This window comes from Halopseudomonas pelagia CL-AP6, from assembly GCF_000410875.1.
Lineage (GTDB): Bacteria > Pseudomonadota > Gammaproteobacteria > Pseudomonadales > Pseudomonadaceae > Halopseudomonas > Halopseudomonas pelagia.
In genome coordinates, this window is record NZ_AROI01000016.1 from 57672 (window position 1) to 288357 (window position 230686).

At 57.3% G+C, this 230686-nt stretch carries 214 protein-coding genes and 7 tRNA genes (2 of these 221 only partly in view); 81 read left to right on the forward strand and 140 right to left on the reverse strand.

Translation table 11 applies throughout. The features are described from left to right. Positions 1 to 55, reverse strand: the 5' end (the start) of a protein-coding gene (gene fdhD / locus K787_RS0113115; RefSeq protein ID WP_022963261.1) for a formate dehydrogenase accessory sulfurtransferase FdhD. The gene continues 803 nt to the left of window position 1, outside the view; the window shows 55 of its 858 coding nt (coding positions 1-55); it begins with the start codon at positions 53 to 55; the stop codon falls past the left edge of the window. A gap of 151 nt (positions 56 to 206) precedes the next feature. Continuing rightward, positions 207 to 283: transfer RNA gene (locus K787_RS0113120), tRNA-Arg, on the reverse strand. 361 nt (positions 284 to 644) lie between these two features. Here K787_RS0113120 and K787_RS0113125 point away from each other — a divergent pair. Next, positions 645 to 971, forward strand: coding sequence for an Arc family DNA-binding protein (locus tag K787_RS0113125; RefSeq protein ID WP_022963262.1), 327 nt, complete (start codon positions 645 to 647; stop codon positions 969 to 971). 83 nt (positions 972 to 1054) lie between these two features. On the opposite strand, the gene K787_RS0113130 is transcribed toward K787_RS0113125, so the two are convergent. From K787_RS0113130 to K787_RS0113220, 19 genes are all read right to left on the reverse strand, one after another. After that, positions 1055 to 2191 (reverse strand): sodium ion-translocating decarboxylase subunit beta, encoded by a 1137-nt coding sequence (locus tag K787_RS0113130; protein ID WP_022963263.1) that lies wholly within the window; start codon positions 2189 to 2191, stop codon positions 1055 to 1057. A gap of 12 nt (positions 2192 to 2203) precedes the next feature. Beyond that, a complete protein-coding gene (gene oadA / locus K787_RS0113135; RefSeq protein WP_022963264.1) occupies positions 2204 to 3994 on the reverse strand; it encodes a sodium-extruding oxaloacetate decarboxylase subunit alpha in 1791 nt (596 codons plus the stop codon). Between the two features lie 45 nt (positions 3995 to 4039). After that, the gene (locus K787_RS0113140; RefSeq protein WP_022963265.1) at positions 4040 to 4291 is read right to left on the reverse strand and encodes an OadG family protein; all 252 of its coding nucleotides are present in this window, start codon (positions 4289 to 4291) and stop codon (positions 4040 to 4042) included. 179 nt (positions 4292 to 4470) lie between these two features. Then, entirely contained in the window at positions 4471 to 5907 is a 1437-nt protein-coding gene (gene mgtE / locus K787_RS0113145; RefSeq protein WP_022963266.1) for a magnesium transporter, read from the reverse strand. 190 nt (positions 5908 to 6097) lie between these two features. Further along, positions 6098 to 6174, reverse strand: a tRNA-Arg gene (locus K787_RS0113150). Positions 6175 to 6283: 109 nt separating this feature from the next. Then, a tRNA-Ser gene (locus K787_RS0113155) sits at positions 6284 to 6374 on the reverse strand. Positions 6375 to 6434: 60 nt separating this feature from the next. Then, complete coding sequence (gene csrA, locus K787_RS0113160; protein WP_022963267.1) at positions 6435 to 6620, reverse strand: carbon storage regulator CsrA; 186 nt, start codon at positions 6618 to 6620, stop codon at positions 6435 to 6437. A 228-nt stretch (positions 6621 to 6848) separates the two neighbouring features. Further along, complete coding sequence (locus tag K787_RS0113165; RefSeq protein ID WP_022963268.1) at positions 6849 to 8090, reverse strand: aspartate kinase; 1242 nt, start codon at positions 8088 to 8090, stop codon at positions 6849 to 6851. Positions 8091 to 8167: 77 nt separating this feature from the next. Further along, positions 8168 to 10789 (reverse strand): alanine--tRNA ligase, encoded by a 2622-nt coding sequence (alaS, locus tag K787_RS0113170; protein ID WP_022963269.1) that lies wholly within the window; start codon positions 10787 to 10789, stop codon positions 8168 to 8170. Positions 10790 to 10928: 139 nt separating this feature from the next. Further along, the gene (gene astA, locus K787_RS0113175) at positions 10929 to 11975 is read right to left on the reverse strand and encodes an arginine N-succinyltransferase (RefSeq protein ID WP_022963270.1); all 1047 of its coding nucleotides are present in this window, start codon (positions 11973 to 11975) and stop codon (positions 10929 to 10931) included. A gap of 1 nt (position 11976) precedes the next feature. Then, positions 11977 to 12996: an arginine N-succinyltransferase gene (locus K787_RS0113180; RefSeq protein WP_022963271.1), complete on the reverse strand. Its 1020-nt coding sequence runs from the start codon at positions 12994 to 12996 to the stop codon at positions 11977 to 11979. Between the two features lie 19 nt (positions 12997 to 13015). Then, positions 13016 to 14230 carry an aspartate aminotransferase family protein gene (locus K787_RS0113185; protein WP_022963272.1) on the reverse strand — a complete coding sequence of 405 codons (1215 nt, stop codon included), beginning with the start codon at positions 14228 to 14230 and terminating at the stop codon, positions 13016 to 13018. An 82-nt stretch (positions 14231 to 14312) separates the two neighbouring features. After that, entirely contained in the window at positions 14313 to 15308 is a 996-nt protein-coding gene (locus tag K787_RS0113190; protein WP_028614914.1) for a GlxA family transcriptional regulator, read from the reverse strand. A gap of 211 nt (positions 15309 to 15519) precedes the next feature. Then, entirely contained in the window at positions 15520 to 16704 is a 1185-nt protein-coding gene (locus K787_RS0113195) for a thiolase family protein (protein WP_022963274.1), read from the reverse strand. Positions 16705 to 16843: 139 nt separating this feature from the next. Then, complete coding sequence (locus K787_RS0113200; RefSeq protein ID WP_022963275.1) at positions 16844 to 17674, reverse strand: SDR family oxidoreductase; 831 nt, start codon at positions 17672 to 17674, stop codon at positions 16844 to 16846. A 159-nt stretch (positions 17675 to 17833) separates the two neighbouring features. Continuing rightward, a complete protein-coding gene (locus tag K787_RS0113205; protein ID WP_028614916.1) occupies positions 17834 to 18427 on the reverse strand; it encodes a tRNA-uridine aminocarboxypropyltransferase in 594 nt (197 codons plus the stop codon). A gap of 203 nt (positions 18428 to 18630) precedes the next feature. Next, positions 18631 to 18762 carry a cytochrome c oxidase subunit CcoM gene (ccoM, locus tag K787_RS25715; protein ID WP_022963277.1) on the reverse strand — a complete coding sequence of 44 codons (132 nt, stop codon included), beginning with the start codon at positions 18760 to 18762 and terminating at the stop codon, positions 18631 to 18633. A 108-nt stretch (positions 18763 to 18870) separates the two neighbouring features. Continuing rightward, entirely contained in the window at positions 18871 to 19131 is a 261-nt protein-coding gene (locus K787_RS0113215; protein ID WP_370736738.1) for a hypothetical protein, read from the reverse strand. Further along, positions 19115 to 19297: a hypothetical protein gene (locus K787_RS0113220; protein WP_022963279.1), complete on the reverse strand. Its 183-nt coding sequence runs from the start codon at positions 19295 to 19297 to the stop codon at positions 19115 to 19117. Before K787_RS0113220 ends, K787_RS0113215 begins: the two co-directional genes overlap by 17 nt. Positions 19298 to 19644: 347 nt before the next feature. Between K787_RS0113220 and rapA the strand changes: the two genes are divergently transcribed. Next, entirely contained in the window at positions 19645 to 22485 is a 2841-nt protein-coding gene (gene rapA / locus K787_RS0113225; protein WP_022963280.1) for an RNA polymerase-associated protein RapA, read from the forward strand. Here the strand turns inward: rapA and K787_RS0113230 are convergent, their stop codons facing one another. Further along, complete coding sequence (locus tag K787_RS0113230) at positions 22486 to 23673, reverse strand: patatin-like phospholipase family protein (RefSeq protein ID WP_022963281.1); 1188 nt, start codon at positions 23671 to 23673, stop codon at positions 22486 to 22488. Beyond that, entirely contained in the window at positions 23670 to 24623 is a 954-nt protein-coding gene (locus K787_RS0113235) for a lipid A biosynthesis lauroyl acyltransferase (protein ID WP_022963282.1), read from the reverse strand. Before K787_RS0113235 ends, K787_RS0113230 begins: the two co-directional genes overlap by 4 nt. Before the next feature lie 125 nt (positions 24624 to 24748). On the opposite strand from K787_RS0113235, the gene minC reads away from it, so the two are divergent. The 5 genes from minC to K787_RS0113260 all read left to right on the forward strand — a co-directional run bounded on the left by minC (position 24749) and on the right by K787_RS0113260 (position 28743). Then, positions 24749 to 25486 (forward strand): septum site-determining protein MinC, encoded by a 738-nt coding sequence (gene minC / locus K787_RS0113240; RefSeq protein ID WP_022963283.1) that lies wholly within the window; start codon positions 24749 to 24751, stop codon positions 25484 to 25486. A gap of 160 nt (positions 25487 to 25646) precedes the next feature. Next, complete coding sequence (gene minD / locus K787_RS0113245; protein ID WP_022963284.1) at positions 25647 to 26456, forward strand: septum site-determining protein MinD; 810 nt, start codon at positions 25647 to 25649, stop codon at positions 26454 to 26456. Further along, entirely contained in the window at positions 26456 to 26716 is a 261-nt protein-coding gene (minE, locus tag K787_RS0113250) for a cell division topological specificity factor MinE (RefSeq protein ID WP_022963285.1), read from the forward strand. The genes minD and minE overlap by 1 nt, the downstream gene beginning before the upstream one ends. 70 nt (positions 26717 to 26786) lie before the next feature. Next, positions 26787 to 27422 carry an RluA family pseudouridine synthase gene (locus tag K787_RS0113255; RefSeq protein WP_022963286.1) on the forward strand — a complete coding sequence of 212 codons (636 nt, stop codon included), beginning with the start codon at positions 26787 to 26789 and terminating at the stop codon, positions 27420 to 27422. 25 nt (positions 27423 to 27447) lie between these two features. Then, entirely contained in the window at positions 27448 to 28743 is a 1296-nt protein-coding gene (locus K787_RS0113260) for a M18 family aminopeptidase (protein WP_022963287.1), read from the forward strand. A 66-nt stretch (positions 28744 to 28809) separates the two neighbouring features. Here K787_RS0113260 and K787_RS0113265 read toward each other — a convergent pair whose 3' ends face one another. Next, positions 28810 to 29760 (reverse strand): NAD(P)H-quinone oxidoreductase, encoded by a 951-nt coding sequence (locus K787_RS0113265; protein ID WP_022963288.1) that lies wholly within the window; start codon positions 29758 to 29760, stop codon positions 28810 to 28812. 108 nt (positions 29761 to 29868) lie between these two features. On the opposite strand from K787_RS0113265, the gene K787_RS0113270 reads away from it, so the two are divergent. Next, positions 29869 to 31965, forward strand: coding sequence for a carboxy terminal-processing peptidase (locus K787_RS0113270; RefSeq protein WP_022963289.1), 2097 nt, complete (start codon positions 29869 to 29871; stop codon positions 31963 to 31965). Positions 31966 to 32432: 467 nt separating this feature from the next. Here K787_RS0113270 and bamJ read toward each other — a convergent pair whose 3' ends face one another. Then, positions 32433 to 33128, reverse strand: coding sequence for a BamJ family beta-barrel-assembly machinery protein (gene bamJ, locus K787_RS0113275; protein WP_022963290.1), 696 nt, complete (start codon positions 33126 to 33128; stop codon positions 32433 to 32435). A gap of 372 nt (positions 33129 to 33500) precedes the next feature. Here bamJ and K787_RS0113280 point away from each other — a divergent pair, with 372 nt between their 5' ends. The 6 genes from K787_RS0113280 to K787_RS24790 all read left to right on the forward strand — a co-directional run bounded on the left by K787_RS0113280 (position 33501) and on the right by K787_RS24790 (position 43012). Then, positions 33501 to 34964, forward strand: coding sequence for an iron-containing redox enzyme family protein (locus K787_RS0113280; protein WP_022963291.1), 1464 nt, complete (start codon positions 33501 to 33503; stop codon positions 34962 to 34964). 8 nt (positions 34965 to 34972) lie between these two features. Beyond that, on the forward strand, positions 34973 to 35950 hold the full coding sequence (locus K787_RS0113285) for a methyltransferase (protein ID WP_022963292.1): 978 nt from the start codon (positions 34973 to 34975) through the stop codon (positions 35948 to 35950). A 116-nt stretch (positions 35951 to 36066) separates the two neighbouring features. Then, a complete protein-coding gene (locus K787_RS0113290; RefSeq protein ID WP_022963293.1) occupies positions 36067 to 36396 on the forward strand; it encodes a hypothetical protein in 330 nt (109 codons plus the stop codon). An 871-nt stretch (positions 36397 to 37267) separates the two neighbouring features. Continuing rightward, on the forward strand, positions 37268 to 37717 hold the full coding sequence (locus K787_RS23110; protein ID WP_022963294.1) for a hypothetical protein: 450 nt from the start codon (positions 37268 to 37270) through the stop codon (positions 37715 to 37717). Then, a complete protein-coding gene (locus K787_RS0113300; protein ID WP_022963295.1) occupies positions 37710 to 39944 on the forward strand; it encodes a hypothetical protein in 2235 nt (744 codons plus the stop codon). Before K787_RS23110 ends, K787_RS0113300 begins: the two co-directional genes overlap by 8 nt. Then, entirely contained in the window at positions 39929 to 43012 is a 3084-nt protein-coding gene (locus tag K787_RS24790; protein ID WP_022963296.1) for a tyrosine-type recombinase/integrase, read from the forward strand. Before K787_RS0113300 ends, K787_RS24790 begins: the two co-directional genes overlap by 16 nt. A 33-nt stretch (positions 43013 to 43045) precedes the next feature. Here the strand turns inward: K787_RS24790 and K787_RS25100 are convergent, their stop codons facing one another. Beyond that, positions 43046 to 43273, reverse strand: a complete 228-nt coding sequence (locus K787_RS25100; protein ID WP_152486842.1) for a hypothetical protein — start codon at positions 43271 to 43273, stop codon at positions 43046 to 43048. Between the two features lie 300 nt (positions 43274 to 43573). Between K787_RS25100 and K787_RS23115 the strand changes: the two genes are divergently transcribed. The 3 genes from K787_RS23115 to K787_RS23120 are packed head-to-tail and all read left to right on the forward strand — an operon-like array spanning position 43574 to position 45053. Beyond that, positions 43574 to 44185 (forward strand): 3'-5' exonuclease, encoded by a 612-nt coding sequence (locus K787_RS23115; RefSeq protein ID WP_040641009.1) that lies wholly within the window; start codon positions 43574 to 43576, stop codon positions 44183 to 44185. Further along, positions 44182 to 44811: a metallophosphatase domain-containing protein gene (locus tag K787_RS0113320; protein ID WP_022963299.1), complete on the forward strand. Its 630-nt coding sequence runs from the start codon at positions 44182 to 44184 to the stop codon at positions 44809 to 44811. The genes K787_RS23115 and K787_RS0113320 overlap by 4 nt, the downstream gene beginning before the upstream one ends. A gap of 41 nt (positions 44812 to 44852) precedes the next feature. Continuing rightward, complete coding sequence (locus K787_RS23120; protein ID WP_040641001.1) at positions 44853 to 45053, forward strand: MbcA/ParS/Xre antitoxin family protein; 201 nt, start codon at positions 44853 to 44855, stop codon at positions 45051 to 45053. An 89-nt stretch (positions 45054 to 45142) separates the two neighbouring features. On the opposite strand, the gene K787_RS23125 is transcribed toward K787_RS23120, so the two are convergent. Genes K787_RS23125 through K787_RS0113340 form a run of 3 tightly spaced genes read right to left on the reverse strand, consistent with a single transcriptional unit; the run spans position 45143 to position 47411 of the window. Beyond that, the gene (locus tag K787_RS23125; RefSeq protein WP_022963301.1) at positions 45143 to 46009 is read right to left on the reverse strand and encodes an HD domain-containing protein; all 867 of its coding nucleotides are present in this window, start codon (positions 46007 to 46009) and stop codon (positions 45143 to 45145) included. After that, entirely contained in the window at positions 46009 to 47184 is a 1176-nt protein-coding gene (locus tag K787_RS0113335; RefSeq protein WP_022963302.1) for a tyrosine-type recombinase/integrase, read from the reverse strand. The genes K787_RS23125 and K787_RS0113335 overlap by 1 nt, the downstream gene beginning before the upstream one ends. An 11-nt stretch (positions 47185 to 47195) precedes the next feature. After that, positions 47196 to 47411 carry a hypothetical protein gene (locus K787_RS0113340; protein WP_028614920.1) on the reverse strand — a complete coding sequence of 72 codons (216 nt, stop codon included), beginning with the start codon at positions 47409 to 47411 and terminating at the stop codon, positions 47196 to 47198. 1 nt (position 47412) lies between these two features. Between K787_RS0113340 and K787_RS25765 the strand changes: the two genes are divergently transcribed. After that, the gene (locus K787_RS25765; RefSeq protein WP_306361491.1) at positions 47413 to 47760 is read left to right on the forward strand and encodes a helix-turn-helix domain-containing protein; all 348 of its coding nucleotides are present in this window, start codon (positions 47413 to 47415) and stop codon (positions 47758 to 47760) included. A 131-nt stretch (positions 47761 to 47891) separates the two neighbouring features. Here the strand turns inward: K787_RS25765 and K787_RS23130 are convergent, their stop codons facing one another. Both K787_RS23130 and thcA read right to left on the reverse strand, forming a co-directional pair. Beyond that, on the reverse strand, positions 47892 to 48464 hold the full coding sequence (locus K787_RS23130; RefSeq protein WP_022963304.1) for a toll/interleukin-1 receptor domain-containing protein: 573 nt from the start codon (positions 48462 to 48464) through the stop codon (positions 47892 to 47894). Positions 48465 to 48489: 25 nt separating this feature from the next. Continuing rightward, positions 48490 to 49062: a Thoeris type III anti-phage system protein ThcA gene (gene thcA, locus K787_RS0113355; protein ID WP_022963305.1), complete on the reverse strand. Its 573-nt coding sequence runs from the start codon at positions 49060 to 49062 to the stop codon at positions 48490 to 48492. A 266-nt stretch (positions 49063 to 49328) separates the two neighbouring features. Here thcA and istA point away from each other — a divergent pair, with 266 nt between their 5' ends. Continuing rightward, positions 49329 to 50351 (forward strand): IS21 family transposase, encoded by a 1023-nt coding sequence (gene istA / locus K787_RS0113360; protein WP_028614921.1) that lies wholly within the window; start codon positions 49329 to 49331, stop codon positions 50349 to 50351. After that, a complete protein-coding gene (gene istB, locus K787_RS0113365; protein ID WP_022963307.1) occupies positions 50348 to 51112 on the forward strand; it encodes an IS21-like element helper ATPase IstB in 765 nt (254 codons plus the stop codon). The genes istA and istB overlap by 4 nt, the downstream gene beginning before the upstream one ends. 60 nt (positions 51113 to 51172) lie before the next feature. On the opposite strand, the gene thcB4 is transcribed toward istB, so the two are convergent. The 15 genes from thcB4 to K787_RS0113440 form a co-directional block, all read right to left on the reverse strand. Then, the gene (thcB4, locus tag K787_RS23135) at positions 51173 to 52156 is read right to left on the reverse strand and encodes a Thoeris type III anti-phage system protein ThcB4 (RefSeq protein ID WP_022963308.1); all 984 of its coding nucleotides are present in this window, start codon (positions 52154 to 52156) and stop codon (positions 51173 to 51175) included. Positions 52157 to 52163: 7 nt separating this feature from the next. Continuing rightward, positions 52164 to 53033 (reverse strand): toll/interleukin-1 receptor domain-containing protein, encoded by an 870-nt coding sequence (locus tag K787_RS23140; RefSeq protein WP_022963309.1) that lies wholly within the window; start codon positions 53031 to 53033, stop codon positions 52164 to 52166. A gap of 64 nt (positions 53034 to 53097) precedes the next feature. Continuing rightward, positions 53098 to 54714, reverse strand: coding sequence for a CBASS cGAMP-activated phospholipase (locus K787_RS0113380; RefSeq protein ID WP_028614922.1), 1617 nt, complete (start codon positions 54712 to 54714; stop codon positions 53098 to 53100). 156 nt (positions 54715 to 54870) lie between these two features. Continuing rightward, the gene (locus K787_RS0113385) at positions 54871 to 55473 is read right to left on the reverse strand and encodes a TIR domain-containing protein (protein ID WP_022963311.1); all 603 of its coding nucleotides are present in this window, start codon (positions 55471 to 55473) and stop codon (positions 54871 to 54873) included. A 239-nt stretch (positions 55474 to 55712) separates the two neighbouring features. After that, positions 55713 to 56255, reverse strand: a complete 543-nt coding sequence (locus tag K787_RS0113390; protein WP_022963312.1) for a disulfide bond formation protein B — start codon at positions 56253 to 56255, stop codon at positions 55713 to 55715. 70 nt (positions 56256 to 56325) lie between these two features. After that, positions 56326 to 56715, reverse strand: coding sequence for a hypothetical protein (locus tag K787_RS0113395; RefSeq protein WP_022963313.1), 390 nt, complete (start codon positions 56713 to 56715; stop codon positions 56326 to 56328). 44 nt (positions 56716 to 56759) lie between these two features. Continuing rightward, entirely contained in the window at positions 56760 to 57677 is a 918-nt protein-coding gene (locus K787_RS0113400; RefSeq protein WP_022963314.1) for a LysR family transcriptional regulator, read from the reverse strand. Beyond that, positions 57674 to 58621, reverse strand: a complete 948-nt coding sequence (locus K787_RS0113405; RefSeq protein ID WP_022963315.1) for a peptidylprolyl isomerase — start codon at positions 58619 to 58621, stop codon at positions 57674 to 57676. The genes K787_RS0113400 and K787_RS0113405 overlap by 4 nt, the downstream gene beginning before the upstream one ends. A gap of 4 nt (positions 58622 to 58625) precedes the next feature. Continuing rightward, positions 58626 to 59147, reverse strand: coding sequence for a YbjN domain-containing protein (locus tag K787_RS23145; protein WP_022963316.1), 522 nt, complete (start codon positions 59145 to 59147; stop codon positions 58626 to 58628). A 57-nt stretch (positions 59148 to 59204) separates the two neighbouring features. Then, positions 59205 to 59855: a DNA repair ATPase gene (locus tag K787_RS0113415; RefSeq protein ID WP_022963317.1), complete on the reverse strand. Its 651-nt coding sequence runs from the start codon at positions 59853 to 59855 to the stop codon at positions 59205 to 59207. A gap of 27 nt (positions 59856 to 59882) precedes the next feature. Then, positions 59883 to 61583, reverse strand: a complete 1701-nt coding sequence (locus tag K787_RS0113420; protein WP_022963318.1) for a putative porin — start codon at positions 61581 to 61583, stop codon at positions 59883 to 59885. A gap of 42 nt (positions 61584 to 61625) precedes the next feature. Next, positions 61626 to 62351: an energy transducer TonB family protein gene (locus K787_RS0113425; protein WP_028614924.1), complete on the reverse strand. Its 726-nt coding sequence runs from the start codon at positions 62349 to 62351 to the stop codon at positions 61626 to 61628. Next, positions 62348 to 62770: an ExbD/TolR family protein gene (locus K787_RS0113430; RefSeq protein WP_022963320.1), complete on the reverse strand. Its 423-nt coding sequence runs from the start codon at positions 62768 to 62770 to the stop codon at positions 62348 to 62350. The genes K787_RS0113425 and K787_RS0113430 overlap by 4 nt, the downstream gene beginning before the upstream one ends. Positions 62771 to 62782: 12 nt before the next feature. Next, positions 62783 to 64672 (reverse strand): DUF2341 domain-containing protein, encoded by a 1890-nt coding sequence (locus K787_RS0113435; protein WP_022963321.1) that lies wholly within the window; start codon positions 64670 to 64672, stop codon positions 62783 to 62785. 36 nt (positions 64673 to 64708) lie between these two features. Continuing rightward, a complete protein-coding gene (locus tag K787_RS0113440) occupies positions 64709 to 66388 on the reverse strand; it encodes a ShlB/FhaC/HecB family hemolysin secretion/activation protein (RefSeq protein ID WP_370736740.1) in 1680 nt (559 codons plus the stop codon). Between the two features lie 472 nt (positions 66389 to 66860). On the opposite strand from K787_RS0113440, the gene K787_RS0113445 reads away from it, so the two are divergent. From K787_RS0113445 to darG, 5 genes are all read left to right on the forward strand, one after another. Next, positions 66861 to 67175: a helix-turn-helix domain-containing protein gene (locus K787_RS0113445; RefSeq protein ID WP_022963323.1), complete on the forward strand. Its 315-nt coding sequence runs from the start codon at positions 66861 to 66863 to the stop codon at positions 67173 to 67175. After that, positions 67168 to 68430, forward strand: a complete 1263-nt coding sequence (locus tag K787_RS0113450) for a type II toxin-antitoxin system HipA family toxin (RefSeq protein WP_022963324.1) — start codon at positions 67168 to 67170, stop codon at positions 68428 to 68430. Before K787_RS0113445 ends, K787_RS0113450 begins: the two co-directional genes overlap by 8 nt. 157 nt (positions 68431 to 68587) lie before the next feature. Beyond that, complete coding sequence (locus tag K787_RS0113455; protein WP_022963325.1) at positions 68588 to 69178, forward strand: DarT ssDNA thymidine ADP-ribosyltransferase family protein; 591 nt, start codon at positions 68588 to 68590, stop codon at positions 69176 to 69178. 4 nt (positions 69179 to 69182) lie between these two features. Beyond that, entirely contained in the window at positions 69183 to 69830 is a 648-nt protein-coding gene (darT, locus tag K787_RS0113460) for a type II toxin-antitoxin system toxin DNA ADP-ribosyl transferase DarT (RefSeq protein ID WP_022963326.1), read from the forward strand. Next, positions 69827 to 70894 carry a type II toxin-antitoxin system antitoxin DNA ADP-ribosyl glycohydrolase DarG gene (gene darG / locus K787_RS0113465; RefSeq protein WP_022963327.1) on the forward strand — a complete coding sequence of 356 codons (1068 nt, stop codon included), beginning with the start codon at positions 69827 to 69829 and terminating at the stop codon, positions 70892 to 70894. Before darT ends, darG begins: the two co-directional genes overlap by 4 nt. A 321-nt stretch (positions 70895 to 71215) precedes the next feature. Here the strand turns inward: darG and K787_RS23150 are convergent, their stop codons facing one another. The 14 genes from K787_RS23150 to gspG (K787_RS0113530) all read right to left on the reverse strand — a co-directional run bounded on the left by K787_RS23150 (position 71216) and on the right by gspG (K787_RS0113530) (position 97766). Beyond that, positions 71216 to 72196, reverse strand: coding sequence for a hypothetical protein (locus K787_RS23150; protein WP_022963328.1), 981 nt, complete (start codon positions 72194 to 72196; stop codon positions 71216 to 71218). Between the two features lie 14 nt (positions 72197 to 72210). After that, positions 72211 to 73047 (reverse strand): abortive infection family protein, encoded by an 837-nt coding sequence (locus tag K787_RS0113475; protein WP_022963329.1) that lies wholly within the window; start codon positions 73045 to 73047, stop codon positions 72211 to 72213. 185 nt (positions 73048 to 73232) lie between these two features. Next, positions 73233 to 74243, reverse strand: coding sequence for a DUF4917 family protein (locus K787_RS0113480; RefSeq protein ID WP_022963330.1), 1011 nt, complete (start codon positions 74241 to 74243; stop codon positions 73233 to 73235). A gap of 35 nt (positions 74244 to 74278) precedes the next feature. Further along, positions 74279 to 74437: a hypothetical protein gene (locus tag K787_RS25230; protein ID WP_161785943.1), complete on the reverse strand. Its 159-nt coding sequence runs from the start codon at positions 74435 to 74437 to the stop codon at positions 74279 to 74281. A gap of 10 nt (positions 74438 to 74447) precedes the next feature. Further along, the gene (locus K787_RS25875) at positions 74448 to 75086 is read right to left on the reverse strand and encodes a transposase (protein ID WP_022963331.1); all 639 of its coding nucleotides are present in this window, start codon (positions 75084 to 75086) and stop codon (positions 74448 to 74450) included. A 52-nt stretch (positions 75087 to 75138) separates the two neighbouring features. Continuing rightward, positions 75139 to 87786: a filamentous hemagglutinin family protein gene (locus K787_RS0113490; RefSeq protein WP_022963332.1), complete on the reverse strand. Its 12648-nt coding sequence runs from the start codon at positions 87784 to 87786 to the stop codon at positions 75139 to 75141. Between the two features lie 220 nt (positions 87787 to 88006). Beyond that, on the reverse strand, positions 88007 to 89152 hold the full coding sequence (locus K787_RS0113495) for a substrate-binding domain-containing protein (protein ID WP_022963333.1): 1146 nt from the start codon (positions 89150 to 89152) through the stop codon (positions 88007 to 88009). 490 nt (positions 89153 to 89642) lie between these two features. Beyond that, complete coding sequence (gspF, locus tag K787_RS0113500) at positions 89643 to 90851, reverse strand: type II secretion system inner membrane protein GspF (protein WP_022963334.1); 1209 nt, start codon at positions 90849 to 90851, stop codon at positions 89643 to 89645. Next, positions 90851 to 92266 (reverse strand): type II secretion system ATPase GspE, encoded by a 1416-nt coding sequence (gspE, locus tag K787_RS0113505; RefSeq protein ID WP_022963335.1) that lies wholly within the window; start codon positions 92264 to 92266, stop codon positions 90851 to 90853. Before gspE (K787_RS0113505) ends, gspF (K787_RS0113500) begins: the two co-directional genes overlap by 1 nt. Then, positions 92263 to 94599, reverse strand: a complete 2337-nt coding sequence (gene gspD, locus K787_RS0113510) for a type II secretion system secretin GspD (RefSeq protein WP_028614927.1) — start codon at positions 94597 to 94599, stop codon at positions 92263 to 92265. The genes gspE (K787_RS0113505) and gspD (K787_RS0113510) overlap by 4 nt, the downstream gene beginning before the upstream one ends. Beyond that, the gene (locus tag K787_RS24335) at positions 94596 to 95177 is read right to left on the reverse strand and encodes a type II secretion system protein M (protein ID WP_022963337.1); all 582 of its coding nucleotides are present in this window, start codon (positions 95175 to 95177) and stop codon (positions 94596 to 94598) included. Before K787_RS24335 ends, gspD (K787_RS0113510) begins: the two co-directional genes overlap by 4 nt. Next, entirely contained in the window at positions 95170 to 96363 is a 1194-nt protein-coding gene (gene gspL / locus K787_RS0113520; protein ID WP_022963338.1) for a type II secretion system protein GspL, read from the reverse strand. The genes K787_RS24335 and gspL (K787_RS0113520) overlap by 8 nt, the downstream gene beginning before the upstream one ends. Continuing rightward, positions 96360 to 97340: a type II secretion system minor pseudopilin GspK gene (gene gspK, locus K787_RS0113525; RefSeq protein ID WP_022963339.1), complete on the reverse strand. Its 981-nt coding sequence runs from the start codon at positions 97338 to 97340 to the stop codon at positions 96360 to 96362. Before gspK ends, gspL (K787_RS0113520) begins: the two co-directional genes overlap by 4 nt. A gap of 6 nt (positions 97341 to 97346) precedes the next feature. Continuing rightward, positions 97347 to 97766 carry a type II secretion system major pseudopilin GspG gene (gene gspG / locus K787_RS0113530; protein ID WP_022963340.1) on the reverse strand — a complete coding sequence of 140 codons (420 nt, stop codon included), beginning with the start codon at positions 97764 to 97766 and terminating at the stop codon, positions 97347 to 97349. A 241-nt stretch (positions 97767 to 98007) separates the two neighbouring features. Here gspG (K787_RS0113530) and gspI (K787_RS0113535) point away from each other — a divergent pair, with 241 nt between their 5' ends. After that, positions 98008 to 98385 (forward strand): type II secretion system minor pseudopilin GspI, encoded by a 378-nt coding sequence (gene gspI, locus K787_RS0113535; protein WP_022963341.1) that lies wholly within the window; start codon positions 98008 to 98010, stop codon positions 98383 to 98385. A gap of 4 nt (positions 98386 to 98389) precedes the next feature. Here the strand turns inward: gspI (K787_RS0113535) and K787_RS0113540 are convergent, their stop codons facing one another. Further along, positions 98390 to 98830, reverse strand: a complete 441-nt coding sequence (locus K787_RS0113540; RefSeq protein WP_022963342.1) for a type II secretion system protein N — start codon at positions 98828 to 98830, stop codon at positions 98390 to 98392. A gap of 105 nt (positions 98831 to 98935) precedes the next feature. On the opposite strand from K787_RS0113540, the gene K787_RS0113545 reads away from it, so the two are divergent. Together K787_RS0113545 and K787_RS0113550 are read left to right on the forward strand one after the other, a co-directional pair. Further along, positions 98936 to 99382, forward strand: a complete 447-nt coding sequence (locus tag K787_RS0113545) for a prepilin-type N-terminal cleavage/methylation domain-containing protein (RefSeq protein ID WP_022963343.1) — start codon at positions 98936 to 98938, stop codon at positions 99380 to 99382. Then, positions 99379 to 99999 carry a type II secretion system protein GspJ gene (locus K787_RS0113550; RefSeq protein ID WP_022963344.1) on the forward strand — a complete coding sequence of 207 codons (621 nt, stop codon included), beginning with the start codon at positions 99379 to 99381 and terminating at the stop codon, positions 99997 to 99999. Before K787_RS0113545 ends, K787_RS0113550 begins: the two co-directional genes overlap by 4 nt. A gap of 31 nt (positions 100000 to 100030) precedes the next feature. On the opposite strand, the gene K787_RS0113555 is transcribed toward K787_RS0113550, so the two are convergent. Continuing rightward, complete coding sequence (locus K787_RS0113555; protein ID WP_022963345.1) at positions 100031 to 101248, reverse strand: helix-turn-helix domain-containing protein; 1218 nt, start codon at positions 101246 to 101248, stop codon at positions 100031 to 100033. 12 nt (positions 101249 to 101260) lie between these two features. After that, a complete protein-coding gene (locus tag K787_RS0113560) occupies positions 101261 to 101932 on the reverse strand; it encodes a hypothetical protein (protein ID WP_022963346.1) in 672 nt (223 codons plus the stop codon). A 57-nt stretch (positions 101933 to 101989) separates the two neighbouring features. On the opposite strand from K787_RS0113560, the gene K787_RS23165 reads away from it, so the two are divergent. Beyond that, positions 101990 to 102340, forward strand: a complete 351-nt coding sequence (locus K787_RS23165) for a CHAD domain-containing protein (RefSeq protein ID WP_022963347.1) — start codon at positions 101990 to 101992, stop codon at positions 102338 to 102340. Between the two features lie 36 nt (positions 102341 to 102376). On the opposite strand, the gene K787_RS0113570 is transcribed toward K787_RS23165, so the two are convergent. The 3 genes from K787_RS0113570 to K787_RS0113580 all read right to left on the reverse strand — a co-directional run bounded on the left by K787_RS0113570 (position 102377) and on the right by K787_RS0113580 (position 104663). Then, positions 102377 to 103345, reverse strand: a complete 969-nt coding sequence (locus tag K787_RS0113570) for a FecR family protein (protein WP_022963348.1) — start codon at positions 103343 to 103345, stop codon at positions 102377 to 102379. 65 nt (positions 103346 to 103410) lie between these two features. Next, positions 103411 to 103956, reverse strand: a complete 546-nt coding sequence (locus tag K787_RS0113575) for an RNA polymerase sigma factor (protein WP_022963349.1) — start codon at positions 103954 to 103956, stop codon at positions 103411 to 103413. Next, a complete protein-coding gene (locus tag K787_RS0113580; RefSeq protein ID WP_022963350.1) occupies positions 103953 to 104663 on the reverse strand; it encodes a secretin and TonB N-terminal domain-containing protein in 711 nt (236 codons plus the stop codon). Before K787_RS0113580 ends, K787_RS0113575 begins: the two co-directional genes overlap by 4 nt. Before the next feature lie 338 nt (positions 104664 to 105001). Here K787_RS0113580 and K787_RS25585 point away from each other — a divergent pair, with 338 nt between their 5' ends. Beyond that, positions 105002 to 105205, forward strand: coding sequence for a hypothetical protein (locus K787_RS25585; RefSeq protein WP_235801939.1), 204 nt, complete (start codon positions 105002 to 105004; stop codon positions 105203 to 105205). Between the two features lie 531 nt (positions 105206 to 105736). Here K787_RS25585 and K787_RS0113590 read toward each other — a convergent pair. After that, entirely contained in the window at positions 105737 to 106606 is an 870-nt protein-coding gene (locus K787_RS0113590; RefSeq protein WP_022963353.1) for an ImmA/IrrE family metallo-endopeptidase, read from the reverse strand. A gap of 2 nt (positions 106607 to 106608) precedes the next feature. Further along, on the reverse strand, positions 106609 to 106995 hold the full coding sequence (locus tag K787_RS0113595) for a helix-turn-helix domain-containing protein (RefSeq protein WP_022963354.1): 387 nt from the start codon (positions 106993 to 106995) through the stop codon (positions 106609 to 106611). 289 nt (positions 106996 to 107284) lie between these two features. Here K787_RS0113595 and K787_RS24795 point away from each other — a divergent pair, with 289 nt between their 5' ends. The 6 genes from K787_RS24795 to K787_RS0113625 all read left to right on the forward strand — a co-directional run bounded on the left by K787_RS24795 (position 107285) and on the right by K787_RS0113625 (position 113463). Then, positions 107285 to 107509, forward strand: a complete 225-nt coding sequence (locus tag K787_RS24795) for a DUF2188 domain-containing protein (protein WP_079381570.1) — start codon at positions 107285 to 107287, stop codon at positions 107507 to 107509. A gap of 6 nt (positions 107510 to 107515) precedes the next feature. Then, a complete protein-coding gene (locus K787_RS0113605; RefSeq protein WP_022963356.1) occupies positions 107516 to 108517 on the forward strand; it encodes a CBASS cGAMP-activated phospholipase in 1002 nt (333 codons plus the stop codon). Beyond that, the gene (locus tag K787_RS0113610; RefSeq protein ID WP_022963357.1) at positions 108511 to 109653 is read left to right on the forward strand and encodes a CBASS cGAMP synthase; all 1143 of its coding nucleotides are present in this window, start codon (positions 108511 to 108513) and stop codon (positions 109651 to 109653) included. The genes K787_RS0113605 and K787_RS0113610 overlap by 7 nt, the downstream gene beginning before the upstream one ends. After that, positions 109650 to 111281, forward strand: a complete 1632-nt coding sequence (locus K787_RS0113615; RefSeq protein ID WP_022963358.1) for a ThiF family adenylyltransferase — start codon at positions 109650 to 109652, stop codon at positions 111279 to 111281. Before K787_RS0113610 ends, K787_RS0113615 begins: the two co-directional genes overlap by 4 nt. After that, positions 111278 to 111745 carry a Mov34/MPN/PAD-1 family protein gene (locus tag K787_RS0113620; protein ID WP_235801942.1) on the forward strand — a complete coding sequence of 156 codons (468 nt, stop codon included), beginning with the start codon at positions 111278 to 111280 and terminating at the stop codon, positions 111743 to 111745. The genes K787_RS0113615 and K787_RS0113620 overlap by 4 nt, the downstream gene beginning before the upstream one ends. A 1424-nt stretch (positions 111746 to 113169) precedes the next feature. Continuing rightward, positions 113170 to 113463 (forward strand): hypothetical protein, encoded by a 294-nt coding sequence (locus K787_RS0113625; RefSeq protein ID WP_022963360.1) that lies wholly within the window; start codon positions 113170 to 113172, stop codon positions 113461 to 113463. Between the two features lie 204 nt (positions 113464 to 113667). Here the strand turns inward: K787_RS0113625 and K787_RS0113630 are convergent. Both K787_RS0113630 and K787_RS0113635 read right to left on the reverse strand, forming a co-directional pair. Next, positions 113668 to 113744: transfer RNA gene (locus tag K787_RS0113630), tRNA-Asp, on the reverse strand. Positions 113745 to 113757: 13 nt separating this feature from the next. Continuing rightward, a tRNA-Val gene (locus tag K787_RS0113635) sits at positions 113758 to 113833 on the reverse strand. Between the two features lie 177 nt (positions 113834 to 114010). On the opposite strand from K787_RS0113635, the gene rdgC reads away from it, so the two are divergent. After that, positions 114011 to 114928: a recombination-associated protein RdgC gene (gene rdgC, locus K787_RS0113640; protein WP_022963361.1), complete on the forward strand. Its 918-nt coding sequence runs from the start codon at positions 114011 to 114013 to the stop codon at positions 114926 to 114928. A 322-nt stretch (positions 114929 to 115250) separates the two neighbouring features. On the opposite strand, the gene bamD is transcribed toward rdgC, so the two are convergent. Genes bamD through gspC form a run of 13 tightly spaced genes read right to left on the reverse strand, consistent with a single transcriptional unit; the run spans position 115251 to position 126866 of the window. Next, positions 115251 to 115916 carry an outer membrane protein assembly factor BamD gene (gene bamD / locus K787_RS24345; protein ID WP_022963362.1) on the reverse strand — a complete coding sequence of 222 codons (666 nt, stop codon included), beginning with the start codon at positions 115914 to 115916 and terminating at the stop codon, positions 115251 to 115253. Beyond that, positions 115913 to 116668 (reverse strand): type II secretion system protein N, encoded by a 756-nt coding sequence (locus K787_RS0113650; RefSeq protein ID WP_022963363.1) that lies wholly within the window; start codon positions 116666 to 116668, stop codon positions 115913 to 115915. Before K787_RS0113650 ends, bamD begins: the two co-directional genes overlap by 4 nt. Beyond that, a complete protein-coding gene (locus K787_RS0113655; protein ID WP_022963364.1) occupies positions 116668 to 117156 on the reverse strand; it encodes a type II secretion system protein M in 489 nt (162 codons plus the stop codon). Before K787_RS0113655 ends, K787_RS0113650 begins: the two co-directional genes overlap by 1 nt. Next, positions 117153 to 118391, reverse strand: coding sequence for a type II secretion system protein GspL (gene gspL, locus K787_RS0113660; RefSeq protein WP_022963365.1), 1239 nt, complete (start codon positions 118389 to 118391; stop codon positions 117153 to 117155). Before gspL (K787_RS0113660) ends, K787_RS0113655 begins: the two co-directional genes overlap by 4 nt. Positions 118392 to 118408: 17 nt before the next feature. Beyond that, positions 118409 to 119212: a type II secretion system protein GspK gene (locus tag K787_RS0113665; RefSeq protein ID WP_022963366.1), complete on the reverse strand. Its 804-nt coding sequence runs from the start codon at positions 119210 to 119212 to the stop codon at positions 118409 to 118411. After that, the gene (gspJ, locus tag K787_RS0113670) at positions 119209 to 119829 is read right to left on the reverse strand and encodes a type II secretion system minor pseudopilin GspJ (protein ID WP_052185381.1); all 621 of its coding nucleotides are present in this window, start codon (positions 119827 to 119829) and stop codon (positions 119209 to 119211) included. The genes K787_RS0113665 and gspJ overlap by 4 nt, the downstream gene beginning before the upstream one ends. Before the next feature lie 8 nt (positions 119830 to 119837). Then, positions 119838 to 120224 carry a type II secretion system minor pseudopilin GspI gene (gene gspI, locus K787_RS0113675; RefSeq protein WP_022963368.1) on the reverse strand — a complete coding sequence of 129 codons (387 nt, stop codon included), beginning with the start codon at positions 120222 to 120224 and terminating at the stop codon, positions 119838 to 119840. Continuing rightward, positions 120208 to 120747, reverse strand: a complete 540-nt coding sequence (locus K787_RS24350) for a pilus assembly FimT family protein (protein ID WP_022963369.1) — start codon at positions 120745 to 120747, stop codon at positions 120208 to 120210. Before K787_RS24350 ends, gspI (K787_RS0113675) begins: the two co-directional genes overlap by 17 nt. 2 nt (positions 120748 to 120749) lie before the next feature. Then, positions 120750 to 121211: a type II secretion system major pseudopilin GspG gene (gene gspG / locus K787_RS0113685; protein WP_022963370.1), complete on the reverse strand. Its 462-nt coding sequence runs from the start codon at positions 121209 to 121211 to the stop codon at positions 120750 to 120752. A 2-nt stretch (positions 121212 to 121213) separates the two neighbouring features. Beyond that, complete coding sequence (gene gspF, locus K787_RS0113690) at positions 121214 to 122425, reverse strand: type II secretion system inner membrane protein GspF (protein ID WP_022963371.1); 1212 nt, start codon at positions 122423 to 122425, stop codon at positions 121214 to 121216. Positions 122426 to 122427: 2 nt separating this feature from the next. Then, complete coding sequence (gspE, locus tag K787_RS0113695) at positions 122428 to 123939, reverse strand: type II secretion system ATPase GspE (RefSeq protein WP_022963372.1); 1512 nt, start codon at positions 123937 to 123939, stop codon at positions 122428 to 122430. Between the two features lie 11 nt (positions 123940 to 123950). Continuing rightward, positions 123951 to 125993, reverse strand: a complete 2043-nt coding sequence (gene gspD / locus K787_RS0113700) for a type II secretion system secretin GspD (RefSeq protein ID WP_022963373.1) — start codon at positions 125991 to 125993, stop codon at positions 123951 to 123953. 6 nt (positions 125994 to 125999) lie between these two features. After that, a complete protein-coding gene (gene gspC, locus K787_RS0113705; RefSeq protein ID WP_022963374.1) occupies positions 126000 to 126866 on the reverse strand; it encodes a type II secretion system protein GspC in 867 nt (288 codons plus the stop codon). 413 nt (positions 126867 to 127279) lie between these two features. Here gspC and K787_RS23185 point away from each other — a divergent pair, with 413 nt between their 5' ends. Further along, positions 127280 to 128806, forward strand: coding sequence for a hypothetical protein (locus K787_RS23185; RefSeq protein ID WP_022963375.1), 1527 nt, complete (start codon positions 127280 to 127282; stop codon positions 128804 to 128806). Between the two features lie 55 nt (positions 128807 to 128861). Here the strand turns inward: K787_RS23185 and K787_RS23190 are convergent, their stop codons facing one another. The 3 genes from K787_RS23190 to K787_RS0113725 all read right to left on the reverse strand — a co-directional run bounded on the left by K787_RS23190 (position 128862) and on the right by K787_RS0113725 (position 131624). Further along, entirely contained in the window at positions 128862 to 129131 is a 270-nt protein-coding gene (locus K787_RS23190) for a Sec-independent protein translocase subunit TatA/TatB (protein WP_022963376.1), read from the reverse strand. A gap of 15 nt (positions 129132 to 129146) precedes the next feature. Next, positions 129147 to 129374 (reverse strand): twin-arginine translocase TatA/TatE family subunit, encoded by a 228-nt coding sequence (tatA, locus tag K787_RS0113720; protein WP_022963377.1) that lies wholly within the window; start codon positions 129372 to 129374, stop codon positions 129147 to 129149. 102 nt (positions 129375 to 129476) lie between these two features. Next, a complete protein-coding gene (locus tag K787_RS0113725; RefSeq protein ID WP_022963378.1) occupies positions 129477 to 131624 on the reverse strand; it encodes a PhoX family protein in 2148 nt (715 codons plus the stop codon). 219 nt (positions 131625 to 131843) lie between these two features. Here K787_RS0113725 and K787_RS0113730 point away from each other — a divergent pair, with 219 nt between their 5' ends. From K787_RS0113730 to phaR, 3 genes are all read left to right on the forward strand, one after another. Continuing rightward, the gene (locus K787_RS0113730) at positions 131844 to 132803 is read left to right on the forward strand and encodes a 2OG-Fe(II) oxygenase (protein ID WP_028614933.1); all 960 of its coding nucleotides are present in this window, start codon (positions 131844 to 131846) and stop codon (positions 132801 to 132803) included. 189 nt (positions 132804 to 132992) lie between these two features. Next, complete coding sequence (locus K787_RS0113735) at positions 132993 to 135110, forward strand: TonB-dependent siderophore receptor (RefSeq protein ID WP_022963379.1); 2118 nt, start codon at positions 132993 to 132995, stop codon at positions 135108 to 135110. Positions 135111 to 135211: 101 nt separating this feature from the next. Beyond that, positions 135212 to 135745, forward strand: a complete 534-nt coding sequence (gene phaR, locus K787_RS0113740; protein ID WP_022963380.1) for a polyhydroxyalkanoate synthesis repressor PhaR — start codon at positions 135212 to 135214, stop codon at positions 135743 to 135745. Positions 135746 to 135782: 37 nt separating this feature from the next. Here phaR and K787_RS0113745 read toward each other — a convergent pair whose 3' ends face one another. Further along, complete coding sequence (locus K787_RS0113745) at positions 135783 to 136352, reverse strand: phasin family protein (RefSeq protein WP_022963381.1); 570 nt, start codon at positions 136350 to 136352, stop codon at positions 135783 to 135785. A 370-nt stretch (positions 136353 to 136722) separates the two neighbouring features. Between K787_RS0113745 and K787_RS23195 the strand changes: the two genes are divergently transcribed. Genes K787_RS23195 through fabI form a run of 4 tightly spaced genes read left to right on the forward strand, consistent with a single transcriptional unit; the run spans position 136723 to position 142206 of the window. After that, positions 136723 to 139287, forward strand: coding sequence for a DUF3141 domain-containing protein (locus K787_RS23195; protein WP_022963382.1), 2565 nt, complete (start codon positions 136723 to 136725; stop codon positions 139285 to 139287). Next, positions 139284 to 140222, forward strand: a complete 939-nt coding sequence (locus tag K787_RS0113755) for a bifunctional enoyl-CoA hydratase/phosphate acetyltransferase (RefSeq protein ID WP_022963383.1) — start codon at positions 139284 to 139286, stop codon at positions 140220 to 140222. Before K787_RS23195 ends, K787_RS0113755 begins: the two co-directional genes overlap by 4 nt. Then, positions 140219 to 141427, forward strand: coding sequence for an acetate/propionate family kinase (locus K787_RS0113760; RefSeq protein WP_022963384.1), 1209 nt, complete (start codon positions 140219 to 140221; stop codon positions 141425 to 141427). The genes K787_RS0113755 and K787_RS0113760 overlap by 4 nt, the downstream gene beginning before the upstream one ends. Continuing rightward, positions 141424 to 142206: an enoyl-ACP reductase FabI gene (gene fabI / locus K787_RS0113765; RefSeq protein ID WP_022963385.1), complete on the forward strand. Its 783-nt coding sequence runs from the start codon at positions 141424 to 141426 to the stop codon at positions 142204 to 142206. Before K787_RS0113760 ends, fabI begins: the two co-directional genes overlap by 4 nt. Here the strand turns inward: fabI and K787_RS23200 are convergent. Continuing rightward, positions 142203 to 143393 (reverse strand): AraC family transcriptional regulator, encoded by a 1191-nt coding sequence (locus K787_RS23200; protein WP_022963386.1) that lies wholly within the window; start codon positions 143391 to 143393, stop codon positions 142203 to 142205. The genes fabI and K787_RS23200 overlap by 4 nt on opposite strands. A 246-nt stretch (positions 143394 to 143639) precedes the next feature. On the opposite strand from K787_RS23200, the gene phbB reads away from it, so the two are divergent. From phbB to K787_RS0113800, 6 genes are all read left to right on the forward strand, one after another. Then, the gene (phbB, locus tag K787_RS0113775; protein ID WP_022963387.1) at positions 143640 to 144386 is read left to right on the forward strand and encodes an acetoacetyl-CoA reductase; all 747 of its coding nucleotides are present in this window, start codon (positions 143640 to 143642) and stop codon (positions 144384 to 144386) included. 137 nt (positions 144387 to 144523) lie between these two features. After that, positions 144524 to 146224: a class I poly(R)-hydroxyalkanoic acid synthase gene (phaC, locus tag K787_RS0113780; protein ID WP_022963388.1), complete on the forward strand. Its 1701-nt coding sequence runs from the start codon at positions 144524 to 144526 to the stop codon at positions 146222 to 146224. A 70-nt stretch (positions 146225 to 146294) separates the two neighbouring features. Then, positions 146295 to 147788, forward strand: coding sequence for an efflux transporter outer membrane subunit (locus tag K787_RS0113785; RefSeq protein WP_022963389.1), 1494 nt, complete (start codon positions 146295 to 146297; stop codon positions 147786 to 147788). A gap of 15 nt (positions 147789 to 147803) precedes the next feature. After that, a complete protein-coding gene (locus tag K787_RS0113790) occupies positions 147804 to 148883 on the forward strand; it encodes an HlyD family secretion protein (RefSeq protein ID WP_022963390.1) in 1080 nt (359 codons plus the stop codon). A gap of 3 nt (positions 148884 to 148886) precedes the next feature. Continuing rightward, complete coding sequence (gene rbbA, locus K787_RS0113795) at positions 148887 to 151649, forward strand: ribosome-associated ATPase/putative transporter RbbA (RefSeq protein WP_022963391.1); 2763 nt, start codon at positions 148887 to 148889, stop codon at positions 151647 to 151649. Between the two features lies 1 nt (position 151650). Further along, positions 151651 to 152781, forward strand: coding sequence for an ABC transporter permease (locus K787_RS0113800; RefSeq protein WP_022963392.1), 1131 nt, complete (start codon positions 151651 to 151653; stop codon positions 152779 to 152781). Between the two features lie 249 nt (positions 152782 to 153030). Here the strand turns inward: K787_RS0113800 and K787_RS0113805 are convergent. From K787_RS0113805 to dapA, 5 genes are all read right to left on the reverse strand, one after another. Next, positions 153031 to 153120: transfer RNA gene (locus K787_RS0113805), tRNA-Ser, on the reverse strand. An 80-nt stretch (positions 153121 to 153200) separates the two neighbouring features. Further along, a complete protein-coding gene (gene purC / locus K787_RS0113810; RefSeq protein WP_022963393.1) occupies positions 153201 to 153914 on the reverse strand; it encodes a phosphoribosylaminoimidazolesuccinocarboxamide synthase in 714 nt (237 codons plus the stop codon). Between the two features lie 12 nt (positions 153915 to 153926). After that, complete coding sequence (locus K787_RS0113815; RefSeq protein ID WP_022963394.1) at positions 153927 to 154709, reverse strand: MBL fold metallo-hydrolase; 783 nt, start codon at positions 154707 to 154709, stop codon at positions 153927 to 153929. A gap of 17 nt (positions 154710 to 154726) precedes the next feature. Then, a complete protein-coding gene (bamC, locus tag K787_RS0113820) occupies positions 154727 to 155836 on the reverse strand; it encodes an NlpB/DapX family lipoprotein (RefSeq protein WP_022963395.1) in 1110 nt (369 codons plus the stop codon). Between the two features lie 34 nt (positions 155837 to 155870). Continuing rightward, entirely contained in the window at positions 155871 to 156746 is an 876-nt protein-coding gene (gene dapA / locus K787_RS0113825; RefSeq protein WP_022963396.1) for a 4-hydroxy-tetrahydrodipicolinate synthase, read from the reverse strand. A 248-nt stretch (positions 156747 to 156994) separates the two neighbouring features. Here dapA and K787_RS0113830 point away from each other — a divergent pair, with 248 nt between their 5' ends. Then, positions 156995 to 157552, forward strand: coding sequence for a glycine cleavage system transcriptional repressor (locus tag K787_RS0113830; protein ID WP_022963397.1), 558 nt, complete (start codon positions 156995 to 156997; stop codon positions 157550 to 157552). 25 nt (positions 157553 to 157577) lie between these two features. Further along, on the forward strand, positions 157578 to 158048 hold the full coding sequence (locus tag K787_RS0113835) for a peroxiredoxin (RefSeq protein ID WP_022963398.1): 471 nt from the start codon (positions 157578 to 157580) through the stop codon (positions 158046 to 158048). On the opposite strand, the gene K787_RS23205 is transcribed toward K787_RS0113835, so the two are convergent. Beyond that, positions 158049 to 159170, reverse strand: coding sequence for an AI-2E family transporter (locus K787_RS23205; protein ID WP_022963399.1), 1122 nt, complete (start codon positions 159168 to 159170; stop codon positions 158049 to 158051). It abuts the gene before it with no gap. 11 nt (positions 159171 to 159181) lie between these two features. Beyond that, entirely contained in the window at positions 159182 to 159442 is a 261-nt protein-coding gene (locus tag K787_RS0113845; protein ID WP_022963400.1) for a sulfurtransferase TusA family protein, read from the reverse strand. 84 nt (positions 159443 to 159526) lie between these two features. Between K787_RS0113845 and K787_RS0113850 the strand changes: the two genes are divergently transcribed. Beyond that, entirely contained in the window at positions 159527 to 160993 is a 1467-nt protein-coding gene (locus tag K787_RS0113850) for a M48 family metalloprotease (protein ID WP_022963401.1), read from the forward strand. On the opposite strand, the gene nadA is transcribed toward K787_RS0113850, so the two are convergent. Beyond that, entirely contained in the window at positions 160994 to 162052 is a 1059-nt protein-coding gene (gene nadA, locus K787_RS0113855; RefSeq protein WP_022963402.1) for a quinolinate synthase NadA, read from the reverse strand. Positions 162053 to 162176: 124 nt separating this feature from the next. Between nadA and K787_RS0113860 the strand changes: the two genes are divergently transcribed. Next, on the forward strand, positions 162177 to 162800 hold the full coding sequence (locus K787_RS0113860; RefSeq protein WP_022963403.1) for a Yip1 family protein: 624 nt from the start codon (positions 162177 to 162179) through the stop codon (positions 162798 to 162800). Positions 162801 to 162886: 86 nt separating this feature from the next. Here K787_RS0113860 and K787_RS0113865 read toward each other — a convergent pair whose 3' ends face one another. The 16 genes from K787_RS0113865 to aspS all read right to left on the reverse strand — a co-directional run bounded on the left by K787_RS0113865 (position 162887) and on the right by aspS (position 175587). Beyond that, complete coding sequence (locus K787_RS0113865) at positions 162887 to 163348, reverse strand: PA2169 family four-helix-bundle protein (protein ID WP_022963404.1); 462 nt, start codon at positions 163346 to 163348, stop codon at positions 162887 to 162889. A gap of 236 nt (positions 163349 to 163584) precedes the next feature. Continuing rightward, a tRNA-Lys gene (locus tag K787_RS0113870) sits at positions 163585 to 163660 on the reverse strand. Positions 163661 to 163735: 75 nt separating this feature from the next. Further along, positions 163736 to 164428, reverse strand: a complete 693-nt coding sequence (gene queC, locus K787_RS0113875; RefSeq protein ID WP_022963405.1) for a 7-cyano-7-deazaguanine synthase QueC — start codon at positions 164426 to 164428, stop codon at positions 163736 to 163738. Between the two features lies 1 nt (position 164429). Next, positions 164430 to 165089 carry a 7-carboxy-7-deazaguanine synthase QueE gene (queE, locus tag K787_RS0113880; protein ID WP_022963406.1) on the reverse strand — a complete coding sequence of 220 codons (660 nt, stop codon included), beginning with the start codon at positions 165087 to 165089 and terminating at the stop codon, positions 164430 to 164432. Between the two features lie 197 nt (positions 165090 to 165286). Next, on the reverse strand, positions 165287 to 166102 hold the full coding sequence (gene ybgF / locus K787_RS0113885) for a tol-pal system protein YbgF (RefSeq protein WP_022963407.1): 816 nt from the start codon (positions 166100 to 166102) through the stop codon (positions 165287 to 165289). Positions 166103 to 166110: 8 nt separating this feature from the next. Beyond that, a complete protein-coding gene (gene pal, locus K787_RS0113890) occupies positions 166111 to 166611 on the reverse strand; it encodes a peptidoglycan-associated lipoprotein Pal (protein WP_022963408.1) in 501 nt (166 codons plus the stop codon). Positions 166612 to 166657: 46 nt separating this feature from the next. Continuing rightward, positions 166658 to 167953, reverse strand: a complete 1296-nt coding sequence (gene tolB / locus K787_RS0113895) for a Tol-Pal system beta propeller repeat protein TolB (RefSeq protein ID WP_370736741.1) — start codon at positions 167951 to 167953, stop codon at positions 166658 to 166660. 8 nt (positions 167954 to 167961) lie between these two features. Continuing rightward, the gene (tolA, locus tag K787_RS0113900; protein ID WP_022963410.1) at positions 167962 to 168993 is read right to left on the reverse strand and encodes a cell envelope integrity protein TolA; all 1032 of its coding nucleotides are present in this window, start codon (positions 168991 to 168993) and stop codon (positions 167962 to 167964) included. After that, entirely contained in the window at positions 168990 to 169439 is a 450-nt protein-coding gene (gene tolR / locus K787_RS0113905) for a protein TolR (RefSeq protein WP_022963411.1), read from the reverse strand. Before tolR ends, tolA begins: the two co-directional genes overlap by 4 nt. A gap of 12 nt (positions 169440 to 169451) precedes the next feature. Next, on the reverse strand, positions 169452 to 170126 hold the full coding sequence (gene tolQ, locus K787_RS0113910; protein ID WP_152486848.1) for a protein TolQ: 675 nt from the start codon (positions 170124 to 170126) through the stop codon (positions 169452 to 169454). Positions 170127 to 170130: 4 nt separating this feature from the next. Next, entirely contained in the window at positions 170131 to 170598 is a 468-nt protein-coding gene (ybgC, locus tag K787_RS0113915) for a tol-pal system-associated acyl-CoA thioesterase (RefSeq protein WP_022963413.1), read from the reverse strand. Positions 170599 to 170656: 58 nt separating this feature from the next. Then, a complete protein-coding gene (ruvB, locus tag K787_RS0113920; protein ID WP_022963414.1) occupies positions 170657 to 171715 on the reverse strand; it encodes a Holliday junction branch migration DNA helicase RuvB in 1059 nt (352 codons plus the stop codon). Positions 171716 to 171740: 25 nt separating this feature from the next. Next, entirely contained in the window at positions 171741 to 172346 is a 606-nt protein-coding gene (ruvA, locus tag K787_RS0113925) for a Holliday junction branch migration protein RuvA (protein WP_022963415.1), read from the reverse strand. Between the two features lie 31 nt (positions 172347 to 172377). Then, on the reverse strand, positions 172378 to 172905 hold the full coding sequence (gene ruvC / locus K787_RS0113930; RefSeq protein WP_022963416.1) for a crossover junction endodeoxyribonuclease RuvC: 528 nt from the start codon (positions 172903 to 172905) through the stop codon (positions 172378 to 172380). Positions 172906 to 173036: 131 nt separating this feature from the next. Continuing rightward, positions 173037 to 173783 carry a YebC/PmpR family DNA-binding transcriptional regulator gene (locus K787_RS0113935; protein WP_022963417.1) on the reverse strand — a complete coding sequence of 249 codons (747 nt, stop codon included), beginning with the start codon at positions 173781 to 173783 and terminating at the stop codon, positions 173037 to 173039. Positions 173784 to 173811: 28 nt separating this feature from the next. Then, positions 173812 to 175587, reverse strand: coding sequence for an aspartate--tRNA ligase (gene aspS, locus K787_RS0113940; protein WP_022963418.1), 1776 nt, complete (start codon positions 175585 to 175587; stop codon positions 173812 to 173814). 335 nt (positions 175588 to 175922) lie between these two features. Between aspS and K787_RS0113945 the strand changes: the two genes are divergently transcribed. Then, complete coding sequence (locus K787_RS0113945) at positions 175923 to 176393, forward strand: Dps family protein (protein ID WP_022963419.1); 471 nt, start codon at positions 175923 to 175925, stop codon at positions 176391 to 176393. Positions 176394 to 176595: 202 nt separating this feature from the next. Then, a complete protein-coding gene (locus K787_RS25770) occupies positions 176596 to 177186 on the forward strand; it encodes a cold-shock protein (protein ID WP_022963420.1) in 591 nt (196 codons plus the stop codon). A 4-nt stretch (positions 177187 to 177190) separates the two neighbouring features. Here the strand turns inward: K787_RS25770 and K787_RS0113955 are convergent, their stop codons facing one another. Then, a complete protein-coding gene (locus tag K787_RS0113955) occupies positions 177191 to 177418 on the reverse strand; it encodes a SlyX family protein (protein ID WP_022963421.1) in 228 nt (75 codons plus the stop codon). Continuing rightward, positions 177415 to 177846: an HIT family protein gene (locus K787_RS0113960; protein ID WP_022963422.1), complete on the reverse strand. Its 432-nt coding sequence runs from the start codon at positions 177844 to 177846 to the stop codon at positions 177415 to 177417. The genes K787_RS0113955 and K787_RS0113960 overlap by 4 nt, the downstream gene beginning before the upstream one ends. 304 nt (positions 177847 to 178150) lie before the next feature. Between K787_RS0113960 and K787_RS0113965 the strand changes: the two genes are divergently transcribed. From K787_RS0113965 to K787_RS0113980, 4 genes are all read left to right on the forward strand, one after another. Then, positions 178151 to 179413: an OprD family outer membrane porin gene (locus tag K787_RS0113965; protein WP_022963423.1), complete on the forward strand. Its 1263-nt coding sequence runs from the start codon at positions 178151 to 178153 to the stop codon at positions 179411 to 179413. Between the two features lie 153 nt (positions 179414 to 179566). Beyond that, the gene (locus K787_RS0113970; RefSeq protein ID WP_022963424.1) at positions 179567 to 181300 is read left to right on the forward strand and encodes a proline--tRNA ligase; all 1734 of its coding nucleotides are present in this window, start codon (positions 179567 to 179569) and stop codon (positions 181298 to 181300) included. A 13-nt stretch (positions 181301 to 181313) separates the two neighbouring features. Further along, entirely contained in the window at positions 181314 to 182000 is a 687-nt protein-coding gene (locus K787_RS23210; protein ID WP_152486843.1) for a hypothetical protein, read from the forward strand. A 31-nt stretch (positions 182001 to 182031) separates the two neighbouring features. Continuing rightward, the gene (locus K787_RS0113980) at positions 182032 to 182586 is read left to right on the forward strand and encodes a lytic transglycosylase domain-containing protein (protein ID WP_370736742.1); all 555 of its coding nucleotides are present in this window, start codon (positions 182032 to 182034) and stop codon (positions 182584 to 182586) included. A gap of 13 nt (positions 182587 to 182599) precedes the next feature. On the opposite strand, the gene K787_RS0113985 is transcribed toward K787_RS0113980, so the two are convergent. From K787_RS0113985 to K787_RS23215, 3 genes are read right to left on the reverse strand one after another with little or no spacing between them, the layout of a single operon-like run. Then, the gene (locus K787_RS0113985) at positions 182600 to 182872 is read right to left on the reverse strand and encodes an acylphosphatase (protein WP_022963427.1); all 273 of its coding nucleotides are present in this window, start codon (positions 182870 to 182872) and stop codon (positions 182600 to 182602) included. A gap of 19 nt (positions 182873 to 182891) precedes the next feature. After that, positions 182892 to 183371 carry a TlpA disulfide reductase family protein gene (locus tag K787_RS0113990; protein WP_022963428.1) on the reverse strand — a complete coding sequence of 160 codons (480 nt, stop codon included), beginning with the start codon at positions 183369 to 183371 and terminating at the stop codon, positions 182892 to 182894. Further along, positions 183368 to 184639, reverse strand: a complete 1272-nt coding sequence (locus K787_RS23215; RefSeq protein ID WP_022963429.1) for a virulence factor BrkB family protein — start codon at positions 184637 to 184639, stop codon at positions 183368 to 183370. The genes K787_RS0113990 and K787_RS23215 overlap by 4 nt, the downstream gene beginning before the upstream one ends. A gap of 94 nt (positions 184640 to 184733) precedes the next feature. Between K787_RS23215 and arsC the strand changes: the two genes are divergently transcribed. Genes arsC through K787_RS0114010 form a run of 3 tightly spaced genes read left to right on the forward strand, consistent with a single transcriptional unit; the run spans position 184734 to position 186104 of the window. After that, a complete protein-coding gene (gene arsC / locus K787_RS0114000) occupies positions 184734 to 185087 on the forward strand; it encodes an arsenate reductase (glutaredoxin) (RefSeq protein ID WP_022963430.1) in 354 nt (117 codons plus the stop codon). Next, complete coding sequence (wrbA, locus tag K787_RS0114005; RefSeq protein ID WP_022963431.1) at positions 185084 to 185707, forward strand: NAD(P)H:quinone oxidoreductase; 624 nt, start codon at positions 185084 to 185086, stop codon at positions 185705 to 185707. Before arsC ends, wrbA begins: the two co-directional genes overlap by 4 nt. Further along, on the forward strand, positions 185694 to 186104 hold the full coding sequence (locus K787_RS0114010; protein WP_022963432.1) for a DUF2069 domain-containing protein: 411 nt from the start codon (positions 185694 to 185696) through the stop codon (positions 186102 to 186104). Before wrbA ends, K787_RS0114010 begins: the two co-directional genes overlap by 14 nt. 5 nt (positions 186105 to 186109) lie before the next feature. Here K787_RS0114010 and hda read toward each other — a convergent pair whose 3' ends face one another. Both hda and K787_RS0114025 read right to left on the reverse strand, forming a co-directional pair. Then, on the reverse strand, positions 186110 to 186823 hold the full coding sequence (gene hda / locus K787_RS0114015) for a DnaA regulatory inactivator Hda (protein ID WP_022963433.1): 714 nt from the start codon (positions 186821 to 186823) through the stop codon (positions 186110 to 186112). 79 nt (positions 186824 to 186902) lie between these two features. Beyond that, the gene (locus tag K787_RS0114025; protein ID WP_022963434.1) at positions 186903 to 188039 is read right to left on the reverse strand and encodes a DUF2066 domain-containing protein; all 1137 of its coding nucleotides are present in this window, start codon (positions 188037 to 188039) and stop codon (positions 186903 to 186905) included. A gap of 233 nt (positions 188040 to 188272) precedes the next feature. Between K787_RS0114025 and purM the strand changes: the two genes are divergently transcribed. From purM to K787_RS0114040, 3 genes are read left to right on the forward strand one after another with little or no spacing between them, the layout of a single operon-like run. Beyond that, complete coding sequence (gene purM, locus K787_RS0114030; RefSeq protein ID WP_028614943.1) at positions 188273 to 189340, forward strand: phosphoribosylformylglycinamidine cyclo-ligase; 1068 nt, start codon at positions 188273 to 188275, stop codon at positions 189338 to 189340. A 13-nt stretch (positions 189341 to 189353) separates the two neighbouring features. After that, on the forward strand, positions 189354 to 190067 hold the full coding sequence (gene purN / locus K787_RS0114035) for a phosphoribosylglycinamide formyltransferase (protein ID WP_370736743.1): 714 nt from the start codon (positions 189354 to 189356) through the stop codon (positions 190065 to 190067). After that, on the forward strand, positions 190060 to 190818 hold the full coding sequence (locus tag K787_RS0114040; RefSeq protein ID WP_022963437.1) for a DUF3108 domain-containing protein: 759 nt from the start codon (positions 190060 to 190062) through the stop codon (positions 190816 to 190818). Before purN ends, K787_RS0114040 begins: the two co-directional genes overlap by 8 nt. Positions 190819 to 190895: 77 nt before the next feature. On the opposite strand, the gene K787_RS0114045 is transcribed toward K787_RS0114040, so the two are convergent. Next, positions 190896 to 192119, reverse strand: a complete 1224-nt coding sequence (locus K787_RS0114045) for a 3-hydroxyacyl-CoA dehydrogenase (protein WP_022963438.1) — start codon at positions 192117 to 192119, stop codon at positions 190896 to 190898. Positions 192120 to 192354: 235 nt separating this feature from the next. Here K787_RS0114045 and K787_RS0114050 point away from each other — a divergent pair, with 235 nt between their 5' ends. Continuing rightward, a complete protein-coding gene (locus K787_RS0114050) occupies positions 192355 to 192933 on the forward strand; it encodes a uracil-DNA glycosylase family protein (protein ID WP_022963439.1) in 579 nt (192 codons plus the stop codon). A gap of 35 nt (positions 192934 to 192968) precedes the next feature. Here K787_RS0114050 and K787_RS0114055 read toward each other — a convergent pair whose 3' ends face one another. The 3 genes from K787_RS0114055 to K787_RS0114065 form a co-directional block, all read right to left on the reverse strand. After that, positions 192969 to 193292 carry an antibiotic biosynthesis monooxygenase family protein gene (locus tag K787_RS0114055; RefSeq protein ID WP_022963440.1) on the reverse strand — a complete coding sequence of 108 codons (324 nt, stop codon included), beginning with the start codon at positions 193290 to 193292 and terminating at the stop codon, positions 192969 to 192971. A 97-nt stretch (positions 193293 to 193389) separates the two neighbouring features. Continuing rightward, entirely contained in the window at positions 193390 to 194706 is a 1317-nt protein-coding gene (locus K787_RS0114060; RefSeq protein ID WP_022963441.1) for an ATP-binding protein, read from the reverse strand. Beyond that, on the reverse strand, positions 194703 to 195398 hold the full coding sequence (locus K787_RS0114065) for a response regulator (protein WP_022963442.1): 696 nt from the start codon (positions 195396 to 195398) through the stop codon (positions 194703 to 194705). Before K787_RS0114065 ends, K787_RS0114060 begins: the two co-directional genes overlap by 4 nt. A gap of 151 nt (positions 195399 to 195549) precedes the next feature. On the opposite strand from K787_RS0114065, the gene dsbD reads away from it, so the two are divergent. From dsbD to dsbG, 3 genes are read left to right on the forward strand one after another with little or no spacing between them, the layout of a single operon-like run. After that, positions 195550 to 197328 carry a protein-disulfide reductase DsbD gene (dsbD, locus tag K787_RS0114070; RefSeq protein WP_022963443.1) on the forward strand — a complete coding sequence of 593 codons (1779 nt, stop codon included), beginning with the start codon at positions 195550 to 195552 and terminating at the stop codon, positions 197326 to 197328. After that, positions 197328 to 198143, forward strand: a complete 816-nt coding sequence (locus tag K787_RS0114075) for a TlpA family protein disulfide reductase (protein ID WP_022963444.1) — start codon at positions 197328 to 197330, stop codon at positions 198141 to 198143. The genes dsbD and K787_RS0114075 overlap by 1 nt, the downstream gene beginning before the upstream one ends. Next, complete coding sequence (gene dsbG, locus K787_RS0114080) at positions 198140 to 198895, forward strand: thiol:disulfide interchange protein DsbG (RefSeq protein ID WP_022963445.1); 756 nt, start codon at positions 198140 to 198142, stop codon at positions 198893 to 198895. Before K787_RS0114075 ends, dsbG begins: the two co-directional genes overlap by 4 nt. 27 nt (positions 198896 to 198922) lie before the next feature. Here the strand turns inward: dsbG and K787_RS0114085 are convergent, their stop codons facing one another. After that, positions 198923 to 199780: an SDR family NAD(P)-dependent oxidoreductase gene (locus tag K787_RS0114085; RefSeq protein WP_022963446.1), complete on the reverse strand. Its 858-nt coding sequence runs from the start codon at positions 199778 to 199780 to the stop codon at positions 198923 to 198925. A gap of 262 nt (positions 199781 to 200042) precedes the next feature. Between K787_RS0114085 and K787_RS0114090 the strand changes: the two genes are divergently transcribed. From K787_RS0114090 to mqo, 4 genes are all read left to right on the forward strand, one after another. Then, positions 200043 to 201050, forward strand: coding sequence for a methionine ABC transporter ATP-binding protein (locus K787_RS0114090; protein WP_022963447.1), 1008 nt, complete (start codon positions 200043 to 200045; stop codon positions 201048 to 201050). Further along, on the forward strand, positions 201050 to 201715 hold the full coding sequence (locus K787_RS0114095; protein ID WP_022963448.1) for a methionine ABC transporter permease: 666 nt from the start codon (positions 201050 to 201052) through the stop codon (positions 201713 to 201715). The genes K787_RS0114090 and K787_RS0114095 overlap by 1 nt, the downstream gene beginning before the upstream one ends. A 96-nt stretch (positions 201716 to 201811) precedes the next feature. After that, positions 201812 to 202597 carry a MetQ/NlpA family ABC transporter substrate-binding protein gene (locus K787_RS0114100; protein WP_022963449.1) on the forward strand — a complete coding sequence of 262 codons (786 nt, stop codon included), beginning with the start codon at positions 201812 to 201814 and terminating at the stop codon, positions 202595 to 202597. Positions 202598 to 202850: 253 nt separating this feature from the next. After that, positions 202851 to 204488, forward strand: coding sequence for a malate dehydrogenase (quinone) (mqo, locus tag K787_RS0114105; RefSeq protein WP_022963450.1), 1638 nt, complete (start codon positions 202851 to 202853; stop codon positions 204486 to 204488). Between the two features lie 149 nt (positions 204489 to 204637). On the opposite strand, the gene K787_RS0114110 is transcribed toward mqo, so the two are convergent. The 3 genes from K787_RS0114110 to puuE are packed head-to-tail and all read right to left on the reverse strand — an operon-like array spanning position 204638 to position 206943. Beyond that, positions 204638 to 205126, reverse strand: a complete 489-nt coding sequence (locus tag K787_RS0114110) for an ureidoglycolate lyase (RefSeq protein ID WP_028614947.1) — start codon at positions 205124 to 205126, stop codon at positions 204638 to 204640. 27 nt (positions 205127 to 205153) lie between these two features. Further along, positions 205154 to 206002: a bifunctional allantoicase/(S)-ureidoglycine aminohydrolase gene (locus K787_RS0114115; RefSeq protein ID WP_022963452.1), complete on the reverse strand. Its 849-nt coding sequence runs from the start codon at positions 206000 to 206002 to the stop codon at positions 205154 to 205156. Between the two features lie 23 nt (positions 206003 to 206025). Next, positions 206026 to 206943 (reverse strand): allantoinase PuuE, encoded by a 918-nt coding sequence (gene puuE, locus K787_RS0114120; protein ID WP_235801945.1) that lies wholly within the window; start codon positions 206941 to 206943, stop codon positions 206026 to 206028. A 123-nt stretch (positions 206944 to 207066) separates the two neighbouring features. Here puuE and K787_RS0114125 point away from each other — a divergent pair, with 123 nt between their 5' ends. Both K787_RS0114125 and K787_RS0114130 read left to right on the forward strand, forming a co-directional pair. Beyond that, positions 207067 to 207810: an aspartate/glutamate racemase family protein gene (locus tag K787_RS0114125; RefSeq protein ID WP_022963454.1), complete on the forward strand. Its 744-nt coding sequence runs from the start codon at positions 207067 to 207069 to the stop codon at positions 207808 to 207810. Positions 207811 to 207879: 69 nt separating this feature from the next. Further along, positions 207880 to 209235, forward strand: a complete 1356-nt coding sequence (locus K787_RS0114130; RefSeq protein WP_022963455.1) for an NCS1 family transporter — start codon at positions 207880 to 207882, stop codon at positions 209233 to 209235. A gap of 84 nt (positions 209236 to 209319) precedes the next feature. Here K787_RS0114130 and K787_RS23220 read toward each other — a convergent pair whose 3' ends face one another. The 3 genes from K787_RS23220 to K787_RS0114145 all read right to left on the reverse strand — a co-directional run bounded on the left by K787_RS23220 (position 209320) and on the right by K787_RS0114145 (position 212580). Next, positions 209320 to 210015, reverse strand: a complete 696-nt coding sequence (locus K787_RS23220) for a GntR family transcriptional regulator (RefSeq protein ID WP_022963456.1) — start codon at positions 210013 to 210015, stop codon at positions 209320 to 209322. Between the two features lie 233 nt (positions 210016 to 210248). Continuing rightward, positions 210249 to 210869, reverse strand: coding sequence for a hypothetical protein (locus tag K787_RS0114140; RefSeq protein WP_022963457.1), 621 nt, complete (start codon positions 210867 to 210869; stop codon positions 210249 to 210251). A 97-nt stretch (positions 210870 to 210966) separates the two neighbouring features. Beyond that, positions 210967 to 212580 carry an ABC-F family ATP-binding cassette domain-containing protein gene (locus tag K787_RS0114145; protein WP_022963458.1) on the reverse strand — a complete coding sequence of 538 codons (1614 nt, stop codon included), beginning with the start codon at positions 212578 to 212580 and terminating at the stop codon, positions 210967 to 210969. Positions 212581 to 212806: 226 nt separating this feature from the next. Between K787_RS0114145 and K787_RS23225 the strand changes: the two genes are divergently transcribed. The 3 genes from K787_RS23225 to K787_RS0114160 all read left to right on the forward strand — a co-directional run bounded on the left by K787_RS23225 (position 212807) and on the right by K787_RS0114160 (position 216138). Beyond that, complete coding sequence (locus K787_RS23225; RefSeq protein WP_022963459.1) at positions 212807 to 213877, forward strand: AraC family transcriptional regulator; 1071 nt, start codon at positions 212807 to 212809, stop codon at positions 213875 to 213877. A gap of 109 nt (positions 213878 to 213986) precedes the next feature. Then, positions 213987 to 215018: a histone deacetylase family protein gene (locus tag K787_RS0114155; protein WP_022963460.1), complete on the forward strand. Its 1032-nt coding sequence runs from the start codon at positions 213987 to 213989 to the stop codon at positions 215016 to 215018. 22 nt (positions 215019 to 215040) lie between these two features. Then, positions 215041 to 216138 carry a polyamine ABC transporter substrate-binding protein gene (locus tag K787_RS0114160; protein ID WP_022963461.1) on the forward strand — a complete coding sequence of 366 codons (1098 nt, stop codon included), beginning with the start codon at positions 215041 to 215043 and terminating at the stop codon, positions 216136 to 216138. Between the two features lie 73 nt (positions 216139 to 216211). On the opposite strand, the gene K787_RS0114165 is transcribed toward K787_RS0114160, so the two are convergent. The 6 genes from K787_RS0114165 to K787_RS23235 form a co-directional block, all read right to left on the reverse strand. Next, entirely contained in the window at positions 216212 to 217087 is an 876-nt protein-coding gene (locus K787_RS0114165) for a carbohydrate ABC transporter permease (protein ID WP_022963462.1), read from the reverse strand. A gap of 11 nt (positions 217088 to 217098) precedes the next feature. After that, a complete protein-coding gene (locus K787_RS0114170) occupies positions 217099 to 217977 on the reverse strand; it encodes a carbohydrate ABC transporter permease (RefSeq protein ID WP_022963463.1) in 879 nt (292 codons plus the stop codon). A 10-nt stretch (positions 217978 to 217987) separates the two neighbouring features. Continuing rightward, positions 217988 to 219403: an extracellular solute-binding protein gene (locus tag K787_RS0114175; RefSeq protein WP_201765110.1), complete on the reverse strand. Its 1416-nt coding sequence runs from the start codon at positions 219401 to 219403 to the stop codon at positions 217988 to 217990. A 5-nt stretch (positions 219404 to 219408) separates the two neighbouring features. Beyond that, positions 219409 to 220611 carry an ABC transporter ATP-binding protein gene (locus tag K787_RS23230; RefSeq protein ID WP_022963465.1) on the reverse strand — a complete coding sequence of 401 codons (1203 nt, stop codon included), beginning with the start codon at positions 220609 to 220611 and terminating at the stop codon, positions 219409 to 219411. Beyond that, positions 220608 to 221747: an ABC transporter ATP-binding protein gene (locus K787_RS0114185; RefSeq protein WP_022963466.1), complete on the reverse strand. Its 1140-nt coding sequence runs from the start codon at positions 221745 to 221747 to the stop codon at positions 220608 to 220610. Before K787_RS0114185 ends, K787_RS23230 begins: the two co-directional genes overlap by 4 nt. Positions 221748 to 222028: 281 nt before the next feature. Then, positions 222029 to 223600, reverse strand: a complete 1572-nt coding sequence (locus tag K787_RS23235) for a GMC family oxidoreductase (RefSeq protein ID WP_022963467.1) — start codon at positions 223598 to 223600, stop codon at positions 222029 to 222031. A 321-nt stretch (positions 223601 to 223921) separates the two neighbouring features. Between K787_RS23235 and K787_RS0114195 the strand changes: the two genes are divergently transcribed. Beyond that, positions 223922 to 225397 (forward strand): aldehyde dehydrogenase family protein, encoded by a 1476-nt coding sequence (locus K787_RS0114195; RefSeq protein WP_022963468.1) that lies wholly within the window; start codon positions 223922 to 223924, stop codon positions 225395 to 225397. A 108-nt stretch (positions 225398 to 225505) separates the two neighbouring features. On the opposite strand, the gene K787_RS0114200 is transcribed toward K787_RS0114195, so the two are convergent. The 4 genes in view from K787_RS0114200 to K787_RS0114215 are tightly spaced (at most 25 nt apart) and all read right to left on the reverse strand, a layout consistent with a single transcriptional unit that may run on beyond the window. After that, positions 225506 to 227113 carry a gamma-glutamyltransferase family protein gene (locus tag K787_RS0114200; protein WP_022963469.1) on the reverse strand — a complete coding sequence of 536 codons (1608 nt, stop codon included), beginning with the start codon at positions 227111 to 227113 and terminating at the stop codon, positions 225506 to 225508. Between the two features lie 17 nt (positions 227114 to 227130). Next, positions 227131 to 228339: an amidase gene (locus tag K787_RS0114205; RefSeq protein WP_022963470.1), complete on the reverse strand. Its 1209-nt coding sequence runs from the start codon at positions 228337 to 228339 to the stop codon at positions 227131 to 227133. Further along, a complete protein-coding gene (gene hpxZ, locus K787_RS23240; RefSeq protein ID WP_022963471.1) occupies positions 228336 to 229898 on the reverse strand; it encodes an oxalurate catabolism protein HpxZ in 1563 nt (520 codons plus the stop codon). The genes K787_RS0114205 and hpxZ overlap by 4 nt, the downstream gene beginning before the upstream one ends. 25 nt (positions 229899 to 229923) lie before the next feature. After that, positions 229924 to 230686, reverse strand: partial view of an amidohydrolase/deacetylase family metallohydrolase gene (locus tag K787_RS0114215; protein ID WP_022963472.1) — the 3' portion only. 509 nt of this gene lie beyond the right edge of the window; the window shows 763 of its 1272 coding nt (coding positions 510-1272); its start codon lies off the right edge, out of view — the gene reads right to left on this strand; the stop codon is at positions 229924 to 229926.

A 230686-nucleotide genomic window follows, 5' to 3' on the forward strand; every position in this document is an offset into this window, starting at 1 on the left:
TGCGTCTAGCCAAAAAGTCATTAATGCTGCCTGGAGGATCTGCTCCGCGCGTCATGGCGGGACCACCTGTATCTGGACTGAATCGCTCTAGCCTAAGTCTTCGAGGCAATTACGTCCATCCAGCGTCGACAACGGGGCGTACAGTATGTGGTTTTGTAAAGAAAAAGCATCGGCCAAGGATAGGCCAGAAAGGAACTGTGAATGTCTGGTGCGCGAGCCCGGATTCGAACCGGGGACCTACCGCTTAGGAGGCGGTCGCTCTATCCAGCTGAGCTACAAGCGCAATAAGGGAGTTACCTGAGGGAACCATGTGCTAACAGCACAGTCATCAACAGTGCCGGCATATTAACTGAACACGGGTTGCCTTGACCACCCGCAGAAGTCATCGCACCAGATGGCGGCAACGAATGGTTGCAAAATGCCACCTGTCGGAAATACGTCACAAATTAGAGGCATTTTTTTGTCATCTACTGACATTACTGCATGAAAACAGGTATAAAGACCGGAATTGGACCTTTATCTTGCAGTCAGCAGTACGGGTGAGCAAATTGTGAACTTGTGGCTAAACTGACTGAAAAAGGCGACTGGCGAATTCCAATTGGCCAGTATCGATTTTATTCTCTTAAGCGATTAATGTTGCCCATATGAAAACTGCTACCCAACATTACACAAGCCGTACTGCTGACAAATTTGTCGTTCGCCTGCCTGAGGGTATGCGCGAACATATTGCTGAAGTTGCCAGGCAGCATCACCGCAGCATGAATTCAGAGATCATCGCCAGGCTGGAGCATAGCTTGCTGGATCTCCCGACGCTGCCCGAACAACCGTCTCGTCAGCTATTGAATGACAAACAGCTCGATGAGCTCAGCCATCCCGAACGCGATCTATTGCTGCGCTTTCGCGAGATGAGCCGTCGCCAGCAGAATGCACTGCTTGCCTTGTTACCCGGTGAAGAACAGCAGCAAGCCTGAATCCGCCGCCAAATAATCATCGCATCAAGGAACACAAAAAAAACCGCTCATTGAGCGGTTTTTTGCTTTCTACCAGCAGACTATCAGCCGACAAAGGCCAGCAATATACCAGCCGCTACAGCAGAGCCGATCACACCCGCGACGTTCGGCCCCATCGCATGCATCAACAGGAAGTTCTGCGGATTCGCCTCCAGACCTACCTTATTTGAGACCCTTGCTGCCATTGGCACGGCCGACACGCCAGCAGAACCAATCAGCGGATTGATTGGCTGCTTGCTGACGATGTTCATCAACTTGGCCATCAACACACCTGAGGCAGTGCCTACGCAAAACGCCACCATACCCAGCACCAGGATGCCCAGCGTAGTCAATTGCAAAAAGGACTCCGCAGACAGTTTCGATCCCACCGCCAAACCCAGGCCAAGAGTTACGATATTGATCAACGCATTCCGCGAGGTCTCAGCCAAGCGTTCAACCACGCCACATTCGCGCATCAGGTTACCAAAGCACAACATGCCCACAAGCGGTGCGGCTGAAGGTAGCAGTACCGCAACCAGCAACAGCAGAACAAGCGGGAAGATAATCTTCTCGGTCTTGCTGACAACCCGCAGCTGAGTCATGGTGATTGCACGTTCTTTTTCGGTGGTCAGGGCACGCATGATCGGTGGCTGAATCATCGGCACCAATGCCATGTAGGCATAGGCTGCAACAGCAATCGGACCCAGGAGGTGCGGTGCTAGCTGTGAGGTAACGAAAATCGAAGTTGGTCCATCCGCCCCACCAATAATGGCGATTGACGCAGCCTCTTTCAGCGTAAACTCAAAACCTGGGATACCCCAGGCAGTCAGTGCCAGAGCGCCCATTAAGGTTCCAAAAATGCCAAATTGAGCGGCTGCACCCAGCAACAGGGTTCTGGGATTGGCCAGCATGGGACCAAAATCGGTCATGGCCCCGACACCCATAAAGATCAGCAGTGGAAACAACGTAGTCGGTAGACCGGCCTGATAGATCAAATAAAGCAGACCACCCGGATCCGCCATCCCCGCCACGGGCAGATTAGCGAGAATACCGCCAAACCCGATTGGAATAAGCAGTAACGGCTCAAAGCCCTTGCGAATAGCCAGAAAAATCATGCCCAAGCAGACCAAGATCATGATGACCTGGCCCAGTTCCACCTGATAAAGCCCAGTGGACTGCCATAACTGAAGAATATTATCCATCCAGATTCATCCTCAACCTATGGTCAGCAAGGTGTCGCCAACGCTAACCGCGTCGCCCACTTTGATATCGACAGAACCTACGGTACCAGCCTTGAAGGCCTGAACCTCGGTTTCCATTTTCATCGCCTCTAGGATGATTACCACATCGCCCTCTTCCACCACATCACCGGGAGACACCAGCACCTTGAAGATATTACCGGCCAAGGGCGCCTTCTGAGGCTCGCCGTCACCGGCCGCTCCAGAGGCAACAGCTGGCGCGGTTGGTGCCGCAGCACCCTCGCCCAGCGGCTTGATACCGGTGATATCGCCACCGTCAGCCACCTGAACCACAAACTCCTTGCCATTGACGGTCACCGTGTAGACATCGGGCTCGCCAGACTTGGCAGCAGCAGCCACTTCGTTGCCGGTCGGCACTGGCTCGAAGGCATCAGGATTGCCGCGATTTTCAAGAAACTTGAGACCAATCTGCGGGAACAATGCGTAAGTCAGCACATCGTCGATCTCATCCGCAGCTAGCTTGATGCCTTTTTCCTTGGCCAAGCCCTGGAGTTCAGCCGTCAGCTTGTCCATTTCCGGCTCAAGCAGATCGGCCGGACGGCAGGTGATCGCTTGGGCACCAGCAAGAACCCGCTCCTGCAGCTCCTTGTTAAAGGGAGCCGGCGCTGAGCCATATTCGCCCTTAAGGATGCCAGCGGTTTCTTTGGTAATGGACTTGTAACGCTCGCCGGTCAGTACGTTGATGACTGCCTGAGTACCGACGATCTGCGACGTCGGCGTCACCAGCGGAATAAAGCCGAGGTCTTCACGGACGCGGGGTATCTCTGCCAATACTTCGTCGAATTTGTCGCCAGCACCCTGCTCTTTCAACTGCCCTTCCATATTGGTCAGCATGCCACCAGGTACTTGGGCGACCAGAATACGCGAATCAACACCCTTGAGATTGCCTTCAAACTTGGCGTATTTCTTCCGTACTTCACGGAAGTAAGCTGCCACTTCTTCCAGCAGCAACAAATCCAGACCGGTATCCCGCGGAGTGTTCTGGAATATCGCCACTACCGATTCAGTTGGCGAATGGCCGTAGGTCATGGATAGCGAAGAAATCGCGGTATCGACATTATCGATGCCTGCCTCGGCCGCCTTGAGAATAGCAGCGGTAGAAAGACCGGCAGTAGCATGGCACTGCATGTGCACAGGAATGTTCAGGGTTTTCTTCAACCGCGAAACCAGATCGAAAGCTATATAGGGGTTGAGAATACCGGCCATATCCTTGATCGCGATAGAGTCGGCACCCATATCCTCGATCTGCTTGGCCAGATCGACCCACATCTCGATAGTATGCACCGGGCTGGTAGTATAGGAAATGGTGCCCTGCGCGTGCTTACCCTGGGCCCTGACGGCCTTGAGTGCGGTTTGCAGGTTGCGCGGGTCGTTCATGGCATCGAAAACACGAAAAACGTCAACGCCGTTCACTGCAGCCCGTTCAACGAATTTTTCCACAACATCGTCAGCATAATGACGATAACCGAGCAGATTTTGCCCGCGCAGCAGCATCTGCTGGCGCGTGTTCGGCATGGCCTTTTTCAGTTCGCGGATACGCTCCCAGGGATCCTCACCGAGATAGCGAATACAAGAATCAAAAGTGGCTCCGCCCCAGGACTCCACTGACCAGAAACCCACCTGATCAAGTTTGCCGGCGATCGGCAGCATGTCATCAAGACGCATGCGGGTCGCCAGAATGGATTGGTGAGCGTCGCGCAGAATGACATCGGTAATGCCCAAGGGCTGCTGCTTGGTATCGGTCATTGTTATGGCCTTTCTAGTTTTAAGATAAAAATGCGCAAATGGGTGTCAGGAGCGGCTGCGATGCTGCTTGATAGCCGCACCTATAACCGCGATCAATTCTGGGTCGATGCCTGCAGACGATGCCTTGGGGCGCTTCGCGGGTGCCCTGGGCACCGGAATGGCCTCCGGGAAGAAGCGCGTCAGCACCCGGGACATGACAGTGGTCACAACGACCAGAAGAATGAGGAATACAAACACTGAGCCCATGCCCAGCAGCATCAGTTCCGCACCTTCCATGATCAACTCGGACGAATTCATTGTCTCTCCAGCAATGATACAGCGCATCAATTGACGCGCCTTGGCAGAATCAACGGGACTTATTCTCCGGAGACATAGATCAGGTGATCGCCATTCTCCACAAAACCCATCCCGAAGGGTCGCAAAACCGGGCTAATGTATCCTGATGTGACATTTTTGGCAAACCAGGCGACATTCTTTTATAGCAGAAACAAGGTCGCCAACCCGAGAAAAATAAAGAACCCACCGCTATCGGTGATCGCCGTGATCAATACACTCGAACCCAGCGCAGGGTCGCGCCCTAGACGCATTCGCGCCAGGGGAATGACCACCCCCATCAATGCCGCAAGCAACATATTCAGCACCATCGCAGCCATCAGTACGATGGATAACGGAACATTGCCATAAAGCAGATAGGCGGTCCCTGCCAACACTACCCCCCAAAACCCACCATTGATAAGCGCTACGCTGGCTTCTTTGCGAATCAGCCTGCGCGCATGGGCTACCTGCACCTGACCCGTGGCAACGCCACGCACGATCATGGTAATGGTCTGGTTACCCGAGTTACCGCCAATACCTGCGACGATAGGCATCAGTGCAGCAAGGGCGACCAGTTGCTCTATCGAGTTTTCAAACAGACCAATCACCCTTGAGGCCAGCAGCGCCGTGCACAAGTTGATCGCCAGCCAGGCCCAGCGGTTACGCACCGACTTCCAAACCGAGGCGAAAATGTCCTCCTCTTCGCGTAGACCTGCGGCGCTAAGCACTTCTGCCTCATTTTCCTCACGGATATAGTCCAGCATTTCATCGATGGTTAAACGCCCCTTCAATTGGCCACGCTTATCCACTACCGGCGCTGATACCAAGTCATAGCGCTCAAAGGCCTGCACGGCATCCTGCGCGTCATCCTCGGGCGCAAATATTACCGGCGCTGTCGACATCACATCCGCCACAAGTTCGTCAGGCGAACTGACCAATAGCTTCTTGACCGGCAGCACGCCTTTCAAAAGACCGTCATAGTCCACAACGAAAAGCTTGTCAGTGTGATCCGGCAACATTTCAAAGCGACGCAGGTAACGGCTTACGACTTCTAAGGTGACATCATCGCGGATGGTCACCATATCGAAATCCATCAACGCGCCTACCTGATCTTCATCGTAGGACAAGGCTGACTTTAGGCGCTCGCGCTGCTGCGCATCGAGCGTATCCATTAACTCACGGACCACGTCACGCGGCAGATCTGGCGCCAGGTCAGCCAGCTCATCGGCATCCAGACTGGTGGCCGCAGCCATAATCTCCTGATTATTCATATCCGCGATCAAGGTTTCGCGGACCGCATCGGAAACTTCCAGCAGGATGTCGCCATCTTGCTCGGCCCGGATCAGTTGCCAGACCGCCAGCCGCTCCTCCAACGGCAATGATTCGAGAATGAAGGCAACGTCGGCGGGATGCAGCTCCTCCAGCTTGCGCTGCAGCTCAAGCAGACTCTGCTTAACGGCTAGCCCTTCAACAGACTCACGCGCGCCGCTACCCGCCGGAACCAGCACCTCGACAAGAGGATGCTGGTGTAGCAAAGACAGCACTTGATCCAGGCGATCCTGGAGGCTTTCGGGGGATTTTCTGTTGGGTAGTGGCATGACTGACGGTCCATGAAAAAGCCTGTAGCGGAGCCGAACTGACGTTCAGCCTGGACAAAACGGCCGAATATCGACGCATGAGGACGTTGCGCTTTCAATTCAGCCTAGCAGCTTGGTCTTCCAGCAGCACCGGCGCAACTGGAATTGCGCGCAAAAAAAAACCCACTGAATAATCAATGGGTTTCTTAAGTGGTGCACTCGGGAGGATTCGAACCTCCGACCGCTCGGTTCGTAGCCGAGTACTCTATCCAGCTGAGCTACGAGTGCATCGTGGGGCGTATTATAGGGATTGAAACTTAGCTGTCAAACGCTTTTTTCCTTTTGATTCAGAAACTAACGCTTAACCAAACCTCCCACAAACCCTATAACACAAAAATGGCGGAGAGGGCGGGATTCGAACCCGCGATACCCTTTTGAGATATACTCCCTTAGCAGGGGAGCGCCTTCAGCCACTCGGCCACCTCTCCGTAACACGCGCAAAATAGTACCTGCGCGCATTGCTTAATGCAATGAAAAACTTAACAAAATTAACTATTTGGTTCTTCATCCTTTTCCTTCTGGATGCGCTGGTAAATTTCTTCACGGTGAACAGCCACTTCTTTGGGGGCATTAACCCCAATTCGTACCTGATTACCTTTCACGCCTAGTACGGTTACGGTGACTTCGTCACCCACCATCAGGGTCTCACCAACCCGTCGAGTCAAAATAAGCATTCCATTTCTCCTTGCTCATGATCAGGACACAGCAGTCTGCAAAAAAGCCGGCTTGTTGTCTGTCAGCACCTCGCTGCGCTTACACATTGACAACAGGAACGAACAACTCGTTCGCTGAAAACCTGTTGCACGCTGTATCAAACACATCGCAGAGCGCTGCACAGAAGGGCACGACAGCCAGAAACCGTGCCCAAAAGCTGCGCTAACAATCCACCCAGCCCATAACCCTTACAAGTGATCTTCGGTAGCGGAGTCACCGTCCAACCCAAAAGCGGTGTGCAACCCACGAACGGCCAACTCAAGATATTTTTCATCAATCACCACGGAAATCTTTATTTCGGACGTGGAAATCATCTGGATATTGATGCCGTCGTCAGAAAGCGCCTCGAACATCTTACTCGCCACGCCTGCATGCGAACGCATGCCCACGCCAACAATCGAGACCTTGGCGATCTTGCTGTCACCAGCGACTTCGCGTGCGCCAATATTCTCCGCCACCTGGCGCAAAATATCTTCGGCCTTGCGAAAGTCATTGCGATGCACGGTAAAAGTGAAGTCCGTGGTGTTATCGCGAGACACGTTCTGCACGATCATGTCCACTTCGATATTACCCGCGCTGATCGGGCCAAGTATTTTGAAAGCCACGCCGGGGGTGTCCGGAACACCACGGATAGTCAGTTTGGCTTCATCACGGTTGAAGGCAATGCCGGAAATAACGGGTTGTTCCATTGAAGCACCTTCCTCGAGGGTAATCAGGGTCCCGGGACCTTCCTTGAAACTGTGCAGAACCCGCAACGGCACGTTATATTTGCCAGCGAATTCAACTGCTCGTATCTGCAACACCTTGCTGCCCAGGCTGGCCATTTCGAGCATTTCCTCGAAAGTGATCTTGTCCAGCCGCCGCGCGCTCTCAACCACCCGCGGGTCGGTGGTATAGACGCCATCCACATCCGTATAAATCTGGCACTCATCAGCCTTCAGCGCCGCAGCCAGAGCGACACCAGTGGTGTCGGAGCCACCACGCCCCAGGGTAGTGATATTGCCCTGCTCATCCACCCCCTGAAAGCCAGCCACGATAACCACCTTGCCGGCCGTTAGTTCGGCGCGAATGTTAGCATCATCGATATGCTGGATACGCGCCTTGTTATGTGCGCTGTCGGTGACAATCCGAACCTGCGAGCCGGTATAGGACACCGCTGGCACGTCGATGGCCTTGAGCGCCATCGCCAACAGGCCAATGGTCACCTGCTCGCCGGTAGACAGAATCACGTCCATTTCACGTGCATCCGGCTCGCCCTGCACCTGCTTGGCCAGCTCGATCAGGCGATTGGTCTCGCCGCTCATCGCCGAGACCACCACGACCAGGTCAGTACCACACGCTCGGAAGCCCTTGATCTTTTCCGCGACCTGGCAGATGCGTTCCACACTGCCGACCGAGGTACCACCAAACTTCTGGACAATAAGTGCCATCTTGTTGCACTAACCCCCGTTGAGAAATCGGTTTAACCGACTGTTCCTTCAGTCATCCTTAGGGATGCCTGCCTGTGTTACTGCTGTTGCAACCAACTCAGCGCATCCGCCAGCGCGACATCCAAAGCCGCCGGATCGGTGCCGCCGCCTTGTGCCATATCGGGTCTACCACCGCCTTTTCCACCTACGGCCGCTGCCGTATTGCGAATCAGGTCGCCGGCCTTCACGCGGCTGGTCAGGTCTTTGGTCACTCCGGCGACCAGCACGACCTTGCCATCCAGCTCCCCACCCAACAGCACCACTGCCGAACCCAGTTTATTTTTTAACTGATCCATCAGCGCCAGCAGCGATTTTCCGTCCTGGCCATCCAGACGTTTAATCAGCACCGGCAAATCGCCTGCCTGCTGAACTTCAGAGGCCAGGTCGGAGCCAGCGGCGCTGGCTGCCTTGGCCTTGGCCTGCTCCAGATCCTTTTCCAACTGGCGATTGCGCTCCAGTATTGCCGTCAGCTTGTCAAGCAAGGTTTCGCGGCTACCCTTGACCAGCTGAGCTGCCTGGCGCAACTGATCCTCCGCGGCCAACATGTACTCGATAGCACCCTGCCCGGTTACCGCCTCAATACGACGCACGCCGGAGGCAATGCCACCCTCGCTAGTGATCTTGAAAAGACCAATATCACCCGTGCGGGAGACGTGGGTGCCGCCGCACAGTTCCACCGAGAAGCCATCACCCATGGTCAATACGCGAACTTCATCGCCGTATTTTTCACCAAAGAGCGCCATGGCGCCCTTACGCTTGGCGGTCTCGATATCAGTCACTTCTATAGCCACTGGCGTGTTGAGGCGAACCTGCTCATTCACCAGCTCTTCCAGTTGACGCAATTGCTCGGGCTTGATCGCTTCAAAATGGCTGAAATCAAAGCGCAAACGCTGGCTGTCCACCAGCGAACCTTTCTGGCTGACATGCTCACCGAGCACTTGGCGCAGCGCCGCATGTAGCAGGTGCGTCGCGGAATGATTGAGTTTGGTGGCCTGACGCACAACGGCATCGACCACCGCCTTGATACTGGCGCCTTTACTCAGACTACCCCGCACTACTACACCCTGATGCAAATGCGCCCCACCGGCCTTGGTGGTATCGCGTACATCAAAGCGCACACCGGCACTTTCCAGATAGCCGTTATCGCCAACCTGCCCACCCGACTCGGCATAGAACGGCGTCTGATCCAACACCACCACGCCAGTCTCACCATCGTTGAGCTTGTCCACCTCTTGGCCATCGCGCAGCAGCGCGACAATCGTGCCCGAGCCGGATGTGCCTTCATAGCCCTGAAAACGGGTCTGCACATCGATTTTCAATAGGCCGTTATAGTCGATCCCGAATTGGCTGGCGGACCGGGCGCGCTCACGCTGAGCATCCATCGCCCGCTCAAAACCGCCTTCATCGATACTCAACTCGCGCTCGCGGGCGATGTCTGCGGTCAGGTCCATCGGGAAGCCATAAGTGTCGTACAGCTTGAACACCACTTCTCCGGGTATCTCCGTACCTTTCAGGCCCGCCAGATCCTGCTCCAGAATCTTCAGACCCTGCTCCAGGGTCTTGGCAAATTGTTCTTCTTCACCCTTGAGCACACGCTCGATATGCGCCTGCTGGGTTTTCAGCTCAGGGAAGGCTTCGCCCATCTCGGCGACCAGTGCGGCAACGATCTTGTAGAAGAACACCCCCTGGGCACCCAGCTTGTTGCCGTGACGGCAAGCGCGGCGGATGATCCGGCGCAGCACATAGCCACGCCCCTCGTTAGACGGCAGCACACCATCAGCAATCAAAAAGCTGCAGGAGCGGATATGGTCAGCCACCACCTTTAGCGAGGCGGCGGCGTCCTGCTCGCAGCCAATGGCTTTGGCAGAAGCGGCCAGCAGGCTCTGAAACAGGTCAATTTCGTAGTTGGCATGCACATGCTGCATGACTGCGCTGATGCGTTCCAGACCCATGCCGGTATCCACGCTGGGCGCGGGCAGCGGATGCATAACCCCGTCGGCGGTGCGGTTGAACTGCATGAACACGTTATTCCAGATCTCAATATAACGGTCACCGTCTTCCTCCGGACTGCCCGGCGGGCCACCCCAGATATCGGCGCCGTGATCATAGAAGATTTCGGTGCAAGGCCCGCAAGGCCCAGTGTCACCCATCGCCCAGAAATTGTCCGAGGCATAGGGCGCGCCTTTATTGTCACCAATACGCACCATATGCGCTTCAGGCACACCGACTTCCTGGGTCCAGATGTCGTAGGCTTCATCGTCAGAAGCGTAGACGGTGACCCAGAGCTTGTCCTTGGGCAGGTTTAACCACTGTTCTGAGGTCAGGAACTCCCAGGCATACAGGATCGCATCACGCTTGAAATAATCGCCGAAGCTGAAATTGCCCAGCATTTCGAAGAAGGTATGGTGACGCGCGGTGTAACCAACGTTTTCCAGGTCATTGTGCTTGCCGCCGGCGCGCACGCATTTTTGGCTGCTGGTGGCGCGGGTATAGGTGCGCTTTTCCAGGCCCAGAAAGCAGTCCTTGAACTGGTTCATACCTGCATTAGTAAACAGCAGGGTCGGGTCGTTCTCCGGAATCAACGAACTGGAGGCGACACGGGTGTGCCCTTTCTGCTCGAAAAAGTGGAGGAAGGCTTCACGGATCTCTGCGCTTTTCATAGGTCCCTTACCAGAATCGGGTGTGCTTGCGCTAGATGGCGCAGGCGGAATCAGGGACGCATTATATAGGCATCAGCGCCGCACATGCATCATGCGCACGGCTTAATCTCTCTATTGCCGCCATAGTCAGAGCGCCAACTCAGACGCCGTAAGGGTCGGGCAGATGAGCTGACTCACGCCCGACCAGCGATACCGCACGTACCAGGGTGCCGGCACGGAGTCGCAAACGCTCTGCCGCCTCTGGTGCAACGACCAGGGTGCCGGCAGCGACCCGTGCCGGGGTACTGATGATCCGGCAGTCAGGGCGGCTACGATTGTGCACCAAGTAAGATGTCGCCTCATCGCCCGGGGTACCAATCGACAGCAATAGCAACTGACTGTCGCGCACCGCGCGAATCTGTGCCAAGGGTGCCTCCAGAGTAGCGCCGCCGTCGAAGATATCGATATAACCTTGATAGGTCATACCCTCTTCTTTAAGCATGGCCAGACCCGGCTCGGAGTCTGGATGCACTTTACCAATCGCATCGCGCGCGGCCTGACTGAGAAAACAGGCGTACAGCGGAAAGCGCGGCATCATCTCGGCAATAAACGCCTTGTTGCCGATACCGGTCAGATAGTCTGCCTGGGCGAAATCCATTTTAAAGAAATGCTGACCCAGGCTGTCCCAGAAAGCCGACCGGCCCACTGCATCCGACAAGCCGCGCATTTCAACGATCACCTGTTCAGAAAAATGCGCTGCATACTCGGCCATAAACAGAAAGCGCGCCTTGGAAATAAGCCTGCCTTTTTCGCTCTGCCGATGTTCGGCCGGCAGATACAGCGAGCATAATGCGGTGGCCGCAGTCAGGTCATTGACCAGAAAGAGCGTTGGATGCTGCTGATAAACACCCAATTCGCGACTGGCCGTCACCGTCAGGCCCATGCGATAGCTGTACCAGGGTTCGCGCATGCCCGCCGCTGCCAGCATGCCGCTGGTGCCTATTATCTGGCCGCCCTGATCCTCGAGTACAAACAGATAATCCGCATCGGCTTGTTCGACCTGACCGAGAAAGCTGCGCTCCACTGTCTGTAGACGTCTGGCCAAACGCTCTTCACTGGCTGGAAGGGTCGTCAGGCCAGAGCCGGCATTGGCGGCCATCTGCATGAGCACCTGAAGGTCTGTCTGTCGCGCGCTGCGCACTAGCATGCTAAGCCCCCCTTACCAGGCGCAGACGATCGCCATTGCCGACCTGCAGCAAATCAGCATCGTGTTGAGACAACACCAGCGTCTCATTCTGCCTCCAGGCCAGATCCAGGCAGGCGGCACGGAAGCCACCGATGCGTTGATTTGCCACCAGCCAACTGCCCGTCGCTGCACCGGGAGAACCTATTTCGACCTCAACCAACTGGCTATCGCGGGCGCTGTGCAGCTCTCCAGTACGGGCATGGACTACAGGCCCCCCGTCAAATATATCCACATAGTTATCGGTCTCGAAGCCTTCGCGCATCAGCACATCAAAAATAGCCTGGGCGGACGGATGCACCTGGCCGATCACTTCCTGCGCGGCATCGGAAAGCATTGGCACATAAATCGGGTAGCCTGGCATCAACTCGGCAAGAAAGCTGCGTCCACGGCTGCTGCCGATCTGTTCCGCCTCACTGTAACTGACCGCGAAGAAATGCCGACCCAGCGCATCCCAGAAAGGCGCATTACCCTCCTCATCGCTGACGCCGACTATTTCTACCGAAGTGGATTCGGCGAAGCGCTGCGGGTGATTGGCCATAAACAAAAGCCGACCCCGCGCATTGAGCTCAATCCAGGCCGCTTGCTGGAAGGCAGGCTCCATATAGAAGCCGGCCAGCAAGCTGTGCCCGGTGAGGTCGTGGCAAAGTGAAAGTACGTGAATACGGTTGTGCAGGCCCAGCTCTCGCGAGGCATGTACAAACATTTCATTGCGAAAGGCATAGAAGGGCTCGGTAAAGCCTGCAGAGGCGATGATACTACTGCAACCTGCCAATTGGCCGGTCTGAGTATCTTCCATGACGAAAAAATAGCGTTCTTCGCCGCTGAAGCTGACGTCTTCGGCCATGGACGCTTCCGACACTTCGATGATATTAGCTAACCGCGCCGTATCAGCTGGCAACGCCGTCACGCCGACCGGGCTGGCGGCAGCCAGGCGTTCGATTTCAGGCAGATCAGTCATTCTGCTCAGGCGTTGAACCAGCATCTAGGTGTTCTCCGACAATCTAACCAACCAACCTGGCCAGGGCTTTGCTCAGGCGTCCAAGAGCGTCCTGAATATCTTCCTCAGGAATAATCAGACTGGGCGCCAGCCGGACCACATCAGGCCCAGCCTGCAATACCAGCAAGCCTTCCTGCTGAGCGGCTTCCTGAATCTGTCGCGCCTGACCCTTCCAGGCTTCGGAGAGCACCGCGCCGAGCAACAGCCCACTGCCGCGCACGCGGGAAAACACCGGATAGACCTCGGCAATGGCCAGCAGGCCATCGACCAATAACTGGTGGCGGCGTTCCACTCCCTCGAGCACTTCGGGCGTATTGACGATATCCAGCACTCGTTCGGCCACCGCACAACCCAGCGGGTTGCCCCCGTAAGTGCTGCCATGGGTGCCCACGCCGAAGTGACTGGCCACCTTATTAGTGGTCAACATGGCAGCAATCGGAAAGCCGCCGCCCAGACTCTTGGCGCTGGTCAGAATGTCCGGCTGCACGCCGCTATGCATATAGGCATAAAGCTTGCCGGTACGACCCATCCCGCTCTGCACCTCATCGAAAATCAGCAGTGCATCGTATTTATCACACAGCTCACGGACCGCTTGCAGGTAACCCATGGCGGCGGGAATAACGCCCCCTTCGCCCTGAATCGGCTCGACTACCACCGCACAGGTGCGCGCTGACATCTGCGCCTCAAGCGCTGCCAGATCGTTGTATGGCACATGACTGATACCTTCCAGCGCCGGGCCGAAGCCCTGGGAATATTTGGGCTGACCACCCACACTGACGGTAAACAGCGTACGCCCATGAAAACTGTTGGTGCAGGCAATGATTTCGTTCTTATCCGGCCCGGCTACCTCATGGGCCCAGCGCCGCGCCAGCTTGAAAGCGGCTTCGTTGGCCTCTGCACCTGAGTTGGCGAAAAACACCTTGTTGGCGAAAGTCGCGTCAATCAGTTTGCTGGCCAGGCGCAGCGCCGGCTCATTGGTCATTATATTGGACACGTGCCACAGCTTGCCCGCCTGCTCGGTCAAGGCAGCAATCAAACCCGGATGGGCATGGCCCAGCGCGTTGACGGCAATACCGCCAGCCAGATCAATATACTCACGGCCCTGCTGATCCCACAGGCGGGAACCCAGACCGCGTACCGGGATCATGTCCACGGGAGCATAATTGGGCACCATGACCCGGTCGAAATCCGCCCGGCCTACCTGCATTGACTCTGACATTACCTGCTCTCCTGTCGCGGCCCTTTGAAGCAGCCTGTATTACTTACTGTATTAGTGCCTGTATCAATAGTACTCAGGTCTTTTAACTTTCCACTTTCGCACCGGTATCCACCGCCTGCTGCGCGCGGCGCTGATTGCGGTCTTCCCTGGGCGTGATACCGAAACAGTTTCGATAGGCACTGGAAAAGTGCGGCCCCGAGGAAAACCCGCAAGACAAACCGATTTGGATAATCGACTTGCTGGTCTGTAGCAACATCTGTCGCGCGCGATTCAGCCGCAACTCCAGATAGTACTGTGACGGTACGCTATTGAGATATTGCTTGAAAATACGCTCCAACTGGCGCCGAGAAACGCAAACATGCCGGGCGATCTCGTCCGTAGTCAGCGGCTCCTCAATATTCGACTCCATCAATATCACCGCCTGAGTCAACTTGGGATGCGTACTGCCCAGACGATTGCGCAGAGGTACGCGCTGTTTCTCGCTGCCATCGCGCAGCCGCTCGACAATCAGATCCTCGGCGACCAGCGCCGCCAGATCTTGATCCTGCTCCTCGGCCAGTATGCTGAGAAACAGGTCCAGCGTGGCCTGACCACCACTACTGGTCAGTTTGCCTCGATCACTCTCAAATAACTCATTGCCGGCAATAACGCTGGGGAAGCGTTCGCGAAATTCATCAATCAGCCGCCAATGCACCGCGCAGCGGTGCTCATCTAACAATCCGGTCATGGCTAACGGAAAAATGCCACCTTCCAGCCCCCCCAACACCACGCCTTCACGCGCCAGGGTCCGACATTGGTGGGTAAGTCCGGTGCTGAGGATGTCCGGCAGGTTCGCAGGATCGGCCACCAGCCACAAACGCGCGTAACCGCGCAGCTGTTGTGGGAGCAGCCTGGCCGGCAATTGCCAACCCTCCGGACTGCTCAGCGGTTGCTCGTTCAAGGTGAAGCAGTCAGCCTGATATAGCTCGGTTTCCGCCATCCTGTTGGCGGAGCGCAAGACAGACAGCGCTGGCATGACGGCACCCGGATGAGTACCCGGCCACAGCAGAAAGGCCACTCGCCGCAGCTCACCCGCCATGCACTGACCCGCAATCGCCATGCCAACCAAACATGATCCGCTTCAGTCCCGATTTTGCAAAAATGCATTGTGCCACAAGCGATGAGGACTGGCATCGGTGTCTACTACAAAAGCATTAAACCAAGCGCTAACGATCTACCGGCCAAAAAAAACGCACTGCCTTAGCAATGCGTTTTTTCATCAGTACTACTACATCAGCATTAAAGGATGCTTAACGGTAGGCTTCAAACAGCCCAGTTGCACCCATACCACCACCCACGCACATGGTCACGATGCCGTAACGCAGATTGCGGCGCTGCAGTTCGCGTACCAGATGACCGACCTGGCGCGAGCCGGTCATGCCAAATGGATGACCAATGGAGATCGAACCTCCATTGACGTTGTACTTGTCGTTGTCGATACCCAGATAATCGCGAGCGTACAGGCACTGGGAAGCAAAGGCTTCATTCAGCTCCCACAAGTCGATATCCGCCACAGTTAAACCGCGTGCTGCGAGCAGCTTGGGTACGGAGTACACCGGCCCTATGCCCATCTCGTCGGGCTGGCAGCCGGCGACGGTAAAGCCGCGGAAATAAGCCTTGGGCTTTAGACCCAACTCCAGCGCTTTTTCCAGACTCATGACCAAGGTCATGGAAGCACCATCGGACAGCTGCGACGCATTACCTGCAGTCACCGAACCGTCATCGGCAAATACCGGCTTGAGGCTGGAAAGGGCTTCCAGGGTGGTGTCAGGACGGTTGCACTCGTCCACATCCACTACGCCGTCGACGATGCTGATTTCACCGGTTTGCTTGTCCTGGACCTGGTACTTCACCGTCATCGGCACAATCTCGTCACTGAACAGGCCTTCTGCCTGAGCGCGCGCGGTGCGCTGCTGACTCTGCAGCGAATAAGCGTCCTGCATTTCACGGGTGACGTTGTAACGGCGAGCCACTACCTCGGCAGTCTGTCCCATGGGGTAATAGATGCCGGGCAGCTGTTCCTGCAGAATCGGGTTGTAAAGGTTGTCGGTATTTCTGCTCTTGGCGGTCATGGTGATCGACTCGACGCCACCGGCGACAATCGCCTCCGAGCAACCGGACGCGATCTGGTTAGCTGCGATGGCAATCGACTGCAGGCCGGAGGAACAAAAACGATTCAGTGTCATCCCCGCAGCGTGAATGCCCAGACCGGACAGCACTGCGACATTACGACCGATATTGTAGCCTTGGGCACCTTCATTCGAGCCTGCACCGACGATGCAGTCATCCACCAACATCGGATCGATACCGGTACGTGCAAGCAAGGCATTAACGCAATGCGCAGCCATATCATCGGGACGGGTGATATTGAATTTGCCGCGGAAAGACTTGGCCAGACCCGTACGGACGCTGTCTACAATAACTACTTCGCGCATCGTGATACCTCGGTGTTGGGTTAAGTTGGCGGCCCGCTGAGTTAGCGAGCCGTGCAAAGACCGCAAAGCTTAAGACCCACGCGCTGTGCGGTTAAGCATTATTGCTCTGAATGATAATGGTCCATACTAGCGCAAGCCCTCATATTTTGGCTTGCTCGATCCGTTTAGCAGCCAGCCGCGTCATCTCATCATAGATGACTTGCGGATCAGCTTGCTTGGCCGCCCAGGCCAGCCGGCCACTTTCATGTGGCAGGATCATGAACCGATCAGCGGCGCTTTCTTGATAAATAATGCCCGCAACGTCAGCAGCGCTAATGGGCGAGCTTTCCAGCAATTTGGCCACCTGTTGCTTGGCTGCCTGATCTGGCCCACGGAAGGAGTCCAATAAATTGGTCTGGAAAAAAGACGGGCATACCACATTCACTTTTATACCCAATGGTTGCAACTCCGCCAGCAAGCTTTCAGAAAGGGCTACTACCCCGGCCTTGGCCACATTGTAGTTACTCATGCCGGGGGACTGCATCAACGCCGCCATTGAGGCGATATTGATGATCCTGCCGCTGCGCTGACGCATAAGGATCGGCATAAAAGCCTTGCAACCCTTAACCACGCCCATCAGATTAACGCTGATCTGCCATTCCCAGTCCTCCAGCGACAGATCCCAAAAAAACCCGCCCGAAGAAACCCCTGCGTTATTGATCAGCACATCAATCCCGTCCATGCGCTCTTCGCATGTCTGCGCCAATGCTGCCAACTGACTAAAATCACGCACGTCACAACGCTGGCAGAAGCCATTGCCGCCCTCCTGCTCTGCCAACTCCAGGGTTTCTTTCAAGCCATCGGTCTGAAGGTCGGCAAGTGCCAGCCGCGCGCCATTGCGCGCATAGCACAGGGCCAACTCCCTGCCCAGCCCGCTGCCAGCGCCGGTAATGACGACACGCTGCCCACCAGAATGCATATTTGCCTGCATGATCACGTCCTCTGCGGATCGCAGGGCGCTACCTGCGATGCATTTATTATTTTTGTCTCAGAATTACTGACAGAGTCAGTCTAACCATTCGGCAGCGCCGGGATGGGAGAAAATGACCATAATAAATCCGGCGAATAGGCTGGCGGTCTTCCCGCTTTGTTATGTCGGCTTCTGAGCAACGCGCTGGTAATTAGCCTGATAACGCGCTTGACCCATGGCTTGAATCTGCCCATCGATCAACGCCTCAAAAGGCTTCAGCAATGGGGAAAAATCGGTTGCCGGCTCAATACGCTGCAACGCCTCGACGCCGGCCTCCAGCGTGGAGAGCGCGCCAGGCTGGGGCGCCTTGCGCAGGCGATAGCGGCTCTGTAAACCTTCCGGCAACGCGACCTTCGGCAGCCGCTGTAATAACGGATTCAGATGCAGGAGTTTGCGCGCCTTGCGCCAGGTTCCGTCAAGCAATACCAAGCGCCTTGGTCGCGCTAGTTCGACGGCGGCCCCCACCACCGGGACGCCTGTACCCGGAAACAGAATCTCGGTTTGCCAGCCTGGGTCCGCCAGCAAGTTATACCAGGGAGAGCCCTCAGCAAGAGTTTCAGTTATCAGCAAATGCGCTCCAGCCACTCCCGCTACCAGCAAGCGCGCAGTGTTCAAGGCATGGCGATGCTCACTGGGGTGCTGTATTACCAACAACTGGATGCGCGTTGAGATATGCGGTACTAACGCACAAAGGCAATACCTGGCAGGACGCAAGCAACATTCGCAACGAGAGGGGGCGTTGGGATTCACGGGGACGCTTCACAGTGCGAGTTAGCAAGATGGGAAGGTCGATGGTAACGGCAAGCGGTTAAAGACACAAAAAAAAAGCGGACAGCATGCACATGCTGTCCGCAAAAGGCCTTGCGAGCCATGCACTGCATCACACTCTGTGGCGGAAAATCACCACAGAGTAGAAATCAATCAGGCGGATTACTGTTTTTGCGCTTTTTATGACTGTCGCGCCAGATGAACCAGACTACGCCACCCAGAAACGCGACCATCATAGCCACTGTCACTACACCGGCAACCACCACTTCATCGATAAACATGTCTTTTGCTCCTCAGCCATCCATGACCAAAGAATATCCCCACATTTACTGCGGCTTATTGATAAGGATCAAATCTGTGGTGCATTTATCGAATTGCGAGCGATTAAATCAAGACTTGCGGGGATTTTTCTTTTTCTTCTTCTTCGCAGGCTTGCCGTCTCTAGCTAGCGGCTTGCCGGGAATCGGAAACGCTTTCTCGAACGCCGAGCGCACTTCTTCCAGACGTGCGTCGTGCACCAGGTGCAGCCGCTCACGACGACGTTGCTGAAAATCGATAATGGGGGTATCGGTATCGTCTGCCAAAAAGCTATCCGCCACAGCCACGTTTGAGAAATGCCAGCTTAGCACCGCCTCAGACTTGAATGTCAACCAGCAAGCCCTTACTGGGCAGATCTTCCAGGTCCTGCCGGCCACTCATTGCGGACGCAGGCTGTCGCCTGGCTCGATTACGCCTGCGCTCGGGGTAACGCCCTGCATCACGCTGGCGCCGCTCACCCACTTCTGCCAGCGCCTCATGCACCGGTTCGGTCGCCACAGTCGGCTGAACCGTCCGTTTCGGCTTTATAACATCCTGTTGTGCTCCCACTACGGGAAGCCCGGGAATAAGCATGAATGCCTCGCTTGGCCTGACTCCTGTAGCAGACCATGATGTGAGTGACGCTATATACAACTAAAGCGCACACGTCTAAATGACCCTCCATGGATCACCTTCCTCTATATCGACCACGATTGTTCATTCTTTATCCAGCTAAATGTGAAGCAAGTCATATTATTTTCACAAAATCCGTCCCCGACAGAAAAATACGGGTTGTTCGCGGCGGTTTCTGCGCAGGAGTGGATCGGTTAATATAACCGCCTTTTTCGAATCGGCAGGAGAGTGACATGACGGTTTATACCCCCGGGCAACGCTGGGTCAGTGACAGCGAATCGGAACTCGGACTCGGTACACTGCTGTCACAGGATGACCGTTTGCTGGTCATCCTGTTCCCTGCTAGTGGTGAAACCCGTCATTACGCACTGCGTAATGCCCCTTTAACCCGCGTACGTTTTAGCCCGGGCGACAGCATCAGCCACCATGAGGGCTGGTTGCTGACCGTGTCGGATGTACGCGAAGAGGATGGTCTGCTGGTCTACAGCGGCCTGCGCGACGATGGCAGCGCTGCGGAATTCCAGGAAACCATGCTGGACAACTTTATTCAGTTCCGCCTGGCCAGCGACCGCCTGTTCGCCAGCCAGATTGACCCCCTGCCTTGGTTCAGCCTGCGCTACGAAAGCCTCAGGCACTATTGCCGCATTCAGCAGTCGCCGCTGCTCGGCCTCGCCGGGGTGCGCACCCAGCCCATCGAGCATCAACTGCATATCGCCAAAGACGTGGCCGATCGCATCGCGCCGCGGGTGCTGCTGGCCGATGAGGTTGGCCTCGGCAAAACCATCGAAGCGGGGCTGATCATTCATCGTCAAGTTCAACTGGGCCGGGTACGCCGCGTACTGATCGTGGTGCCGGAAAATCTCCAGCATCAGTGGCTGGTAGAAATGCGCCGGCGCTTCAATCTACGCTTCGCCTTGTTCAATCTTGACCGTTGCCAGGGCGCCGAAGACAACCCCTTCGAAGAAGAACAGCTGGCGTTGGTGGCGTTGGAATTTCTACTCGACAACCCCTTCGCGCGCCAGTGCCTGGAGGCCAGCGAATGGGACATGCTGGTAGTGGACGAAGCTCATCACCTGGTCTGGCACGACGACAGCCCCAGTGCCGAGTACACTTTGATTGAGGAACTGGCGCAACGGATCCCCAGTGTTCTGCTGCTGACCGCCACCCCCGAACAGCTCGGCCAGGCCAGTCACTTCGCACGCCTACGCCTGCTCGACCCGGATCGCTTTCACGACCTGCAGGCTTTCCGTGACGAAACAGCCAGCTACCGACCAGTCGCTGAAGCCGTGCAGTCACTACTGGAGGATGCCCCGCTCGATGCCAGTGAGCGCCAGACCATAAGCCAATGGCTAGGCGGCAGCGCCGATCACCTGCTGGATCAGCTTGAACAACCTGGCGATGACGCTACCGAAGCGCGTGACAGCCTGGTGCGCCAGTTGTTGGACCGGCATGGTACCGGTCGCGTGCTGTATCGCAATACCCGCGCGGCGATTGCCGGCTTTCCTGAACGTGAACTGCATCCACACCCGTTACCCTGCCCCGACATCTATCAGGATCTTGAGGGGCGTAGCGCGCTGTACCCCGAGGTGGCCTTTCAGGACCAACTGGAAAGTGCAGAGTCGCCCTGGTGGCTGGAAGATCCACGCGTTGACTGGCTAATCGACACGCTAAAGATGCTCAAACGCAGCAAGGTGCTGGTGATCTGCGCCCATGCCGAGACAGCGATGGATCTGGAAGGCGCCTTGCGTGTTCTTAGTGGTATCCCGGCCACAGTCTTTCATCAGGGCATGAGCATTATCGAGCGGGATCGCGCCGCGGCATTCTTTGCCGAGGAGGAGTTCGGCGCCCAGGTGATGATCTGCTCTGAGATCGGCAGTGAGGGCCGGAATTTCCAGTTCGCTCACCATCTGATCATGTTCGATCTACCGACCCACCCGGATCTGCTGGAGCAACGCATCGGCCGTCTGGACCGGATCGGTCAACAGCAACGGATCCAAATCCATGTGCCTTACATCGAAGACACCGCGCAGCAGTACCTGTTCAACTGGTATCAGCAGGCACTGAATGCCTTCGAGGCTACCTGCCCTACTGGCAACGCGATACAACACCAGTACGGCACCGAACTGCTGCAGCAATTGGATCATCCGCAGAATAATGAATGGCAGCAGTTGCTTGAAAATGCCCGCGCCAGCCGGCTGGCGCTGGAGCAGGAAATGCACAACGGACGTGATCGCCTGCTCGAGATCCATTCCCGTGGTCACGGCGATGCCCAGCAGATGATGGCCCGGATCGAGCGCCAGGACAACGACCCGCAACTGGCTATTTATATGGAGCGGCTGTTCGACGTGTTCGGTGTCGATAGCGAAGACCACTCCGACAATGCTCTGGTGCTGCGCCCCGGCGAACGCATGTTGGACGCCGGCTTCCCTCTTGGCGATGATGAAGGCGTGACTATCACCTATGACCGCGAGACCGCCCTGTCGCGCGAAGATATGCAGTTTATTACCTGGGAACACCCAATGCTGCAGGGTGGGATGGATCTGGTGTTGTCCGGCAGCATGGGCAATAGCGCGGTGGCGGTACTCAAGAACAAGGGCTTGAAACCCGGCACCCTGCTGCTCGAATGCCTGTTCGTCAGCGAAGCTATCGCGCCACGGGCATTGCAGCTGCAACGCTATCTACCGCCAACCCCAGTCCGCTGCCTGTTGGATATCAGCGGCAATGATCTGGCAGCCAAGGTCAGCTTCGAGACGCTGGATGGCCAGCTAGACAGCGTGCCTAAGCACCTGGCCAGCAAAATCGCCAAAAGTCAGCGCGACCTGGTTCAGGGCATGCTCAATCAAGCTGAAGTGATTGCCGAAGCACAGCATCGCCTATTGATGGAACAAGCCAGTCGACGCTTTGCAACGGATCTGGACGAGGAGATTGAGCGACTCAACGCACTGCGTGCGGTCAATCCACTGGTACGGAGCGAAGAAATCGATACGCTAGAGCGCCACAAGACTGAGGGTCTGGCTCACATCGGGCACGCCAAGGTCCGCCTGGATGCCATCCGCATGCTGGTAGTGGGTTAATCAAAGCGGGCAGAGCAGCCCCAGAAAAACCTGCAATTGTTCGCGCTTGGCCATCGCATCGCGGTGGCCAAGCGCGATCAGCTCCTGGCAGTACTCCGCCTCGAACAGCAAATAACTGACGACGCTTCCGCCAGACGCGCGGGTCGCCCCGCTGCCACGCAGGAATGCGCGCAATGGTGCAGGCAGGGAGCGCCGGTGGCGGGCAGCGATAAGATCCAACGGCTCGCTCGGCGATATAATCAGCACCTCCACCTGTTGCACGCCGTTGCCATGCTCCTGCGCACCACGCGGCAGCAAGCCGGCCAGAAGGTTCATCCGCTCAAGCAACTCCAGGTCCGTCTCCAAATTATCAACGAAGGTACTATTGAGCAGGTGACCGCCAATCTGCGCCAGCGTCGGCGGCAAAGCACTGCGAATGCGCGGCCCGCGCCTTCCGCCAGCCGGCTCATTGGCGAGGTTGTCGGACACGCCTACCACCAGTACTCGATCTGCACCCAAGTGCAGTGCCGGACTGATCGGCGCGCGCTGGCGCACGGCACCATCACCAAACCACTCACGGTTGAGCTGCACCGGCGCAAACAAAAGCGGGATGGCGGCCGATGCCATCAGATGATCAAGTCGCAAAGGGGTTTGCACGCCAACGCGGCGATGCCGGTTCCACGGCGTAATGCGCTCATGACCCTGGTAGAAACAGACTGATTCTGCTGATTGATAACCAAATGCGCTGACCGATACCGCGCGCAGGTGGCCGCTGAGCAGAGATTCTTCAATCTGGCCAAAACGCAGACTCTTATCCAGCAAATGCCGAAGCGGCCGGTTATCCAATAGGGCGCTGGGATGCTTGCGCCCTATCCCCATCAGATTTGCCCCGGTCCAACGCAGCGCCTGCGCCAGCACTCCGGGCCAGTCGGCACGGTAGACTTGATGGCAGCGGAAATTCGACCACACCTCATGCATACGTTGCACAGCGTGACTAAAATCGGTCGCGTTGGTCGCCAGCGCCAACGCATTGATAGCGCCGGCCGATGTGCCACAAATCACCGGAAAGGGATTAACCTTCTGGTCAGGCAGCAGTTCGTTAATGGCTTGCAGCACGCCTACTTGGTAGGCGGCCCGAGCCCCACCACCAGACAACACCAGGCCGGTAGTGCCCGGCTTACATACCTGGCGAACCTGCGGCTCCGTCATCTGCGTACCTGACGACGCTTGCTCTTTTTCGCATAGGGCCGGCTTTCACCCTCTGGCCGTGTTTTAAAGCGTCGATGCACCCACATATATTGCTCGGGCTGAGCCAGAATTGCCTGCTCCACCCACTGATTGATACGTAACGCGTCCGCGATCTCGTCCTGGCTGGGGAAGTTCTCCAGCGGCGGATGCACTACTAGTTTGTACCCCCGCCCGCCGGCCAAGCGAGTCTGGGTAAAGGGAATCACCTGCGCCTTGCCCAGCCGAGCAAAGGTGCTGGTCGCGGTCACAGTGGCCGCCGATACACCGAACAGCGGTACGAAGACGCTGGCCTTGCGCCCGTAATCCTGATCCGGCGCATACCAGATCGCTCTGCCGGCGCGCAGGGACTTGAACATCGCCCGCACGTCTTCGCGCTCGATGGCAACGGCATCGGCGTTATGTCTTTCCCGGCCGTGGCGCTGTACATAATCAAAAGCCGGATTGCGATGCTCGCGATACATTCCATCGATAGTCGCTTTCTGGCCAAGCAGGGCCGCACCCAGCTCCAGAGTAGTAAAATGCAGCGACATCAGCACAACCCCCTGCCCCGCTGCCCGCGCTTGCTCAAGATGTTCTAGCCCCTCGATCTGCGCCAACCTGGCCAGGCGATCTTTAGGCCACCACCAGGCCATGGCCATTTCAAACAACGCTATCCCATTGGAGGCGAAATTGGCCCTGAGCAGTTCGGCGCGGCGCGCCTCGCTCCAGTGCGGAAAGCACAATGCCAAATTCACCTGGGCAATGCGCCTGCGCTCAGGCATGCCCCAGTACATAGCCCAGCCGAGCAGGCGCCCAAGCCCGAGCAGTACCCGGTAGGGCAAGCGCACCACTAACCATAAAAAGCCCAGCCCCAACCATAGCAACCAGTACCGAGGCTGCAGCAGGCTACGACTGAAAACCGCACTACTCATAACGAACTGCCCATAAGAGAACCGTCATCGATGAAAAGGGCATTCTACCCAAGCCGCGCACTGCTTGCGATCAGCGCGGGCAATCTATATAAGTGTGCGCACAAACTGTGCTCTGTGGACCTGACATGACTGCTGATACAAACCTCGACCTGCTCGAACAAGACCCGGTATTCAATCTCAAGGGCGGCATGCTGACCGTCACCATTATTGAAGTAGTGCGCCTGGATACCGGACGTTTCGCCAAACAACTGGCCGACAAGAAAGAGCAGGCACCTAATTTTTTCAGCGATACCCCGGTGGTTATCAGCTTGGAAAAACTCGACGCTCACATGAACTTGAGCACCCTGGCCGGGCTGCTGCAAATCTGCAAGAACCACGGCCTGCTACCAGTAGCCCTGCGTGGCTCGGAGAATTTCCGCCCGCTCGCGCAACAGAGCGGGCTAGTGCTCATGCCGCCGGGGCGCGGCCGTGAGAAGCCCGCCGAGGTAGTTGCCGAAGCACCGCTGCAGGCACCAGAGCCGCAGCCCAGTGCCAACGTGCCGAACAAGATCATTACTCAGCCAATCCGCTCCGGGCAGCAGGTCTATGCTCCAGGGGGCGATCTAGTGGTGTTGGCCCCGGTCAGTGCCGGCTCGGAGTTGCTGGCGGATGGCAATATCCACGTCTATGGGCCATTACGCGGCCGCGCCCTTGCCGGGGTGCGTGGCAACACCGAAGCACGGGTTTTTTGCCAATCGCTGGAGGCCGAACTGGTGTCTATCGCCGGGCACTACAAAGTCGCTGAAGATCTGCGCAAAAGCCTGTGGAAGCAGGCCGTACATGTCAGCCTGGACGGCGACAGCTTGAAGATAGCCGCCCTATGACCGATACTGTGCAACCATTACGGGGTGCCCGCCAGCCGTAGCCTGAGCCAACTTCCAGGCAATTGCGAAACCTCTTTGCCGTACTGTTGTCATGACTGTTGTCATATAGGCATCAACAGTGCTTCCAACACCCATTCAATTACCGGACAGGAAGGTCATTTTGGCTAAAGTTATTGTCGTCACCTCAGGCAAGGGCGGCGTGGGCAAAACCACTACCAGCGCTGCCATCGGCACCGGACTCGCTCTGCGTGGATTCAAAACCGTTATCGTCGACTTTGATGTTGGCCTGCGTAATCTGGACCTGATCATGGGCTGTGAACGCCGCGTGGTCTATGACTTCGTGAATCTGATCAACGGCGATTCAAACCTGAACCAGACCTTGATCAAGGACAAGCGCTGCGACAAGCTGTTCATTTTGCCGGCCTCGCAAACCCGTGATAAAGACGCGCTGACCGAAGACGGCGTCGAGCGTGTACTCAATGAGCTGAAGGAAACTTTCGACTTTATCGTTTGCGACTCCCCAGCGGGCATTGAAAAAGGTGCCCATCTGGCCATGTATTTTGCTGATGAAGCCGTGGTCGTGACCAACCCCGAAGTGTCCTCGGTACGCGACTCCGACCGCATGCTCGGGCTTCTGGCGAGCAAGTCACGCCTGGCTGAAAAGGGCGAGAAGATCAAAGAACACCTGCTTTTGACCCGTTACAACCCCGAGCGGGTAGATAACGGCGAAATGCTTTCTGTCAGTGATGTCGAAGATATTCTGTCGATTCCGCTGCTTGGCGTCATCCCTGAATCCCAGGCGGTGCTCAAGGCCTCCAACCAGGGCGTGCCTGTGATCATGGATGAGGCCAGCGACGCAGGCCAAGCTTATGGCGACGCCGTCGACCGTCTGCTCGGTCAGGAAAAGCCCCATCGCTTCCTCGAGGCTCAGAAGAAAGGCCTGCTGCAGCGCCTGTTTGGAGGTCGCTAATGAGCCTTTTCGACTATTTCCGTGACCGCAAGAAAGCACCCTCTACCGCCTCTGTGGCCAAAGAGCGCCTGCAGATTATCGTCGCTCACGAGCGCGGACAACGCTCACAGCCAGATTACTTGCCACAGCTGCAGCAGGAGATCATCGACGTGATCAGCAAATACGTCAAGATCGACCGGGATCAGGTACACGTTGCCCTGGAAAACCAGGATGACTGCTCGATTCTGGAACTCAACATCACCCTGCCTGAACGCCCCTGAAGCGGGATTTCGAGCACTTGATCGGCGCCCCTGCACGGGGGCGCCCTGATGACCGCGCCCTGGTGATTCCATGCCCCTGACCAACATCCGCATCCTGCATGAGGATCCGGCTTTTCTGATTATCTGCAAACCCTCCATGCTGTTATCAGTACCTGGCCGTGCCGAGGACAATAAAGACTGCCTGATTACCCGCCTGCAAGAAAACGGTTACCCGGAAGCGCGCATCGTTCATCGCCTGGATTGGGAAACCTCGGGCTTGCTGGTACTGGGTCGCAATGCCGACAGCCACCGCGAGCTGTCACGCCAGTTTCATGACCGCGAGACGCAAAAAGCGTATATCGCGCTGTGTTGGGGGCAGCCAGAATCAGATTCTGGGCATATCGACCTGCCGCTTAGCTATGACCCGCCCAACAAACCGCGGCATATAGTCGATCACGAATTCGGCAAGCATGCACAAACGTTCTGGCGTGTGCTGGAGCGTCATATCGACTACTGCCGGGTCGAGCTGACCCCCATTACTGGGCGCTCACATCAACTGCGCGTGCATATGTTGGCTATCGGCCATCCTTTGCTGGGCGACCAGCTATACGCCCACAGTCAGGCTCTGGCTGCCTGCCCGAGACTTGCCCTGCATGCCGCGCAGCTGGGCATTAGTCACCCGGTCAGCGGTGAGCCCCTGCTGTTTGAGAGCCCCGCTCCCTTTTGAGCTGTGACGTACACGAGGACCCTTCATGACCCACACCGCGATCAATCAGTACCTGGCCGATTTCATCCAGGCCTCGCCGACTCCTTTTCATGCGACGCAGCAATTGGTCCAGCGGCTCACCGCCGCCGGCTATCAGCATCTGGACGAGCGCACTGACTGGGCGCTGCAAGAGAGCGGGCGTTATCTGGTGACCCGAAATGGCTCGTCCCTGATTGCCTTCAGTCTCGGCCGGCCCGAGCAGCGGCATAGCGGCTTGCGGATGGTGGGGGCGCATACCGACAGCCCCTGCCTGAAAGTTAAGCCGCAGCCTGAACTGGAACAGCAGGGTCTTTGGCAGTTAGGCGTAGAAGTCTATGGGGGTGCCTTGCTCGCCCCCTGGTTTGACCGCGACCTGTCGCTGGCTGGCCGCGTCACCTTTCGTTCCACTGGAGGGCAATTAAGCAGCCAACTGATTGACTTCAAGCGAGCCATCGCCACCATTCCCAGCCTCGCAATTCATCTCAATCGGGGTGTGAACGAGGGTATTGCCATCAACGCCCAGACCGACCTTCCGCCTGTGCTTGCCCATTGCTATGAAGCTGGTGTGCAATTGCGCGATCTACTCAAGCTGCAACTGCTTGAAGAACACCCAGACTGCCTTGTGGATCAGGTACTGGATTACGAGCTCAGCTTTTACGATACCCAGGCACCCGCTACCGTTGGTTTACAGGGCGATTTTTTCAGCTCGGCGCGGCTGGATAATCTGTTGTCCTGCCATGCCGGCCTGACCGCGCTACTGGAAAGCGATGGCAGCCAGCCCTGTCTGCTGGTCTTCACTGACCACGAGGAGATCGGCTCAAGCTCTGCCTGTGGCGCTGATGGGCCTTTCCTTGAAGACGTGCTGGCACGTCTGCTGCCGGACAACGCCGAGCGCATCCGCCTGTTGCAGCACTCCATATTAGTGTCTGCCGATAACGCCCACGCCGTGCATCCCAATTTTGCCGACCGGCATGACGGTAACCATGGGCCGAAGCTGAATGCCGGGCCAGTAATAAAAATCAACAGCAACCAGCGTTACGCCACCAACAGCGAAACGAGCGCCTTCTTCCGTCATCTGTGTGATCAGGCAAACGTGCCGGTACAAAGTTTCGTGGTACGCAGTGACATGGGTTGCGGGAGTACCATCGGGCCCATCACTGCCAGCCGGCTGGGGGTAAGAACGGTGGATATCGGCGTGCCAACCTTTGCCATGCACTCGATCAGAGAACTGGCTGGCAGCCAGGACACGGCTTATCTCATCAAGGTGCTGACTCACTACTTTAACAGCCCGCAGCTTATTTGACCCGATTTGATCGGAACACAGTAGCGGCCAGCCGTGAGCTGGCCGCTACTGTGTTACATCAATACATCAGTCTTTGACCAGAATGACTTTACCCACAATCTTGTCAGCAGCCAGTTCCGCAAACGCGGCTTCGGCCTGCTCAAAGCTGTAGGTTTTGGCCACCATGGGTTTCAGTTTGCCTGCGGCAAACAGCGGCCACAGGCGCTGCTCCATACGCGTCAGCAACCCAGCTTTGTAGTCAGCACTGCGCGTGCGCAAGGTTGAGCCGGTGAGCTGAATACGCTTGACCAGCATCTTGCCCAAATCCAGCTTGGCCTCCCGCCCGCCCATCAAACCAATCACGACCCAACGCCCATCCAGCGCCAGCAGATCCAGATGATGCTCGGCGTAAGTGCCGCCCACCGGGTCCAATACCACATTAAAGGGGCCTTCAGACTGTAACGTCATGATGCCGTTCTGCCGCAGAACACCGCCGGCAGCACCAAGTGCCTTGCAGGCTTGCAACTTGTCGTCACTGCTCAAGGTGACCCAGCAGGGGTTACCTAAGGCCTTGCAGATTTGAATGGCAGCAGTACCCACCCCACTCGCGCCAGCATGGATCAGCACTTTCTCGCCAGGCTGCGCCGCACCCAGCTCGACAATATTCAACCAGGCCGTGGTGAATACCTCGGGTATCGCCGCAGCCTCAGCCCAGCTCAGTTCGGCCGGCACCGGCAGCAAATGGCGAGCATCAACCACTACTTCATCGGCCATACCGCCACCGGCTAGCAAACCGCACACCCGGTCACCAGGTGCCCAGCGACTGGCACCCTTGACCTCGGTCACCGTACCGGCACATTCCAGGCCCAACACCGCCGTGACACCGGCGGGTGGTGGATACATACCAGCCTTCTGTAACAAATCGGCACGATTAAGTCCGGCCGCCTTTATAGCCACCCGTACCTGCCCTTCCTGCAGCTCTACTGCGGGCTGTTCACGCCATTCCAGGGAGCCCCCCTCGGCTTGCAATCCTCTCACGGTGCCTCCATAGTAAAATATGAGTTAATCAAAACGGGAACTCAACCTCCCTTATTGCGCCTAAACTGGCAAGCATGAATTCCATCTAATTCCGGATACTCAATTTTGATGAAACGCTTCAATAGCCTGCGTACCACCTGCCTCGTCGCGCTCTTCGCCGTCGGCACTACTGCCATGGCAGAAGAACAGCCGGCCAACCTTGATCTGGACAGCATTCAACCTACGCGTGATCAGATGGTAGCGAGCTTGAACACGGTGGAACTGCTACGCCGCCATCACTACAACCGTATTCGTCTGGATGATGCCTTGTCGAGCGACATTTTTGACGGTTATATGCGCCAATTGGATCCGCAACGCAGCCTGTTCACCGCAGAAGATATCAAAGCCTTTGAGCAGTATCGTTATCGCCTTGATGATCTGCTGCTGGCCGGGGATCTGAGTGTCGGCTTCGCCATACACAAACGCCAGATCGAACGGCTGAGCCAGCGTCTGGAGTTTGCCGGCAGCCTGCTGGACGAAGAACTGGAAAGCCTGGACTTCAGCTCCGACCAACAAATCCTTGCGGACCGGGAAAAAGCCGAGTGGGCCACGACCGATATTGATCTATTGCAGCTATGGCGCAATCAGATCAAGGATGAAGTACTGCGTCTGAAACTTGCCGGCCGCGATATGGATGCTATCAAAGAGCTATTGAGCAAGCGCTATAAAGGCCAACAAATACGCCTGAACCAGACGCGTAGCGAAGATGTGTTCCAAAACTACATCAACGCCTTCGCTCAGGCTTATGATCCACATACCCAATATATGTCGCCGGAAAACGCCGAAAACTTCGACATTAATATGAGCTTGTCTCTGGAAGGGATCGGCGCTGTACTGCAGAGTGACGATGAATTCACCAAGATCGTTCGGCTGGTGCCTGCTGGGCCTGCGGCCAAAAGTCAAAAACTTGCACCAGCAGATCGCATCATCGCCGTAGGCCAAGAAGAAAAGGACATGGTTGACGTGGTGGGTTGGCGCCTTGATGAAGTAGTCAAGCTAATCCGCGGACCCAAGGGTTCCAATGTCCGCCTGGAAGTGATCCCTGCCAGCAATCCGCCCACCGACCTGACCAGCCGTGAAGTGGTACTGGTACGTGAGGCAGTTAAGCTGGAGGATCAGGCGGCGGCTTCCTCTATCCTCAAATTTGGCAGCGGAGAGAACGAACAGCGCATCGGCGTTATCGAAGTACCGGGCTTCTATATCGACTTCAAGGCTCAGCGCCGCGGCGATCCTGACTATCGCAGCACCACACGCGATGTACGCCGGCTGCTGGAAGAGATGGAAGCCGAAAACGTCGATGGCTTGGTACTGGACCTGCGCAACAACGGCGGCGGCTCGCTACAGGAAGCCACCGAGCTGACCGGCCTGTTCATCAATCGCGGGCCAACCGTGCAGGTGCGCGATACCCAGGGCAAGATTCAGGTACTGGATGATACTGATGCCGGCATCTCCTACAACGGCCCGATGGCCGTCCTGGTCAACCGCTTGTCTGCCTCAGCCTCGGAAATTTTTGCCGGAGCCATGCAGGATTACGGCCGCGCACTGGTGGTCGGCGAGCCGACTTTCGGCAAGGGCACCGTTCAGTCCATCCAACCGCTGAATCACGGCGAACTGAAGCTGACCCTGGCCAAATTTTACCGAGTGTCGGGGCAAAGCACACAGAATCGTGGCGTAGTGCCGGACATCACCTATCCCTCGCTGCTCGACACTACCGAGATCGGCGAGAGCTACCTGCCCCGGGCGTTGCCGTGGGACACCATTCCACCGGCTGACTATGCTATCGACCGGCAACTGCCGCCCTTGCTCTCACAGCTGAGCGAGCGCCACCAACTGCGCGCAGCGAATGATCCGGACTTCACCTATACACTGGCCAGAGTAGAGCTGGACCGGGGTATAAAGGAGCGGGAATATCTACCCCTGAATGAAACCATGCGTCGCGAGCAGCAGGAAGCCTTTGACGCCACCCTGTTGCAGCTGGAAAACCAACGCCGCAGCGCACGCGGCGAAGAGCCGCTCGCGGAACTGGAAGAAACAGATCCGCTGCTGACGCTCAACCCGGCAGCCAATGAAGAAGAAGAAACCAAGGATGACCCATTCCTGACTGAAACCGGGCAAATCCTTATAGACCTTCTGGAACTTCAGCAACGAGTCGCCAAAGCCAGCTGAGCTTGAATGGAACCCGTTCGGTAAATACCGAACGGGTTAGCGGCGCCATACTCCCCGGATCACCCGCAACGCTCTACCCCCTACCCCCATCCACTTAAATGATCTGAGCAGCAGGCCTTGACCTGTAGACGGGCACGCATGAACTCCGCTAGACGAGGGGACACTCCTTTACCGCGAGATTGAAAGCGCTTGAAGCGGGTATTTCAGTTACCCACAACATCTGTGGATAAGTCTGTGGACAAGGTATGAGGAAGTAGCCAGAAGCCTTGGAAAACGCGGCGGCGGTTAAACTGAATGTTTTTTAACCAAATAAAATATCGTTTAAAATCAGCAAGTTAATAATGCACTAAAGCAAGCCAATTAAACTTAAAAAGATCGTTGAGTGTTACTAGATAATGTGCATAACAGTAACAACCCAAGGCGCGAACGCTCTGTTTCGAGCCTTGGGGGTGTTACTTGATGGAGCGTTACTGGTCGCCCTGAATACCGAGCAATTCCATCTCAAATACCAGTATGGAATTTGGCGGAATCACCGGGCTCGGGCTGCGCGCGCCGTAGGCCAGATCGCTGGGAATGGTGACTTTCCACTTGTCGCCAACGTTCATCAACTGCAAGGTCTCGACCCAGCCAGGGATCACGCCATTGACTGGCAGCTCCACTGGCTCGCCGCGGCCGACTGAACTGTCGAATACTGTGCCATCAAGCAGCTTGCCTTCGTAGTGCACCAGCACGACATCGTCTTCCTTCGGCTGCTCAGTGCCATCACCTTCGCTGATCACTTCGTATTGCAGCCCTGAAGCGGTCGTAGTGACGCCATCACGTTCAGCGTTCTCGGCCAGATAGTCTTCATTGACCTTGATCGCTTGCGCAGCCAGATCAGTGCTACGCTCTTCTGCGCGAGTTTGCAGCTCGGTGAATGCCGCCGTCAGTTCTTCCTCACCCAGGCGTGGCGTGCTACCGGCCAACGCATCTTTCATGCCCAGCGCCAACGCTTCCGGATCAATGTCATCCAGTCCGTCGTTAAGCAGGCTCTCACCCATATTCAAACCGATGCCATAGGAGGCCTGCTGAATGGAGCTCTCCAGCTCCGGCTCTTTCTCGCCGCAACCGGCCAGGGCGAGAATACTGAATGCAACGCTGGCTGCCAGTAAATTACGCTTCATGCTTACCTCAATCGAAGGGCCCGAATCGGGCGAAATAAAACCCCGAGCTTAGCAGGGGATCTGACAGCAGGCTACCAGCACCAGTGCAAACTCCCTCGCAAATACCTACGTCGAATACAAACGACATAGTCCCAGGTCGAAAAATCATTGCAGTTAATCGCAGCCCCCAGCTTACATCTCGGCCAATCAACGCCGCCGCACAGACCGTATCGGCGCTAAAAATTGACGGACAACGGTTAAATCAAGATTGACGGCCCACACACAAGTAACCGCCTGACAATAAATCAAGTTGAATTTATTGCCCACACACCGCTCAGATAGTAACAAGCAAGCCTGTTCGTCTTGCATGCTCAGTACTGCGGAGAACATGAGATGCTGTTACAACACACGCAAAATTTGCCTCACCAGAACCGAACCGCTCTGACGGGTATTTTCTCGAATACAAAAACCCTCTACGACCAGTTGCTCAGCGCACCTCATGATAAAAGTACGCGCGCGGCAGCGCGATTGTTCCTGCAGGAGCATCTGAGTATTGCAGAGGAGATGGAGTGCGAACTGCCCGCCAATACTCATGGCCTTGAACAGGCTCTGGAAGATTGGGTAACGGCCAAAACAATGGAAGTTGGGCAGCAATATGCGGCGTATCTTGAGCAACGAAAAACCGGTAGCCCACGACGCTTTTTTACCAGCAAAGCTCATGCTCTGCATTTCCTGCAGGCCGTCGCACCGTCCAAGCTGGTGGATGGGGCCTGGCTATACGGCACCCTTACGCACTGGCAGGATCCTCGCTTTCACCCACTGATCCGCACCTACCTTGAAGAGCTCGGTGATGGTTTGGCGCAGATGAACCATGTGTTGCTGTACCGTCAGTTGCTGGCCAAACACGGATGCGACAGCCCCCTGCCCCTTACGGACGACCATTACCTTCAGGGCACCCTTCAATTGGCTCTGGCCTATCATGGCGAAGAGTTTTTGCCCGAGGCTATCGGTTACAACCTGGGGTACGAGCAACTTCCTTTGCACTTGTTGATCAGCGCATTCGAGCTACATGAATTGGGTATTGACCCTTACTATTTCACCCTGCATGTAACCATCGATAATGCCCATAGCGGGCACGCCCGCCAGGCCGTCCAGGCAGTAACGCAGCAACTCCCAAGCTCAGGTTCGGATGCGGATTTTTATCGCCGGGTCCGCAGCGGTTTTCAACTCAATGAACTCGGCCTGGGCACGCGAGCCATTATTCGCAGCTTCGACCTGCATAAAGAACTTGTCCGGATGCTGGATCGCAAACGGATATTTGGTCGGCAGGTGCATTCCGACTATTGCAAGCTGGAAGGTCGAACGGTCAACCAGTGGCTCTCCGGGCCGGGGCAAATGCCCGCGTTTCTTGACGCACTTGAGGCGCGTGGCTGGATCAAGCGCGGCGCGGATCCTGACCAGAGCCGGTTTTGGCACCTTATCGCAGGCCCAGACGCATTGATGTTTGGCGTCTTTACCGAGTATGAGCAGCGCTTGATCTATGAATGGATAGCCGAGGATTGGCAAACCCAGCAACAAACCAATGACGCGGGTCAGCAACCTAGCTTTAAACCCGCGCCAGGCAGCCGACGTAAGGTCAGTAGCGACACCCCATGCTGTGCCGCCGATCGCAGCAAATTGGCTATCGAGCCAACTCCTGAGCCCTTGGCAGCCTTGCGCCGAGAACTGGAACAGCTGCCCCACTGCCAGCGTATGGCCAGGCTTATCAGCATGCTGAATCCCTCCCAACACGGAACACCCGAAGGGCTATTAGCCACTCGCATGTTCTCCTCGCAAATGTACCAATCACCGGCATAGGCTTTCCGATGCATGCAGCAGTCACCTCTTGCAAGACACCCAGCGAAGAGCCTTCTGAGCGACGCGCTAAGGCATTGGTAGCGTTAGCCGGCAAACTGCAGACTTACGGATACGGCTTCACCACGGTGACACCCCTCACCCACGCCTACAACAACGAGCGCCAGGGCAACCGATGGGCCGAGGATTTGCGTGATGTGTTTGGCTGGAGCAGACCATTTTTACGTGAGCTGGTGGCACCAGACGATTTTGATCTGATGTTACAGGCGGGTATTTTGCGCCCCTGGGCAGAAGGCTGGCGCAGCAGCATTCGCTGGTCGAGCCTCGGCGATCTGTTGTTGAGCCATTCCGCGTACCCAACCAGCAGTGCCGAGTCGGTGTTCTTCGGCCCCGACACCTATCGGTTCGTTAACGCCGTGCAAGATTGGCTAAACAACCATCAGCCCGCTTTGGTCCGGGCTGCCGATGTTGGCTGCGGTTCAGGTGCCGGAGCGATAGCGCTCGCCCGGTCTCAGCCGCGCTGCGAGGTCGTCGCGGTTGACATCAATCCGCAGGCACTGCACATGACCCGCATTAATGCCCAGGTAGCGGCGGTGGGCAATGTCATACCCAAACTCGGCAGCCTGTTGGATGACGTGGAAGGTAGGCTCGATCTGATCATCGCCAACCCTCCTTATATGATGGATGCTCAGGAGCGGGCCTACCGTCACGGTGGCGGCGAACTCGGCGCCGGACTCTCCATCCAGATTGTCGAACAAGCACTTGGCAAGCTGGCCAAAGGCGGCACCTTGCTGCTCTATACCGGCGTTGCCATGGTTCGCGGGACAGATCCGTTCCGCGCCCAACTGCAGCAGCTGTTACATAGCAGCGACTGCCATTGGCAGTACCAGGAGCTGGACCCCGATGTATTTTCCGAGGAACTGCGGCGCCCTGAATACGCTTCAGTGGAACGCATCGCAGCGATACTCCTCACCCTGACCCTCAATTAAATAATCTGTGATAAGTGTCTATGACGCTGTTCCGCCGGATAACCGTTCATCGGAGCAGTTGAATCTAATCAGTTTAGAGCCGTCATTTACTTCATGTTACAACGGAGTTTTTACCCATGCATGATCGTGACGCAAGTGAAACCAAACGCCTATTAGCCGGCTACAAAGTGTCTACCGAAACCACGCCAAATGGGGATCTGATGGTGGTCTTGGAATGCCCGGATAACAAACTCTATAAGCGCGTAGCGCCAAAGCATTTGAATGATGTTGCGGATTTCGTGCATCGCTTTAAGTTGGACATGCTGATTGATCAGGGACGCCTGCCGCGCAATGACATTCTTAGGGCAGTGGATAAAAAAACGCTGCCCACTTACATGCCCGGTGCGCAAGAAACGTCGCGCTACGCGCGCATGTGGCAGGATCGAAAGCTTGATAGCAAACCCTGAGCGAAAACGCTCCGTTTCGCACCCTGCTCTCCATATTCAACTCAGGCACTGAGCTCGAGGCAATGCAGGGGGAGCCAATTCCGTCTTTTCTCTCCAGGCAGACCGCTCGCTAGCCCGGCCAACATGGACTGGCCGGGCTCCTGTCTTACAGTGCTAACAGCATCAGCGCCGAAAAAAACCAAAAAAAAAGCGACCAAGAAGGTCGCTTTTTTGCAACCGCCTAAGCGACTGCTTGCAAATTTGGCGCAGTGGACGGGACTCGAACCCGCGACCCCCGGCGTGACAGGCCGTGCCAGCCAGAAAGTGTTAATCGACCTTATTTGACGACCATTGATTTTAAAGGATTTTATCCTAAACTATCAGCTTTTCAGGCTGATGCAGATTGAGATCAGTTGAAGACAATCATCCGGTCACGGTCACGGAAACTCATGTTTTTAGTGACTAGTTTTTAGCCTCTTTTCAACACATTTTCGTATCCATGCAGGCGCTGGCGACGATAGCTGTAAGAACAGTCTGCCCAACAAGGCGCTATCAGACCTAGTTGCGGCCGCGCAGTATGCCTCAGCCCAATCCGATGGACAAGAAAGCCTTTCATTACTGCAACTCCCCCCTTCGCTGTAAGTGGGTATAGACACAAAGCACTGATTAACCGTACAGTATAAAAATCATTGTCGGCTCACTCCCATCCTTTCCATCGAGATTTCAATGGCAAGGGTGTCAGTTGGAACGAGCCTTTGAGTACGTCGGCATGCCCCGGTTGAAACAAAGCACCCAGACTACAGAGATTACGCTTCACCCCGCTGCACTGGCTGCCCATACCTGGAGCAGAGAGTTACACCGCTGGTTCAACAGATCAGCACTTCCGGAAACCATGCGAAAAGCGTTGGCGCAACAACCGCTGCAATGCATCGCTACTCCCAGCACACTTGAGCTTTATGCTCCTCTCTGGACAAGCGTGCTATGGCAGACCGACCAGCCGCCCATTGGCACACTCTTGGTTTGCCTGACTCCAGATGAAATATCGGAAATAGAGATTGAGCGTGCTGCCTGGGTTTCGGTGCTTGGCGAGGTGTTCAACAGCCTCCACCCTCATGCAATATCAGACCTGCGGGATACACTGAAAGAGTCCATGTCGCATGGCCTGCACCGGGAACTGTTCAATACCAAAACGCTAAATGACAAGCTCATGTGCAAATGGACAGGTATCTCACGGGCAGCTCTCGGCGAACAACGGCGGCGGAAACGTACTCAACCGAGCCCGCCAGCAACTACGCAGGAAATAATCGATTTATTGAACCAGCCATGGGGTGACGATGAATAGCCCGGACGGCCAAATAGCCTTTCTCGACGCCCTTATTCCAGTAGAACTTCCGGATACAGTACGGCAGACCTCTCTGGGTTATCTGCATCAACTCTGCCTACCACTACTTCAAAAGCACCAACGCGCTGGTGATATGCTGAACCTGCCCGCTGAATACCTCAGCTACTCCTCTCAGCACTTTCCCGCAGCCAGTACTGACAGGGCAGCCGCTCATAAAACCCTGGTCAGCTCAAAACTCTTGACGCTATCACCGTTCGCATCCGCATTGAACACCCCTTGGGACTACCTCCCCAACGCCGAGAAGTATGAACAGTGGTTGGGGCTAGTGATCCTGTGCTGCTGTAGTCTGCACATCAAAGGAGATCATAACAGTGCGATTGAATCGGCACTTCGGGAAATCCGCTTGATCGCAACAAGCGCCAAACATAAACCGTTGCTGGAGCTGCTACCGTCTCCACAAGATTTCGACTACCTCCTGCAATTGGACGAGCATCTGCATGAGCTACGGAAGAACTATCTCAACTTGCCTTCTGTACAACAGCTGGGGCTTGGCTATCTGGCTGTCGTAATCCGTAGTGTTGCGCGAAACCGGAAAGGAGTCATTCGCCAGCGCGGCGAATCTTCCAGCCCAACCTCAGCCCCCCCAGCTCCACAGACTGCAGCCAACTTTTTCGTTCCGTTGGTCGATACCGGCGTGGATGACCCGGAGTTTCGTATTGAAAAGCTGACCAGCTTCAGTAAAGCCAGTGAAAACGAGGATGAGCCGACAACAATCGTCACAAGCGTTCCCTATCGCTTTCACGATCGTAGCCTGCATAAAAAGGAAATCGCTCTTCAGGCTATTCACAGCATACGACTTGCTGAGCAAATGCGTGTGCGGCAACAATCGCTGCCCTGCTCTTTCGAACAGGCCTCCGAGTGGGACATCGAGCATCTGGTTACCCACGCATTGTCGGCTTTAACCAGAAATGACCATACCGCTGGCTGGGTGTTGCTATCGCTGCTAAGTGGACGGGATCCCGGCTGGCACCTTGCCAATGCACATAAAGTACAGATCACGATCATTAATCAGGTCCCTTGCCGTACCCTCACACATCAGGTGCCTGCAGGCCATCAGCCCAATCATCTAGACGCTCTGTTACCCGCTGTTCTGAATACACTGCATCTTCCTCTACCCCAGCAAATGACTGCCTGGGTTGAGTCGGCACCACTCCAAGCGCCGCTACCGACGGCGCAGGTACTACGCACCTGGCTGAAAGCTATCAACCAGACACACAGTACCCGGCTGACCATTGGCAGAATTAACCGCTATATGGAGCATTGGCTCCTGAATCAGGGTACAGATCGTGCCGTTATTGCACTAATACGTGGTGACGCTCATCAGGGACGCCCCAGCCTTTCCTATAGCCACCAGGAACGTATTGATGTACTCGCACACCATTATCGTTTCATCAATGCCGTGTTCGACCTCTCGGGACAGCAAGCTTCGCTACCGCCCATAAAGGCCAAATCAGGTGCCCTCGGAAGCCGCCTGCACTTGCCCGGTCGGGTACTGCACAACCTGTTCAGCGTACTTGCTCAAGCGTTTAATTTGGAAAAAGATTTCGTTAATTTCCACAACAAATACGTAGTTTACGTGTGGGCACTTCTTTCGTTCGTGACAGGCCATAGAGACGTAAACGCCCCCATGGGCCTGCTGTCAGACCTGAATCCGCACCAGCAGACCTGGTGGATAAGCGACAAAGAACGAAGGCATGGCTTGGCTGCGCGTACGCTAGTCGTGCCTGCTACCGCTATTGAGCAAGTCAACTTATATAAAGAGCACCTCAGCGACATCGCCAGCTACGCTCGCCTGAGTATTGCAACTGTATGCGCACGCTGCGACCGCACACTCAGCGGCGATGAGAATTTATTATTTTTTTTGGAAGAAAATGATGGAGCGGCTTTGCCTGTCGAAATTACCCCTTCCCGCCTGGCGCTCATCCTGGGGGAGCAATTGCCCTGGGCACGTAACTGGGGCAGGCACCACATGCGCAGTGAGTTGCTAAGACACCAAGTCAGCCCGGAAGTGATTGATGGCTGGATGGGCCACGAAGAGCTGGGCGAAGAAGCAATGGGACCATTTAGCCAACTGGGCATGAGCCAGCTCCGGCGTGTAGCTGACGTAATTCAAGCAGTCCTCACTCATCACGAAATCAAGGCGCTCCCCGGATGGAAAACCCGCTGACTGCTGATGCCCAGCGAACCTATAGGAATGTTCGTCTTGGACGCGATAGTCGCACCGCAGCGAGGCGCCGTGAGGACGAAAGAACCATCCAAGCTGCGCTTACTATTCTTCAGGAAACTATCCCTGGACTATTCAGAGCACAGCCTGACGCCAGCCAGTTCAAAAAACTCTGGTCAAAAGCCGATAAGGCCATTGAGCAGCACTTGGGCAACCCCACAGCGTACCGCCGGGTTTACAGCTGGATCAGAAAGCAATTGGAAGCTGGAAATCAGGCAGGAATCTGGGCCATCGATATCCCGCCACCCATCGTCACTCTCCACCAACGCAGGTCCACACGAAATCTGCGGCGACATCAACACGCCAGGCTTGTTGCTCTGGCGGAGGACAGCTGGAAAACGAGGTTAACAACAGCAGACTCTGTTAGCCCGTCAAGGCAGTTGGCAAGGCTGCTCCTATCTTCGATCATGTATGGCGGATTAAACCGAGCACAGCTGTGGCCAGCTCTGGCTGATGCACTTAACCAACCCAAACCACTATGCGGTAACAGTTCACTCTGCTGGATTCCCTTGCACATACCCCCAGGGCAAGGCTGGGCCAGCAATCGAAAGCAACCGGATGATAGTGCAGACTCGGAAAAACCAATCTGCGAGGTTCACTACTTTCCCGACCCGATTACTCTGGGTCTGTTACGCCAGTACCTGAGCAGCAAAGATGGAAAAAAACCGCAGGCTCCGGGCAATCTATCGGCCTGCCTTGAACTTATCAATAAAGAGCTGAAAGCATCCTTCACCCAACGCCAGCTTGAATGGGGTGGCGTGACGGTAGCTGAAAGCCAACCAGGCGTTGAGTTACCGCAAGTTTTGGTTGAATACGCGACGGGGAGACAGCCGAGTAGCAGCCTACCCTCGTGTTATTGGAATCGTTTGCTACAACCCAGCATCGGCCCGTGCGATGAGTATCTATTTGCAGACTTTGCGGTTTTCAGCGGCCCCGTATCCCAGCCGAGCAGGACACCTTCCAGGAAGCAACGCCGCCCCCATATATTGTCCAAACTGACTCGCATATTCAGAGTTGATCCCGCCAGGCCCAGGACCAAGCGCCAATTGATCACCGAGCTCGCTGCGCTGGCAGACGAGTGCGAGAAAGTCTCTGAGCAGGTGCTGCTTGGCTGGCTAATTCATCATCTCAATGAGCGTGGTAATGCTGAGTCCACCGCGCGGCGATACATGAATACGGTTGCTGCGGAATGGCTGATCGCCACAGAATCACATGATCTGTTGAGTTTTGACCAAGAAGACTTCCAGTCTCTGTACTCGCATATACTGGACACGCAACGCAGTCAGAAAGAGCGCACGTACCGCGCAGGGCGGCTGGAGGATCTGCACCAGTTTGGTGTTCAGACAATTGACTTTCCGCCACTCCATGAGCCATTGCAAGAAGGCTCCGGCACCGTTCCTCATGTCAGCGCCGCTATCGTGGATGAACCTCTTTTTTCTGGGCTGCTATTACAATGCGACCAGTTCAAAGATATCACTCCGCTTCACCGCACCATGCTCAAATGTTTTCTGATCATGGCTTTCAGGACAGCCCTGCGTCCTGGCGAAATAGCCAAGCTGCGCTTACGGGATATCGAGCCTTCCGCAATAGCCTGGCTGTTTGTTCGCGACAACAAGCACGGCAGTAACAAAACGGCAGCAGCGTTACGCAAGGTCCCCCTTTTCCCACTGCTGACAGAACCAGAAAGTCAATTGATGCGCGACTTTATCGGAAGCAGGCGCCTTAATGGCCAAAGCAGTGCAGAACTGCTGTTTCACCAACCGGACAACCCAAGAGAACCTCTGGATACGAGAACACTGTCCATCGTAGTGAAAAAAATTCTTGCGGATTTGAGCGGTGGCCTCTACTACCGGCTTTACCATCTGCGCCACAGCGCCCTGACACGCCTTCAGCTATTGATACACCATGATCAGGTTTCACTCCCAGCTGAAGTCGACACACTTCTGCCCTACCCTCCCATGCATCGGCAAGATCTGCTGGAAAAGATCTGTGGCCAGGGTCGCCTGAGGGATCGATACCAGGCAATCGCCGTTCTGGCCGGTCATAGCAGCCCCGGTATTACCCTCAGCACCTACATGCACTTCAGCGACCTGCTGCTCGCTCTACACTTGAATGAAAATAGACGCAGCCTATCCAGCATAGAAGCTTTCGCACTGCTAGGCCTACGACGCCACCGCATCAGCCACATGCGTAGAAACAACTTGTTAATCACACCAGCAGAGTTAACAGAATATCTGCACAAGCGGCTCACTCGATTTATTCAAGCCTCACTACCCACCCAAGAAAATGGCAAATTCCGCCCTATTCAAACAGCCAAGATGCGTATGGACCAGACAGCTTATATCAAAGCCTTGGGTGTGCTGGGCAAGATCCAAGCTGGGCAGGACCCTGCTGAAGCGGCCGTGTATTACCAGCTGTCCCCAGGGCAAATCGAGCATTGGCACCAAACAGCATTAGCTTTACGAGAACTGGCGACCGATAAGAACGCATCGCGTTTATTCCCTAAAAGTCGCCGTCATCAACTGCTGCCACCAGAACCTGTCGACGTATCAGAAAAACGTGACCTGGCCGCCGCGCACCATCATTGCCGAAAACTCTTTGCAAAAAGCCATAGCCGCCCTGAGCTGCTTTGGTTGATCGAGTACACCTTGACCCACATCAACAGCGCCCACTCCGGCATCTGCTTCTATGGTGCCCAGGATTTTAGACGGTACATGAAGACAGTGACCCAGATATTTGAGTGGCCGCGCTGGCGTTTTCATATTGGTGTTACGACCACCGAGGCCTTATCGCAGTGGCACTGCGGTGCCCTGCAGATGGAGCACAGCCTGATGAAGCAGGAGGCAAGATTCGCCCATGGAAAAGGGATACTGAAGCTCCGCCACCCGGAGGAAAAAGGACGGACGGAAGAGGGCAAGAAAGGATACTCATCCCACACGCTTATCACCTTGTTCCATCGACTGGCTATCGTCCTATTTGCACCTGATGAGATTCGTGCTTGGCAAGGCTGAAGCGCAATCCGGCAATTACCTCATGGAAATAGCTCAGACCTCTGACTCTCCAGAAGATAAGCGTCCAGTGATGTCACCGCCGGAGTAATACTGACCCACCGAGCATAACCAACCTATCCTGCCAGAGGGGGCAGACTCAAAACCTGAATCTCTAAGCAGCTCCATCAGCAGCTGAAATTCCCCATGCACATCCGAACAAATCCAGTCATCACCGATTGGATTAAGTGGAATTTCATGATGGACAGGAATACGTCTGATCATCTTTCAGCCCTGCAAACTCGAGATACGGGTGCTCGACGACTTTGAGTGCATCAATATTGTGACGCTCCAGACTAATTATGTGCCGCCCCATTACCATAGCATCCCCCATGACTCGCTCTGATTGTTCCGGTTGTATCGGTGTGAAAAGGTCAGTGGTGAACTCGCCACGCTGCCATAGATCCATCAACAGACGCCCTGCCTTGGCATAAGCATATCCGGTACGATAGATGGCATTCAGGCCCTTACTCGCCGCCTTAATAACTAGAGGAGTGTCATCAGAATGACATGGCAGTTCACATCATGACTCATCCAACCGATCGCATTCTGACCATTGATCTTGAGGCAACCTGCTGGGAAGACCAGATGGCTCCAGACGGGCAGCCTCAGAGTGTGCACAACATGGAGCCAATCGAGATTGGCTGCGCCTTGGCCACCCGTGACGGTGTGTTGCTCGACAGCCGTTCCTTCTTGGTTCGCCCTACCCGCTACCCCAAGCTGAGCGCGTTCTGCCAGTCACTGACCGGTCTCACCCAGGACATGGCAGATGCGGCACCCAGGTTTCCGGAGGCGATCGATGCCTTGAACCACTGGCTCGGCCAGCCAGCAGACTCCTTCATCTGGTGCAGTTGGGGTAACTACGACCGTCTGCATATGCAGGCCCAATGCGAACAGCTGGGTGCATCCACAACTGTTCTGAGTGTGCCCCATCTCAACCTGAAACGACTCTGGCGACGGAGCACAGGACAGCGTAAAAAGACAGGATTGGCGAGCGCGCTGGCTTACCATGAACTGAGCTTTGAAGGGCAGCACCATCGGGGTGTGGATGATGCGCGCAATATCGTCCGGCTGCTACCCTTCATGGACTGGTCGCTGGAACCCGAACTGCTCACACGTCCGGAAATGGAACCATGAAACTCGTCTGCATCTCTGACACCCACAGTCTGCACAGGCACATTCCCGAGATTCCGGATGGAGATGTACTGATTCATGCCGGAGACAGCTTGGGCCAGGGGACGCTAGACAATATTGAAGATCTCAACGACTGGTTGGGCACCCTGCCCCATCGTCACAAGATCGTCATTGCCGGTAATCATGACCGGGCCTTTCAGGATGAGCCAGAACAGGCGCGGGGGCTGCTGACCAATGCAATCTACCTGGAGGACAGCGGTGTCGAGATTGATGGTGTGAGATTTTGGGGCTCACCCTGGACGCCGACGTTCATGGACTGGGCGTTCATGCTAGAGCGAGCGCAGCCGCTGCGGGATGTCTGGGCGCTTATTCCAGATGATACCGATGTTCTGATCACCCACGGCCCACCGCTGGGCTACGGTGATGCGACGTTCATCGGTAGCAGCAACGTAGGCTGCTATGACCTTCTGGAGCGCATTGATGCGTTGCGCTTGAAGGCCCACGTCTTTGGGCATATCCATGAAGGCTATGGGATGTATCAGCGTCGCAGTACGACACTGATCAACGCCAGCACCTGCACCGAGTGGTATGAGCCGAGTAATTACCCGGTTGTTTTTGGGCTAACCTGACGGCACATGTGCGCTTTCTTGATTTGAGGTATGTGAGCGAAATGGACAAAAAAGCCGAGCGATACGAAAAAGCACTACTGGCAGCTGAGCAGCTGCTGGAGTCAAGGAAACGCGCGAAATCCTGGTTACAGTATTACGTACGCGGACTTGACGCAAAGCCAATCGACTTGCTCGACAGCGACGCGGGGCTCGCCGCTGTGCTGACGATAATCGGGCGGCTGGAGCATGGCGTCGTCACATAGATTGCCGCAAGCGCTACTCTGACTCTGACCTGTGCAATGACGCCCTGCTGGCGAGCAAACTACAATCTCCAGACTCTCAATCGCAGCTTTCAATTGAGCCGCTTATACATACGTCCATCATGTTGCGACTTTACGTACCAGAAATGGCTGGGCCGTCGCTCAAATGCTTTCCTCCAATTACATACTTCAGCAGACAATCGATCGCACATCCGCACAATCCCAGCCACCTGATAAGGATCTGAGTCTCTGGAGCTGCTCAGCGCTAGGCAAGCAGTCAGCGCCTCGAACAGCGGAGCAGACTTCATGCGAAGGTGTTCCAGCGGTGCTGAAAGCACCATAAAGCTGTAAGCCTCATGTTCGCCAGACACCCCGTTGCTGTCGTTATAAAACATTCGGACTTTACCAATATCGTGCAACAACCCTCCTATGAATGCGACCCATGTTGTCCTCATACCCAGTTGATGCTGACTACACAACGTGGCGGCACTCACTGCCACTTCATAGCTGTGAGCCAGCAAGCCGCCGACATGGTTGTGATGGTAGCCGTGACTGGCCCTATCACGGCAGAATGCAAGCATCAGTTGGTCGTCCATAAGCACATCGAGCAGAAAGCCTTTCAGTAGCTCATCGTCGATATAAGCCAACATACTCCAGATTTTCACCAGCGTTCTCTTCTGCAAACCGCTGGCCCATTGAGCCTGACGTTCCACCTGCGAGCGAGGAATGCAGTCCGGCAAGGGCCGCAGCCTGACAAGGTCGCGTCCTTCACCTTCTGTCGAAAACTCCACCACAACCCACTGGCCATCAGAGTTACAGGGTTGCAGCTGCTCCGAAGGCAAGGAAGGAGCAGGCTCTCGTTCCAGCCCAGTGACGCACCAATTGAGCGCCCCACCTTCTTCTAGTTGCTGCTCAACCCAATACAAGGAGGAGCGAGCTCGTGTTATCAATGAACGCATCAGCCCACCTCCTCACACAGCTCTTGATCCAGCAATTGCTCAAACGCACTACCGTCCTGTCTGATCAGGTTAGGGATGTAACGTGAATACACGCGGAACAGCATGCCTGTATTCGCATGGCCCAGCTGCCTGGCAATCCACTCCGGGTTTTCTCCTGCCGCCAGCCAGAGTGTCGCAGCCGTGTGTCTGGACTGATAAGGGTTACGCTTCCCCAGTCCGAGATATTCCAGCAAGGGATACCAAACGCGGCGCGTTACATTTCGGTGGTTCAGCGGCTGGCCATTCCTGGCGGTGAATACAAAGCGGTTCTTTTCATCAGACCGCTTCCACTGTTCATACAGACCATCGTAAACCACCTGCGACATAGCCAATGTCCGGTACGAACTCGCCGTTTTGGTCTTTTCAATCTGGCCACGAACCAAGGCCTGACGAATGTGAATCTGCCGTGAGCCAAAGTCGACGTTATCCCATGTCAGGCCGTCGATTTCCCCGGTACGCATGCCAGTAAAGAACCGCACCAGGTAGTAGGAACGAAAGTCTGCGCGCACATTATCAATGATCAACCGAACCTCTTTCAGCGTGAACGGCTGGATGTCTGCTCTGGGCATCGGCAATGCCTTGATATTGCGCCACGGCGATTCATACCCGAAACGCTCAGCCGCTTCATTCAATATCATGCGCAGCGCCGTCATGATGTGGTTGACCCGTGAGGCTGAGAGCTGTTTCCCCGTCTCCGCATCTGCTTGGCACAACTGGCCACGTAAAGCCATGATGTCGCCTTTGCTGATGACACCTATGGGGTTACCCCGATAGTACGGCACCAAGTGACAACGCAGAATGCCTTCGATTGTCTCTATGTGACTGAGGCGCCATTCTGCACGTTTCTCCTCCAACCACAGATTCGCAAATACCTCGAACAGCATTTTCCCGCCCACCGCTTTCTGCTGAACCAGTTGCTCAAGCTGCCGGAAGTGCTCAACTTTTGGGCTCTCCGGAAAATGCTTGCCGTAATCAAAAGTACCGCGCTGAATCTCCAGTTCAAGTCTCGCCAGCACCGCTGCCAACGCCTTGCGATTGGCAGGCGAATCACTCAACTTGGTATGTTCCCGGCAACGCACACTGCGATACCGGAAATCCAGATAAAGGCGACCATCTCGTACGTTCACGCTACCCATGGCAGCCTCCTTTATTGCAGATTCTTAATGATCTGATGCGCGGTATCGCCTTGCAGCATCGTTTCTTCGACCCGCTCCCAGATGAACAGGATTTTCCGTCCTCCAAAGGGGCGAATGTAATGAACCCCATCATGCAGAACCGCATCCTTCAGGCATTGGCGGATGGTGCGAACGTCGTACTTAATCCGAGCCGACAGCTCTTCAGTAGTCAGATAGGTATGTGCCATAATGCTTGCCTCGCTTTTTTCTCTTCAGAAGAATCAAATGACCTACAGGAGAGAATTTAGCACACACAAAACCTATTGCAAGCACTTTTTCACTACTACAGGTCTTTTTGCACCAAAGAGAGGCTTTATGATCAAATGCCACCTTTCTAGAATCTTGGGCGAGCGGAAGCAAAAAATTGCTGAAGTGGCCCGTGACACAGGTATCAACCGGAATACTCTGCATCGGCTGTACAATGAAACCGCAACACGGGTGGAGCTGGATGTAATCGACCAGCTGTGTCGGTACTTGGATATTCAGGTGGGGGAGTTGTTTGAGGTGGTGGAGCACGCTGACCAGCAACTACTTTGAAACGCACCAAGGCAAGGCGGAGAAAAGTGGGACGCTCGATCCTACATCAGGAAGCGAACGCTTGGCTTTATGGGAGGCGCACGAGAACGTCGGCAGGAGCCCATTGTGATGATCGAATGTAGGCCGGCAGGTCAGAGCCAGATTTTAGGATGCCCCATGTAGTGGGGGGCCAAGTGCCTTTTTGGCAAGCGGACCTGGCGAGTATTCCGTTCTTCCTTTGCCGGGGGAATGTCCTCTTTAGTCATGACAGGATACAATGCCAGATACTCCTGCCCTTCAAAAGGGGCGTCTGATTCATCGAGCACTGGCAAAACTCCCACCCCACCTGGTTTGAAACCATCAAAGTAACCCAGCTCCCAAGGCATCCATTTCGACTTTGAGGCGTTGTCCGTAGCCAGATACAACAGAGAGTCCGACTGTTTCATGCGCTTCCGGAGAACTTCCGCCGTCTGTACGGTAACGTGATCACGCTCAAGGGCTTTGTCCTCGATCCAGTCCACGTAAACCCGTAGGCCTTGTCCTTCCAACAATACTTTTATTCCAAGCACAAGCTCAGCATCATTAATGGAGTGTGAGAGGAACACATCAAAGTGATCATCCTCACGGTATGATTTTCGACCGTCTCGTAATACATCCTGTGCGCTACGCGTACCGGTCGCTCTCTGAGCTGCCCTGCGTGCTTCTGATTTAGTGAAAAACGCCATGTTCATCTCCTTCTATACCAATGGCCTATACGGTTACGAGTAGGTAACGATTGAACAATGTAGCGAAGTCTATATCTTCGAGCTCCCTACCCGAGAAGTACCCCTTGTCACGAGCTAGGTTCAACGCTGCACCACCCGGCGCGGCAACCGGCAGAATGACTGTGTCAGGATGGAAGCGCTTGAAGATCTCATACTCGACCTCTACGCCGTCCATACCGCCAATGAAAACAGCGCCGACCAAATCATCCCGAGAAAGCATCGCTTCACGCATCGCTTTCAAGCTGGCAGCAAGGTTACCAGGCACTGCATCTGTATATATCACGTTATCAAACAGCTGATTCTCTTCTGGGTAGCGCCCTTCAAAAAAGCGGCTTTGATACAGGATCACCGAGCTTGCGTAATCAACTCCCAGATCTTCACAGATGCTCCAGATCATGGGCGTAATTGCAGGGTGACCACCCCATACGATCTTATGCCGACGCAGGGTCGCAATCGCTAGCTCACGCACAGCACACTGAATGAGAAAAGGGTCCGCCGTCTCGTAATAGCTTCCTCGACCGACAACAGGGATGCTGGCCGAAAGGAAGATTGCACCCATCTTCAGCCCCTCCAATCTGCTAGTTGCCAGCTAGCTTCGCAAGCTCTAAGCCAACGTGTCGCCTGGATGTAATGACCCAGCCAATCCAAATGAGTCAACCATTGCGGGTGCAAACCCACATGGTCATAGAGTATGGCCACAGATTCATCTGGAGAGTTCAGATAAGCTTCATGCATGGTCTGTCACCGCCGATGTAAAACTGACCCCCTGACGCCGAGGTAATTTTGACCCCCTGGGCGATGATGGCAGCTTTTTGAGCTGCCGATATGTTGACCCAGGAGCAGTCAGTGGAAATCAGAGTGTTGGCCCGACAGGGCCATGGCATCAAGAAGATCGCCCGGGAGCTGGGGCTGTCTCGCAACACGGTGCGCAAGTACCTTCGGGGTGAGACGGTTGCGCCGCGCTACAAGGCCCGCAGTCCCCGTCCGTGCAAGCTCGACCCCTTCACCGCGTATCTGCAAGAGCGTATCGACGCGGCGAGACCCAAATGGATTCCCGCGACCGTGTTGTTGCGGGAGATTCAGGAGCGTGGTTATACCGGCGGTATCAGTCAGCTCAAGCGCTATCTGATGCCTTTCAAGCACCAAGCGCCGGATCCGGTAGTTCGGTTTGAGACCCCACCAGGCAAGCAGCTGCAAGTGGACTTCACCACCATCCGCCGTGGCCGCGAGCCGCTCAAGGCATTCGTTGCAACGCTCGGCTACAGCCGCGCTACCTATGTGCAGTTCTTCGACCGAGAGGACAGTGATGTCTGGCTGACCGGCCTGCGGGAAGCCTTCGTTTACTTCGGCGGCGTTCCGGCCGAGGCCCTTTTCGATAACGCAGCCGCGATCATCAGCGAGCGCGACGCCTATGGTGAAGGCCTTCATCGCTGGCACCCAAGGCTCGCTGCGCTGGCTGATGAGTACGGCTTCCGGCCGAGAGTCTGCCGTCCCTATCGAGCCAAGACCAAGGGCAAGGTCGAACGCTTCAATGGCTACCTGAAGGGTAGCTTCGTCACGCCCTTGGCCGCTACGTTCAAGACCGCCGGCCTGAAGCTGGATGTTGCTACGGCCAATGCGCATATCGGCAACTGGCTGGAGAACGTGGCCCATCAGCGTGTTCACGGTACCACCGGTGACAAGCCAGCGATCCGATTGGCCGAAGAGCGGCACGTCCTGCTCCCTCTGCCCATCAAGGCTCTCGCGCCACGTCCGGCACCTGCACTGCGTCCCGGTCGGGCTCTGCCACATGACAGCCTGCAACATCCGCTCTCGGTATACGACCAGCTTCTGGAGGTGCGAGCATGAACCTGCAACACGCGCGCATCGCAGAGCTTTGTACCAGCCTGAAGCTCGACCGGATCGCAATGGACTGGCCACACCTGGCCCAGCAGGCCGCGTCGGATGAAGTCAGCTTCGCCGACTTCCTTGAGAAGCTGCTAACTGCCGAGATAGATGCACGAGGCGAACGAACTCGCCAGACGCTGTTGAAGATGGCAACCCTACCGGCGGTCAAAACGCTGGAGCAATATGACTTCGGCTTTGCCTCCGGCGCGCCCCGCGCACAACTCCAGGAGCTGGCAACACTAGCCTTCATCGAACGGGCTGAGAACGTGGTAATGCTCGGCCCGAGCGGCGTCGGCAAAAGCCATCTGGCCACGGGCCTGGCCTATCGAGCGACCATGGCCAGCATCAAGACACGCTTCATCACGGCTGCGGACCTGATGCTGCAACTGAGCGCCGCGCACCGCCAAGGCAGGCTCAAGGAGTATTTCAATCGAGCGGTGCTGGGCCCGCGGCTACTGGTGATCGACGAGATAGGTTACCTGCCGTTCGGGCGTGAAGAAGCGAATCTGTTCTTCAACGTTGTCGCCAAGCGCTACGAACGAGGCAGCATGATCCTGACCAGCAATCTGCCGTTCACCCAATGGGCGACCACATTCGCCGACGATCAGACGCTGACCGCGGCCATGCTCGACCGACTGCTGCACCACGCCCACATCGTGCAGATCTCTGGCGAGAGTTACCGACTGAAAGACAAACGAAAGGCTGGAAACACACCCAGCTGAACCAAACACTCCAGGGGGTCAATTTTACTTCGGCGATTCAGGGGCAAAGGGGGTCACTTTTCAGTCGGCGTTGACAGTCATCGACGTTGGCACCCCTACCGTTGGGTAAACCACAATCAGCTCGTCAGTTGGGAGTTGAAGCCGGACCCCCCTTCCAGTCCCCGTCCCAAGCACCGCGCCACCTATCGATTCAATGCCGATACGCAGATTACTCATCAGGTTCACCATTCTCACCGCGTGACTCTTGCTGCGTACTTCTTCCAGTTGCCGGCATATTCGGCCTATCGCGGCATTTCTGATCCGTCCTGTGGTTTCATCCAAGTCCTCATCTGCAAGTTCCAGAATACTTGCAGTAGCCAGCCGAGAAGACGGCATAACCTCAGGCCAACCCACTCGCAGGATACTGATCCCCTTGGCAAGCGCTCGGCCAAATTCAGCCGTAGTCCAGCGGCTGTTGAAATAATCCGCAGTATCGAGCATCAACAATACATCAGAATCGCAGAGCCGGTGCCAAAGCATGGTCTGAAAGTCCTCTGCAGGTGCAATGCTATGAGTATCGAGGAAAACGTCAAAATGTCTGGATGATAGCGCGTCAAACATCTGAAGTGCTGCCTCTTTTGCCTCATCTCGGCGGTAACTAACAAAGACACGCCGTTGCTTCGGTAGCAGCCCTGCACATTCCAGGAGTGCTGTAGTAACTCGTTTTACACCGCCATCTGCATACGACAGACAATTTAATGATTGCAGCAATACCGGTATGTCAGTTCCCACACGTCGGAGATCAGATACGACCGGAATCACTGGGACACCTCGCCGAAGCAAGCTCGGCAAACTGGCATGATCTGCCCCCGATCCACCGAAAAACACAACTGCGCTGGAACATTGTTGCCCCGGATTAAATGTCTCAGGCACTATTTCCCAACTAACATCTTCCCCCAATCGTAAGCCGAACATGGCGACAGCATTCCCAACCGCCTCCTCCAGATCGGTAATTTGCTCCTCGGTTGGGGAGCCCAGCACAGCGAGGTGGTAGATCGGGGTCATAAACACCTCATATTCTTGATTTGGCTGCAATCTGATCGGCTACTGATAGCACACGAGGATCCTCGAGCAATCTTGAAGCAACTTTCAATTCTCTGTATAGATTATCAAGGTGCTGAAGTCCTCTAGTGTTATGATCACTTTCATTCAGGATCGATAACGCACCGTCGTCATCTAGCCATTTTTCAAATTCCAAGAATTCCATCGAATAAGTAGAGGCAGGAAGCGGGTATCTGAACTCAACAAGCTTCTGATCGGAAGCCGTAGCATCAAACGTGAAGCCCTCATTACTCAAAGTCACTCTTTTGCGAGGCGTTCGTTCAACGCATTGGGCAAACGACAGTTCAGAGAAGATCCATGGCGAAGAGAGCTGTTTGTTTTTCGAGATATGCTCTCCAATTTTTACTGAATTGTCCGTTTCCAAGAATACAAACAATTCAGAGCGATGAATCATTTGCTGCAACGCCGTATTGAGAATCAGATGCACATTGGTTGTCGTCCTGTTTCTTATCTTATAGTTATAATAACCACCCCCTTCCGTCTTAGAAAAAACATCGTCAATCTTTTGCAGCAATTCATCTGCATAGCCCCATGTGCAAGAGTCGACAAAAGGCTTCAAACCAATTTCTTCAAGGCTCAGCGCAACTTTGATTGCTTCCTCCTCGTCGGCGTGCGAGTGCGAGATAAAAACATCGATGTCTCTTTCAGGAAAAACACTCTTCTGAATCTCGTCAGCATCTAGAATATTGCTTCCGTCCAGGAGATAACCTTCAAGGTTAACCAGAGACTTTCTTTCTCTTTCCTTGTAGGACTTTACCTGATCAGGTGTCCATTTTGACTCGTAACCAAAGAAGTTTTTAAGCTTCAAATCAATAAACATATATCCCTCAGCATTAATTCAAGATAACCAGACAGCCAGCTAAGCACCTGTTCTTGTAACGAGATCAGTATCTCTCCCATTGCTCGGCGTGTTGTCCGTCAAAGAACCTCGAGCGCACCTCGGTGAAATATTCTTTACCCGCTTCGTTTCCACGACCAACCATATCTTGAATGGCTTCGCTATCATCCAGCTTGATCTCGAAGGGGACCGTTTGGTTGACGCGTAAGTGGCGTGTAGGCCCGAGAAAGCTTTGGGCCAGTGTCAATGCCCCGTGCTCTTGGGCCGCAAAAAATAAATCAATACTATGGGGGGCCCATCCCGCTTTCCCTTTCCCCAACTGTTCGGTGAAATCACCTTCACTAGTGAGAGTGCCGACGCTCAATACATCGATTCGATCCAAGGGGATTTTCAGAAAGCGAACCGCTTCCGCCAGAGCAGGCAAAATGGGATTATTTGCCCAGACACCACCGTCAAGAAAGGCCTCTGGGGCTACAGGCCCTTCCCACGGCAACTCCTCGAAGTACGTAGGGGCAGCCGATGAGGCTAGCGCCGCATCTACGGCTGAAATATCACGGTAAGCCGTACGGTCTGGGCTATGGGGCGTGACAATCGCTTCTGCTTGACCGTGTTTTGCTCTCACTGTAGGGATGACCAAGCGACAACAGGAATCAGAAGCTAGCGTCCTTTGGCCATACACCTCGGTGAGCAGCTCCCGCAATGTGGCTGAGTCATGTTTGGATTTTAGCCAATGCCTTAACTTTCGATCCTTCGGAAAAATCTTTGGCCCTTGTTTTTCATAAAAAGCCAAAATTTCACGCGGCGTTAAACCAAGGGCTAACCCAATCGCTAGGATCGCACCTGTCGACGTACCTGCAACCAGATCGAAATGAGAGATGAGATTATTGCCGCCACCGGCCTTGAGCATGTCGTCCCACTTGGCTAATACTGCTGCGGTAAAGGCCCCCCTGAGCCCTCCTCCGTCCAGTGCCAAGATCCGGAAGTTCCGCCCTCGTGAAATATTCCGGCACGCCAGAGGCAGGTTTTTCAACTGCTCGACTATCAGACCTACAGCATGATCGATAGAGTCGCTCTGGGCAATCTCCATATTCTGTTCGTGAGAAAGCCCATTTCTGAGGCGATGTAACAAATCAGGCACGTCCTTGAGATAGCCTGCGATGGCTCCTCCAAAGCCCGCAGCCACAAACCCGGGCTTTCCGAGCTCGAGCATCGTATTCAGTTCATTTGGAACGCCTGCCGCCTCCTTATTCACACTCCACCATGCGCCCCCAATACACACGATGGCATCGGACCGATCGGCCATCCAGTCACGCATCGGTGTCAGGCCTCTTGCAGGGTTTGCATTATCATGATCCGCTGGCACGATCTCGACGGATGCGTACTTCCGCTGCTCTTCGATTTCCATCGCGTACTGATCAGTCGCAAAGCCTTTTGCCCTTACCAGCGTGAGGGCTGCCTTGCTCCCTCCTGCTTTGATGAACGCTTCAGCAGCCTCTTTCAGGGGTGCAATAAACGACGGATGACTTCCGTGGACTATTGAGCCTCCTTCACTAAAAATCTTACCTGCCAGCTTGCATACGAAATCAGAAATATTTTCTTGCTGGTCTGGATTGGATCCGGATAAATGGACCCTCACGCCCGCTAGACGTTGTTTGACTGCCATATCGATGAACACCTCGTGAATGTATGCCGATCCCTGCGTTCTCTTAAAACTCTCCATCCATTTGTCTCCCCCCGTTACAGCCTGGCTCAGCCGCCAAACGATTACGGCTTGTGTGGTGATGTGGACAAATATTTACGGGAGTGAAGGATCAGGCTCCTAACGCCCGGCCAAGGCGGCGGCTGTTTCTATCCATCCAGAGATATTCTCCCGACCATTCTGAGCTGCAAAATCGTATCTCAGGTAAATCTGGGAAAGCTTAAGAACCGTTGTACTTGTGGGAGCATCAAACCATAGGTCAGATGCTGGAACGGCCAAAGTGTAGTCTGAGTATTTTACCCACTTGCCACCCTTAAGCTCTGCGAAATAGATTTTATCGTTGGCGCAGTAGAGACCGACCTCAGAGAGTGGGTCAGTCCCCTTCACTCCGAGTTCTTTTTTATTATTTTTTACACCATTAATATCAACCGTCAGCAAACCGTTTCCTTTTAAGACGCTTCGTACAATTTCATAACGAACCCAGCGCCTGCCTGCGGTATATTGGCCAGCCAGAACGCACGTTACTGACGTATTTTTCAGGCCATTACGAAGAAAGGTTTTAAGCGCTTCATCACCTTCTTTTTGTGAAGCTTCAAAAACACTGGCATCAAAGAAACCCACAGACTCTTGCTGATGAGAGTTCACAACCCAGCAGTTTCTGACATTCCATGCTCGCCACACGTCTTCTTGATAATGAAATGAGAAAAATGTCCTTCTTGCCATTTTTGGCTCCTATCGTTGATAATACCTTCTTCCCTTCGTGATACTTGCGTACGGCATAGACCAATCTAACACGCCCCATCTGTCACCACACCCAAGAGCAAGGTAGCCGGGTTCTGTACGAAAGTCGGCTGGCCCCGAGTAGCGAGGCAAAAAACATCCTGAAAGATATCAGAAATCTCAATAATCGATCACTTATTGACCATTTCAGATGTTCGATCAAATTCTGATCAGTACTTTCCCTACATGCGCCCATTCACTTTGCTTGCAGCACCACTGAAACAAAACAGCATACTTGCAAGCGCGCATAACGCAAACGCAGCCAGACTCCAAAGCTCGTAAGGTATACCCAGCAAATCAACTGCTCCATCGGCGCAGCCGGTACGCGGTGCAAACACCGCTGGCATGAGCTGATCCAGAGCCAGGCTGGATATGATCCGATCAGCCAGGCTGAGGCTGCACGAATAGCTGTTATTGGCCACAAAAATCTGCCACACGACCGTCGCAACCCTCGCCAGGGAGAGCAGGAGTGCCAGACTGCAAAGAGCCAAGCGCAATGCTGAACGCCGTGTGATGCTAGCCAGTCCGCAAACGATAGCGATGGTCAGGAACTCTACCCTTTGTAGAACACACCATGCGCATGGCTGCATATCGAAGACATGTTGTGACACCAGGGCCAGCCCCACGGCGCCAAGGCTGAATGCCATAATCGCAAGTAGTATCCCCTGGTTGCGCACATCAGGCTTGTCTACATACCGATAAACAGCCAACTCATTACCTTTCATATCTCACGTCTCCTACAAACCACAACGCTGAATGCCTCGAGACTAGAAAAACGATTGGCAAACGCCAAAACTATTCTCGATTCTCCACCACCACATCTCGATTCGTAAAAATCGAATCCAAGGTCGCAGGCCCGGTTTTAATATGCGTAACGCGACTGATTTCCTCGAGAGCCAGCTCCAGCCGGTAATCTTCAAAGTTCCTGAACACCTTCTCCAGCGACACCTCGACTTCCTTGCTGCCATTTTGTGCAAACAGGATATGTAATACCGCAGCCAGCGGCAGAGCCATGCCTTGCTCATCCTCAGTGCTTTCGGGATCACTCAGGTTCTCGAAGTATCGATCCAGGCATTGTTGAAGCTCTTTCAGCCAGAAATGACTGAGATTGGCCGGAAGAGTTGCTTCAGGTCCTGAGCTCAGCACCTCTTGTTGGAAACGCTGGAGCATCTTGTCTTCGCTCATTTATCTACCCTTTTCATTAATGACCTGAAGAGATCTCAGTCTGATTACCGCCTACTGAACGCCCGCGTAATACGTTCGGCGATCATATTTGCGGCCTGGGTATTCGCAGCCTGCTCATTCAACCCCACCCAGATATCCAGCTCCAAAGCACTGCCCAACACCTCGGGCAGTCGCCTCACACCTTTGTCCAAATAAGCTGCCCTATCGGGTAATAGCCCAACGCAATTGGCCCAACGGACCATCTGCCATTGAACATCAGGAGAATTGACATGGACCGATCCGTGGCGACGTTGCGCAATAAAATCATTCCATTGTGCAAAGTTCGCAAAGTGCTCATATCCTTGATATTGAGCTGCCATATAGTGATCCAGATCATCTAACGACTCAGGTACCATGCGCCCGCGTATAAGGCGTTCCGTAGCATAGAGCGAGAAACTCTGTGTCGATAAACGCCGTGGCTGTACCAACTGACTGCTAAGCTCGCTGTACCTGCGCGGTTCTTGCATCCAGACAACCAAATCGGCATTTTTCTGTAGCTCAGGCGTGTCATCTACCAATGTGATCTTTAATCCGGAATTCTCTCGCAAGACTGAAATCACCTCTCGATACAAGAAACTTTCCAGCACCAGCTTTGGGAGAGACAGCACCAAATCGCGGTGCTCTCCATAAATATCCGCCGCAGAGACTCCAGCCAGATGTTGCTCACTAAACTGATACAACTGGTTACCGTCATCGGTCAGATTTGTCCGACCGCCTGTTGAGCGGAACAGCTGCATATCCAAGCGTCTTTCAAGCAATCTGATTTTTTTGCGCAACGCCTCGTGCTTCATTCCCAAGCTTCGCGCCGCCATGGTAAAACCGCCCCGGCGCACTACGATCACAAAATACCGCACTGCATTCCAATCATTGAGCAGTTCAGCTTTGACCCGCTCAGATGGAACGGTAGAACACCCAACAGTCACTCGGTCTGTTCCAGCACCACATTCAACGCCGCACCATCGATACTCAATGTGCCGGCGTTGACCAGTCCTTCCATATAGGCTTTTGCAACCAGCTCTTTACGTTGGCTGCGAAGGCTATTACGCAATTGCTCGCGTACCTGATCCAGGGCCGCCACCCGGGCAGGCTGCATGTCCGTCAACTTGAGAACGTGCAACCCCGTTGGAGTTTGCACCGGGTCCGATACAGCGCCGACCTCGAGCTGTGCAAGCACCGGGCGAATCTCTGGTATCAGAAGTTCCAGCGGTCGCATACCTATATCACCGCCTTGCTGGGCACTCTGCGGATCTTCGGAGTTCTTCCTGGCCAACTCAGCGAAGTCGGTCTGGCCTTCTCGCGCCGCGTTGGTCAGCTCTACCGCGCGTTTGCGCACATCCTCAAGAGAGCCCTGATCATTCACTGCCAGAAATATCTGACTGACCTGATACATTGCAGGAGTCGCCCACTGCCCCTTATTGATCTCATAAGCAGCATTCAGCTCTGCCTCGCTCGGATAGTCCTCCGGTACCTGGCTGACCGAATCCAGATAAGTGCGCAACACAATCTGCTCGGTTGCCGAGCGGGCCATCTGCTGAATTTCTTCCCGCTGATCCCAGCCCTGAGCAACAGCCTCACTCAGCAGCTTTTTCTCCGCCAAGCGAGAACGCAGCCAGTCATCAATCGCGGTACGGTTCTGCCCCAGCCGATCAGCCGAACCCTGAGGCAGACCAGCCAGCAATGCCTGTAGCTCATCAGCCTCAATATACTGGTCGCCCAGCTGGGCTATCGTCGCGACCGACCCCGACAGTTGAGCACTATCGACTTCCACCTTCTTCGTTTGCGGGTTCTTGTCTCCCATAGCCATGGACACTACTGTTACGAGCAACAACCCCGCGCCGAGACCGACAAAAACCGTACCTTTCTTCACCAGATCAGACCTCCTCACCCAAGAATTCGTCGGCTGTTTCAACCTGTGTTGACGTGGCATCAGCCTGATCGGCAGTCGACGCTTGGTCTTGTTCATCGCCAACCGCAGTGCGACTGTACTCACGCAGATAGCCGACAAACTCAACCAACAAACGATCCCACAACTCGAGTGCATTACGCATGTACGCCGGGGTCACGCCACCAGCGACGATTACGTCCACCTCCAGCACCAGAAACTCGCCTTGCTGCGACATACGGGCAAAGCGCCGGGAAATATTCCATTGCGCCACCAGACCAGCGGGCAGTTCACCCTGCACACGCAGCGCGCAACTGAAGGTGTAATCGAAATAGGCGCCCTGCTCCGCCGCCGCGTTGCCGAAGCGCACCGCATAGCCAATACCCTGACTGGCGCTGAGTAACTGCACCACGCCATTCTGCTCGGTGCGATTCACCCGGTATCCGGCGTCCTGAAGGAGCTTGCTAAGTTGCTCGATAGTAATGGATTCGATGAGACTGACTTCATTCATTTCTATAATTCCTATCGCAATAATCAGTGGCTGCCCCTTGGCAGCGTGGCAAGACAGTTACTTGATAGAGCTCTGCAGCGGCGCATCAAAAATGGTCTGGTACAACTCATCACCATACATCTGTGCCAACTCCTCGAACTTCACTCGCGCTCCACCGGCGAAAGGCTGGCGGATTTTCATCACATCCCCCATATCCATCGCTTCATGCGCAGCCAGGATCTCCTTGGCGACACCGTACATCTGCTCATTCTTGGCAGCGCATTGGCGCACCTGCTCATCACGCTCATTCAGGCTTGCTTCCAGAGTCGCCCGCTGAGTCTCGGTCGCCCGAGCCATGGTCAACAGTTCCTGATACGCCTGCTGATGCTGATCAAGCAACTGTGTACTCTTTTCGGCATAGTCATTGGCCCGTTTTTGCAGATCCTGTTTCTGCGCGGCAAGCTGCTCAGCTTGAGAACTGCTTTTTTCCAGATTGCCGGTCAGTTCTTCGATCTGCGCTCTGGCGATAGCCAACTGGTTTTCCGCCGCCAGACGTGCAGCATTGGTTTGCGCCTGTTCACTTTGCAGAGACTGCAACTGCTGGGTAGTGCTGCGCAGTTGCGTACGAAGGCGTTCCTCCATGCTCTCAGCCGAGACACTGGCGGCAGCAAACATACCGAAAAGGAGCGCCAGGCCGGGAATGCAAAAGGTACGCAATGGACTGTTCATAGTGTTCCTCCCGTGAAGTCCACGCACTTAAAAGCGCGTGTTCAGCTCTAATTGCAGAACGTCGATCTCAAACGGCGCGCCGTAGACCTCTTCTGAACTCAACCAACGCGCACTGCCGTAAACCCGGTCGGCCAGACCATAATGGCCACCCACGAAATAGCCCTTGGCATTGGTGCCACCAAGGTGGAAGGTCGAATCGTTGAAACCATCTGGCAGTGCATCAGGCTGGATGTACTTGTAGCCAGCGAACACGTTCCAATCGCCCTGCTTGAGCATATCCATCGAGTTACCCAAAGCCGCACTCAACATCCACGCATTGGCGCCGCTTTCGATCTCGCCGTTCTCATCCAGGTTATTGGCGAAGAAGCCGGCGGAACGCTTGCGCATCTCCGACTCGTCATACCCCAGGTTATGCACATAATTCAGGTGGGTACCGAGCTTCATGTTGTTGAACAGATCAGTCTCCCAGGTCAGGTTCAGATCCAACAGATTGAATTCCGAGGCCAGCCCCACATATTGCGGATTCGGTGTGTCAGTTGAAGGTACGCTCTGGTTCAGGTTCAGCGTGATATCGCGCAGCAAGAACAGGGTATTACCCTTCTGCATGAAGGAAGCACGCGAGCCATCGCTGTCACACTCTGCGTCACCACTCCAAGGTTCGCACGGACTGGAACGCTGCCCCTCGATATCATCGAACTGGTAATAGGCCAACGCCCCCTTGAGGCGGTTACTGTTATTGATCCGCCAATCCGCTCCCACCTGCAGGCCGTAAAGCCATTTGTTCTCACTGTCCTGCTTGTCGAAACTGGGAGTGGAGGCGTCAGAGGTGTACTCCACCGGGAAGGCACCGAGGGTACCGAACAGCGACAGGTCATTACTGAACGGATGATTGAAAATCGCCGCCATACCATCGAAGTTCAGATCATTCGAATACAACAGATCGGTGGACATGAACGGATTGGCAATCCGGCCGCCGGTGATGCTGAGACGATCAGATGGCGTCCAGGTGATATAGCCGCGATCCAGCCAGATATCCTTCTTGCCGAAGCCCGCACCCAGCGTCTGAGTGGTCGAGACCGGGCTGGAATCCGACCCGGTACCAATGCGAATGCCGGCTTTCCAGGTATCCGACAGCTGCGCGTTCAGGCCGAAGCGTGCCCGCAGCCGCAGCATATTCTCGCGATCCTCACGGCTATTAAGTATCGGCGGCCACGTCGAGTTGGTGAACTGATTGACGTCGTAGGGGCCGTCCTCGTTCAACTGCGCAAAGTCGAAGAACTCATTGCTATTGGTATTCGAGTACAGACGCGACTCATTGCGCAAGCGCATGTCGCCCTCGAAACTGATACGTGAAGCCCAATCCGGGAAGGTGTTGGGCTGTGCCCAGTTCTCTTCCTTAGCCTGGGCCATGACCTCCTGCTTAACCTCGTCACGGATCTGATTTCGCACCACCGCCGGTATATAAGGCACCCGCACATCACCCGGCTCAGCCGGATGGGCGGCAGGCGCACTGCTGGCAGCCTGTCGCGCCTGCAATGCTTCCGTCTCGGCCTGCTGGATCAATGTCTGCGCCTGATCCTGTTGCAACACGCCCGAAGACACCAACAGGCGAATCAGATTGATGGTCGCGTTCTCCGACGGTGCCGGCGCTTGCGCTGCAGCGTGCCCCGCCATGACCGCAACCACGACGCCAACAGCCATCGCTAACCGGTTCACTCTAGAATTCATTTTCGCAATACTCCTGATATGACGTTATGTTCAGCGATAGGCTCAGTTGGCTCTTCGGCCCTGCAACTCAACACGCGTGGGCATGGTCAGTGAAGCCGGTGGCCGCTCTGCAAAACCAGGGGCAGCCCGCAGCGCTTTCAGCAACTTCGCATCCAACTCCTCATCACCACTGCCGCGAAACAATTCAGCTCGGGTAATGTTGCCGTCAGTGTCCAGCCAGATATCGGCCTGCACCCGGAACACCTCATTACGCAATTCCGTGGCATCAGCCATCAGCTTCTGGAAGGCATATGAGAGGTACTGTTCATAGGTACCGGTGCCCAGTCCCCCGCCTCCCGAGCCGGACATGCCACCGCTCTGCCCTGCACCGATGTTGAAAGCGTCCGACCCAGCCTGCGCATCCGCATCCATTTGCATGGGCTCAGCCATATCGTCAGCGGGCGACGGTGCTTCCTGCTCGGGCATCGGCTCTGGCTCCGGTTCAGGCTCCAGAGGTTCCGGCTCAACCACCTCTTCTTCGATGGGCTCTTCCGGCTCGGGCGGTTGCTCCGGCTCCGGTGGTGGCGGAGGCGGTGGTGGCAAAGGCACTATCATCGGCACCTTCGGTGCCTCACGACGCACCCCGCTCATATCGTTGGCCCACTGCCAGAGCATGAACAACAGCCCGGCAGCCACCAACAAACCACCTCCCCACTTGGCCCACCGTAACCACGGTCTGGCGGAATCCTGAGGTGATTCGGGTCTGGGGTTATTGGTGTTCATATTCATCCCTGACCTGGTTTCCCGGTTACCAGCCCCACTTTCGACAGCTCCAGCTGACGTAGCAGATCAAGCACCTCGACAACTTTCTGATACTGCACAGCGGCATCGCCGCGCACGATCAGGGGAAAGTCCGGGTTGAGTGCCTTCTCGGTACGCAGGCGATCCTCCAGTTCAGTGATGGTTACCGGATAAGCATCCAGAAACACCTGGCCCGAATCGTTGATGGAAATCGCCTTGGTCTTGGGTTGCGACAGTGACACCGATGAACTGGCCTTCGGCAAATCCACCTGAATACCGGCAACCTGTGCCGTCGCAGTGAGGATGAACATCACCAGCACCACCATGAGCACATCAACCAGAGGCGTGATGTTGATGCTGTCAACGGCGGCATCATCTTCGTCATCTGGAGTAATTCTCGAAGCCATGATGACTCTCCCTTAGGCAGTGGCAGGCGTGTTTGCGTGCGAATCGGTGCCCGGCGAGGTGATCCTGGTCGAAGCCCGGCCCCTGCCATGAATCTCAGCCAGGCGAGTAACGAACTCATCGACAAAGATCCGCATGTCCGCACTGACTTCCTTGTTACGCGTGGTCAGGCGGTTGTAGCCGAACAGTGCCGGTATCGCGACGAACAACCCCATGGCAGTCGCCAGCAACGCAGCGGCCATACCTGGTGCAATCGCATTAATATTCACATCACCAGCCATAGCCGTACCGAGGAACACCACCATGATGCCCATCACCGTACCCAACAGACCGATGTAAGGGCCACCAGCGATGGCATTGGACAACGTGGACAGCTTCGAACCCAGCGCCTGCAGCTCCCGGGTGCGGACCCCGTCCATCGAAGCGCGAATGGCTTCAATAGTGGCACCGGAGATCGCATTCACATCCGCGCCTTGCTCCCGGCGGGTACGAATCTCGTTCACCCCTACCGAATACAGCCGCCACAGTGAAGAGTTCTCCAGACGCTGCGCCAGCACCGGATCATCAGCCAGCAACTCAAGGCGAGTGCCTACCTTGGTAAACTCGGAACGAAAGATTTCATTACTGCGGGCCAGGCGCGTCACAGTGCGGTTCTTGTGATACATGATCCACCAGGACTGGAGCATCATCGCCGCTAACACCGCGAGTACGATCCAGGCATCGAATGGCACAGCGCTCAGCAGAAAGCCCAGACCGCCGAAACCAAAGCCAGATTGCTCCTCATCGACACCGTATACCACCAACCGCGACTCAGACCCTTGCGCCATTGCATCTGCCGTGATCAGTGCAATGGGCCGGGCTGTCTTGGATATGCGCAGCTCATCAATACCGCCGATAAAAGGTTGGTAGGTGCTGGTAACCGCCGGAACAGCGCTGCCTTCTGCATCTTCTACTACGTCACCCTCGGCAGCCTGCGCTACCGTCACGGGAGCCTGTGCACCGGGGACATCACCACCAATGGCCATGAACGAGCTGAACGCAGGCAAAGCCACAGCCAGACTGGCTGACTCACGGCCATTGACCAACAGCCTCAGTTGAGTACCATCGGCAATGATCGTCAGATGCTGCCACTGCCCCGGAGATAGCTGCGCCGCCGGTTGACTGCGCTGCCCATTGACCTCGACGAAGGGAGCGCCCTGACTCAAGCCCAACAGCAAGGAGTTACCCCCTTCGCGGCGCGACAATATCAAGCGCTCACCATCCACCTGATCCGCCCGTACCCAGGCACTGGCAGTGAAGTTACCGCCCGCCTCGGTAGCCAGCGACGGGCTGGCTGGCAGCATCAACGGCTGACCGGCCAACAACAGTGACTTGCCAATAACCCCGTCCATGGCCGTACCGGCAACTGTCTGTGCGTGGTTGCCATAAGCCGTTGTGTCACGCGGAGGAGCCGAAGCCGCCCTATCAAAGTGATAGACCAAGGTGTAGTCGGCATCGAAGGTGAGCTGCCCATTACTGGTAGCCGGCGCCTCAGGGTTACCGTAATACATCCAGATATCCTGAGCCTGCCCCTGCTCCACCAGCGGCACATCCACCCATATCTGAGCCATCCCCATCAATGGATCAAAGCTCTCAATCTGATGGTTCAGTACGGTCTGATCATCGGAGGAAACGAAACGGATATCCGCGCCCGCCTCGTCCACACCGTCAAACGTAAAGTTGCCTGTGTGAAGACGTACCAGCATCGGCGTACGTCCCAGCGTTTCACTGATCGGCGCACCCTCTGGGGTGGTATCGATCGTAATCTGCTTACGATAACTCCAGTCCTCCTGCCACCAGGCGCTGGCGGTGCCCGGGAGCAAAAGCCCCAGGCAGATGATCATGGATAGCATTAACCGTTGCATGAAAAAATACTCCGAAGTCTGTCAGTGCCCGTGTTGTCAGAAGTTCGCTTGCACACTGAAGTGAACGCGCGAATCGTGTTTTGAGGTGTTGGGGCCGTCCCGCAGGGGCAAAGCCCAATCCACACTGCCGGAAAGCCAATCATTGAAAACTGCCCGTGTGCCTATCCCTACGCTGACCAGGGAGAAATCATCTTCTTGCTCCGGCAACGTATCCTGCAGAAACACCTGCGCAGCATCGGCAAAGGCATAGAAACGCCAATCACTCATGTAGTTACCGACGTACCTGCTCAGTGAAGGCGTAATCAGTTCTTGGGAAACAACGTAGCCATCGTCTCCAGAAGCTTCAGTAGCCAGGTACCCTCGCACCGAACTACCACCACCTGCCGATAGCTGCTCACTGGAAATCAGCGGCCCGGAGGCCAGCTGAAAACCAAAAGTGGTGCTCAGCCGCCAAGTACTCGGCAACGTGACCAAGTAGGAGGTATCGCCCTTGAATACCCCGAAGCTGGGGCTTGAATCCCAACGTTTCCAGTAACGAAAATCCTCAGGCTCACTGCCGTAACCCAGCAGCGAGCGCGGGTTGGCCACCAGGCTCACCCCCAGACTGAACTCGGACTGCTCGGTATAGCGGAAACCGCTGTAACCAAAGGTGAACGGCGCGTACTTGATGGGCATCGAGTCGGTCTCACCGCCGAAGGTGACCTCCTCATCAAAGTTCTTGAAATCAAGCCCTACCGAAAAGGCATGCGCCCACTCACCCGAGATCGGCAACGCATAGGTCGCCGTCACACCGTATGAATGGCCCTTACCCAACACATTGGTGCCACCGACCGTGGCCACGTTGCTATCAGACTTGAAGCCGGCAAAGCGCAAGCTCCAACGCTCGCTCAACGGCATCGTGTAAGAGCCGGACCAGACTTCCGCGCTATCAAGATCCTCGGGAGCAACGAAATAAGTCAGAGCAATCGAGTGGCCCAGCTGCCACAGGTTGTTATGACCCACCGAGACGAAACTGCGCAGCTCCTCGGTATCGGCGCTGTAATCGTTGTTCATACCCAGATTGACGAACCAGGGCTTTTCGTCGTCCACCTGAAGGTCGATATCCATAGTTCCCGGCCGTTGCCCTTCACGCACCAGCGGCATGACCTGGCGACCTGCGGTACGGTTGACCTGGCCTAGCTCTTCCTGCACCTGAGCAAAGTCAGGAACGCCGCCTTCCTCCAGAGCAGGTACCTCATCACGGATCGACTTTGGAGAATAATGCTCGGCACCTACGACCCGCACGCGGCCGACTCTGGTTTCCATCACCTGCAAAAACACAATGCCGCCCTGTACCTGCTGTTCAGGCAGTTCGATATAAACCGACTGATAGCCCTTAATCTGATACTTCTCCTGCAGAGCATCACGAGCAGACTCGATATCAGCAAGAGAGCGGCCCGGCCCAAGAAACGGATAAACCGCCTCTTCTATATCCTGGGCATCCAGCACCGTATTACCGCGCACAACATATTCATTGATGTCGACCCGTTGCGCCTCAAGCGGAACCTCAGCCGACTCTGTATTGCCTTCGGATTCCGGCGTCTCAGCAAACACCTGCGTGCCCCACAGCACAGAAGCCAGGCAACTCGCAGCCAGTGACAGCTTCGCAGCCCCACCCGGTCGACAAACCCTAAACAGATACTCCACACAACCCCCTTGAGGTCTCAATGACTCCACTCCGTCAGGAGCCACCTTCTGGAAAACAGCTCTGCCAAAGCACAGCGCTGACAAGCATTACCGCGACGCCAACGCTTACGTTGCTGCCTCGCCTCACCAGATATCCCACACACCAGCGCTGCCGGAATGTCACCGTGCCTTGCTTGCTGGTTTGTCGTGCCGGTTGATCCGTTCGCCTATAAGACCGAGCTCGGTATCCCCACCCGAACTTTTGTAACCAAAGCTTCATGAAAGAAATCGAGGGGGTGATAACGAGGTGAACAATGTGGCGGTCAGCGACTTAAAATCTGGCAAATCTATCGTGGCTTGGTGCTATGACGACTTGATGGCAAAAAATGGAGTCAGAGAATCAACCAAGAGGACATTGGGTGGCCAGCTAGCCAAACGTATGCTCCCGCACCTTGCCACAACACAGATGTAACTCTATAATTCAGTGTGTTATATAGATTTAATCGAGATAAAGCACAATATAATGTATTTAAATATCAGAAAGCCTGACGAGATCATTAAGCTCCTTTGTATGCGTTTGCGTACAGAACGGCTATCTCAACAGATGACACAAGCCGAAGTGGCCGCACGCGCCGGCATTGGCGTCAATACCCTGTCCAATCTGGAAGCTGGTCGTAACATCGGGTTTGACAGTCTCGTACGTGTAGCCATGGTGCTAGGCCGCCTCGATGAGCTGGAGAACCTGTTCAAGCCAAAGCTGGACAGCCTCGACGACATTCATCGCTATGAAAACAGCGCCCAGCGTCAACGCATCAAAAAGAAGAGCAACAATGCTTAAACAAGTGGATGTTTACTACGATGGTTGGGGCGAGCACTGGCGGTGGGGCTCTTTGGTGCTTTCGACCACGATCACCGGCCGTCCTCTGATCGCTTTCGAATACAGTGACGAGGCCCGGAAGCGGGGGCTGGAACTGTCAGCCCTCACCCTCCCTTTGGCTGGCCCCAAGCTACGCAAGGACTTCCCCGAACACCAGATGGGGCTGCCAGGCCCAGTCTATGACTCGCTTCCTGATGGCTGGGGAATGCTGCTGATGGATCGCTTATTCAAGCGTCGCGGCCTCAACCCTGCGCGTATTGGCCCATTAGAGCGGTTGACGCATATCGGCCCCCACGCCATGGGTGCAATGTCATTCGAGCCCGCAACCACCGGGATTTCTGAGCCAGCCGAGGAGATACCGCTCACCCAACTGGCAGTGGAAATTCAAGATGTACTCAGTGGCGAAGGGGGAGAGTTTCTGCAACGGCTATTGCTTATCGGGGGCTCTCCGCATGGTGCCAGGCCAAAGGCGTTGCTGTATCGCAATGCAGGGCAAGGAACCTTCACTACTGCGGATGCACCCGGCCTGGAAGCCTGGCTGGTCAAATTCCCCGCGCAAAACGAGCACCCAGAAGTATGTGCCATTGAAACTGTCTACGCCCAATGCCTGCGAGAATGCGGGATCAGCACCCCAGATACTGAGTACTTCGACCTTCCCAACGGCCAAGCAGCCTTTGCCAGCAAACGCTTTGACCGTCAGCAAAGAATGCGGGTGCCCATGCAAAGCCTCGCGGCCTTTACCCAGGCAGATTTCCGCAATCCCGGTGCGTTGGACTATGTCAGTTTTTTGCGTGCAACCGGATTTTGCACCAATGACGTGCGAGAAAAAGCACGGGCATTTGAACGTGCGGTCTTCAACATCGTATTCAACAACCGGGACGACCACCCTAAAAACTTCGCATACACCATGTCAGCCACCGGACACTGGAAGCTGGCACCAGCTTATGACGTTACATTCTGTGAGGGGCCGGCTGGATACCACCAAATGGATGTGATGGGTGAGGCATTGCACATCGACCGCAAGCGCCTCCTCTCCCTGGGGATGGAAGAAGCGGAGCTGTCGGCGCAAACCGCAGCCTATATGATCGATAACATGTGCCATGTAGCGAGCAGTTTCACGGCCAGTGCCGAGCACCTGCTGCCTGGCCGAATAACCCCAGACACATTGCGCACGGTTCAACAGCGCATCGACGATAATATCCGCTTGCTGCGTTGATCTCACTTTGGTTCTGGCTAGCTGTGATCCCTCAGCAGGTTGTTCGCTCGGACAGAAAGAACATATTCCCCCTAGTGGGGTTACCAGCTTGACCGCACAGGCTTGGTGATAACAGAATGAGTCTCAAAATCTGTCTATGGCGCACAAGGAGAAAGCCATGCCCAAAAAAATAAAGAAAGGACTGCTTGTTTACCATTTGACAGCGCTGGGAAATCTTCCATCTATTCTTGAGCATGGTCTCAAATCCCGCTCCACCTTACCCAGCGCCAACTTCGAAGATATAGCCGATCAAGAAATAATAACTTCAAGAAGAAAAAATGGGCTGGAAGAGCTCGTACCCTTCCATTTCTTTTCAAAAACGCCTTTTGACTACGCTGCTCAACACAATCATCGCGAACAGCCTTTTGTGTTCATAACAGTCAAAAGGAATTATGCATCCGAAAATAATTGGAGAATTATCCCAAGCCACCCGTTAAGTGGCCAAGCACCGAATATCATGGATTATAAATCAGGATTTGACGCCATAAACTGGGATCTAATGGAAAGCGATCAGCATCGCTACGATACAAATCCAGAATACAAGCAAACCTGCATGGCAGAGTGTCTATCGGAAAGTACTATAGATGCAAAAAACTTTCACTCTATCTTGGTCAGAAGAGAAGATGATGCGATAAGGGTAAGAGCAATGCTTAATAATTTTGGACTCAAAATGCATCTAAATATACAACCGCATATGTTTGTAGGATGATTACATGCATTATTCAAGCCTGAACCCACAGAAAGCGCTGATCTGGCGCATTGTCCACCGTGATAACATCCCGTGGATTCTGGATAATGGCTTGCACTGCGGCAACAGCCCGATGCAGTCGCCTGCCTGGGTTCATATCGGCAACCCCGACCTCACGGATAAACGGGGTTTTTGCCCTGTGCCCGCTGGACAGGCAGGCTACCTCAATGATTACGTTCCCTTCTACTTCACTCCATTCTCACCGATGATGAGGAATATTCATACTGGCTGGGGCGGAATCCGACAACGGGCCAATGATGAAATCGTCATCCTGGTGTCTAACCTGCCCAAACTGAATGAAATGGGGCTTCACTACGTGTTTACCGATGGCCATGCCTACTACGCTTGGTCAAAATTTTATACGGATCTTCGCGATCTGGACAAAATTGATTGGCCTATCATCCAGGCTAGGGATTTCAAGCGTGATCCGAATGATCCAGGCAAATTTGAGCGCTATCAAGCAGAAGCCTTGATTTACCAGCATTGTCCCGTAGCTGCACTGGATGGGATGATTTGCTACAATGAGCAGACGCGAAATCTACTGAACCAATGGCTGGTAGCACGTCAGATTGCCATACCAGTGCATGCCCGACCAACATGGTATTTCTCATGATTCACTTTACGAAAGGCAACTTGTTGGAAGCTGAAACCGACGCCCTGGTGAATACCGTGAATACCGTTGGCGTCATGGGAAAAGGCATTGCCCTCATGTTCAAGGAGCGTTTTCCTGAAAATATGGCCGCCTATGCCTCTGCATGTAAGCGAGGCGAGGTAGTAACGGGAAAGATGTTTGTAACGGACACTGGCGAGTTAATGGGGCCAAAGTGGATTATTAACTTCCCAACCAAGCAGCATTGGCGTTCCCCATCAAGGATAGAATGGATTGAAAGCGGTCTAATAGATTTGCGCAATATCATTATAAAAAAGCAGATAAGATCAATCGCCATACCGCCACTTGGATCTGGAAATGGCGGCCTGAACTGGCAAGACGTAAAACCAGTAATAGAGCAAGCCCTGGCTGGCTTGGATGACGTTGAAATTCTAGTTTATGAGCCCACGTCTACCTATCAGAACGTTCAAAAGAAAAGTGGCGTAAAAAAACTGACGCCTGCTCGAGCGATGATAGCGGGGCTCGTTCAGCGCTATTGGGTCATGGGGATGGAATGCAGCATGCTGGAAATCCAGAAGCTGGCTTGGTTTTTACAGCGCGTTATTGAGTCGAAAGGGCTTAGAAATGAATTGAAGCTCCACTTCGAAGCCAATTATTATGGCCCATACGCGAACAATCTTGACCACCTGCTGAACGCGCTGGATGGTAGCTACCTAAAAGCTGAAAAGCGGATTCCAGACTGCAACCCGCTGGACGTTATCGCATTTGATGACTCCAAAAAAGAATATGTGGAAGCCTTTCTTAACAGTGAAGGGAAGGACTATTTGCCAGCGATGGAAAAGGCAAGCGAGATCATCAATGGTTTTGAGTCACCCTACGGCTTGGAACTGCTGTCTACGGTCGACTGGCTGTTAGTAAATGGCGGCTGTGAATTTACCGTAGAGTCTATTAGAGCAGGCATGACACGCTGGCCAGCAGGAAAACAGTGGGCCGATCGAAAACTCACCTTGTTCGATGATAAGAGTCTACAAATTGCGATAGAACGCCTGAAAACGATCGCATTGTAAACGCCTCGGCTTGCTCCATCATGCCATTGCCTATGTGCTTGGAGATAGGGACGCCAACCGCTAATGTCTCGAGCATCTCAAACCAAACCGCCGCCGCAGGAAAGCGCTGCGGCAAATAACCATAATTATGGCGCATTTAAATTTAAAATGAACAAGCAGATGACCCTGCTTGTCTACAGTTCTGATGATGGTACCCTAGGATGCCGGCTAACTTAAAAAGAGGCAGCGTCGTAGAAGTGACTAATAAGGTCGGTGCGCTGTTTGAGGAAGAAGTAGACGTCCATGACATCAAGATCCTTTTGAGGCTTTCTGTTGTTACTGCTAGTTCCAGCCTCGGAACAGGGCCGAGCGCGCAGTAATGCGTTCGTCTGTTGACAGTAACTGTATCAGCCAGTTGTTTTCTGAGTTGACGAAAACGCTGTGCAAAACGACGTCGAACTTTTCCTTGGATACTGCCATGGTCTCGCTGTCCAGGTCGGCCAGCGTGCCGGCGAGGTAGTCCGGGAGCCTGATCAGCTCATCGAAGCGGTGTTTGCCGGTTTTCTCAGGAATCTCAAAGCGAAGAGTGGCTAAAGATGATCCAATGTTTTGGGTCTCCCTCTGCTCAGGTGTGGTGAGTTCGATCGCTTGGGTCAGGTAGTACACGTATGCTAAATCGGACACCACTGCATCATGCCGCTCAAAAAGCGCATCTCGGTCAGAAATCCAACGGATTGCCCTAGCACTCACCGCTTGGTTGAGCATGTTGCAAAGGGTCGCCACCATCGCAGCCACCAGATGAATTTGCCTGGCTAATTTCGCATTTACATTCTTGTGGCTCAGATCTCGCTTGAAGGCACTCAGCCTTTTGATAGCGCTCTGGTGATAGTCAATGTCACGCGCATCCTGATAAAGAGAAAGACGGTCATCCAGAAAGGATATAGCTCCGGCGACCAGAGCGCTCATAGCCTCGACGCTCAGATAGTTGCGCAGCAATGCAGCATCCCGCCTCATGACGAACGAGACGCTGAACGTCACAGGCACCTCGCAGGCCAGGTACTGGACCAGGCCGAGCGGAACCTTGTTTGTGTTCTTCAAGTCTTTGGGCGCCGCACCGGCTATGTACTCGCAGATGTTCTCAGTCGTGTCGTGTGGAGCGACAATTACAAAGCTGAAGACGTCGTTTCCTTTGTGGACGTCGCCAATGCAGTAGTCCGAGACCACTGACCATGGCATGCCAGCTGGATAACGAGAAAACCACTGTTTCAACTGCAATCGCGTTGTCGCAGTGGCTTGAACCAGGATGGGAAGCAGATCAATCATAGCCTAAGACAAGACTACCTTTCATGGGTCGCCAACTTTGCTAGCAAGTAGCTGGCGACGGTGCCAATAGACTCAATTGCTGCCTTGGCCTCAGCATTTGTCAGCGTAGGAAGCCATGGCCGCCCGTGACCAGTCCCCTGCTTGTTCCGAACGCGGTTCACACCGAGCGCAGTAGCGAACAACCCCCGCTCCATCGCGCGGACAGGCGACTCGCCCTTAACTTCGGGTATCTCAGGCACCGCAAGATCCAGCGCAATGAAAGCCATGCCCAATAAAGCCTGAAAGTTGGCACCTGCGGGATAGTCTCCTCTTATTGTCATAAGCACATGGGCAGCAGTGGCCTCAAGCAGATCCTTGCCGGTTCCAGCCACAAGAGCTGCATCCTCGGCCCCTTGCTGGGCGCGCTGCGCGTAGGCCAACAATGCATCGGTCAACTCTGGACCACGAAGCGCTGTAAGCACTTTCGGGATAAGTGTCCCGTCGTCTGCAAGGAGAAAGCCGACGCTGTCGCAGGCAGACTTGGCGTTCACAATCGCCTCGGTGCCAACGAAGTTTGGCGCCGCCGTACGGAAGCCGCCGCACGCACGAATCTTCCCCAAGAGCCCCATCGCAAACTGCGATGCGGCGGTGGGGTTGGCCGTCATTGCCTCGTACAGCACAGCTCTGACCCGCTTGGACTTCCCGATTACCTGCCCCTGTTGCTTGGGATCAAAGGTCCTCAGTCCAGACGCATTGATCTGAAATTCGATGTCCGAATGTGATGGCTCTCGATAGATTCCGTTATTACCCGAGTCGTCTACCAACTGGGCAAATGCGTGTACGACCATGTCTGTAACAAGAATGTGCGGCATATTATCTTTCAATCAGGGAATCAAGCGCTCGTATGCGATGTGGTTCACCCGATACTGGTCTAAAGACACCGACAACTCAAATAGATAATAAGAAAATGCGTGCCTTGCTTGCGCCGTCGGCACACAACACGACCGTTGCCTGCTCACCCGCCTAGTTGAAACTACTGCTGGGGTGACACCCATATTTAAACCACAACCGGCACAGCATTCACCCAACACCCCTCGCTTTCCGCATCAAAGAAATCCACCTGGATATCCCCTAACTCCTGCTGAAGGGTCTGCAGGGCATGATAGCAGTAGGCCTGATCATTACGATAAACAGACACAGCTACTCGACGAATCCCGCTATTACACATCCGCTTCAGTAGATGCGTGTCATGCTCACCCATCCCCCAACCGAATATCGTCAACGTGGTTCGCTGCGATGCGAGCACTTCACGGTAAACAGTCGACAGGTAGTAGCTGTTCTGGATGGACGCTACCTTCTGCGGCATCGTGCCCTCGCTGACGAACAACGGTACCACTCTCTCCCTGCGCCATTCCGCCAGAATGGCATCTAACAGCGCCTCGCCCTCACTGTGAATCTTGAGCTCCTGCTCCACTGCATTTCGGCACAGGGCCAGGCTGCCATGAGGGTAGAAAACAAGGGTGTTGGTCCGCTCGCGGTAGGTTTCCCGGAAGCGCCACCAGTTATCGTCAAAGGCGGCATTCCAGAGGAAACAATCTTTAAAAAGATGCCCGTCTCGAACATCAAGCCCATAGGTCATCGTCCAGTAGACCAACAGGTCGTAGTTCAACGATAAAACAGTATCGAACCCCTTGAGGAACTGATACATGCCAGGCAGCTGATCGCGAACTTCATCATATTCAGGGTGAACATCGCGTACAGCCTGAATCAGACACTCACGCACATTCACGTATGCGTCATAGGTACGCGTGTCTGCCACCTGAAGAGATCTGTTGATGTTGGATGCCTGCCAGACCAGCCTGAGAATCAGCTCGAAATCACAGGTATGGAAGAAATCGAACAGCTGATTCACGTCATCCGCCAGCAAGCCTGCTCTATTAGCATATTGCAAAAGAGAGCCGTAACCGAGGCTGGGTGAAACAGCCATGCTCGCACCATTGCCCAGCAGAATCGTACCTTGATGATATTGGGGTGCAATATCCTCCCAAGGTAAAATTAGAAACGGCATAACCTGCTCCTTGTAGCATGACTGTATTGCTCCCCTCACCGCACCACTTCTCCCCCGACTCGCCTGCGCTCAACCAACACAAACAGACCGGCAAACACCCGTTTCCAACGCCCAGACCGGTCGGTGATTTCCGCGTAGCCCACCTTCCTGGGGGCATTGGCCAGGCGCCAGCAGCGCCATGCATACCATTTCATAACGATCCCTTTACTGTCCGACAGCATCTGGATTCAGATCAGGTTGTTCGAGGAGGTGGCCGATATCTCCATCCAACCAGCGATGCAACATGGAGTAGTTCATGGCGAATGCCGGCACCTGAAGCAGTTGGTCAGAGAAGGCCTCACTGATGATTCGCTTGATCAACAAAGGGGCTTCTCGACAGGCCAGCAGAATCGATACATCCCGTCGAAATGACTCCAGAGGGCAAATCGGGTCCTGCAGTGCGAGCCCCGTAAACCAGCGAAACAGCAGGTTGTAGTTCAGCTGCTCATGCAGCTGAAACTCATTGGGAATCGAGTACAGCAATTGCAGCAGGAGCGCGCGTATCAGGCGGTCGGTGGAGAGCTTCAGCTTCCGCTCAGTGGCCAGTGTCGCAAGCATCTCGGCGTGATCCGAGAGGATGGCATCCACTTCCGGTTTGGCCTGCACCAGGATGTGGTTGGGTTGCAGGTAGCTGCATATATCCTTCAGTGCAAGCAGCCATTCATCCTGAGAGACAATATAGGCCCAGGGCCGACCGTAGCGGCATACCGCAACCGGTCGCTCCTGTGCCGCTTCAATCACCTTTGCCAGATTCTGCCCCAACTCCTGCATCCCCACGCTTTCACACCGCCCCTTGCGACACATGCTTCACCCTCCTGTGCTGTTGTCCTGACAGAGAAGCCAGTTGCAATCACGGTTACATAAGCAATCTGGCACGCTCTTCTGCGGTAAGCATATTCAGAGCCTGTTCATCCAGCTCACCGGCCCCCAATACCCGCACCAGATCGCCAGGTTGCTGTGCAGGGCTCAGGCTCGCTTCGTCATTGCCCCGCTCCATACGCTCCTCACCAAAGCTGAGTACCCGGGCGCTGAACACAGACGGCCTGCGCTGAGTGGTGCTCTGCCGTACCACGTCGTCCACCGCCTGCACCGCACTGGAAGCAGCAGCACTGGCAGCCGTCAGCGCACCGGTATTAACCGAAGCCACCACCGGAATACCGCTCGACTCGCCCTGCACCTGAATGTTGGCGGCGTTGATTACCTGCAGCGCCGCGATATTCACGTTGCCCGACACCCGAATACCCGCCTCACCGGCGTCGATGGTTCCGAGCGGCGCCAGCAGGTCGATATCGCCTGGCGGCACCTCGGCAATCGGGTTGAGGGTTGCGATACCTGCACCGCTGCTGGGCACCACCGGTGCCAGACTGACGTTGCCCCAGTTATCGTATTCACGGCGCGGCGGGGTATAGACCACTGTGGTCTTCGAACCCCGACCGGCGTTGATATCGCCCTCGGCCGACCAGGCCAGAATATCGCCACCAAAGGTGGTCATGATCCGGCTCTGGCCGAGCAGAATGTCATCCAGCGAATAGAGCTGGATATCGCCCTGGCCACGGGTGATCACACCCGCCGTACCCGGAGGTGCTTCACCCTCGACGCCGAACACCTGCTGCCCACCCGGCGTCAGCATCTGGATGCCACCGCCAACGTTGGTATGCACCCCCGCCCCGCCGTACATCAGAATATTGCCGCCGTAGGCAATCTCGTTACCGGCCACATCATGGGTCGGGAACAGCGCCGCGATAGCGTTACGGCCGCGCAGGTAACTGCCCTGGCGCAGACCATCCACCTCGTTGTACTCCCGGCCCGCAGCGCGCAGTTCAGCAAAGTAGACATCGCGAGCAAAGATGCGCTGCTGCTCGGCCGACAAACCAGCGTACACCGCCAGCGCTTGCTCAGCATCGCCCTCAAAACCGTAACGCTCGCCCAGCCACTCGACCAGCTCGGCCTCATAGGTTTTGGCCACCTTGTCGTCCTGATCGGCCAGGGCCAACTCGGGATCAGCCAGGTTGAGCGGGTCCAGATAGTGTTCGGCAAAGCTCAGATAATCCGCACCCTGCGCACCAAAACCGGCCTGCATGACAATGCCCGCACCGGGGCGTGCATCACCCGGCACCACCGGCCCCAGGCTGGTGACCGCCGCGCGGTCTTCCATCAGGATATTGCGCCCGGCCGTAATTTCCAGGGTGCCGGGGCCTGCCACATTGAAGCTGCTGTAGAGAACGTCGCGGCCAGCGGAAACGATGGAGACATCGTTGGGATCGTTGTGGACGAAGAGGTTGCCGGTGCTGGTGCCGACACCGATTACCGAGGATATGGCTGTAGGCTGCCCAAGTGGAGTGCCGGAGTTGACGATATCGCGCCCGGCCATCATCCATACCGGCCCGGCGGATTCGTACCAGGTCTGGCCCTGCCGGCCACTACCAGTAAATTGCAGCATTTCACCAGTACGTAGGCCGACGATGTCCTCGCCAGCATAGAATCGTGCCGGTTCAACACTGCCCCAATCAGCTCCCGCAGTGGTGTTGAGACCAAAGGCAAACAGCGGGAACATGGTGAATGTGGGGCGCAGGCTCTCAGCATGGTGATTGCTGACGATAATCTGCTCATTCGCATTCATGCCAGCAAACCCTGGATTGAACGGTGTGGGGATGGCCGCGAGGCTGGCCCCGGACTGATTGACCGCATAGCCGCCGGCATAGATGGAATCACCTGCCAGCATTTGCAGACTGCCATTGACTGAAGGCGCCAACAACAGGGAATAAGCGGTATTAAAAGTACCGTCTCCATACAGAGCAGAGGGACCCAGATACAGACTACCACTGGCCGCCACAGCACTCAGCTGCGAGGGGTAGACAAAGCGCCCATCGGTAGTGGAATAGTTATGCTCGGCATCCGGCTCAAGAGCAACAGTTAGGCCTACATCCCCAAGCTGGGTACTTGGCGTCAGATTGCCACCAGCCGACAGCAGGTTGATGGCAGTATTCTCCGTCCACAGCGAGAACCAAGCATAGCCACCGTATCCGTATTCTGTGCCATCTGCCAGAGTAAAGGCAGAGCTGGCCGGAGTGGAAACGCGCCCCGGATCGCCCGTGCCCGAGAGCACGAGATCGCCTCGGGCGTTCAGATTGGCCGCCGCATCGCCCAGCATCAGCACCGGGCCTCCGCTGGCGGCGCCCAAGGTAGAACCAAAGGGGTCCAAGGTGCGGGTTTCTTTCGCATCGTTACTATTCCAATTGCTGCCATAGTTCAACGCGATACCGCCCTGGTTGCCAGTCTGCATCTGCATACTGCCGCGCAAATTCACCAACACACCGTTTAGATCCAGATTAGTGATGTCCGTACGAGCCACCAAGCCGGGATTGAGGTCGCCGCCAATACGCACCCTTATATCTCCCCCACCGGTCAGCAACAGCTCACCATCGGCGGTAACTCGACCGCTATTTCCAACAGCCAGCATCAAGCCCTCGCTCCGCGGAGCATTTGCGAAATGACCAAGAGGGTTAATCAGGCCAGCATTGCCACCTACTTCAACCGTCAGGTCCCCACCGCCCAACGTACCAATCCCCGTAAAGCCGACCAGTTCCGGCACCGCATCAGCCGACGCTATATCGACTTCAATGGCTGCATACTCGCCTACGTAGCTACTATTGTAGAGATTGCTATTACCCGGTACATATGTACCAAAGTTTACCCACCAACTTGTAGGAACCCCTACGACATCAAGGTCCTTATCCGTTCCCTGGCGCCAGAGCCAATTGCCCAATTCGGAACTGGGACTCTGGGCCCGCAAATCTCGACCTATGCCATATGAAGAAAAAGCGCCCACTATGTCTCCGGTCAAATCACCACCAGTCTTAATCAGAAGGTTTCCGCCTTGATCTGGATACCAAGCCGCATAGCTGCTGGTAGTTCCGCCGTTAACTAAATCCTCAAAGGCTTGGCCTACCCCTGGCTGATTGCTCTTGCTGGTATTAAGAAAAGAGCCATCGCTGACTTGGCTGCGTGGCTGATTGAAGCCTCCCTCCTGCTCGCCCGTCCGGGAGGCGCTGGAAACACCAGCCGTATAAACTCCATACGGAGACTGCATACTGAAGTCACCGCCAGAGACTAGGCCCAAATCACCACTACCGGTGCGCAACACGCTGAAGTTTTGCGCAATAGGCAAGATCGAAGTTAAACCCCCTTTGATGATTTGCTCTGGTACTGCTGGAATTGGCTCTCCCAAGGATATGCAAAAACCATCGCTGCATAGTGACTCCCAATCTGCAGGGACCGGAGCGCCTGGTTCAAAACCAAAAAGGGCGCCCAAGTCATTCCATACGTATTGAACTCGATCACAGAACCCATCGGCACATAGAGACTCCCAGTCTGCAGAGACCGGAGTACCTGGCTCAAAACCGAAAAGCGCACCCATTTCATTCCAATACCATGCCCCACCTGGCTGCGCCGGTGTCCCCGGTATCACTGTCGTCTCGTGGACGTCATAAAACGAATAATGACTATCCGCCAGAACTATATTTCCCTTAGCATCAGCCCGCGTTGAACGACTATCCGCAGCCTCCGTATCCGCCCCCGCCACAATCCGCATAGACCAAGACTGAGAGCCTTCCGGCAGCATGGCCGCCACCGCCCAATTTCTCCCTTGACGGTCACCATTGGCGAGACGCAGGGGCATGGAGATGGCCCCCTCCGGCAGCACCACCAGGGTTTCCGAGGGGATCAATCCACCCAAGGGGATGGCCAGATCACTGGCAAGGATCAGCGTGCTTGGCAGTGCTGCTCCCTTGGGCCAGAGCATGGCTTGCAGACGGGTATTGCCGGTCAATAGGGTGCCGGCACCCAGCCGGGTATTGGATGGCAGGGTAACGGCACTGTCCAGAATGGTGCCGGCGGCATACAGCAGCTCGCCAGCAGCATCAAAGATCGGCGCATGCAGCACGGTATCTGCCGGCAGGGTCAGAGCAGCATCCAGAACACCGTCCACCGGCAATTGGGTGCCCGCCGCAAACTGGGTAGCGCCAATCGGCAAGTCATAGTTCAGGGTCTTGCCGGCGGCAAACTCGGTTCCAGCAGCCAAAGTGACACCGGGGCCAGGCACCACCACATCGCCGCCATAGGCGATATAGCCGGGTGCCAGCACCCAGCCATTATCGTCCGGGGTGTCCGGCGGCGGTGCAAAACCATCGTTGATGCTGCCGTAGATATCCAGATCGCCCCCGGCGCGCAGCACCAGGTTACCCACCTCGCCCGAGCCGTAGGTGTCGGTCAGCGGGGTATGCGGGTTGAGGCTGGCATAGCGGTGACCGGAAAGGTCCAGATCACCACTGACGATCATATCGCCATCGGCCGTGGCACTGACGATCTCGACACCGGGGCGCAGGCGGAAGGCATCGGCATAGGCCGCGTTATTCAGCCCGGCCAGCTTGTTGTCCAGCAGCTGGTCATTGCCCAGCGCAGCGGTGATAAAGGCGGTACTGTCAGCGTGCTTGGCATCCAGATAAGCCTGGTCGATGATCTGGTAGGGTCGGCCACTGGCGGCCTCGTCGGTGCCGTAGGCAGCATCGTCATAGCGTTGCACGGCATTCACGGCAATCGAGCGGGCACCCTGGATATCCAGACTGCCACTGGCGTCAATATCCACATCCCCGGCGGTGGCACCGCCCAAGCGCGGCGCATTCAGCTCTACCGTGCCACGGTCACGGCCATCATGCAGGCCGGGGTCGGCTTTGACGCGGGCATCATCGGTGCCGTGGCGCAGGTCAATACGGGCGCCATCGGCCAGCAACAGCTGGCCATCGCCGGAACTCAGCTCCACCACAGCGCGGTTGGGTGAATCGATAATCTTGCCGTAGCTGTCCAGCCGCAGGGTCTGGCCGTGGGCATCGAGCAGCGCATTACCGGTCAGGGTCAGGCCCTGTTTGCCAGCCAGGCGAATGCTACCGACCCGCTCGCCACTGGCATCAATGGTACCGGCCACGGTGAGCTTGCCGCCGTCCACCGAGACACTGACATCATTGGCTTTAAGCTCATCACCAATGGTCAGGTCGCCCTGTTTGAGCTGGAAGTGGCGCATGCCCAGCACCTCGCCGTCATTCAGGCGCTGGTTGAGTGAAGCAAACTGATCGCTCAGGCTGCCACTGCCGCCCAGGCGCTGGGCACGAATATCCACGCCACCCGCCGCATAGGGCACCCAGGTGCCGCCAGCCTCGTAGAAACCGCTGGCGCTAGCAAGAATCTGCCCCTGCAAGACCACCAGCCCAGCGTTATCATCCAGCGCCGTGGCAGTCAGGCGACCAGCCTGGTTGTACTCGGCGGACAGGTCAATGGTCGAACCCGCCGCCTGACGAATATCGCCAGTATGGCTTTGCAAGGTCACATCACCGCCCCAGCTGTACTGGGTGGCATCTTCATCATCATGGAATTCAATACTGCGTCCGGCCATATCGACCTGCGCACCATCGGCCAGGGTCAGATCATCCTCGGCAGTCAATACCAGCTTGCCACTCGGGAGTACCACTGCGGTGTCCAGCAGCAGACTCTGGCCGGTAATGGCCAGCTCCGCGCCCAGCGCGTCGCTATCAACTGCCGCAGCAGTAGCACCCTCGGGTGCGGTAACAGCCACTGCACCACCGGCAGTAATATGATTGACCGAGCCGGCGGCGCCAGTCAGCAGTGGCGTGAGGATATTCAGATTGCCGCCGCTGTAGCTGACACCTTCGCCAGGCACATAAGCGCCTTGGCTCTGGTACACAGCCAAGCTGCCCTTATTGTTGGCAGTAATGCGCTCACTGGCATTCAGGTTGAGGTTGGCAAAGCCCAGCGCCAGGCGGCCCAGGTCATCCACACCACTGGGCTGGCTAAAGAGACCGTAGCCGAATTCGATACGCTCGGCATCAATGGTCAGGCTGCCGCTGCCCGTACCGGCACCACCGGCCGCCACCGCACCGGGGCGACCGTCCGCACCATTCCAGATCAGGTTGCTGGTCTGGATCAGAGCCACATCGTCAGCATCGCCATAACCGTAGATGGCCGGGGTGGTAAGCAGCAGGTTGTCCAGCAGTGATTCACCTTGGTCATCCAGGGTAGACAGGGTTACCGACTCATAAAAGTTCAGCGAATCACGGGCGGTCAACGACAGGGACTCCAGCGCTGGTGCACTGGTAGTGGTATCCCCCTGTAGCAATCGCTGCATCACATTCTGGTTGAGAGTCAGACCGGGAGTCAGTGCACCACGAGTGTTGGCGGTAGCCAAGGCTTCTGCACTACCGACATTGATACCGCCCATGGCCAGAGACAGATGGCGGGCACCATAACGTACCGAATCGTCGAGATCGAAGGCACCGTTGGTGGAAAAACCAATGGTACCTTCAGAGTAGAGTGTGGCAGTACCAGCACAGTCTACCTGCGTGCAACCACCAATCTGGATGGACCCCGAAAAGGACATATCCGTATCTGCTGCTGGGGCGAGCAAAGTCAGCTGGCCATTGGAAACAATCACGCCGGTGCTGGCTGAATAAAAATAACCATCAGTGGAGTCGAAGGAAGACTCGCCCTGGCCCAGGGTACTGATGCCGGCGCCATCTTCGATCACCAGGCTGCCGGCGCGGATATACTGCGTACCATCCTGCACACCCAGCACCACCTCGGGTGCGACCAACTGCGCTCCTGAGCGCAGAATCAGATCACGTGCCCCCGGTGCTAGATTGGCAATATTCGCCCCCTGCGAGCTACCCAGCGTTTCATAGGCGATATCAATATCACCCACCATCAGGCGCTTGGCACCCACGGCGTTAAGATCATCGGCGTAGACGGAAACACCCTGGAAGCCCTCGGTAGGCCCAGTGCCTGTCGCCAGTATTTCCAAGTTATCGTCATAGCCGACGGTCAGCGACAGTGTGCCGCCATAACCACCCTCGGCTGCATCGAATTGACCGATACCGTCAAAGGAGAAAGGCACCGCATCTTCATCAGCTGCCAGACGCAGGCGCAGAGTTTTGGCATCCGCCTCAATCATTGCCCTGGGCACACCGACGCGGGCTGCTTCGTTACGCACAAAGTCGGCATAACTCATTTCGTTATATTGCGAGTAACTGCGCAGCACATCGGCGGACGTAAGAATCAGCTGGCTGGCCAGACTGTCGCGAATACCGGTGCCGGCCACCGACAAAGTGCCGGAGGCCGACCAGGAACCGTTACGCATGGCTTGAACCGGGGTGTTGGTGCCCTGACCGGCCTGGCCATTTATCTCGACCCGATAGGCACCTGGCAGCAGAGCGTAAGTAGACGGCAACAAGGTGTATGTGCCCGCAGGCAGGCCGGGCACGCCATTACTAATGGTGACCTGCTGGCCGAGCATAGGGTCAGAAGCACCCATCTCGCCACCGCTAGCTCCAACACCTTGCACACCGGGCACTATGGCATAGATCGGGTTAGTGCTCAGTCCTGGCAGATTGAAACCATCCGCATCAATCTGCACCAGCGGGTTAAAACGGGCATCGGTGGAGCCACCACGCCCGGACACAAAGCCGGCACCGGTCAGCTCGCCGCCCCCAGACAGATCCAGTATGGCACCGTCCTGTACCTGTACCGTCTGCCCCACCAAGGTAACGCCGCCGCTCTGCACCGAACCTACTCCCCATAGCTGGGTTTGTTCGCCGTCATGCTCCCAGTTCAGCCCATCGACGCTACCGCCGTAGGGCATAATCAGACCAGCGCCACTGACCGAGGTAAGGCTGCCCGGCAGCAGGCTGACGGTTTCGGTATGGTAAAAACCAGCGCGCTCAGCACCCACTGAGATCGACCCGAGCGGTGCGCGCAGCACACCACCGTGATCAATCGTAGCTGCACCCAGAATCAGGCTACCAAAGGCCGAATAGGGTACGTCGGGCAGAGTGCTCGTCGTGTGGGCTAGAGTTAGTGTGCGCTGCGAGTCGAAATCACTATTAGGGCCATGCCAACCAGCATAGACTGTGGCCCTGGCGTCGGTACCGGGGTAAATCTGTGCTGCGGCCAGAGTCAGGTCAGCCGGGGTATACAGTGTGGTGCCGTTTGTGTTGCCGACCTGTACCGCTTTCAGCAAGCGTATATCGCCCTGGCTACGCAATATGACATCATCAAAGGCACGGCGGTCGATATCCGCCGGCAAGCCCTGCCCGGCCGCCGTACCGTCGTGCAAACCAAAAGTCAGGCTATCGCGAACCTCCAGCAAACCGGCATCTACTTGGAAACGACCTGCCGCAGGCTGTTCGGAGACACCTCCACGGGCGGTGGGTTGTATATAGGCATCCCCCGCTGTACTCATCCCCCCTGGGCCGGCCAAACGCATATAGGGTGCGACCAAAACCACTTGGGTATCAGCCGAGGCGTTATCGGTAAGCGCCAGCGAACCCGAGTAAAGGTTCAGAGCCCGGCCCATAGACAGGGACAGATCACCGTCAAAGCTGATAACACCGTTGCTGAGCAGCGATACGCTATCGAAGCCACCCGCAGTTATCTGGTCCGCACCCAGGCGTGCATGGCCATAGGCCAATTGATCGGCTACCTCGTCGGCTGTCATGCCAGGGTTAAACTGACTGTCACCAGCCTTCTGGCTCAGAACCATTTCCCTCGCCTGGCGCACCCGTTCGCCAGCACTGTTTCGTAGATAACTGGGCGCTTCAAGCGCCACGGCCAGGTCACCACCTGCCGCCCCAACGCCACCGGCGTTGGCACGCAGCGTACCATCCAGATATAAACCGTTGCTGGAAGCCAGTGAAATACTGCCTCCATGGCTGACCACCGGAGTGGCAACCTGGCCCGGAATATCCAGCACTGCGCCAGCACCCGAGGCATCCAGCAGAGCGCCTTCGCGCACTACTACAAACAGACTCGATGCACTTGCTTGACCGGTAGCATGATCAATCTCGCCCCCGATCACTATATCGCCGCCGTTGCGCACCTGACCATAGCGTTGGTCGCTCGCGCCCAGCCGCGTGACGGCGCGGGCGGCAGCATCCAGCACAGCGGTTTCGCCGATCCAGATGGAACGGCCATGACCAGCACTTTCAACTGGCCCGCTGACCGTACCTCCCATACTGACACCGCTTAACTCAATCTTTCCGCCCCAAGCATTTAGTGTGCCATCCACTGTCAACTGACCAATGCTGCGCAGGTCGATGGCTTGGCCGGGGTCAACATTGATTACTGCATTCTTGCCAACCTGTAGCCCCACAGCCGCCATATCACTAGCCGAGGATTGGGCGGTGCCGGCCTGCATCGCCAAGCTAGCACCGGCGCGCTGGGTCAGACGGCTGTGGGCCGGATCATCCAAGTACAATGGTGGCGTCCACGGCTGTAGCGCGGTGGGGTGGTTGCCGCCGGAGGCCAGGCTATGGGCCTGTTCGGCCAGACGCAATACCGGCATGCTAACGTTGACCTCGGTGCCTTCAGCCACGGTGACACCCTGCTTACCAATCACCTCATAGCTGCTGAATCCCTTTTCAAAAAAGTTGCCATTGAGCAGCAAGGTGCCTGCTTCTGGAGTCTGGCTGGTAGCTTCGCTGATCAATACCTTGTTGGCCTGCAGCCCCAGGCTACCGCCCCCTTCAACACCCTGGCCGCGCAACTCACCATCCAGCGTCAGGGAGCCGGTGGAGGCATTGGCGTGCAGGCTGGGTATTGAAGCCAACAGCAGATCACCACCCTGCCCGCCCTGCACACCGTCATCGCCATGCAAGGCCGCACCGGATGACACATCCATCAGGCTGCCCTGCGCCAGGGTAATATCACCCGTGGCCTGCACTGCGATATTGCCGCCGTGCAGATACGGCAGCTTGCTGGTGTTGGCCGGATCAAGTGACAGGTTGCTCCACAGGCCACTGGCATCCAGGGTGACGCCCTGCGCCACCTGCACTGTACCCACTGACGCCGAACGGTCCACCACATCGGATATGACACCATTGGTGGTGATCTGCGCCAGTGAATTGCCAACATGAATGCTGCCGGCGTGGGCGGTCAGATCGGCATTGACGGCCACATCGGTACCGTACAGGGTGACATCCCCGGCTGGGGCTACCTGCAGTGCGCCGTCCACGGTAATGCCTTGGGTGGCGGCAATCTTGAGCGCACCCAGCTCGAAGCCATTAAGCTGATCGCTATCCAGATACAGGGTGCCGTTGCGCTCTTCGGGCAGAGCGGTGTCCAGCTCCAGCCCAGCGGCAATGCTATCGGCGGTATTGCCGAGAATGACGTTCCTGACGGTATTGCCGCTGGCGCCCAGGGCGTATTGCAGGGTGCCGCTGTCTTTTACGTAATAGGGTGTATAGGTGCCGACAATCAGTTGCGCGCCACGGGCTACGGCGTTCTGTGACTGGTGGTAACCGTCCAGCCCTTGCTGGGCGGCCTGGTTCTGGCGTTCGCCCTGGTAGGTATCGCCTACCAGTTGGCCTTCCAATACGGCATTGGCGGTGCCAACAATCAACTTGCCGGCATCCCGGCCGACGGTATAAGCCGATTCAAAGCGCTCACGGGGGGCCAGCAGTGGGTTGTAGTAATAGTCGGTCTGACCCCAGCGTTCGCTGCTGTCTTTATAGCCCTGGTATACGCCGGTATACAGCAGATCACCGGGGGCTTTGCTCAATTCGTAAAGTCGGCCATCAGCACCCTTGAGCCAGGTTTGCTGAATGGTGCCGCTCTGTACATCCAGAGTGCCGCCGGAGAGGTTGATCTGTGAGTTTTGCTGGGTAACCAGCTCGTTACCGGTAAAGCTGACGGTGCCGCCTTGGGCCATCCATTCGCCGACGCCGTGGCCGGCGGTGCCAAGATAGCCGCCGACTTCCAGCAGGCCGCCGGCGGTATACCAACGGTCGCTTTCATAGCCATTGGTGCCAGCGGGCACGAATACCAGTTCGCGGGTATCGATCCAGACATCGGTGCTGTTGAGGTTACCGCTGTCACGGTTGGCGGTGGAATCCCGTTGCTCGTTGCCCTGGATATTGACCTTGACGGTATTGTTTTCCATGGCCACCTTGACCCCGGTGGCACCGGATACGTCGATGGTCGCACCGTCGCGCACGAGGGTGCGACTGGCGGCATCAACGGCGACTTGGCCGCCAGTGGCGATGGTGGTCGAGCCGGCCTGGAAATCCACGGTGCCGGTGCTGGTGATTTCCACCAGCGACAGGTCGCGGCGGTATTTATCACCGGGGACAATATTCCGCTCGGTGTTATCGACCGCTGGCGCTTGCAGCCCATCGCGCTGGCCGTCGAGGGCAGTGGCATCGGACTCTTCCAGCAGGATAGCCGTGGTGGCGCCTTCGGCGAGGGTGACGTTGCCGCCTGTACCCGTGGCCTTCAGATGCACAGTGCCCCGGTTATGCACCGAGGTGCTGGCCAGGGCTACACCGGTCTGGGTGACCTGGTTGCCGGTCAGGGTAATATCGCCGGTGGCACTCTGGATAAGGCCGCTGTTGGTGACGCTACCGGTACCGGTGGTGGTGACCTCGTTACCACGGGTAGTGGAAGCCTGGTTGCCTGCGGTGCCCTGGCCGCGTTTGATGATAAAGCTGTCACCGCCGGCCAACAGGGTCTGACCGTTGGCAGTGGTGATGCTGCCGGCGTTATCCACGTCCTTGCCCAGCAACAATACGTAACCGCCGCCGGTGGTGGAGTTTGCTGATTCGGCGGTAGTGATTTGTGCGCCCTGCTCTACCGTGACGCTACCGGCCGCACCGGTGAAGGTGGCTGTGTTGTTCGTGCCGTACAGGCCATTGTTGGTGAACTGGGCGTCGCTGATATTGGCCGCTGCGGTGGCCAGGTTACGGACGTTGACCTGGCTGCTGCCGGAGAACACCACGCCGTTGGCGTTGACGATCATTACGGTGCCATCGGCTTTGATCTGACCCTGAATTTCACTGGGGCGGGCGTTGGGATCATTGACGCGGTTAAGCACGGCCCAGTCGGCCTGCTGCTGAAATTCGACGGTGGTGTTGCGACCGACGTTGAAGGTTTCCCAGTTGAGGATGGCCTTGTCAGCGGTCTGCTCGATGCCGACGTGTACCTTGCCGCCTTCGGTGGTCTGTACCGGACCCTTTGCGTTATGCCAGGCTTGCTCGAAGGGGACGCTGCCGTCGATCTGCAAGCCGCCCTCACCCAGGCCATCGGGTACGGTTTGCGGGCGGGCCAGGGCGGCGGAGCGACCGGCGGCCTGGGCGGCCTGCTGGGCGGCGATGGCGGCGACGGTGTTGTTCATGTTGGCCAGCGAATGTTGCAGTTGCTGGTTGACCTTGGCCTGTTGGGCCAGAGGGGGTGGTGTACCGGGCAGTTGCATGCCGCCACCGGCCCCCGGCATAGCGCCACTCTGCTGCTGTGCGGCACCCTTGGCGGCCATCCAACCGGCACTGAAGGCGGTGGGTGCAGCCTGAACGCTGCCGGCGACCATCACCAAGGCGATAGCGCTGGCCAGGGGCTTCAAACGTAGCCGAGTGCTGGCCTGGGAGTAAAACTTGGGGTGACGGAGGCGCATTGGTGCTGTATTCCTTTTCCTGATTCGCGGTGGGGCCTACCGGGAATTCCCCTGCCTGCCCTGCTTTATATTTATAAGTCGATTACAGGAGGGCTAGACCGAACTTTTGTCACGAAATCTTCATAAAACAGATCAAAAAAGCAGGAATGAAAAAACCGGCAACAGCCTGAGCTGTTGCCGGTTTTTCTATTGCCGGTTCAGTGTTCGCTAAACCCGATGGTTAGAGCGGACGGCCGATGCCGTTACAGGTGCTAGTGTCACCGATACGCAGGCTATTAGCAGTATTCCAGAAAGTATTGTGAACCGCTGACTGCCAAACAGCCGGCAGCGGGATCAGTGAGTGAGCAGAAACCTCTGCATCGTTACCGCCTGTGTAATGCGTATCAAGGAAGTTGCGAATACGCGTATTATCGCCTGCATCTTTGTAGCACTGGCTGAAAAGCAAGTTGGTAACACCGACAATGGGATAGCCTGTGTAGTTAGTAGCACTGAATACTGGAGCCCAGTTCACCGGGTTAGCGGCAGCCACCGCCCCACTTGGCGGAGCTACGTTACCCAAAGTTTCTTGGACATTGACTGCGGTGGGCAGTTTACCGTTAATGGAAGCCACTTCAGCAGCATTGCCATATTCAACTTTGTCAGGGCTAACATAGCCGATGGCGCCATCGATAAGATTTACTTGCGCAACAACACCATTGCTTCCGTCGCCGCCAGCGTAGACAGAACCAGCCGGAGGGTTGACCAGCGGATTGAAGCCTACGGCAGTGGCAAAGTTGTTGCTAACAGCTGGAACGCTGTCATCCACAGCCTTGAGGTGGTTTACAAATATCTCGGTGGTGCCACTGCCGTCAAGACGGTAAACAACAGTGATCTGCTTGTTAGGACCACCAACTTGGTTCCAGTTAGTGGTTTTACCTGTGAATATATCAACCAATTGCTGGCTAGTCAGATTGACCGAGCTCATGCCACTAACATTGAACGGCACGGTAACGGAAGTGGCTGCCATCGGAACCTGAATCAGCGGACCAAAGCTGGATTCACCTAGGGTTGCATGGGTTTTGTAACCATCCAACTCGGTTGAGCTAACTACCGAGTCACTACCGGCGTAATCAACGGAAATTCCAGAAGCCAAGCCAAATTCAGTCGCGTTGTTATTGAAGAAAGCACGCTTACCGGCACCGCTGCCTACACCAATATAGGCGTTGAAGCCCGGCAGGGGGGATTTAGCCAAGATACCGGTACCTGCAGTAGTACCATAGAGATCTTCTGGCAGAGTTGCACCACCACCAACAACAGCGGCAGAGACTTGAGCCGAGGCCAGAGCGGCGAAGGCCAGCGATACAGCTATCAGATTGCGCTTGAACATGATACGTCCTCTTTATCAACCGAATGTGAACTGCTTGTATGTCCGTGGCCCTCGGTCCGGCGCTGTGAGCGGGGTGGGTGAGGCCACGTATTCAGACTCGCAATTCGGGATGACAATTGGGCTAAAAATCCCATGGTGCACTTTCCGTAGTTCGCGGCATATTCCATGGTGCTTTTGTCATTTTCCTGAACAATCGCTGCAATATACGGCAGTTTATATTTGCTACTGGGAGCATGATGGCAGTCTGCACCTCTCTGGTTGCCAGGCCACGATTGATGGCGACTGCCGGGTGATGGTTTGCCGGGTTCCGCGTCGTTCTGCTGGTGCGTTGCTGCGTTCACGACCCGGCTTTGCTTACAAAACGGCGAAGCATTGATTACAAATGCACGGGAGCTTCCTGAGAAAAGCACTGGTACATCGGCGCAATAGAGCTGTTTTGTGGAGGGCGCGGGATGCAAAGCCCGACGAACGGTCGTGTTTCGCATGGAACTCATTGCACCAGCTGGTTGATTTCGATGATGGGCAGCAGTACAGCCATGACAATCAGCAGCACTACGCCGCCCATGACGACGATCATCAGGGGCTCGAGCAGGGCTGTCATGCTCAGGGCACGGCGCTCGATATCGCGGGAGAGCGTCTGTGCGGCGCGTTCCAGCAGTGGAGGCAGTGAGCCGGTCTTTTCGCCGCTGGCGACCAGGTGAATGAGCACCGGGGGAAATTGCTTTTCGGCCTTGAGTGCCGTTGCCAGAGAGATGCCTTCGCGCACCTGGGCAGTGGCGTTGGCGACACTGAGGTCGAGCCGGTCGTTGGCCAGAGTTTGGCGGGCGGCATCCAGCCCGCGCAACAGGGGCACGCCGGCGCTGCCGAGAATTGCCAGCGTGGAAGCAAAACGGGCGGTGTTGACGCCCAGCACAAAACGCCCCACCAGCGGCATGCGCAGGATGCGGCTATGCCAGGTCAGGCGTGCGGCGGGGTCGCGCAGATACAGGCGCCAGCCAGTGAACAGGCCGACGATGCCGATAAAACACAGCCCGCCCCAGGCGCGAACAAATTCGCTGGCGGCGATCATCACCAGGGTCAGGCCGGGCAGATCCTGGCGGGCCTGGGAGAAGGCGTTGACCACTTGGGGTACGACATAGCTGAGCAGGAAGATGACGATGGCAACCGAGACCAGGCCAACCACCCCAGGGTAGATAAAGGCGGTGAGGACTTTGCCCTGCAGGGTGTTGCGTTCTTCTATGTAGTCCGCCAGTCGCTCCATGATCTGAGCGAGGTCGCCGGATTCTTCGCCAGCGGCGATCAGCGCGCGGTAAATCTCGGGGAAGTCTTTCGGGCGTTGGGCCAGTGCGTCGGCCAAGCGCATGCCGCTGCGTACATCGGTGCGCACGGCACTGAGGGTGCGGGCAATATGCGGGCGTTCGGCCTGGTCAACGGTGGCGCTGAGGGCTTCTTCGAGCGGCAGGCTGGCACCGAGCATGCTGGCCATCTGGCGGGTAGCCCAGGCCAGGTCGCTGCTGGACAGTTTGGCGGCGAACAGGCCGCCGGATGTGCTATTGGTGCTGGCCTGGGCCTTGATTTCCAGTGGGGTGAGACCATTACCACGCAGTTGGGCCATGGCCGCTTGGCTGCTGTCGGCTTCGAGCTGGCCGGTGACGATCTTGCCGGTGCTGTCGGCAGCTTGGTAACGGAAGCTGTTCATCAGGCGTCCCGGGTGACGCGCAGGATTTCTTCCACCGAACTGGTGCCGCTGGTTACCCAGCGGTCTCCGTCCTCACGCATGTTGCGCATGCCGGCGGCGCGGGCGGCCAGGCGGATGGCCTGTTCGGCTTCACCCTGGTGGATCAGGCGGCGGGTGTCGTCATCGATGCAGAACAGTTCATGGATGCCGGTACGGCCACTGTAGCCGGTGTGGTTACAGGCGACGCAGCCCTGCGGTCGCCAGCTGCCGATGCTATCATCCCACTGACGGCAGTCCTTGCACAGTCGACGCACGAGGCGCTGGGCGAGTACGCCGAGCATGGAGGATGCCAGCAGGAAGGGTTCGACGCCCATGTCCACCAGCCGGGTGATGGCGGAAACCGAGTCGTTGGTATGTAAGGTGGCGAGTACCAGGTGGCCGGTGAGCGAGGCTTGCACGGCGATCTGGGCGGTTTCCAGGTCGCGGATTTCACCAATCATGATGATGTCCGGGTCTTGCCGGAGGATGGCGCGCAGGGCGGTCGCAAAGCTCATGTTGATCCTGGCATTGACCTGAACCTGGCCGATGCCAGGCAAGTCGTACTCGACCGGGTCTTCGACGGTGAGGATGTTGCTGGTGCTGGCATCCAGCCGGGCCAGGGCGGCGTACAAGGTGGTGGTCTTGCCGCTGCCGGTCGGCCCGGTGACCAGGACGATGCCGTGGGGCTGGCGGATCAATTGATCCAGTTGGCGGAGTATCTCGGTATCCATGCCGAGGGTTTCCAGTTGCAGGCGCCCAGCCTGTTTGTCGAGCAGGCGCATGACGATGCGTTCGCCATGCCCGGTGGGGATGGTGGAGACGCGGATGTCGATGGGCCGCCCGGCGACCCGCAGGGCGATGCGCCCATCCTGGGGCAGGCGTTTTTCGGCGATGTCGAGCTGGGCCATGATCTTGATCCGCGAGACCAGCGCGGCGTGCAGGGCCTTACGGGGTGAGACAACATCACGCAGGGCACCATCGACGCGGTAACGCACGACGGAGTGCGTTTCAAAGGGTTCGATGTGGATATCACTGGCGTTATCCCGGGCGGCCTGGGTCAGCAGGGCGTTGATCATGCGGATGACCGGCGCGCCGTCCTGAGCGTCGAGCAGGTCGGTGACTTCGGGAATGTCCTGCATGAGACGGTCGAGATCGACTTCGTTCTGCACTTCGCCTACCACGGCGGCGGCGCTGCCGGTGTCGGAGTAACTGGTGGCCAGCAGCAAGTCGAGTTCTTCGTCTGTGACCTGTTCCAGTGCTAGCTGACCAGTGCGGCGCATGGCTTCGAGGATGGCCCAGCCCGGCGTTGTAGGGCTGACTACCAGCGCGCTCCCCTGTTCTTCTGTTCGCAGGAGCAGCCGCTGGCTCTTGGCCCAGTTGTATGGCAGCGGGGTCATGGCTGCGGCTCGTCCGGTTGCACCGGAACAGCGCGGATGGGCGCACGCACGCTGTCGGCCGCGGGAACGTCAGGGATGGCCTGGGCCGCGGGTGGCAGCCGCGGGGCGCTCATGTCCGGCAGCGCCCAGCTGGACTCGGGGTGCAGGCTGTCTTGTGCGCGGCGCATAAAGTCGTAGCGGTTGAGAGTGATGTCTCGCCCGACGCCGCGGTCGCGAATGATGTAAGGGCGCAGGAATACCATGAGGTTGGTCTTGTTGCGCTGGCGGCGCTCGTGGCGAAACAGTGCGCCGATGCCGGGGATGCTCGACAGCCCGGGAACGGATTCGGTGCCTTGGGTGAAGCCGTCTTGTAACAGGCCGCCGAGCACCATGATCTGGCCGTCGTCGAGCAGTATGCTGGTGTCGATGGCGCGTTTGCTGGTGACGGTGCCGGCGGCGCTGGAGGCGCGCTCATCGACGCTGCTGACTTCCTGGTAGATATCCAGCTTGACGGTGCCGCCTTCGGATATCTGTGGTCGGACGTTGAGTTTGAGACCGACCTCTTCACGCTGGATGGTCTGGAATGGGTTGTTGCTATTACCGCCGCCATCGGTGACATATTGGCCGCTGACGAAGGGGATAGTCTGGCCAACGAAGATGCTGGCCAACTCGTTATCCAGGGTCAGCAGGTTGGGCGTGGACAGGACGTTGGTGCCACCTTTACTCTTCAGGGCGCGGGCGAGCACCTTGAGGTCAAGAATCTCGCCTATGCCGGGAATGCTGACGGTGCCATCCACCAGGCCGACGCTGAGCCCCGCTGGTAGTACATCGACACTGGTGGCGCCACGACCAAGGGCGCTGCCGCCGAGGTTGGCGCCGCCGACCCAACCGTCACCGCCGAGGTTGCCAGCCTGCCACTGGATGCCGAATTCGCTGGCATCGTCTTCGCTGACTTCAACTATCAGGCTTTCAATCACGACCTGGGCACGGCGCTGGTCCAGTTGATCGATGACTTCACGCAGGCTGCGGTAGAGCGGATCAGGTGCGGAGATAAGCAGGGTGTTGGTAGTGGCGTCGGCCTGCACGGTGACGCCACCTGCGGAAAAGGCTGCGCCCTGGTCGTCGAGCAGGCCGCCGCGCAGCGGGCTGGCGGTGGCGGCCCCTGCTCCTGCCCCGGCGCTGCCGGTTTGGCTGTTGGAGGTACTGCTGCTGGTGCTGGCTGTGCTGCCTGTGCCCTGCATGCCACTGCCACTGCCGCTGAGCAGTGCTCGAGCGCCGTCCCCTTCCAGGTAGGCGTTGTCGGTTTCGCCGGTGAGCAGCCCGCGCAATGCCTGTGCCAGGGTGATGGCCTGGGCGTTGCGCAGGTGGACCACATGCAGGTTGCCGGCGCTGTCCTGGGCGCGGTCAAGTTTGTGGATCAGCTCGCGGGCAATCTGGGTGCGTTCGGGGCTGCCAGCGCGAATGATGACGCTGTTGGAGCGCGGTTCACCCAATACGGTGATTTTCTGTGTTGGGTCGTTGCCCTGGGCATCCAGCAGTTCAGAGACGATGGCGGCGATGTCCACGGCAATGCCGTTGTGAACCGGGACGACATCGGTGTCGATGGCGCTGGGGTTGTCTATGCCGGCGATGACCTGGGCGATACGTTCGAGGTTGTCGGCGTAGTCGGTGACGACGATGGTGTTGTTGCCAGGGTAGGCGTTGATTGGGTTGTTGGTTGCTACCAGAGGGCGCAGCACCGGGATCAGGTTGACGGCGTTTTCGTAGCGCAGGCGGAAGGTACGGGTGACCATGCCGCCTGCGGCGGGTTGATCGGGACTGTAGACCGATCCGCCGAGCAGTTTGGCGTCGGCTTCCGGTACTACATGGTTGATGCCATTCACATCGACGATGCTGAAGCCTTGCATGCGTAGCGCCCCGAGCAGCATGTTGAAGGCCTGGTATGCCGGCACCTCACCTTCGGACACCAATGTCAGTTGGCCGGTGACCCGTGGATCGACCAGGAATTGGCGTCCGGTGGCACGGGACAGGGCACGCACCACGGCTTGCAGGTCGGCATCCACAAAGTTGAGTTGTACCGGCTGGTCGCCCAGATCCGATGCTGTACCGGCGACGTTATGGCTGGCTGCCGGTGAGGGTGATCGCGGTGCCGGGCGTGGCTGGGGGCGCCTTAGATCCTGGTGCGGGCGCTCAAGGTTGCTACCGGGACTGATGGTCGCCATCGGGCGTCCTATCTCGCTGATCTCGGGTGCCTCTGACCCGGTGGTGCTGCAACCGGCGAGCAACAGTGCCAGCATCAGTGCGCTGACGCTGGGTAAGCGTGCCGGACCGGGCTGAGTATCCATACACCTCATCGGGAACCCCCTGAATTGGATATTGGCTCCAGACGGACTCCGCCGGATAGGGTAACGCCGGATGCGGCGGTGTCTGACGTAGGTGTGCGCTGCAAGTGTGCTTCGTTGATGTGCCATGACAGTCTGGGCGCAGTGTGCTGCAGCCAGGCCATGAGCGGCCCTGCCGGGGCGGCGCTGAATTCAAGCTCAACGGCTGCCTGGCCCTGCTGCTGGTGCAGTTGGTAGTGGCCTGTCAGAGACTGGGCATCCAGGCTCTGGCTGATCTGCTGTGTTGAGGCAGCCTCTGTTATACCGGTTGATGAGTGGGCTGGTGATATGCCCTGCAGTATTTCGTCCAGGGCCAGCGATTCGTTATGCAGGCGCGGCAACTCGGTCTGCCAATGCCCTATGCGTTGCAGCGGCGGTTTGATGAAGCCGAACCACAAGACCGTTGCCAACAAAGCCAGCGCGGCGACTGTCACTGCCAGCCGTTCACGGTCGGCCAGCCCTCGCCAGTGGCTCAGGTACTGTTGGCGCTTGCTGCGCAGCTGGGCGGTTTGCACGTGCAGAAAGCCGGATTGCTTGAGGCGGTCAATCATGGCTGCCTGCCTGTGGCTTGCTGGTCACGGAGGGATCGCCCTGGGGTTGCAGGTGCCAGCCACTGGCGGTGGCCTCGGCTTGCAGACCTGCCTCGGCCAGTGCTGTTTGCCAATCCGGATCGGCGGGGGGCTGGCCTGTATCTGCCAGCAGCGTCAGTTGCAGGGAGGTGTCGGTGAAGGTCAGCTCATCGACTCCGCCAACCATGAACGGCATGGCGCTGGCTGCCTGCTGTACCAGTTGGCTGAAGCCCATGTCGGCTGTGCTGTCGGCTGTCCCCGCCAGCCGCGCCGTGCTCTGCTGTCTGGCTTGCTGTACTGGGTTGAGAATGACCGGGATCTCTGGGAAGGCCTGCTTGACCCGTTCGCTCATTGCAGTCTGCAGTTGCCTGCCCTCCTCCGCCAGTTGGCTCGCATACAGGTTGAGGCCGGTTACCCAGACCAATACCGCAAGGGCGCAGCAAACCAGTGGTTTGGTCCATTGGGGGCGGGTGTCCCCACTCGGTGAGCGCTTGGATTTCCAACCCCAGGACGGCCCGGGGCCAGCCCAGCGCTCGGCATCGGGAAGCAACTGGTCAATGACCAGGCCGGTCTGATCAGGTGCGTCTCCTACCCAATTCAGCTCAACGCCCTCGACGGTAGCGGCCTGCAGTTGCGTCTGCCCAACTTCGGGTAATGGATGCACCCAACCGGCGTCACGATCCTTACGTACGACCAGATAGCCGTCGACCAGACATGCAGACCAACTGTGTTCATTGGCCGGAAGAAAAAAAGGCGCAGCGTAAAGGGCTTTGATTTTAATGTTGTGCCGCGCTAGTAATTGAAACAGGTCATCCAGCGCTTGTTGTTCCACCCATGCCATGGATGCCAATCCGGTGTTTGAGCGCGGGCTGTGGACGATGTGTTGGTCTGCACTGCTGCCCAACACCAGCGGTTCCACCGCACACTGCACTGCAGCCGACAGACGAGCCGCTGACAAGGGCGGAAAAGGCAGCTCGGCCAGCAGGCTGTCGCTGGGATGCAGGGTGGCTTCAACCGGGCCGTTGTTCACCTGTTCGGCCAGTTGCTGCAATGTTGCCTGCGCCGTCTGCGCGATGCTGCCGTCCTGATTCAGCCAGGCGCAGTGCAGCTGGCTGTCAGGGTGTAGCTCAGCCAGAGGAGCCAGGGCGATACGCAGCAATCGGCTCATGCCCCTACCCTCGTCCAGATCACTTCGGGCTTCTGCTGTTCGTTACGCAGCAACAGCGCTTGCATGGTGACCTGTCGTTCACCTATGCGGGTTTGGCCATAGACCCGGAACCAGTTGCTGGTGATGCCGACCTTGACGCTGGAGACATCAAGATCCGGCCGCTGCAAGCGGTTGACGAAGTCACCCCGGTTGATGAACCAGCGGCCCTGGTCACGCTCGGCGAGCAGGCTTTGCGCCTGGCGTAATGACAGGTCTGGTATGTGGGCTGCGATGGCTTCGGGCCGGGCGGTATTGCCGTTGATCCAGGTGTTGACCGGTAAGATGGTGACGTGGGTGCGCAGTAGTTCAATGATGTGGCGATCAACGCCTTTTATGTCGTACAGATCATCGATCACTCGCAACATGGGCCGCTTGGCCGGTTCCGGTTCGCGCTTGGTATTGGGCGAGGTGAGTCTGCCACTGTCGAAGGTGTTGGCTGTTGTGGGCTCCTCGGCAACCGGTTCCGTTCGCCGGGGGTAGCTTTCGATGACCCGCTGGCTGATGCGCTGGGCGATGGAGAGGTTCAGCCCGAGCGACAGACACAGCCGCTCGAAACTGGCGTACTCGGTCATATCCACCTGACCGTCACGCACCAGGTTACGCAGGTTGAATTTGCCCTGTTCGTCTTCGATCCTGAGTTCGATGGCGGGTTGGCTTTCACTAGCTCCAGTAACCAGGATGCCATGCGCCCACTGTTGATCCAGCCGTGTCAGAGGATCTTGCAGTCGGCTGTGCCACAGTAACTGCTCCGCCTGTTCCAGGGCGCCGCGCAACAACCAGGTACCCTGTACTCGGTTCTGGTCAGCCTGCACCGTTCGTGTGAACTGTGTCTGGCTGGCGATAATCTGCGCGGCAATCACGGCGACTACGGTGACGATCAGCAAGGCACTGATGACGGCCATACCGGACTGACATGATCGGCTTATCGGCGTGTTCATGGTCGGCTACAGCTGCCAGGAACCAATATCGGCATTGACACCTTCACCATTGGGCACGCCATCGGCACCCAAGGTAAACACATCAATTTCGCCGTTAACACCGGGGTTGAGGTATTGATACTTCCTGCCCCAGGGGTCTTCCGGTACGCGTTCGACATAGGAACGCCAGTTGTCCGCCGAAACATCGGCCGGTCGCTCAACCAGCGCGTTGAGGCCCTGACTCATGCTCGGGTACTGGCCATGATCAAGACGGTACAGCCCCAGTGCCTGCATCAACCCGCCTATATCCTGCCGGGCAGCTGTGGCCCGCGCCTGATCCGGGCGATCCAGTACCTTGGGGGCAACCACAGCAGCAAGAATGCCGAGGATAACGACTACCACCATGATTTCGATAAGGGTGAAACCCCGTTGTGCTGTACGCACCATCTCTACTCTCCTTGGCTGTTGGGTCTGAGGGGATTGTGGCAAGAAGATATGTCACCGATGTGGAAAATCCTCTATAGGATGTAAGCAAACAAGGCTGAAAATGGGCGCCAAAAGCACTAAAAAGACGCAAAAACCAATCGAGTGATGAGCATCCTATGGAGGATTTGTCAGCGTATAGTCAGAGTCGCTGGATACCCTTGGAAGACAGGCTTTTCCCTCCATGTGGCCGGTGATAATACTCATGAATGCACGAACTCGGCAGTCAGGCTTCACCCTGATCGAAGTACTGGTTGCACTTGCCATCGTGGCCGTCGCGATGGCCGCAGCGGTACGCGCGGTCAGTCTGATGACCACCAGCAACGGGGTGCTGCGCGACAAGTCCATCGCGCTGTTGGCAGCAGAAAGCCGGATGGCGGAGATCAAGCTGGAGGGGGTCAGGCGGGGCGGGGCCAATACGGCACGATGCAGTCAGGGACGGGTCGAGATGGTGTGCGAGGAAGTCATCACGCCGACGGAAACACCGGCGGTGTTTCGCATCATGATTCGAGTGCATGACCGCTCAGGCAGCGGCCCAGCACTGGCACGACTGGACAGCCTACTGGGCCAGGTCGAGCAATGAATGCTCAACGACGCGTGAGGTCAGGCATGTGCAAGCTGTTCGGCAGCGCTGCAATCACCACTCGCTGCGACTCTCCGGCCTGCTCCACTACTACGGCATTCTGCTCGATCGCTGTCAGCCTGGCTTGCCGCCCGAGCTGTTCGCCAACCAGATATGCTTTGGCTGGCCCATCGTTGATCGACAAAATGGCGACGGCACCTTCATCCGTCGCCATCAACCCCGATATGGCGATATCCAGTCGCGGCGCAATGCTGTCAAACCAGGCGGCTGCGGCGCTTGTTTCCACAGGCGCGGCCTGCGCTATCGGCGCTTCAAATGTAACGGGCGCGGCCGGCGCAGCAAGCAGCCTGGCCCAGAAAACCGCCCCGATCAGCGCCGCCGCCAGTGCAAGCCACTGGAGAATGCGCGGTAGGTATGTCCAATTCACCCAATTTAGATGTGGCATAGGTTCGATCCTCCCCTGTTACCTTCTCACCATCCTACGAGCCAATTCACACACTTTTATTTCACTGGGCGTTTTATTTCTCTTTCCTGCCCGGAGGACGCCGCAATGACGCTGCGCAAACACCGTAATGTTTCGGGATTCACCTTGATTGAGCTGATGGTGGTCATAGTGATTGTCGGCATCGCCAGTGCCGCGCTCAGCCTGAGCATGCGTAGCGACCCTGCGCAGTTACTCCGCGAGGATGCCGCACGGTTGCAACTGGTGCTGGCGGCAGCACAAAGCGAGGCGCAGATCATCGGCCAGCCGATCCTGTGGCAAGCCGATGAACAGGGCTATCGCTTCGTCCACTGGCGGAGCGGCAGGGTTATCGAGGACGATCTATTGAAGCCCCGCGAGTGGCGCGCTGCGCCCGTCACCGTCCACCTCTCGCCCATGGATCGGTTGGTTTTCAATGCCGAGTGGATCGAAGAGCCCATGCGTATTCAACTTTCCGATGGCGCTAACCGTCTGCTCGTCGAACGCAACGCAGCCGGGCGGATATTCCTGCCATGAAGAGCCAGGCCGGCTTCACCCTGCTGGAAGTGATGATCGCAATCATGTTGATGGCCATCGTCAGCATGATCTCCTGGCGCGGCCTGGACAGCGTAAGCCGAGCCCAGTCCCATCTGGAAGAAAGTACCGAACACACAGCGCAACTGCTACGTGCCGTGAATCAACTCAAACGCGACCTCGACATGCGCGCCACAACCGAACTATGGGACCCGGTCGAGAATCAAGCGGCCCCATCCAACAAGCGTCTTGCCCTACCCGCTGCTGTGCAGGTCAAAGGTGGCAAACCGGGGGCACTGCAACTGGAGATCATCCGCAATCCAGCCAACCAGCCCGGCAGCCTGCAACGGGTGCGCTGGTGGGTAGCAAGCAACACCCTCTACCGCGCCACCGCATCACCCAGCAACCAATACCCCCTCCCCGCCCCCAGCAACGCCGTGGCCGTGCTGGAACAGGTGACCGACTTCAACATCCGCATCTGGCAGCCAGGCAAGGGCTGGCGGGATGTGAAGTCAGCAGGACAGGATAATCCGGTGGGATTGGAGCTGAGGCTGTCGCGGCGTGGGGTGCAGGGGGTGGAGCATTATCGGGTGGTGGTTGGAGTGGATGGTGAGCGATAATTCGGCAGGCCTCGCGGCCTGCCGAAAACCTCTATTCACTCATATGTTTCTGGTGAAAACTCACAACGGAACCCGTGCCGTATAGATCTGCAGGTCTTGCTTTGCTCGGCCTTGGTTTCAGTCTGATATCAATTACGGTGTTTCTCTGCTCGTCGGAGAAGTAGCCGGTTGGAAGGTTGACTAGCTCTTCCAATAACGGCTCTGGCATACCAAGATGCTTACGCAGGGAGGCCTTCGTCAGTATCTTATTCTCTATAAGCATCATGACGCTTCGTTTTAATAGTTTTGGTTGCTCGAATTCGAATGAGTCATCCAAAGGCTCTTTTTTTACCCAGCCTCTGGCAGAGCGCCCTTTCCACAGTCTTGCTGTAGCGTCACTATCGATCAACTCCAAATCCTGACAGCGTTTTATCATCGCAGCGACAGAGACCTTCCAGCGCGGCTTCAGGGAGAGCAGCCCATCAAGTGTTGGCCACTTCACCTCAAATGAAAAGCTCTCTGCAGGCATGAGAAACGCACTGGCAAATCGATGGGCCTGATTTTCGATAAGATTGTAATGCTGCTGATACTGTTCCTTGCTTATCTTCCTATGAAGAACCAGATGACCCAGCTCGTGTGCAGCATCAAACCTATTCCGTATCGGGCTCGCTTTATCGGCGGCAAGCAAGACATAAGGCCTGTCATCCAGCATCGACCAGCGCGATACACCATCCATTTTCACATAGCCAAGCTCAGTTCTTGAGGCAACGACCCCAAAGCTTTCCATTGTTTGAATGACATTCGCTATAGGACCAGTGCCAATACCCCACTCCTGCCGACACTGCTCAGCAAGGGATTCGATATCTGCATCATCAATAAGTCCGACCTCATCACCACTGTAGAAAGGGATGCGGAGTTCAGGAAAATCCAGGCTTTCCTGCAATTTAAAAGACAGTTCCTCAAGCCACTCCAGCCGAGTCTCGGCAATGTCCCAGGCAATCTTTGGAGTAGAAACCTGAGACCGGAAAAAGCTGGGTGTGTCACCCTGATCCTTGATAGGCGACTCCAGCAACCAATCTTCCGGGACTTTGAAATAGTCACAAATACGCTTAAAGCTGGCTATCTCCGGGTAGCTGAGACCATTTTCCCATTTCGAGATATTACCCGCAGAGCACGATAGCTTTTCAGCAAGCACTGCTTGAGTCAGCCCCTGCGCTATTCTAAGCTGCCTGAGCCTGTCAGACTGGAAATCAACAATTCCTGTCCTCATTGCTCTAATTCCTCACTCTGGAGCTTCATCAGAAGACGAAGCATCTTCATCATCCCGCATTTTTCGCTTGATCGTCGGCCAGCCCAAGTCAGGAGCAACCGAAGTCATGGACTCGTACCCATAAAAAAGATCATCAAACTTGCACCAGACATGATAATCAGAGCAGCTGTTAAAGTAAGGCACAGCCAGAATGATATCCAAAGGCTTTGACTGATCCTGATGCCGTGGCGGAGCAAGCGGGATTATAATGGCATTCAGCATCTCCCCAGGGCTGAGCATCTGACTTTCTGCCCCACCCAATAGATCCAACTGTGGAGAAGATAAAAAACTATTAAGCTGGGAGTTCTTTTTCCTGTACTGAGCTGGCCTGACTTTTTTATTCCACGGCTTTACCGCTGCGGTAATTTTTATATTCGCAGAAGACAGAAGCGTATAAAACTCACCCATAGGAGCCGTCGGCGTAACCTGAGCATTCCAGCTGCTTAGCAGCGCAGCAAGGCTTTCCTGCACATAGGTATACCTATCCTGCCCACGCTTGCGATCCTTAGGTACATAAACAAGCTTGTTTGCTTCCTCATATGCGGTATTGAACCCGACCAAGATAGCACTTTTAGCCTCCTCGAAACGAGAACGAGGGATGTGATACCTCAGATAATTCAGCACCTGCTCTTGCGTGGTCGCCATGAAGCGTCTCCAAAAATATTCTTCCTTTAGCGGATTTTATCTGGATTATCCTTCCTTTTGAAGCACAAACTGCTCATGACGATGAACGGGCAAATCAGGAAGCTGCATGCGGGGGTGCATGATGCTGAGTTCGACCGACATCAATTGCGCATACGGGTAAAACGCACCCGCTATCTTACCGATGCTTTTCCCTCATTATCACCACTGCCGAATGATGCAGCCGCGTCACTGAAGAAAGCTCAAGCTGCGCTCGGCGCATGGCATGATCACTTTCAATGGTGCCTTCGAGTGCAGCAGGAAGACGAACTGGAATCACTGGCCCAGAAATGGGCCGATGCGGCGGAGCAAGAGCTTAAGGTAGCCGAAACAGCGTTGAAAAAGCTGGCTCGTTTGCTACCAGACAAGTAAGCATAGTACCGGGGTGGGATCTGCTCTGAATCGCCCTCAACCAACCAACACCACACCCGCGGGCAGCTGTCTAACCTTTGCGCCATAGGCATCGCGAATCAGCCCGCCGACGTCTGAGAGCTGGTCGAGCTTGAAACGGGCCTGCACTCTGCGCTGGCCCAGCTTTTCATTCATCAACATAATTCTGCCGGAATGGTAGCGGTTGAGTTCATTGATGACATGCGCCAGTGTTTCATTTTCAAAAATCAGCAAACGCTGTCGCCAAGCGGTAACCACTTGGGTATTGACCTCGACTGGTTCGCTATGCGATTGCTCGCTGTAGCTGATCTGCTGATTGCTACTTAACTGAAAGTTGCTGCCCTGATGAGAAACCGTCAAATGGCCGGCTACGCAGGTAACCATCACTTCTGGACCAGTGGAGCGCACAACAAATTTGCCGTCATCACTACCGACCCATCCCGTTCCTGCACGCATTTTGAAGGGGGCCTGGGTCAGCACCTCAACCTCACCACTGAGGAGTTCCACCCCTTGGCTACCGTCATTGAATACCTGCTGATTGATACGGGTCTGGGTATTCAGTTCCAGAGCTGTGGTGTTGGATAGCGTTACGCTCCGCTGCTCACCCACGCCAGTGTGGTAGTCAGCTAACAAGCCGGCAAACTCGCCCATAAAAGAAGGACGAACGAATACAAAAGCTGCTGAGGCTGCTAGCGCACCGGTGAGAAACGCACGTCTACCCATGCGGCGCTGTGGAAGCGGAACTATTTCACTAGCGCTGTGCGCGGCGGCCTGTGATTCAGATGATTCCGTTTTCTCGATCTGTTGGGCAGCCGGACCCAAGTCTTGCCACAGCTGCCTGGCGTTCGCAAAAGCCTGCGCATGGTCGGTACTAAGCGCGCACCAACGACGAAACTCGGCCGCATCCGACGTCGTTGCCTGCCCCGATGTCAGGCGTATCAGCCATTGTTGAGCTTCGCGTTGCAGTTGGTCTTCAGTTTCAGTCATGGATTCGTTTGTATCTGATGATGGTACGGGTTGTTGGCTACACCGATAACCAGGGCGCCTATTAGTTAAGACGGCTTGACCGCCCCTAAACCGAACTGTTGGAGTGATTTTTTTTCCAGTCGTTCGGCGCAATAAGCCAACGCCACCTTCAATTCCTTTTCAACAGTACGAGTAGAGACGTTGTGCCGCTCGGCAATATCAACGTGGGGGATGTGTTCAAGTCTTGCGGCAACCAGGATTTGCCGGCGTCGAGGCGGCAACTCGCATAAAGCTTCAATCAACGTGCGGATATCATTCTGGCCTGCAACGACACGCGCAGGGTCCAACCGCTCATCAGCGGGATTCAGAAGCTCTTCTACTTCCTCACCGGTCAACAATCGAGCACCTGCACTGCGTTGGTCCGCTGCAATATTTAATGCTATGCGGAACAGGTATGCCTTGGGATTTTTAACCTCTGTGATGCCTTGGGACAGGCCATAAACCCGCAGATAGGTTTCCTGCAGAACATCGCTGGCAAGGTGCTCTGACCCTAGTCGTCGCTGCAGGCGCATCTTGAATTCATCGTAAGAAACCAAGAACAGCCGAACCATTTCACTCTGCAATGTAGTCATGAAATTCCTTCGAACCGCTGGCAATTGATACCACTGCCACTGTCCTCTGCCTCTGGCAGTATTAGAATTGTGAGAGGTTGCGACAAAGACGTGGGTGGTGCCTGCGGCACCCTGAGAACCCTCAGCGCATCGATCAGGTGATCATCTCGCCGTACGTCACCGCTTGAGCTCAATAGGCGACTATGCTGCACCTCTCCATGGACGCCAATCCACAGCTGGAACACAATCCGATAGTTCCCTGGCCTTGTCACTTCTGAGCTGCAGAGCGCTTTTTCCAGAGCAAGCTGAACAACGCTGGCATAGCTCCCTCCCCCTTGGCTTCTTTTTATAGGCTGTGCGATATCGTCCGTGGAATTGCTCACCTCCGCCCGCCTGAGAGTAAATGCATCCTCATGGCTGTAGATCGCCATCAAACCCGTCCCGGACAGCAGCAAACCAAGGGCTTCTCTTACAGAGAACCGCCCTTTCAAGCTGGCCGAACGTCTTGCGTTGGTCAGCTCACGGTCAACCAGGATCGCCACTCCGGCTGATTCGCTATAGAGATTCAATGCGTCTGCCAGCGATTGCGCCGGGATATCAAACTCAATCAGCGTTGTGGCATTTTCTGACAGGTCGCTACCCGCAGCGTGTGAGCTGATCAGGCAATATGGTGCCAGGATCAACAACAGCACTGCAGCCAGATATTTTTTTACTACACCCGGCAACATAGAGGTGTGCTCCCCGGCTACTGCCTCTGATGCAATGTTGGGGCATGTTATAGAGCCACCATCCTGCATCGAAATCATGACATTTTAGTGAATCACGTCCCACCCAAGCCTATTTGGCTTACAGTGTAAGCTCCCATCTCAGGCCAAAAGCGAAATCGCCTGACCAGCTTCTGGAGGTTCTGATGCGTTTTCTGTTTTTACTTTTACCACTCCTCACCGCCCTGCTCATGGTTTCAGCACAGACACACGCGAAGGGGTCGAGAACCGATGGGCCCGCCTGTGTTGACGTAACCGTCGGTGGCTATAAGACCTTATCGTATGAGTGCCTTGGCCTACAAATGACCAACCCACAAGGCAATACCGCCGCTCGCAAAAACCTGGAAGCTATGACATCGCCTATCACCCGCCAGGCGCCGACCCGAATGGGTTTGTATAATCAGGCGGCTACCCGCACACGCATGGGTACCAACTTCGGCACGTCGGCATTCCCCCAGCGACCACCCGCCAGCAGCCCACGCTCGCCACTGATTATTGGGCGTTAAGGGTTTATTGCGCAGAACCAATCTGCTAACCAGCCCTCACTCGGATGATCACAAAGCAAGGTTCAGTAAAATAAATGTGTCTGACGATGCGAGGAAAGCGATACGTTATGGAACCCACTTTTCCTACGTCGGATCGAGTCCACTGTTATTCCCTTACGTACTGCAACAGCAACTCTTTTGTTGGCTTTGCCCCAAGCAATCTTTCTAACTGTTCTGCGCTGGGCTTCTCACGATCTCGCTGCTCTGTTTTTGTAAAACCATTTGCTCCAAGTGTATAGACGGCGGTATGACCCACAAGATCAACTCGATGAGCAAGCTACAGGGGCTGGTGGATCGCTGCGACACAGACGACAGCATCCTGATGGCGAAGCTCTATCTCGGACGTCAGCGAACTTTCCTAGTCAGTCCAGTTTGAGGCATTCGAGAAATCCCAGACAGTGTCTCGGAATTTCACGCTCTCCAGCCCTTGAAGGCCTGCGTACTCGAACGGATTCCACGTGTTGTTGGGACATATACAGTCAGCGGTCGTTGTTAACGGCGTTTGCTGCGTCCTGGCCACGGCAGTTGTCCTGTAAGTTCAGCTAAGCCTCCATCATCCTCGACGCGCGCACCGAAGCGGTTCACTTCGACCCCAGGCAAGTCGTCGCTGTCGAACCATAACAGCGAGGTGGTGGTGTCGGTACGTGCGTAGTGCCTGGAGAGTTCCCAGAGGTCGAGTCCCTGTTCCCAGTTGTCGAACCAGATGTCCTGTGAAACATCTCCCGTGTCGGTAGCACTGTTGCCCGAAGAGCGGAGACGGTGGGCCACAGAGCCGACAGGGATTATGGATTTGGGAGATATCCAAGCTCCAGTCTGTCGCAAGCTAGTGGAGCGTGCTGCGTAACGTACTGCGCCACGCTCCATTGTGACGAAAGCGCACGGCATGTCACTGAGGCAAGCGAACCGAGATGCGGCAGCAGGGAATGAGGTGCCAAACAAGTCAGCCATGTGCTGGATCAGCTCCAGCGATGGCTCTTCCTTGGGTACGAGTGACAGCCATTGCTGATATGGCATCAGCAGCTCAGCGGCGAACGTGTCACAGGCGATCTCGTTCGGGTGCCGCTTGGCATAAGACCAAGACGGTACTTCTTCGTGACTCGACTCCAGCTCGAGCACGATGTGAGCTACCTCATGGCAGATGGTGAAACGCTGGCGCTCTTCCGTTTCCAGCGAGTTCACCGTAATGACATGCTTCCCGTTCGGCTTAGTGATTGTGTAGCCGGACTCTCCTTCATCAAGTTCTTCCCTCTTGACCTTGGCGTTGGCCGCAACGACATAGGGCGTCAGGTCTGTTCGGATGTCCGACGTATCGACTTTCGCAATAAAGGCTCGCGCTCTCTGCCTGACATCCACCTCATCCATGTTCAATCGTCCTCGTCCTCGAATGCCCTCTGTATCCGAGCGATCAATGTTGCAGGGTCAGGCCTCGTATTTCCTCGATGCCTCACTCCCGCCGCAGCCGAAAAGATGTCGATGCTGATAGAGGGGTCTTGTAATACGAACTCAACAAGACGAGGGTCCGCCTCCGCATGGTCAACAAGCCACATAACGAGTGCTGCATCCCTCTCTCCAGGCTTGAGAGCCCTCAACAGCTTCTCAACCAGATCCGGCGACGGATTCGTCTTCTCGCCTGATTCCAAGCGATGGACATAGGCATGATCCACCGAAGAGAGCTGACCGATTTCACGCAGTGAAAGGGTTCTGCGTTCGCGTAGCGTCTTGATAGCGACGCCCAAGCCTGTTTGCGGCATGAGTTAAGATCCTTACGGTTGTGGGGAGAAGGCTACAGCCCTGTGTTGCATCAACCCCACATACAGTCGAGTTCAAAGGCGCATGTTGCGCGGGTGTTGCACCGGCACACATGCCCTGATACATTGTTGTCTAGTCAGACAACAGGGACAGGCTTTAAGCTTGCACCAGGTTGGATTGGCTTGGCCTTCCTGTTGTCTGTGCAAGCAACGCATTGTGCTACAGCGGGCGGCCGTTGACAACCCAGCCGGCTGGCTGGGACTTCCATAGTTCCATTGTAGGAGAGCCATCATGGCCGGCAAAAATCAGCATGTTGTTCCTCATCAAGACGGTTGGGCCGTTAAAGGTGCTGGAAACCAGCGGGCGACCTCTGTGCATGACACGCAGCAGCAAGCAATAGATGCGGGGCGGGATATTGCACGCAACCAGAAGTCCGAACTCGTCATCCATCGTCCAGATGGCCGTATCCGTGACAAGGATAGCCACGGCAACGACCCCTTTCCTCCGAGAGGTTAAGACGTCATGACTAACATCCCTGTCTACCATGTGCTCGCCCTGTCGGGTGGAGGTTATCGCGGCCTCTATACGGCTACGGTTCTTGCCGAACTTGAAGCAGTGCTGGGTCGCCCTATCGCTTCCCACTTTGACCTGATTTGTGGCACATCGGCAGGAGGGATGTTGGCTTTGGGGCTGGCAGCGGAGATTCCAGCTAGCGAACTCAAGGCATTGTTCGAAGACGAAGGTAGCCGCATCTTTGGTTGCCGCAGCCTCCCAAGGCGGCTTTTGGGATTCTGGCTGACTGCAAAGCATGACTCGACGGGATGGCGAGATGTGCTGACCGAACGCTTCCAGGGAACCACGATAGGCGACTTAAAGCATCGTGTTCTTGTGCCCGCAGTCAACTACTCGACGGGTCGCGGACAGTTCTTCAAGACGCCTCACCATCCTTCCTTTGAGCTGGATCACCGCATGAAGATCGTCGATGTCGCGTTGGCGACTGCCGCCGCCCCCGTCTACTTCCCGCTGGCGCGCAACGACCGTGGTGTCTTCGCGGATGGTGGGTTGGTAGGCAATGCCCCCGGCCTGTTCGGGTTGCACGAAGTAAAGACGTTCCTCGCGCCGAAACAGGATGCGCTAATTCGAGTTCTCTCCATCGGTACGATGACGATCGGTGCAACCGTTCGTGGCGGTGCCAGCCTTGACCTCGGATTCGGAAAGTGGCGTGGTGGACTCTTCGATTTGGTGATCTCCGCCCAGGAATCGTCAGTGGACTACATGCTGCGGCAGTTGTTGGGGAACAACTACTTCCAGATCGACGACAAGGCAACACCGGATCAGAGTAAGGACGTGAAGGCGCTGGATCGGGTTTCCATTGGCGCCACGAATACGCTCAAGGATCGTGGAAGCCATGCGGCGCAGCGTGCGCTGGGCGATCCACTTTTCCAACCGTTTCGAGCGCACCAGGCCGGCGCCCCCATCTTCTACCACGGTCCCAACAAGAATGTTCCGGAGGCTGCATGCTGAACCTGAGCCCGCTTTTCTTTACCACCGTTGACGACGAATCCTGCATGCATGACGAGCTGGATCTGACGCCTGAGCAACGCGCTTGGATCGCGAGCGCCCGTACTGATGTCAGGGCCTGCCTTCGTACAGGCATCCCTCGCGTGTTGAGGGCAAACGGATACACGGAGAACGTGCCACAGCCGCGCTTTTTCACGCAAGGATCGTGGGTATACAAGACGCTGAACTCTCCGGCCCAACGCCCTCAGCAGGCAGATGTCGATGATGGATGCTATCTGCCATTGAGCTTCGTCTCGCAAACGAAACGCCCCAGCACGGCAACGACAGTGTTCTTTGCCGCTGCGGAAGAAGCCTTGAAGCCGCTGGTCGAGGAAAAGCACTGGAAGCTTGTCACCGACAAGCCTACGTGCATCCGCATCGTCATTTCAGCGTATGCCCACATTGATATTCCTCTGTACGCCATTCCTGACGAAGAATTTGTCTTGCTCGCAAAGGCTTCGATGGAGCGATATGGCTACGACTCGTTGACGGACGCGGTGAACATGGCAGAGCGGGATGTTTGGACAGCACTGCCCGCTGACAAGGTGCTCCTGGCCCATCGTGAATGCAACTGGATGCCCTCTGACCCCAGACCTGTGAAGGAATGGTTCCTGAGCGAAGTGGAGATCAAAGGGGAGCAGTTCCGCCGCGTGGTTCGTTACTTGAAGGCGTTCCGCGATTGGAGGTGGTCGAGCGGCGGGCCCGCTTCGATTCTGCTGATGGCCGCCGCAGCCCCGCTCTTTGAGAAACGTGATCGGCGTGATGACCTCGCGTTGCTGGATGTCGTCACGTCACTGCCGGCCCAGTTGCGGGCAGGTGTGAACAACCCCGTGGATGAGTCCGAGTCTCTCACGGAGCGGCTTGGCAAAGCGGGTGTCGAAGAAGCAGCAAAGGCGTTTGGAGAATTTGAGAAAGTGCTTCGCGGAGCCACCGATGCCGGCAGCCCTTCACAGGCCTGCATTTGGATGCAGGGTGAATTCGGCCCTCGCTTTCCGAACGAGCCGGATCGGGTCAAGGTGGTATCCGTTGCTGCCACCATTGCTGCGGCTCCCGCCACGGCTGGCCCTAGCGAGCTTGTCGGGCGAACGAAGGCAGGATGAGCAGCGCCGCAGCGGTCGCAGACGTCATCGAGGCTTTCAAGCAGCGAGGCTTCGAGTTTGTTGGCAAGACGGATGACGGCTGGTTCAGGCTGCACGGGCAGTTGACCCCACCCCAAGCAGACAAGGGCTGTCCGTGCGAAGTTCAGCTCGATCCTACGTTCTTCGACTTACCTCGCATCCGGCTGCTGGATATTCCTCCTGAGCTACCCGCAGCGGTTCCTCATCTGGGTACAGGTGGTGGACTTTGCTATCTCTCCAAGGGAACGGTCGTTCTGGATATCTACGATCCTGTCGGACAGTCGCTGGCATGCTTGCAGCGCGCTGCCGTCGTGCTCGGGCAGATCTTGAAGGGGGGGATGATTGAGGATCTTACGGAAGAGTTTTTCGCCTATTGGGATGGATGGCTTTGCTTTGTGGACATGCAGGGCGAAGACCTAGGGCGACAGAGCTGCATAATCGCGCAGGCCAATGGTAATTCTTTGTGGTTCATCACCGATAACAAAGACCGAACAACGAAGAAGTTGAAGTCGCTCGGCTACCAGGTCACCGATCAAACGGTGCTGACTTACCGGATCAAAACCAGCGCTCAACCTCGCCCGCTGACCAGCCATTGGCCTCCCGAAACAGTTGCGGATATCTTGGCGTGGCAAAGCACTCTTGACCCCCGGTGCCGGCGCAAGATTCACGCGCGCATCAAGGAAGGAGAAAGAAAGAAGGCCAACGGCGTTCTGATCGTTATCGAGTCTCTGTTGATGACGTATGGCTTTGCGGTTCTCTATGATCGTCAATGCCAAGTCCAAAAGGGCAAGCTCGCAGATCGCCGGGATTCGAGCTATGGGTTAAAGGCGATGCCCGTCTCGGTGGTCAGAATCGATGATCGATACCTTGCCCAGCGAAACATACCTAAGTCAAAGACGCTTGCAGGTAAGAACCTAGCCGTTGTTGGATGCGGCACGATCGGCGGATATCTGTCGGACATGCTGGTCAAGGCTGGGGCGGGGACATGCGGCGGAAAGCTCACGTTGGTGGATTTCGACTACCTTCTCCCGCAAAACATCGGGCGTCATCGCCTGGGATTTCCGGACTTGCTGTCGAACAAGGCCGAGGCCATGGCGAAAGAACTCAAGCACTTGGCGCCAGGGGCCGAGATTCGTGCACTCCCTGTGGATGTCAGGCAGGCCCAATTGGGAGAGCTGGACTTGCTCATAGATGCCACCGGGGAAGAGTCCCTCGGGCATTGGCTATGCGGCCACTATCCACCACCTACACCCATGCTTTCGGTCTGGATAGAGGGGCCGGGTACGGCTGTCCGTGCACTCTTGAGAACGAACGCATCTGGTGCTTGCTACAGATGCCTTTGGCATAGCAACAAAAGAGGTGAACTACGCTCCACCCTTGATCCTCTTCCTACCATCTTGGCGGGGCATGGATGTGAGGGCTTGTACGTGCCGTTTCCCGCCTCGGTGTCAGTGCATGCTGCCAGCCTAGGTGCTGAAATGACACTCGACTGGGTCAACGGCGTCTATTCTCCTGCGCTGCGAACCAGGCTGATCGACCGCGCCCAGCAGCTTGCCACGCCTGATTGCGATCCACCGCTGGATCGCGAGTGCCCTCTATGCGGCTCATGAGTTCCTGGGCAACCAGCGACAAGAGGACGCTGCTGCATTTCTCGGAGTCTACGCTGGAGATTTTCTATCAGCATGTCCAAGCCAGTGATACCGACTGCGAGGCTGGCGGACTGCTGCTTGGTTCGGTTCATGGAGCCCACATGCTTATCGAACAGGCAACGGTTCCTACAATAAGGGACAAGCGATTCCACTACCTTTTCGAGCGAATGCCATTTGGTCACGAAGCCATTGCTCTGGCTCGATGGACGGCGAGTCAAGGAACCGTCCGCTATTTGGGCGAATGGCACACACATCCAGAAGACCATCCTCAACCTTCTAGTCTCGATAGATCGGAATGGAACCGCTTATCAGCGAAGCGTCGAGACAAGCGGCCAATGCTTGCTGTTATCGTCGGGCGAAAATCTTTATATGCCGAGTTGGTGCCAGAATCAGGCCGAGGTTCGGTATTTACCTCTGTGGAATAGCGGGCTGCGCCTGCGGGCCCCACCAACCCGGCGCTCGCTTCTTGCCCCCCAGCCACGGACTCCCTGTCGTCACGGGCGATGAACTCAGGAAAGACTGTGGCAACGAGGCCGGCCCAGGTCTCCGCGCCAACCCTATCCACCACATGAACAGCACGTCACCAGAGTGTCATACACAAAGGTGTATGCTCCCCACCACTAAAGGATTAGTACTAACTGAAGGATCAGTGCTCGCTGAAGGACCAGCATCCCCGTCGAAAGCCCGGCATCCTTGCCGGGCTTTTTTATTTGCAGACCCCGAAATCAGCTACACCAGTTCTCATCAAGCGGTACGCCTGAGTATTTTCTTTGTCTCAGCTCAGCACAAACTCAGGAATAGTGCGGTTTCTCGCCACAAGACGGCTCTATCCTCGTATCAGATGGTCTATATTACTTGCAGCCAAGCTTGGGTCGAACCATTGGCTGCTTGGGTGATAATGCGGCTGGCTTTTCAGCCGTATTATCACTCTCCCTCCATACGTTTTCCCACTTTACGAATCGCTTTGCCGTCAATATCTCTACCGGCACCATCGTTGCGATACCAGCTCATTTGAGGGTATGCATAATAGCAACTGTAGCTGAGATCACGCTCTGGGCGTGGCAGTCACCGAAGAGATATTAGCCGTACGAGTGGCATATTATTGAGGAGTTACGGCTTGGGCGGAGGGCAGCAGTACAGCCAAAATATCTACTTCCAAACGCTTGGTCACACTCTCAAACCACACCGCTACGGTACCGGCTGCCCATGTATCTGGTAGTCGAGTCTGGTTCTACCATAATTATGCCGAGGCTGACCTGATCAGTTTTTCGATGTCCACGACCGTTCAGGCACTGCCGAGAAACACAAGCACTGCCAATCGGATCCAGCACTGGCCAGTACTGACATTATCGTGCTGCAGGCCAGACAGGGGCGGCCGTATCCCCCGGGGCAGTTTCAGATTGGTGGAGCCTATTACTCAGCAGTATCGTCGGCGATGTACACCTGACATGGACCCATCGCAACCGTGTGGGACAGGCCGACCTGGTGATTGATACGGCATTAGGGAGCACTGGGCCAGAAGCTGGGACTACCTATAGCGCCCGGCTGCTGCGTGCTGACTACCGGACCGTGCTGGCCGGTGAAGCGGGTATCCCAGCTACTGGCGTGACACTGACAACTGTATTGAAGGGAAGATCATTGTGGAGCTATGGGCAGTCAGGAGCAGAATGAATAGCTGGTAGAAATACCGGCATAGCCTGGCTCACAGCAACCCACCACCGCCGTGCCCCCCCCTGTAGGGTTTGCGCTGAAGCGTGAAGTTCTTGATGGTGGGCATCGGGCTTGCCAGCAACGCGAAAGCCGGTAAGCAGTTGCACACCATTAAGACGCCAAGCGGCAGGAGGTATCAATGAAAATCTTCATTCACGGTCACAGGGAGTACTTGGCCACACTGGAGATCGACTATCCAATGGAGCAGGTGCAAGAGCGAGTCTGGTTTCATCTGAACCAAGATAAAACCCCGGATGGACCACCGCGTACTGACCTGACAGGCAAGAGCTCCCCAACCTACCTGGCTCTGGAATACGAGTTGGCCGGATACAGGGCACATGACAAAATGCCCATGTACCAATTCCGTAGGACTCTGGAAGGGAACGGCAACTGGATTGCAAAGCCGTTGCCGCAGGTGAAAAGATTACAATAGGCAAATATCGCCGATCCGCGACAGTTATCGCGCCGCGCTACATCCAACCAGCTGAAAATGAATACCGGTTTTCTAGGGGGAGCAGTCACGGTTTGGTCACGTCTTGGTCACAAAGTCAAAATCACTCGCAGGCCAACATCATAAAACCAAACCTCAAAAACGAAAAAACCCCTTAACTTTCATCAAGTTAAGGGGTTTAAAATATGGCGCAGTGGACGGGACTCGAACCCGCGACCCCCGGCGTGACAGGCCGGTATTCTAACCAACTGAACTACCACTGCACAAAACCTCGAGTGGTGGGTGATGACGGGATCGAACCGCCGACCCTCTGCTTGTAAGGCAGATGCTCTCCCAGCTGAGCTAATCACCCATTTGCTCTCGAAGTGGGGCGCATTCTAGGCAGCTTTTATCCTTCTGGCAACACCTTTCGTAAAAAAATATCAGCCATTTTCAATATGTTAATCAAAGCCCCCGTATTGGCTGGCCGAAGCTGCCGGTGTCAGGCAATATTGCTGGCTTTTGTGACCAGACGTACAAGGACAACCTAATGTGGTTTCGTAATCTTCTGCTCTACCGTTTCAGCCAGACCATTCCGTTCAGCGAAGCTGAGCTGATAACCGCGCTCGACGAGCGCCCTTCCCGCCCCTGCGGCAGTCAGGACACCCATACCCTTGGTTGGACGACGCCCTTCGGCAAACATTCGGAGAACCGCGTTCAAGTAGCACAGGGCTACTGGTTGATCGCCCTGCGCAAGGAAGAGCGCATTCTGCCCGGTAGCGTGGTGCGCGATGGCCTAGCGGAAAAGGTTGACGAAATCGAAGCCCGCGACGGCCGCAAGGTTTACAAGAAAGAACGCGACACGCTCAAGGATGAGTTGGTCATGTCCCTGCTGCCGCGTGCCTTCACACGCACTCAGACCACCCTGGCGTGCATTGCACCGCAAGAGGGCTGGATAGCTATTGATAGCGCCAGCAGCAAGCGTGCTGAGGATCTGCTGAGCCTTCTACGCGAATGCACGGGCAGCCTCCCGGTCAGACCGCTTAACGTCAAGATCGCTCCGGCGGCGTGCATGACCGACTGGGTCAAAACCGGCCAAGCTCCCGAAGGTCTGATCATTGGCGATGAGTGCGAGCTGCGTGACACCAGCGAAGATGGCGGCGTTATACGCTGCAAACGCCAGGACCTGGCCAGTGACGAAATCCAACAGCACCTCACCGTTGGCAAACAGGTCAGCCAGTTAAGCCTGCAGTGGCAGGAGAAACTCGCGTTCAGCCTGGACGACAAGCTCACCGTCAAGCGCTTGAAGTTCGAAGATCTTCTGCGCGATGAAGCGGATGATCAGGCCTCAGACGATATGGCCGCCGAACTGGATGCCAGCTTCAATATCATGGCCAAGACACTGTCAGAACTAATCCCGTCACTGACGGCGGCACTGGGTGGTGAGGAAACACCGCAGGGCATCTAAGCTGCGTCAACAGGAGAAAAGCTATCCACAATATCTGTGGACAACTTTGTGGATAGCCTGATAAAAACTCCGTCCGAACCATAGCCCACGGGCTCAAAGCTTAGAATGATCATTTTTTGAACAGTTTTTTATTCATTAAAATCAATGAGTTACGTTATACGCACGTATATCAACAGGTTACAGCAGGTTTTGACAGTACTATGACAGCGGCGGCCGCAAACTGTGCACAATGTCAACCCGCCGCTGCCGTCCAGCGGCATACAATGCACTGAAAGACGGCAACATTAGCGCCGGCAAACCGTAGCAAGGATCCCGATCCCGTTTAGGGAATGACGCGCTGCTCCAGCCACCGGGATGCCGCTGAGGCAGCGTCACTACGCGGATATTGCTCGACCACATAACGCAGCCGGGATGCTCCTAGCTCGCGGCGGCCTGATTCTATATCCGCCATTGCCAGGCCATATTCCGCACCGGCCATCCCTTCGTGCAAAGCTTCAAGCCTAGGAGCCACTTCCTGACGGTAGGCGGAGTCCGGGTACTGGCGTACAAAGCCTACCAACCCATCATGCGCACGCCGGCCCACCGTCAACCTTTCTTGATCATCACCCTCGACCAATTCAAAGCGGACAAATTCAGCCAACGCGCGCAGATAAGCTGAGTAATCCTGATTGGTCGCATTCGGATGCCGGGTCTGAAAGTCGGCCAAAAGGCGTTCCACTGCCGGGATCTGGCCTTGCTGTAAACAGGTATAGGCTGCTTCTTGCTCCAGACCCGGGTTGCGTAACGCAAGAATCTCATTGGCCAGCTCCAGGCTGCAACGCCCCAGCCCGAGCTTGGCCCGGGCATCCACTAGCGCTGCGTTATCCACCGCCTCCCCCCGTGGCTGGGTGGCGGTGGTCGCGCAACCGGCCAGACCTATTGCCAACATGATGAGCAGAATTATCCGCATCGGATTGCACTCCAGATTCATTTCAAGGGTATCGTTCATTGCAAATTGATCCGCCAACTTGTCCAGCCCTGCGCGTTGGGCTTGCCCAACAGCGTCAGGCCGCCTACCAGCGCCGCGTCGGCGTCCGCCCGCGCCTGCATCTGGGTGTTCAATGCCAGGGCCTGGCCGGGCCGCCAGCGGCCATCACCGCGCAAACCCAAGGGCCCTCCCCGGTCGGCCAGGTGAAAAACCAGCCAGCCGTCTTCGCCATTCAGGTCGGCGGTCAAATGCCCCAACGGCAACGCATTGGGTAATCCGCCGGCAGCGTTCTCCCACACCAGTTGGCCCTCGGCCTGGCCAATATATTCAAATTCGTTCAGCTCCAGCAGGGGTACGTCCAGAAGCCAGTGACCCGCCAGCACAAAGGGCGCCTTGTTCAAGGCTGCCATGCTGGCGGCATCCAGTCGCCCGTCTACATTCTTCAAGCGTATGGAGCCCAGCCCGACATCCAGCTGTGCCGTCACTTGGCCGTTGCGCGGCTGCCAGAACAGATCCAGGCTGATGTTGCCGCGCAGCAACCCGGACGGTTGCCAATCCCAGCGTAATGCTCCCTGATCAACGCCCTGCACCTGCATCCGGCCCACCTGCCCGGCCCACAAGGTACCCGTTAAACCCTCCAGAGTAACCTGTGCTGGCAACTGCCCCTGTATCCGGCTCCAGACGAACGAGGCCGGCAAGTACCAGATCAAGCTACCCAGATAGAGCAAGACCCCCAGCAGGATCACGCTTTTCATGCTCACCATTTTCTTCATCAACGCGACTCCACAAGAACGCGCGCCGACACCTGCCCTGGCTCTGATCCTGCATCGACGGCCAGTTGACTGATCTGCAGACCCTGGCGTTTTTCCAACTCGGCCAGCCAGCGCATAAGCGCATCAAAGGAAACGCTGTCGAACCAGATCCGGGCGCCCTGCCCCTCAGGCTGGATACGCTCCATCGACGTGCGCATTCCCGAAGCATTGGCAGACACTTCAACCAAGGTCAGCACTGATCCATTGCCTGCTGGTGCCCTCGCTCCGCTACCGGACTGGGCAGCCGCCCTACGGCGAACCTCGGTGGCAACCTGCTGCATCCAGTCATGGTCGGCACTGAGCGTGGCAACTTCACTGTGCAAACTGGCTCGCCGATTGGCCAGCGGCTCGATAATCGCCAACCAAATCAGCAATAGCGCCAATACCAGCATACCGACGATCAGAATCACCCGCTCGCGCGGAGCCAAGCCCGCCCACCAGGCGTTCATGATTCTCTCCTGGACACTTTGAGGCGTGCAGTAACGCCCTCGGTACCCGAATCGGCGCCCTGGAGGGTCTCGGTCAAACCCGGTTTGGTTGAAAGCTGCGTACGCAGTGCTTCCAAATCGGCAAAGGATTTCATTTGCAACTCTACCTCAAGCTCATTGGGTGTAGACCGGAACTGCCTGATCCGCGCTCCATCGCTCTCCTTGATGACGGCCAGAGCCTCGTACAGTAGCGCGCCACTGCCTTGCCCGCCGGCTGCAGCGGCACTGCCCTGCATTACCTGCCGAAACTGCTCAGGTGCATCTACGCGCCGGCTGTTTGGCAAGCTGCGCTCGAATACGCTGTTGATACCCTCTACTAGGCGGTCACGTTCACGTGTCAGCGCTGCCCATTCCAGTGCTACCTGACCCAACGCCAAGAACACTACGACGCCAGCGGCAATCATCGCTGGCCTAGCCTTGCGCCAGGGCGGGGCGGCCATACTCACTGCATAAGCGCCGCTAAGCAGGTTTAGCGAGGGCGTCGGCCCTAGAGCTCGTCGCAAGGCTTGCATCAGATCTGCCCCCGCCTCCATTGGCAGGATACTCACGCCCTCTGCGCTACCAAGGCCCAATGCGGCTGGCTGGTAACCTACTAGCTCCAGGCGGCGCTGCGGCTCGGGCAACGCGGCCAGCCGGCGCTGCAACCAGAGCAGCAACATACCCTCTTCGATCAGAGCAGGCTCCTGATCTGCGGCGGTGATCAGCGCTTGCGGCGCAGTGCTAGGCCATGGCGAGGGCATGATGCGTAGACCCGCCTCGGGGGCGTCTTGCGCATGCAGCGCCGCCAAGGGCAGTATCGCGTCAACGCGCCAGCCACACTCACGAAATACCTCCTGCCGTTCCTGCATATGCTCCTGTTCGACGACAGCGGCGGCAATGCGCCCGTCCTCACGTCGCGGACCGGCCACGCAATGCAGTAGCTCCAGATCCTGACTGAGCAGGTCTTCCAGGGCATAAGGCAACGCCGCGCGGATCGAGGCGGCACGCTTGACCGGCATATCCAGCCGATACAGCCCGACCGCCATCGCTGGGGCCAGCGCACGCAAACGCTCTGCGGCAAAGCGCAGACGCAAATCGGTCAGCGTATCCTGCCCCTCTTCAACCAACAGGCCCTCGCGGTCGAGCTGCCACCAGTACAATAGGGTGGCGCTCAGACCAGGCTGCTGTGAGTTCTCCGGCAATAGCACTATCAACATAATTCGATCCGTTATTATCAGGGCTCGCAGGCCGTTTGTTCTCGCAGGACCACCACACCATTGGGCGCATCCAGCAACGAACATTGGAAGAAACGCCGCTCACCAAACTCGGCTACCAACTCCAACCGCATAAACCAGGGTGATTGCTCTGAAGCCGCTCGCCCATTGAACACGTCCTGTATCAGTTCAGAGGCGCGCTGCATGTCTATCGGGCTGGCTTGCCCAGGATAGGCAGTGACATAGGGCGCCAGCGCTGTCCAGGCTTCGCTGGTCATGCCCACCACCGAATTCAGCTCCGAAGCGACCAGCATAGGCCGGTTACCTGAGAGCCGTGGTGGCTCGTCCAATCGATAGCTTGGATCATCGGTTTCCGGATTCATCCAGTCGCTGACCGCCAGCGCCAATTGAGCGCCGGAGGGCATGCTAGCACCCGATTCGGTGCCTACCCGGTCAACCAGCTGGGCAAAATACCCCTGTTCAGTCTCGTCTGCGCCACCTAATGCATTGAGGTTATAGCGGCACTGCATATTCTCCACCGTGGCCTGAAGGCGTACCCCATCGACCATAAACGGCAACGTCGGCGAGCGGCAGGTATCCCAGACCAACTCGTCCGGCCCGTCAACCCGCTCGAGCATTTGCAGAATCATCTTTTCCCCGCCCAACGCGATCTGTCGTGACAGGTCGCGCTCGAATACCGCGCTGGTACGGCGAATATCGGTCTGGCTGCGCATCGCCATCGCCACCGCTGCAGCGACGGCCAAAGCAACCACCAGCAATGCAGTGACTAATGCCACCCCCTGCTGTTTGCCCCGACCGCTCACAGCCCCACCGCCATCAGACGGCGTATCTCACCGTAGCCGGGTATATCCAATACAATTTCCACGGCCAATGGCAGTTGGCTGGCGGCTGGGTCGCTGTCGGCCGGCGGCCATGCGTCCAGCCGGTCGAGTCCAGTGGCGTTACGCACGACCAAGGCAAAGCCAGTCTGCATGCCGAGTCGTTCGTCCTCATCCACCAGAAAGCCAAAGGGCTGCACCCGCGCACTCTCTGCATCCGCTATATCTACCCCTGGCCAGAGCTGCCGCTCTAGCCCGCGATCAGTTATCAGCCAAGCAGTCCGGCGCAGGCGTTGATCACCGCCTGCGCCAGCACGGACTATCTCCAATAACTTGCTATCGCCACCTGCGCGCAAACGCAGCGGTGGCATGCGATCACCAAATTCATCGCGCACGCTGATATCGACCAACTGCGCCAAATCCCGCTCCAGTACGCTGAGCGTGACCTGCAGGTCAGCCAGGCGCCGCGCATGCTCTTGGGTTACCTGGTCAGCGCTTAAAACCGCACGCAAACCGCCATAAGCCACCATACTCATAACCGCGAACACCGCCATCGCCACGAGCATTTCCAACAGAGTAAAACCGCGCACGCGGCGGCGCATAAACGGCCTCATGGCAGCATGAATCCGCTGACCAGCGCGCGCTGCTCCTGTTCGCCACGCTCAAACAGCCACAGCGTCACATCAATCCGTTTGACCGCAGGCAATACAACAGGCGCTTCGGGAACGTAGTCGGTAATCTCCACCCGATAGCCATAGCGAAACGGCCCCATGGTGGCATCACCACTGCGGTTGCCTGCACCGATCGGGCGCATCCCGGACTCGTACTCCGCCAACACGTTCTGCCCGGCCCAGTGCGCCAGCGTGCGCTCCTGGAGGTACAACGTGTTACGCGAATGATCAGAACCGCCCTTGATCAACGCCGCCAGCGCTACGGCCAGTATGGTCATCGCCACCAGTACTTCTAACAAGGTGAAGCCGTTATTCCGGGGGCGCATTCAATACCTCGATGGTGCCTTCCAGACTGATCTGGATATGCCGCTCCAGCGGCTTGCCGGGAACTCGCAAGGTAATCAGCGAGGGGGTCATTTCGCCGGTATTGCCCATCCGCACGTTGGGCTCCCAACCGGCCGTCTGTGGCAGCGCATGGCGTTCACCCTCCTGTTCATACTCCAGCTCGATCACGCCCGACTCTAACTGCCAGGGTCCCAACTGCTGATCGAGCATAGGCTGCCATTCCCGGGTGCTGTCATCCAGAATGACCAGTTCAAGAAAACTATAGCCATCACGCCGCAGCCCCAAAGCGCGCTCAGCATCCCCGGTAATCAGCAGTTCATCGCGAGCCAGCCGCAACACCCCGGCCAGGCGCTGCGTCTCAGTACGCAGCTGTCGCTCGGCACCATCACCGATAGACAACGTCGCCAGGCTGGCGACAATGCCGACCAATACCAGCACAACCAACAACTCCATCAGGGTAAAACCTGATGATGCTGTGCGGAATCTGGCAAATGGCCGGAGCATGCTCAGCGGTTCTCGTTCTGGTCCATGTCCCAGTTGCCGATATCGGCATTGGCTCCTTCACCGCCAGGCCGCCCATCGGCACCCAGGCTGTATAGGTCATACTCGCGGCCGTCGCGGCCGGGGCGCAGATACTGATACTCGTTACCCCAGGGATCTTTCTGCAGGCGATCAATGTAACCACCAGTACGATAATTGCGTGGTACGTCACCACTGGTAGGGATAGTTACCAGCGCGAACAAACCCTGCTCAGTAGTGGGATAGTTAAAGTTATCCAGCCTGTACAAATTCAGTGCACTCTCCAACGCGCGTATGTCGTTTTGCGCCTTGGTGGTCCGCGCCTGATCGGGACGATCCATCACTCGGGGTACCACGACCGCGGCAAGAATGCCGAGAATCACCACCACCACCATCACTTCGATCAGGGTAAAGCCGCGTTGTCTGCCCGACTGTCTAGTATTCAGCATGATCAGTTAACCAGTTGATTGAGTTCAAAAATCGGCAATAGTATGGCCAGTACGATAATCAATACCACGCCCCCCATTGCCAGTATCAGCAGCGGTTCGAAAACGCCCATCACTATCGCGATACGTGCTTCGAGCTCCCGCTCCTGGGTTTCGGCTGCCCGCTCAAGCATCTGGTCGAGCGTGCCGCTGCTCTCACCACTCTTGATCAGGCTCAATGTCATCGGCGGAAAATAGCCGCTCTGTTCCAGGGCGTGGCCAATACCAGACCCCTCACGCACCCGCTTGGCTGCATCCGTTACCGCATCACGCATGGGTACGTTAGTCATCACGCTAGCACTCATGTTCAACGCATCCAGCAGCGGCACGCCGCTGCCAGCGAGAATATTCAGCGTACGCGCAAAGCGCGCCGTGTTCAGCCCTCTTATCAGGCGTCCGAGCAAGGGCACGCGCAGTAACCAGGCATCCCAGCTGTAGCGAAATCCAGGCTTTTTCAGCATCTGCTTAAAGGCAAAAATACCGCCGATCAGTACGGCGAGCATCAGCACACCCCAGCTACGCAGGGCATCGCTGGTAGCAATCAGGGCGCGCGTCAGCCAGGGCAACTGCTGGTTCATGCCGGCAAACACCTGCACAACCTCTGGCACCACATACGTCAGCAGGGCAACGGTTACCAGCAAGGCGATAACGGTAAGAATCGCCGGGTAAAACATCGCCAGCTGAATTTTCTGACGCATCGCATTCTGCGCCTCGACGTTATCCGCCAGCCGCTCAAGCACCAGATCAAGACGCCCAGCCTGCTCCCCCGCTGCCAGGGTCGTACGGTAAATAGCGGGGAAAACCGAGGGAAATTCGCCCAACGCATGGGCCAGCGGCAAGCCCTCCATGACCCGGGTGCGGACCGCTGCAAGAGTCGATTTGACTTTCTGCGTCTCGCTCTGCCGAGCGACGGTGCCCAGCACTTCTTCTATCGGCATGCCAGCGCGCGCCAGCGTGGCCATCTGCCGGGTAGCCAAGGCCAACTCCAAAGGCTTAATGCGTTGCTGCAACACCGGCATCCGCATCACTGACTTGCGTTCGGCTACCTGGCTGACCGACATCGGCATCAGCCCCTTGTCGCGCAGCCGGCTGCGCACCTGGCGAGAAGAATCCCCTTCCTCGACGCCTTTGCGGGTGCGGCCGTTAGTATCCAATGCGACATATTCGTAGGCGGGCATGTTCAGTCCTCCCGGGTGACGCGCAGCACTTCTTCCAGGGTGGTCTGCCCGGCCAGCACCCGACGCAGTCCGTCATGGCGTATGCCTGTCTGCGCCAACCGCGCGTGGCGGATCATGGCTTGTTCACTGGCACCGTCGTGAATCAAGCCACGCAAGGTATCATCCACTTCAATCAGTTCATAAATACCGGTGCGACCTTTATAGCCATTGTTGTTGCATTCAGTGCAGCCGACCGCACTGTATAGTGTCGGCGCCTGGTCTTCACTGACGCCCATTAGCCGGCATTCGCTGGCCGACGCCGGGTGCGGTTTGCGACACGCGGGGCACAGGGTGCGTACCAGGCGCTGCGCCAATACACCGTTGAGCGTAGAAGACAACAGAAAGGGCTCCACCCCCATATCGCGCAAACGTGTAATCGCCCCCACCGCAGTGTTGGTGTGCAATGTGGAAAATACCAGGTGGCCGGTGAGGCTCGCCTGAATGGCAATCTGCACCGTCTCCACATCGCGAATCTCACCGACCATCACCACGTCGGGATCCTGACGCAGAATCGCCCGCAGGCCGCGTGCAAAGGTCATGTCGACCTTGGTGTTGATTTGCGTCTGACCGATGCCGTCGAGGTAATACTCGATCGGATCTTCCACCGTCAAAATGTTGCGGCTGCGGTCGTTGAGCTGCATCAGTGCTGAGTACAAGGTGGTGGTTTTACCCGAACCGGTGGGTCCTGTGACCAACACAATGCCGTGTGGTCGCGCGATCACCCTCTCCATGGCCTCGTAGTGGTCTTTGCCCATGCCCAACTGCCGCAATTCAAGGCGTCCGGCCTGCTTATCGAGCAGGCGTAGTACCACCCGTTCACCATGCCCAGAGGGCAAGGTGGACACTCGTACATCCACAGCACGACCCACCAGTTTCAAACCGATCCGGCCATCCTGAGGCAAGCGCTTTTCAGCGATATCCAGTTTCGCCATGACCTTGATCCGCGACACGATCACCGGTGCGAGGGCACGGGGAGGCTCAAGAATCTCGCGCAACACGCCATCCACCCGTAAACGAATAGACAGGCGATTTTCAAACGGCTCGATATGAATATCCGAAGCATTTTCTTTAACCGCTTCAGATAACAACGCGTTGATCAGGCGAATGATCGGCGCCTCGTCCTGGGACTCGAGCAGGTCTTCTGGCTCGGACAGCGACTGGGCCACCGACATTAGATCAGCATCTTCACTCAGACCTTCGACAAATTGCATGGCATCGTTGGCCGAGCGTTCATAGCGATCACGTAACCGCGCCGCAAAGGCGTCGTCATCCAATACCTGCGGCTTCAGCGGATAGCCGGCTCGGCGGCGCAATTCCAGCAGCGCCTGGGGGTCGCAATCGGCCCGCACATACACATCCAGATGACCATCATGCAACAAGCCCGGCACCACGCCGAAGCGCCGCGCGAAGCGATAACCGGTCTCTGCCTGCGGGCCAGGATCGGGAATCAGGCCACCCATCTCGCTATCGGTCATGCCCTGCCCCCTTATTTCGCTGCCTGCGGTGGCGGTGGAATGCTGGTCTTTGTTGGTACGCCACCACGGTAGGCATTTTCAAACGGCGGCGGCAGGCTCAGCAGATAGTTCCAGTCAGGTAGAACCGGACGGCTATCTGGCGGCAACAGGCCGCCCTTACGGTTCTGCTCGCGAACCTGTTGGTCGCGTATATAGGTGTATTTAGAGTGACTCAAGTCCTGCGACACGGCAGCATCGCGCACAATCACCGGCCGCAGGAAGACCATCAGATTGCGTTTTTCCATACGCGCGGTGTCATAACGGAACAGCCGCCCCAACCCCGGTATATCGCCCAGCCCAGGCACCTTGTCACGAGTCTCGACCAGCTGATCGTCGATCAGGCCACCCAGCACGATCAGATCATTGTCGTCGACCATCACATGGGTTTTCAGCGTGCGGGTGTTGGTAATCAGGTCGGCAGCCCCAGTTACGCTTTGGGCGATCTGCGAGACCTCCTGTTCAATCTCCAGGCGTACGGCATTGCCTTCGTTGATTTGCGGTTTGATTTTCAGCTTGATACCCACATCTTCGCGCTGAATAGTGTCAAACGCCTGCCCTGACGCTTCTACCGAGCGCCCCACAATAAAAGGTACGTTCTGGCCGACCACGATCTCGGCTTCTTCGTTATCCAGCGTCATCAGGCTCGGCGTTGACAGGATATTGCTTGAGCTGTCGCCCTGCAGCGCATTGATCAGCAGAGCAATCTGGGTACTGCCGATCCGACCAAAGCCGCCCAGCGTCATGCCGTCACTCAACGACGGCGGCGTAGTGACGCTGCCATCCAGAAAGGCACTGGCCGCCGCCGCAGTGCCGACGATCCCGTTGCCGCCACGGTTGAAGTTGATAATGCCCACTCCGCCATTTTCGCTGCCAATGCCCCATTGCACACCCAGCTCCTTGGCACGGTCGTAGGACACCTCGGCAATCACCGCTTCCACCAGTACCTGAGCACGGCGGATATCCAGCTTGCTAATGATTGAGGCCATATCGCGTGACAGCTCAGCAGGTCCGAAAATCACCACAGAGTTGGTGCTCTCATGCGCCTGAATCCGTACGGCAGACTGCTGGCCGACCCTGCTGCCACCGGACATGCTGCCGTCCGCACTCTGGGCCATGCTGTCCTCGACCTGGCGGCCCTCAGCGATGCCCCTCAGCACTTCAGCGACATCCTCGGCATTGGCATAGCGCAGATAATGGACCTGGGTCGCGCCCCCTTCGGCGGGCCGGTCCAACTGCTGAATAATGTCGCGAAGCGATCCACGATTAGACGGATCTCCGCGCAAGATGACGGTGTTAGTCCGCTGATCAGCGATCGCGCGTGCCCGTTTGGTAAAATCCTCACCCGGGGTCGGCGCGTCCAATGAGTCAACAATACGCACCACATCCAGCGCCGACGCATGCTGGAGCGGAATTATCTCGAACTCCTCCATGGACTCTAGATCGATACGCTCGATTAGGGCTTGGATACGCCGCACATTCGCTGCCGTATCGGCAATGATCAGACTATTGGACTCGGCTGCTGCAGCAAGATGCCCGCCCTTGGGTACCAATGGCCGAAGAATACGTACCAGTTGCCCGGCATTGATATGCTTGACGCCTATTACGTGGGTGATCACTTCATCCCCCCGGCTGCGGCCATCCAGCGATCCCACTTCATTTTCCTTCGCCTGCACTTCCGGCAGAATCCGCACCGTTCCTTGTTCGCCCGCTACCGCAGCGAATCCATAAGACTTGAGCACACCGAGAAACAGATCATAAAGCTCACCGCGCTTGACCGGCGTGCCCGACACCACATTAACCTGACCGCGAACCCGCGGATCCACGATAAAATTAATCCCGGTTTCCTGGCTGACAATTTCGATCAGCCCGTTGATTTCGGCATCACGCAGATTGAGCACCAGCTCCTCGTTCGGATCACCGGCAGTCTGGGTCTGCGCATGCACTGACGCACTCAGCAGGCTGAGCCCCAGAAGCAAAGGGAGGGTACAGCGGGCAATTTGGGACAACATCGGCATCGTGTATCAATCCATCGTTATCGTTATAGTCATCGGCTCACCGTTTCTTTCCAGCGTCAGGCTGACCCTATCGCCCGTCAGCTCCTGAAGGATGTCGCGGTAATCATTAATCTCGGAAACGGGCGTGCCCTCGACCGAGGTCACCACATCACCAGCCTGCAGGCCGGCAGCTTCAAATTCACGGGCATTACGCGCCGGACTAACCTCCAGACCGTACATGGCCCCGTCGATCATGACCGGGCTGGCAGATACCACTTGCAGAAAACGTTGTGGGTCATTCATCCAGGTTTCACGATCAATCCGTGCCACGCCGCCGTCAGACGCCAACGTCATACTGGTATCAACCTGGGGTAAATTGGCGGTACGCCGCGAAGGCGCTGGCGCACCGGAAGACAACGGCCGCCGCTGCAAACGCAAGGTTTCAAGTTTGCCATCACGGGCCAGAATCACCCGATCGGCCAGCACCTGCTCAAGACGCACGCTACCGGGCAGCTCAGCACCCACCCGGTAATATTTTTCTGGCTGGCCCTGGGGCGCCAGAATTGCGCCACTGCGCTCAGGATCCGGATCAGCCAACACCCCTTTAAGCACCCAGCTCAGAGAGGTGTCCGGCGCGTTGACGACCCTATTGGCCGTTGCCGCTGCCGATCCGAACACCGACAAAGCAGCCACATCTTCATAGTCACGCACGCGCACGCCTTCAGAGCCGCCAGCCACGGGGTCAAAGCGGCTAGCGTCAGCAGCAGGCAAAACGCTTGAGGGTTCGACAATCATCCAGGTAAGACGCCCAAGCATAACCACCACTACCGCCATCAGTAGCAGGGTAATGAGTCTTACAACAGGCTCGATTGACAATCGGGGGTCCAGGGGCATGCATTCTCCGGGGCAAAGACGGTGGGCTGTACACAGCAGCCAGGCCAAGCACTGACATCCTACTGACCATTCTTTGCAAAATTATTGTTATAGGTCTGAAACAAGCGAAACAGACGAATTGATTGTCACGAAATTGCTCTGCCGCGACAACCCCCTAACGGGTTAAAGCATTTCTTTCACCTATTTTGCTGATCGTTCGCCACAAACTCACCGCAAAAACCCACCCATTTGGGTGAGTTCCGCGACACAGTCATCCATGCAATCAATGCTGGCTTATCCATGGCCACAAAACCCGCACCTGTTTGCTTGCCGCACGCTGTATTTGAAGCTTTACTCTAATCCAGCAATGCCAGCTCCAAACGGTCTTACCCCAATAAAAACAATTTTTGGCCTTGCCTGTCAGGAGAATAAGAATGATAGCGTTGAAGAGAACGGCGTATTTAAGTGTCGCGATCAGTACGATAGTGCTCACTGGTTGCCTGAGCGGTGGTGGTGGCGGCGGTAGCGATGATGCTGACGCGGGATTTGTCTGCGAAACTCAGGGTGACACCGCAGATGGTGCGCGCGAACAGCAATTCAGAATAGACAACTGCGATTTTAGAATTACTGACGAAGATCTAAAAGCGGCTGAATTCTCCTCACTTGCTGGCTATGAAAGTGCTACGCAACGTTCAGGCGTATTGAACGATGCTTTGTACCGAATCGAAGTCCCAGAAAACTGGAATGGCCAACTGGTAATGTGGGCTCATGGGTTCAGGGGCGGAGAAGGAACCAGCCTGACCGTTGATAATCCGCCGAACCGCGAGCAGCTCCTGGAACTGGGATACGCTTGGGCAGCCTCCTCTTACAGAGCAAATTATTACGATGTGAAGGTCGGTGTTGAAGATACAAATCGACTTGCTCTGAATTTTAGCGACATTACCGGACTGGCTGAACCCACCAAGTTTCTCATTGCAGGCTACTCGATGGGCGGGCATGTCACCGGAGCCGCAATCGAACCTGAGAATCGTCAGGTTCTGGCTGAAGCCGACCTTGATGTCAATTACTCTGCCGCCATGCCCATGTGCGGAGTAATGGGTGATACAACCCTCTTCGATTACTTTGGCGCCTACAACCTTGCTCTTTTTGAGCTAGGTGGAGATGGCGCTGACATCTTCCCGGCTGACGACGTTGCGACCAAATTGGCCACCGCGCGCAGCAATCTTTGGATTGATTACGACGCAAACCCCAATGCAAACGGTTTACAGGGCAGTGGATTCGTTCTCTACCAGATTTTGCAAAATTTATCCGGCGGCGAGCGTCCAGTATATCCTTTCGGCTTCGGTGGCTATCAAGAGACATTACAAGATCTCGCTGATAGCGATGGGACAATAGACGGCATCCTTACCGACCAAGGTGTCGACACAAGCTATATAACGTATCGCTTCGAGTCAGACCAATTACAACCAAACCTACCCGAGACGCCCTATTCTGCCGGGCAAACCCAGCAAGAGCTCTTTGTAAACGCCAGCATATATAGAGCAGTACCTGAACCCGACGCAAATGGACCACGCGGCATTGGGGAGTTGCGCTGGATACCCAAGATCAATGGGGAGTTCACTATTCCGGTACTTACACTGCATAATCTGGGTGATCTGTTTGTGCCCTTCAGCATGCAGCAAATCTATCGTCAGAGGGCTATCAATAACGGCAATCCCAACTTGTTAGTTCAGAGAGCTATACGCTCGGTTGTTCACTGCGAGTTCACAACAGCTGAGGTTGAGGAAGCTTTCACCGATCTCGTTGCCTGGGAACAGAATATTGCTGCTATCCCTGCGGGGGATGACGTTCTTGACGCTGCGGCGGTAGCTGAGGACGACTTTGGTTGCGCATTCACCCGTGGCGATCGCTTAGTGATGCAAGGACTACCGACTTGCGCGTCGTTTCAAGTGCCTTTGTAATGATCGACCACCTTCGCAATAGAAGGTAATAAACAGGCCTGACACGCTCCGCGTGTCAGGCCTGTTTTTCTTCCAGCGCCAGCACCTCTTGCACCTTGCGTTTCACGTTCGTGCGTTTCAGCGCTATTACATTTTCCTTTAATTCTTCGAGTTCTTCCCGCGGCAGTTCCTTCTCCACCTGAGCCTGTACATCCGCCAAAGCTGCTTTCGCCTTGCCGACCATCACCCCTGCCACCTTGACGATAGCCAAAGCTCTCTGCGGTCCTAGCACCAGTAAAGCGACCGTCAGTATGAGCACCCATTCGCTCAAGCCATTATCGAACATACAGCGGCCTCCCGATCAGGACACCAGCTCTTCTTTCTCGGCCTGGCGTTTCTGCGTGCTAAGTCCGGAATCGAGCGACAGCGCTTCGCTCGCCTCTTCACTTTCGCGTACCGCCTTCTTGAAACCACTCAAGGCCCCGCCCAGGTCACCGCCAATGGAGCGCAGCCGTTTGGTCCCGAACAGCAACATCACAATTACCAACACGATCAGCAAAGAGCCGATACTAACGCCACCAATACCCATGGGAATTCTCCATAAAAAGGGTCCCGCGCAGGATAGCTGCGCGGGATTAAAATGTAGATCTGCGGGATACCGACCGGCTCGCAGGAGCGGGTCGGCGTCCGATCAGCTGCCGATCACACCACCATCGTCCTTCCAGATCACCACGGTCGCGGAGCGCGGCGGGTACAGATTCAGGTTGCCATCTGGCCAGGAGCTGCGGTTGGTGCCGGCAGCCCACTCCGTGCCACTGGTCGTCGCGCCGGGGTGCTGCACGTTGATAAACAGTGTGCGCTGATCGGGCGTGGTGATGCAGCCAGTGATTTCCTGACCAATGGGTCCGGTCAGAAAGCGGCGCACCTCACCGGAGACCGGATCGGCAGCAAACATCTGGTTGTTCCCCATAATCTTGAACGCACCGGAGTTCTGCGAGCCTTCACCAACATCGGTCTGAATCCAGACACGGCTGTCCTTGTCGATCCACAGGCCATCGGGTGAACTCATGTAGGCATCTTCGGTTAGCACATTGCCGTTCATGTCACGACCTGACAGGTTGTCCGTTTTGTCATCTATGGTTAGCTTATCTTTATGAGCCTCTCCACCGTCCCCCGCCAGCAGGAATAGATCCCATTCAAACTGAGTTGCAGCCTGGTCGCCATCGGCTTCTGCCCAGCGCACAATCTGACCGTGTCTGTTTTGAGCGCGCGGATTAGCTCCACCATCACCCTCTGGAAGGCCGCTGTTATTGGTAAGCGTAAAGTAGACGTCGCCATTGTTGGGATCCACTGCGCCCCACTCGGGACGATCCATTGGCGTTGCGCCAACAGTGTTAGCGGCCAAACGGGTGTTAACTAGCACATCAGCCTGGCTGGTAAAGCCGTTGGTGTTGGTCAGGCCATTCTCGCCATAGACCAGCGGCAGCCATTCACCGCTGCCATCCGCGTTGAATTTGGCTACATAAAGAGTCCCGGTATCCAGTATGGAGCCGTTAGTAGTGGCCCGATTGTAGTTCTGTGCAGTGACGAATTTATAAATGTGCTGATAGGTGGAGTCATCACCGGAATAACAGACCACTGGGCTGCCTTCGACAGCCGGTGCAAAAACCACGCCTTCATGGGCAAAGCGCCCTAAGGCCGTGCGTTTCTGTGGTACCGCATCGGCGTTGAAGGGATCCACTTCGACCATCCAACCGAAACAGTTGGGTTCATTGCGGTAATCGCCGGTCGCATTAGCAGCCTTGATGCTGGCATCAAAACGCACATACTCATCGGCACCACTGTCAGCCAGCTCCCAGGCATAGCGGCCAGTGCCAGTGGCACTGGAGTTCACACCGTAGCGCGCATGCTCGCGCGGGTTGGCCTTGCCGCCATTGCGGAAGTAACCGGCCCAGTTTTCCTCGGAGAACATATAGGTGTTCCACGGTGTTACACCGTGAGCACAGTTGTTCAGCGTGCCACGGGTCATGGTCCCAGTCGGGCTGTGCAGTGTGCGAACGAAAGAGGTGCCTCGCACCGGGCCCTGGATAGCCATGGGCGTCAGAGCGGTGATGCGGCGATTGAGGTTGTCGGGCTGAATCTGCCACTCGTTATTGTTGCCCTTGATAATGCGGAAAATGCTGATGCCGTGAGCATTCATTTCTTTCAACACTTCGTCTGTATCGCGACGACGGTTGATAACTTCACCCTCGGCGTCAAGATCGTCGTAAATGCGCACGCCACCGGAACCCAGGTTCTGGCCGATAGAGTTCTCGTGCATATAGCGTGGCTCGACATACTCGTGGTTGATTACCAGCAGGCCATCCGTTGAACTACCTTCGTGCGGATCAGTCCCTTCGATGGGGAAAAAATGCATGCCATCGTGATGCGAGCCCACCTGGTCAGCCTGATCAGCACCAGTGTTATTGACGGAAAACGCAGGAAATGCGCCTGCTATCGGCGTACCCCAGGGCGCCAGAACATGGTAGCTGTAGCCCTCAGGCACAATAATCTCATCCGCTTCGCTAGTCGGAATCGCGGTAAATCCAAGCAGCGCGGCTGGTGCAGGTGCGGGCTCAGCCTCATCATCATCGCTACTGGAGCCGCTGTTACAGCCGACCAAACCGACGCCCATAAAACCGAGCGCCGCAGCACCCATGCTGCCTTTGAGCACATCACGGCGGGCCAAGCGGGCCTGAAGGATTGAAGCAAAAGTGGGGTTGAGCGAGTAATTGACCTGCGGCTCGTCACCCTCACCATGGTCAATAACGGTCATATGCGTACGTAGTTCTGTGGACATCCGGCTTTCCTCATCAGGTTTATTGGAATTGACCGATATATGATGAAAAAGGTAGATGACAGAAAGGCAGCAGAAAGATGAAGGTTGTGGTTAAATTTCGGTTAAAAAGAAAGTCGGAAATATGACGCCCCAACTCGTCGGCGCACGCTGCGAGCCGACATGCTTTTGCAACATGCGACAGATAGCCTGTGTTGCACACACCGTCCGGTAGCTCCAAGCATGCAAGCCAAGCGCCCCCTTGAAAAGGGTGAAACCATTCCCGACTTTCTATTACCGGCGCTGGAAGGCGTCCATCGACTGTTTTATGAGGTTTATTGTGGTCAGCCAACATTACTGCTGATAGCCGACCGAGCCGATCAATTGCCGCCAGCGAGCGATCTACCCGCTACGCTGCAGGCACTTGTCCTGCTGCGCAGTAGTGACAGCACGCAGAGCTCATTCTTGCCTACATTGCATGGCGCAGGTGCGCTGTGCGACAGGTTAATCGGCATTGATACTCCACGACCCTGCGCATTGCTGCTGACACCCCAGTTGCACTTGCACAGCCGGGTAGCACCGCTTTCGATCCCGAGCATCCATGAGGCCGCAGTAACGCTAGAGCAACAACAACAGCCGAACATCGTCAGCAATACCGCGCCCGTGCTGATGCTGCGCCATCTGCTGCCAGCCCAGACCTGCCAGCGATTGATCGCCGCCTGGGAAGCATCACACCACCCTAGCAGCATGGTCAGGCGCCAGAACGGAAAACAGATCTTGCAAGAAGACCATCGCTACAAACGCCGCCAGGATCATCAACTCAGTGATCCAGCACTCACCGGCATGCTGAACGAAGCACTTGGCCAAGAGCTGCTCCCAGCCCTGGCCCGCAGCTTCCATTACATAGCCAATCGCACCGAGGGCTACAAGATAGTCGCCTACCACGCTCACGAGGGCGGACACTTCGGCGCTCATCGAGACAACATATCGGCACAGACCCGGCACCGCCATTTTGCTCTGAGCATCAACCTGAGCGACGATTACGAAGGCGGCGAGTTGGCGTTTCCAGAGTTTGGCATGACGCGCTATCGCCCCCCGGGCGGCGGTGCAATAGTGTTTTCCAGTTCATTGCTGCACAAGGTCCATCCGGTGACAGCTGGCTGCCGGTACGCCGCACTGACGTTTCTCTGGAAAGACAGTTGAGCCAACATCTTCAGGAATCAGGCGAGCATGGCAGCGCAGTTAACCAGCGGTAATACGCTGCGCTAACGGCTCGAACTTCATTCAACGTAAACAATGACATAGGCATGTGGAGCCAACGCGGCGCTATCCAGATGTGGGACGAAAGCAGTATAGTAATGATTCTCAACAACACCTGCGAACGAGTAGCATATGCCCTGCACCCGCCCCTTCTCCACCCAGCCCCGCTGGCGTTTCACCCTGCTCGCCCTGGCCTTGATGCCCGCCGCCAGTAGCCTCGCGGCCGCACCCGCCACCCCACTGGAGCTACCCAGCCAGGCCATCACCGCAACCCGTGAGGACGACAGCAGCTACAGAGCCAAGACCGCCAGCACCGCGAGCAAAAGCGCTGTGCCTATCATGCAGGAAGCTCAGGCGGTGCAAGTGGTCACCGAACAGGTGATCGAGGACTATCAGGTGCAGTCGCTGGACGACGCGATGAAGTTCGTCAGCGGCATGACTCAGAGCAACACCCTGGCCGGCACCCAGGACGGCTTCGTCAAGCGTGGTTTCGGCAGCAACGCCGACGGCTCGATCCTGCGTGACGGCATCCGCTCCAGTCTGTCGCGCAACGTCAGCGCCACCACTGAGCGCGTGGAAGTACTCAAGGGCCCGGCCTCCCTGCTCTATGGCGCACTGGAACCCGGCGGCTTGATCAATGTAATCAGCAAGCAGCCTGAGTACCAGCGGCGCTCGCAGATCAGCGGCGAAACCAGCAGCGAGGGCGGCGGCAACCTCATGCTCGACACTACCGGCCCGCTGGGCGACAGCGGCTTCGCCTATCGCCTGATTGCCGAACGGCAGCACCAGGACTACTGGCGCAACTTCGGCACCGACAGCCATACCCTGGTCGCACCTTCTCTGAGCTGGAGCGGCGATGATCTGCGCATCACCCTGGCTTACGAGCACAAGGAGTACTCGACGCCGGTGGATCGTGGCACGGTGATCATCAACGGCAAACCGGCTAACAGCGAATACAACGCGCGCTTTAACGAGCGCTGGGCAAAAGCCGAAGGCACCAGTGAGCTGTTTACCGCCAAGGCCGAATACCAACTCAACCCAGACTGGCTAAGCCGCCTGACCTACGGCTGGAACAACGAGCGCTACGACTATGCCGAGGCACGGCCGGCCGCGCTTGACGCCACCACTGGCGCACTCAGCCGCCGCTCCGACGGCAGCGAACACGACAACCAGACCCAATACCTAGCCTGGGACTGGATTGGCAGCGCCAGCTTGTTCGGCCAACGTCATGACCTGCTGCTGGGCGCTGACACCGAGCGGGTCGACAATTTCCGCGGTGATACCTATCGCGGCCCAGCCGTTGGTGGCTTCAACATCTACCAACCGGTCTATGGCGGCCTGGGCGAACCTTCGGTGATCAGCAACGTGCAGAGCGACAGAAGCGATGACCTGCACTCAAGCTCGCTGTATGTGAAAGACAACTGGCACCTCAACGAGCAATGGATACTGGTGGCCGGCGGGCGTTACCAGCACTTTGAGCAACTGGTCGAGCAGGGCCGCGGCGACAACTATGTCAAGACCACTGACCGCCAGGACAACAGCTTTCTGCCGTTTGCCGGCCTGGTCTACCAGCTCAACCAACAGGTCTCGCTATACGGCAACTACAGCCGCTCGTTTGTGCCCAACGCCTCCGACACCGACAGCGGCCAGGCATTCGACCCGGAACAAGGCCGCAGTTATGAACTGGGCATCAAGCTCGACCTGAGCAACGCCATCACAGCCAGTGCAGCCCTGTTCGACATCGAGAAAGAGAACGTCGTGGTCGAGACCAACGGCATCAAACAAGCGGCCGGCAAGGTTGGCTCGCGAGGCGTTGAAGTCGATGTCAGCGGGCGCATCGCCGAGCGCTGGGAGCTGCTCGGCACCTATGCTTACACCGACACGGAAATTCTCGACGACCCGGCCAACCAGGGTAACGAACTGGTCAATGCCGCGCAGAATATCGCCAGCCTGTACCTGACCCACCATCTGGCGCTGCCCAGCGGCGCCGGACAATGGCGGGTGGGCGGCGGCGCGCGCTATGTCGGCGAACGTGCAGGGGATAACGCCAACAGCTTCTGGCTAGATAGCTACACCGTGACCGATGCGTTTATTAGCTGGGAAAGCCAGCTACTGGGCGACAAAACCCGCCTGCAGTTGAACGCGCGCAACCTGTTCAACCAGGAGTACTACCCCTCCAGCGGCGGCAACCTGCGCGTCGCCGCCGGCGAACCGCGCGAGCTGCGCCTGTCGGCCAGCGTTGAGTTCTAGGCGCATAACGGGCCAACGCCGGGTCATACCGGCGTTGTACTGACGATAGGGGCCGCGTGGTAAGATGTCGGCTACTTCAGACTCTCCGCGAGACGCTCAATATGCCAGACAATAGTCGGAACAGCCCCCGCCTGATCAAGAAGTACTCCAATCGGCGCCTGTACGATACCCACACCAGCAGCCACGTAACGCTGAGCGATCTCCGCCAGATGGTGATTGACGAGATACCTTTTCAGATAGTCGATGCCAAGAGTGGCGAGGATCTGACCCGCAGTATTCTGATGCAGATCATCCAAGAGGCGGAAAGCGATGGCGAGCCGATCTTCTCCAGCGACATGCTCAAAGGCATCATCCGCTTCTACGGGCCGTTTCAGGGCATGCTCGGCAGCTACCTGGAAAAGAGCATAGAGACCGTCATCGACATCCAGACCCAGAACGGTGTGCAATCATCCCAAGCTTGGACCGAGTTCATGCACAAGCAGATGCCGGTAATGCAGGATCTGATGAACCAGTATGTCGAACAATCAAAGAAGCTTTACCTTAATACCCAGAACCTCTTCGGCCTGTTCGGTGGCATCCCGCCAAGCAAGCCGGACGCCAGCAACGAACGCAAAAAAGACGGCAATGGGGAATGATCCCCATCGCCATCTCATGCCCCGCAAGTAACTTGATTTACTTGCGTGAACCGCCCGCAGCCTTGCCGGCCTCGCGGGTAGCCTGACCGGCCGCCGAAGCCGCCGCAGCAATACCATTCTCGGCGATTTCCGCTGCCTGCTTGGCCGCCTTTTGCGCACTTTCGTAGACGCTGCCAACACTTGCCAGCGTCGACTTGAGCACCGCCGCCACTGGCTCGGTGCCGGCAGGTGCATTCTTGGCTATCTCCTCCACCAGTTCCTGTACCTGCTTGGCACTTGCCTCTACCTGACGCTCAGCAAGCTTGGCAATTTCCGATTGGGTGCCGGACATCAGTTCATACACCTGACGATTGAACTCCAGCAAGCGCTCGGTCTGAACCGAGGGCTGGGTGAAAGACGTCTGCCACTCGGCGAAAGACTGCGGGTCACGCACCGACAGCAGCTTGCTGATGCTGCCGAATTGATCATCGCTCGAGGCACGCAGCGTTTTGAATTGCAACTGACTAAGCTGCTCGACCCCTTCGAAGACCTTGCTGCTGATCTGTTGCAATAGGTCGAGGTTGGCTTGCTGAGCGCTTTGCAGTTTTTCTGTATCGAGAAAAGACATGGTTGATATCTCCTGGCAATGGGAAGATCAATAAAGGACCTGACTCCAGTTTTCCAGATCAAAGGGACACCGGCTCGACTGGCTTGCCGCACAACTACATAGCCTGCATTTCAGCCTTGCTTCCACACTTGACCTAAAACCGAATGGTGCGCGAGAGCTACCACAATGAAACCGACTCGCAGTTCGATTGTTGCTGTGCACAAAATTCTTTGCAAGCAATTTTTTTGCAGTGCAAAAATTTCTTGCCTGGAAAGAAACTATTCATTATAAAAAGAATATTCGCTGGAAAAACTGGAGATAGAACTACCGCTACTTGGTACCCAGCTCAGAAAAGCGGGCTTCTTTGAACAGGCAGACACAGGAGATAGCCATGGCTCAGGAAATTTTTTTTGCAAAGCGGGAAGACAGCTTTTCCTCATTCCACGGTCTGCTTAAGCATATGAGCGATCTGTATCGCCTGCATACGCAGATTCTGCTCGACGCCATCCGCCAACGCCAAGAACATATTCTCGCCCCGCTACACGCAGGCCAGTTGCGCCAGCCCAGCGCCGCCGAATACTGGGAATACCTAATTGATTCCGGCCAGCGCAGCCTGCTGTTCCTCGACACCCTGCGCCAGCGTGGCGACAACACCCTAGCCCATGAGCGAGAAGGCTATCCGCTCCTGCTGAAGTTCGAGCACGAGGTGCTGCTCGACGGCCTGGACCTACCCCGGCCGGCTAATTATTCCCTGCTGCGGATAATCCCCGGCGCCAACCAACCGGTCGACGACAGCCGCCAGCCGGTGATCATCGTCGATCCCCGGGGCGGCCATGGCGCCGGCATCGGAGGCTTCAAAGAGGACTCCGAAATCGGTGAAAGCTTGAGGGCCGGACATCCCACCTATTTCATCGCCTTCAGCCACTTCCCTGCACCGGGCCAAACGCTGGTCGACATCGCCGACGCCGAGGCCCATTTCATCGAAGAGGTACGCCGCCGCCATCCGGACACTGGCAAACCGGTGATCATCGGCAACTGCCAGGCCGGCTGGGCACTGATGGGCCTAGCAGCCGCCCGCCCGGAACTGCCGGGCCTAGTGATTATAAACGGTGCACCGCTGTCATATTGGGCCGGGGTCAACGGCAACAACCCTATGCGTTACGCCGGCGGACTGCTCGGCGGCGGCTGGATGACCCGCCTGGGCAGCGACCTCGGCAACGGCCGTTTCGACGGCACCTGGCTGGTCAGCAACTTCGAGAGCCTGAATCCAGCTAACACCCACTGGGGCAAGTACTACGACCTGTTCAGCCAAGTCGACGACGAAGCGCAGCGCTACCTCGACTTCGAGCGCTGGTGGGGTAGTCCAACCCTGCTCAACAGCGAAGAAATCGAGATGATCGTCGATGACCTGTTCATCGGCAACCGCCTGGCCGGCAGCGCCAGACGCAGGAGCAGCGCGGTCGATTTGCGGCAGATAGAGGCGCCGGTGGTGGTGTTCTGCTCCTACGGCGACAACATTACCCCACCACAGCAGGCGCTGAACTGGATCGCCGACGTCTACCCCAGCGACCTGGCCCTTCGTAGCACCGGACGCACCATCGTCTACCTGCGCCACGCCAGCATCGGCCACCTGGGCATCTTCGTCTCAGGCAAGGTGGCTCGCCGCGAGCACCGCGAGCTGCTCAGCGCCATCGACACCATAAGCGCCCTGCCCGCGGGGCTATATGAACTCATCATCGATGACGCGCCCGACTCGAACGGCAGCGAGGCTGCGGGATACACAGTACATTTCGAGCGGAGGTCGATCGTCGATATCCTCGACCACGACCAGGACGGCCGCGACGACGAACGCGAGTTTGCCCTGGTCGACCGGGTCTCGGAACTCAACAGCACCCTCTACGACTGGGTAGTACGCCCAGTGATGCGCCAACTGATCAACGAGCCCCTGGCGGAAGTCATCCGCAAAGCACATCCTTTTCATCAGCAACAGGTGCTCTGGAGCAGCCTGAATCCGCTGCTCTGGTGGTTGCCAGGCACCGCCAAACAAGTGCGCGACAACCGTCAGCAAGTGTCCGCTGCCAATCCACTGCTGGCCTGGCAGATGCTGTTCTCCAGCCTTGTCGAGGCCCAATTGGACAGCTACCGCGGCATCCGCGACGCCACCCAGGAACTGACCTTCCATGGCCTATATGGTGGCCTGAGCACTCTGACCGGCGGGCAAAAGCCGCCGAACCTGCAGGATCGCGTCGTGGAGCAGGATCAGGCGCTGGTGGTGCATCTACATAAAGCCCTGCCCCATGGCGGCAAGCTGGAAGCGTTGGCGCGCATCATGTTTCTGCTCGGACGCATCAGCAGCAAGATCAGCAAAGAGCGGATCGAACGCCTCATTCAACAAAGCCGCAGCCTGTTACAGCAGTTCTCCCTTGATCCAACCACCCTGCGCGATACCATCCGCCTGCAGGGGCTGCTGGTCTTTGCCCACCCTGAGGAGAGCCTGAGCAGCCTGCCGCAGCTGCTAACCACTGCGGATGAACGCCAGCAGGTATTAGATAGCGCCCTTCATTTAGTCCCGGAGCTGCAGACCTCCGAAGGTGATCTGGGCACATTTTGGCTCGAACTGCACCAGTTGCTCGAACGCCCCCTACCCGATTTCGTCCTGGCCGAAGCCCCCGTTGAGGCCTCCGTCAAGACGCAGACGCAGGCCGTAGCCCCTCCCCATTCGCCAGCACCGACCAGCACCGACAGTGTCAGCGCCGCCAAAGCTGCCAAGGCGCCCAAGGTAACTACCGCTCCAGTAGCGCCGCCAGCGACAACACCCCATGCTGCCAAGGCAGCGGGCACAACCAGAGCCAAACCGGCGGCGTCCAAGGTCAAGACCAAAAGCAAGGCAGATAACCCCCTGCAGACCAAGCCAGCCCCAGTCAAAAAGCCGGGCAAGAAAGGCGAGACGGAATGAACCAGGATCATTACCAGGGCTTGCTAATGCGTTGCGCTGGCCTCGCCCCGGTGCCTACTGCTGTGGTTCACCCCTGCGAGCCCCGCGCCCTGCAGGGTGTGCTGGACGCCGAGGAGGCAGGGCTGATCACGCCGATCCTGATCGGCCCGCGGCGCAAGATCGAAGCTACCGCCGCCGCAGTTGGCCTGGATATCAGCCGGTTGCCACTGGAAGCCGTGGAGCACAGCCATGCTGCGGCCGCCAGGGGCGTCGAACTGGTGCGCGAAGGGCGCGCCGAACTGCTGATGAAAGGCAGCCTGCATACCGATGAACTGCTGCAGGCGGTTACCGCGCGCAACACCGGTCTACGCACGGCACGACGCCTCAGCCATGTGTACGCAATGAACGTGCCGAGTTATCACAAGCCGCTATTCGTCACCGATGCGGCGGTGAACATCTTTCCCAGCCTGGATGACAAGGCTGATATCTGCCGCAATGCCATCGATTTGCTACATGTGCTTGGCATCGAGCGGCCCAAGCTGGCGCTGCTGTCCGCAGTGGAAACCGTCACCGCCAAGCTGCCCTCGACCCTGGAGGCGGCGGCGCTGGTGGTCATGGCGCTACGCGGGCAGATCGAGGGCGGGCTACTTGATGGCCCGCTGGCCTTCGACAATGCCATCAATGCCGAGGCCGCGCGGGTCAAGGGCATACGCTCGGAAGTCGCCGGCGACCCGGACATCCTGCTGGCCCCGGACCTGGAAGCTGGCAATATCCTCGCCAAGCAACTGATCTACCTGGCAGGTGCCGAGGCTGCCGGCATCGTCCTCGGCGCCCGGGTGCCAATCATCCTCACCAGCCGCGCCGACGGGCCTCGGGTGCGTATCGCCAGTTGCGCCCTCGGCGTGCTGTTGGCCGAAGCACGGCGAATGGCGCTAGCGGCGCAGGCGCTGGCATGAGTTCAAGGCAGGACGAGTTAATCATCACTGTCAATACCGGCTCGTCGAGCGTCAAGACCGGCCTGTTCGTCGGCCGGCGCGGCGAACACAGCCCGCAGCTACTGGCTCGCGGCAAACTGGATGGCATCGGCGTACAGCCGCGGCTGAAGGTCATCCGTGCCGATGGCAGCGGCGTGCAGGACAGGTCCTTCAGCCTAAGCCAAGTAGGCGATCTGCAAAGCGCGTTCCTGCAGGTTTACCAGGCCCTTTGCGCGAGCGTTGATGGTCGGCAGCCGACGTTAATCGGGCATCGGGTGGTGCACGGCGGCACGGCATTCTGCGCCCCGGTCGCCATCGACCAGTGCGTGTTGAAGCAGTTGCGCCAACTGGAACCGCTGGCGCCGCTGCACCAGCCGCACAATCTGGCGGCGATTCAGATGCTACTCGACAGCCAGCCGGACCTGCCCCAGATCGCCTGTTTCGACACTGCCTTTCATGCCGGGCGCAGCCCGCTCAGCCAACTGTTCGGCCTGCCCTACGCCCTTTACCAGCAGGGCATCCGCCGCTACGGCTTCCATGGTCTGTCGTTCGAATATGTCAGCCAGCGTCTGGCCAAGCTGGCGCCAGCGGTCGCGGGCGGCAAGCTGGTGGTCGCCCATCTGGGCAATGGCTCCAGCCTGTGCGCCCTCGACGGCGGCAAGAGCATCGAGGTGACTACCGGCTTCAGCGCCCTGGACGGCCTGCCCATGGGTAGTCGCTGTGGCGCGCTGGACCCCGGCGTGCTGCTGCATCTGCTCGATCGCGGTGAAGATGCGCGCAGCCTGGAAACACTGCTCTACCGCCAATCCGGCCTGCTCGGTCTCTCTGGGGTGAGCAGCGACATGCGCGAACTTCGCGCCAGCACCAAGCCGCGGGCACGGATGGCAGTGGACTATTTCGCCTATCGCATTGTTCAGGAGGTCGGTCGCCTGGCCGCCAGCCTCGGCGGCCTGGACGCCCTGGTGTTCACCGCCGGCATCGGCGAGAAAGATGCCGAACTGCGCGCCCAGGTGGTCCAGCGTTTGGCGCCGCTTTTCGGGCTGGCATTGGACGATGATGCCAACCGCCGGCATGCAACCCGCATTGAAGCCAGACACAGCGCCCGGCTGATCTTTGTTATTAGCACCGACGAGGAAAGCATGATCGCCCGTCACACCTGGCGCCTTCATCGGGAGAGAAATACATGACCAATTACCCGCAGACCCTGTCTCTGGCGGGTAAGCGCGGCCTGGTAGTCGGCATCGCCAACGTCGAGTCGATCGCCTGGGGTTGCGCCCGAGCACTACACGACTTGGGCGCCGAGCTGGCGATTACCTGGTTAAACGACAAAGCCAGAGTGCACGTCGAACCGTTGGCCAACCAACTGCAGGCCAGCCTAAAGATGCCGCTGGATGTCAGCCGCGACGGCGATCTGGAGCGGTTGTTCGAGTGTATCCAACAGCAGTGGGAGCGGCTCGACTTCATCGTCCACTCCCTGGCCAGCGCGCCCAAGGATGAGCTGCGTGGCCGGCTGGTGGACAGTTCCAGCGCCGGCTTCCTGCAGGCCATGGACGTATCCTGCCACTCCTTCATGCGCATGGCGCGGCTGGCCGAGCCAATGATGAACAACGGCGGCTGTTTAGTCACCATGAGCTATCAGGGCGCCAACAATGCCGTCGAAGGCTACGCCCTGATGGGGCCGATCAAGGCCGCGCTGGAATCCAGCGTGCGCTACCTGGCCAGCGAACTGGGGCCACAGGGCATCCGCGTGCACGCGATCTCTCCGGGCCCGATGCCGACCCGGGCAGCTTCGGGACTAAGAGACTTCGACAAGCTAGTGGACCAGGCCATCGCCCATTCGCCACTGCGCCGGCTGGTCACTCTGGAAGAGGTCGGCGGGCTTTGCGCCTGGCTAGTCAGCGATGCCAGCCGCGGCCAGACCGGCGGCGTCCATTTCGTCGACGGCGGGCTGAACATCCTCGGCTAGCTATGACGCCTTCCCAGAACCCCGCGCTGGAGGCCGGAGCGCTGACGATTCTCTACACCATATAGGTGGTGTTCCGCAGCATGGGGCGTCGTTAAGAGCCCAGCGTGATCGTTTCGGGTTTCAGCAGCATCGGCCTGATCGTCTGCCTGCTGAGCCGCGCCTGAAGAAAGCCACGGAGTCTCCTCCCGCTGGCTGGCCCTATAGCGCCCCGGAGGCACGCCGAACCAACGCAGGCAGGCCTTGTGGAAACTGCTCTGCTCGAGGAAACCGAGCGCCTCGGCCACCTGCGCCAGGCTGCAGGGCGAATGGCACAGGTAATAGTCGGCCAGATGACGGCGCACGTCGCTGAGCACCTCCTTATATTGCATACCTTCGCGCTCCAGCCCCCGTTGCAGAGTGCGCTTGCTGATGCACAGCGAGTTCGCCACCGCCTCCATGTCGCACCGGCCCCGCCCCAGATTCTCGACCAGCAGGGCACGCACTTGGGCGACCAGGGAGCTGCCGCACAACAAGCTGAGGTGGATCTCGGCAAAGCTCTCATGGATCATTGCCAGCGTGTCATTAGCCGTGCTCAGCGGCGCCCGCAGCTCCTGCCGATCGAACAGGATGCTAGTCTGGTTTGCGCCGAACCGCAGCGGGCAATCGAACAGGCGTTGATGCTCGGTAATGTCCTGCGGCTCAGGATAGTCGAACTCGATGGCCAACGGCTGGGGTAGTTTGCCGCCGGTCAGCCAGCGGCAGAAGCCCAGCAATGACGCGATCACGGCATCCCGGTATTGCCTTGGCATGGGCATAGCAGACTCTGGGCATTCTATGGCAACCAGACGCTGGCCTTCAGGTTCTAACGTAAAAAAGACGGTAGACCCGGTGCTTAGCAACGGCACGAAATGCACCAGACGTTCCAGCGCACCTTTCAGATTCGAACTGGACATCATCACGTAACCGACCAGATGAAAGCTGCCGGGCAAGAAATGCGCGTAGGCCTTCAGCCCGATGTCTGGATTGCCAGACTCGATAACCGCCAACTCCAACAACCTATAGACGACCTTGCGTTTCAAGCAAGCATCGGCCTGCTTCAACTGCTTGATATCCAAGCCGGCTTCGCGGCATAGGCGAACCGTATCCAGGCCTTCCGCCAGGAATGTGTTAACTAGAAGCTCGGCAAAACCGGTGCTTATCCTGTACATGACATTCTCAACAAACTAGGAGAGAGTTATGCGGTCGCTTACGCAACCACATAACCCCATATTAGACGCCTCGCGCCCAGTTCTGTTGATCCAGATCAACAGAAACTTGCTGCACTCCCGCTTATGTCAAAAAACGCCAAGAATGGCGTACAAAGACAACGCAGAGTCGCTCAAGAACATTCCCCCACTGAGTGCCCCGCCGTATGGTATTCAGCAACGAATTCAAAGCTTCATTGAGGATCCAACATGGATGTTACGAACCGCATCGCATTGGTAACCGGTGGCATGGGTGGCATCGGCACGGCCATTAGCCAGCGCCTGCACAAGGCTGGCTTCACCGTGATCGTCACCTGCACCCCCCACTCCAGCCGCAAGAACGCCTGGATTGCCCAGCAATTCGAACTCGGCTACTCCTTCCACTGCGTCGAGTGCGACATTGCCGACTGGGAAGGCACCCGCCAGAGCTTCGAGCTGATACGCGAGAGCATCGGCCCCATCGACGTTCTGGTCAACAACGCAGGTATCACCCGCGACGCCACATTCCGCAAGTTGACCCCAGAAGACTGGAATGCAGTGATCACCACCAACCTAAGCGGTCTGTTCAACACCACCAAACAGGTAATCGACAGCATGCTGGCCAAGGGCTGGGGGCGGATCATCAATATTTCCTCGATCAATGGCCAGCGCGGCCAGTTCGGCCAAACCAACTACTCCGCAGCCAAGGCCGGGATTCACGGTTTCACCATGGCCCTGGCGCGAGAAGTAAGTGGCAAGGGGCTGACCGTGAATACCGTTTCCCCCGGCTACATCAAGACCGACATGACTGCGGCCATCCGCCCAGACATCCTCGAAGGCATGATCGCCGACATTCCCGTTGGTCGCCTTGGTCAGCCGGAAGAAATCGCCTCCATCGTCGCCTGGCTGGCTGCGGAGGATTCCGCCTATGCTACCGGCGCAGACTTCTCGGTGAACGGCGGCATGAACATGCAGTAATACCGCGACGCCAGGGCATGCTTCCCGCCTCGTACCTCAGCGGCGCGATAGACATGTCACGCCGCGCTTGCTGCATCGTGCTCTTTAGTAGGAGCTCGTTTGCGTTTCTTACAGAACTCATTCCGCGGATCGAATCTATGGATAACGTGCACGCTTTCAGCCAGTACTGGTCAGGCCAAACCCCGTTCTTCGCCAGTTTCGCCCTACAGCAGTTGCGCCTGTGGGTCAGTCACAATCCCTGGTTCGACGGGCAAGAGCACGACCACTGGTTCGATGTGCCTGCCGAGAGTCTGCAACAGCTGCAAAATGAGTATCAGCAGGGCTGGGCCAGCCTCGGCCAGCAACTGCTGACCAGTCAACCCTTCACCTTCGATGACCGGCGCTTTGCCAGTGACAACTGGAGCGAACCGCTGTTCGGCTCGTTGGCCACCTTCTATTTGCTTAACTCCAGCTTCATGCTGAAACTGCTAAGCTTGTTGCCGATTGAGGAAGAAAAGCCACGCCAGCGCTTGCACTATCTGGTCGAGCAGGCGGTCGCCGCCAGTGCGCCGAGCAATTTCCTGGTCAGCAATCCTGATGCATTGCATCGTATTATCGAAACCCAGGGCGCGAGCCTGTTCACCGGTTTGCTGCAACTGCGCAGCGACCTACAGGAAGGCAAGCTACGCCAGTGCGATCAGGGCGAATTCCAGGTCGGCGACAACCTGGCCATCACGCCGGGCGACGTGGTATTCGAGAACGACCTGTTCCAGCTCATCCAGTACCGGCCGCTTAGCGAAACTCAGTACCAAAAACCCCTTTTCATCGTTCCTCCGGCGATCAACAAGTACTACATCCTGGATCTGCGCCCGGAGAACTCGCTAGTTCGCCACCTGCTGAAACAGGGCCATCAGGTATTTCTAATGTCCTGGCGCAACTTTGGCCAGGAACAGGCCAGCCTGACCTGGGACGAGCTGATCCAGGAAGGTGTCATCAACGCCCTGCGGGTAACACGGGCAATCAGCGGCGAGCGGCGGCTGGGCTGCTTGGGCTTCTGCATCGGAGGCACCCTGTTGAGCACCGCCCTGGCGGTGCTCGCCGCCCGCGGAGACAAGGACATCGCCAGCCTGAGCCTATTCGCGACCTTCCTCGACTACCTAGATACCGGACAGGTCAGTGTGTTCGTCGATGAGCAGATGGTCGCCTATCGCGAGCGCACCATCGGTGGCCAGGGCGGCGCCGTTGGCCTGTTCCGCGGCGAGGACATGGGCAATACCTTTTCCCTGCTGCGGCCCAACGACCTGTGGTGGAACTACCACGTCGACAAATACCTCAAGGGCCAGAAACCGGTCCCGCTGGATCTGCTATTCTGGAACAACGACGCTACCAACCTGCCCGGCCCGATGTACTGCTGGTATCTGCGCCACACTTACTTGCAGAACGACCTGAAGTCCGGCGATCTGGACTGTTGCGGGGTCAAGCTGGACCTGCGCGCCATCGATGCGCCGGCCTACATACTGGGTACTCACGACGATCACATCGTGCCCTGGCGCAGCGCCTATGCCAGCACCACCTTGCTGGGTGGCAGTTGCCGCTTTGTGCTCGGCACCTCCGGCCATATCGCCGGGGTAATCAATCCGCCAGCCAAGCAGAAACGCCACTACTGGACGCTCGATCAGGTACCGAAGGATCCCGATGCCTGGCTCGCAGCAGCCGAGCAGCATCCTGGCAGTTGGTGGAACGACTGGTTCGCCTGGCTGGCTAACCATGCCGGCGAGCGGCGGCCCGCCGTCGAGCATCCCGGCAGCGCCGAGTATCCCGTTGTCGAACCTGCCCCTGGCCGTTACGTGAAGCAGTAGAGGGTAATCCAGAAGAGGACCGACGAGGCAGCAACACTCTATTCAACCAGTACCAGCACGGAACCTGATCATGCCCCAAGCTTCACCCTTTTTTCCCGAGTTCAGGCTGCGCACTGCCTCGCTGACACTGAGCGCCGTTATATTGACTGGTTGCATGTCACTCGCACCCGCTCCTGATACGCCGCCACTGCCGGTGCCCAATGTATGGCCTGATTATCTTGTCTCAGCCGCAAGCGGTGCCAACGCAGGCGAGCTTGCCTGGCAAGCGTACTTCACCGACCCCCTGCTCCAACGCCTGATCGAAACTGCGCTGGAGAACAACCGCGATCTGCGTCTGGCCGCGTTGCGTGTCAATGAAGCCAGCGCCGCATTCCGCATCCAGCGTTCAGATCGGTTCCCTGCCGTAGGGCTGGGCGTTCAGGGCGGGCGTGGCCGAGTTCCCGGGGACCTTAATGTGACAGGTCGGTCACAAGTGAACAGCGAATACCGGGCCGAGGTGGGCCTGAGTAGCTGGGAGCTGGATCTATGGGGCCGGGTACGCAACCTGGAAGCCGCCGCCCTGCAAACCTGGCTGGCTTCCGATGCGGCCCGTCAGGCCGTTCACCTAGCGTTGATCGGCCAGGTGGCAGATGGTTATCTTGGCTTGCGCGAGATGGACGAGCGCGTGACCATTGCCCGCCAGACCGTCGCAACGCGCGAGGAGTCCTATCGTATTTTCCGGCGCCGGGTCGAGGTCGGTTCGACCTCAAAGCTGGATCTCACACAAGTCCAGACCCTGCTAAACCAGGCTCAGACGCTGCTGACCCAGCTTGAGCAAGCTCGCGCTACACAGCGTCACGCGCTTGCGCTGTTAGTAGGCGCCGACCCTGGCCCACTACCTGCCAGGGCGCCCTTCGATGAAACGACGGTGCTGGCCGACCTCCAGGCAGGTCTGCCCTCGGAATTGCTCATCAGCCGACCGGACATTATTTCCGCAGAACACCAATTACGTGCCAGCGACGCCAACATCGGCGCGGCCCGCGCGGCATTCTTCCCGCGCATTGCGCTGACAGGCAGCTTCGGCACCGCCAGCGCCGACCTTGATGGCCTGTTCGATTCCGGCAGCCGGGCCTGGACCTTCGCCCCCACCGTGTCGCTGCCCATCTTCGATGGCGGTAGACGGCGTGCCAACCTGGAACTGAACGAGGTACGTCGCAACATCGCCGTTAGCGGATACGAGAAAACCGTTCAAACGGCGTTTCGCGAAGTGGCCGATGCATTGAGTGCCAGGCAGTGGCTGACTAAGCAATTGGCTATTCAGCAAATCAATCTGGATACGCAAAGCGAACGCGCACGGCTGGCCCAGTTGCGCTATGACAACGGCTCTGCCGCTTATCTGGAGGTACTGGATGCCCAACGTGAACTGCTGGGTGCAGAACAACAGTTGATACAGGCACGCCGCGCACTGCTGTCCAGTCAAGTGGCGCTCTATGCCGCGCTCGGTGGTGGCTCTCAGGTTACGAGCAGCAGCGCACCGAGCGCTGTCTCGACGCCCACTCCCACATCCTCTGAATCAACCCGTTAAGGCGTGCCCGAACCCATGACTATCTCACCTTCCCTCAAGAAAAAGCTCCTGATCAGTGTCACTGCTGCGTGCATTGTCGCGCTGGCCTGGTGGGGCTGGACGAAGTTTGCCGACAACGGCCTCGGCGATGGCTTCGCCAGCGGTAATGGTCGAATCGAAGCCACCGAGATTGATATCGCCACCAAACTGGCCGGCCGCATCGAAGACATCCTGGTACGTGAAGGCGATTTCGTCACAGCGGGCCAACCTCTAGCCAGGATGCAGCTGGAAACACTGGATGCACAGCGCAACGAAGCCATGGCTATGCGACAACAAGCTGAGCATACGGTGACCGCCGCTCAGGCTCAGGTAGCCTTGCGCGAGGCCGAGGTCAGCGCTGCACTAGCACTGGTCGGTCAGCGCGAGTCAGAACTTGATGCGGCAAAAAGGCGCCTGAAGCGTTCGCAGACCCTGTCGAGCGAAGGCGCCGCATCGATGCAGGAACTGGATGATGATCAGGCGCGGGTAAGCGGCGCGCAAGCCGCCCTTGCCGCTACCAAAGCCCAAGCCGCCGCTGCCCGCGCGGCAGTTGAAGCCGCTAAGGCACAACTGGTTGGCGTACGCTCGAGTGTGTCCGCCGCCACCGCCACTATAGAACGCATCGAAGCCGACATCCGCGATAGCGAACTGCGCGCTCCCCGTGATGGACGGGTTCAGATACGCGTGGCACAACCCGGCGAAGTGCTTGGTTCGGGTGGGCGCGTGCTGAACCTGATTGACCTGTCGGACGTCTATATCACCTTTTTCCTGCCCGGCACCGTAGCTGGGCGCATCGGCATAGGCTCTGAGGTGCGCATCGTCCTGGATGCTGCACCCGAGTACGTCATTCCAGCGGCCGTCTCATTCGTGGCCAGCACTGCGCAATTCACCCCCAAGACGGTGGAAACTGCCAGCGAGCGGCAGAAACTGATGTTTCGCGTGCGCGCACAGATCTCGCAGGAACTACTGCGTGAACACCTGGACCAGGTCAAAACCGGACTGCCCGGTGTGGCCTGGGTTAAGCTCGACGCCAACATCGATTGGCCGGAAAACCTCTCTATTCGCCTGCCGGAGTAAGGTATGAGCCACTCCGCGCAGCCCACGCTCGTTGCAAGCGTCCATCAGGTACGCTTGCGTTACGGTAATGTCATTGCCCTGGATGGCATCGACCTGGACATTCCTGCCGGACAAATGGTCGGCCTGATCGGTCCAGATGGCGTGGGTAAGTCCAGCCTGATGGCATTACTGGCTGGTGTCCGCATCATTCAGCAAGGTACGGTCAAGGTGTTGGCTGGCGACATGGGCAGCAAAGCCCATCGCAAACAGGTGTGCCCGCGCATCGCCTACATGCCGCAAGGGCTTGGCAAAAACCTGTATCCAACCCTCTCAGTCGAAGAAAACCTGCAGTTTTTTGCACGGCTTTTCGGTCACGGTTTTGCAGAACGCCGCCAGCGCATCGATGAGCTCACCCAAGCCACCGGCCTGCACAAATTCCTCGCGCGGCCGGCCGGCAAGCTATCCGGGGGCATGAAGCAAAAACTTGGCCTGTGCTGTGCACTGATCCATGACCCGGATCTCCTGATCCTTGATGAACCTACCACTGGCGTGGATCCCCTGGCGCGCGCGCAGTTCTGGGATCTGATCGACCGTATTCGAGCAGACCGTACCAACATGAGCGTGATCGTGGCCACAGCCTACATGGACGAGGCCCAGCGCTTCGACTGGCTAGCCGCAATCGACGATGGCAAGGTTCTCGCTACCGGCACACCGCAGGAATTGCTGGCACGAACAAGTAGCCCGAACCTGGAAGAGGCGTTCATCAACCTGCTCCCGGAAGAGAAAAAGCGCGGGCATCAAGCGGTGGTCATTCCCCCCTTGCCAGATGACGGCGCAGATGACATCGCCATCGAAGCCAAGGGGCTGACCATGCGCTTCGGCGACTTCGTCGCCGTCGACAGTGTCTCCTTCCGCATCCGCCGGGGCGAAATATTCGGCTTTCTCGGCTCCAATGGTTGTGGCAAGTCCACCACCATGAAAATGCTCACCGGTCTGCTGCCAGCCAGCGAGGGCCGGGCCTGGCTGTTCGGCCACGAAGTGGATCCGCATGACATCGACACTCGTCGCCGTGTCGGCTACATGTCGCAAGCGTTTTCGCTTTATAGTGAACTCACGGTACGCCAGAACCTAGAGCTGCACGCCAAGTTGTTCAGCGTGCCTGCGCAGGATATTCCCGGCCGCCTGGATGAGATGGTGGATCGCTTCGGGCTGCTGGAGGTCCTCGATAGCCTGCCAGCCAGTCTGCCACTGGGCATTCGCCAACGGCTGTCGCTGGCCGTTGCGATGGTGCACAAGCCGGAGCTGCTGATTCTGGATGAACCGACCTCTGGTGTCGATCCGGTCGCACGTGACGCGTTCTGGCGGTTGCTCGTAGAGCTGTCGCGCCGTGACCGGGTCACTGTATTCATTTCCACCCACTTCATGAATGAGGCCGAGCGCTGCGACCGCATGTCGATGATGCATGCAGGCAAGGTCCTCGACAGTGATGTACCCGCCAGACTGGTCGAGAAGCGCGGCGCCAAAACGCTCGAAGAAGCCTTTATCGGCTACCTAGTCGAAGCCGAGGGCGGCACCGCTCCCTCTGCCAGCCAGCCCGAACCCCCCAGCCCGTCAGCTCAGCCACCTGCCGCGCACGCAACAGGCACCCGGCAAACTCTTGGCGGCTTCAGCCTGCGCCGCATGTTCAGTTATCTGTGGCGTGAAGCACTGGAATTGCAGCGCGACCCGGTACGCGCCACCCTCGCTTTGGGGGGGTCGCTGCTGCTGATGTTTGTGATCGGCTTCGGCATCACGCTGGACGTCGAAAACCTGCGCTACGCGGTACTCGATCGTGATCAGACCACCCTCAGCCAAAGCTATACGCTGAACCTGGCCGGATCGCGCTACTTTATTGAACGCCCACCGATCGTCGACTACGAGGATCTCGACCGGCGCATGCGCAGCGGCGAACTCTCCCTGGCCCTCGAAATCCCCCCCGGCTTCGCTCGCGACGCGCTGCGAGGCCAGCATGTGGAGATCGGTGCCTGGCTCGACGGCGCCATGCCGGTGCGCGCAGAAACCATTCGAGGCTACGTGCAGGGTATGCACCAACACTGGCTGCAGACACAGGCCAGCGAGCGCGGCAACCCAAGCGCAGTGGCCAGTGCTAGCGTCGAGACGCGCTTTCGCTACAACCCGGACGTCAAAAGCCTGCCCGCTATAGTGCCAGCCGTGATACCGCTACTGCTGCTCATGCTACCGGCCATGCTGACCGCTCTGGCGGTGGTGCGCGAGAAGGAGACCGGCTCAATCACCAATCTTTATGTAACACCGGTCACGCGCATCGAGTTCCTGCTTGGCAAACAGCTGCCCTATGTCGGCCTGGCAATGGTGAACTTCCTGCTGATGAGTCTGCTGGCGGTCACCGTCTTCGGCGTACCGGTAAAGGGCAGCTTCTTAACCCTGTCGCTGGCAGCACTGATTTTCTCCTTCGTGTCGACAGGTATGGGGTTGCTGGCCTCGGCTGTCACGCGCAGCCAGATCGCGGCCATGTTCTTTACCATGATCGGCACCCTGATTCCGGCTACCCAGTTTGCGGGTCTAATCGACCCGGTTTCCTCGCTGGAAGGCTCAAGCAGATTAATTGGCGAGATCTATCCCGCTACACACATGATCGCCATCAGCCGCGGCGTTTTCAGCAAAGCGCTCGGCCTGGCAGACTTGACAGGGCCCCTGTGGTCGATGCTGTTGTCGATTCCGATCATTCTCGGCACGGCCGTTTTGCTACTCAAGAAGCAGGAGCGCTGATATGCGCAGCACAAACCTGGCCAACATCTACCGGCTTGGCGTCAAGGAGCTGTGGAGTCTTTGGCGCGACCCGATGATGCTCGTGCTCATCGTCTATGTGTTCACCGCATCGGTCTACACCGCGGCCACGTCCATGCCGGAGACGCTGCACAACGCGCCCATCGCCATTGTCGACGAGGATGTATCGGCCTTGTCCCAGCGGATTACCTCGGCGTTCTATCCGCCACAGTTCACTCTGCCGGCCATGATCAACTATAGGGATGTGGACCCGGGCATGGATGCCGGGCAATACACCTTTGCCTTGGTCATTCCGCCCAACTTCCAACGCGACGTGCTGGCGGGGCGATCGCCCGCAGTGCAGCTCAATGTTGACGCCACCCGAATGAGCCAGGCCTTCACCGGCAGCAGCTACGTTCAACAGATCTTTGTTGGCGAAGTGAACGAGTTCGTAAAGCGCTATCGCGGAACCGAAGCGCTGCCCGTGGAGCTGGCCTTACGCGCACGCTTCAACCCCTCACTCGACCGGGCCTGGTTCGGCTCGGTGGTTGAAATCATCAACAATATCACGCTGCTGTCCATCATCCTGACCGGCGCTGCACTGATCCGCGAGCGTGAACACGGCACCATCGAGCACCTCCTGGTGATGCCGGTCACACCCACGCAGATTATGCTCTCCAAGGTCTGGTCGATGGCGCTGATAGTGTTAGTCGCCGCTTTCCTGTCCCTCAATCTCATGGTCCGCGGCGCCTTGGGTGTGCCCATCGATGGCTCCCTTGCGCTGTTTTTCACCGGCGCGGCACTCAGCCTGTTCGCCACCACCTCGATGGGCATCTTCCTCGCCACCCTGGCACGCAATATGCCGCAGTTCGGCATGCTGCTGATGCTCACCATCATACCGCTGCAAATGCTCTCGGGTGGCACCACGCCGCGCGAGAGCATGCCCGAGATCGTGCAAAACATCATGCTGATTGCACCCACCACCCATTTCGTGGAGCTGGGCCAGGCGATCCTCTACCGAGGCGCTGGCTTAGAGGTAGTGTGGCAGCAGTTCCTAGCGCTGGCGCTGATCGGCACGGTCCTGTTTTTCCTGTCATTGGCACGCTTTCGCAAAACCATCGGCCAAATGGCCTGATCGTTTCAGCGCGCGTTTGGGCACTTCAACCTGGCAAGGCGGGGGGCGACATGGCAGGAGATGGAATATCAAATAATTCGAGGGAGCGGGGATTATTCGGCGCGGTGCGCCTCACCCCCTAGCGGGGGCCGCCGTCGCTGCGCTCTGGCGTTACTTCGCCTGCGTGGCAGGCTCGTTCGAACGAGGGTTCTCAACGAGGGTTCATCTGATAAAGCAAAAAGCCCAGCGGAGCTGGGCTTTTTGCTTTATTGGCGGAGAGTCAGGGATTCGAACCCTGGGAACTGTTGCCAGTTCAACGGATTTCGAATCCGTCCCGTTCGACCACTCCGGCAACTCTCCAGTGGCGCGCATTCTAGCAGATGCGTCCCCGCGGACGGAAGCGGTTCAGGCCGGGGTCAAGAGAGAATTCGGGGTAGAAGTCAGGGTAGAGCAACGCCGAGGCGCTGGGCGACTTCTTCGTAGGCTTCTATCACCCCGCCGAGGCCTTGGCGAAAACGGTCTTTGTCCATCTTCTTGCCGGTGGCCTTGTCCCACAGACGGCACCCGTCCGGGCTGAATTCGTCGCCCAGGACGATTTCGCCCTTGAATAGACCGAACTCCAGCTTGAAATCCACCAGCATCAGCCCAGCCTGATCAAACAGTTCGGTCAGGATAGCGTTAACCCTCAAGGTCAGCTCCTGCATGCGATCCAGCTGCGCTGCTGTAGCCCAGCCGAAGGTGACAACGTGGGAGGCGTTGATAAAGGGGTCGCCCTTGGCGTCGTCTTTCAAAAACAGCTCGAATGTCGGCGGTACCAGCGCAGTACCCTCTTCGATGCCCAGGCGCTTGACCAGGCTGCCCGCTGCGTAGTTACGCACGACACATTCAACCGGGATCATATCGAGCTTTTTGACCAATACTTCGGTATCGGAGAGTAACGCATCGAACTGGGTCGGCACTCCGGCAGCTTCAAGCTTTTCCATGATAAACGCGTTGAAGCGGTTGTTAACCATGCCCTTGCGATCCAACTGCTCGATCTTCTTGCCATCGAAAGCAGAGGTGTCGTTGCGAAACAGCAGGATCAGACGATCCGCATCATCGGTGGTATAGACCGATTTGGCCTTGCCACGATAGAGTTCAGTGCGTTTTTCCATTATCGGCTCCTGCTACACGCATAAAGTTAGGGTTTGCCCGGCAATATCCTGCCAGGGCAAGCCAAGGTTCTGTTTGGCCAGATGCAGCTGGCCCTGCCAGCCGCTCAACGCTCTGCCCAATTCATCAAGAGCCAGGTCAGGGCGGTTATTCTTTTCGCTGATATGGGCGATGGCCACATGTTTAAGCTGCGCCTTGTCTATCGCCCGCAGCAGCCCGGCCGCCTGTTGATTGCTCAAATGCCCGAGGTCGCCCCCGACCCTGGCCCTGAGGCTCGGCGGATAAGGGCCATCTGCCAGCATCTGGGGATCGTAATTGGCCTCGAGAAACAAGGCATCCAGACCACTGTAGCGCTCGATTATCCACGGCGTGATCGCCCCAGTGTCGGTCAGAACACCGAATCGATGCTCACCACTGTCGAAAATAAACTGGCAAGGCTCTCGTGCATCATGCGGCACAGCCACCGGGAAAATATGTAAATTCCCGATGACGAAGCCACAATCGAGGTCGATGCGCTCATAAGGTAATTCAAAATCCTTGAGCGCTCGCCGGGTACCTGCGGTCATATACACTGGCAATCGATAACGCTTGGCCAGGCGCTGAACGCCGCTGATATGGTCTGAATGCTCATGCGTGACCAGTATTGCGCTGAGCTGTCTAGCGCTCAATCCAACCGAGGCAAGGCGCTGCTCGGTGGCTTTCAGGCTGAACCCGCAGTCTATCAGCAGGCGCGTCTGACCAAACTCGACAACCGTGGCATTGCCTTTGCTGCCACTGCCTAGAGAACAATAGCGCACAAGCTAGATCCAGCTCATCAAATCAGGTTGTCGCGGATACGCGTCAACAACGTGCGGGCTTCGGCCGCCTCGGCAGCGGTTTCGATACCCTTCTCAACAGTAACCTGTACGCCGTTGCTGACTTGGGTCAGACGCACCTGCAGAGGCCGCCCAACAACCTCCTCTTTATCCCCGCGGCCAAATAATCGGCCGAAAAAGCCGGGCTTTTTCCCCTGACTGCTCGCGCTCTGATCCAGATCGACATAGTACACGCCGCTGCTGCGATCAAGATCCGTGACCAGCACATCGGCACGGCCCAAGGCGTCGCCGACCGCAGCCCAGGTGCGATTGAAATCAGCTTGAATATTCAGCACAGTATTACCGGCGCCGTCCCGGTCCAGAGTAGCCTGCTGCCCACCCAAGCCACGCTGTGAGGCCACCAGCGAGGTACTTCCGTCGGCGCGGGCCTGGCTCAGGTAGCTCTCCATCTCGGCAAGAACGGCGCGCTCGAGATTGCGGTTATCCGATGTTTCCGGCCACTGATCGCGGTTGCCGCCTCGGCTGCGTGATGTATGTAAAACGAATATCTCGCTGCTGCCAGTTTGCACGCCGGGTTCCACACGCAGGCGGAAGCGATGTTCCTGATCACGTAGACTGCGCCCCTCGCCCGCCGCTGGCGCGATACGACGTACCAGCGGGTTATCAGTTTGCGTATCCAAAGCGATCCAACCGGTCTGCAACTCGCCAAGACCGGCGTTTTCAGACGCCACCGGGACCTGATAGTCATTCCAGAACTGCCTGACCAGGGGCCAGGTGTCCGCAGCGGTGCGCTGAGAATGCACCCAGCGTACAGAGCCATTCTGCTGTAGCGAAAATTCCGAGGCATCCGCACTCACCTGCAAGGCCAATGGACGCGGCATGTTGAACTTGTCGTACTCCTCACTACCCGTTATCTGACCTGGTACAGGTAGCAAATCACCTATCGGCTTGCTCTCAACGCCTGCCGGTACCGACATTCTGGGCTGGATTTGTGCCGCCTGGTAATCAGACCCGCGGTCTCTGAAGAAGCCATCTTCACCATAGATGTATCCACAACCACTAAGACTGCCCAGCAGCACAACTGATAGAGCACCCAGAACAGGCTTCATAATGATTTCCTTGCTGAAATTAGGTCGAGTCGGGTCACAACACACCGCATTCGCGTAGCGCATTGCGGACCGTCTCATGGCAACGAGCGCTCAAAGGGGTAAGCGGTAGGCGCAGGCCATCACCCATCAACCCCATCTCATGCAGCGCCCACTTCACCGGAATGGGATTGGACTCGATAAAAAGTGCCTTGTGTAACGGCATCAAAGATTCATTTATTCGTCTTGCGCTATCAGCATCACCCTTCAGGGCGGCGGCGCAGAGTTCATGCATTGCTTTGGGCGCGACATTAGCGGTGACTGAAATATTACCCTGGCCGCCCATCAATATCAGCTCGACAGCGGTGGGATCATCACCCGAGTATACCGCCATACGGTCACCCACCCGATCAATCAGCTCACGGGCACGCTGCAAATCGCCGGTAGCCTCCTTGATGCCGATGATATTGCGCGTGCCAGCCAGCCTTTCCACTGTCTCCGGCAACATGTCACAGGCTGTGCGGCCCGGCACATTGTAGAGAATTTGCGGTATGTCGACGGCTTCAGCAATAAACCGATAGTGTTGATACAGGCCTTCCTGGGTAGGCTTGTTGTAATACGGGGTCACCAGCAGACAAGCATCAGCCTTGACGCTACGCGCCGATTCTGTCAGTTCGACCGCTTCACGGGTCGAGTTCGCTCCCGTGCCAGCGATGACCGGAACACGGCCAGCTACCTGATCGACAACGCGGCGAATGGCTACCTTGTGCTCGCTCATGCTCAATGTAGCGGACTCACCCGTGGTACCAACGGCAACAATGCCATCAGTGCCGTTTTCCAGATGAAAGTCGATAAGCCGCTCAAGGGCCAGCCAATCTAGGTCTCCACGTGAATCCATGGGTGTAACCAGCGCTACAAGGCTGCCTGCGATCATGCAACTGCTCCACTTGAAACATTGACCCGCAATGGTACTTTCGCCGTGCTGCCAGCACAAGGGACGCAGGGAAGAATTCGCCCTTGCAGACAGAGCGCTGAGCGCTATTGCAACCCGCGCTCGACAGCCATGACGGTCACGCATTCAATAGAAAGTTGAACCGGTTGCCGCAGGCGGCGACAATAGCAGCCCTGCCAGTCCGATGCCGATGTTTCGGATCAGACGCCCCCTTTATGCCAAGGAGCACCATGTCCACCGCCAATAACCAACGGGACCAGTTTCTGGTTATCAATGCCATGGGCTCGCAGACCACCAGCATGGTGACCACGCTGACCCGCCTGTGCCTGGAGCAGCGCTGCCTGATCGTCAGCAGCCGCATGAGCCGCCACGGCACCTGTACATCACTGTTACTTCAGGTCAGTGGCAACTGGGATGCGCTGGCACGCCTGGAAAGCCTGATGCTGACCGTTGCCAAACGCGAGCACCTGACGCTGTCGATGAACCGCAGCCGCAGCCTGGAAGAACGGCCACAAGCGCTCCCCTACAATGTCTTCGTCACGGCCGCGCAACGGCCCGAGCTGTGTGCCGAGCTGTGCACCTTCTTCCAGCAGATTGAAATAGAGATAGAAGAACTGTTCAGCTTTACCTACATGGCGCAGCACACTGGCACCGCCATGTTGAACATGACGCTGACCATTGCCATACCAGCGAAAACCCAGCTCAGCTGGTTGCGCGAACAATTCCTGGATTTTTGCGACGAGTTGAACCTGGATGCGGTCATTGAGCCCTGGCGCCCCATCCACTGATTCTCCACTAACTAGAGGGACCCGCATGACTGTCATTATCGACCAACCCATACCTGCTTTCACCGCTCAGGCTACCAGCGGTCAGAGTGTGAATTTGGACGCTCTGAAAGGAACACAGCTGGTCATCTATTTTTACCCGAAAGACAACACCCCCGGCTGCACCACCGAGGGTCAGGAATTTCGCGATCTGCATGCTGATTTCGTCGCGGCCAATACGCTGATTCTGGGTGTATCCAAAGACAGCTTGCGTACCCATGAAAATTTCAAGGCTAAGCAGGGCTTTCCGTTCGAGTTGATCAGCGATAGTGATGAAAGTCTGTGCCGATTGTTTGACGTGATTCAGTTAAAACAAATGTACGGCAAGGAATACGAAGGCATCGAGCGCAGCACCTTTCTGATCGACAAGCACGGCGCACTGCGCCGTGAGTGGCGCAAGGTCAAGGTAAAGGGCCACGTAGCCGAGGTCTTGCAAGCCGCACAGGACCTCAATAGCTGATCAACGCCCCTGGTCAGTAACCCCAGGGTGATCCTCTGGAGCGGCCTCCTGGGCTGCCTCCAGAGCGCCAGCCTCGACACCGCGCGGCCAGGCATATAACACCGCCTTGAACAGGGTTGCCAGTGGTATGGCAAAGAAAATTCCCCAGAAACCCCACAGCCCCCCGAATATCAACACCGCCGAAATAATCGCCACCGGATGAAGATTGACCGCCTCCGAGAACAGGATCGGCACCAGCACGTTACCGTCCAGCGCCTGAATCACCGTATACACAACCATCAGCACCATGAACTCGTTACCCAGCCCCCACTGAAAAAGACCGATCAGCGCCACCGGTATCGTCGCTACAGTAGCGCCGATGTAGGGCACCAGCACCGATAACCCGACCACAACAGCCAACAAGGCCGCGTAATTGACTTTCAACACCACAAAACAGATGTAACTCACGGCACCCACGATGAGAATTTCAATCACCTTGCCGCGAATGTAATTGGCAATCTGTTGATTCATTTCGGTCCACACCTGGGTCATCAATCGGCGCTCACGCGGCAACTGGCTTACCATCCATGTGGTAATTTTCTGGTTATCCATCAGAAAGAAAAAAACCAGAATGGGCACCAAAACCAGATAGACCAGAATGGTCATCAGCATAGGTAGGCCAGCAAGCGACTGGGAAAGCACCCATTGACCAAACTGCCCCAGCTCGCCATTGATAGAGCTGATCAGACGCTCTATCTGCCCTTGGGAGATCAGCGCTGGATACTGTTCCGGCAAGTGCTCAAGTTGGGCTTGCCATTGCACCAGCATGCGCGGCAATTCGTTGAACAGATTGGTGATCTGCCTCCAGACCAAAGGCACAACAATGCCCAGCAACGCCGCCAACCCACTCAGGAACAACATAAAGACCAGCCACACAGACAATCGATGCGGCACATGCCAGCGGCGCAGAAGCGTCACCAGGCCTTGTAACAGATACGCCAGCACCAGGCCGGTAAGCAAGGGTGCCAGCTTGCCGCCAAAACTGATGATAATGGCAAAGCCGAGGGCCAGAACCACCGCCAGGACGACGGCTTCCTCATCAGAAAAATAGCGGTGTACCCACCCTTGGAAAACCTTCAACATACCTATTGATCTCACCTCTTGCGCAACCAATAATGAAATTCGCTATCCAATGTTTCGGATGCAATCAGCTCGTTGCCGGAAAGCTCCGCGAAGCGCTGCATATCACGCTGCGAACCCGCATCGGTAGCCACTACGTGAAGAATGTCGTTAACCACCATCGTGTTCAGCTCCAGTTTGGTCTTGAGTAACGGGAGGGGACAGGACAGACCACGAGCATCGAGGGTACGGGACACATCCTGAGCAATTTTCAGCCCAATTGAATCAACCGTCATAACTAACTCCTTGATAGCAAGTGCTACAGTATAGCCCTGCAAGGTCCCAGGCAGACACCCAATCCGGAAAGGCCAAAGGTAATCATGCATTTCAAACCGGTTGTAACCCTGGCGCTGGTCAAAGTGATCGGCTTTTGCCTCATGACTACACTCGCTGCGCCCCTCAGTGTGCAGGCTGACGAATTCAATCTGCCGTCGCTAGGCGACACCAGCTCGTCGATCATGTCCCGCGAGCAGGAATATCAGCTGGGTCGCGCCTGGGTAGCCATGCTGCGCGGCTCGGTCGCCACCATGGACGACCCTCTGCTGAAGGATTTCGTCGAGCGTCACGTATTCAGCCTGGCCGAAACCAGCCAACTGACTGACCGGCGCCTGACCTTTGTGCTGATAGAAAGCCCCCAACTGAATGCCTTCGCTGCGCCTGGCGGCGTAGTGGGCGTTAACGGCGGCCTGTTTCTCAACGCGCATACTGAAGCCGAATTTGCCTCGGTCATGGCCCACGAACTGGCTCACCTGTCGCAAAGGCACTTTTCCCGCGGCCTGGAACAGCAGCAGCGGATGCGCATCCCGGTCATGACCGCCATGCTCGCCAGCGTCATCCTGGCTGCCGCAGGCGGGGGCGACGCTGGCATAGCGGCCATGGCCTCGACGCAAGCCGCCGCCATTCAGGAACAGCGCAGATTTTCCCGCCAGAATGAACAGGAAGCGGATCGCATCGGCTTATTGAACCTCAACCAGGCCGGCTACGATCCCACGGCAATGCCCGACATGTTCGAGCGCCTCGCCCGGCTCAGCCGTTTCAGCCGCACACCGCCGGAATTTCTGCTGACTCACCCGGTTAATCAGTCACGTATTGCCGACTCGCGCAATCGTGCAGAGCAGCTGCCAGGCAATGGCCGGCGCGATAGCGTTGAATACCAGATGATGCGGGGCCGCGTGCAGCTCCACCATGAGCGCAACCCTGGGCTGGCTGTACAGCGTTTTCGCGTGTTGCTCGATGAACATCAAGGGGACCACGCCGCAGCACGCTACGGACTGGTATTGGCACTGACTCGCAGCGCACAACACGCTGAAGCCGCCAAAGAGCTCGAGCCTTTGTTAGCCGACTATGCGGACAATGTAGCGGTCAATCTGGCGGCGATCGAGCTGGACGCCCAGCGCAACCGTCCGGATCAAGCCATGCAGCGAGTGGATCGCATGCTGCAGCTGAACCCCGGCAATTACCCCCTATTACAAGCCAGAGCAGATCTGCTGCTACGCGCGGAGCGTTATCAGGAAGCCGAGCGAGCGATTGATGCCCTGGCCAGCCAACGCAGTAACGACCCAGACATCTGGTATTTGGCAGCGGAAATCCGCGGCCTGGCCGGCAACATTCTTGGGGTGCATCTGGCCAGAGCCGAGTACTTCATGCTGGCGGGCGATCTTGAACAGGCGGGCGAGCAGCTTGAGCTGGCCTCGCGACGCGCCGGTGACAATTACGTCATGACGGCACGTATCGAAGCCCGGCAAAAAGATCTCGCCATCCAGCGCGAAACGCTCAAAAGCTTCTGATCAGGCGTTGCCCGTTGCGGCCAGGCTGGCCTGGCGGGTAAAGTCCAGCATCCGCTCCAGCGGCTGAACCGCTCGGGGTATCAAATCGGGCGCGACCTGTATTTCATTGTTGCCCTGCTGCAAACTCTGCAACAAGCCAGGCAGCGTATTCATTGCCATCCATGGGCAATGCGCACAGCTGCGGCAGGTGGCCCCGTTACCCGCCGTAGGCGCTTCAATAAATTGCTTATCCGGCGCGCCCTGCTGCATTTTGTAGAAAATGCCCCGGTCGGTCGCGACGATAAAGGTCTCGTTCGGCAAGATTTGCGTCGCTTTGATCAGTTGGCTGGTAGAGCCCACTACATCAGCCAATTCCACGACCGACATCGGCGATTCAGGGTGCACTAGAATAGCTGCATCCGGATACACCGCCTTGAGATCCAGCAGCGCCTTTGCCTTGAACTCCTCATGCACAATGCAGGAGCCTTCCCACAGCAGCATATCCGCGCCGGTTTCGCGCTGAATATAATTACCCAGATGCTGATCCGGCGCCCAAAGGATTTTCTCGCCCCTGTCCATCAAATGTTCAACAATCTGCAAAGCGCAGCTGGAGGTCACCACCCAGTCTGCCCGCGCCTTGACCGCCGCAGAGGTGTTGGCATACACCACCACGGTGCGGTCCGGATGCTGATCGCAAAATGCCGAGAACTCATCAATCGGACAGCCGATATCCAGCGAGCAGGTCGCATCCAGGGTCGGCATCAACACGCGCTTCTCCGGGCTGAGAATTTTCGCTGTTTCACCCATAAAACGTACGCCAGCCACCACTAGCGTGGTAGCTGCGTGATCACGCCCAAAGCGAGCCATCTCAAGGGAGTCTGACACGCACCCGCCGGTCTCTTCAGCTAGCGCCTGGAGCAACGGATCGGTGTAGTAATGCGCGACCAGAACCGCGTTCTGCGCCTTAAGTTCTGCAGCGATACGCTGTTTGTAGTTAGTCTGCTCGGCCTCGGTCAAGGGCGCGACCTGCTTGGCTGCCAAGTGCGCTTGCACTAACAGCCGCTCGGGAATCTGTGACATGAGATAGTCCTGTCTTGAATGCAATGCCACTATCTTACCACGGCACTCGCTCGTGAAACTTGAACTTAAAGGCCCGCACACCGGTCGAGGAAGTACAAGCCATAAGCAATCAGAGGACGCTGCCATGCTGAGTCATTTACCCGCGCTATTCACCGCCCCGGCCGACGCCTGGGAGCGTATCCGCGAGGACGCCGAGCGCCATCCCTGGGGATTTTTACCCCTTATGCTGCTGGGATCCTTGATACCCGCCATCGCCAGCTACATCGGCGCGGCACACGTAGGCTGGCAGTTTTACGGCAACGACGAAGTGCAGTTTTTGCGCCCGGCCAGCGCCATGCTGTTGGCGACCATGTGTTATCTCGGGTTTATTAGCGCCTTGATCATCATGAGTCTGATGACGCGCTGGGTGCTGTTTCGCACGCCGCAACGGCCCAGCATGCCTATCAGTTTGACCTTTGTGACTGTCACCGCCTTGCCCTTGATGCTCGCCGGACTCACTGCCTTGGTGCCCTATAGACCCGTACTACTGATCGGCGGTGGCCTGGCTGCCGGACTGTCATGTATTTTGCTGTTCTTCGGCTTACCCAGCTATATGTGCATGCCGCGCAACGACCACACCCGGTTCTTTGCCGCTTGTATTGTCGGCACCGGCCTGTTGACGCTAGCGGTAGTGGGCTTTGTCTTTCTGGAGATGTGGTGGCAACCACTAGAGGGAGGGTTATACGAAAACGTGGCAGCTCCGGAGTAGTCCAATTCGGTAAAGCAGGGGTAAAACAATACTCCCGGATACAGAGATGCAGACATTTGCTACTGTATCCGGGACTGCCTCAATGATCAGCTTTTGGCATGCTCGGCGTCACGCAAAGCCTTGATCTGGTCGTGGTTACGCAACACACCCTGGTATTGACGCTCGACCACTGCTCGCACATCAGCTGGCAAGGTTTTCTCCAGCGCTTCCTTGTAGCTCTTCTTGGCCACATCTTCACCGCGTTCGCACTCATTCAGCACTGCTTCAGTACTCTTGCCGGTGATCAGCGATTTAAGGTCAACCCAACGACGATGCACGTCACCGGCCATACTGGTGCTATTCTCAGGATCACCGCCAAGCCGGGATACAATCGCCTGCAGCTCACTGGCAGCTTTGCCACATTCCACCGCACGATCGGAGAACAGCGCTTTTAATTCAGGGCGCTTCACATCCTCGGCACACACCTTGAATCCCGCTTCGCCGTCTTTACTGGTTTCAATCAGGTCGTTGAGAATTTCAATTACGTCTTTAGAGTCTGTAGTTGTCATCATGTCCATCCTTCTCTGCGCATACAGAAAAACACTAACCAAAAAATAATAGCGGCGTTTTTTCTGCATATCGGAGTACGAATTTAGCTGCCTATTAAGTGCAACTTATTCAGGCGTAATCGCCTTCAAGGGATGTGACTCACCCGCTATGCAGGGGTTCAACCTTTTTGCCAAGGCAGGCAGGTGAAATGGGGGTACCGCAGAGATAGATAGACAGTACAGCAGGGGGAGAAAAATGGTGGGTCGTGTAGGATTCGAACCTACGACCAATTGGTTAAAAGCCAACTGCTCTACCAACTGAGCTAACGACCCGGAACGCGCGCTATAGTACTGATTTATCAGACAAACTCAAGAAATAATTCATTTTTTTACAGTATCAGTCCAGGCTTACGCCGCAGGCTGATATAAGGTGGGGTCGGTGATACCCGCGGCAACAAAGCCAGCAGCACGCAACCGACAACTATCGCAACGCCCGCAGGCACGGCCCGCAGCGTCCGCCTGGTAACACGACACCGTCAAGCTATAGTCGACGCCCAAGCGGGTACCCTCGGCAACAATCTCAGCCTTGGTCATATTCTGCAGTGGCGCCAGGATACGAAAGCCAGCGCCTTCAACTCCCGCCTTGGTCGCTAGGTTGGCAACGCGCTCAAAGGCCTCAATAAACGCAGGCCGGCAGTCCGGGTAACCCGAATAATCCACCGCGTTCACGCCGATAAAAATATCCTGCGCCTCAAGCACCTCCGCCCAACCCAATGCCAGCGCCAGGAACACCGTATTGCGCGCAGGCACATAGGTAATCGGAATACCCTCCTGCTCCGTCTCAGGCACTGCCAATGAGTCATCGGTCAAGGCCGAGCCACCCATGCCATCAAGATCCAATCCAATGACCTTATGCGCCACTACGCCAGCGCTACCAGCCAGGCGCTTGGCCGCGTCGAGCTCAACGCGGTGCCGCTGGCCGTAGTCGAAACTCAAGGTGTGGCACACATAGCCTTCGGCTTGGACCATCGCCAGAACTGTAGCCGAGTCCAGCCCGCCAGATAGCAATACCACCGCCTTTTTCTTCGCTATATACGCCATATCAATGTCCCGGCTCGTCGTTCCAAAGGTATTTGTGCAGCTGCATCTGAAAGCGTACCGGTAGATTGTCTTCAACAATCCATTCAGCAAGCTGACGCGGCACCAGCTCAGCGTGGCTCGGCGAAAACAACACCTCTCCGACTCGCTCACAGAGCGCATATTCATCCACTTTGAAACGCGCCCACTCGTAGTCATCACGATTGCAGATCACGAACTTGATCTGATCCTGCAGGTCGAGCGATGCAATGTTGGCATACAGATTACGCCCTACCTCTTGCGACCCGGGGGTCTTCAGATCGACCACCCGGCTCACCCGGGCATCTACTGCGCTGACATCCAACGCCCCACTGGTTTCCAATGACACCCGGTACCCTGCGTCACAGAGCGCCTGCAGTAGTAGTAGCGCATTTGGCTGGGCAAGGGGCTCTCCCCCTGTGACACAGACATAGCGGGGCTTGAAGGCCGCCACCTGGAGCAATATCTGCTCAAGGTTCAGCAACTCCCCACCACTGAAAGCATAAGCGGTATCACAATACTGGCAGCGTAGCGGGCAACCGGTCAGCCGCACAAAAACGGTGGGTAAGCCGAGCGTACGACTCTCACCCTGGATGGAATAAAAAATCTCCGACATGCGGAGCATTGCAGACAAATCAATCGGCATACTGATTCCCTGGGCTGGACTGCAAGACAGGCAGAGGCCCCAATGAGCCGTTATCAACAGCCGGCCTAAGGCCGTCACGCTGACACAATAATGCTCGGTGGTTTAAAGGCGCGTAGTGTAGCTTAAAGGCTGGGAGGTTGCAGGCAGCGGGCGCACCAAGGCGCCCTGTAACAGCAGATATTCAGACGGGTACCGGCTTAACTCTGAGCGTCAAGATCACGTCGGGCCAGCTGTGCGGCTGACGAATTGGGGTGCTTGGACAGGACCTCGCGATACAGTGCTGCGGCCTTGTCCTGGTTACCCAGGCGACGCTCTACATCAGCCAGTTTGTACAAGGCATCCGCTTCCTTGCGATGGCCAGGATACTGGCTGACGACCAGCGCAAAGGCGCGGCCAGCTGCATCCAGGTCGGATTCGACAAGATGAATTTCACCCAGCCAATACTGGGCATTACCCGCGTATTCGCTACTCGGATAACGCCGTACGAACGCACTGAAAGCCTGAATGGCTTTATCGAAATCACGCGCCTTGACCAAATCAAAGGCCGCGTCATACATCAATTTTTCACGCTGCGGATCTGACTCAGCCGCGGGGGCTGCTCCAGTCTGAGCGGACGAGGTGTTCTGGCCACCCTCTGCGGGCGAACCGTTGTTGGTCGGAAGGGGTCTATCGAGCGGCCCTTGCGCGCTCCTCGGAGCTCCACCGCTCATGCCCGAAGACACTCTGCGATCAAGATCCTCATAACGATCCAACTGATCCTGCTCCATCTGCTTAAGCTTGTATTCCTGCTCTTCTACCAAGCCCCGCAACATGGATACTTCTTGCTGCAGCTGATACAGCTGCTGCATAAGCTGGCCTTCCATAGAAAGGCCAGCCTGGCCCTGTTGGGGCGCAGAGGACATCGACTGGTTATTCCGGGCACCGCCCGAGCTACCATCGATAACGGGTACCTGCGCTACTGCCGCAAACGGCAACAACAAACAGGCGACTGTAAATCCTCTGAACCCTTTCATAAGACCTCTTACTTACGCAGTTCTACGCGACGATTCTGAGCCCAAGCTTCTTCGCTTGAACCAGTAGCAGCCGCTTTTTCTTCGCCGTAGGAGACCAGCTCCAGTTGACCGGCAGAAACACCTTGCAGTACCAAATAACGCTGAACGGCAGCAGCACGACGCTCGCCCAGAGCCATGTTGTACTCGCGGGTGCCGCGCTCGTCAGTGTGGCCTTCCAGCACTACACGGTTACCAGCAGCCTTCAGGTCCTTGGCGTGAACGTCAAGGGCGCGCATGGCTTCAGGCTTCAGGTCAGAGCTATCGAACTCGAAGTAGAAAGTGGTGATAGCACGCAGAGCGGCTTCTTCGCTGCTCATGCCGTTATCGCTTGAAGAGGAAGGGCTGGTGTAGCCGGCATTCGGATCAACCGCGCCAGTACCAGCGGTATCGCCGCCCTTGGAGGAACAACCAACGATTACGCCGAAAGCCACAACCAGTGCCGCAAACTTGCCAATTTTAGATACTTGCATCATAGAACTCCTGGAAAACCCCATATGGTTTAGTGTTGTTACACCCTTAAGGCAGGTATGGGGACCATGATGGCACGCGCAGGTCAGTGAATTGAGTCGGAATCTCCGACCTAGCACGACCGTTGGTAGATACCAGCATGAGAACGCCCCGTCCCTGTTGACGGGTTGCATAAATTAACATAGTACCGTTAGGTGCGACAGTAGGAGACTCATCTAACGATGTCTGTGTTAAGACCCTCAGATTGCCACGCTTGAGGTCCTGCGCAGCAATCTGAAAATTACGGTTGCCATCCTGGCGATGGACCATGACCATGGTGCTGCCATCCGCCGACATTTTTGCATTGGCATTATAGTTGCCAACAAAAGTCAGCCGCTCGCTACTACCCGAGTTTATATTCTGTTTATAAATCTGCGGGCGTCCGCCACGATCGGAGGTAAACGCAATAGTGCTGTTGTCCATCCAGGTTGGCTCGGTGTCAATCGCGTGATGATTGGTCACTCTGCGCATTTGTTTAGTCGCCAATTCCATCACGTAAATTTCCGGGTTGCCGTCACGCGACAACACAAAAGCCAATTTCTGCCCATCCGGGGACCATGCCGGAGCACCGTTCAAGCCTTCGAAGCTGGTTATCCTCTCACGGCGGCCGGTTTGCACATAATGTATATAGATTTCCGGGCGACGCGATTCAAAAGACACATAGGCTATCCGTTGGCCATCCGGTGCGTAGGAAGGCGTCAGGATTGGTTCCCGTGACTGCAACAGGGTAACCGCGCGAGCACCATCATAGTCCGAACGTTGTAACGTATAGCGGGTATTAGTCTCGGAAAAACGTTCCGCTGCCACATAGAGTAGCTTGGTATTGAAGGCACCGCGAATACCGGTGATTTCTTCAAATATCTCATCACTCAGATGGTGCGCCATATCCCGCAGCTGGGCCTGGGTGCCACTGACCGTTTTGGACATGAGCACCTCTTCACGCACCACGCTATAGAGGCTGTAACGAATATCAAAACGGTCCGCCGAGGGATCCTTGTTGATTTGCCCTGCGACCACATACTCAACGCCGAGCATGCGCCAGTCGCGCGGGAATATCTCGCTGGGTTGAGTCGGATTACTCAGCATGTTGGCGCGGTCAAAGGGCGCAAACATACCGGTATTGCGCAGGTTGTTTGAGGTGATCTGCGCCAGGTCTTCAGACAAGGGTGAACCGCCCTGCCAACCAAAGGGCACCACGGCAATCGGCGTAGCCTTGTCGGTACCCCGGGTGATCTCAATCGCGTCCTGCGCGAGTACGCTCTGGGCCATCAACAGCATTGCGGCCATTGCCAGCCAACTTTTCATGACATTCATCAAAATGACAGATCCTCTGGTTTGAAACGCAATGTGCGCTTGCGATACATGCGATCAAAAGTCGCGGGGTTGTCGCGTGACAACTGTTGCATTTCCGGTATGCGGCCAACGTTTCTGACAGCCTGAACAGCGGACTGGTCAAAACCTGCATCACCACTGGAACGAGAAACCACTGCATCGGTGATCTGCCCGGTCGGCAACATGCTGATCACCACATCTACCACCATACCATTACGCGCCGTAGGTGGGCGGCGCCACTGCTCACTTACATAACGACGAATCAGGTCATCAAAGCTGGCGGCCACCTCATCGCCCATCTGGTCCGCTTGCGCCTGCTGATACTGCGTTTCGTCGGCCAGCAATTCGGCCAACGCGCGGGCCTTGGCGTCTTCGGCTTCGCGTCGCTGCTGGGCAGCCTTATCGGCCTCAGCTTTCTTGGCCGCCTCTGCTGCGGCTTTTTTCTTCGCCTCGTCAGCCGCCTGCTTTTTCGCAGCTTCTGCGGCAGCCTGTTTTTTCGCCGCCTCGGCCGCCGCTTTCTTCTTGGCTTCCTCTTCGGCCGCTAGCTTCTTCGCTGCATCGGCCTTACGTGCCTCGGCAGCGGCGGCGACCTTCTCCGCCTCTGATTCTTTCTGAGCTTCTGCTTGCTTTTGCGCCTCGGCCTGCTTTTGCTGCTGCTCCTTGGCAGCCGCAGCGGCTGCCGCAGCTTCAGCAGCACGCTCTTCACGCGCCTGGGCAGCTTGCTCTTCGAGCTTTTGCTGCTCTTGCTTCAACTCTTCGGCTTCATGCTGCGGCGCGGCGGTTTTGGCCGCTTCGCCGGCAATACTTTGATCCGTCTGCGTCGTCGCTGGACTCTTGGAGTTCAACTGCACCAGCGTAGCCTGCACGATCGGCTTGGCCGGCTCGAATTCCGGCGCACTGGTGAAAGACACAAACAGCATCATCGCCACGCCAAGATGCACGGCCAACGCTTTGAGTACCGGCGCCGCATAGCGAACCGATGTTTCCTGCGGCTGATCTTCGCGAGTATTCACGGCGCCTCGGTAATCAATCCGACGTTGGGGACACCGGCCTGCTGCAAGGTGGCCATCGCCGTGACCACCAAGCCGTAATTAGCCTGCTGGTCGCCGCGAATGTACACCACAGTGTCCGGGCGAGCGCTGATGATTTTGGACACGCCATCGGACATTTGTTCCAAACTGATAGCACTATCGGTCTGATTTTCGGTATCAACGGTTTCGCCAAGGTTCCAGTAATAGGTGCCATCGGCCAGCACAGACAGCGTCAGGACTTGCTGATTGGTGTCCGCCGGCAAGACATCACTGGAGACCTGCGGCAAATCAACATTGACGCCCTGGTTCAGCATCGGCGCGGTGACCATAAAAATAACCAGCAGCACGAGCATAACGTCGATATAAGGCACGACGTTCATCTCTGCCACCGGTTTGCGTTTCTGCCGTCTACCTTGGTGCACCTGCATGTAAACTCCCGATTATTCGTCGTTACTGGCGTGGACGCGGCGATGCAGAATGCTCGAAAACTCATCAGCAAAGGTGTAGTAACGGCTGATCAGCATTTCCGAGCGAGCAGAAAACCGGTTGTAGGCAATCACTGCCGGAATCGCAGCAAACAAACCAATCGCAGTCGCAATCAAAGCCTCGGCAATACCCGGCGCTACCGTTGCCAGCGTAGCTTGCTGGGCACTGGCCAGGCCCCGAAATGAGTTCATGATGCCCCATACGGTACCGAACAGACCGATATAAGGACTGGTGGAACCTACGGTGGCAAGGAACGGCAAATGCAGCTCCAGACGCTCCTCTTCCTTGGAGATAGCCACGCGCATCGAACGTTGCACCGCATCCATAACCGCGTCGGGGTCAACACCCGGCTGCTGACGCATGCGAGAAAATTCCTTAAAACCCGCTCGAAATATCTGCTCCAGACCCGAGTTGGTATCTGGGCTACCCGTCACCTGACGATACAGCTTGGACAGATCGATACCCGACCAGAAGCGATCTTCAAAATCATCCAAGGCCGATTTTGCTGCGCGCAGAAAACTGCTGCGTTGAAAAATCATTACCCAGGACACCACCGATGCGAGCACCAGGGTCAGCATCACCAGTTGTACCAGCACACTGGCGGTGGAAATCAGGTGCCACATGGACATTTGATCAGCTTGCACGCGTTGCATCTCCTTGATCGATCTGACTACTAACTGCTTGAGCAGCCCTGAATGCATCACTCAGTGCCGCCGGAATGGCTCTTGGTTTGTACCGATCGGCACTGACACAAGCGACCAACACTTCACCCTCACACAATAATATCCCGTCAGCGCGTCTTACCTGCTGGCGGAAGCGAATACTGATTCGCCTGAGTTCCAAGACCTCAACACTGACCACAAGTTCATCATCCAGGCGCGCGGGCGCGTGATAGCGCGCAGCCACCGAATGCACTACAAAGATGATGTTCTCGCTTTGCAAAGCACTTTGGTCAAACCCCAGGGAGCGGACCAGCTCGGTTCGCGCGCGCTCCATAAACTTGAGATAGTTGACGTAATAGACGATGCCGCCGGCATCGGTATCTTCAAAGTAGACACGGGCTCTTAGCGCGAATGGCGGCCCTGATTTGTCAGCGCGCATAATGTAAAGCCATCAGTAACCTTTGCATAGCGCTTCCCCAGTAAAATCGTAAATATTTTTATTCGTCCAGACCACCACTATCCAGAAACAGATCGCCCACAGGCTGCGTCATACGCGAGGGCAAATTCAGACCAAAATGTTGGTAGGCATGACGGGTCAGCATGCGACCGCGCGGCGTGCGCGTGATAAACCCTTGCTGGATCAGAAAAGGCTCCAACACATCCTCGATGGTATGGCGCTCTTCACTAATGGCCGCTGCCAGGCTGTCGATACCCACGGGCCCGCCATCGAACTTGTCGATCATCGCCAATAGCAGGCGCCGATCCATATGATCGAAGCCTTTTTCGTCGATATCCAGCAGATTCAGCGCCTGATCAGCCACCTCTCGGGTAATGCTGCCGCTGCTGCGCACTTCAGAAAAATCGCGCACCCGGCGCAGTAACCGGTTGGCAATACGGGGCGTGCCACGGGAGCGGCGGGCAACTTCCAGCGCACCTTCCGGGGCCAGATCCAGGCCCAGAATAGCGGCTGAGCGACGCACGATAGTAGCCAGGTCATCTACCCCGTAAAACTCCAGGCGCTGCACAATTCCGAAGCGGTCACGTAGCGGATTGGTCAGCATGCCGGCTCGCGTGGTCGCCCCCACCAGCGTGAAGGGCGGCAAATCCAGCTTGATGGAACGGGCGGCAGGCCCCTCCCCGATCATGATATCAAGCTGGTAATCCTCCATTGCTGGGTAGAGAATCTCCTCCACAACCGGCGAAAGACGATGTATTTCGTCAACAAAAAGCACATCTCCGGCTTCCAGATTGGTCAGCATCGCTGCCAGATCCCCTGCCCGCTCAAGCACCGGCCCCGAGGTACTTTTGATCTTGACGCCCATTTCCTGAGCAATAATATTGGCCAGCGTCGTTTTGCCCAAGCCGGGCGGGCCAAAGATCAACACGTGATCCAGCGCCTCACCACGCCCTTTCGCCGCCGCAATAAACAGCTCCATCTGCTCACGCACCGTCGGCTGGCCAATATAATCAGCCAGGCGGTAGGGGCGGATGGCCCGGTCTATAACTTCTTCCTGCTGCCGCGGACTCGCGGCAATCAGGCGATCTTCTTCCAGCATGGCTTACCCGTGCGTTTTAAACTGGTTAAACGATGCCCTTGAGGGCACGGCGAATCAACTCTTCACTACTCAAACCGTCTTCTTCCACCGCCGCGATCGCGCGGCTCGCTTCCTGAGGCTTGTAGCCTAGCGAAATCAACGCACTGACAGCGTCGGCGCTCTGTGATGCGGGCGCAGTGCTGGCAGCTGCGGCGGCCAAGGGCTTGAAAGAACCGGGTAGCGTTTCCCAGGCCTTGAACCGATCACGCAATTCGATCAGCAGCCGCTCGGCAGTCTTCTTGCCGACGCCCGGCACCCGCACCAGCGCACTGGTGTCCTGCGCCTGGACGGCGCGAATCAACTCGTCCACTTCCAGCCCAGACATCAGCGCCAGGGCCAATTTAGGCCCCACACCGTTCAACCGGATCAGTTCACGGAACAGTTCGCGTTCGCGCTTTTCGGCAAAAGCATAAAGCAATTGCGCATCTTCACGCACCACCATATGGGTATGCAGGGTGACCGTTTCGCCTAGCGTCGGGAGCTTGTAGAAGGTGCTCATCGGCGCATCGAGCTCATAGCCGACCCCCTGCACATCCAGCAAAATATGCGGCGGCTGCTTTTCCAGCAAAATGCCTTTCAAACGTCCAATCACGCAGTTGTTCCTTTTCCGTTATCTTGCTTGCTCACCGCCTGCGCACCCGGCCATTACGCAGGCCAAGCAGACCGCCACCCAACTGTAGGTTCAACGCGGCGGAGTGTGCATGGCATAACGCCGCAGCCAAGGCATCCGCTGCATCCGCCTGAGGCGTGCCGGAGAGTCCAAGCAGTTGAGTGACCATATGCTGCACCTGGGATTTGTCCGCAGCGCCAGTCCCGACCACTGATTGCTTGATTTGCCTGGCAGTATACTCATGCACCTGCATATCCGCGTGAACCGCAGCCACGATCGCTGCGCCGCGGGCCTGCCCGAGCTTCAGCGCCGAATCCGGGTTACGCGCCAGAAACACCTGCTCGATGCTGAGTATCTCCGGCTGGTACTGCCCAATCAGCTCGGTCAGACCCTCAAAGATCAGTTTCAGGCGTTCCGGAAAGGGTCCGCCGCCCAGACGAATGCAGCCGGAGGTTACATATTCACACTTGCCCGCGCGCTCACTGACGATGCCGTAGCCGGTGGTGCGCGAGCCAGGATCTATGCCCAGAATCAATGCCATACGCTGTCGCCACTCTCATTTTAACTGCGGCACAGTGTGCCACATCGGCCTGCCGGCAGAGCCAAAAACTCGTGTCGAGCAGACAATAAAAAAGGGAGGCATTCGCCTCCCTCATTGATACAGCAGAATCACTAGCTCATCTGCTCCAGCACCGCATCGGGGATATCCGCATTGCTGTAGACGTTCTGCACATCGTCCAGGTCCTCCAGCATGTCGACCAACCGGATAACCTTTTCCGCCGAATCCAGATCCAGCTCAGTGGTGGTCGCCGGGATCATGCTGACCTCAGCGCTCTCCGATTCAAACCCGGCCACATCCAAGCCGTCCTTTACCCTGCCAAATTCCTCAAACGCGGTAAACACCTCGATCGAACCATCATCGCTGACCAGCACGTCGTCCGCACCCGCCTCCAGGGCGGCTTCCATCAGAGCATCTTCGTCGATGCCTGCGGCATAACTGATCTGGCCTTGACGGGTGAACAGATAAGCCACTGATCCGTCAGTACCCAGATTGCCGCCACATTTATTAAACGCGTGCCGCACCTCACTGACCGTACGGTTGCGATTATCGGTCATTACCTCGACCAGAATCGCCACGCCACCGGCCCCATAGCCCTCATAGGTCAGCTCTTCCATATTGTCGGCGTCGTTGCTGCCGGCCCCGCGCGCGATGGCGCGGTCAATGGTGTCGCGGGTCATGTTGGCAGTCAGCGATTTGTCCACCGCCGAACGCAGGCGCGGGTTGTCAGCCGGCTCCGGGCCTCCCAGGCGGGCGGCTACGGTCAACTCGCGGATCAGCTTGTTGAACACCTTGCCGCGCTTGGCATCCTGAGCCGCCTTGCGGTGCTTGATATTGGCCCATTTGGAATGTCCGGCCATCATCGACTCCGTCTATCTGTAAGCTGAATTACTCGGCCTTGGGTTGTTCACGCAGGCGAATGTGCAGTTCACGCAATGCCTTGCTATCCACCGCACCCGGCGCCTGGGTCATGACACAAGCTGCGCTCTGGGTTTTCGGGAAGGCAATGACCTCACGGATCGACTGGGCACCGGTGACCAGCATGACCAGACGGTCCAGACCAAAGGCCAGACCACCGTGTGGCGGCGCGCCATACTTCAGCGCATCGAGCAGGAAGCCGAACTTCTCCTGCTGTTCTTCAGCGCTGATGCCGAGAATATTGAACACCGCCTGCTGCATTTCCTTGCGGTGAATACGGATCGATCCGCCACCCAGCTCGGTACCGTTAAGGACCATGTCATAGGCGCGCGACAGCGCCGTCGCTGGATTCGCCGCCAACTCCTCGGGGCTGCACTTGGGTGCAGTGAAGGGATGGTGCAACGCGCTGAGGCTGCCGTCATCGCTCTCTTCAAACATCGGGAAATCAATCACCCACAGCGGCGCCCACGTGCAGGTCAGCAGCTCCAGATCGTGGCCCAGCTTGATACGCAAGGCACCCAGAGCTTCGGATACCACCTTGGCGCGATCGGCACCAAAGAACACCAGATCGCCATCGACTGCGCCGACCCGGTCCAGAATCACTTGCAGATTCGCCTCGGGAATGAACTTGACGATCGGCGACTGCAGACCTTCGACACCCTTGGCGCGTTCGTTGACCTTGATATAGGCCAGGCCCTTGGCGCCATAAATGCCCACATACTTGGTGTAATCGTCGATTTGCTTGCGCGGCATGCTCGCCCCGCCAGGAACCCGCAGCGCGGCAACGCGGCCCTTGGGATCCTTGGCCGGGCCGCTGAAGACCTTGAAGTCGACTTCGGTCAGTTGATCGGCCACGTCTACCAGCTCCAGCGGATTACGCAGGTCCGGCTTGTCGGAACCGTAGCGGCGCATCGCCTCTTCAAAGGTCATATGCGGGAAGTCGCCCAAGTCTACGTCCAGCACTTCCTTGAACAGCTGCCGGATCATGCCTTCAGTCAGACCAATGATGTCCTGCTCGTCCATAAAGCTGGTTTCGATATCGATCTGGGTGAATTCCGGCTGGCGGTCGGCACGCAAATCTTCATCGCGGAAGCACTTGGCAATCTGGTAGTAGCGGTCAAAGCCGGAGACCATCAACAGTTGTTTGAATAACTGCGGCGACTGCGGCAAAGCAAAGAAAGTACCGGGATGGGTGCGGCTGGGCACCAGATAATCGCGAGCACCCTCGGGCGTGGCACGCGTCAGAATCGGCGTTTCCACATCGAGAAAACCGTTCTCGTCCAGATAACGACGCACGCTGCTGGTAATACGCGAGCGCAGCTTCAGTTTGGCAGCCATTTCCGGGCGACGCAGATCGATAAAGCGGTAGCGCAGGCGGGTTTCCTCGCCGACGTCGGAATATTCATCCAGCGGGAACGGCGGTGTTTCGGCCTGGTTCAACACTTCCAGCTCGTAGCCCAGCACTTCAATCGCGCCGGAGGCCATGTTCGGGTTGACCGCACCGGCTGGGCGCGCACGCACTTTGCCAGTCACCTTGACTACATACTCACTGCGCACACGGTCAGCCAGGGCAAAGGTCTCTTCGCGATCCGGATCAAAAACCACCTGAGCCAAGCCTTCGCGGTCGCGGATATCCAGAAAAATCACCCCGCCATGATCACGGCGACGGTGCACCCAGCCGCAGAGAGTGATTTCCTGGTCCGCCAGTGTCTCGTTCAACTGGCCGCAATAGTGGCTACGCATCATGGTATGGTGTTCCTGTATTGAAGTCGGGCCGCTTGCGCAGCAATATCTTGCCTGCGGCAAAGAGCGCACGGATAAAAGCGCCATAATATACCCGAAAATTGCCTCACGCGGGGAGAACCTGGCGCATCTATTGCCGCGAACAAAGTAGCATCCATTGCGGCGTCCATTGCAGCCAGCACCTCATCTGGCTATGCTCCAGACCATACCCTGGTTCGGTATCCCACGCTCGCAAGCTGGCGATTTCTGAAGCGCTATTTCTGAACAAGCCCTATGCTCTGCTGTCTATAAATCAGCAAAGCCATTTTTGTGACGCACATAACTCAACAGGAGTAATGATGAAAATTGATATTGGCATTAAAGAAAAAGACCGGGAAAAGATCGCTGACGGGCTGTCGCATCTGCTGGCCGACACCTACACCCTGTACCTGAAGACCCACAACTTCCACTGGAATGTCAAAGGCCCGATGTTCCAGACACTGCATCTGATGTTTGAAACGCAGTACAACGAGCTGGCGCTGGCAGTCGATGACATCGCCGAGCGTATCCGTACCCTTGGTTTTCCGGCGCCAGGTACTTATAAGCAGTTCGTGAAGCTGAGCACCATCAAGGAAGAAGAGGGCGTTCCGGAAGCCAAAGAAATGATCCGCCTGCTGGTCGAAGGTCAGGAAGCCTGCGTACGCACCGCACGCAGCATATTCCCGATTTGCGACGAGACCCACGACGAGCCCACTGCCGACCTGCTGACCCAGCGCATGCAAGTGCACGAGAAGACGGCTTGGATGTTGCGCAGCTTGCTGGAAAGCTAAACAACTCGCGCGATAGTCTATTCATTATGAAACAAGCGAGCGCGGAGCACATGCTCCGCGCCACTGCCGGGCGCACCTCGTCGTCTATTCTGCTCTGCACTTTGAGACACCAGTACATTCAGGTTACAGTGCGCGCCCGACCATGACCCTTACAGTCGGACAGCCACTTTTCCTTATTGTTAATGTCTCCAAGGTGAACTACGTGAAACTTTTCCATTACTTGCATTTTATTGTTGGCCTGGCGGCCCTGATCATCGGCCTCGCCAATGCTCTGCCTTTCTTTAGCCAACAAGGTCCTATCGACCTGACCGGCATTCTCCTGCTGCTCACCGGACTGCTCAATCTCCAGCAGTTCAACAATGCCGCAGAGCTACACACTACCCCCAAACGCATTGCCGGCATCGTTGCATCGGTTCTGATATTGATGGCTACGCTAATTCCATTGGTCACGCTGCTGGTTAGCCCTATCCTCAGCACCTTTGGGGTTCACGCTATTGGCCTGGCAATCGCCGGTGTCTGCCTCCTGACTCTGCTCAGACTTAGCGGCTCACTGTCCAAGCTCTCATTCAAGCTGCCAAGGGCGTCATCGGAACGTGAAGCGGGCACCGTGAAATGGTTCAATACCAACAAAGGCTTCGGCTTTATTTCGCGGGACCAGGGCGATGACGTTTTCGTCCACTTCCGCGCCATCCGCGGCGAAGGGCATCGCGCTCTAGCCGAAGGTCAACGGGTCGAGTTTGTGGTCGCCAATCGCGACAAAGGCCTACAGGCAGAAGATGTGGTGATTCTCTGACCCATCAGTAATGCGGAGGCGGTGCTTCATCGACCGCCTCGCCCGGCATGGAGGCGGCTAGGTCAGCCTGCCTCCGCGCCAACACTTCCAACGCCCGCCTCAGCTTTTCCAGCTCCATTTGTTGCGCACTTACCACATCGTTCAGCGCCTGGATGGTATCGTCCTGAAAAACCAGACGCACCTCCAAATCAGCCACCCTGCTCTCTAGCTCATTTAATGGCAACTCATTCATGGGCAAGACTCCGCAAAAGTAAATCCGTTCGTGAGCACCGCTCGCAACTTGCCAATGCGCTCATTGAGAAGCTCTGGCGTATAGCTGACCGCCGGTGATTTGCCCCACACCGGAGCCGGCCAGGCGTGATCCTTGCGGTATCTCACCACATGATGGACATGTAACTGGCTGACCACGTTGCCCAGCGCAGCGATATTCATTTTATCCGCGGCAAAAGCATCCTTGAGCTTCTCTGCCAGCAAACAGGACTCCTCCATCAACAAGCTACGATCAGCTACCGATAGCTGGAAGATTTCCGTCGCGTCCTCCCGGCGAGGCACCAGAATAAACCAAGGGTACTGGGCATCATTCATTAGCAGCAGCGTGCATAGCTGAAAGTCGCCAAGCACGATGCAGTCAGAAGCCAATTGCCCAGCCAGCTTGAACATGTCAGAATCCCGTCAAACAAAGTTACATTGTAGCCTTTTGTGAATTCCGTCTCAAATCGAGGCGCTTTGGTCCTGCAAAAGGCTTGTTTTTGACCTTTTTGCGCAAAAATATTTAAATTTGTTGACAAAAAGGCTAGGCTTGATGCGACAGATTATAGGAAAATAGCGACAAGGTGCTGTTTTTCAAGCAATTGGTTTCGCAAATAGTCTTTTGATGCTTTAATCTAAGTCGACAATAAAAACGATACCTGGTTCCCATGTGAACCGCGCAGTTTCTGAGAAGTTTAATATGAAGGAGCAAAGAATGAAAAAAGTTATCCAATGGAGTTCCATTGCACTGGCCGTGGCCGTAGGCAATGGTGTTCTGGTATCCAACGTATATGCTCAGCAAGCAGAAGGCTTCATCGAAGGCTCTTCCGCTACCCTTAGCAACCGTACCATGAACTTCAACCGTGACTTCCGCAGCAGCGGTGGTAACGCTGCCGGTCAAAGCAAGCGTGACGAAACTGCTACTGGCTTTGTACTGAACTTTGAATCCGGTTACTCGCGCGGTCCTGTCGGCCTGGGTTTTGACACCATCGCCATGCTCGGCATCAAGCTTGACAGCACTAGCGACAACGCTGGCACTGGCATTCTACCTAGCAGCTTTGGCGACTCCGGTCCAAGCAACTATTCCGAAATTCGCGGCGCAGTAAAAGCCAACATTTTGGAAGACACCGTTCTGCGCTATGGCGTACACCTGCCAGAGAATCCGGTTATCGCATATGACGACGCTCGTCTGTTGCCGAACCACTACTCCGGTTACAGCGTTACCAATAGCTCCATCGACAACCTGTTCGTAGAAGCTGGCCGCATGAACAAACGCGGCGACATGGATGGCACGGCGGAAGTTAAAGGTCCATTCGGCGGTGACAATGACAAAGTTGTCTACCTGGGCGGTACTTACGAGTTTGCTGAGAACTTAAGCACCTCACTGTACACTTCCAAAGCCGACCAATTGTGGAAGCGTCATTTCGCTGGCTTGACTCACAGCTTCGATCTCGCTGAAGGTCTGAGCCTGACCACTGATCTGGCTCATTACCACACTTCTGACGACAGCCCAACTGGCCAGGAATTCGGTAACAAGGCAACTTCGATTGGCGCAACTCTGGGTGCAGGTCACCACGGCTTTACGCTGGCTGCCCAGCGCATGAGTGGCGATGCTGGCTTTGAATATCTTGACGGTGCCATCTTCCTGGCGAACTCGGTTCAGTACGCCGACTTCAATGCCAAAGATGAGCGTTCTTATCAAGCGCGTTACGATTATGATTTCGCAGGCCTGGGCATTCCTGGCTTGACTTTCATGACTCGCTATATCACTAGCGACAATGCTGACGTAGCCCCAGGCGTTCGCGACGGTCGCTGGGAGCGTGACACCAACATCAGCTACACCATGCAAAATGGCATGCTGGAAGGCGTCAATCTGTTGTGGCGTAACGCCACCATTCGTCAAGACGTTGGTCTTGATGACAATGGCGACATTGACGAAAACCGCCTGATCGTTTCCTACACCTGGGACCTGCTCTAAGCAGACCTGAGTTAAGAAACTGAAAACCCGGCTTAGGCCGGGTTTTTTTATGCCTGCATTCAACCCGTCCGCCGTAGCGTATGGCTATACGGTAGTGGCCGACAGCCGTACAATACGTCTATTACATGCCTTTATTCCAGGATTACCTAGCCCATGCGTACCAGCCAATATCTGATCTCGACCCTGAAGGAAACGCCTGCCGACGCCGCTGTGATCAGCCATCAGCTGATGCTGCGCGCGGGAATGATCCGCAAGATCGCCTCGGGTTTGTATACATGGCTACCCATGGGTTTGCGGGTACTGCGTAAGGTCGAGGCGGTGGTGCGGGACGAGATGAACAACGCTGGCGCCATGGAAGTATTGATGCCGGCTATTCAGCCCGCCGAATTATGGCAGGAATCCGGACGCTGGGAAGAGTACGGCCCAGAGCTGCTGCGCCTGAAAGACCGGCATGGTCGCGAGTTCTGCGTGGGCCCGACCCACGAAGAAGTAATTACCGATCTGGCCCGCACCGAGATTACCAGCTACAAACAACTACCACTGAACCTGTATCAGATTCAGAACAAGTTTCGCGACGAAATACGCCCGCGCTTCGGCCTGATGCGTGCCCGCGAATTCGTCATGAAGGATGCCTACTCTTTCCATCTGGACCAAGCATCCATGCAGCAGACCTACGACGGCATGTATCAGGCCTACTGCAACGTCTTCAGCCGGTTGGGGCTGAACTATCGCCCAGTGGTCGCCGATAACGGCTCAATCGGCGGCGAAGGCTCGCATGAATTTCATGTGCTGGCCGATTCGGGCGAAGACGCCATCGTGTTTTCAGATACCGGCACCTACGCCGCCAATATGGAAAAGGCCACCGCCCAGCTACCCCAGGGTGATCGACCTGTCGCCAAGCAGGCGAAGAAACTGGTAGACACGCCTGAGCAGTTCACCATTGAGGCGGTCAGCCAGTTCCTGCAACTGCCAGCCGAGCAGTCCGTGAAGACGCTTATTGTGCTCGGGCAAACGCAAGACGGTAAACATCACCCGCTGGTCGCGCTGATATTGCGTGGCGATCATGAAATGAACACTATCAAGGCTGAAAATCATCCTGCCATACATGCGCCGCTGACCTTTGCCAGCGAAACGCAGATTCAGCAGGCTATCGGCTGCAAACCAGGATCGATTGGGCCCGTGGGCCTAGACATTAAGGTGATTGCTGACCATAGCGCCGCCCACTTGGCTGATTTTGTCTGTGGTGCCAATCAGGATGGCCGTCACTTCACTGGTGTTAACTGGGAGCGGGACGCCCGCTATGATGAAGTGGCAGACCTGCGTAACGTGATGGAAGGTGATGCTAGCCCGGACGGAGAAGGCACCCTGGTTATCCGCCGCGGTATAGAGGTAGGGCATATCTTCCAACTGGGCCGCAAATACAGTGAGGCCATGAACTGCAATGTGCTGAATGAGCAAGGCAAAGCCAGCGCACTGATCATGGGCTGCTACGGTATCGGCGTCTCACGCGTGGTAGCGGCTGCCATTGAGCAGAATTACGATCAGCGCGGCATCATCTGGCCTGACGCGCTAGCACCCTTCCAGGTCGTCCTGGTGCCGATGAAAATGGAAAGCTCCGACAGTGTTCGAGACGCTACCGAACAGCTCTACCACAGCCTGAAACAAGCCGGCATCGATGTATTGCTTGACGACCGTGACAAAAAGGTCAGCCCGGGCGTCAAATTTGCCGACATGGACCTGATAGGCATCCCCCATCGCGTCGTCATCAGCGACCGCGGCTTGGCCGAGGGTCAATTGGAATACAAATACCGACGCGACAGCGAAGCTCGCAATATCCCCAGTGAGGATATGCTCGGCTTTCTGCTCGAGCAGATCGTCAAGAGCTGAGGTCAGAGAAACAATGCAAGCGCATTTGGCAACCTGGTGGTTATGGATGCCCGCCAGCCTGATGTTAACGGCCTGCGGTTTGAACATGCCACGATCCGAGCAATCACCCGCACGGGTAGAACGCACGCTCGTCAGTCACAGCATACAGATGGATGCGGGTGACGTAGCCGTGATGTCCCTGCCGCAACGTACTCTGCGCGTACAGCAACAGCTGCACTACGACGTTACCGAGTTCAATGCACGCGGCGGCGTCATTGATCGGCGCGAAGAGCACCAAACGCTGCCCTGGGCCAATAAGCCGGTAGACGTCATTGCGGGCAGCTTTCGTACCAGCCTGAATACTGACACTGACGGCTTGTTGCGCCTGAATTTGCTTAACGACGGCTTTCTGAATCTGGATTATGACAACCTGCGCGTGATCCAGTTAACGGCCAGCGCCAGTCCGAAAATTCGCAGCGAGGTCAACCTGCTTATTGGTCGCGAACTGCGGAGCAAGCTGCATGAAGCGGTTGATCTGATCTACGGCAACCTGGAGGAGGATGACGTGGACCAATGGGCCTATCGCGTCCATCGGCTTTCTGCCCTCGGCCTTTCTGAAGAGTCCAACCAACTGGAAAACATGCTCATTCTGTTAACCACTGGCGACCCCCAGCTACAGGGCGAGTTTATGCACGCCCTGGACGTCAACCAGCGCCCCTGACGTGAGCCTATTCACAAGGATAGTGACTGGCCTGTTGGTACTCTGCGCAAGCGCCTTGTGCGGCGCGCAGACGCCTCCCGCTACCGAAGTAGATCCTCAGCTCAAAGCGCTGCTGATGCAGACCGTGTCCCAGGCCGACAGCTTTCATGATCGTTTTGATGCCGAGGTCTGGCTGTTGGACATGTCGACCAGGCTCAGGCGCTTCCTGCCCAATGAGCAACAACGGCTGGAATTTCTACGGCTGGTGCATCGCGAGGCGCGTATCGCCGGGTTGAAGCCCGACCTGGTGATTGCCGTGATCCACTCGGAAAGCCTGTTTGACCGCTACGCCCTATCTAGCGTTGGCGCTCAGGGGGTGATGCAGGTAATGCCTTTCTGGAAAGCCGAGCTTGGGCGTCCCGACGACAACCTGATTGATCTGGCAACCAATCTGCGTTACGGCTGTACCATTCTGAAGTACTACTTGGACAAGGAAAAAGGCAACCTGCGCCGAGCACTTGCGCGTTACAACGGCAGCCTCGGCAGTCAGAAATACCCTGATCGCGTGCTCGATTACTGGTATAGCTTCTGGTACGTCAACGAGTGAACGGCTAAATCACCTATAACTGCACGAAACCGGCAATCTCCTGCCACGCACAACCGGTCAATTCAACCGCCTCTACTTTGGCCCCGGCAGGCCCGGTTTGCAGCCAGGCGGTCATCGCCTCTAGCGCAGACTCTTCGCCACACAGCATGACTTCCACCGAGCCATCGTTAAGGTTGCGTACCCAGCCATCAATACCCAGCTTGCTCGCCTGGCGTACCGTCGCCTGGCGGAAACCCACGCCCTGTACCCGGCCATGCACATACCCTTGAAGACTTAGACTGCTCATGGTGACTCCCCCGTTCGTTCTATTGCGTCAAGGCCAAAAGCCCCGCTTCATCCTGCGGACCCTGCAACGTATGCGCCAGCACTCCTTCAGGACTGATGATGTAGGTGGTGGGCAACACCTGGGGCAACGGTAATGCGTAAGCTGCAGCAAAGTCATGACCAAGAACCGGGAAGCGAATATTCATACGTTCGCTCAACTGCCGAAGCTCAGCACCCTGGTAAGCATCGAAATGAATTCCGACGACCTGAATGTTATCCGCCACTTGGTCCAACGCGTTCAACTCAGGCAGCTCATCCCGGCAAGGGGCACACCACTCTGCCCAGTAATTGATCACCAACCAGCGGCCATCAAAATCGCCAGAGGAGTACGCAGTGCCGTGCTGATCAACCCATTGGTCAGCCTTTGTTTGCTCGCCCCCGCAGGCGGCCAGGGCAAGACAGGCGAGTAACAGCAAATGGCGGCGCCCTGCTGCCAATGCACCTGAACATGGCCACGTCATGCGTTGAGTTGCTCCGTTTCCAATGGGGCCGTAACCGCCGAACCGGCGTCCGGACCCAACCAGTTTTTGACGCTGCCCTGCAGCACCTGTTTACGCTGCTCCTCCAACCGCCCGAGTGCCTGCAAAAAGGGCGGGTACCAAGCGCCGTCGCCCTCCACTCGCTCAGGCAGCGTGGCAACGGCCGGCAATGGCTCTGGCAATCGCGACAGCAAGTCTGCCATATCCAGCCCATCGAGGTCGCGGCTCAGCACATAACCGCCCTGCTGCGCACGGGTGATAATTTGCTCGCTCTCCAACAACTCGGTCAACTGCAGCCAAAGCTCCTCATGCATCACCCAACCTGCCGCATTGACCCGCCCCAGATCAACCGTCTGGCCTTTTTGCTGGGCCTGCAGCAGCACCCGCAGCAACGCCATCAGCGTGACAAGTCTGGGCAAGAGCGGCCGCTGCCACGCCGAACTGCTATCCAGATTGGCTACCAGTTCGGCACCAAACAGAATGATCAACCAACTGATATACACCCAGATCAAAAACAGCGGAAACGCGGCAAAAGCGCCGTATATCAACTGGTAACCAGGGAACAGTGCCACATAAAGAGCGAAGCTGGCCTTCGCCCCCTCGAACAGCAGCGCGACCAATATCCCGCCGACCAGGCCGTGACGGAACGGCACACGGGTGTTGGGTACCGCGACAAACACCAGCGTAAAGGCTGCTACGCTAAGCAGCAGCGGTACCCAGCCCAGCAGCCAACGGTAGGCATCGCCAACAGCGGCATCACCGGCAAGAAAGTTAAGCGAAGTTAAATAGGTGCTGACCAAAAAGCCGGCACCCAGCAATAATGGCCCAAGGCTCAGCACCGCCCAATACAGCAGAAAACTGGATACCCCCCGGCGGCGCTGACGGATGCGCCAGATGGCATTGAAGGAGCGTTCGATATTGACCAGCATCATGAAGGCCGTGATGACCAACAGGGCTATGCCTATGCCCGTCAATTGCCGCGCTTGATCGGAGAAATCCTGCAGATATTCACGCAGCGTATCGCCTGTCGCTGGCACAAAATTATTGAAAATAAAATCCTCAATCTGCCCGCCGACCTGGTGGAACGCAGGTATGGCCGCAAGCATTGCGTAGGTCACCGTCATCACCGGTACGACGGCAAACAGCGTGGTGTAGGTTAGCGCGGCAGCATTCTTGGCGCAGTTATCCTCACCGAATCGTCTGAATAGATAACGGAAAAAATGCAGTAACAGGTTGAGTCGATGCGGCATCCAAGTTCCCTGACAGCCAGATGGATTAAGGCTTAGAATAAACCCCATACTACGTATAAGCCACCTGCTTCCCTATTCTGCAACGGAGAGTCACATGTCCGCAGTGCGCATTTATCACAACCCACGCTGCTCCAAATCCCGCCAGGCATTAGCCCTACTCGAAGAGCAAGGCGAGGCCTTTGAGGTGGTCAACTACATTGCCGAGCCGCTGGACAACGCCACCATCAGCGATCTGCTGGTCAGCCTCGGCCTCAGTGCCCGGGAGTTGATGCGCAAAGGCGAGGACACCTACAAAGAACTGAATCTGGATAACGCTGAACTCAGTGAGGCGCAGTTGGTGCAAGCGCTGGCAGATTATCCGCGGCTTATCGAGCGACCCATCGTGGTCAAGGACAACCGCGCGATCATTGCCCGGCCGCCAGAGAAGCTGCTGGAGCTATTTTCATGAGTGATGTTGAACGCTATGTTCTGGTTCTGTACTACAGCCGTCACGGCGCCACCGCCAATATGGCGCGATTGGTCGCCGAGGGCATTGAGAAAACCGGGATGCAGGCGCGCCTGCGCACCGTACCCAGCATCTCGGCCGACACCCAGGCCAGCCTGCCTGCCGTACCGGAACAGGGCGCGGTGTATTGCACTGAAGAGGATCTGCGCAACTGCTCTGCGTTGGTACTGGGCAGTCCCACACGCTTTGGCAATATGGCTGCGCCGCTGAAATACTTTATCGACGGCACCAGCAGTCTGTGGTTAGCCGGTAGCCTGGCAAGTAAACCCGCCGCCGTCTTTACCTCCACAGCAAGCCTGCACGGGGGTCAGGAAAGTACACTGCTGTCCATGCAACTGCCGCTGCTGCACCACGGCATGCTGCTGGTCGGCTTGCCCTATACCAACCCCGAGCTGACCGAAACACGCGGTGGCGGCACACCCTATGGCGCCAGCCATCATGCAGGCGCCGATGGCGCCCGGGCCCTGGACAAACATGAAGCGGCATTGTGCCGGGCGCTAGGCGACAGAGTGGCCCGGCTAACCCAGCAGTTGTTGGCGGGGGCTACTCATGTCCAAAGTTGACAAGCCGCTCCCCAGTCTGGACTTTCTGAATCCACGCCTGCGTATCTGTCGCGCGTTGGCATTGATCGGGTATCTGGGGTTGCTCGCCACCCTGCTGATTTATAACGCCCTGATCGCCGACCTGCACGGCGCTAATCCCTGGGTGATTGTCGGCACCTTGACGGTGCCGCTATTAATCTTCATGCCGGGCATGCTCAAAGGCAACATTCGCACCCACGCCTGGCTATGTTTTGTCGTGAACTTATATTTTATCTATGGTGTGCTGAGCTGCTTCCAGCTTGAACGCATGGCCTACGGGGCACTGCTTACCGGCCTGAGTCTGCTGTTCTTCGTCCCGGCGATGGGCTATGTGCGCTGGGGCTTTCAGGCGCAACGGGTGATCAACGACGAAACCTGAGTGACTTACCAGCCCATAACCCGCTTGACGAACGGAATAGTCAAGCGGTGCTGGGCCTGCAGGGACGCCTGATCAAGCTGCTCCAGCGCGGCAAACAATTCCGCCATGCCGCGTGCGCCGCGATTGAGCATGTAGCGTGCTACTTCTTCGCTAAGCTGCAAGCCGCGCAAGTCGGCGCGCAGCATCAGCATTTGCTGTTTATCTTCGTCGCTCAACGGTTGCAACTGAAATACCAGGCCCCAACTCAGGCGAGAGGCCAGGTCAGCCAGGCTGAAGCCCATCACCCTGGGCGCAGCCGACGCGGCAACCAGCAGCCGGCCGCCCTCCTCACGCAAGCGGTTGTACAAATGAAACAATGCCTCTTCCCAGGCCGCATCCCCGACCAGCGCGTCTAACTGATCCAGACATAACAGATCGAACTGCTCCATGCCTTCCAACAGATCAGGGCCGTGGTCCTGGACCTCCGCCAGCGGCAGATACATCGCCAGGCTACCCACTTCCGCCATGCGATGGCAGGCCGCCTGCAGCAAGTGCGACCGGCCACTGCCGGGCGCGCCCCACAAGTATAAGCAGGTCTCTGGAAGCGCTGGCTCTGCGCTGGCGAGCGCCTCCACCGCAGCCACTGCAGCCGCGTTGGGCCCAGCGTAGAAATTGGTGAAAGTGGCCTCATCATTAAGCTTGATGCTCAGAGGCAACTGCATGGGCTGACCGCTATGCATGGGCGTCGCGCACCCAAGGCGCTTGGGCTGCATTCAGATCAACGCTCATGTCCAGCTCCTGCAGGCTCGCGAACATAGCTCAGCGCCAGCGAAAATAAAGGGTGTTGGCTGCCGGCTCTGCCACTGGCTCAACCGGCGCCGGCATTTCAGGGGCTGGCCCTTCGGTTATCCCAGGCTCTAATACAAGCGGCTCATCCAGCGCCGCAGGCGACGCTGCTGCCACCACCGGCTCGGGGGCGGGCGGCTGACTCCTGATCAAGCGCTGATCAAGGGCCAACAAGCGTTCCAACTGCGCTTCACTGCCAGAGAAATCGAACTTCAGACGCACCTGGCTACCATTAATGGCTAGCAACTGCGGTGCCACCTGGCTGCCCAACTGTTGCAGAATACGCTGTAGCCCGGCGAAGGCATCCAGCCCTTCAACGTTATCGACCACGATGACCCAGTTGTTCAAGCCATCGGCGCTGGCCGCCGGTACAGCGTATTGGCTGAATACCTGATTGGCCACTCGCAGCATCAACTCATCGGCCGCCTGCTCGCGCGTTTCAGCGCTGATACTACCTTTACCGCCCTCCCCATCCAGCCACAGATTCCAGTCGAGCTTCCAACCAGCAGACTGTTCAGTAATATGTAGCGCCAGTGCAGCAGTAGCCTCATAACGCTCCGTGGCCTTGACCAACGTCGCCTGGTCAGCACTGACAATGGCGTCTTCGTTGACCGCGGCCCGGTCCTGTAGATCACTCAAGGGAAAACTGAGCGCAACTGCGCGATGGCGGGCAGCCTGGTTCAGTGTGTCAGCCCATGAGCTACTTGAGGCGAGAAATTCATCACCCAAGGCACCCTGCTCAACGGCCCAGAGCATCACGCCCGGTCGGGTCGGCCCCAGCATCGATTGCCGGGCTGCGCTCATCAGCTCGCGCAGCTGAGCGGGTTCGAATTCGACTTCAATACCGCCATCTTCCACCGAGCCTATGCGCTGCATCAGGCTGCGCGGGTCTGCCAGTGCTTGGTCAAAACGCCCGCGCTGGCTCAATGCGTCAGCGCCACCCAGGCGAGTCAGCATCACTTCAAGTGCTTCGCGCATCACTTCATCACGCGCCTGGCCTTCGGCCACGGGCAGCTCAACCCGGTAGAAGCCCTGCACCACGGCCGCCTGAGCAACAGCAGCCGGCAGGAGCAAGGCTAGCAACAGCAACAATTTTCGTGTCGAATACATGGATGGTTCCGCTTGAACATGTCAACGGCAACCCGAACGGATGGCTGGCGCAAACAGGAATAAAGCGCATACATTAAACAAGCGTCGCGGCGGCGGCAACCAAGCCAGTGCTTCATCGCTGCCAGATCATCCCACCGGCATGGTTCTTGGCCCTGCATATTGTTAAACTATTGCCCTTTATTGCAGCAGCTTCACTGGCTGGCTGTTATTCCTTTCATCACCGAGATTCGCGCATGAGCAGCCAAACGCCACCCAAGCCCTCCATCAGCTACAAAGATGCCGGAGTTGATATCGACGCCGGTAACGCCCTGATCGACCGGATCAAGCACGTAGCCAAGCGCACCAGCCGGCCTGAAGTGATGGGTGGGCTGGGCGGCTTTGGCGCGCTGTGCGAGATTCCCGAGGGTTACAAGCAACCTGTTCTGGTCTCCGGCACCGACGGCGTCGGCACCAAGCTGCGTCTGGCGATGGATCTGGGCAAGCACGACAGCATCGGTATCGATCTGGTCGCCATGTGCGTCAACGATCTGGTGGTCTGTGGCGCTGAGCCGCTGTTCTTCCTCGACTATTACGCCACCGGCAAGCTGAACATCGATATTGCCGCACAGGTCGTCAGCGGCATTGGCGCCGGTTGTGAACTGGCCGGGTGCGCCCTAGTGGGTGGCGAGACGGCAGAAATGCCCGGCATGTATGAAGGTGAAGATTACGATCTGGCCGGCTTTTGCGTCGGCGTAGTGGAAAAGGCCGAGATTATCGATGGCACCCGCGTGCAAGCGGGCGACGTATTATTAGCCCTGCCCTCCTCCGGCCCACACTCCAACGGTTACTCGCTGGTGCGCAAGATCATCGAAGTCAGCGGCATGGACATCAACACCACCATGCTCGACGGCAAGCCACTGAGTGAGCTGCTGATGGCGCCCACGCGCATCTATGTCAAGGCACTACTGCAACTGATCAAGGACACCGGTGCAGTCAAAGCCATGGCCCACATCACTGGCGGCGGCCTGCTGGAAAACATCCCCCGTGTGCTGCCGGCCAACGCCTGCGCGCATGTCGACCTGAACAGCTGGCAGCGCCCTGCCGTGTTTGACTGGCTGCAGGAGCAAGGCAATGTCGATGAAACCGAAATGCACCGCGTGCTCAACTGCGGCGTTGGTATGGTGATCTGCGTTGCCGAAGATCAGGCGGCCAACGCCATCAGCGTACTGGAACAAGCCGGCGAATCGCCCTGGATCATCGGTCATATCGCGCAAGGCACTGAAGGCGGCGAAGCAGTCGTTCTCAACCGCAAGGGCAACTGAGCAGGTGGGTGAGATTCAGTTGGGTGAGATTCGGGGGCCTGACGCTCTGCCGGCCTGCCGTATCGTAGTGCTGATCTCAGGCTCAGGCACCAATCTGCAAGCCTTGATTGATGATCTGGCGGACCGGGCCTCGGCAGGCCAGATCGTCGCCGCCATATCCAACCGCCCTGGCGTGGGCGGACTGGAACGCGCGGCACGGGCGGGTATTGCCACCGCCGTGGTCAATCATCAGGACTTTGCCGGTCGAGACAGCTTCGATGCAGCGCTGATTGAGTGCATTGACGGCTACCAGCCTGACCTTGTGGTGCTGGCTGGCTTTATGCGGATTCTGACGCCGGCTTTTGTCACGCATTTTCATGGCCGGCTATTGAACATTCATCCCTCGTTGCTGCCCAAGCACAAGGGCTTGCACACCCACCAGCGTGCGCTGGAAGCAGGCGATAGCGAACATGGCTCCAGTGTGCATTTCGTCACGGCTGAATTGGACGGCGGGCCGGTAGTCATTCAGGCCCCTATTCCGGTATTGTCTGAGGACAGCGTTGCCAGTCTGGCCGCGCGCGTACAGCAACAGGAACATCGTATATACCCGCTGGCGATGAACTGGTTCATCCAGGGTCGCCTGCGGCTGATAGACAACCAAGCCTGTATGGATGGAAAGCCAATTCCTGCTGGCGGGCTAAGGTTGGATGATTTCGAGACCGACATGCGAGTACAACCAGATGCCTGAAAGCACGTCCTATCCCCGCCGTACCAGCCGCTGGCTGGCGGCTCTAGCCCTGACTCTGGGCGCCAGCAGTCTGATGGCTGCCGAACTGATCCCCTTCTCCGCCAGTTACGCTGCTGATATGAAAAGTATCCCGGTGAATGGCGAAGCCAACCACTCCCTGGTCAGCAATGGCGATGGCACCTGGACGCTGAATTTCAACGCCGGCATGTTTGTCGCGCGTCTCACCGAGCAAAGTACATTAAAGCTGGAAGATGACCGGGTTATCCCCCTGACTTATAAATACGAACGCCGCGGGCTCGGACGTGGCCGTGAAACCACACAAACCTTTGACTGGGCCAACAAACAGGTTACTGGCGTGCACAAGCAAGATGCTTTCAGCCTGCCGACCGAACCGGGCCTGCTCGACAAAACCACCTATCAGTTGGCGTTGCAACGCGACCTGATGGCCGGCAAAACCGATATGCACTATCGCGTGGTGGATGGCGACAATATTGACGATTACCACTTCCGCGTAACCCGTGACCGCCGGGTGACCACCCGTGCCGGCCAGTTCGACGCGGTCGAAGTGGAACGCGTGCGCGAGCCCGATTCCAAGCGCCTGACCACGCTGTGGTTTGCCAAGGATTTCAACTACCTGCTGGTGCGTTTAATGCAAACGGAAACCGACGGGCAGGAGTATCGCATCATGCTCAAGGAAGCCACGCTCGACGGTGAGCCCGTAGTGGGCACACCAGTAGGTGGGGGCGAGTAAAGCTAGCGCACGATTACTCTGCTTAAAAAAACCGCATTCAAGACAGCTTGAATGCGGTTTTTTATTAGCTAACAGAATCAGCCTTTGGTAAAACGCTCACCTGCTTCAGCGCGCTTAACCAGGCCAGCAGCCGGCTTCCAGAACTCACCCTGACTAGCTTCCAGCTCACGGATCTGTTTGAGCACCACGTCCAGCCCCAGGCTGTCCGCGTAGCTCATCGGGCCGCCGCGCTCAGCGGGGAAGCCGTAGCCATACAGGTAAACGCGGTCGATATCCTCGGCAGACTCAGCAAAGCCTTCGTCAAGAATGCGCGCGCCTTCGTTGACCAGCGCCAGAATACAGCGCCGTACAATTTCTTCAGCACCGATGTCACGCTGGGTGTAACCGGCTTCTTCGGCTACTTCACGGGCCAGCATATCGGTTTCTGGATCGTGAATCGCCTGACGGCTGCCGGGCTCGTACTTATAGAAACCGTGGCCGCTCTTCTGACCAAAGCGTTCCATTTCGCACAGCTTGTTATCCAGCCACACAATCGGCTCACCACGACCCACACCGGCCAGTTGGCGTGAGCGCCAGCCCAGGTCCACCCCGACTACGTCGTACATGCGGTACGGGCCCATAGCCATACCGAAACCCTGCAGCGCTTGGTCGACCTCCCATGGCGTAGAACCTTCCAGTACCACTTCGCGGGACTGGCGCGAGTACTTCTCGAGCATGCGGTTGCCGATAAAGCCATGGCAGTTGCCGGCCAGTACTGCTTGCTTGCCGATCTTCTTGCCCACCGCCAAGCAGGCATCCATCACGTCTTGCGCCGTCGCTTTACCGCGGACCACTTCCAGCAGCTTCATGATGTGCGCCGGGCTAAAGAAATGCAGGCCCAGAACCTGGGTCGGACGACCAGTTGCCGAAGCAATCTCATCGATATCCAGATAGGACGTATTAGTCGCCAGAATTGCAGAGGCCTTAACCGCCTTGTCCAGCTCGGCAAAGATCTTCTTCTTCAGATCCATGTTTTCATATACCGCTTCAACCACCAGATCCATATCCTGCAGAGCTGCATAATCCTGGGTGGTGGTGATGCGGCCCAGACGCGCCTGCGCTTCGGCGTCGTCAAAACGTTCCTGCGCTACTGAGCGCTTGTACACGCTGGCGATATCGACCAGGCCCTTCTCCAGCATCTCGCCATTCACGTCCAGCCAGGTCACCGGGTAGCCGGCGTTGACGAAGTTCATGACAATACCGCGGCCCATGGTGCCGGCACCGATGATGCCGACCTTCTTGATACTTTCAAATGAAGCCATTGCAGCCTACCTCCAAATCAGGATAAAAATGCCGGGCCCGCACGGTCTTGATTCACGACCCCACAGCCCTCAAACCAGGACCGATACATTACGCAAAAGCGTGGGTAATTTGAAACGAATACCGATAATGGTGGCTATTCACAACATGAATAAGCTGCTGGACTGTGCACCGGTTAATGGCCAATGTATCGACTGGCTATAGTGCCAATTATTCGATTCTTGCTTCAGGAGCCGCATGTCCTTTTCAACACTCATCAGCCAGGTACGCGACTGCACCCTGTGCCAGCCGCAGCTGCCACTCGGCGCGCGACCAGTGGTGCAGGCTCACCCTTCAGCACGGATCCTGATTACCGGGCAGGCGCCTGGGCGCAAGGTGCACGAAAGTGGCATCCCTTTCGCTGACGCCAGCGGCGAGCGATTGCGCGGATGGCTGGGCATCACGCCCGAGGTGTTTTATGACGCCCGCCAGATCGCAATACTGCCAATGGGCTTCTGCTATCCGGGTACTGGCCGCTCCGGCGATCTACCACCGCGCCCAGAATGTGCACCCACTTGGCGGGAGCTGCTGATGGCCGGGCTGCCGAACATTCAACTGACGCTGGCACTGGGCCAATATGCTCAGGCCTACCACTTCACCGGTAAACGCCTGCCGGTAAGCGCAAGGGTTGCGGATTGGCAGGCGCACTGGCCCGAACTGCTGGCGCTGCCGCATCCGAGCCCGCGCAACAATATCTGGCTGCGCCGCCATCCCTGGTTCGAAGAACAGGTCATTCCCCGGCTACGCCAGCGGGTGGCCGAGGTGCTGGCGGACTAACTATGTCAGGATCAACGGCGACCTAGCGCCGGCGCTTATTGAGCCCCGACGCACTCGGGCATGACCACCCACTCAGGCTCCTCAAACTCACCGATCAACGTGATCTCGCAGTTGCGCGCGTGCTTTTCCAGAATGCCTTTGACCATCTGATCGCGACTATCATCCTTCGCATCACGCGCCGCCTTGGATTCCCAACTGGCAATCGCCAACAAGGTATCCGGCGCGCCAATCTTGCGGTGCAGGCGCGTACCCAGCGCACCGGGTGTGCGCTGGATCACTTCGCTGGCACGGATCCAGGCTTCGGCATATTCCTCGACGCTGTACCCGGGTTTCATGCGGACTTCAAAAATGAATTTCATGATGAGCTCCTGTGTCTTTGGGTTAGAACCCCGGAAAACCGTGCGGGTTCATCTGCATTGACCCCAGCGCCAAAAGCGCAAGGAGCGCACCGCCGGCTCAGCGCAGCAGCGGCAACTCGAGCGTGACCAGCATCCCGTGAGGGCCCGTACTGAAGCGCAACTGGCCGCCACAGCGTTGAACAATGGCGTCAACTATTGCCAGACCCAGGCCGCTGCCGCCACCCGTGCCCTGGCGCCAGAATCGCCGTGTCAGCAACATCATGCTGTCATCGGCCAACCCGGGGCCATGGTCCCGCACCTTGAAATAGACCCGGTCACCCGAGCTGGTTATCTCCAGCTGCACCTGCGTACCGGCAGCGGTGTGCCGTAGAGCGTTGTCAAGCAGGTTACGCAGCGCCACTGTAGCCAGCGCGGGTGGCATACCCAAGGGCCGCTCTGACAAAGTCGCCGCAGCCTGTAGCTCCACACCTTCGGCGGCGCCCGCAGTGTCCTGAATCGCCAACCTGGCGACCTCCAGCGCAGTCGCTTGCGCGCCTTCTTCAAAGGATTGCCGACCCTCGACCCGCGCCAGCAGAAGTAACTGTTCCAGTGTGCTTTGCAGGCGATCCGCGCCCTTCTCCGCTTGGGCCAGGGCATTGGTAGCCTCGGCGCCTGATGTCATACCCGCCACCTGCAGGTGCACCTTGATCGCCGTCAGTGGGCTGCGCAGTTCATGCGCGGCGTCACCGGTGAAACGGCGCTCTCGCTCCAAGGCATGAGCAATACGCTCGAACAGTTGGTTCTGGCTGTCCTGCAGGGGCCGCAGTTCGCTCGGCAGGGACGCCAGTTGCAAGGGTTGCAGGGAATCCGGGCCGCGCTCCAGCAGCGCATCAGCCATCCGCCGCAACGGTTGTAGCCCTTTGCGCACGCCGAACCAGAGCAGCAACAGGGTACCCAGCAAGGCCACCCCTACCGGCACGGCTGCTGCCAGCAATACCGAGGATTGCAGGGTTTGCCGCTCATCCAAACGATCTGCCGTGGTAATACGCATGCCGTGCTGCTCGACCGTGTAACTGCGCCAACTCACCCCATCCACCTGCTGGTCGCGAAAGCCGACCTGCTGCGCATCAAGCGGCTCCGCCAGTTCGGGATGACTACGCGCTATGACTTCGCCACGCAGCGAGCTGACCTGGCAGGTCAGGCCATCGGGAATCCCCAGCCGCTGCGCGGTAATGCGCTCTGCCGCTGCCGGCTGGGATGATTGCGGCATCTGCACCAGCAAACCAGCAACCATCTGCGCCGACGCGGCAAGTCGCTGGTCCAGCGAGCGCATCATTTCGGCGCGCAAGTCATACAGCATCCAGGCCGCAGCCACGGACCATAAAATGATGAAAGTCGAGCCTAGTATCAGAGTCAGGCGCAGACGCAGACTCATGCTGCGGGGCCTCGCGCGGCGGATGCCGCAGGCGCCACAGTGCCGAGGCGATAGCCCAGCCCGCGCACGGTCTCGACTATGTCATTACCCAGCTTGCGACGCAGATGATGGATATGCACGTTGAGCGCGTTGCTTTCCAGCTCATCGCTCATGCCATAGATGCTGTCCTTTAACTGCCCTGCGCTCAATACCCGACCCTTGTTCAACAATAATGTATTGAGTAACGCACGTTCACGGCGCGACAGATCCACCGGCGTGTCGTTCACCCAAGCGAGCGCCGCGTCCGGGTCATAAACCAGCGCGCCGTGCCTGATCAGGTTCACGCTGCGGCCGCTGGCCCGGCGCACCATCGCATGCAGCCTAGCGCTCAGCTCACGCAGATCGAAAGGTTTGAGCAGATAATCATCAGCACCTGACTGCAACCCGGCGACCCTGTCGCTGATCGCATCACGGGCAGTCAGCACCAGCACCGGTATGGTCACGTCCTGGGAACGCAGCCGACGCAGCAGCAACAACCCATCCTCATCAGGCAGGCCCAGATCGAGAATCATCACATCAAAGGCGATGGTTCCGAGCATGGCCTCGGCGTGAGCTGCTGTGCCCACCGGGTCCACGGTCATGCCCTGAGCAGCCAGACCGGCGGCAATGCCACTGGCAATCAGGGGGTCGTCTTCGACCAGGAGAATATGCATAGGTCATCCGCTGCGGCTTTTCATCAGTATCCATTGTAACGATTAACCACGGATTAACAGCCAGCCACTCATAACCACCAGCGTTAATTCGGACTTAATCCCGGCAACGCATACTGCCCCCTATCAATCCGCCGGCGGGAGCATAGAAGGCATGAAGTGGCGTTATATCTTGGTTTTACCCTGTTTGCTGGTGTGGTCGAGCCTGGCATTCGCTTTCGCCGGCTTCAGCAGCGGAGCCAATAACCATGCCGAGTTTCTGCCGGTAGAAGACGCTTTTGAGCTGTCAGTAGAGCGCGCTGCCGATGGCGCAACCCAGTTAACCTGGCGCATCGCGCCCGGCTACTACCTGTATCAACAACGCCTGAGCTTTTCAGGGCTGGATAAGGACTCGCACCCAACACTGCCGGCCGGCATACCCTATAGCGATGAATTTTTTGGTGATTCGCAGGTATACCGGGATTCTTTGCAACTAAGCATTCCGGCTGAGCAGGCGGGTGCTTTCACGCTCGGCTGGCAGGGGTGCGCCGATGCCGGTTTATGCTATCCACCGCAAAGCCGTGATATTGGCTCCAACGCTGCGGAACCGGCGCCTGGCCCGCAGACCAGTTTAAACGGCAGCGCCCCGCCAACCCTGGCCGAGGACCAGCGCATGGCCAGCCAACTTCAAGACGGGTCGCTACCCCTGGCATTGGCACTGTTCTTCGGGCTGGGGTTGTTACTGGCGTTCACACCCTGCTCACTGCCAATGCTGCCGATTCTAGCAGGCCTGGTGGTCGGCAGTGGCGCGACCCCGCGCCGGGGGCTGATGCTGGCGTCCGTCTATGTACTCAGCATGGCCTTGGTCTATGCCGCGTTAGGCGTACTGGCCGCGCTGATCGGTGGCAATCTGCAGGCTGTATTGCAGCAGCCCTGGGTCATCGGCAGCTTCGCCGGGCTCTTCGTCTTGCTCGCGCTGCCGATGTTCGGCTTTTTCGAGCTGCAGCTACCAGCCTTCGTCCGCGACCGGCTGGATCAGGCCGGGCGCAAACAGACCGGCGGCCATCTCGGCGGCGCGGCGATGCTCGGGGTGTTGTCCGGCCTGTTGGTGGGCCCGTGCATGACTGCTCCACTGGCGGGCGCACTGCTGTATATCGGTCAGACTGGCGATATGCTGCAAGGCGGGCTCGCGTTGTTTGCCCTGGGCGTCGGCATGGGTGTCCCGCTGTTGCTGCTGGTGACGGTCGGCACGCGTTTTATTCCGCGCCCCGGCGCCTGGATGAATCGGGTCAAGGTGGTCTTCGGCTTTGTCTTCCTGGCGGCGGCCTTGTTTATCATTCGTCCAGTGTTAGATGCCTCCCTGTGGCTTGGCCTGACTGCGGTGTTCTTGCTGGGCGCCGCCGCCACGTTGATTCAGACCGCACGTGGCAGCAAGTACAGCAGCCTGCTGCAGACTGCCGCCACGCTCGCTGGCGTCTGGGGCCTGACGCTGCTGCTGGGTGCTGCCGGTGGCGCAGTCAACCCCTGGCAACCGCTGGCGATCTATAGTGCATCAGCCACCGCAGCCCCCGCCGAGAGCCATAAGGACGCCTTCACCAGCCTAGATACCCCCGCCGAGCTGGATCAGCAATTGGCCGCCGCCAAGGCAGCGGGAGAATGGGTGCTGGTCGACTATTACGCCGATTGGTGCCTGGCCTGCAAAATCATGGAACAGCAGGTATTTGGCCGGGCCGATGTCATGGCCAGCCTCGACGGCGTCAGATTGCTGCGCCCGGATGTGACCCGCAACAGCGCCGAAAGCCGTGAACTACTATCGCGCTATGCTATCCATGGCCCACCTACCCTGCTGTGGTTTGGGCCTGATGGCCAAGAGCGACGCGCCCAGCGCATCACCGGCGAAGTCAATGCCACTGAATTCTTGCAACGCTGGCAAATTACCAGAGAGGACGGTTAATGCTCACAGTCAATATCGGTCCGCTGGCGATGGCCAGCTCACATCTCATCCTGCTGATCAGTCTGTTTCTGGCCACGCTGACCGGCTGGTGGCTGGGGCGGCACCGCCAGCGCAATCCGGAAAAGCACCTGTTCAACCTGCTGCTGCTGGGTCTGGTGGTCGCGCGCCTGGCCTTTGTGACGGTGTACTTCGACCACTTCAGGGACAGCCCCTGGCGGGTAATCGATATTCGCGATGGCGGCTTCATTATCTGGCCGGGGATCATCGCAGCGCTACTCGCTGGCCTGTGGCTGGCCTGGCGTGACCTGACGCTACGCCTGCCGCTGGGCACTGCGCTGGCGGTCGGGCTAATCTTCTGGGCCGTCAGCAGCTACATGCTCCAAGCGCTGCAGCAAGGCACACAGCTGCCGGACATGACCCTGCTGGACGTTGAAGGCGAACAGGTCTCGTTGCAGGAGCTGAACGACCGGCCGCTGGTAGTCAATCTATGGGCCACCTGGTGCCCACCCTGCCGCCGGGAAATGCCGGTATTAGCCGATGCCCAGCAACGGGAAGCCGATATCGTCTTTGTCTTCGTCAACCAGGGCGAAGGCCCCGGAGAAATTATCCGTTTTCTGGATGCCACCGGTCTGACACTGCATAACGTTCTACTCGACACTGGTGGCCAGTTCGGCCAACAGGTCGGCTCGCAGGCGCTGCCCACCACTCTGTTCTACAACGCACAAGGCCAACAGGTCGCCAGCCACCTGGGCGAGCTGTCCGCGGCGAGCCTATCTCACCAGATTGCCAAACTCAAAGAGGAAGAAACGCCATGATCCGATTACACGCAAAGCACGCACTCCCCGTGCTGCTATTGACCCTGTCGCCCTTCGCCAGCGCCGAAGACTGGCCCGCACCGATTGCCGCCACTACCGAGCGCGGTGTCGAAATTGTTGGCCGTTTCGACGCACCCGCCGGCCTCCAGGGTTTTGCCGGCAAACTCAACGGTCAGGGCCTGGCCCTTTATCTCACCGCAGATGAGCAACACGTTCTGGTCGGCACCCTGCTCGATGCCAACGGCAAAGACCTTAGCAGGGCGCATCTTGACGAACTGGTATATCAACCCATGGCCAAGGGCATGTGGACGCAACTGGAAGCCAGCGACTGGATCGGCGACGGTGCGGACAACGCCGCACGTGTGGTCTATACCTTCACCGACCCCAATTGCCCGTTCTGCAGCATGTTCTGGGAGCAAGCACGGCCCTGGGTAGAGTCAGGCAAGGTGCAGCTGCGGCACATTATGGTCGGCATACTGCGCGAAGACAGCGCCGGCAAATCCGCCGCCATCCTCGCCGCAGACGATCCCACCGCCGCCTTGCACCAACATGAAACCGGCGATAGCGTTCAAGCGGTAAACGAGATCCCTGCGGCCATCAATCTACAGCTAAAAGCCAATCACGAACTGATGACCCAGCTCGGCGCCCAGGCCACACCGGCCATCTTCTATCTGGATGACCAGGGTCGCATGCAACAACAACAGGGCGCGCCGCGGCCGGACCGCCTGGCAGACATCATGGGGCCAGAATAGGTCACGCAGGGCTAAAGCCGGCTCGGCTTACTGCTGGTTCACCGCAAGCGGATCGACCGAAGCACCCGCACCCAGCTCGGCACGCACCTTAGCCAAGCGGGCGCCTTCCTTCGCGGTGACGCTGAACAGTTTTGCCGGATCGGCGACACGCAGTTGCAGCGCGCCCAGCTCCATGCCCTCGGCCACCACGATGTCATGCTGGCGGGCGCTCAGGCCGTCCAGAATAGTCTGCGCTGCGGCCACCGGGTCGATGCCATTGTCGATATTAGTGTCCGAGCGTCCCCGCGCCGTGCCGCTGCCTTCCAGCGCGTTCAGCGCAATGGCGGTACGCACCGAGCCCGGCAGAATAACGCTCACGCCAATTCCGTAGGCTTCTTCTACCTCCGCACGCAACGCCTCGAAATAACCCACCACCGCATGCTTGGCGCCGCAGTATCCGGTGCGCAGCGCGGTACCCACCTTGCCCGCGACCGAACTCACCACCGCCAATTGCCCACCGCCCTGCTCCACCATGCGCGGCAACAATTCCTGAGTCAGCGCCAGCGGGGCCAGATAGTCGACATCGATCAACCGCCGGTAGACCTCAAATGCGGTATCCAGCGCCAGACTGCGCTGGCTGATACCGGCATTGTTGATCAGCAGATCAACGCGCCCGCGCCAGTTCCAGGCCTGCTCGACCAGGTCCGGCAGACGCTCGTAGTCGGTGGTCTCGAAAGGCAGCACCAGCGTCCGCTCTGGGGCCTGGGCGGCCACCGCTTGCAGCGCATCAGCACGCCGCCCGGAAAGGATCACCTGCGCTCCCTGTGCCAGCAGTGCATTCGCCAGCGCCTCACCGATGCCTGATGACGCACCGGTGATCCACACAACCTTGGATGTAAATGACATAACAGCTTTCTCCGTTGCCAGCGGGCGACAACTGTCCCGCAAAATGACGAAAAATAGCCTTAATGCATTGGGCAAGTCTGTCTTAGGTTTGACAATCATAGCGTTGGCCAAGCGTTTGCCCGGCTTTTCACTGGGCTATCCATCCACTCTGGTTATAACCATAGGCCGATAAAGATTTTTACGGCATGAGCCATGGCAGGTAAACTAGCCGCCTTTCGGGCCCGTCATCCACAGCAGGGCTTGGTACATTGGAAGGTAATGCGTGATTGATTTTGAGCAGGTCCACAAGGCCTATCGTGTCGGCGGCCAGTCAGTGACCGCGTTGCAGCCGACAGACTTGCATGTCGCTCGTGGCGAAGTCTTTGGCATTATCGGCCACTCCGGAGCCGGCAAAAGCACCTTGCTGCGTTTGATCAACCGGCTGGAGGAGCCTTCGGGTGGCCGAATCGTCATTGATGGCGAAGACGTGACCCAGCTGGACGCCAAGGGATTACGCCAGTTTCGTCGGCAAGTCGGCATGATTTTCCAGCACTTCAACCTGCTGTCATCCAAGACCGTGGCCGATAATGTAGCACTGCCGCTAAAGCTGGCTGGTGAGCTAAACCGGGCACAAATAAAGGCTCGCGTGGCCGAGTTGCTGGCGCGTGTAGGGCTCAGCGAGCATGCCAACAAATATCCGGCGCAGCTGTCCGGTGGCCAGAAGCAGCGGGTCGGCATTGCCCGGGCTCTGTCGACGCGCCCCAAGGTGCTGCTGTGCGACGAGGCCACCAGTGCACTTGACCCGCAGACGACCGCCTCGGTGCTGGAACTGCTAACGCAGATCAACCGTGAACTGAACCTGACGATCATACTGATCACCCACGAAATGGATGTTATTCGTCGTGCCTGCGACCGCGTGGCGGTCATGGATACCGGCGTGATTGTCGAGCTGGGAGCCGTCACCGATGTCTTTCTCCACCCCCAGCACGCGACCACACGACGATTCGTGCGCGAAGACGAGCAGGAGGATGAGGGCGAGCAGCGTGATGACTTCGCCCATGTCGAGGGCCGCATAGTGCGCCTGACCTTCAGTGGTGACGCCACCTATGCGCCGCTGCTGGGCAGCGTAGCCAGGGAAACCGGCGTGGACTACAGCATTCTGGCGGGCCGCATCGACCGCATCAAAGATACCCCCTATGGTCAACTGACACTGGCGCTCACCGGTGGCGATATTGATGCCGCGCTGGGCTGTTTTACCCAGGCCGATGTGCATCTGGAGGTCCTGCGCTGATGAATGCCCTGTTTCCCAATGTGATCTGGCCGGAGATCTGGCAGGCCAGCCTGGACACCCTGGCCATGCTCGGCGGGTCGATGCTGTTTACCGCGCTGCTCGGGCTGCCGCTAGGGGTGGTGCTGTTTCTGACCGGGCCACGGCAGATGTTCGAGCACAAGTCGTTCTATCAGGCGCTATCACTGCTGGTGAACATCTTTCGCTCGGTGCCCTTTGTGATACTGCTGATCGTGATGATCCCCTTTACCGTGATGGTCACAGGCACCTCTTTGGGGGTGGCAGGCGCTATTCCGCCACTGGTTGTGGGTGCTACACCGTTTTTTGCCCGACTGGTTGAAACCGCCCTGCGCGAAGTTGACCGCGGCATTATCGAGGCCACCCAGGCGGCCGGTGCTACCCCACGGCAGATTGTGGTCAATGCCCTGCTGCCCGAAGCCCTGCCGGGCATCATCGCCGCAGTCACGGTCACCGCGATCACTTTGGTGTCCTATACCGCCATGTCGGGCCTTATCGGCGGTGGCGGGCTGGGTGATCTGGCAGTGCGTTATGGCTATCAGCGCTACCAGCCGGATGTCATGGTGGTGACGGTGGTATTGCTGCTAGTGCTGGTACAGGTGCTGCAAAGCATCGGCGACCGCCTGGTGGTGCATTTTTCCCGCAAGTGACCATGCCTTGAGCGCAACTGTTTATTATTGCAACAAAGAAGGCAGGCTACCGGCTATCCGCCGCAAGCCTGCGTGTTATCCCACAAGGAGCTTGATATGAAGAAATTACTGACTGCCTTTGCCGCTGCCGCGGTTCTAACCTCGCTGCCCGTGTTCGCCGCCGAGAAAATCACCGTTGCGGCCACCGCCGTGCCCCACGCCGAGATTCTAGAGTTCGTTAAACCGGCGCTGGCGGAACAGGGTGTCGAACTGGATATCCGCGTATTCACCGATTACGTGCAACCCAACGTGCAGGTCGCAGAAAAGCGCCTGGATGCCAACTTCTTCCAGCACCTGCCCTACCTGGAAGAGTTCAACAGCAGCCGTGGTACCGACCTGGTGAGCGTGGCCGGTGTACATGTGGAGCCCTTCGGCGCCTATTCGCGCAAGATCAAGAGCTTGGATGACCTGCCCGAAGGCGCCAACGTCGTGATCCCCAACGATGCAACCAATGGCGGCCGTGCTCTGCTGCTGCTGCAAAAGGCCGGTGTGATCACCCTGAAGGATGAAGGCAATATTCTGTCCACCCCGCGTGATATCGCCGAGAACCCCAAGCGCATTCGCATTCGCGAGCTCGAGGCAGCCACCCTGCCACGCGTCCTCGAGCAGGTAGATCTGGCGCTGATCAATACCAACTATGCGCTGGAAGCTGGGCTGAACCCGACTGAAGATGCGCTGGTGATTGAAGGTGCCGAGTCACCCTACGTCAATATTCTGGTCGCCCATTCGGACAATAGCGAAAGCGATGCGATTCAGAAACTGGCCAAAGCACTGAACAGCCCCGAAGTGAAAGCGTTCATTGAAGAGAAGTATCAGGGTCAGGTATTGCCGGTGTTTGAGTAATACTCAAGCAGGTCTGGACCTTGTCCAGGCCTGAACAGCTTTGCCGCTGGTATGGCTGAAACGCCTGGTGTGCTGCATCGGGCGTTAAAACCTGATCAACCAACGCTTTCGCTTGTGGTCAGTGCAGCAGAACCCTACCATCCGCGGTCCATAGTCTTACACATCACCAATACGTTTACGGCCCACCCCTCGTTTGATGGATCGGCCCAGCGCGCCGGTAGGTGTTTAAGCCACTCAGCAAATCGAGACCGTCATGAAAAAGCAACTTACCGCAGCGCTATGCCTGCACCTCTGTCTGCTGCCAGGTTATGTGCTGGCCGCCGAAGACGAGACCGCGCCCAGTGACGTCGTCGACGTCGTTCTGATCGGCGGCGGCACCATGAGTGTGACGCTGGGCACCTGGCTCAATGAGCTGGAGCCCGACTGGAACATCCAGCTTTTTGAGCGCATGGACGGCATCGCCCAGGAAAGCTCCGACGGCTGGAACAACGCCGGCACCGGCCATTCGGCTTTCTGCGAGATGAATTACACTCCGCAAGACGATGACGGCAGCGTGGATATCGCACGCGCCATTAACGTCACCGAACAGTTTGAAATCTCGCGCCAGTTCTGGGCCCACCAGGTCGAGCGCGGCGTTTTGCAGGATCCCTCCAGCTTTATCTCCAATGTGCCGCATATGAGTGTGGTGTGGGGTCAGGAGAATATCGATTTTCTCACTGAGCGCTATGCGCGCATGTCAGAGAACCCGCTGTACGCCGGCATGCAATACACCGACGACGAAGCCACCATCGCCGAGTGGATGCCCCTGGTAATGGCCGGCCGCGAGGAAGGCACCCCCATGGCGGCCACCCGCATGGATCTGGGCACCGAGCTCAACTGGGGCGTACTCACACGCCAGCTGGCAGAACACCTGGCCACCCAGCCAAACGTAACGCTGACCACCAGTACCGAAGTACGCGGGCTGGAACGTAATGAGGATGACACCTGGCGGGTTACCGTCGCCAATGTTGAAAGCGGCGAGACCAGCGTTGTAAACAGCCGCTACGTGTTCAACGGCGCTGGCGGTGCTGCATTACTGTTGCTGCAGCAATCCGGTATCCCCGAGGCCAAGCAGTACGCAGGCTTCCCGGTGGGCGGCTCGTTCCTGTACACCACCAACCCAGAAGTGGTCTCGCGCCATACTGCCAAGGTTTACGGCCTGGCCGCTGAAGGCTCGCCGCCAATGTCGGTGCCACACCTTGACCTGCGCTACCTTGACGGCAAGCCCACGCTGTTCTTCGGGCCCTTCGCGACCTTCTCGACCAAGTTCCTGAAAGAAGGCTCCTGGACCGATCTGTTCAGTTCCATGACCTTCAGCAACGTCTGGCCGATGATGCAAGTGGCGCTGGGTAACTTCAATCTGGTGCGCTATCTGGTTAGCGAGGTACTTCAGGATCGCGATGATCGTATCGATTCCCTGCGCGAGTATTACCCAGAAGCCAACCCCGATGACTGGGAAATGTGGAGTGCTGGCCAACGCGTGCAGATCATCAAGAAAACCGATGACGGCGGCAAGCTGCAGTTCGGCACCGAAGTAGTGGTATCTGAAGACGGCACTATGTCGACCCTGCTGGGCGCGTCTCCGGGTGCTTCCACCGCCCCGCCGATTATGCTTAATCTGCTGAAGCGAGTCTTCCCAGAGCAGGTAGAAAGCGCCGAGTGGCAGGCCAAGCTCAAGGAAATCATTCCCTCCCTGGACATGAAACTGGCCGAGAACCCGGAGCTACTACGTGAACTGCGCCTCAACACCTCCCGCGTGCTGGAGCTGGAAGGCCAGGAAGCCTTCGTTCGCACCCACCTGCCAGACGCTAACAGCAGCAGCACTCAGGAAGCCGAGAGCGAAGCGCTCTAAGACACCACTGAGCCGAAGGGCGGCTCACGGACCAGCGGTTGGAGAGCCGCTGAGTCCAGCGGTAAGACAGCTAGGAGCGCTGGATCACAGCGCTCTGAGCAACATCAAAACAGAGTCAAAGAACATATTGACAGGCTAAACCAGCAGATTCAGCCCAGCGTCACCCGTATGGCCAACGGATACTCGTCACAATTGTGCCCAGCGCCGCCGCGATCAACCACCAGAAACTCGCCCTCGGACTCGAGCACCGACTGAATCGCGTGCCAGGTTCCGGCACGGTAGTTCACACCCTGCCGACCATCGGTCACGAAAGCGCGCACGTGAGCGGGATCAATCACGTCGCCCGGTGGCGCCACCACGACCACAAAACGTTCGCCGTGCAGCGGTACAAAAGCCTGACTGCCCAGCGGATGACGCTCGACAAAGGTCAATTCCAGCGGCATTTCCACCGGCTGACTGACGAAGAGGCTGATCAGCGTTCTGGCCTCCTCGCCCAGGGTCTCGACCTTGGCCAGATCATGATAACGACGAGTGCGGCCGCTATTGATCATAAAGAACTCGGCACCGCGATGGTCAATCACATCGCCAAAGGCCATGAAGGCCTCGGGCGTCAGTGGCACGGCGGTCAGTTGCAAAATCGGGTCAGTGCTCATCAGAATCTCCGCTTAACTGCCGTAGGTCGGCAGTTTCATATGACGGTTCACATCCTTGTACAGCAAATAGCGGAACGGGCCAGGGCCGCCGGCGTAGCAGGCCTGCGGGCAGAAGGCGCGCAACCACATGTAGTCACCCGCCTCCACTTCCACCCAGTCTTTATTCAAAAGGTACACGGCCTTGCCTTCCAGCACATAAAGGCCGTGCTCCATCACGTGGGTTTCGGCAAAGGGGATCACACCGCCGGGCAGGAAGTTGACAATGTTCACATGCATGTCGTGGCGCATGTCCTGGGTATCGACAAAGCGCGTGGTGCTCCAGCAGCCATTAGTGTCGGGCATGACCAGAGGATCAACCAGATTTTCGTTGGTAACAAACGCCTCTGGCACCTCGATGCCCTCGACTTTCTCATAGGCCTTGCGAATCCAGTGGAAGCGCACCGTGGCATCCGAGCCGTTACGCGCCGTCCAGTCACTGCCCGGTGGAATAAAAGCGTAACCGCCCGGCTGCATGTTGTGCACCTGGCCGTCCAGGGTCAGAGCTAGCTCGCCCTCAACGATAAACAGCACGGCTTCTGCACCTGGATCGGTTTCTGGCTTATCGCTGCCGCCACCGGGCTGCACTTCCATAATGTACTGCGAGAAGGTTTCAGCAAAGCCGGTCAAAGGACGCGACAGCACCCACAGGCGCGTTCCAGTCCAGAACGGCAGATGGCTGGTGACGATGTCACGCATTACGCCTTTGGGGATGACGGCATAGGCCTCGGTAAATACCGCACGGTCAGTCAAAAGCTGCGTTTGCGGCGGATGCCCGCCGGTGGGGGCAAAATAGGTTCTGGGTTCGTTCGGACGCTGGGCCATGATGGTTCCTTAATACGGAATTCTTAAACGGGATGGTGTTCGGCCCAATGACGGGCAATGTCGATACGGCGGGTCACCCAGACCCGGTCGTGGGTCTCGATATAATCGAGGAATCGCTGCAGCGCACGGAAGCGCCCGGGCCGGCCGATTAACCGGCAGTGCAGCCCTACCGAAAGCATCTTCGGCTGCTCGCTTCCCTCTTCATAAAGTACGTCAAAGGCATCCTTCAGATAGCTGAAGAAGTGATCCCCGGTGTTGAAACCCTGGGGCGAGGCAAAGCGCATATCGTTAGTGTCCAGCGTATAGGGCACTACCAGGTGATTATGCAGTTCGCCCTGACTGTCGGCGGCGCGGGTCCAGAACGGCAGATCGTCACCGTAATAGTCGCTGTCATATAAAAAGCTGCCCTCATCCAGCAGCAAACGCCGGGTATTCGGGCTGTCGCGGCCGGTATACCAGCCCTGCGGCTTCTCGCCATACAGACGCTGAAATATCTCCATTGCCCGTTGCAGATGCTCGCGCTCAACAGCCTCGGGCACATCCTGGTAATGAATCCAGCGCCAGCCGTGGCAGGCAATTTCGTGCCCCAGCTCCTTGAACGCCATGGCCACTTCGGGATGGCGTTCCAGCGCCATGGCCACGCCAAATACCGTTAGCGGCAGGCCGCGCTTTTCAAACTCGTTAAGAATACGCCATACACCAGCACGAGAGCCGTATTCATAAATCGACTCCATGCTCAGGTGCCGCGCCGGGAAAGCCTCAGCCCCAACAATTTCCGACAGGAACCTTTCCGAATGGCTGTCGCCATGCAGGACGCAGTTCTCGCCACCCTCTTCATAGTTGAGCACGAACTGCACGGCGATGCGGGCCTGACCCGGCCATTTGGCATGCGGCGGGTTACGACCGTAACCGAGCAGATCCCGCGGGTAATTAGCATGAATGTTCATGACTGCATAACCTTTTTAGACCAATTGAAAACCCAATTGCATTTTTAGTTTTTGACCAGAACGATTGTATACAATTAAACTCATCTTTTGTGTACAAATCTAAAACAGGCCAACGCCATGCATATCCGCGTCATCAATCCGAACACCACACAAGCCATGACGGACACCATCGGAGAAGCTGCCAGGGCCGTAGCCTCGCCTGGCACGCGCATTACCGCCTGCCAGCCCGACAGTGGCCCAGTGTCGATTGAAAGCCATTTTGATGAAGCCGTCAGCGTCTTGGGCGTGATTGAGGAAGTGCTAGCAGGCGAGCGCGAGGATACCGACGCCTATGTGATCGCCTGCTTCGGCGATCCGGGCATCTACGCAGCCCGTGAGCTAACCCGCGCGCCGGTCATTGGCATTGCCGAGGCCGCCTTTCATATGGCCAGCCTGATCAGCACGCGCTTTTCCATCGTCACTACTCTGCCCCGCACCATGATCATCGCCGAACACCTGTTGGAAAGTTACGGCTTCAGCCATAACTGCCGACGTATTCGCGCGGCCGACATCCCAGTGCTGGAGCTGGAAGACAACCCTGACAGGGCATTGGAATTGATCATCGACGAATGCCTGCGCGCCAAGCATGAAGACAACATCGGCGCCATCGTGCTGGGCTGCGGCGGCATGGCCGATCTCACGCCAAAGATCAGCGAGGCCGTCGGCCTGCCGGTAGTAGAAGGCGTGACCGCCGCGATCAAACTGGCCGAAGCCATCGTTGGGCTTGGGCTGGGCACCAGCAAATACGGCGATCTCGCCTTCCCCCGTCCAAAGCCCTTCATCGGGCGCTTCGAGAGCTATTCCAACCTGAAACTGGAATAAACATTGCACTACGCATAAAAACAAAACCATGGAGAGAATAATGAACAATAAAGTTAGCGAGGTCGCCTCATGAGCAGCGAATCCAACACACTAACCGGGCCGGTCGGCCAGGCGGCTACCAAAGCACCTGGGGAAGAATCGCTGGCACCCCAGCAAACCCGTATCATGGGGCGCGTTTCCTACCTGCTGGCCTGGTTCGGCGGTTGCGTTTCCATCGGTACTTTCACCATGGGCTCCAGCGTTGTCGGCAGCCTCAACCTGATCCAGGCCACCCTCGCCATCGCCATCGGCTGTTTCGTTATCGGCATTGCGCTGGCCCTAAATGGTGCAGCGGGCTACAAATACGGCATTCCGTTCATGGTGCAGGCGCGCGCTGCGTTTGGCTTTGCCGGCACCCGTTTACCGGGTCTGGTTCGCGCAGTACCGGCGATCGTCTGGTACGGCTTTCAGAGCTGGATCGGTGCCGGCGCATTGAACATGGTCTCCACCACGCTGTTCGGCTTCGACAATCTGGTGTTCTTCTTTATCACCTTCCAGATCCTGCAGATAGGCCTCTCGGTCATGGGCTTTCAGGGCATCAAATGGCTGGAGAACATCGGTAGCGCCTTTATTCTCGCGTCGCTGGTGTACATGTTCTACAGCACTGTTCAGCGTTACGGCAATGAGCTCTCTACCAACCTGCTGACCATGGAAGGTTCCTGGGGCTTGCCGTTCTGGAGCGCAACCATGTTGTTCTTAGGCATCTACAGCACCATGATCCTCAACGTCAGCGACTACTCGCGTGAGCACAAACACGGCTCCAGCCCATCGCTGCTGACCATCATCTATTCAATGTCGATCCTGCCCTGCACGCTGTTTATGGGCCTGATCGGGTACATGGTTTCGGAAGCAACTGGCGTGGCCGATCCTATTCAGGTGTTCGCCAACGCGGTGGACAATACGCCGCTACTGATGACCACACTGCTGTTTATCGCCTTCGCCCAGGTCACCACTAACGTGTTGAACAACGTAGTGCCGCCGACCTATATTCTAATGGATGTGTTCAAGCTGTCGTTCCGCCCGGCTACCATCATCGTCGGCCTGCTGGCCTTCGCCACCTTCCCGTGGAAACTGGTGACCGCAGAATCAGCCGCCGGCCTGCAAGTGTTTGTGCAAACCTACTCGGCGTTCCTGGGTCCGATCTTTGCCATTCTGGTGGTCGACTACTATCTGATCCGCAAGCGCACGCTGAATCTGGAGCATCTGTACAACGCCCAGGGACCTTACAGTGGTATGAATTACGCGGCGCTAATCGCGACGGTGGTCGGCGTGGTTGTAGCGCTGACGTTCTCGTCCGTATCCTGGTACGCTAGCCTCATACCGGCGGGTGTGACCTACTACCTGCTGATGAAACACTGGGCGCCCTGCCAGCGTTTCCGTCAGTAAACCGTGAGTATCGGCTGGCCTTGATTGAAACCAAGGCCAGCCTTACCGTGCAACACTACAAGACTGCCTGCCCGCTCTTCTTGACTATCTCGCCCCGGCATCCCGATAAACCGCAAATACATCACGCAAATCCGGCGTCTCATCAACCACTTCGTCGATGGACAGCGATGACTCGATCGCGTGCAGGTGCTTGTGCATAAATTCCGCCGCACCGTCGCTATCTCCGGCCTCAAGCAGATCCACCAGGAAGTTATGATCATTGCAATCACAACCCAGATCACCCGAATGGCCATACACCGCCAGTATCAATGACGAACGCGAACACAACTGTGCGACAAACGGCGCCAACGTCTGATTGCCCGCCAACTCCGCCAGGCGTGCATGAAAGGCCGCAGATGCCTTGATCGCAGCGCTCTGTTCATGCCCGCGCAACGCCTGTTGCTCATGCTGAGCCACAGCGCGCAGCTGTTTCACTTCTACCGCGCTGATTCGCGTAGCCAGGCGCGCCATCAGCGCGCACTCGATCATCCGCCGCGCATCAAAAATCTCCCGCGCCTCCTCGGCCGACGGCCGTGCCACGGTAGCACCCTTGCCCGGCGTCAGAGTAATCAATTGCTCCAACGCCAAGCGCTGCAACACCTTGCGAATGCCCGTACGGCTGATGCCAAACACCTCGGCCAACGCATCCTCACGCAAACGCGCGCCCGGCTTGAGGCGATGTTCGATGACCGCATCGCTGATGGCGCGGTAGATCGTCTCGTGCTGACTGGAACCTTTCATTTCAGGCTTCTGCTGGCCGAGAGCAACAGGATCAGGGTCAGCCTGGGCTGCGGCAGACGGTGATCGGCGTTCTTTCATGGGTGGGTGTCTCTCTGTACAGGGCAAGGTCAATTAAAGGCAGGGGTTATTGTATACAAGCGCAGGCGATACAACGATGCAGAATTGCACTGGTTTGGTGCTGACGGGCCGCAAAATGGCCCGTCAGAAGATGTAAAACTGACCAGATGCGGGATTCAAGTCCGGTAACTGCTATGCGCGTGGCAAACCATCCTTCGCCACTCGACAGACATATTTCCCGAACTGAGGCACTGGCTTTTAAGCCATTCCCGTGCGCCCTTGCGACACTCCAGGTATTCGATCGAGCCCTTGCCCACGTTCAGACAAAAGGTTCTGTTATCGATCTTGCCGTTCTGAAAGGTGAAGCTTGTCTGCCAGGTCGTTCTTCTTCCCCTAGCGTCCTGCCAATGCACAGCCGCAGGCATTGAGCCGGTCAACCCGTACTGCCGGGTACTCACAGAGCGCTGCGGCTGGTTAACCGGCACGGACTGGAGGATGTTGATCCGGTTCGATGGCGTGTAATTGGCAGCATTGAAACTGGTTTGCCTGCGCGTCAACAGAGGCTCGGGCTCGACCATGACCGGCGGCATATCCCGCTTGATGGCGGTATCGGGCTCCTCGTTTGAGCTTCCGTTCCAGTCAAAATGGATGGTCTTGCCCGGCTCCCAGTCCTTGGTGAGCAAGACCAGGAATAGGCCCCCGGCTAGAACGGCGATGATACCGATTAAGCGCACAGCGCTGTTGTCCTCCCTGCCCTTTTTCACCCGGCGCGGTGCGTCATCCCAATCCGCTTTCATGACTCATCTCCTTGTCCTGCTCAGGCATTCCGAATCCAAAACTCAAAGCATCCTGATAGAACAGTCGGACCGATAGTGGCGGCAAATTTGGCCGCTGCTACCAAGGCTCGAACTCCCATCCCTGATCGGTCGCTATCAACTGACTGGTCAGCCCCAGTTGTTCCATAAATACCTCGTCATGCGACACCACCACCAACGCTCCCGGGTAGCTGCGCAACATCTCTTCCAGTGCCTGCAGTGAGGGCAGATCCAGGTGATTGGTCGGCTCATCCAGTAGCAGCAAGCCGGGCGGCTTCTCGGCGTAAAGCACGCAGGCCAATGCCGCTTTCAGGCGCTCACCGCCGCTGAGCAACCCACTGGGCACCACTATCTTCTGTGCATCCAGCCCGAGCTGAGCCAGACGCATACGCAGCACGCCCTCCCCCGCACTGCGGTTCACCGCCAGCAGTTGCTCAAGTATGCTTTGTGTCGGCTCCAGGCATTCCAGTTGCTGGTCCAGATAGGCAGATTCCACCCTCATAGTGCAACTACCGTCCAGCGGCTGTAGCTGACCAGCCAATAGCTTGAGTAAGGTCGACTTGCCGCAGCCATTTGGCCCAATGATGCCCAATCGCTGCTGCCCATCCAGCCTCAGGCTGATGCAACGGGTCGCCGCTGTCACAAAGGGCAGCACCGCCCGATCCAGTTCAGCAACGCAGCGCTGCACAGCCCGCACCGCAGCCACGGCATGCAGGGTAACCAATGCTTCCTGCTCAACCTGGTCGTAGGCCTGCCTTACCGACTGATCAAGCGCCTCTCGCCCCGCCGCCTGTAGCTGGCGCAGCTTGCCGGCTGACGCCTCGCTGCGCTGTTTCTGACGATCCAGCAGAATCCTGGCCTGATTGGCTTGCTTTCCTTGACGGTTGCCCCGCGCCTGCCTGTGCTCCTGCCGTTCGCGCTGCTCGCGCATACCCTGCTCTTCGCGTTTGCGTTCAAGCTTGCGCTGCTCCAGCAAACGGACAGCCGCTTGCCGCTCTGTGGCTTTGCACTGCACATAGCAGGAGTAGTTACCGCCATAGCTGGACAACCCCAGGGCAGACAGTTCGACAATGCGCGTCATGGTCTCCAGTAGGGCGCGGTCATGGCTTACCACCAGCAATCCCGCCGACCACTGCCGTAGCTGCTCAATCAACGCCCGCCGATTGCCGCCGTCCAGGTGATTAGTCGGCTCATCGAGAATCAGAAAATCCGCCTCCGACAACATCGCGCCGATCAGGGCCACGCGCATGGCCTCCCCGCCACTCAGCGTGGCGACCGGCTGGCGGATATCCAGATAGCCCAGATAATGCCGTTGCAGCTCATACTGCAGCCTGGCGCGAATATCCCAGGCATCACCTACGGCATCGAAATCATCGACTGCAGTACTACCGGCCTCGATACGCTCCAGCGCATCCAGCGCCGGCTGCGCCCCTGCCAGGCTGGCGACAGTCGCGCCATCCGGATGCACCACATGCTGAGCCAGATAATAGACCTTACCGAAACGCACGCAGCGGCCACTGGACGGCTGCAGCTGCCCAGCCAGCATCCGCGCCAGTAGGCTTTTGCCCACGCCATTACGGCCCACCAAGCCGGTATGGCGCTGATCGAAGTGTTCCGTAAGGTCTGAGAAAAGCGTTCTGCCATCCGGCAAAACACAAGAGACGCTTTCCAGCGCCAGATAAGGCGTCGTCATACGTAATTCCAAAGATGCCAAGCACTCCCCCTGCTGATGGGGGCGTAGAAGGAGACTGGCCGTCTGGTTGACGGCGGCATCAATGGCGCATCGGACTAACCCTCGAATGTGAATGGAAACCGGCCGAGTGTATAAGTGAGTACCCTAGCAGTCAACGCAGCCACTCACTCTAGCCACGTGGCACCGATTGTGCTTGTCTAAACCATACCAGCCCCGGAATCGAACAATGCTGATCATGGATAACGCTATCGCTTGCCAACCAGCGGACCATCGCTTTATCAGCTTGCAAAGCACCTGCCTAATCGCCCAGTGCTTTGGCGAACAGGCTTTACCTGTCGAGCCGTTACTCAACGGCACTGGCTTGTCGGTTGACGATCTTGAACATCCCGTGCGGCTGATTACTCCACATCAGGAGCAGCGCGTTTTCGCCAATGCCGCGCGACTAACAAACTCGCCGCTGACGGCGCTGCGGCTGGGTCAGCGTATGCGTATATCGGCTTATGGCCAGCTTGGCTACGCCATGTTGTCCAGCGCGACGCTGGAGCAGGCGACTGAGGTAATGCTCAGCCATCCGAATATGTTGGGTAGCTATTTTCGGCTATCCATTGAACCTATAGGTCATTCAAGGGTAGCGCTGACAGCCAGTCACTATCACCAATGCCTTGAGCTGCACGCATTCAATCTGGAGCTGTGTTTTTCTTCGATCAAGGCCATGCTGGATGATGTGCTGGGCCGCCCGCTACCGCTTGAGGCGGTGCACTTGAGTTCGCCATTGCCGGCGCATTCGGGTCGGTTCTCTGAATTCTTCGGCCACTGCCCGGTCATCCCTGAGCAACCCTCCAGCAGTTTGATCTTCGCCCAACATTGGCTAGCCACTCCCCTGCCCCTGGCCGACCCGGTCACGCACCAAGATGCATTGGCGCAGTGCCGCTTGATTGAGGCCAGGTTTACGCCGCCAGGTTCTGCCTTGGCGGCGCAGATCATTGCCCGGCTCCAGCAGAACCTGGATTCGCCGCCTTCGCTGGAGCAACTGGCAAATCGGTTCCATTGCACCCCCAGGACTTTGCGCCGGCATCTCAACCAGACCGGGCGAGGTTACCAACAAATTCTGGACGACCTGCGCTGCCAACGGGCGAGAGCGCTGCTAGCCGATTCTGGTGTGCCTATTTCCAGCATTGCCGAGCAGCTCGGTTTTAGTGAAACCGCGAGTTTCCGCCATGCATTTATACGTTGGACCGGCCTATCGCCGCGGTCCTGGCGACAGGCGCAATATCCGGCAGAAAGCTGCGCCGTATAGCTGTGTCCGTTTCGATCCCTTTTTTGTCCCCTTGCATCATTTCGCAGAGCGCTAGCCAGGCCGAAGATAAATCCATGTGGTTCAACATCTTTAACAGGCGAGCGATTCCATGCGTACTTTTTACAGCGAGACCCATCGACTGCACCACAGCAAAGCGGAGCTGAACGATGGGCACCTGATGCCCAGCTTTGAAATGCCCTCCCGCGCCGACATGGTGCTGGATCGGGTAAAACACACCAATCTGGGGCAGATACTGGAGCCGGATGATTTTGGCCTGGCACCGCTCACTCGAGCTCACTGCGAACCCTACGTGGAATTTCTCTCCCAAGCCTGGGAGCGCTGGGCATCCTTGGGCCGGGAGCACGATATGTTGCCGCTGGCGTGGCCGCCCCGGCGCACCCTGTCGCGCTGCCCGGAAGATATCGACGGCCAGCTTGGCTTTTACAGTTTTGATGCTGGCGCGCCGATGACGGCCGGCACCTGGCAGGCGGCCTATTACAGTGCCCAGGTTGCCCTCTCGGCGCAGGCCTGTATCGCCAGGGGCGATAAAGCCGCCTTTGCGTTGTGCCGGCCGCCAGGCCACCATGCCGGCATCGACTATATGGGCGGCTACTGTTATTTGAATAACGCCGCGATTGCCGCTCAAGCCGCGCTTGATGCGGGCGCAAGCCGGGTGGCCGTGCTGGATGTGGATTTCCACCACGGCAATGGCACGCAGGACATCTTCTACCAACGCCCCGATGTGCTCTTCACCTCACTGCATGGCGACCCACGCCGCGAGTACCCCTGTTTTACCGGCTATGCCGACGAGCGCGGTGAAGGCGCCGGGCTGGGTTTCAACTTCAACTATCCGCTACCCCCCGGCAGCCACTGGGCGACCTGGTCACTGGCCTTAAGCGACGCCATGCGCATTATTGCTGGCTATCAGCCAGACATGCTGATCATCTCGCTTGGTGTGGATACCTTCAAGGATGACCCGATTTCGAGCTTCAAGCTGGATAGCGATGACTATCTGCGTCTGGGCGAGCAACTTGCCCTGCTGGGGCTCCCTACCCTGTTTGTGATGGAAGGCGGCTACGCCGTTGAGGAGATCGGCATTAATGCGGTCAATGTTCTCACCGCCTTCGACGCCCTACGTTAACGATGAAAATGGAGATCTGCGCATGAAGCTCAAGCCACTCGTAGTTGCCCTTGGATGGGTTGGTTCGTTGTCCCTGATCCACACTCACGCCCTGGCCGATGAGGTCAGAATCTATAACTGGTTCGATTACACGCCGCAGGCCACGCTCGACGGCTTTAAGGAAGCCACCGGCATCACGCCATCACTGGACACCTTCGATTCAAACGAGGCGCTGGAAGCCCGGCTGATGTCCGGCCGCTCGGGCTACGATGTGGTGGTGCCGAGTGACAGCTTTCTGGCCAAGCAACGTCAGGCCGGGGCTTTCCAGAAACTGGACAAAAGCCTGCTGCCAAATCTTTCCAACCTGAACAGCGATCTGATGCGCGCACTGGAAAATGCCGACCCGGGTAATGAGTACGCGGTGCCGTATATGTGGGGCACCAATGGCATCGGGTTTAACGTCGACAAGGTGCGTGAGGTGCTGGGGCCGGATGCGCCGGTCGATTCCTGGTCGCTGGTCTTCGATCCAGAAAACATGGAGAAGCTCGCGCAGTGCGGCGTCGCGTTTCTCGACTCGCCCAGTGAGATACTGCCAGGCGCATTGCACTATCTGGGGCGCAACCCGAACAGCACCGACCCTGAAGACTACGCAGCCGCCGAAGAGTTGATGCTCAAGGTGCAACCCCACGTGCGCTACTTTCACTCATCACGCTTTCTTAACGATCTCGCGAACGGCGAAATCTGTGTGGCGGTGGCCTGGTCCGGCAGTATCCTGCAGGCCGCCTCCCGCGCGGAAGAAGCCGGCAACGGCGTCAATCTTGAGTACCGAATCCCCAAGGAAGGCGCCCAGGTCTGGTTCGACCTGATGGCGATCCCGGCAGATGCCCCGCACACGGCCCAGGCTCATGCGTTTATCAACTACATTCTGGAGCCGGAGGTAGCGGCATTCATTAGTAACGACGTCGGCTATGCCAACCCCAACGAGGCCGCCACGCCACTGGTCAACGAGAAGCTGCGCAGCAATCCAGGCGCCTATCCTCCCAAGGAGGTCCAGGCACAACTGTTCACCTTGGAACCGCTGCCTATGGCAGCAGAGCGTGTACGTACGCGAACCTGGACGCGGATCAAAACGGGAAGTTGAGAAATAGGTCCGCCTGTTTGAACGCTATGCGGAAATCCCAGCCGCCAATATTCTGGAGGCTGGGATCACATGGCTAGCCCTTGACTGCGCCCATGGTCAGGCCGCGGACGATATGTTTCTGCAGCAGGAACACCGCGAGCATTACTGGCACCAGTGACAACGTGCCGACAATCGCCATCGGCCCCCAGCGTACGCCCTGAGTGGTGATCAGCTCCGGCACCGCGACCGGCAGGGTCTTGACCTGCTGGCCACCGAGCATGAAGGCGAACATGAACTCGTTCCAGGCGAAGATGAAGCACAGCATGCCTGTTGCAACAATGGCTGAACGCAGTAGCGGCAATACCACACGCAGGAACACGGCAAAGCGGTTGTGCCCCTCGAGAATCGCCACCTCTTCCAGTGCTACCGGCAAATCCTTGCAGAAGCTGCTCATGACCCAGATATAGAACGACAGATTGAAGGTCAGGTAGGCCAGCGTCAGCCCGAAATAGGTATCGATCAGGCCTATGTTGGAGAAAATCATGTAGAACGGAATCACCATGCAGATCGGCGGGGCCATCCGCGTTGCCAGCACGAACAGGAACAGATCATCGCGAAAGCGCAGTTTGAAACGGGCAAAGGCATAGGCCGCTGGCGTGCCGAGCACCACTACCAGCAGCGTGCTGATCGAGGCCAGAGCAAAAGAGGTGCCGAGATAGCCGATGAAGCCGTTGTCGATCACATAGCGAAAATGCTCCAGCGTTGGCTCGAACAACCACTCGGTTGGCCGAGCGAACATGGCCGAATCCGGGCGAAACATGAAACTGCCGACCCAGAGCACCGGGAATAGCACGATAAAGGCAATCACGATCAGCAGCAGGGTCCAGAACACCGACACCCGCTCCTGCCGGGATATGCGCTTGATGGGCCCCTTGGCGACGGCCGGTGCATGGGTTGCAGGTTGATTCATCGCGGTAGCTCCTAGAAGGCGTTCAGTTTTTTCTTGGCGACGTGGTAGAACAGCGAGCAGAGTACGAAGAAGCCGATCCAGACCAGCACCGCAAAGGCCGCCGACTCACCGATACGCCATTGCTCGAAGCTCATCCGGTAGGCCAGCAGGCTCGGCACTTCGGTCGAGGTCCCCGGGCCGCCAGCAGTCAGCGTGTAGATAGTGTCGAAGACCTTGAACGCATCGATAAAGCGCAGCATGCCGATCACCACCATCAGCGGCGCCATCAATGGCAGAGTCAGACGGAAGAACATCTGCATCGGCGTGGCACCATCCACAGCCGCCGCCCGATAGGGGCTGACCGGCAGTGCCTGCAACCCGGCAAAGAAGGCCAGCATCATGAACGGCGTCCACTGCCAGACGTCCACCAGCGCCAGTGCCAGCAGCGCGTAATCCGGAGAGGAGAACACCGAGGTGCCCTGCAGAAAACCGAAACGCTCGACGATGTTGTAAGACAACAAGCCCCAGGAGCCGGCAAACATGACCTTCCACACCAGGCCAACAACAATCGGCGCCATCATGGTCGGAATGAACAGCAACGGCAGAATAACGCTGCGGCCCCAGACCCGCTTGTTCAGCAGCAGAGCACCGCCAAGGCCGAGAATGAACTGCAGCGGAAAAGCGATCAGAATGAACTTGGTTGCCACCCACAGGCTGTTCCAGGTGCGCTCGTTGTCCATCAACCGGCTGTAGTTGCTCCAGCCGGCGAAATCACCCACACGCCCGTAGTTAATCTGATGAAAGCTCAGATACATGGCGAACAGAAAAGGTACCAGGCTGACCACTACCAGCACCAGAAACGCCGGTGCCAGTAGTGCGTACGGGTACCATCGGCTTTCCAATGGTCTCATGGTTGCCCCGTCACTCGCTCAGCAGACAGTCACTGCAGATGGACAGCACTTTGCGCTGACCATCCTTGAGCGCTTCTGCGGCCGTCAGCTGACCGATGCCAACCTGCTGTACCAGCGGTCCCATGGTGTTGTCGATCTCGAAGAAGCCTGGTGCTTTCGGCTTGGCCTGGACATACTGCAATGAGGCCGCCATGGCCTTGTACAGCGACTGCCGGCCCGCCTCACGCATCACATCCAGATCGAACGAAGAACGCCGAATCGGCACCCCACCACCACCCGCTTCCAGCAACCGGGCCTGGGTATCCTTGTCGACCATCCACTGCATGAACAGATAGGCGGCCTCCTGTTTCTCACTGTGACTGCTCAGCGCCATCAACGAGGGTTCTCCGCCGGCGCTGCGCGCTTCTGGATTAGCCGTGTTGATCGGGATACCGCCATACACGAACTTGCCTGCGTAGGCTCCACCACCGGGGCGATCGACACCCAGCACGAAGTCGCTGAAGGCTATCGACTGCGCGGCTATACCGTTACCCATTACCGTAGGCACGTCGATCAGCGAATACTCTGCCTGGCCGGGCGGCGCAAACTTCCACAAGTCAGCCCAGAACTCTAGCGCGGCGATGTTTTCCGGCGTATCCAGATTCGGCTTGCCAGCAGCATCAAACACACCGCCGCCCCAGTTGTTCATAAACACTTCCCACACGGTGGTGAAGGTAGTGCCCCCGGGAATGCCCTCAAGCACTATGCCGTAGAAATCATTTTTGAGCGTTTCTCCAGCCAGGGTCTCACCCGATTTGCGGGTAAAAAACTCAGCAATGTCGCGCATCTGTTGCATGGTTTCAGCGGGCGCCAGCGGATAGCCGTAACCTTTTTCAAAAGCAGCCTGTTCATCCGGGTGGCTCAATAGATCGGCGCGGGCCCAGTAGATCTGGTTGTAATTCCAGGTGAGAAAGCCGTACTGCTCGCCGGCATGATTGACCAGCGACTCGTTGGCCGGCTCGATAAGGTCATCCAGACCCAGATCCGGATTGGTCAAAGCAGCATTTTCCTGCAGCTGGTCAATCGGTTGAAGTACCTTGGCGGCCAATAGCGGCCCCAATTGCAGGCCGTGCAACATGATCGCGTCATAATGGCCGCGACCGGAAAACAGATCGGCCTGGCCCCGGTTGATCACGTCACCATGGCTAAGCAATTCGTATTCCACCTTGATACCGGTTTCTTCCGTGAATTCAGGCACAAGAGTGCGCATGGTTTCCTGTAACGGAGTGATCTCGTCCAGCACCCGGATGGTGGTTCCGGCATAGGGTTTGGCTGCTTGCGCATAACTCCATTCCTGGGCATGCAGAGGTGCGCCATAACAGAAGGCGGCCGCAGCGGCGATCACCCCGGCCAACATCGATTTGCTCTTGGCTTTGTGCATAGTCATTACGTTCATGCCTCGCTGTGAAGGGTATTGGGCTCGGATACTTTCTTGTTATGCAAAGGGACTGCGGCTTCATCGATAAGCAGTCCGCTTTGATGGTCGAACAGCAGCACATGCTCGACCGGAATGCCGATCTGCACACCACTGCCCACGTTGATCTGGAACCCGGCCGGCAGCTTGGCCTTTACCTGCGCACCGTTGACCTCGACGGTCACCAGCGTGTACTTGCCGAAGGGCTCAACCGTATAAATGTCGCCTCGCAACCCGGCCGCAGCAGCCGGTTCGTCCAAACGGGTATGCAGCGGTGGGAAACCCAGGGTCAGGCGTAACTGACCGGTGGCCTTGAGCCGTGCGAGGAAGGATTCACTTACCTGCAAGCGTTCGCCATTGCAGAGCACCTTCAGGCCATCCGCCTCCTGTTTGAGCCAGATATCGATCAAGTTCATCGCCGGGTCGCCCAGCAGGCGGGCGATGCTGGTACTGGCAGGAGCAGCGTAAACGTCACGCGGGGTGCCAATCTGCTGGACCTTGCCGCCAATCAGCATGATCACCCGATCCGCCACCGCCATGCCTTCCAGGGTGTCGGGCGTCAGCCACAGGGTGACCTGATCCAGCGCACGCTGACGGCGATTGATTTCACCGCGCAGACGGTGGCGCAATTTGGCATCAAGGTGGCCGATTGGCTCATCGAGAATGAACAGACTGGGGCTCTGTACCAGCGTCCGGCACAACGCCACGCGCTGACGCTGACCGCCGGACAGCTCCGAGGGCCGGCGCTTGCTCAGGTGTGCGATATCCATCATCGCCAGGATGGCCTGCACCTGTGAATTGATCTCGGCACTGCTGAACAAACCCCGGTGTGACGGCGCACGCAATGGTGACGCGACATTGCTGAATACATCCAGCGTGGGATACAGCGCCAGCGACTCGAACATGTGCGCGACCCGGCGCTGTTGCGCAGCAAGCTCCGAAAATACCCTGTCGCCCAGGTGGATACTGCCACTGTCGGGCACGTCCAGACCGCTGATCAGCCGACCCAGTGTCGACTTGCCTGCCCCAGACGGACCACAAAGGGCAATCACCTCGCCCGGTTCGGCACTGAACGACACCTCGGACAGCGCCTGAACTTCGCCGAAGCGCTTGCTGACGGCCTTCAGCCGCAGCGGCTCGCCACGCTGCCCGGATACCATGGATAAGCTATTGGCTTTCATGCTGTCTCCAGCAGCAGGTTGCGACCCGTGACTTTGCAGAAATAGTGGAAATGCGTGGGCTCCAGGCCCAGCTCGACGCTGTCACCGGCGGCCAGCAACAGCGGCGCCGGGGCCTCGGCAACAATGCGCCCTATAGGTGTGTCGACGGTCACGACATCAGAATCGCCGCCTGGCTCGTGCGCGTAGACACGACCGGAGAGCAGCAAGGTGGCGCGGCCTGGCGCGGCCCGGCCTGGCGTAGCCTGTGCAGGGTTGACCTGCACATCCTCGGGGCGGATACCGATGACCAGCGCAGCGCCATCGCCGCGCTGGTCAAGCTGGGACCATACCTGCTCAGCAGCGGTAAAGTCGCACTGCGCCGCGAAGCGGATGCGCGGCTGACTCTCGGCACCAGCATAGGTGCCCTCGAGCATATTCATCGGTGGCTCGCCAATAAAACTGGCGACAAAGATATTGGCTGGCTGATTGTAGATGGCGCTGGGTGTATCAACCTGTTGTAGAACACCCTTGTCCATCACCGCAATACGATCGGCCATGGAAATGGCTTCATTCTGGTCGTGGGTCACCAGCACTGAGGTCAGTTTCGAGGTCTGCTGCAAGCGCTTGATCTCAGTGCGCAACTGGACCTTCTGATCACTGTCCAGATGGCTCAACGGTTCATCGAACATGATCAGATCCGGCTCACGCACCAGTGCCCGGCCAATGGACACGCGCTGCTGCGCACCGCCACTGAGCTGCTGAACCTTTTCGCCGCTGATGTCGCGCAACCCGAGCAGCTTCAGCAGCCGCTCAACCCGCTCGCTAATCTCCGCCTTTGGCTTGCCTCGGATGGACAGCGGAAAGGCGATATTGTCGAACACCGTTAAGTGCGGATAAAGCGCATAGTCTTCAAATACCATGGCCACGTTGCGGCTGGCAGTGTCCAGGTCAGACACGTCGGTATCATCAAAAAAGATCGCGCCGTCGCTGATCGACTCGATACCCGCAATCATCTTCAGCGTGGTCGACTTGCCACAACCCGAAGGCCCCAGCAGAGCCAGCATCTCGCCACGGACGCAGACCAGGCTGATACCTGGAATGGCCAGGCTCACACCATCGTAGGACTTGGTCACATTCTCAAGCCTGACTTCTTTCATCGATCAGCCTCTAGCACTATCACGGAAACAGGACGCGTTTTAAAAGCAGCGATAAAGGCAGAGCAAGAAAGATACCAGTTATTTTATTTCCCATATTTTCATCAACTTATAAAAACACCTATACCAAAATAGAAAATATGAGTGGGCTACCACCTATATTTTCAGCCCAAAAAAATGCGGTATACCACCTAATGCACCGAAGCAGTGCTAGCACGAGCATCACGCTAAGCAGGGAATGCATCGTTAATCCGGCCAAACAACTACAGGCCGTGCCTGGCAGGTCAGCTCATTTGATGATCGACGAGAATCATATCGGCGGCACGCTGGCCAATCATTACGCAGGGCGCCATGGTGTTACCGGTACTGATCTCCGGCATGATCGAGCCATCGGCAACGCGCAGCCCTTGAATGCCGTAAACCCGCAGACGACCATCTACTACTGACAATTCGTCGGTACCCATTTTCGCCGTACAGGCCTGATGAAAGTAGGTGCCCGCAGCATTGCGGAGAAAATTGAGCATGTCTGCTGGCGGTAGCGGCCCCGGCATCAGTTCGCGTTTCACAAAAGGTTTGAGTGGCGCGGAGTTGCCAATCTCGCGGCATATGGCAATCCCCTTGAGCAAAGCGGTCACATCGCGCTCGTCGCTAAGAAAGTTGGCTTCGACACGCACCGGGTCACTGAAGCGATTACCCGTTAGCAGAACCTGACCGCGGCTGTGTGGCCGTACCAGACCGGGCGCCAGCGTCCAGGCCAGACTGGGATCAACCGGCAAGCGGTATTGCGGGCCGGTGATCTCGCTGCCAAAGGCACATTCTTCTAGCACCGGCTGCAAATCGGGCGTCAGCAGAGCAGGATCGCTCTTGGCAAAGAAGGTGAATTCGGCCGAGTTGTTGCGTGGCGCTTGCGGCTCTGGATACTCCCAGCAGCAGCCCGCAACCAAAATGTGATCCTGAAAATTGCGCCCAACGCCGGGCAGATGCTGAACCACCTCGATGCCCTGCTTCGAAAGCAAAACAGCATCGCCAATGCCGGACAGCATCAGTACCTTGGGCGTATTGATCGCCCCCAGCGACAGCACAACCTCATGCCGCGCAGCGACATCGAATACCTGGCCCTGCTGGCGCAGACGCACCCCGGTTGCGCGTCGCCCCTCAAGCAAGACCTGCTCGACACAGGCATTGAACATGACCGTCAGGTTAGGCTGACGCATACGTGGACGTATATAGGCTGTGGCCACCGACACGCGCTCACTGCCACCCTGCACAGGCACGTTGGGAATACCGCCGGCACCCGGCCCTTCCATGGCTTCACCGTTAAGATCCTCGACCGCACGAATGCCCAGAGCATCGGCCGCCTCACGTAGCGCCAGTGCCACCGGGTTGGGGTCTTTCGGCTGGGTTACATAAAAGGGCCCGGCGCTGCCGCGGCGCTTTTCATCAGCAGGGCCATCCCAGCGCTCAATGCGCTTGTAGACCTCAAGCACGGACGCATAACGCCAACCCGGATCATCAGCCACTCTGGCCCAGTGATCAAAGTCATTGCGATGGCCGCGTGCCCAGATCAGACCGTTGACACTGCTGCCACCACCGAGCACCCTGCCCATCGGCAGGGGTGGCGTACGTCCGTTCAGCGCAGCGCAGCGCTCGGAACGAAACTGCCAGTCACGTTCACTGCCGATGTTCTGCATCCAGACCCGCGAATCACTCACCTGAGATACGCGCTCATCGCCACCCGCTTCAATCAGCAGCACCCTGACGTGCGGATCCGCTGCCAACTGACTGGCCACCACACCGCCCGACGCGCCGCTCCCGCAGACAATAAAGTCATACACCTGCCCGTTCTGCATAGCCATGCTACCTCCCGTTGGCAAAAGCGACCGGAGCATCACAGCGCGCCCGGCAGCATGGGCTAAAGGGAGCAAATCACATGCCAGAAGAGCATCAACCGCTACACTGATGCGCCCTCAAGCGCACTCGATGGCCAATCCGTCGCCCTTCCTGCCGGGTAACGCCCAGATAGCGCCCAGTTAACGCGCAAAAATATGGGGCATGCCCCATATATGAACAATTAAATGCTATCTATCCTAGGCAAACAGGGGTTCTTGGAGTGGTACGTTTCCTGCTTATCGTAATAGAAGGACCCATCAATCCACCCGTCTATGAGGCCCCATGCCATGCACAACGTCGCAGAAGTACCCAAGGCTGAAACGGCTATTCGACCGTTCTACATTAACGGAGAATGGCGCGAAGGCAGCACCGGTGAAGTCGACAACAACCTCAACCCAGCTACCGGCAAGATCTGCGCGATGGTCGCTCAGGCCAGTGCCGAAGATGTAGACGATGCCATTGCCGCTGCCTACGCCGCTCGTCTCAGCTGGCGCAAGCTGATCGTCAGCGAACGCGAGGCCATTCTGCTCAAGGCGGCGGAGATCATTGCCGAGCGTGCCAATGAAATCCGCGACATCATCATCGAGGAAACCGGCTCAACTCTGCTCAAGGCACCCTGGGAAGTCGGCTATGCCATCGACTGCCTGCGCGCAGCAGCCGCCTGGACCCGTCAGGCCCACGGTGAAACCTTCCCGACCTGCTCTCCCGGTCAGATCGGCATGACCATTCGCCAGCCGCTGGGTGTGATAGCCGGGATCGCTCCGTTCAACTCGCCGCTGCTGTTGTCGATGAAAAAGGTCGCCTTTGCGCTGGCCTCCGGCAACACCTTCATTCTGAAACCTTCCGAATTTGCTCCGCTGACCGGCCTGGTCTTGGCCGATATTTTCCAAGCGGCAGGGCTGCCCAAGGGCGTATTCAATGTGGTGCCAGGCTCGGCCGACAACGTCGGCAAGCGTCTGGTCGCCGACCCGCGCGTGCGCATGATCACCTTTACCGGCTCCGAACGCGTCGGCAAGCTACTGGCCGCCGAATGCGGCAAACACATGAAGAAGCTCACACTGGAACTGGGCGGCAAGAGCCCGCTGGTAGTGCTCGACGATGCCGATCTGGACTACGCCGTGGACGCCGCTGCCTTCGGTATCTTCTACCATCAGGGTCAGGTGTGCATGGCCAACTCGCGGATCATTGTCGAGCAGGGTCTCTACGAACGTTTCTGCCTGGCCTTCGTGGCCAAGGCCAGGACCGTGGTCGTCGGCGATCCGCGCAACCCGGATACCGTGGTCGGCCCCCTGATTCGTCCGCAGCAGTGTGTGTTCATTGCCGAACAGATCCGTGAGGCGACCGACAAGGGCGCCCGGCTGCTGTGCGGCGGCACCTACGAAGGCAGCTACTTCCAGCCCACCGTCCTCGCCGACGTCACAGCCGAGATGCGCATCTATGCCGAGGAATCCTTCGGCCCGGTGACCTCCATCTACCCGGCACGCGACTTCGAGCACGCTGTGGAACTGGCCAACGACACCCACTACGGCCTGTCATCGGCCATCGTCACCAACGACCTGCAAAAAGCCATGGCCTTTTCTGAGCTGTCGAGCGCCGGCATGATTCACATTAACGATACGACCATCTCTGACGAGCCGCACATCACCTTCGGCGGCACCGGCGACAGCGGCTTTGGACGTGAAGGCGGACGTGCCTCGATGGAAGAAATGACTGAAGTAAAATGGGTCACCATTCAGACCGGTAAGCGTGAGTTCCCGTTCTGATAAAACAGAAACACCGGCCTTGAGCCGGTGTTCTGCTTATGGGATTAGCCGTCGACAATTCAGTCATGGCACGGAGACCGAACCCGACGGCTAGCTTTCAGTTGCTCATCACCAGCCCGCCACAGCCCCATCACTACGCGGATCATGCCCACCTTCCAGCAACCCGGAGGGGTGACGCAGAATAGCACCGGCATGCCCCATACTTTCGTCATAGCCATCAAGCACTTCGACATCGTGCCCCATGGCCTTGAGTGCTTCGATTGTTGCGGAAGGGAAGCGTGATTCCAGCTTCAGGGTTTCGCTCGAATTACCCCATGTGCGGCCCAGCAGCCAGCGCGGCGCATCAATCGCTGCCAGCGGATTCATGCCGAAGGTGGCGATGCGGCTGAACACCGCACTTTGCGACTGGGGCTGGCCATCGCCACCCATATTGCCGTACACCAGCGTGCGGCCATCGGCAAACTGCGCCATAGCCGGATTCAGTGTGTGGAAAGGCTTGCGGCCAGGGGTAAAGGGATTGCGTGCGTTGGGATCGAGGGAGAAGCTGCAACCGCGATTCTGCCAGTTCACGCCGCTGCCGGGCAGCACGATGCCGCTGCCAAATTCATGGTAGATGCTCTGGATAAAGCTGACGGCGACGCCCCCTTCATCGACCACACCCATCCAGATGGTATCCGCCGGGCCCATGCCTTTGCCCCAGGGCGCTGCCCGTTGCTCGTCGATATTGCCCGCCATGGCCGCCAGCACCTCGGACTCCAGCAGGCTCTGCGGATCAATCGACATGTAGGCCGGATCGGTAATCTCCCGATCACGCACAGCAAAAGCCTGCTTGGTAGCCTCCACGCAGGCATGCACAAAGGGCGCGCCCAGCGGGTCCATATCGGTTTTCAGCAGATGATCCAGTTGGCCCAGAATCATCAGCGACACCAGCCCCTGGGTCGGTGGCGGAAAGTTGTATACCTGCCCCAGCGAGTGCTGCATCACCAGAGGCTTGCGCAGCTGCGCCTGATGGCGCTCCAAATCGACCAACCGCAGCGGACTACCAGCCGCGGTCAGCTCAGTTGCCAAGGTCCGGGCAAGATCACCCCGGTAGAAATCATCAATGCCGCTGTGGGCCAATTGCTCCAGGGTATCGGCCAGCCGCGGCTGGGTGAAACGCGCGCCAGCCTGGGGTACGCCATCGTTGGGCAGGAAGGTATCGGCAAAACCTGCGAGATCCTGCAGCTCTTCGCGCTTGGCGGCAGTGCACAGGCTCTGGCTGCGCGTTACCGAAATACCGCCACGCGCATAGTCAATGGCATCGCCAAGCAAGCGGGCCAGCGGCAAGCGGCCACTGAGTTCACTTTGCGACCACTGCTGCGCCAGTTGCCAGCCAGATAGCGTGCCGGCCACGGTATTGGCAGCCAAACCGCCGCGAAACGGAATACTACTCAAGCCTTGCTGACGGTAGTCTTCCAGCGTGATGCCCATTGCCGATGCACCGCAGCCGTCGATCGCGACTGGCTCGTGCCCAGGGCGGGATATCAGCCAGAAGCCGTCACCGCCGACGCTGTTCATATGCGGGTAGACCGCCGCAATGGTAGCCGCAGCGGCGATCATCGCCTCCACGGCATTGCCACCTTCGCGCATGACTGCCATGGCACTCTGCGCGGCCAGTGAGTGAGGTGCTACGGCCATGGCTTTGGAGCCACGGCTGGGATTGGGAACGAACGCCATAGTCTTGGTTTTCCGTTTCAACTGGATAGATATGCTAAATGTAAATGCCTGGCCAGACTCATGACCTGCTCGTCTGCAAAGCGCGGCCCGAGCAGCGATAACCCAACTGGCGCGCCATCGATCCGGGTCCAGGGCAATACCACCTGCGGCAAGCCCGCCAGACCCGCCATGCACAGCAGACGTTGGGAGCGGGCACGAGTATCCTGCACCTGCTCTGCCGGTGCATCGAGATAGGGTGCAGGCCCAGGTACCGGCGGCATCAGCAGATAACCATCATCGCCCAACAGTGCTGCCAGGCGCGGCTGAACCTGAGTGCGTATGGCAGTGGCCTGGGCGACCTGCGCCGGAGTAATAGTGGCGGCAAGCTGGAATCGGCTGGCGACATCGGCGCCAAACACCGCACCGACATCACGGACCCAGGAGCCATGTTGCTGCCAGATTTCCGCAGCTTGCAGCACACGAAAGGCCTCGGCCCATTCCTCCAGCGCCAGCGTTCCAGCTGGTAGCCGTTCTACCGCCAGGCCTGCAGCCAAAAGCCAGTCTTCAAAGGCCTCCCGCACTGGCTGATCAAGCATGCCGAGCACATCGTCGCAGACCATTAAACGGGCATTGGCCGGCGGCGCTAGCGGCAGTTGTGTGTGCAACAACTGCTCCAGGCCCAGGCCGAGTACATCGGCATCTGCGGCAAACCAGCCGACAGTATCGAAACTATGCGCCAGGGTGAAGCAGCCTAGCGAGCTAATCCGCCCGTGGCTGGGGCGCACCCCCCAAACCCCGCAATAGCTGGCGGGCAATCTTATCGAACCACCACAGTCAGTACCCAACGCCAGATCAGCGTAACCCGCTGCGACCGCCACCACCGAGCCAGACGACGAGCCGCCCGGCAGACGCTGCTCTGCAGCCGGGTTGCGCGGTGTGCCGTAATGAGCATTGATCCCGGCCAGACTGTAGGTCAACTCATCGGTCACTGTCTTGCCGACCCATTGGGCGCCGGCATCCAGCAACCACTGCACCACGGATGCGCTCTGAATAGCGACGGCCTGTTCAGCCAACCAGCTCGGGTTTCCCGCGCCACAACGCATGCCCTGTACCTGAAATACATCCTTGACCGCCAAGCGCACACCGGCTAACGCAGACCCCAGCGGCGGTTCATTCATCTCAGGCGCCAGCCCAAAACCCTCAACGAGAAAGGCGCCGTGATGTTCAGCTTGCAGTAATGCACTCATGATGTGGCCCAGCTCACATGCGCAGCGACAATGCGCCATTCCCGCTCAATACACACCCAGCTTTGCGTCTGGCGGCCGAGCCTGACGTTGCCGGGGCGCTGGAAGACGATATTGGCCACGGCAAACTCATTGCCAAAGGTCGTGACTGAGCGCTCGATGATGTGCCTCGCCAGTTGACTGCTATCGGCACGGGCACGCCGGAACGCAGCGATTGCGGCATAGCCATAAAGGTGTTCACCCGCACCATAACGCAGGGTATGCGGGCTGTTCCAGAACAGCCGGTCTAGCTCTGCCAGATCATTCCCGGTCAGGGCGCGTTCGTAATCATCTACTGCGCGGTTGACCTCCGCCAGGATCGCTGGCTGATTAACCGACGGTTGGCCCTGCCCTGGCAGAGTGTACAGAGCCGGATCGGTCAGGCAGACACCGCGGCCCAGCAGACCGTGCTCGGCAGTACTATCAAGCATGGCCAGCGCCACCATCGGCGGTGTCGCCTGTTGCTGAGCCAATCCAGCGTCCAACCCGGTACGTAGTGAGAACTCGGTAAAGGCCGGGTGTTGGCCGACCATGCAACCCGACTCGGACGCCCAACCTTCCGGCAACCAGGGCAGCATCAGTTCCCGTACCCCCTGCGCATGCCCCCAGGCCTGCACGCCAAAACCAGCAGCATCTATCACGCCGCTGTCACCCAACATCGGCGCGGCCAACGCATCAAGCTCTTTCAACCGAGGCCCGTCTGGCCGCCTGGCCGCACGCGTGAGCCATTTCTCAGGCGCACCGGATAAACGCACGCCCACCTCTTGGCCGTTGCCGGCCAGCCCGATGACCAAAGACGGAGCGCCCGCGCCTACCGTGGCTTTTAGCATTAAATGGCAGGCTGCCATCCATAACGTCAGGAAGAACAGCGGCGCGGTTTCAACTACTTCCGTTACTACTTGCGGCGCCTGACCTTCAAGCAGTTGCTGGAGCAAGGCTGCAGTAGCACCAGCGGTTTGTGCGTGCAAATCATCACCTGCCCGCAACCCGGCCTGCGCCAGCGCAATAAGCTCGATGCTGCGCCCTTGCAACCAAGGCTGCAGCGCACGAGCCAGCTCCTGATCACGAAAGCGCAGGCGCTCAAGAATCGCCAGATCTGCGGTACCAAAGCGGATCTGCGGACCCGCGCCGCTAGGTAGTAGAGACCAGCAATGGGAGTCGGTATTCAAGTCGGAAATCTCGACCAGAAAGGTTGTGGGCGACACTACCGCTGCCAGCGGGGTGACCACGTCATATTCCTGGGCCGGGTGCAGCGCTACCCGGCCATCCAGAATCATTGCGCGCGCGCTACCAATATCCGCAGCCCAGCCCTCATACACGCAACACAGCGCGGCGGACGCAAGGATAGGGGCGCTGGGCTGAGACCGATCGGCAAATGGCGGGCCGGCATGCAGCAGGCAGTGCGAGCCCAGACCTACCGCCTGTGCGGCGCTGACCACGCGGGTCCAGGCTGGACGTACCGCGTACAACTGCTTCAGCGCAATCTGGTTACTATCAACTGTCTGTGGGCCAGCCTTGTTCACAGCGTCACTCCCTTGTCAGCCAGCATCAGAGTGCATGAGGCACTGGCAGAATATCTGCCGTGGCGTCAAAGCGCTGCCCTGCCCGCAGGCAGAAAAGCGGCTGCAACATACGCCGGGCAACCACCTCGGTGCCTTCGTTGTCACGCAGCAACCATTTGCCGCTTTCATCAGACAGCACGGTGATGTCCGCTTCCCGGCCCACACCCAGCGAGCCTAGCGTTTCAGACATGCCCAGCAACTTGGCAGCGTTACTGGTGGCCATCGGAATGATCTGCTCCAGCTTGAGCCCTAGCGCCATCAGGCTGACCATCGCCGACACCAGACTGAATCTCGAGGACCCTTTGAAAAGATGCTCTTCATCCGGATGCTCGTCCTCCTCGGGCACACCTGCCGGCGCCTTGACTGAAGTATTGTAGCCATGCATGTCAGCACCCAGCGTGTCTGGGAGCACGCCCGCTTCAAGCACCTTGGCGGCCATCTTGTAACTGAAGTGCGAGCCGTGGCCGACGTCAACCTTCAAGCCACGGGCTAGGGCTTCGCGGACCAACGGGTGCACCTCACCATTGAGCGAAACAAAGCCGCCCGGATGCCGGCTAAACGGATGTGCCAGCACGTCGCCGGGTTTGAGCAGATCTAGCACAGCCGGGAAGATGCTATCCGGGTCGACATGGCGACCACCGGATTCGGGCTCCGGCCACAGCTGACCAAAATGGATATACAACGGCAGGCCGGTCTGCTCGCCCACCCGAGCAGCCTTTTTCATCACATCCAGGCCCCAGCGCGCAAAG

Bases quoted from the DNA above. Each gene is read 5' to 3' on its own strand.
- purC (WP_022963393.1), bottom strand. From the start codon at position 153,914: ATGGAAAAACGCACTGAACTCTATCGTGGCAAGGCCAAATCGGTCTAT.
- bamJ (WP_022963290.1), bottom strand. From the start codon at position 33,128: ATGAAGCGTAATTTACTGGCAGCCAGCGTTGCATTCAGTATTCTCGCC.
- K787_RS0113190 (WP_028614914.1), bottom strand. From the start codon at position 15,308: ATGGCGGGTGAGCTGCGGCGAGTGGCCTTTCTGCTGTGGCCGGGTACT.
- K787_RS0113620 (WP_235801942.1), top strand. From the start codon at position 111,278: ATGAGTTCCTGGGCAACCAGCGACAAGAGGACGCTGCTGCATTTCTCG.
- K787_RS0113860 (WP_022963403.1), top strand. From the start codon at position 162,177: ATGCTGAGTCATTTACCCGCGCTATTCACCGCCCCGGCCGACGCCTGG.
- K787_RS0113785 (WP_022963389.1), top strand. From the start codon at position 146,295: ATGCCCCAAGCTTCACCCTTTTTTCCCGAGTTCAGGCTGCGCACTGCC.
- minE (WP_022963285.1), top strand. From the start codon at position 26,456: ATGAGCCTTTTCGACTATTTCCGTGACCGCAAGAAAGCACCCTCTACC.
- K787_RS0113480 (WP_022963330.1), bottom strand. From the start codon at position 74,243: ATGCCGTTTCTAATTTTACCTTGGGAGGATATTGCACCCCAATATCAT.
- K787_RS23115 (WP_040641009.1), top strand. From the start codon at position 43,574: ATGACTCATCCAACCGATCGCATTCTGACCATTGATCTTGAGGCAACC.
- K787_RS0113395 (WP_022963313.1), bottom strand. From the start codon at position 56,715: ATGAGCGAAGACAAGATGCTCCAGCGTTTCCAACAAGAGGTGCTGAGC.
- oadA (WP_022963264.1), bottom strand. From the start codon at position 3,994: ATGACCGATACCAAGCAGCAGCCCTTGGGCATTACCGATGTCATTCTG.
- K787_RS0114065 (WP_022963442.1), bottom strand. From the start codon at position 195,398: ATGCATATTCTCCTGGTCGAAGACGACCCCCTGATTGCCAGTGGCATT.
- tolR (WP_022963411.1), bottom strand. From the start codon at position 169,439: ATGCAGGTGCACCAAGGTAGACGGCAGAAACGCAAACCGGTGGCAGAG.
- K787_RS0113625 (WP_022963360.1), top strand. From the start codon at position 113,170: ATGAAAATCTTCATTCACGGTCACAGGGAGTACTTGGCCACACTGGAG.
- K787_RS0113850 (WP_022963401.1), top strand. From the start codon at position 159,527: ATGCATTTCAAACCGGTTGTAACCCTGGCGCTGGTCAAAGTGATCGGC.
- K787_RS25765 (WP_306361491.1), top strand. From the start codon at position 47,413: ATGCTTGCCTCGCTTTTTTCTCTTCAGAAGAATCAAATGACCTACAGG.
- K787_RS23235 (WP_022963467.1), bottom strand. From the start codon at position 223,600: ATGGCTATGCAGAACGGGCAGGTGTATGACTTTATTGTCTGCGGGAGC.
- K787_RS0113455 (WP_022963325.1), top strand. From the start codon at position 68,588: ATGCCCAAAAAAATAAAGAAAGGACTGCTTGTTTACCATTTGACAGCG.
- K787_RS0113725 (WP_022963378.1), bottom strand. From the start codon at position 131,624: ATGTCCACAGAACTACGTACGCATATGACCGTTATTGACCATGGTGAG.
- gspD (WP_022963373.1), bottom strand. From the start codon at position 125,993: ATGCCGATGTTGTCCCAAATTGCCCGCTGTACCCTCCCTTTGCTTCTG.
- K787_RS0113335 (WP_022963302.1), bottom strand. From the start codon at position 47,184: ATGGGTAGCGTGAACGTACGAGATGGTCGCCTTTATCTGGATTTCCGG.
- phaR (WP_022963380.1), top strand. From the start codon at position 135,212: ATGCCAGACAATAGTCGGAACAGCCCCCGCCTGATCAAGAAGTACTCC.
- K787_RS0113865 (WP_022963404.1), bottom strand. From the start codon at position 163,348: ATGACAACTACAGACTCTAAAGACGTAATTGAAATTCTCAACGACCTG.
- K787_RS25585 (WP_235801939.1), top strand. From the start codon at position 105,002: ATGACCAACCCACAAGGCAATACCGCCGCTCGCAAAAACCTGGAAGCT.
- ruvB (WP_022963414.1), bottom strand. From the start codon at position 171,715: ATGCTGGAAGAAGATCGCCTGATTGCCGCGAGTCCGCGGCAGCAGGAA.
- K787_RS0113550 (WP_022963344.1), top strand. From the start codon at position 99,379: ATGAAGAGCCAGGCCGGCTTCACCCTGCTGGAAGTGATGATCGCAATC.
- K787_RS23140 (WP_022963309.1), bottom strand. From the start codon at position 53,033: ATGTTTATTGATTTGAAGCTTAAAAACTTCTTTGGTTACGAGTCAAAA.
- K787_RS0113285 (WP_022963292.1), top strand. From the start codon at position 34,973: ATGCATGCAGCAGTCACCTCTTGCAAGACACCCAGCGAAGAGCCTTCT.
- K787_RS0114040 (WP_022963437.1), top strand. From the start codon at position 190,060: ATGCCTGAAAGCACGTCCTATCCCCGCCGTACCAGCCGCTGGCTGGCG.
- K787_RS0113610 (WP_022963357.1), top strand. From the start codon at position 108,511: ATGCTGAACCTGAGCCCGCTTTTCTTTACCACCGTTGACGACGAATCC.
- K787_RS0114195 (WP_022963468.1), top strand. From the start codon at position 223,922: ATGCACAACGTCGCAGAAGTACCCAAGGCTGAAACGGCTATTCGACCG.
- gspF (WP_022963371.1), bottom strand. From the start codon at position 122,425: ATGCCCGCCTACGAATATGTCGCATTGGATACTAACGGCCGCACCCGC.
- gspL (WP_022963365.1), bottom strand. From the start codon at position 118,391: ATGTTGATAGTGCTATTGCCGGAGAACTCACAGCAGCCTGGTCTGAGC.
- tatA (WP_022963377.1), bottom strand. From the start codon at position 129,374: ATGGGTATTGGTGGCGTTAGTATCGGCTCTTTGCTGATCGTGTTGGTA.
- K787_RS0113475 (WP_022963329.1), bottom strand. From the start codon at position 73,047: ATGCCGCACATTCTTGTTACAGACATGGTCGTACACGCATTTGCCCAG.
- K787_RS0113385 (WP_022963311.1), bottom strand. From the start codon at position 55,473: ATGGCAAGAAGGACATTTTTCTCATTTCATTATCAAGAAGACGTGTGG.
- K787_RS0113595 (WP_022963354.1), bottom strand. From the start codon at position 106,995: ATGCCGCAAACAGGCTTGGGCGTCGCTATCAAGACGCTACGCGAACGC.
- K787_RS0114075 (WP_022963444.1), top strand. From the start codon at position 197,328: ATGCTCACAGTCAATATCGGTCCGCTGGCGATGGCCAGCTCACATCTC.
- K787_RS24350 (WP_022963369.1), bottom strand. From the start codon at position 120,747: ATGCTCCGGCCATTTGCCAGATTCCGCACAGCATCATCAGGTTTTACC.
- K787_RS23210 (WP_152486843.1), top strand. From the start codon at position 181,314: ATGCAAGCGCATTTGGCAACCTGGTGGTTATGGATGCCCGCCAGCCTG.
- K787_RS0113555 (WP_022963345.1), bottom strand. From the start codon at position 101,248: ATGAGGACAGGAATTGTTGATTTCCAGTCTGACAGGCTCAGGCAGCTT.
- K787_RS23225 (WP_022963459.1), top strand. From the start codon at position 212,807: ATGCTGATCATGGATAACGCTATCGCTTGCCAACCAGCGGACCATCGC.
- K787_RS23185 (WP_022963375.1), top strand. From the start codon at position 127,280: ATGATAGCGTTGAAGAGAACGGCGTATTTAAGTGTCGCGATCAGTACG.
- K787_RS0114165 (WP_022963462.1), bottom strand. From the start codon at position 217,087: ATGAATCAACCTGCAACCCATGCACCGGCCGTCGCCAAGGGGCCCATC.
- K787_RS25875 (WP_022963331.1), bottom strand. From the start codon at position 75,086: ATGTGTCGCAAGGGGCGGTGTGAAAGCGTGGGGATGCAGGAGTTGGGG.
- bamC (WP_022963395.1), bottom strand. From the start codon at position 155,836: ATGAAGCCTGTTCTGGGTGCTCTATCAGTTGTGCTGCTGGGCAGTCTT.
- gspG (WP_022963370.1), bottom strand. From the start codon at position 121,211: ATGCTGAATACTAGACAGTCGGGCAGACAACGCGGCTTTACCCTGATC.
- K787_RS0113270 (WP_022963289.1), top strand. From the start codon at position 29,869: ATGAAACGCTTCAATAGCCTGCGTACCACCTGCCTCGTCGCGCTCTTC.
- K787_RS23125 (WP_022963301.1), bottom strand. From the start codon at position 46,009: ATGCGTTCATTGATAACACGAGCTCGCTCCTCCTTGTATTGGGTTGAG.
- gspI (WP_022963341.1), top strand. From the start codon at position 98,008: ATGAATGCACGAACTCGGCAGTCAGGCTTCACCCTGATCGAAGTACTG.
- K787_RS0113990 (WP_022963428.1), bottom strand. From the start codon at position 183,371: ATGACGTGGCCATGTTCAGGTGCATTGGCAGCAGGGCGCCGCCATTTG.
- hda (WP_022963433.1), bottom strand. From the start codon at position 186,823: ATGCATAGCGGTCAGCCCATGCAGTTGCCTCTGAGCATCAAGCTTAAT.
- K787_RS0113195 (WP_022963274.1), bottom strand. From the start codon at position 16,704: ATGCGCGAAGTAGTTATTGTAGACAGCGTCCGTACGGGTCTGGCCAAG.
- K787_RS0113260 (WP_022963287.1), top strand. From the start codon at position 27,448: ATGACCCACACCGCGATCAATCAGTACCTGGCCGATTTCATCCAGGCC.
- K787_RS0113130 (WP_022963263.1), bottom strand. From the start codon at position 2,191: ATGGATAATATTCTTCAGTTATGGCAGTCCACTGGGCTTTATCAGGTG.
- darG (WP_022963327.1), top strand. From the start codon at position 69,827: ATGATTCACTTTACGAAAGGCAACTTGTTGGAAGCTGAAACCGACGCC.
- K787_RS0113730 (WP_028614933.1), top strand. From the start codon at position 131,844: ATGCAAGCCAAGCGCCCCCTTGAAAAGGGTGAAACCATTCCCGACTTT.
- fabI (WP_022963385.1), top strand. From the start codon at position 141,424: ATGACCAATTACCCGCAGACCCTGTCTCTGGCGGGTAAGCGCGGCCTG.
- rapA (WP_022963280.1), top strand. From the start codon at position 19,645: ATGACGGTTTATACCCCCGGGCAACGCTGGGTCAGTGACAGCGAATCG.
- purM (WP_028614943.1), top strand. From the start codon at position 188,273: ATGAGCAGCCAAACGCCACCCAAGCCCTCCATCAGCTACAAAGATGCC.
- gspK (WP_022963339.1), bottom strand. From the start codon at position 97,340: ATGAACACGCCGATAAGCCGATCATGTCAGTCCGGTATGGCCGTCATC.
- K787_RS0113580 (WP_022963350.1), bottom strand. From the start codon at position 104,663: ATGTTGCCGGGTGTAGTAAAAAAATATCTGGCTGCAGTGCTGTTGTTG.
- queC (WP_022963405.1), bottom strand. From the start codon at position 164,428: ATGGCGTATATAGCGAAGAAAAAGGCGGTGGTATTGCTATCTGGCGGG.
- K787_RS0114100 (WP_022963449.1), top strand. From the start codon at position 201,812: ATGAAGAAATTACTGACTGCCTTTGCCGCTGCCGCGGTTCTAACCTCG.
- K787_RS24335 (WP_022963337.1), bottom strand. From the start codon at position 95,177: ATGATTGACCGCCTCAAGCAATCCGGCTTTCTGCACGTGCAAACCGCC.
- mgtE (WP_022963266.1), bottom strand. From the start codon at position 5,907: ATGCCACTACCCAACAGAAAATCCCCCGAAAGCCTCCAGGATCGCCTG.
- K787_RS0114185 (WP_022963466.1), bottom strand. From the start codon at position 221,747: ATGAAAGAAGTCAGGCTTGAGAATGTGACCAAGTCCTACGATGGTGTG.
- K787_RS0113340 (WP_028614920.1), bottom strand. From the start codon at position 47,411: ATGGCACATACCTATCTGACTACTGAAGAGCTGTCGGCTCGGATTAAG.
- K787_RS0113965 (WP_022963423.1), top strand. From the start codon at position 178,151: ATGAAAAAAGTTATCCAATGGAGTTCCATTGCACTGGCCGTGGCCGTA.
- K787_RS0113650 (WP_022963363.1), bottom strand. From the start codon at position 116,668: ATGAAGAAAATGGTGAGCATGAAAAGCGTGATCCTGCTGGGGGTCTTG.
- K787_RS23200 (WP_022963386.1), bottom strand. From the start codon at position 143,393: ATGTACAGGATAAGCACCGGTTTTGCCGAGCTTCTAGTTAACACATTC.
- K787_RS0113605 (WP_022963356.1), top strand. From the start codon at position 107,516: ATGACTAACATCCCTGTCTACCATGTGCTCGCCCTGTCGGGTGGAGGT.
- K787_RS0113445 (WP_022963323.1), top strand. From the start codon at position 66,861: ATGTATTTAAATATCAGAAAGCCTGACGAGATCATTAAGCTCCTTTGT.
- ruvC (WP_022963416.1), bottom strand. From the start codon at position 172,905: ATGGCATTGATTCTGGGCATAGATCCTGGCTCGCGCACCACCGGCTAC.
- dsbG (WP_022963445.1), top strand. From the start codon at position 198,140: ATGATCCGATTACACGCAAAGCACGCACTCCCCGTGCTGCTATTGACC.
- gspL (WP_022963338.1), bottom strand. From the start codon at position 96,363: ATGAGCCGATTGCTGCGTATCGCCCTGGCTCCTCTGGCTGAGCTACAC.
- K787_RS23130 (WP_022963304.1), bottom strand. From the start codon at position 48,464: ATGGCGTTTTTCACTAAATCAGAAGCACGCAGGGCAGCTCAGAGAGCG.
- K787_RS0114170 (WP_022963463.1), bottom strand. From the start codon at position 217,977: ATGAGACCATTGGAAAGCCGATGGTACCCGTACGCACTACTGGCACCG.
- gspD (WP_028614927.1), bottom strand. From the start codon at position 94,599: ATGAGGTGTATGGATACTCAGCCCGGTCCGGCACGCTTACCCAGCGTC.
- mqo (WP_022963450.1), top strand. From the start codon at position 202,851: ATGAAAAAGCAACTTACCGCAGCGCTATGCCTGCACCTCTGTCTGCTG.
- K787_RS25230 (WP_161785943.1), bottom strand. From the start codon at position 74,437: ATGAAATGGTATGCATGGCGCTGCTGGCGCCTGGCCAATGCCCCCAGG.
- K787_RS23195 (WP_022963382.1), top strand. From the start codon at position 136,723: ATGGCTCAGGAAATTTTTTTTGCAAAGCGGGAAGACAGCTTTTCCTCA.
- wrbA (WP_022963431.1), top strand. From the start codon at position 185,084: ATGAGTGATGTTGAACGCTATGTTCTGGTTCTGTACTACAGCCGTCAC.
- K787_RS0113380 (WP_028614922.1), bottom strand. From the start codon at position 54,714: ATGGCAGTCAAACAACGTCTAGCGGGCGTGAGGGTCCATTTATCCGGA.
- K787_RS0114130 (WP_022963455.1), top strand. From the start codon at position 207,880: ATGAGCAGCGAATCCAACACACTAACCGGGCCGGTCGGCCAGGCGGCT.
- phbB (WP_022963387.1), top strand. From the start codon at position 143,640: ATGGATGTTACGAACCGCATCGCATTGGTAACCGGTGGCATGGGTGGC.
- K787_RS0113745 (WP_022963381.1), bottom strand. From the start codon at position 136,352: ATGTCTTTTCTCGATACAGAAAAACTGCAAAGCGCTCAGCAAGCCAAC.
- K787_RS0113755 (WP_022963383.1), top strand. From the start codon at position 139,284: ATGAACCAGGATCATTACCAGGGCTTGCTAATGCGTTGCGCTGGCCTC.
- K787_RS0113230 (WP_022963281.1), bottom strand. From the start codon at position 23,673: ATGACGGAGCCGCAGGTTCGCCAGGTATGTAAGCCGGGCACTACCGGC.
- K787_RS0114140 (WP_022963457.1), bottom strand. From the start codon at position 210,869: ATGAAAGCGGATTGGGATGACGCACCGCGCCGGGTGAAAAAGGGCAGG.
- K787_RS0113830 (WP_022963397.1), top strand. From the start codon at position 156,995: ATGTCCACCGCCAATAACCAACGGGACCAGTTTCTGGTTATCAATGCC.
- phaC (WP_022963388.1), top strand. From the start codon at position 144,524: ATGGATAACGTGCACGCTTTCAGCCAGTACTGGTCAGGCCAAACCCCG.
- arsC (WP_022963430.1), top strand. From the start codon at position 184,734: ATGTCCGCAGTGCGCATTTATCACAACCCACGCTGCTCCAAATCCCGC.
- K787_RS0113200 (WP_022963275.1), bottom strand. From the start codon at position 17,674: ATGCAGGCAAATATGCATTCTGGTGGGCAGCGTGTCGTCATTACCGGC.
- K787_RS0113985 (WP_022963427.1), bottom strand. From the start codon at position 182,872: ATGAGCAGTCTAAGTCTTCAAGGGTATGTGCATGGCCGGGTACAGGGC.
- K787_RS0113300 (WP_022963295.1), top strand. From the start codon at position 37,710: ATGAATAGCCCGGACGGCCAAATAGCCTTTCTCGACGCCCTTATTCCA.
- K787_RS0113570 (WP_022963348.1), bottom strand. From the start codon at position 103,345: ATGACTGAAACTGAAGACCAACTGCAACGCGAAGCTCAACAATGGCTG.
- K787_RS0113935 (WP_022963417.1), bottom strand. From the start codon at position 173,783: ATGGCCGGACATTCCAAATGGGCCAATATCAAGCACCGCAAGGCGGCT.
- gspJ (WP_052185381.1), bottom strand. From the start codon at position 119,829: ATGCGCCGCCGCGTGCGCGGTTTTACTCTGTTGGAAATGCTCGTGGCG.
- K787_RS0113235 (WP_022963282.1), bottom strand. From the start codon at position 24,623: ATGAGTAGTGCGGTTTTCAGTCGTAGCCTGCTGCAGCCTCGGTACTGG.
- darT (WP_022963326.1), top strand. From the start codon at position 69,183: ATGCATTATTCAAGCCTGAACCCACAGAAAGCGCTGATCTGGCGCATT.
- K787_RS0113545 (WP_022963343.1), top strand. From the start codon at position 98,936: ATGACGCTGCGCAAACACCGTAATGTTTCGGGATTCACCTTGATTGAG.
- nadA (WP_022963402.1), bottom strand. From the start codon at position 162,052: ATGTCACAGATTCCCGAGCGGCTGTTAGTGCAAGCGCACTTGGCAGCC.
- K787_RS0113180 (WP_022963271.1), bottom strand. From the start codon at position 12,996: ATGCTGGTTCAACGCCTGAGCAGAATGACTGATCTGCCTGAAATCGAA.
- astA (WP_022963270.1), bottom strand. From the start codon at position 11,975: ATGCTAGTGCGCAGCGCGCGACAGACAGACCTTCAGGTGCTCATGCAG.
- K787_RS25100 (WP_152486842.1), bottom strand. From the start codon at position 43,273: ATGATCAGACGTATTCCTGTCCATCATGAAATTCCACTTAATCCAATC.
- dsbD (WP_022963443.1), top strand. From the start codon at position 195,550: ATGAAGTGGCGTTATATCTTGGTTTTACCCTGTTTGCTGGTGTGGTCG.
- K787_RS0113185 (WP_022963272.1), bottom strand. From the start codon at position 14,230: ATGTCAGAGTCAATGCAGGTAGGCCGGGCGGATTTCGACCGGGTCATG.
- K787_RS0114060 (WP_022963441.1), bottom strand. From the start codon at position 194,706: ATGAGTCTGCGTCTGCGCCTGACTCTGATACTAGGCTCGACTTTCATC.
- K787_RS0114025 (WP_022963434.1), bottom strand. From the start codon at position 188,039: ATGTATTCGACACGAAAATTGTTGCTGTTGCTAGCCTTGCTCCTGCCG.
- K787_RS23205 (WP_022963399.1), bottom strand. From the start codon at position 159,170: ATGTTGAAGGTTTTCCAAGGGTGGGTACACCGCTATTTTTCTGATGAG.
- K787_RS24795 (WP_079381570.1), top strand. From the start codon at position 107,285: ATGGCCGGCAAAAATCAGCATGTTGTTCCTCATCAAGACGGTTGGGCC.
- ybgF (WP_022963407.1), bottom strand. From the start codon at position 166,102: ATGAAAGGGTTCAGAGGATTTACAGTCGCCTGTTTGTTGTTGCCGTTT.
- gspG (WP_022963340.1), bottom strand. From the start codon at position 97,766: ATGGTGCGTACAGCACAACGGGGTTTCACCCTTATCGAAATCATGGTG.
- K787_RS0113280 (WP_022963291.1), top strand. From the start codon at position 33,501: ATGCTGTTACAACACACGCAAAATTTGCCTCACCAGAACCGAACCGCT.
- K787_RS0113125 (WP_022963262.1), top strand. From the start codon at position 645: ATGAAAACTGCTACCCAACATTACACAAGCCGTACTGCTGACAAATTT.
- K787_RS23150 (WP_022963328.1), bottom strand. From the start codon at position 72,196: ATGATTGATCTGCTTCCCATCCTGGTTCAAGCCACTGCGACAACGCGA.
- K787_RS0114115 (WP_022963452.1), bottom strand. From the start codon at position 206,002: ATGGCCCAGCGTCCGAACGAACCCAGAACCTATTTTGCCCCCACCGGC.
- bamD (WP_022963362.1), bottom strand. From the start codon at position 115,916: ATGAACGATACCCTTGAAATGAATCTGGAGTGCAATCCGATGCGGATA.
- ybgC (WP_022963413.1), bottom strand. From the start codon at position 170,598: ATGCGCGCTGACAAATCAGGGCCGCCATTCGCGCTAAGAGCCCGTGTC.
- K787_RS24790 (WP_022963296.1), top strand. From the start codon at position 39,929: ATGGAAAACCCGCTGACTGCTGATGCCCAGCGAACCTATAGGAATGTT.
- K787_RS0113430 (WP_022963320.1), bottom strand. From the start codon at position 62,770: ATGGCTTCGAGAATTACTCCAGATGACGAAGATGATGCCGCCGTTGAC.
- K787_RS0113800 (WP_022963392.1), top strand. From the start codon at position 151,651: ATGCGCAGCACAAACCTGGCCAACATCTACCGGCTTGGCGTCAAGGAG.
- rdgC (WP_022963361.1), top strand. From the start codon at position 114,011: ATGTGGTTTCGTAATCTTCTGCTCTACCGTTTCAGCCAGACCATTCCG.
- K787_RS0113540 (WP_022963342.1), bottom strand. From the start codon at position 98,830: ATGCCACATCTAAATTGGGTGAATTGGACATACCTACCGCGCATTCTC.
- K787_RS0113490 (WP_022963332.1), bottom strand. From the start codon at position 87,786: ATGCGCCTCCGTCACCCCAAGTTTTACTCCCAGGCCAGCACTCGGCTA.
- K787_RS23215 (WP_022963429.1), bottom strand. From the start codon at position 184,639: ATGCCGCATCGACTCAACCTGTTACTGCATTTTTTCCGTTATCTATTC.
- K787_RS0113390 (WP_022963312.1), bottom strand. From the start codon at position 56,255: ATGAAAGGTAATGAGTTGGCTGTTTATCGGTATGTAGACAAGCCTGAT.
- K787_RS0114205 (WP_022963470.1), bottom strand. From the start codon at position 228,339: ATGAGTGCATTACTGCAAGCTGAACATCACGGCGCCTTTCTCGTTGAG.
- K787_RS0113165 (WP_022963268.1), bottom strand. From the start codon at position 8,090: ATGGCACTTATTGTCCAGAAGTTTGGTGGTACCTCGGTCGGCAGTGTG.
- K787_RS23120 (WP_040641001.1), top strand. From the start codon at position 44,853: ATGGACAAAAAAGCCGAGCGATACGAAAAAGCACTACTGGCAGCTGAG.
- K787_RS0114045 (WP_022963438.1), bottom strand. From the start codon at position 192,119: ATGGCTTCATTTGAAAGTATCAAGAAGGTCGGCATCATCGGTGCCGGC.
- K787_RS0113450 (WP_022963324.1), top strand. From the start codon at position 67,168: ATGCTTAAACAAGTGGATGTTTACTACGATGGTTGGGGCGAGCACTGG.
- rbbA (WP_022963391.1), top strand. From the start codon at position 148,887: ATGAGCCACTCCGCGCAGCCCACGCTCGTTGCAAGCGTCCATCAGGTA.
- alaS (WP_022963269.1), bottom strand. From the start codon at position 10,789: ATGAAAAGCGCAGAGATCCGTGAAGCCTTCCTCCACTTTTTCGAGCAG.
- K787_RS0113790 (WP_022963390.1), top strand. From the start codon at position 147,804: ATGACTATCTCACCTTCCCTCAAGAAAAAGCTCCTGATCAGTGTCACT.
- K787_RS0113415 (WP_022963317.1), bottom strand. From the start codon at position 59,855: ATGAACAGTCCATTGCGTACCTTTTGCATTCCCGGCCTGGCGCTCCTT.
- gspF (WP_022963334.1), bottom strand. From the start codon at position 90,851: ATGAACAGCTTCCGTTACCAAGCTGCCGACAGCACCGGCAAGATCGTC.
- K787_RS23110 (WP_022963294.1), top strand. From the start codon at position 37,268: ATGCGAAAAGCGTTGGCGCAACAACCGCTGCAATGCATCGCTACTCCC.
- K787_RS0114125 (WP_022963454.1), top strand. From the start codon at position 207,067: ATGCATATCCGCGTCATCAATCCGAACACCACACAAGCCATGACGGAC.
- dapA (WP_022963396.1), bottom strand. From the start codon at position 156,746: ATGATCGCAGGCAGCCTTGTAGCGCTGGTTACACCCATGGATTCACGT.
- gspE (WP_022963335.1), bottom strand. From the start codon at position 92,266: ATGACCCCGCTGCCATACAACTGGGCCAAGAGCCAGCGGCTGCTCCTG.
- K787_RS0113425 (WP_028614924.1), bottom strand. From the start codon at position 62,351: ATGAATATGAACACCAATAACCCCAGACCCGAATCACCTCAGGATTCC.
- K787_RS0113970 (WP_022963424.1), top strand. From the start codon at position 179,567: ATGCGTACCAGCCAATATCTGATCTCGACCCTGAAGGAAACGCCTGCC.
- K787_RS0113760 (WP_022963384.1), top strand. From the start codon at position 140,219: ATGAGTTCAAGGCAGGACGAGTTAATCATCACTGTCAATACCGGCTCG.
- thcA (WP_022963305.1), bottom strand. From the start codon at position 49,062: ATGGGTGCAATCTTCCTTTCGGCCAGCATCCCTGTTGTCGGTCGAGGA.
- K787_RS0114155 (WP_022963460.1), top strand. From the start codon at position 213,987: ATGCGTACTTTTTACAGCGAGACCCATCGACTGCACCACAGCAAAGCG.
- K787_RS0113575 (WP_022963349.1), bottom strand. From the start codon at position 103,956: ATGACTACATTGCAGAGTGAAATGGTTCGGCTGTTCTTGGTTTCTTAC.
- K787_RS0114160 (WP_022963461.1), top strand. From the start codon at position 215,041: ATGAAGCTCAAGCCACTCGTAGTTGCCCTTGGATGGGTTGGTTCGTTG.
- pal (WP_022963408.1), bottom strand. From the start codon at position 166,611: ATGCAAGTATCTAAAATTGGCAAGTTTGCGGCACTGGTTGTGGCTTTC.
- K787_RS0114200 (WP_022963469.1), bottom strand. From the start codon at position 227,113: ATGGCGTTCGTTCCCAATCCCAGCCGTGGCTCCAAAGCCATGGCCGTA.
- K787_RS0113560 (WP_022963346.1), bottom strand. From the start codon at position 101,932: ATGGCGACCACGCAAGAGCAGGTGCTGAATTATCTGAGGTATCACATC.
- K787_RS0114175 (WP_201765110.1), bottom strand. From the start codon at position 219,403: ATGACTATGCACAAAGCCAAGAGCAAATCGATGTTGGCCGGGGTGATC.
- K787_RS23220 (WP_022963456.1), bottom strand. From the start codon at position 210,015: ATGAAAGGTTCCAGTCAGCACGAGACGATCTACCGCGCCATCAGCGAT.
- gspC (WP_022963374.1), bottom strand. From the start codon at position 126,866: ATGCCCCTGGACCCCCGATTGTCAATCGAGCCTGTTGTAAGACTCATT.
- K787_RS0113320 (WP_022963299.1), top strand. From the start codon at position 44,182: ATGAAACTCGTCTGCATCTCTGACACCCACAGTCTGCACAGGCACATT.
- tolB (WP_370736741.1), bottom strand. From the start codon at position 167,953: ATGAAAAGTTGGCTGGCAATGGCCGCAATGCTGTTGATGGCCCAGAGC.
- K787_RS0113435 (WP_022963321.1), bottom strand. From the start codon at position 64,672: ATGCAACGGTTAATGCTATCCATGATCATCTGCCTGGGGCTTTTGCTC.
- ccoM (WP_022963277.1), bottom strand. From the start codon at position 18,762: ATGTTTATCGATGAAGTGGTGGTTGCCGGTGTAGTGACAGTGGCTATG.
- queE (WP_022963406.1), bottom strand. From the start codon at position 165,089: ATGCCGATTGATTTGTCTGCAATGCTCCGCATGTCGGAGATTTTTTAT.
- thcB4 (WP_022963308.1), bottom strand. From the start codon at position 52,156: ATGACCCCGATCTACCACCTCGCTGTGCTGGGCTCCCCAACCGAGGAG.
- K787_RS0113290 (WP_022963293.1), top strand. From the start codon at position 36,067: ATGCATGATCGTGACGCAAGTGAAACCAAACGCCTATTAGCCGGCTAC.
- K787_RS23230 (WP_022963465.1), bottom strand. From the start codon at position 220,611: ATGAAAGCCAATAGCTTATCCATGGTATCCGGGCAGCGTGGCGAGCCG.
- K787_RS23190 (WP_022963376.1), bottom strand. From the start codon at position 129,131: ATGTTCGATAATGGCTTGAGCGAATGGGTGCTCATACTGACGGTCGCT.
- K787_RS0114095 (WP_022963448.1), top strand. From the start codon at position 201,050: ATGAATGCCCTGTTTCCCAATGTGATCTGGCCGGAGATCTGGCAGGCC.
- K787_RS0113420 (WP_022963318.1), bottom strand. From the start codon at position 61,583: ATGAATTCTAGAGTGAACCGGTTAGCGATGGCTGTTGGCGTCGTGGTT.
- K787_RS0113835 (WP_022963398.1), top strand. From the start codon at position 157,578: ATGACTGTCATTATCGACCAACCCATACCTGCTTTCACCGCTCAGGCT.
- minC (WP_022963283.1), top strand. From the start codon at position 24,749: ATGACTGCTGATACAAACCTCGACCTGCTCGAACAAGACCCGGTATTC.
- aspS (WP_022963418.1), bottom strand. From the start codon at position 175,587: ATGATGCGTAGCCACTATTGCGGCCAGTTGAACGAGACACTGGCGGAC.
- K787_RS0114010 (WP_022963432.1), top strand. From the start codon at position 185,694: ATGTCCAAAGTTGACAAGCCGCTCCCCAGTCTGGACTTTCTGAATCCA.
- istB (WP_022963307.1), top strand. From the start codon at position 50,348: ATGAACCTGCAACACGCGCGCATCGCAGAGCTTTGTACCAGCCTGAAG.
- K787_RS0113590 (WP_022963353.1), bottom strand. From the start codon at position 106,606: ATGGATGAGGTGGATGTCAGGCAGAGAGCGCGAGCCTTTATTGCGAAA.
- K787_RS0113255 (WP_022963286.1), top strand. From the start codon at position 26,787: ATGCCCCTGACCAACATCCGCATCCTGCATGAGGATCCGGCTTTTCTG.
- gspE (WP_022963372.1), bottom strand. From the start codon at position 123,939: ATGACCGATAGCGAGATGGGTGGCCTGATTCCCGATCCTGGCCCGCAG.
- tolQ (WP_152486848.1), bottom strand. From the start codon at position 170,126: ATGTCCATGTGGCACCTGATTTCCACCGCCAGTGTGCTGGTACAACTG.
- K787_RS0113495 (WP_022963333.1), bottom strand. From the start codon at position 89,152: ATGTTCAAGCGCAATCTGATAGCTGTATCGCTGGCCTTCGCCGCTCTG.
- csrA (WP_022963267.1), bottom strand. From the start codon at position 6,620: ATGCTTATTTTGACTCGACGGGTTGGTGAGACCCTGATGGTGGGTGAC.
- K787_RS23145 (WP_022963316.1), bottom strand. From the start codon at position 59,147: ATGAATGAAGTCAGTCTCATCGAATCCATTACTATCGAGCAACTTAGC.
- K787_RS0113735 (WP_022963379.1), top strand. From the start codon at position 132,993: ATGCCCTGCACCCGCCCCTTCTCCACCCAGCCCCGCTGGCGTTTCACC.
- K787_RS0113845 (WP_022963400.1), bottom strand. From the start codon at position 159,442: ATGACGGTTGATTCAATTGGGCTGAAAATTGCTCAGGATGTGTCCCGT.
- K787_RS0113955 (WP_022963421.1), bottom strand. From the start codon at position 177,418: ATGAATGAGTTGCCATTAAATGAGCTAGAGAGCAGGGTGGCTGATTTG.
- K787_RS0114145 (WP_022963458.1), bottom strand. From the start codon at position 212,580: ATGACGACGCCTTATCTGGCGCTGGAAAGCGTCTCTTGTGTTTTGCCG.
- gspI (WP_022963368.1), bottom strand. From the start codon at position 120,224: ATGCGCCCCCGGAATAACGGCTTCACCTTGTTAGAAGTACTGGTGGCG.
- K787_RS0114055 (WP_022963440.1), bottom strand. From the start codon at position 193,292: ATGAAATTCATTTTTGAAGTCCGCATGAAACCCGGGTACAGCGTCGAG.
- K787_RS0113960 (WP_022963422.1), bottom strand. From the start codon at position 177,846: ATGTTCAAGCTGGCTGGGCAATTGGCTTCTGACTGCATCGTGCTTGGC.
- K787_RS0113615 (WP_022963358.1), top strand. From the start codon at position 109,650: ATGAGCAGCGCCGCAGCGGTCGCAGACGTCATCGAGGCTTTCAAGCAG.
- K787_RS0114050 (WP_022963439.1), top strand. From the start codon at position 192,355: ATGTCCTTTTCAACACTCATCAGCCAGGTACGCGACTGCACCCTGTGC.
- K787_RS0114085 (WP_022963446.1), bottom strand. From the start codon at position 199,780: ATGTCATTTACATCCAAGGTTGTGTGGATCACCGGTGCGTCATCAGGC.
- K787_RS0113655 (WP_022963364.1), bottom strand. From the start codon at position 117,156: ATGAACGCCTGGTGGGCGGGCTTGGCTCCGCGCGAGCGGGTGATTCTG.
- K787_RS0113945 (WP_022963419.1), top strand. From the start codon at position 175,923: ATGAAAATTGATATTGGCATTAAAGAAAAAGACCGGGAAAAGATCGCT.
- istA (WP_028614921.1), top strand. From the start codon at position 49,329: ATGTTGACCCAGGAGCAGTCAGTGGAAATCAGAGTGTTGGCCCGACAG.
- K787_RS0113140 (WP_022963265.1), bottom strand. From the start codon at position 4,291: ATGAATTCGTCCGAGTTGATCATGGAAGGTGCGGAACTGATGCTGCTG.